Annotated in this window: 172 protein-coding genes, 2 pseudogenes and 1 other annotated feature (2 of these 175 only partly in view); of the genes and pseudogenes, 133 read left to right on the forward strand and 41 right to left on the reverse strand. The window is 45.5% G+C overall.

Going from position 1 to position 230,686, the window contains the following annotated elements:
• Both HP548_RS19970 and HP548_RS19975 read left to right on the forward strand, forming a co-directional pair.
• On the forward strand, window positions 1–739 hold the final stretch of the coding sequence (locus HP548_RS19970) for an acyl-CoA synthetase (protein WP_246318168.1). The gene continues 803 nt to the left of window position 1, outside the view; the window shows 739 of its 1,542 coding nt (coding positions 804–1,542); its start codon lies off the left edge, out of view; its stop codon occupies window positions 737–739.
• Window positions 740–850: 111 nt separating this feature from the next.
• A complete protein-coding gene (locus HP548_RS19975; RefSeq protein ID WP_063563464.1) occupies window positions 851–2,095 on the forward strand; it encodes an aminopeptidase in 1,245 nt (414 codons plus the stop codon).
• Between the two features lie 94 nt (window positions 2,096–2,189).
• Here HP548_RS19975 and HP548_RS19980 read toward each other — a convergent pair whose 3' ends face one another.
• Entirely contained in the window at window positions 2,190–2,654 is a 465-nt protein-coding gene (locus HP548_RS19980; RefSeq protein ID WP_175382624.1) for an AraC family transcriptional regulator, read from the reverse strand.
• Window positions 2,655–2,890: 236 nt separating this feature from the next.
• Here HP548_RS19980 and HP548_RS19985 point away from each other — a divergent pair, with 236 nt between their 5' ends.
• Window positions 2,891–4,051: a leucine-rich repeat domain-containing protein gene (locus tag HP548_RS19985; RefSeq protein WP_175382625.1), complete on the forward strand. Its 1,161-nt coding sequence runs from the start codon at window positions 2,891–2,893 to the stop codon at window positions 4,049–4,051.
• Between the two features lie 38 nt (window positions 4,052–4,089).
• Here the strand turns inward: HP548_RS19985 and HP548_RS19990 are convergent, their stop codons facing one another.
• Window positions 4,090–4,722: a nitroreductase family protein gene (locus HP548_RS19990; protein WP_090805861.1), complete on the reverse strand. Its 633-nt coding sequence runs from the start codon at window positions 4,720–4,722 to the stop codon at window positions 4,090–4,092.
• A gap of 130 nt (window positions 4,723–4,852) precedes the next feature.
• On the opposite strand from HP548_RS19990, the gene HP548_RS19995 reads away from it, so the two are divergent.
• Window positions 4,853–5,128: a hypothetical protein gene (locus tag HP548_RS19995; protein WP_064638798.1), complete on the forward strand. Its 276-nt coding sequence runs from the start codon at window positions 4,853–4,855 to the stop codon at window positions 5,126–5,128.
• A gap of 252 nt (window positions 5,129–5,380) precedes the next feature.
• Here the strand turns inward: HP548_RS19995 and HP548_RS20000 are convergent, their stop codons facing one another.
• Entirely contained in the window at window positions 5,381–6,001 is a 621-nt protein-coding gene (locus HP548_RS20000) for a TetR/AcrR family transcriptional regulator (protein WP_246318136.1), read from the reverse strand.
• A 149-nt stretch (window positions 6,002–6,150) separates the two neighbouring features.
• Between HP548_RS20000 and HP548_RS20005 the strand changes: the two genes are divergently transcribed.
• Window positions 6,151–6,921, forward strand: coding sequence for an alpha/beta fold hydrolase (locus HP548_RS20005; protein ID WP_076291058.1), 771 nt, complete (start codon window positions 6,151–6,153; stop codon window positions 6,919–6,921).
• 207 nt (window positions 6,922–7,128) lie between these two features.
• Here the strand turns inward: HP548_RS20005 and HP548_RS20010 are convergent, their stop codons facing one another.
• Together HP548_RS20010 and HP548_RS20015 are read right to left on the reverse strand one after the other, a co-directional pair.
• A complete protein-coding gene (locus tag HP548_RS20010) occupies window positions 7,129–7,905 on the reverse strand; it encodes a M15 family metallopeptidase (protein ID WP_064638795.1) in 777 nt (258 codons plus the stop codon).
• A gap of 245 nt (window positions 7,906–8,150) precedes the next feature.
• Window positions 8,151–8,513 (reverse strand): iron-sulfur cluster biosynthesis family protein, encoded by a 363-nt coding sequence (locus tag HP548_RS20015; RefSeq protein WP_076291059.1) that lies wholly within the window; start codon window positions 8,511–8,513, stop codon window positions 8,151–8,153.
• A 167-nt stretch (window positions 8,514–8,680) separates the two neighbouring features.
• On the opposite strand from HP548_RS20015, the gene HP548_RS20020 reads away from it, so the two are divergent.
• The 6 genes from HP548_RS20020 to HP548_RS20045 all read left to right on the forward strand — a co-directional run bounded on the left by HP548_RS20020 (window position 8,681) and on the right by HP548_RS20045 (window position 15,322).
• Window positions 8,681–9,265, forward strand: coding sequence for a TetR/AcrR family transcriptional regulator (locus HP548_RS20020; protein ID WP_175382626.1), 585 nt, complete (start codon window positions 8,681–8,683; stop codon window positions 9,263–9,265).
• Between the two features lie 128 nt (window positions 9,266–9,393).
• A complete protein-coding gene (locus tag HP548_RS20025; RefSeq protein ID WP_217504765.1) occupies window positions 9,394–10,245 on the forward strand; it encodes an NmrA family NAD(P)-binding protein in 852 nt (283 codons plus the stop codon).
• A 234-nt stretch (window positions 10,246–10,479) separates the two neighbouring features.
• The gene (locus HP548_RS20030; protein ID WP_175382627.1) at window positions 10,480–11,523 is read left to right on the forward strand and encodes an ABC transporter ATP-binding protein; all 1,044 of its coding nucleotides are present in this window, start codon (window positions 10,480–10,482) and stop codon (window positions 11,521–11,523) included.
• On the forward strand, window positions 11,516–13,030 hold the full coding sequence (gene opuFB, locus HP548_RS20035) for an osmoprotectant update ABC transporter permease/substrate-binding subunit OpuFB (protein WP_099852621.1): 1,515 nt from the start codon (window positions 11,516–11,518) through the stop codon (window positions 13,028–13,030). Before HP548_RS20030 ends, opuFB begins: the two co-directional genes overlap by 8 nt.
• 39 nt (window positions 13,031–13,069) lie before the next feature.
• Window positions 13,070–14,413 (forward strand): dihydrolipoyl dehydrogenase family protein, encoded by a 1,344-nt coding sequence (locus HP548_RS20040; RefSeq protein ID WP_175382628.1) that lies wholly within the window; start codon window positions 13,070–13,072, stop codon window positions 14,411–14,413.
• Between the two features lie 300 nt (window positions 14,414–14,713).
• Window positions 14,714–15,322, forward strand: coding sequence for a DUF1349 domain-containing protein (locus HP548_RS20045; RefSeq protein WP_099852616.1), 609 nt, complete (start codon window positions 14,714–14,716; stop codon window positions 15,320–15,322).
• Window positions 15,323–15,515: 193 nt separating this feature from the next.
• Here the strand turns inward: HP548_RS20045 and HP548_RS20050 are convergent, their stop codons facing one another.
• Window positions 15,516–15,989, reverse strand: a complete 474-nt coding sequence (locus HP548_RS20050; RefSeq protein ID WP_076291147.1) for an SET domain-containing protein — start codon at window positions 15,987–15,989, stop codon at window positions 15,516–15,518.
• A gap of 245 nt (window positions 15,990–16,234) precedes the next feature.
• Between HP548_RS20050 and HP548_RS20055 the strand changes: the two genes are divergently transcribed.
• On the forward strand, window positions 16,235–17,791 hold the full coding sequence (locus HP548_RS20055; RefSeq protein WP_063563476.1) for an ABC-F family ATP-binding cassette domain-containing protein: 1,557 nt from the start codon (window positions 16,235–16,237) through the stop codon (window positions 17,789–17,791).
• Window positions 17,792–18,038: 247 nt separating this feature from the next.
• Here HP548_RS20055 and HP548_RS33115 read toward each other — a convergent pair whose 3' ends face one another.
• Window positions 18,039–18,209, reverse strand: coding sequence for a hypothetical protein (locus HP548_RS33115; RefSeq protein ID WP_217504766.1), 171 nt, complete (start codon window positions 18,207–18,209; stop codon window positions 18,039–18,041).
• Between HP548_RS33115 and HP548_RS20060 the strand changes: the two genes are divergently transcribed.
• Window positions 18,209–23,395, forward strand: a complete 5,187-nt coding sequence (locus HP548_RS20060) for an S-layer homology domain-containing protein (RefSeq protein WP_175382629.1) — start codon at window positions 18,209–18,211, stop codon at window positions 23,393–23,395. The two genes, HP548_RS33115 and HP548_RS20060, sit on opposite strands and share 1 nt — an antisense overlap.
• A 161-nt stretch (window positions 23,396–23,556) precedes the next feature.
• On the opposite strand, the gene HP548_RS20065 is transcribed toward HP548_RS20060, so the two are convergent.
• Window positions 23,557–24,117 carry an NAD(P)H oxidoreductase gene (locus HP548_RS20065; protein WP_175382630.1) on the reverse strand — a complete coding sequence of 187 codons (561 nt, stop codon included), beginning with the start codon at window positions 24,115–24,117 and terminating at the stop codon, window positions 23,557–23,559.
• Window positions 24,118–24,294: 177 nt separating this feature from the next.
• Here HP548_RS20065 and HP548_RS20070 point away from each other — a divergent pair, with 177 nt between their 5' ends.
• The 4 genes from HP548_RS20070 (at window position 24,295) to HP548_RS20085 (ending at window position 29,442) form a co-directional block, all read left to right on the forward strand.
• On the forward strand, window positions 24,295–24,684 hold the full coding sequence (locus tag HP548_RS20070) for a winged helix-turn-helix transcriptional regulator (protein ID WP_099852609.1): 390 nt from the start codon (window positions 24,295–24,297) through the stop codon (window positions 24,682–24,684).
• A gap of 213 nt (window positions 24,685–24,897) precedes the next feature.
• Window positions 24,898–26,739, forward strand: a complete 1,842-nt coding sequence (locus HP548_RS20075) for an assimilatory sulfite reductase (NADPH) flavoprotein subunit (protein WP_175382631.1) — start codon at window positions 24,898–24,900, stop codon at window positions 26,737–26,739.
• 54 nt (window positions 26,740–26,793) lie between these two features.
• On the forward strand, window positions 26,794–28,515 hold the full coding sequence (gene cysI, locus HP548_RS20080) for an assimilatory sulfite reductase (NADPH) hemoprotein subunit (protein ID WP_099852601.1): 1,722 nt from the start codon (window positions 26,794–26,796) through the stop codon (window positions 28,513–28,515).
• Window positions 28,516–28,725: 210 nt separating this feature from the next.
• On the forward strand, window positions 28,726–29,442 hold the full coding sequence (locus HP548_RS20085; protein WP_064640900.1) for a YebC/PmpR family DNA-binding transcriptional regulator: 717 nt from the start codon (window positions 28,726–28,728) through the stop codon (window positions 29,440–29,442).
• A gap of 85 nt (window positions 29,443–29,527) precedes the next feature.
• Here HP548_RS20085 and HP548_RS20090 read toward each other — a convergent pair whose 3' ends face one another.
• From HP548_RS20090 to HP548_RS20105, 4 genes are all read right to left on the reverse strand, one after another.
• Window positions 29,528–30,013, reverse strand: coding sequence for a DMT family transporter (locus tag HP548_RS20090; protein ID WP_076291148.1), 486 nt, complete (start codon window positions 30,011–30,013; stop codon window positions 29,528–29,530).
• Between the two features lie 18 nt (window positions 30,014–30,031).
• On the reverse strand, window positions 30,032–30,730 hold the full coding sequence (locus tag HP548_RS20095; protein ID WP_076291072.1) for a Crp/Fnr family transcriptional regulator: 699 nt from the start codon (window positions 30,728–30,730) through the stop codon (window positions 30,032–30,034).
• 34 nt (window positions 30,731–30,764) lie between these two features.
• Window positions 30,765–31,190, reverse strand: a complete 426-nt coding sequence (locus HP548_RS20100) for a DMT family transporter (protein ID WP_024633836.1) — start codon at window positions 31,188–31,190, stop codon at window positions 30,765–30,767.
• A gap of 159 nt (window positions 31,191–31,349) precedes the next feature.
• Window positions 31,350–32,147, reverse strand: a complete 798-nt coding sequence (locus HP548_RS20105; protein ID WP_175382632.1) for a Nif3-like dinuclear metal center hexameric protein — start codon at window positions 32,145–32,147, stop codon at window positions 31,350–31,352.
• A gap of 330 nt (window positions 32,148–32,477) precedes the next feature.
• Between HP548_RS20105 and HP548_RS20110 the strand changes: the two genes are divergently transcribed.
• The 15 genes from HP548_RS20110 (at window position 32,478) to HP548_RS20180 (ending at window position 60,006) form a co-directional block, all read left to right on the forward strand.
• A complete protein-coding gene (locus HP548_RS20110) occupies window positions 32,478–33,095 on the forward strand; it encodes a biliverdin-producing heme oxygenase (protein ID WP_076291074.1) in 618 nt (205 codons plus the stop codon).
• A 46-nt stretch (window positions 33,096–33,141) separates the two neighbouring features.
• A complete protein-coding gene (locus HP548_RS20115) occupies window positions 33,142–35,682 on the forward strand; it encodes a diguanylate cyclase domain-containing protein (protein WP_175382633.1) in 2,541 nt (846 codons plus the stop codon).
• 209 nt (window positions 35,683–35,891) lie between these two features.
• A complete protein-coding gene (locus tag HP548_RS20120) occupies window positions 35,892–37,475 on the forward strand; it encodes a TerB N-terminal domain-containing protein (RefSeq protein ID WP_175382634.1) in 1,584 nt (527 codons plus the stop codon).
• Between the two features lie 7 nt (window positions 37,476–37,482).
• The gene (locus tag HP548_RS20125; protein WP_076291077.1) at window positions 37,483–38,823 is read left to right on the forward strand and encodes an ATP-binding protein; all 1,341 of its coding nucleotides are present in this window, start codon (window positions 37,483–37,485) and stop codon (window positions 38,821–38,823) included.
• Window positions 38,820–41,033 (forward strand): DEAD/DEAH box helicase, encoded by a 2,214-nt coding sequence (locus HP548_RS20130; RefSeq protein ID WP_175382635.1) that lies wholly within the window; start codon window positions 38,820–38,822, stop codon window positions 41,031–41,033. The genes HP548_RS20125 and HP548_RS20130 overlap by 4 nt, the downstream gene beginning before the upstream one ends.
• Window positions 41,034–41,369: 336 nt before the next feature.
• Window positions 41,370–42,323, forward strand: a complete 954-nt coding sequence (locus HP548_RS20135; RefSeq protein ID WP_076291079.1) for an EamA family transporter — start codon at window positions 41,370–41,372, stop codon at window positions 42,321–42,323.
• Window positions 42,324–42,526: 203 nt separating this feature from the next.
• Entirely contained in the window at window positions 42,527–42,952 is a 426-nt protein-coding gene (locus HP548_RS20140; protein ID WP_076291080.1) for a cupredoxin domain-containing protein, read from the forward strand.
• A 97-nt stretch (window positions 42,953–43,049) separates the two neighbouring features.
• Window positions 43,050–44,072, forward strand: coding sequence for an SDR family oxidoreductase (locus HP548_RS20145; RefSeq protein WP_099854552.1), 1,023 nt, complete (start codon window positions 43,050–43,052; stop codon window positions 44,070–44,072).
• A gap of 9 nt (window positions 44,073–44,081) precedes the next feature.
• Complete coding sequence (locus HP548_RS20150; RefSeq protein WP_099854549.1) at window positions 44,082–44,738, forward strand: carboxylesterase family protein; 657 nt, start codon at window positions 44,082–44,084, stop codon at window positions 44,736–44,738.
• Window positions 44,739–44,910: 172 nt separating this feature from the next.
• Window positions 44,911–52,440, forward strand: coding sequence for a fibronectin type III domain-containing protein (locus HP548_RS20155; protein ID WP_175382636.1), 7,530 nt, complete (start codon window positions 44,911–44,913; stop codon window positions 52,438–52,440).
• Between the two features lie 120 nt (window positions 52,441–52,560).
• Window positions 52,561–53,271, forward strand: coding sequence for a trehalose operon repressor (gene treR, locus HP548_RS20160; RefSeq protein WP_083679056.1), 711 nt, complete (start codon window positions 52,561–52,563; stop codon window positions 53,269–53,271).
• Window positions 53,272–53,633: 362 nt separating this feature from the next.
• Window positions 53,634–54,563, forward strand: coding sequence for a glycoside hydrolase family 5 protein (locus HP548_RS20165; protein ID WP_409347671.1), 930 nt, complete (start codon window positions 53,634–53,636; stop codon window positions 54,561–54,563).
• A 249-nt stretch (window positions 54,564–54,812) separates the two neighbouring features.
• A complete protein-coding gene (locus HP548_RS20170) occupies window positions 54,813–56,882 on the forward strand; it encodes a bifunctional aldolase/short-chain dehydrogenase (protein WP_175382638.1) in 2,070 nt (689 codons plus the stop codon).
• Between the two features lie 18 nt (window positions 56,883–56,900).
• The gene (gene rhaA, locus HP548_RS20175) at window positions 56,901–58,172 is read left to right on the forward strand and encodes an L-rhamnose isomerase (RefSeq protein WP_175382639.1); all 1,272 of its coding nucleotides are present in this window, start codon (window positions 56,901–56,903) and stop codon (window positions 58,170–58,172) included.
• 160 nt (window positions 58,173–58,332) lie between these two features.
• Window positions 58,333–60,006 carry a ribonuclease J gene (locus HP548_RS20180; protein WP_099854537.1) on the forward strand — a complete coding sequence of 558 codons (1,674 nt, stop codon included), beginning with the start codon at window positions 58,333–58,335 and terminating at the stop codon, window positions 60,004–60,006.
• A gap of 143 nt (window positions 60,007–60,149) precedes the next feature.
• On the opposite strand, the gene HP548_RS20185 is transcribed toward HP548_RS20180, so the two are convergent.
• Window positions 60,150–61,232 carry a bifunctional 3-deoxy-7-phosphoheptulonate synthase/chorismate mutase gene (locus tag HP548_RS20185; protein WP_076291089.1) on the reverse strand — a complete coding sequence of 361 codons (1,083 nt, stop codon included), beginning with the start codon at window positions 61,230–61,232 and terminating at the stop codon, window positions 60,150–60,152.
• 578 nt (window positions 61,233–61,810) lie between these two features.
• Here HP548_RS20185 and HP548_RS20190 point away from each other — a divergent pair.
• The 3 genes from HP548_RS20190 to HP548_RS20200 all read left to right on the forward strand — a co-directional run bounded on the left by HP548_RS20190 (window position 61,811) and on the right by HP548_RS20200 (window position 66,433).
• Window positions 61,811–62,794, forward strand: a complete 984-nt coding sequence (locus tag HP548_RS20190) for a LacI family DNA-binding transcriptional regulator (protein WP_175382640.1) — start codon at window positions 61,811–61,813, stop codon at window positions 62,792–62,794.
• 169 nt (window positions 62,795–62,963) lie between these two features.
• A complete protein-coding gene (locus tag HP548_RS20195; protein WP_175382641.1) occupies window positions 62,964–64,439 on the forward strand; it encodes a glycoside hydrolase family 32 protein in 1,476 nt (491 codons plus the stop codon).
• A gap of 26 nt (window positions 64,440–64,465) precedes the next feature.
• Window positions 64,466–66,433: a sucrose-specific PTS transporter subunit IIBC gene (locus HP548_RS20200; protein WP_175382642.1), complete on the forward strand. Its 1,968-nt coding sequence runs from the start codon at window positions 64,466–64,468 to the stop codon at window positions 66,431–66,433.
• Between the two features lie 105 nt (window positions 66,434–66,538).
• Here HP548_RS20200 and HP548_RS20205 read toward each other — a convergent pair whose 3' ends face one another.
• Entirely contained in the window at window positions 66,539–66,985 is a 447-nt protein-coding gene (locus tag HP548_RS20205; RefSeq protein WP_175382643.1) for a hypothetical protein, read from the reverse strand.
• 378 nt (window positions 66,986–67,363) lie between these two features.
• On the opposite strand from HP548_RS20205, the gene HP548_RS20210 reads away from it, so the two are divergent.
• On the forward strand, window positions 67,364–67,801 hold the full coding sequence (locus tag HP548_RS20210) for a hypothetical protein (protein ID WP_076291094.1): 438 nt from the start codon (window positions 67,364–67,366) through the stop codon (window positions 67,799–67,801).
• Between the two features lie 67 nt (window positions 67,802–67,868).
• Here HP548_RS20210 and HP548_RS20215 read toward each other — a convergent pair whose 3' ends face one another.
• The 3 genes from HP548_RS20215 to HP548_RS20225 form a co-directional block, all read right to left on the reverse strand.
• On the reverse strand, window positions 67,869–68,768 hold the full coding sequence (locus tag HP548_RS20215; RefSeq protein ID WP_175382644.1) for a manganese catalase family protein: 900 nt from the start codon (window positions 68,766–68,768) through the stop codon (window positions 67,869–67,871).
• Between the two features lie 173 nt (window positions 68,769–68,941).
• Window positions 68,942–70,669 (reverse strand): cellulase family glycosylhydrolase, encoded by a 1,728-nt coding sequence (locus HP548_RS20220; protein WP_175382645.1) that lies wholly within the window; start codon window positions 70,667–70,669, stop codon window positions 68,942–68,944.
• A gap of 256 nt (window positions 70,670–70,925) precedes the next feature.
• Complete coding sequence (locus tag HP548_RS20225) at window positions 70,926–71,516, reverse strand: TetR/AcrR family transcriptional regulator (RefSeq protein ID WP_076291097.1); 591 nt, start codon at window positions 71,514–71,516, stop codon at window positions 70,926–70,928.
• A gap of 175 nt (window positions 71,517–71,691) precedes the next feature.
• Between HP548_RS20225 and HP548_RS20230 the strand changes: the two genes are divergently transcribed.
• The 4 genes from HP548_RS20230 to HP548_RS20245 all read left to right on the forward strand — a co-directional run bounded on the left by HP548_RS20230 (window position 71,692) and on the right by HP548_RS20245 (window position 77,580).
• A complete protein-coding gene (locus HP548_RS20230) occupies window positions 71,692–72,462 on the forward strand; it encodes an SDR family NAD(P)-dependent oxidoreductase (protein WP_076291098.1) in 771 nt (256 codons plus the stop codon).
• Window positions 72,463–72,915: 453 nt separating this feature from the next.
• On the forward strand, window positions 72,916–74,358 hold the full coding sequence (locus HP548_RS20235) for a 6-phospho-beta-glucosidase (RefSeq protein WP_175382646.1): 1,443 nt from the start codon (window positions 72,916–72,918) through the stop codon (window positions 74,356–74,358).
• Between the two features lie 287 nt (window positions 74,359–74,645).
• A complete protein-coding gene (gene licT, locus HP548_RS20240; protein ID WP_175382955.1) occupies window positions 74,646–75,476 on the forward strand; it encodes a BglG family transcription antiterminator LicT in 831 nt (276 codons plus the stop codon).
• Window positions 75,477–75,690: 214 nt separating this feature from the next.
• Entirely contained in the window at window positions 75,691–77,580 is a 1,890-nt protein-coding gene (locus tag HP548_RS20245; RefSeq protein ID WP_175382647.1) for a beta-glucoside-specific PTS transporter subunit IIABC, read from the forward strand.
• A 69-nt stretch (window positions 77,581–77,649) separates the two neighbouring features.
• On the opposite strand, the gene HP548_RS20250 is transcribed toward HP548_RS20245, so the two are convergent.
• From HP548_RS20250 to HP548_RS20260, 3 genes are all read right to left on the reverse strand, one after another.
• Window positions 77,650–79,197, reverse strand: coding sequence for a helix-turn-helix domain-containing protein (locus HP548_RS20250; RefSeq protein WP_175382648.1), 1,548 nt, complete (start codon window positions 79,195–79,197; stop codon window positions 77,650–77,652).
• Window positions 79,198–79,287: 90 nt separating this feature from the next.
• Window positions 79,288–80,295: an ABC transporter substrate-binding protein gene (locus HP548_RS20255; RefSeq protein WP_175382649.1), complete on the reverse strand. Its 1,008-nt coding sequence runs from the start codon at window positions 80,293–80,295 to the stop codon at window positions 79,288–79,290.
• Between the two features lie 196 nt (window positions 80,296–80,491).
• On the reverse strand, window positions 80,492–81,082 hold the full coding sequence (locus HP548_RS20260) for a biotin transporter BioY (protein ID WP_072732639.1): 591 nt from the start codon (window positions 81,080–81,082) through the stop codon (window positions 80,492–80,494).
• Window positions 81,083–81,212: 130 nt separating this feature from the next.
• Here HP548_RS20260 and HP548_RS20265 point away from each other — a divergent pair, with 130 nt between their 5' ends.
• The 8 genes from HP548_RS20265 (at window position 81,213) to HP548_RS20300 (ending at window position 87,370) form a co-directional block, all read left to right on the forward strand.
• Window positions 81,213–82,058, forward strand: coding sequence for an ATP-binding cassette domain-containing protein (locus HP548_RS20265; protein WP_175382650.1), 846 nt, complete (start codon window positions 81,213–81,215; stop codon window positions 82,056–82,058).
• On the forward strand, window positions 82,043–83,797 hold the full coding sequence (locus HP548_RS20270) for an ATP-binding cassette domain-containing protein (protein ID WP_175382651.1): 1,755 nt from the start codon (window positions 82,043–82,045) through the stop codon (window positions 83,795–83,797). The genes HP548_RS20265 and HP548_RS20270 overlap by 16 nt, the downstream gene beginning before the upstream one ends.
• Before the next feature lie 97 nt (window positions 83,798–83,894).
• A complete protein-coding gene (locus HP548_RS20275) occupies window positions 83,895–84,200 on the forward strand; it encodes a hypothetical protein (protein ID WP_076291104.1) in 306 nt (101 codons plus the stop codon).
• Between the two features lie 180 nt (window positions 84,201–84,380).
• Complete coding sequence (locus HP548_RS20280) at window positions 84,381–84,830, forward strand: NUDIX hydrolase (protein ID WP_175382652.1); 450 nt, start codon at window positions 84,381–84,383, stop codon at window positions 84,828–84,830.
• A gap of 46 nt (window positions 84,831–84,876) precedes the next feature.
• Entirely contained in the window at window positions 84,877–85,452 is a 576-nt protein-coding gene (locus tag HP548_RS20285) for a GNAT family N-acetyltransferase (protein ID WP_175382653.1), read from the forward strand.
• Window positions 85,453–85,534: 82 nt separating this feature from the next.
• Window positions 85,535–86,083, forward strand: a complete 549-nt coding sequence (locus HP548_RS20290; protein ID WP_175382654.1) for a hypothetical protein — start codon at window positions 85,535–85,537, stop codon at window positions 86,081–86,083.
• A gap of 65 nt (window positions 86,084–86,148) precedes the next feature.
• Entirely contained in the window at window positions 86,149–86,736 is a 588-nt protein-coding gene (locus tag HP548_RS20295; protein ID WP_246318137.1) for a GNAT family N-acetyltransferase, read from the forward strand.
• 43 nt (window positions 86,737–86,779) lie between these two features.
• Window positions 86,780–87,370, forward strand: coding sequence for an HAD-IA family hydrolase (locus HP548_RS20300; protein ID WP_175382655.1), 591 nt, complete (start codon window positions 86,780–86,782; stop codon window positions 87,368–87,370).
• Between the two features lie 141 nt (window positions 87,371–87,511).
• On the opposite strand, the gene HP548_RS20305 is transcribed toward HP548_RS20300, so the two are convergent.
• The gene (locus HP548_RS20305; RefSeq protein ID WP_175382656.1) at window positions 87,512–89,047 is read right to left on the reverse strand and encodes a sensor histidine kinase; all 1,536 of its coding nucleotides are present in this window, start codon (window positions 89,045–89,047) and stop codon (window positions 87,512–87,514) included.
• Window positions 89,047–89,730, reverse strand: a complete 684-nt coding sequence (locus HP548_RS20310; RefSeq protein WP_063563521.1) for a response regulator transcription factor — start codon at window positions 89,728–89,730, stop codon at window positions 89,047–89,049. The genes HP548_RS20305 and HP548_RS20310 overlap by 1 nt, the downstream gene beginning before the upstream one ends.
• 203 nt (window positions 89,731–89,933) lie before the next feature.
• Here HP548_RS20310 and HP548_RS20315 point away from each other — a divergent pair, with 203 nt between their 5' ends.
• From HP548_RS20315 to HP548_RS20375, 13 genes are all read left to right on the forward strand, one after another.
• The gene (locus HP548_RS20315; RefSeq protein WP_175382657.1) at window positions 89,934–92,186 is read left to right on the forward strand and encodes a glycosyltransferase family 39 protein; all 2,253 of its coding nucleotides are present in this window, start codon (window positions 89,934–89,936) and stop codon (window positions 92,184–92,186) included.
• A 33-nt stretch (window positions 92,187–92,219) separates the two neighbouring features.
• Entirely contained in the window at window positions 92,220–93,206 is a 987-nt protein-coding gene (locus HP548_RS20320; RefSeq protein WP_099854504.1) for a glycosyltransferase family 2 protein, read from the forward strand.
• A complete protein-coding gene (locus HP548_RS20325) occupies window positions 93,199–93,636 on the forward strand; it encodes a GtrA family protein (protein WP_175382658.1) in 438 nt (145 codons plus the stop codon). Before HP548_RS20320 ends, HP548_RS20325 begins: the two co-directional genes overlap by 8 nt.
• Before the next feature lies 1 nt (window position 93,637).
• Window positions 93,638–94,510: a UTP--glucose-1-phosphate uridylyltransferase GalU gene (gene galU / locus HP548_RS20330; protein WP_175382659.1), complete on the forward strand. Its 873-nt coding sequence runs from the start codon at window positions 93,638–93,640 to the stop codon at window positions 94,508–94,510.
• A gap of 146 nt (window positions 94,511–94,656) precedes the next feature.
• Entirely contained in the window at window positions 94,657–95,502 is an 846-nt protein-coding gene (locus tag HP548_RS20335) for a class I SAM-dependent methyltransferase (protein WP_175382660.1), read from the forward strand.
• Between the two features lie 191 nt (window positions 95,503–95,693).
• Window positions 95,694–95,975, forward strand: a binding site (T-box leader).
• A gap of 117 nt (window positions 95,976–96,092) precedes the next feature.
• The gene (gene asd / locus HP548_RS20340; RefSeq protein WP_076291114.1) at window positions 96,093–97,178 is read left to right on the forward strand and encodes an aspartate-semialdehyde dehydrogenase; all 1,086 of its coding nucleotides are present in this window, start codon (window positions 96,093–96,095) and stop codon (window positions 97,176–97,178) included.
• A gap of 346 nt (window positions 97,179–97,524) precedes the next feature.
• A complete protein-coding gene (locus HP548_RS20345) occupies window positions 97,525–97,785 on the forward strand; it encodes a hypothetical protein (RefSeq protein ID WP_246318138.1) in 261 nt (86 codons plus the stop codon).
• 295 nt (window positions 97,786–98,080) lie between these two features.
• Window positions 98,081–98,953 (forward strand): ABC transporter permease, encoded by an 873-nt coding sequence (locus HP548_RS20350; RefSeq protein ID WP_246318169.1) that lies wholly within the window; start codon window positions 98,081–98,083, stop codon window positions 98,951–98,953.
• A 30-nt stretch (window positions 98,954–98,983) separates the two neighbouring features.
• Window positions 98,984–99,871, forward strand: a complete 888-nt coding sequence (locus HP548_RS20355; protein ID WP_175382662.1) for a carbohydrate ABC transporter permease — start codon at window positions 98,984–98,986, stop codon at window positions 99,869–99,871.
• 89 nt (window positions 99,872–99,960) lie between these two features.
• Window positions 99,961–101,679: an extracellular solute-binding protein gene (locus tag HP548_RS20360; protein WP_246318139.1), complete on the forward strand. Its 1,719-nt coding sequence runs from the start codon at window positions 99,961–99,963 to the stop codon at window positions 101,677–101,679.
• A gap of 83 nt (window positions 101,680–101,762) precedes the next feature.
• A complete protein-coding gene (locus HP548_RS20365; RefSeq protein WP_099854494.1) occupies window positions 101,763–103,337 on the forward strand; it encodes a response regulator transcription factor in 1,575 nt (524 codons plus the stop codon).
• A 3-nt stretch (window positions 103,338–103,340) separates the two neighbouring features.
• The gene (locus tag HP548_RS20370; RefSeq protein ID WP_217504769.1) at window positions 103,341–105,089 is read left to right on the forward strand and encodes a cache domain-containing sensor histidine kinase; all 1,749 of its coding nucleotides are present in this window, start codon (window positions 103,341–103,343) and stop codon (window positions 105,087–105,089) included.
• Between the two features lie 144 nt (window positions 105,090–105,233).
• The gene (locus tag HP548_RS20375; RefSeq protein ID WP_175382663.1) at window positions 105,234–108,932 is read left to right on the forward strand and encodes a discoidin domain-containing protein; all 3,699 of its coding nucleotides are present in this window, start codon (window positions 105,234–105,236) and stop codon (window positions 108,930–108,932) included.
• 106 nt (window positions 108,933–109,038) lie between these two features.
• Here the strand turns inward: HP548_RS20375 and HP548_RS20380 are convergent, their stop codons facing one another.
• Window positions 109,039–110,007: a bile acid:sodium symporter family protein gene (locus HP548_RS20380; RefSeq protein WP_063563531.1), complete on the reverse strand. Its 969-nt coding sequence runs from the start codon at window positions 110,005–110,007 to the stop codon at window positions 109,039–109,041.
• Between the two features lie 141 nt (window positions 110,008–110,148).
• Here HP548_RS20380 and HP548_RS20385 point away from each other — a divergent pair, with 141 nt between their 5' ends.
• Window positions 110,149–110,625 (forward strand): DUF6376 family protein, encoded by a 477-nt coding sequence (locus HP548_RS20385; RefSeq protein WP_175382664.1) that lies wholly within the window; start codon window positions 110,149–110,151, stop codon window positions 110,623–110,625.
• 112 nt (window positions 110,626–110,737) lie between these two features.
• Here HP548_RS20385 and HP548_RS20390 read toward each other — a convergent pair whose 3' ends face one another.
• Complete coding sequence (locus HP548_RS20390; protein WP_175382958.1) at window positions 110,738–111,175, reverse strand: MarR family winged helix-turn-helix transcriptional regulator; 438 nt, start codon at window positions 111,173–111,175, stop codon at window positions 110,738–110,740.
• A 221-nt stretch (window positions 111,176–111,396) separates the two neighbouring features.
• Here HP548_RS20390 and uvrA point away from each other — a divergent pair, with 221 nt between their 5' ends.
• From uvrA to HP548_RS20420, 6 genes are all read left to right on the forward strand, one after another.
• Window positions 111,397–113,889, forward strand: coding sequence for an excinuclease ABC subunit UvrA (gene uvrA, locus HP548_RS20395; RefSeq protein WP_409347672.1), 2,493 nt, complete (start codon window positions 111,397–111,399; stop codon window positions 113,887–113,889).
• A 27-nt stretch (window positions 113,890–113,916) separates the two neighbouring features.
• The gene (locus tag HP548_RS20400) at window positions 113,917–115,446 is read left to right on the forward strand and encodes an MDR family MFS transporter (protein WP_076291123.1); all 1,530 of its coding nucleotides are present in this window, start codon (window positions 113,917–113,919) and stop codon (window positions 115,444–115,446) included.
• A gap of 66 nt (window positions 115,447–115,512) precedes the next feature.
• Complete coding sequence (locus HP548_RS20405; RefSeq protein ID WP_175382666.1) at window positions 115,513–116,268, forward strand: SDR family NAD(P)-dependent oxidoreductase; 756 nt, start codon at window positions 115,513–115,515, stop codon at window positions 116,266–116,268.
• Between the two features lie 468 nt (window positions 116,269–116,736).
• Entirely contained in the window at window positions 116,737–117,534 is a 798-nt protein-coding gene (locus tag HP548_RS20410; RefSeq protein WP_175382667.1) for a sulfite exporter TauE/SafE family protein, read from the forward strand.
• Window positions 117,535–117,723: 189 nt separating this feature from the next.
• Complete coding sequence (locus HP548_RS20415) at window positions 117,724–120,108, forward strand: polyprenyl synthetase family protein (RefSeq protein ID WP_175382668.1); 2,385 nt, start codon at window positions 117,724–117,726, stop codon at window positions 120,106–120,108.
• A 202-nt stretch (window positions 120,109–120,310) separates the two neighbouring features.
• Window positions 120,311–122,950: a PAS domain S-box protein gene (locus tag HP548_RS20420; RefSeq protein WP_175382669.1), complete on the forward strand. Its 2,640-nt coding sequence runs from the start codon at window positions 120,311–120,313 to the stop codon at window positions 122,948–122,950.
• A gap of 105 nt (window positions 122,951–123,055) precedes the next feature.
• Here HP548_RS20420 and HP548_RS20425 read toward each other — a convergent pair whose 3' ends face one another.
• A complete protein-coding gene (locus HP548_RS20425; RefSeq protein ID WP_175382670.1) occupies window positions 123,056–124,822 on the reverse strand; it encodes an ABC transporter substrate-binding protein in 1,767 nt (588 codons plus the stop codon).
• 148 nt (window positions 124,823–124,970) lie between these two features.
• Between HP548_RS20425 and HP548_RS20430 the strand changes: the two genes are divergently transcribed.
• The 5 genes from HP548_RS20430 (at window position 124,971) to HP548_RS20450 (ending at window position 131,976) form a co-directional block, all read left to right on the forward strand.
• Complete coding sequence (locus tag HP548_RS20430) at window positions 124,971–126,206, forward strand: MDR family MFS transporter (protein WP_076291129.1); 1,236 nt, start codon at window positions 124,971–124,973, stop codon at window positions 126,204–126,206.
• Window positions 126,207–126,326: 120 nt separating this feature from the next.
• On the forward strand, window positions 126,327–127,151 hold the full coding sequence (locus tag HP548_RS20435; RefSeq protein WP_175382671.1) for a stalk domain-containing protein: 825 nt from the start codon (window positions 126,327–126,329) through the stop codon (window positions 127,149–127,151).
• A 445-nt stretch (window positions 127,152–127,596) separates the two neighbouring features.
• Window positions 127,597–128,328 carry a Stf0 family sulfotransferase gene (locus HP548_RS20440; RefSeq protein WP_175382672.1) on the forward strand — a complete coding sequence of 244 codons (732 nt, stop codon included), beginning with the start codon at window positions 127,597–127,599 and terminating at the stop codon, window positions 128,326–128,328.
• A gap of 136 nt (window positions 128,329–128,464) precedes the next feature.
• Window positions 128,465–130,210 (forward strand): ABC transporter ATP-binding protein, encoded by a 1,746-nt coding sequence (locus tag HP548_RS20445; protein WP_175382673.1) that lies wholly within the window; start codon window positions 128,465–128,467, stop codon window positions 130,208–130,210.
• Window positions 130,207–131,976, forward strand: a complete 1,770-nt coding sequence (locus HP548_RS20450; protein ID WP_175382674.1) for an ABC transporter transmembrane domain-containing protein — start codon at window positions 130,207–130,209, stop codon at window positions 131,974–131,976. The genes HP548_RS20445 and HP548_RS20450 overlap by 4 nt, the downstream gene beginning before the upstream one ends.
• Window positions 131,977–132,080: 104 nt before the next feature.
• On the opposite strand, the gene cyoE is transcribed toward HP548_RS20450, so the two are convergent.
• Window positions 132,081–133,004 carry a heme o synthase gene (cyoE, locus tag HP548_RS20455; RefSeq protein WP_373561693.1) on the reverse strand — a complete coding sequence of 308 codons (924 nt, stop codon included), beginning with the start codon at window positions 133,002–133,004 and terminating at the stop codon, window positions 132,081–132,083.
• Between the two features lie 407 nt (window positions 133,005–133,411).
• On the opposite strand from cyoE, the gene HP548_RS20460 reads away from it, so the two are divergent.
• From HP548_RS20460 to HP548_RS20470, 3 genes are all read left to right on the forward strand, one after another.
• Window positions 133,412–134,329, forward strand: a complete 918-nt coding sequence (locus HP548_RS20460; protein WP_175382675.1) for an NAD(P)/FAD-dependent oxidoreductase — start codon at window positions 133,412–133,414, stop codon at window positions 134,327–134,329.
• A 274-nt stretch (window positions 134,330–134,603) separates the two neighbouring features.
• Window positions 134,604–137,846 (forward strand): bifunctional cytochrome P450/NADPH--P450 reductase, encoded by a 3,243-nt coding sequence (locus tag HP548_RS20465; protein ID WP_175382676.1) that lies wholly within the window; start codon window positions 134,604–134,606, stop codon window positions 137,844–137,846.
• Window positions 137,847–138,087: 241 nt separating this feature from the next.
• The gene (locus tag HP548_RS20470; protein WP_175382677.1) at window positions 138,088–139,305 is read left to right on the forward strand and encodes an MFS transporter; all 1,218 of its coding nucleotides are present in this window, start codon (window positions 138,088–138,090) and stop codon (window positions 139,303–139,305) included.
• Between the two features lie 115 nt (window positions 139,306–139,420).
• Here the strand turns inward: HP548_RS20470 and HP548_RS20475 are convergent, their stop codons facing one another.
• Window positions 139,421–140,923, reverse strand: a complete 1,503-nt coding sequence (locus HP548_RS20475; RefSeq protein ID WP_175382678.1) for a carboxypeptidase M32 — start codon at window positions 140,921–140,923, stop codon at window positions 139,421–139,423.
• Between the two features lie 255 nt (window positions 140,924–141,178).
• On the opposite strand from HP548_RS20475, the gene HP548_RS20480 reads away from it, so the two are divergent.
• The 8 genes from HP548_RS20480 (at window position 141,179) to HP548_RS20515 (ending at window position 150,521) form a co-directional block, all read left to right on the forward strand.
• Window positions 141,179–142,786, forward strand: coding sequence for an ABC transporter substrate-binding protein (locus HP548_RS20480; protein WP_076288317.1), 1,608 nt, complete (start codon window positions 141,179–141,181; stop codon window positions 142,784–142,786).
• A 92-nt stretch (window positions 142,787–142,878) separates the two neighbouring features.
• Window positions 142,879–143,829: an ABC transporter permease gene (locus HP548_RS20485; RefSeq protein WP_076288318.1), complete on the forward strand. Its 951-nt coding sequence runs from the start codon at window positions 142,879–142,881 to the stop codon at window positions 143,827–143,829.
• Between the two features lie 16 nt (window positions 143,830–143,845).
• Window positions 143,846–144,769 (forward strand): ABC transporter permease, encoded by a 924-nt coding sequence (locus HP548_RS20490; protein WP_246318140.1) that lies wholly within the window; start codon window positions 143,846–143,848, stop codon window positions 144,767–144,769.
• A complete protein-coding gene (locus HP548_RS20495; RefSeq protein WP_099854456.1) occupies window positions 144,747–145,763 on the forward strand; it encodes an ABC transporter ATP-binding protein in 1,017 nt (338 codons plus the stop codon). The genes HP548_RS20490 and HP548_RS20495 overlap by 23 nt, the downstream gene beginning before the upstream one ends.
• Window positions 145,741–146,730, forward strand: coding sequence for an ABC transporter ATP-binding protein (locus HP548_RS20500; protein WP_175382679.1), 990 nt, complete (start codon window positions 145,741–145,743; stop codon window positions 146,728–146,730). The genes HP548_RS20495 and HP548_RS20500 overlap by 23 nt, the downstream gene beginning before the upstream one ends.
• Window positions 146,731–146,745: 15 nt before the next feature.
• Window positions 146,746–147,999, forward strand: coding sequence for a M20 metallopeptidase family protein (locus HP548_RS20505; protein ID WP_175382680.1), 1,254 nt, complete (start codon window positions 146,746–146,748; stop codon window positions 147,997–147,999).
• Complete coding sequence (locus tag HP548_RS20510) at window positions 147,992–149,698, forward strand: M28 family metallopeptidase (protein WP_175382681.1); 1,707 nt, start codon at window positions 147,992–147,994, stop codon at window positions 149,696–149,698. The genes HP548_RS20505 and HP548_RS20510 overlap by 8 nt, the downstream gene beginning before the upstream one ends.
• Window positions 149,699–149,756: 58 nt before the next feature.
• Window positions 149,757–150,521: an SDR family NAD(P)-dependent oxidoreductase gene (locus HP548_RS20515; protein WP_076288323.1), complete on the forward strand. Its 765-nt coding sequence runs from the start codon at window positions 149,757–149,759 to the stop codon at window positions 150,519–150,521.
• 43 nt (window positions 150,522–150,564) lie between these two features.
• Here the strand turns inward: HP548_RS20515 and HP548_RS20520 are convergent, their stop codons facing one another.
• Window positions 150,565–151,515 carry a LysR family transcriptional regulator gene (locus HP548_RS20520; RefSeq protein ID WP_175382682.1) on the reverse strand — a complete coding sequence of 317 codons (951 nt, stop codon included), beginning with the start codon at window positions 151,513–151,515 and terminating at the stop codon, window positions 150,565–150,567.
• Window positions 151,516–151,734: 219 nt separating this feature from the next.
• On the opposite strand from HP548_RS20520, the gene HP548_RS20525 reads away from it, so the two are divergent.
• The 3 genes from HP548_RS20525 (at window position 151,735) to HP548_RS20535 (ending at window position 154,794) form a co-directional block, all read left to right on the forward strand.
• Window positions 151,735–152,322 carry a TetR/AcrR family transcriptional regulator gene (locus HP548_RS20525; protein ID WP_076288325.1) on the forward strand — a complete coding sequence of 196 codons (588 nt, stop codon included), beginning with the start codon at window positions 151,735–151,737 and terminating at the stop codon, window positions 152,320–152,322.
• Window positions 152,323–152,385: 63 nt separating this feature from the next.
• A complete protein-coding gene (locus HP548_RS20530) occupies window positions 152,386–153,867 on the forward strand; it encodes a DHA2 family efflux MFS transporter permease subunit (RefSeq protein ID WP_076288859.1) in 1,482 nt (493 codons plus the stop codon).
• A 273-nt stretch (window positions 153,868–154,140) separates the two neighbouring features.
• Window positions 154,141–154,794 (forward strand): serine/threonine-protein kinase, encoded by a 654-nt coding sequence (locus tag HP548_RS20535; protein WP_175382683.1) that lies wholly within the window; start codon window positions 154,141–154,143, stop codon window positions 154,792–154,794.
• A 93-nt stretch (window positions 154,795–154,887) separates the two neighbouring features.
• On the opposite strand, the gene HP548_RS20540 is transcribed toward HP548_RS20535, so the two are convergent.
• On the reverse strand, window positions 154,888–155,868 hold the full coding sequence (locus HP548_RS20540; RefSeq protein ID WP_246318141.1) for an alpha/beta fold hydrolase: 981 nt from the start codon (window positions 155,866–155,868) through the stop codon (window positions 154,888–154,890).
• Window positions 155,869–156,140: 272 nt separating this feature from the next.
• Here HP548_RS20540 and HP548_RS20545 point away from each other — a divergent pair, with 272 nt between their 5' ends.
• The 7 genes from HP548_RS20545 to HP548_RS20575 all read left to right on the forward strand — a co-directional run bounded on the left by HP548_RS20545 (window position 156,141) and on the right by HP548_RS20575 (window position 169,069).
• A complete protein-coding gene (locus HP548_RS20545) occupies window positions 156,141–157,649 on the forward strand; it encodes a response regulator (RefSeq protein ID WP_175382684.1) in 1,509 nt (502 codons plus the stop codon).
• Window positions 157,646–159,412, forward strand: coding sequence for a sensor histidine kinase (locus HP548_RS20550; RefSeq protein WP_076288328.1), 1,767 nt, complete (start codon window positions 157,646–157,648; stop codon window positions 159,410–159,412). Before HP548_RS20545 ends, HP548_RS20550 begins: the two co-directional genes overlap by 4 nt.
• A 144-nt stretch (window positions 159,413–159,556) precedes the next feature.
• Window positions 159,557–160,519: an ABC transporter permease gene (locus HP548_RS20555; RefSeq protein ID WP_246318142.1), complete on the forward strand. Its 963-nt coding sequence runs from the start codon at window positions 159,557–159,559 to the stop codon at window positions 160,517–160,519.
• A gap of 26 nt (window positions 160,520–160,545) precedes the next feature.
• Window positions 160,546–161,460 (forward strand): carbohydrate ABC transporter permease, encoded by a 915-nt coding sequence (locus HP548_RS20560; RefSeq protein WP_076288329.1) that lies wholly within the window; start codon window positions 160,546–160,548, stop codon window positions 161,458–161,460.
• A gap of 90 nt (window positions 161,461–161,550) precedes the next feature.
• The gene (locus tag HP548_RS20565; protein ID WP_246318143.1) at window positions 161,551–163,110 is read left to right on the forward strand and encodes an ABC transporter substrate-binding protein; all 1,560 of its coding nucleotides are present in this window, start codon (window positions 161,551–161,553) and stop codon (window positions 163,108–163,110) included.
• Between the two features lie 118 nt (window positions 163,111–163,228).
• Complete coding sequence (locus HP548_RS20570; protein ID WP_175382685.1) at window positions 163,229–164,638, forward strand: glycosyl hydrolase family 28 protein; 1,410 nt, start codon at window positions 163,229–163,231, stop codon at window positions 164,636–164,638.
• Window positions 164,639–164,761: 123 nt separating this feature from the next.
• Window positions 164,762–169,069: a discoidin domain-containing protein gene (locus tag HP548_RS20575; protein ID WP_246318144.1), complete on the forward strand. Its 4,308-nt coding sequence runs from the start codon at window positions 164,762–164,764 to the stop codon at window positions 169,067–169,069.
• Window positions 169,070–169,333: 264 nt separating this feature from the next.
• Here HP548_RS20575 and HP548_RS20580 read toward each other — a convergent pair whose 3' ends face one another.
• The gene (locus tag HP548_RS20580) at window positions 169,334–169,867 is read right to left on the reverse strand and encodes a DUF1572 family protein (RefSeq protein ID WP_175382686.1); all 534 of its coding nucleotides are present in this window, start codon (window positions 169,865–169,867) and stop codon (window positions 169,334–169,336) included.
• Between the two features lie 172 nt (window positions 169,868–170,039).
• Between HP548_RS20580 and HP548_RS20585 the strand changes: the two genes are divergently transcribed.
• Window positions 170,040–171,011 carry an MBL fold metallo-hydrolase gene (locus tag HP548_RS20585; protein ID WP_099854436.1) on the forward strand — a complete coding sequence of 324 codons (972 nt, stop codon included), beginning with the start codon at window positions 170,040–170,042 and terminating at the stop codon, window positions 171,009–171,011.
• A 65-nt stretch (window positions 171,012–171,076) separates the two neighbouring features.
• On the opposite strand, the gene HP548_RS20590 is transcribed toward HP548_RS20585, so the two are convergent.
• Window positions 171,077–171,658 carry a LysE family transporter gene (locus HP548_RS20590; protein ID WP_175382687.1) on the reverse strand — a complete coding sequence of 194 codons (582 nt, stop codon included), beginning with the start codon at window positions 171,656–171,658 and terminating at the stop codon, window positions 171,077–171,079.
• A 133-nt stretch (window positions 171,659–171,791) separates the two neighbouring features.
• Here HP548_RS20590 and HP548_RS20595 point away from each other — a divergent pair, with 133 nt between their 5' ends.
• The gene (locus tag HP548_RS20595) at window positions 171,792–172,346 is read left to right on the forward strand and encodes a helix-turn-helix domain-containing protein (RefSeq protein ID WP_076288336.1); all 555 of its coding nucleotides are present in this window, start codon (window positions 171,792–171,794) and stop codon (window positions 172,344–172,346) included.
• A 98-nt stretch (window positions 172,347–172,444) separates the two neighbouring features.
• Here the strand turns inward: HP548_RS20595 and HP548_RS20600 are convergent, their stop codons facing one another.
• Window positions 172,445–174,859 (reverse strand): family 43 glycosylhydrolase, encoded by a 2,415-nt coding sequence (locus HP548_RS20600; protein ID WP_175382688.1) that lies wholly within the window; start codon window positions 174,857–174,859, stop codon window positions 172,445–172,447.
• A 388-nt stretch (window positions 174,860–175,247) separates the two neighbouring features.
• On the opposite strand from HP548_RS20600, the gene HP548_RS20605 reads away from it, so the two are divergent.
• The 6 genes from HP548_RS20605 to HP548_RS20630 all read left to right on the forward strand — a co-directional run bounded on the left by HP548_RS20605 (window position 175,248) and on the right by HP548_RS20630 (window position 186,332).
• A complete protein-coding gene (locus HP548_RS20605) occupies window positions 175,248–179,099 on the forward strand; it encodes an alpha-L-arabinofuranosidase C-terminal domain-containing protein (protein ID WP_175382689.1) in 3,852 nt (1,283 codons plus the stop codon).
• A gap of 167 nt (window positions 179,100–179,266) precedes the next feature.
• Window positions 179,267–180,172 carry an ABC transporter permease gene (locus HP548_RS20610; RefSeq protein ID WP_064638694.1) on the forward strand — a complete coding sequence of 302 codons (906 nt, stop codon included), beginning with the start codon at window positions 179,267–179,269 and terminating at the stop codon, window positions 180,170–180,172.
• A 15-nt stretch (window positions 180,173–180,187) separates the two neighbouring features.
• Window positions 180,188–181,078 (forward strand): carbohydrate ABC transporter permease, encoded by an 891-nt coding sequence (locus HP548_RS20615; protein WP_076288339.1) that lies wholly within the window; start codon window positions 180,188–180,190, stop codon window positions 181,076–181,078.
• 76 nt (window positions 181,079–181,154) lie between these two features.
• Window positions 181,155–182,906, forward strand: a complete 1,752-nt coding sequence (locus HP548_RS20620; protein WP_175382690.1) for a sensor histidine kinase — start codon at window positions 181,155–181,157, stop codon at window positions 182,904–182,906.
• Between the two features lie 4 nt (window positions 182,907–182,910).
• Complete coding sequence (locus HP548_RS20625) at window positions 182,911–184,569, forward strand: response regulator transcription factor (protein WP_175382691.1); 1,659 nt, start codon at window positions 182,911–182,913, stop codon at window positions 184,567–184,569.
• A 119-nt stretch (window positions 184,570–184,688) separates the two neighbouring features.
• Window positions 184,689–186,332 (forward strand): extracellular solute-binding protein, encoded by a 1,644-nt coding sequence (locus HP548_RS20630; protein WP_076288342.1) that lies wholly within the window; start codon window positions 184,689–184,691, stop codon window positions 186,330–186,332.
• 73 nt (window positions 186,333–186,405) lie between these two features.
• Here HP548_RS20630 and HP548_RS20635 read toward each other — a convergent pair whose 3' ends face one another.
• Complete coding sequence (locus HP548_RS20635) at window positions 186,406–188,016, reverse strand: response regulator (protein ID WP_175382692.1); 1,611 nt, start codon at window positions 188,014–188,016, stop codon at window positions 186,406–186,408.
• Window positions 187,997–189,748 carry a cache domain-containing sensor histidine kinase gene (locus tag HP548_RS20640; protein WP_246318145.1) on the reverse strand — a complete coding sequence of 584 codons (1,752 nt, stop codon included), beginning with the start codon at window positions 189,746–189,748 and terminating at the stop codon, window positions 187,997–187,999. Before HP548_RS20640 ends, HP548_RS20635 begins: the two co-directional genes overlap by 20 nt.
• A 335-nt stretch (window positions 189,749–190,083) precedes the next feature.
• Between HP548_RS20640 and HP548_RS20645 the strand changes: the two genes are divergently transcribed.
• The 3 genes from HP548_RS20645 to HP548_RS20655 are packed head-to-tail and all read left to right on the forward strand — an operon-like array spanning window position 190,084 to window position 193,596.
• A complete protein-coding gene (locus HP548_RS20645) occupies window positions 190,084–191,007 on the forward strand; it encodes an ABC transporter permease (RefSeq protein ID WP_076288345.1) in 924 nt (307 codons plus the stop codon).
• Between the two features lie 40 nt (window positions 191,008–191,047).
• A complete protein-coding gene (locus HP548_RS20650) occupies window positions 191,048–191,944 on the forward strand; it encodes a carbohydrate ABC transporter permease (RefSeq protein WP_240342896.1) in 897 nt (298 codons plus the stop codon).
• Between the two features lie 38 nt (window positions 191,945–191,982).
• On the forward strand, window positions 191,983–193,596 hold the full coding sequence (locus HP548_RS20655; protein ID WP_083678818.1) for a type 2 periplasmic-binding domain-containing protein: 1,614 nt from the start codon (window positions 191,983–191,985) through the stop codon (window positions 193,594–193,596).
• 82 nt (window positions 193,597–193,678) lie between these two features.
• On the opposite strand, the gene HP548_RS20660 is transcribed toward HP548_RS20655, so the two are convergent.
• Window positions 193,679–193,942, reverse strand: a complete 264-nt coding sequence (locus HP548_RS20660; protein ID WP_076288346.1) for a hypothetical protein — start codon at window positions 193,940–193,942, stop codon at window positions 193,679–193,681.
• A gap of 232 nt (window positions 193,943–194,174) precedes the next feature.
• Here HP548_RS20660 and HP548_RS20665 point away from each other — a divergent pair, with 232 nt between their 5' ends.
• On the forward strand, window positions 194,175–196,211 hold the full coding sequence (locus HP548_RS20665; RefSeq protein WP_409347667.1) for a catalase: 2,037 nt from the start codon (window positions 194,175–194,177) through the stop codon (window positions 196,209–196,211).
• 136 nt (window positions 196,212–196,347) lie between these two features.
• On the opposite strand, the gene HP548_RS20670 is transcribed toward HP548_RS20665, so the two are convergent.
• Window positions 196,348–196,476, reverse strand: coding sequence for a DUF4023 family protein (locus HP548_RS20670; protein WP_036664828.1), 129 nt, complete (start codon window positions 196,474–196,476; stop codon window positions 196,348–196,350).
• A gap of 205 nt (window positions 196,477–196,681) precedes the next feature.
• Here HP548_RS20670 and HP548_RS20675 point away from each other — a divergent pair, with 205 nt between their 5' ends.
• The 5 genes from HP548_RS20675 (at window position 196,682) to HP548_RS20695 (ending at window position 201,271) form a co-directional block, all read left to right on the forward strand.
• Window positions 196,682–197,440, forward strand: a complete 759-nt coding sequence (locus HP548_RS20675) for a TrmB family transcriptional regulator (RefSeq protein ID WP_099854422.1) — start codon at window positions 196,682–196,684, stop codon at window positions 197,438–197,440.
• Between the two features lie 106 nt (window positions 197,441–197,546).
• Window positions 197,547–198,722: an MFS transporter gene (locus HP548_RS20680; protein WP_076288348.1), complete on the forward strand. Its 1,176-nt coding sequence runs from the start codon at window positions 197,547–197,549 to the stop codon at window positions 198,720–198,722.
• Window positions 198,723–198,945: 223 nt separating this feature from the next.
• A complete protein-coding gene (locus tag HP548_RS20685; RefSeq protein ID WP_175382693.1) occupies window positions 198,946–199,521 on the forward strand; it encodes a sugar O-acetyltransferase in 576 nt (191 codons plus the stop codon).
• Window positions 199,522–199,562: 41 nt separating this feature from the next.
• Window positions 199,563–200,150, forward strand: coding sequence for a sugar O-acetyltransferase (locus tag HP548_RS20690; RefSeq protein ID WP_076288349.1), 588 nt, complete (start codon window positions 199,563–199,565; stop codon window positions 200,148–200,150).
• Window positions 200,151–200,266: 116 nt separating this feature from the next.
• Window positions 200,267–201,271, forward strand: coding sequence for an ROK family protein (locus HP548_RS20695; RefSeq protein WP_175382694.1), 1,005 nt, complete (start codon window positions 200,267–200,269; stop codon window positions 201,269–201,271).
• Between the two features lie 131 nt (window positions 201,272–201,402).
• Here HP548_RS20695 and HP548_RS20700 read toward each other — a convergent pair.
• Window positions 201,403–201,711, reverse strand: a pseudogene (locus HP548_RS20700) (family 1 glycosylhydrolase); the annotation flags it as partial.
• A 74-nt stretch (window positions 201,712–201,785) separates the two neighbouring features.
• Between HP548_RS20700 and HP548_RS20705 the strand changes: the two are divergent.
• Together HP548_RS20705 and HP548_RS20710 are read left to right on the forward strand one after the other, a co-directional pair.
• The gene (locus HP548_RS20705; protein ID WP_175382964.1) at window positions 201,786–202,994 is read left to right on the forward strand and encodes a macrolide family glycosyltransferase; all 1,209 of its coding nucleotides are present in this window, start codon (window positions 201,786–201,788) and stop codon (window positions 202,992–202,994) included.
• Window positions 202,995–203,170: 176 nt separating this feature from the next.
• Complete coding sequence (locus HP548_RS20710) at window positions 203,171–203,464, forward strand: DUF3817 domain-containing protein (RefSeq protein ID WP_076288354.1); 294 nt, start codon at window positions 203,171–203,173, stop codon at window positions 203,462–203,464.
• 113 nt (window positions 203,465–203,577) lie between these two features.
• Here HP548_RS20710 and HP548_RS20715 read toward each other — a convergent pair whose 3' ends face one another.
• Window positions 203,578–203,715 (reverse strand): hypothetical protein, encoded by a 138-nt coding sequence (locus HP548_RS20715; RefSeq protein ID WP_175382695.1) that lies wholly within the window; start codon window positions 203,713–203,715, stop codon window positions 203,578–203,580.
• Between the two features lie 168 nt (window positions 203,716–203,883).
• Between HP548_RS20715 and HP548_RS20720 the strand changes: the two genes are divergently transcribed.
• The 6 genes from HP548_RS20720 to HP548_RS20745 all read left to right on the forward strand — a co-directional run bounded on the left by HP548_RS20720 (window position 203,884) and on the right by HP548_RS20745 (window position 210,543).
• Complete coding sequence (locus tag HP548_RS20720; RefSeq protein WP_175382696.1) at window positions 203,884–204,228, forward strand: thioredoxin family protein; 345 nt, start codon at window positions 203,884–203,886, stop codon at window positions 204,226–204,228.
• Between the two features lie 196 nt (window positions 204,229–204,424).
• Entirely contained in the window at window positions 204,425–205,447 is a 1,023-nt protein-coding gene (locus tag HP548_RS20725) for a LacI family DNA-binding transcriptional regulator (protein WP_063563590.1), read from the forward strand.
• 117 nt (window positions 205,448–205,564) lie between these two features.
• Window positions 205,565–206,557: an ABC transporter permease gene (locus HP548_RS20730; RefSeq protein ID WP_218642251.1), complete on the forward strand. Its 993-nt coding sequence runs from the start codon at window positions 205,565–205,567 to the stop codon at window positions 206,555–206,557.
• A gap of 15 nt (window positions 206,558–206,572) precedes the next feature.
• Complete coding sequence (locus tag HP548_RS20735; protein ID WP_076288356.1) at window positions 206,573–207,460, forward strand: carbohydrate ABC transporter permease; 888 nt, start codon at window positions 206,573–206,575, stop codon at window positions 207,458–207,460.
• Window positions 207,461–207,527: 67 nt separating this feature from the next.
• Window positions 207,528–209,171: a type 2 periplasmic-binding domain-containing protein gene (locus HP548_RS20740; protein WP_076288357.1), complete on the forward strand. Its 1,644-nt coding sequence runs from the start codon at window positions 207,528–207,530 to the stop codon at window positions 209,169–209,171.
• A 22-nt stretch (window positions 209,172–209,193) separates the two neighbouring features.
• Window positions 209,194–210,543, forward strand: a complete 1,350-nt coding sequence (locus tag HP548_RS20745; RefSeq protein ID WP_099854416.1) for a glycoside hydrolase family 30 protein — start codon at window positions 209,194–209,196, stop codon at window positions 210,541–210,543.
• A gap of 78 nt (window positions 210,544–210,621) precedes the next feature.
• On the opposite strand, the gene HP548_RS20750 is transcribed toward HP548_RS20745, so the two are convergent.
• On the reverse strand, window positions 210,622–211,020 hold the full coding sequence (locus HP548_RS20750; protein WP_099854414.1) for a hypothetical protein: 399 nt from the start codon (window positions 211,018–211,020) through the stop codon (window positions 210,622–210,624).
• Window positions 211,021–211,322: 302 nt separating this feature from the next.
• On the opposite strand from HP548_RS20750, the gene HP548_RS20755 reads away from it, so the two are divergent.
• Together HP548_RS20755 and HP548_RS20760 are read left to right on the forward strand one after the other, a co-directional pair.
• A complete protein-coding gene (locus HP548_RS20755) occupies window positions 211,323–212,354 on the forward strand; it encodes a glycosyltransferase family protein (protein WP_175382697.1) in 1,032 nt (343 codons plus the stop codon).
• Window positions 212,355–212,383: 29 nt separating this feature from the next.
• Window positions 212,384–213,454, forward strand: a complete 1,071-nt coding sequence (locus HP548_RS20760; protein ID WP_175382698.1) for a glycosyltransferase WbsX family protein — start codon at window positions 212,384–212,386, stop codon at window positions 213,452–213,454.
• Here the strand turns inward: HP548_RS20760 and HP548_RS20765 are convergent.
• Entirely contained in the window at window positions 213,449–214,345 is an 897-nt protein-coding gene (locus tag HP548_RS20765; protein WP_175382699.1) for an AraC family transcriptional regulator, read from the reverse strand. The two genes, HP548_RS20760 and HP548_RS20765, sit on opposite strands and share 6 nt — an antisense overlap.
• A gap of 116 nt (window positions 214,346–214,461) precedes the next feature.
• Here HP548_RS20765 and HP548_RS20770 point away from each other — a divergent pair, with 116 nt between their 5' ends.
• The 12 genes and pseudogenes from HP548_RS20770 (at window position 214,462) to HP548_RS20825 (ending at window position 230,082) form a co-directional block, all read left to right on the forward strand.
• A complete protein-coding gene (locus tag HP548_RS20770) occupies window positions 214,462–215,925 on the forward strand; it encodes an alpha-L-fucosidase (protein ID WP_246318146.1) in 1,464 nt (487 codons plus the stop codon).
• A gap of 249 nt (window positions 215,926–216,174) precedes the next feature.
• Window positions 216,175–217,410, forward strand: coding sequence for an RICIN domain-containing protein (locus HP548_RS20775; RefSeq protein WP_099854406.1), 1,236 nt, complete (start codon window positions 216,175–216,177; stop codon window positions 217,408–217,410).
• A gap of 12 nt (window positions 217,411–217,422) precedes the next feature.
• Window positions 217,423–217,563, forward strand: coding sequence for a hypothetical protein (locus tag HP548_RS20780; protein WP_175382700.1), 141 nt, complete (start codon window positions 217,423–217,425; stop codon window positions 217,561–217,563).
• A pseudogene (locus tag HP548_RS20785) lies at window positions 217,548–217,757 on the forward strand (YkvA family protein); the annotation flags it as partial. The gene HP548_RS20780 and the pseudogene HP548_RS20785, both read left to right, overlap by 16 nt.
• Window positions 217,758–218,410: 653 nt before the next feature.
• Entirely contained in the window at window positions 218,411–223,609 is a 5,199-nt protein-coding gene (locus HP548_RS20790) for a S8 family serine peptidase (protein WP_175382701.1), read from the forward strand.
• 227 nt (window positions 223,610–223,836) lie between these two features.
• Window positions 223,837–224,595, forward strand: a complete 759-nt coding sequence (locus HP548_RS20795) for a YheC/YheD family protein (protein WP_175382702.1) — start codon at window positions 223,837–223,839, stop codon at window positions 224,593–224,595.
• A gap of 237 nt (window positions 224,596–224,832) precedes the next feature.
• Window positions 224,833–225,837: a Gfo/Idh/MocA family protein gene (locus HP548_RS20800; RefSeq protein WP_257219399.1), complete on the forward strand. Its 1,005-nt coding sequence runs from the start codon at window positions 224,833–224,835 to the stop codon at window positions 225,835–225,837.
• Between the two features lie 19 nt (window positions 225,838–225,856).
• Window positions 225,857–226,780 carry an AraC family transcriptional regulator gene (locus HP548_RS20805; protein ID WP_246318147.1) on the forward strand — a complete coding sequence of 308 codons (924 nt, stop codon included), beginning with the start codon at window positions 225,857–225,859 and terminating at the stop codon, window positions 226,778–226,780.
• A 12-nt stretch (window positions 226,781–226,792) separates the two neighbouring features.
• Window positions 226,793–227,884 carry a Gfo/Idh/MocA family protein gene (locus HP548_RS20810; RefSeq protein WP_076288366.1) on the forward strand — a complete coding sequence of 364 codons (1,092 nt, stop codon included), beginning with the start codon at window positions 226,793–226,795 and terminating at the stop codon, window positions 227,882–227,884.
• A gap of 147 nt (window positions 227,885–228,031) precedes the next feature.
• Window positions 228,032–228,745, forward strand: coding sequence for a glycosyltransferase family 2 protein (locus HP548_RS20815; RefSeq protein ID WP_076288367.1), 714 nt, complete (start codon window positions 228,032–228,034; stop codon window positions 228,743–228,745).
• A 211-nt stretch (window positions 228,746–228,956) separates the two neighbouring features.
• Window positions 228,957–229,562 carry a pentapeptide repeat-containing protein gene (locus HP548_RS20820; RefSeq protein WP_076288368.1) on the forward strand — a complete coding sequence of 202 codons (606 nt, stop codon included), beginning with the start codon at window positions 228,957–228,959 and terminating at the stop codon, window positions 229,560–229,562.
• Between the two features lie 136 nt (window positions 229,563–229,698).
• Entirely contained in the window at window positions 229,699–230,082 is a 384-nt protein-coding gene (locus HP548_RS20825; protein WP_175382703.1) for a hypothetical protein, read from the forward strand.
• A gap of 90 nt (window positions 230,083–230,172) precedes the next feature.
• Here the strand turns inward: HP548_RS20825 and HP548_RS20830 are convergent, their stop codons facing one another.
• A protein-coding gene (locus tag HP548_RS20830) for an MFS transporter (RefSeq protein WP_175382704.1) crosses the window boundary here: on the reverse strand, window positions 230,173–230,686 show its end. The gene runs 992 nt beyond the window's last position; only the last 514 of its 1,506 coding nucleotides appear in the window; its start codon lies beyond the right edge, outside the window; the stop codon is at window positions 230,173–230,175.

The raw sequence follows: 230,686 nt of genomic DNA on the forward strand, positions 1-230,686 counted from the left end.
TGATCTGGGTCACCATGATCTGTCCGCACTGCGCAGCGCCGTGTCTGCTGGTGAGCCGTTGAATCAGGAAGTAATTGAAATTTTCCAGCGTCACTTTGACCTGACAATTCGGGACGGATATGGACAAACCGAGAGCACGCTGCTGATCGGCAGTTTAAAAGAGGCTCCCGTACGAATCGGTTCTATGGGGCAGTCCATTACACCAGGTCTTATTGAGATCGTTAATGAAGAGGGACAACCTGTACCTGCTGGTGAAGTAGGCGATATTGCCGTGCATAAGGACATGCCAGCCTTGTTCCGTGCCTATTACCAGGATGAGGGACGCAAGGAAGCGAATCAGCGTGGGGATTATTTTGTAACAGGTGACCGCGCACGTAAAGACGAAGAAGGCTACTTCTGGTTTGAAGGTCGCAGTGACGATATCATCATCAGCTCAGGTTACACGATTGGACCGTTTGAGGTGGAAGAAGCGCTGATGAAACACGCCAGCGTGAAGGAATGTGCGGTCGTAGCAAGTCCTGATGAGATCCGTGGTAACGTAGTGAAAGCATTTGTAGTGCTGAGAGACGAGTCCCTCGCATCACCGGAACTTGCGCGTGAACTGCAAAAGCATGTGAAGGAATGGACAGCACCCTACAAATATCCACGCAAAATCGAGTTTGTAGCCGATCTGCCAAAAACAAACTCAGGTAAAATCCGCCGGATCGAGCTGCGTGAGCAAGAAAAACGCAAGGCTTAAATGAAAAACAGTGCTCGAAAGAACGATCCTTCACTGTAACGGCCACTGGGCAGATCTCAAATCATTGTGCAGCAATACTCGTTTAAATATGAAATAGGAGTGAACACAACCATGAGTAATTTTGAACAAACCTTCGAAAAATCGTTGGAACAATACGCAGAGCTGGTTGTCAAAATCGGCGTAAATATTCAGAAAGGCCAGGATCTGCTCGTAACGGCACCCATCGAAACATTGGAATTCACCCGTCTGATCGTGCAAAAAGCGTATGCGGCTGGCGCCAAGTATGTACAGGTTGATTTTGATGATGACGATATTACACGCAGTCGTTTTGAACATGGCTCTGATGACAGCTTCGATTATTACCCGGCCTGGAAGGCGGAAATGATGGAGAAGTTTGCAGAAACAGGCGGCGCTACGCTCACGATCAAAGTACCTGACCCTGAATTGTACAAAGGCATCAATTCCGACAACGTGTCGCGTGCAACCAAAGCGGCGGCTCATGCACGTCGCGGATATTCGAAATATACGCGTAACCACGAAATTAGCTGGTGTCTGATCAAAGCGCCAACCAAGGCGTGGGCGAACAAAGTGTTTGCCGACATTCCAGAGGAAGATCGCATTAACGTGATGTGGGAAACCATCTTCAAAATGAACCGTGTCGATGGCGGAGACGCTATTCAGAACTGGAAAAAACATCTGGACACCCTGAATGCCATGAGTGATTTGCTGAACAAGAAAAATTATAAAAGCCTGCACTACCGCGCACCCGGAACGGATTTGAAAATCGAACTGGTGAACAACCACATCTGGGGTGGCGGCGGTAGCGAAAACAAGCAAGGTGTGTATACCGTTGCGAACATGCCGACAGAAGAAGTATTTACCATGCCGAAGCGCAGTGGAGTCAACGGATTTGTCAGCAGCACGATGCCGCTGAACCTGAATGGACAACTTGTAGACCAGATGAGAATTACGTTTAAGGATGGGCAGGTCGTTGCGTTTACTGCAGCATCGGGTGAAGAGCATCTGAAAAACCTGTTTGCCACCGATGAAGGTGCACGTTATCTTGGTGAAGTGGCCTTGGTGCCACATGATTCCCCAATTTCCAACTTGAATCGTATTTTCTATAATACCGGTATTGATGAGAATGCATCTTGCCATCTGGCTGTCGGCAGTGCATACCCGTTCAACATGAAAGATGGTACAACGATGTCTAATGAGGAATTGCTGAAACATGAATGTAACGTGAGTCTGACCCATGTGGACTTTATGATCGGCTCCGCAGAGCTCGACATTGATGGTGAGTTGCAGGATGGTACGGTGGAACCTGTATTCCGCAAAGGGAACTGGGCATTTTAATTGGTGAAAACAAGGCAATAAGTTAGAAACAAAGGCGACTTCAACATTGAAGTCGCCTTCGTTCTTTTTGGCATCCTCAACAACTATGAATGATTTATAGCGGCTTAACGGGTACACATATTTCGCAAAAATCCAGAAGAAGCAGATCACCGGCATACCTTTCCAAGATGGGTTTGTTGTCCATGGTACAACCATTGCTCTGCAAATACGGGAAAATCTCGGTCCAGGCTTGCTGCACATCTTCTGCTGTGTGTTTGACTTTGCAAACCAGATATTGCCCGCCAGGAAGTTCAGCTTCTTCAAGTTGGGGAGTCGACTCATCCAGGCAGTAATCCTCTGATATGACAATACATGCATCATACCTGCATTGAGAGGGGAGGGTGGTTTCCGGGTTATCCTGCGGAATGCCGAACAAGATGGTCGAGCTTGTAAGCAGGCCTTGGGATCTTGCCCAGTTCTTTAATGTTTCCATCGCGTGACTGTTAGCAGGACCATACGGACCGATTTGTCGTACATAAGCAATTCGGGATGTTGTCAGGTTTTCGATGTGGAATTCCATTGGAGTTCATTCCTTTCGTTACGATTATGGGTTACATCTCGAATGCTATCATGGTATAAAAAAATATTCATATGTATTTTTGGGAAAGAGAGATCGTGGGACTTTAAGTCTATTTTCAGTGGTAATGGGTTAGTAGGACTTGTGGTATTCTTGTATCCACATCAGCAAACACTTAGAATTGAAGTAATAATCATGACATTTGGAACGTAGCAGAAGTTAGGGGGAGAAGAATTGTAATGGATATCACCCGAGATTTTACGGACGAACTTTTTAAGCAATGGGTGCTGGTGCATTTCTGCGATAATCGAGGAACCATTCAGTCAAGCGATATCAATAACGTAACTTCACTGTCACTCGCGAATCAAAATTTTTCCAGTCTGGCGGGTTTAGAACACTTCAGTATGCTGGAAGAGCTGGATTGCTCGTATAATCAATTAACTGTGCTGGAAATAAGCCGTAATCCAAACCTGAAAACGCTGATTTGCAAAGAGAATCTACTTCTGTCACTAGATTTGAGTGAAAATTCGAAGCTGGAGATTCTGAATTGCAGCTTTAACCGACTTCGAGCTTTGGATGTAAGTAACAACCCCAAGCTTGTGAAGCTGGAGTGCCATTGGAATATGCTGTCGAGATTGAACCTGGATCATAATCCTTCTTTGAAGGAACTTAGCTGTAGCTATAACGCATTTTTTTCGCTCGAACTGCATCACAATAAGCTGCTGGAACGGCTCGAGTGCTCCAACAATTACATATCACATCTGGATGTCTCAAGCTGCATGAACTTGCTGGAAATCCGGTGCAATCATAATCATCTAACCGAACTGGATACGTGTAACAATCCGAAATTGGAAAGTGTACGATGTTTTAATAACCACATCTCGAAGTTGGATCTCAGTCAGAACGAGCGGCTTCAAGAGCTTTATTGTTCAGAAAATAAACTAACCGAACTTGATTCTGAACTCCAGTCCGGATTGGTTAGAATCCAGTTTGGGAACAATCTGATTTTTGAACCGGACATTAGCATTTCGGGGGTAGGAATCTTTCGATATGATGTTTCGATGTCATGCTATACAGCTACCTTGACGTACAAGGGACAAAATCTGGTCGTTACTACCGATGCTTCAACGAAAGCAGCTATGGACCAGTTGTCTCCAGTGATCGAGGAGGCCTGGAAACAGTTCGACGAATTATGTGAACAAACGCTTCAGGTTATAGGGAAGGCCCATCCGGACGAGGATGTAAATGGATTGATACTGGCTGACGTAGTATTTGAGGAAGGTGGCTACTTCAGAATAGGTTATGATGCGGGTGATACACCTGCTGGAAGGCTCTATCTGTATGCTTCGTTTAACGAAAAAATGGATATTTCTGATGCGCTTATCTATGAAACGTATTAAAGCCACGAGAACGTGGCTTTTTTGTTTATAACTTTTAGTTATTCGGCATGCATTTTGTTGAAGCTGACATATTCGTTAATCGGTTTGCGGTATCCGCGCGGACGTTGTTTGGCTTCCGACTTTTTGCCGATTGTAATTAGCATGGCAGGTACATAATGGTCGGGAATATCCAGACTGCGTTGCAACTCTTCCGCGTCGAAGCCAATCATGGGGCAGGTGTCCCAACCACGATCCTGAGCGATAAGCATCAATTGCATCGCTGACAGGCTAGCATTACGAATTGCATCTTCTCTCTGGAAGAACCTTCCCCGCGTTTCGTAAAATTCGATGACACTCTGTGATTCTTGCTCGTATTGAAACGGAGTCATCGCACCAAGGTTCAGCAGGCCCTCATTGATTGTGCGAATGTGATGGTGTGCGTTGACATCGCCGAGGACAACAATGACCGCAGAGGCCGTTTTTACTTTATATTGCTGGGAAGCTTCATAGACTTTTTCTTTCTGAACTGGGTCCGTCAGCACAAGATAGTGCGTATGCTGGAGGTTAAAGGCGGAAGGTGCGAATTTGTTCAAAGCAAACATCTCTTGCAATTCTGACTCTGGAATCTCAATTCCTTCTTCAAAAATAACGGCCGATCTACGGTTTTTGACCAGATTCTCCAATTCACTCATGGTAGTTTCCCTCGCTTATGTATGGTTTATAAACTGACTATAACACACTAAGTTACTTTATGTAAGTATTATTTTTGAATAAGACAAGATCTGCCTGCCATACGATAAAATAAAACAGAAGAGGTGATTCATGAAAACATTCATCACTAGGTACAGAGCTGGAAAGTCGCGAAATGAATTTCAGGTATACGTCATCGAATCTTCCACACTGAAACGTTTTTTGGTGGTGGAGATGGTACTGGGAACCATCGCGTATAATGTTGCACTTTTTTGGTTTCATAATGCACTTCTTGCTGGCGTTGGTTCCTGGGCTGGGACGGAGAGTGTGAAGAGGCTGCCAGTCGTTTTCAGAAAAATAGCAGGTCGGCAGGAAGGTTCAGGGAGCATGAGCATGTTCTTTACTTAAGGAATAGACGGCTTATGGTTCCTTGGCTCTCTTTTTCAATTGCAAGGGACACCGGACACGTTATTTCCTAAAATGCTCCAAAACGCTACATATGGCCTAAACCCCGTTATAACGTGTCTGGGGTTCCTTAGCATTTTGCAGGCGCTTCTTCAACCTCTCCTACACGTCTCATCTTTTTTACACTCTATGTCTTCTGCTCCAACCCCGAACGAGGAGAGAGGAACGCCATTTTTATATAAGTCTGGCGGCTAATCATCTCACCATTGTACCTCGCAAAAAAATTTCGACAATCTCCTTACCTAAATTTAAAGTGGAATCATATTCTCTTAATGTATCTACCTTATTGCCGATGACCATCATTGTTGAGAAAGTTTGCGCGAGAAGCATGGAATTGTTGCTTCGAAGAAGGTTATTATCCATCGCATCTTTAAAATAATCAGCCAGCTCTACGTAAATTTTATTTTCCGCTGCTCTGATTTCCTCGATCTGTTTCTCACTCAAATATCTCTCCGCATCTTTGAGCAGAGTCTCAATCTCCGCATGAGGATTAGCTAACCTTGCTTCTGCCACATGTAGCAGTCCTGTTTCCAGATTGTCTGCTTCTCTTAATAATCGTGACGTAGCTTGGTGCACATGTTTAAACATGGTCGTAACCGCGATCTTAAAAAGTTCCGGTTTACTGGTGAAGTGATAATAAATGGATGGTTTAGACACATTGCAAGCTTTAGCGATTTGTTGGAGTGAAACAGGTTCGTACCCATGCTCCATAAAGAGTTTGGCGGCCGTTTGAAGAATTATTTCTTGTACGGGTAAATCATCTTCTGCTTGTTTAGGTCTTCCTGGTGAGCGTTGTGAATCTGTATTCATTTTCATCATTACCTCCGTGAATATTTTATGACAACTTATCCATTGAATAAGATTAGACTTGTAATTTTACTTACCGGTAAATATAATTTACTAGAACTGAAGCAGCAAATCAATGATAACCTAATCCAAAATAATGATTGAAAGAGGTTTTAACTTTGGCAAAAACAGAGAAAAAAAACAAATGGACTAAAATATTGATATGGGGAGTTTCCCTCATCATAATTGTAATCATTGGCTTATTGGTATACCTCAATTCGATAACCTACAGTCCTTCCAATCAAGCGGAACTCGCTTTTCAGAACGATAATCAGGTCAAAGTAACAGAGGTCAAAGACGGTTATAAATTTGAGCCACAAACCGGGAAAGTAATCGAACCGAATATTATTTTTTATCCTGGAGGTTTAGTAGAACCGGAAAGCTACTCACCATTTGCTAGAGAACTGGCTCAACGGGGGCATCGCGTATATATTGCGGAAATGCCACTGAATCTAGCCATTTTCGGTCAAAATAAAGCGGACTCCTTTCTTGAAGAACACCCAGACGAATCATTTGTTATTGGGGGACACTCTTTAGGAGGTTCATTCGCAGCGAGATATGCTTCAGAACACAGTGAGAAGCTTGAGGGTGTATTTTTCTTGGCATCTTATGCGGATGAGGGCGGATCAATAAAAGACACTGATTTATCTGTTTTGCAAATTACAGGTACAGCAGATGGAGTTCTCAATAAAGAAGCTTGGGAAAGTGCCAAAACCAATCTACCTGCTGACACTTTGTATGTCAGTGTAGAAGGAGGAAATCATGGGCAATTTGGCTCTTATGGGAAGCAAAAAGGGGACAATGATCCAGCGATTGAGGAAGAGCAGCAATTAAAACAGGTTGTTGATGCTGTAGAGGAATGGAGCACAGAACTGAATAGTAAACCTTAGTCTGCTATGAATCTAACTTTACCTTTACATCAATGTGGTTGAACTGATCCATATCTATTCGATTTGGAGAACGATTAAAATGTGGTAGATATACAACAACAGGACGGGGCCCAAAATCGGGCCCCGTCCTGTTAGTTATCTGTCATTTACATACGATAGTTATATGAGAGTGGAATGAATACCTTTTGTCATCAGATTTCTACTGGTTTATTTGGCGCGCTCCAGGTACTGTTCAAGTGTAAGGTTCTGACTCGTAATTTCCCCCGCAATATACACGCCAACATAACGCACATGCCATGGCTCATAAGAGTAACCTGTCAGTTTCTCCTGATCTTTGCCATAACGAATGATAAATCCGTATTTATGTGCATTGGCTTTCAGCCATTTGCCTTCCTTGGTGTTTCCAAAGCTTTGTTGCAAATCATATCCCGCTGATGCACTGGAGATATCCATCGCAAGACCCGTCTGATGTTCACTTTGTCCAGGACGAGCACTGGTTTTATTCGCAACGGCTTCGCCTTTGATACTTGCATTACGGTCAAAAATGGATTTTTGGGTAGCATAAGAGCGATAACCGGACACGGCTTTGATATCAATGCCGTCTTTTTTTGCTGCTGCGAATAAGTTCTCAATTGCGGTAGCGGCTACTTTACGCATTTGCTTTTTCGGACTGGAGCCGGAGAAGCTAAATGGGATGTTAGGAACAACCAGATCCTGAGGGGCATAGGTTGAAGGCAAGTTTCTCTTTTTATTCACTAGCACAACTGTACTTGATAGATTCGTTACCGTTGCCAAGCCACTGCTACTCGTTTTAATTGTGCGTCCAGGTGCATTATCGTGCAGGAATTGAGTGAAGCTGGAGCTGGCAGCAGATGCGACCGGATTCAGTTCCTTAGTGAAGGGCAGCGTTGTGAATGCTGAGCCTGCTACGACAGAACCTATAAGTATCGTGGATACGATGGATTTACGTGTAAAAGATTTCATGATGTGTGTTCCTCCTCGGGTTATATCAATCTCGTGCTTTGCTATATACCGAGTATACTAGAGGATTATATCCATAGGTTCTCCAATTGTTTCCGAGTTGTAAACAAAGTTTGCGAGATTCATAGCTTTTAGTTGTCTGACGAGAAAAAGAGCACAAAAAAAGACTCTGCACCTTTGTGCAAAGTCTTTCTGTATACATAGATAGGCGAATTAAATACTCTTTATTTCAGCCACGAACTTTTGAATTACAGCTCGCATGAAACAGAATTGCCGGATTTTCCAGCCGTCACTGCGCGGGCATCCCGAACACGGACATTGCTGCTGAGTACACCGGAATCACTGCTTAGTTTGAAGGAAGGATAGTTGAGTTCCGTGTCCAGCTTCATGTGCTGCTCCAGGTTTAACTGTTGTTTCGGATCGACATAGAATGGCACCAGATTGGTTTCAATTTGTACATCCAGAGCTTCGGGTTCGTCCACAATAAGTATGGCAATAATTCCGTTACAGCCACAACCTTCCATGTCATAGATCACTTTGAAATAGCCGGGCTGATCATTCAGGCTTTCAGTTAATCGCGCAGCAGCCAAATCAGTAATTTGAATATACATATCGCTACACTCCTTTATATGTTGGCATGATTGTAATGGTAAATGGATTAATTCAACTTCTACTGTCATTATACCATTTTGGCAAAAAACAAAGCATTTATTTTCTTGACTGTTCAGTCTGGAAAAGTGTATTCTTGACTTAATCAAGCGGGAGGTGAGCTCTGAAATTGGGAAGAGCCAAGGAATTTGACACCGAAAGTGTTCTAAGAAAAGCCACGGCTGTATTTGGAGCCTATGGTTATGAAGGTACTTCGTTGACTGTACTGCTGAATGAGCTTGGTATTGCACGTCAAAGTTTGTATGACACTTATGGAACCAAGCATGATTTATTTGTCTCTGCCCTTAAATTTTATATTCAGCAGAAAACAGAGGCGGGTATTCAGCTGTTGAATGAATGCACGAGTGTAAGGCAGGGGATGGAACAGCTTTTCAACGAAGCCGTTAATGTATTGACGGATGAGGAGCGTCGCAATGAATGTTTTATTATCAATAGCGCCGTGGAACAAGCACCCCAAAATCATGAGATTGCCGACTTTATTCAAGCGAGCAACAAGCAAATGGAAGATACTTTTCTTGCGGCGCTTATCCGTGGGCATAGAAACGGTGAATTTAACCATGCCGAGCATGAATTGCCCGGTATTTCCCGTTTTCTGAATTATTCCCGTCTGTCATTGACCTTCACGGCCAAGAGCGGTGCCAATACAGAGGTGTTGCGGGAGCTAGTGCGTACAACATTAAGAGTATTGAATTAATGGCAGTATATAAGCAAGGATTATGGTTGGATTTCTGAAAATGAACGCTTAGGGCGTTTATTTTTTCATCATTCTAGACTGATTAGTCTGGAAAGTGAACATAAAGCAAACCGAAGGAGGCAATGAAAATGATCAACGATAAACCTTTAACACTGATTACAGGAGCGAATGGAAAGACAGGAAGCCGCGTTGCTGCCATGCTTCAGAAGCACCACTATCCGGTGCGTCTGGCAGGGAGAAAGAAACCAGCTTCTTCTGATTCTGCCGACAACTATGTCTTTTTTGATTGGTACGATTCAACCACTTATGGTCCAGCGTTGAAAAATGTGGATCATGTATACCTTGTCGTGCCCGTCATGGACATGCACCCGGAAGCCGTAATGATTCCGTTCATCAAGGAAGCGTTATGGAGCGGCGTTAAACGATTCGTCTTGCTTGGCAGTGCTTCCGTTGATGAAGACGGACCTATATTTGGCAAAGTACATCAAAGCTTGAAGGAGCTTGCTCCTGAGTGGACTGTACTACAGCCTTCCTATTTTATGGAGAACTTTACAGAGGGACCGCATCGGGAGACGATGAAGCAGTTGGGTAAAATCTACAGTGCTGCTGGTGATGGTAAAATTGGTTTTGTCAGCGCAGATGATATCGCAGCAGTTGCCTTCTTTGCTCTGACAGATGTTGTCCCCCATAATACAGCTCATATCATTACGGGGCCAGAGACATTGTCTTATGGGCAAGTTGCGGACATCATTAGTCGTTTATTGGATCAGCGTATTCAGCATGAATCATTGTCGGATGCAGAACTGAGAAATAGCCTGATTCAGGCGGGAATGTCAGAAGATTACGCCACGGCTCTGGCAGGGCTGGATGTATTCATCCGTGAGGAAGGAAGAGAAGATCAAACGACGGAGACGGTATTGAAAGTCACAGGGCAAAGCCCGGTTTCTCTGGAGCAATTTATTAGGCAGCATATGCATTAAGGGAAATGATATAAGAATTATTATAAAAATATTGGAAGCAAATTCTGCTGAATAACAAGAAGACGGTGCCGGAAGGCCCGTCTTTTTTGCTGATTGTTCAACCTTTACAGATATCCGTTCGTATTCCAATTTCTACAGAAACAATAATACCCAATCCAGCACGGTGATTATATGCGTACGCTTTTGGGGAAATAGATGAGAATGAATGTTTGATAAAAGGAGAGAAGAGAACGGATGATTCAGTTCGAAAATGTATCCAAGCAATACCCTGATGGAACCCATGCTCTGCGTCAGGTTAATCTCAGCATTAATAAGGGAGAGCTGTTCGTCATGATTGGTCCGAGCGGTTGCGGCAAAACCACAATGCTCAAAATGATTAATCGCCTGATCGAGCGGACAGATGGGACCGTTCGAATTAACGAACGGCCTATCGATGAATATAACATTCATGAATTGCGCTGGAATATCGGATATGTGCTGCAACAGATTGCACTGTTCCCACACATGACAATTGCCGAAAATATTGCGGTTGTTCCTGAACTCCGAAAGTGGAAGTCAGAGCAAATCAAGGAGCGCGTACATACTTTGCTGGACATGGTCGGACTGAAAGGTACCACATACAGTGATCGCAAGCCTGCTGAGCTATCTGGTGGACAACAACAGAGAATCGGTGTATTGCGCGCACTCGCTGCCGATCCCGAAATTGTACTGATGGATGAACCGTTCAGTGCACTTGACCCGATGAGCCGCGAGAAATTACAGGACGATATTCTAGATATTCAGCGTCAGATGAAGAAGACGATTGTGTTTGTTACCCATGATATTCAGGAAGCGATGAAGCTGGGTGATCGTATCTGCATCATGAAGGACGGGCAAGTGTTACAGGTAGGCACCCCGGAAGAACTAATCCAGCAGCCAGCCAATGAATTCGTACGTGACTTTGTCGGCAGTTCTGGTCCGGATAGGAGTTCACAGCCTGTATCTGGTGGAGGCGACCCGATGTATGAATTACAAACGGCCTCCGGCGAACAAGAACGACTGATTTCTATATTTGATCTTGAATCGATCATGTCACCGCTCTCACCTGGGCATGTGCCGAAGTCGGCCAAAACGGCTGTTCCCGTATCGATTACGCTGCCTGATTTTGTGGAAATCATGGCATCTCATGATCATTTACTGGTCGAGAAAGACCACCAGATTATAGGTCAGGTCAGTCGAGCCGATTTAATCCAGTACTGGTCCGGGCAGTTGCAGGAACGGGGTGAAGCGCATGAGTAGATTTACAGAGGTGTTCAGTGAGCGCAAAGGACAGTTATTATCCGCTCTCCTTGAGCATATTCAGATCTCATTTATCGCATTGTTCTTTGCCGTTCTGATCGCGATCCCGCTGGGCATTTATCTGACACGTAAACCAAGAGTGGCTGAGCCGATTATTGGGGTAACAGCCGTACTGCAAACAATCCCGTCCCTGGCCCTTCTCGGATTGCTCATTCCGTTATTCGGCATCGGTACATTTCCTGCGATTATTGCGCTTGTAGTGTATGCCTTGCTTCCGGTACTCCGCAACACGTATACGGGCATATCGGAAGTTGATCCTTCCATGGTCGAGGCAGCAAATGCAATGGGCATGAACAGTCGTCAACGTCTGACCAAAGTGGAGCTGCCACTCGCGATGCCTGTCATTATGGCAGGCATTCGTACCGCAATGGTTCTGATTGTAGGTACAGCCACGCTTGCTGCCCTGATTGGTGCAGGGGGGCTGGGTGAACTCATTTTGCTTGGTATTGATCGAAATGATACTTCATTGATTATTCTGGGAGCTATCCCAGCCGCATTACTTGCCATTTTGTTTGATGTGCTGCTCCGTCAGTTCCAACGTTTATCATTCAAGAAAACGCTGGTCACTCTCGGAACGCTCGCTCTGGTGGCCGTCCTGGTAATCACGATTCCTTGGCTCTCCCGTGGAGGGCAAAAAGATCTGGTTATTGCTGGAAAGCTGGGTGCCGAACCGGAGATTTTGATTAATATGTACAAATTGCTCATTGAAAAAGATACCGATCTGAAGGTTGAATTGAAACCAGGATTGGGAAAAACCACATTTCTGTTCAATGCACTGAAATCAGGTGATATTGATATTTATCCGGAATTTACAGGTACCGCCATATCTGAATTTATGAAGGAAACCGCAGTTAGCACTGATCGCACAGAAGTGTATGAACAGGCAAGAGACGGGATGTTGAGCCAATTCAATATGGTTCTTCTGAACCCGATGGATTACAACAATACGTATACGTTGGCTGTGCCTCAGAAGGTTGCGGATCAGTATAATCTGAAGACCATATCGGATCTTAAGTCGGTACAGCAGCAGATCAAGGCAGGATTCACACTGGAATTCTCTGATCGGGAAGACGGATATGTTGGTATTCAGAAGAAGTATGGCATCAAATTCCCGAACGTGGCCACAATGGAACCGAAACTGCGTTATTCAGCCGTACAGCGTGGAGATATCAATTTGCTGGATGCTTACTCCACAGACAGTGAACTGAGACAGTATAAACTCGTTGTGCTGGAGGATGATCAGGAATTGTTCCCGCCATATCAGGGAGCGCCGATGCTCCGCAAAGAAACGGCAGATCAATATCCGCAGCTGGTAGAGGTACTGAATCAACTTGCAGGCCGAATCACGGACGATGAGATGCGTCAAATGAATTACGAAGTGAACGTTAATGGAGCGATTCCAGAACAAGTGGCAACGGATTATCTGCAAAAAGCAGGTTTATTATAGTTTGATATTTACGGTTATACATGAAGAGGAGGAACTAACATGACACAACCTTATGATCTGATCGCGATTGGAACTGGGAGCGCTGCAAGCTCGGTTATATCTCGCTGCGCTGAAGCCGGATGGAAAATTGCCGTAATTGATGAACGAGAGTTTGGCGGAACCTGTGCATTACGAGGCTGTGATCCCAAAAAAGTGCTTGCAGGAGCGGCTGAACTGATCGACTGGAATGAACGAATGAAGGGCAAGGGAGTGGAAGGTAACGCTTCTATTCAGTGGTCGGAACTTATGGCGTTCAAGCGAACATTTACGGAGAGTATTCCGAGAGCAAGTGAGGATAAGTTCAAGCAGGCCGGGATGCATACGTTCCATGGTAAGGCTTCATTCGTTGACGAAGATCAGGTTCGTGTAGGGGACGAAATACTGCAGGGGAAACATATTCTAATTGCAACAGGTGCGCGTCCAGCACCACTTCCTATTGATGGTGCCGAGCATCTGAAATACAGCGATGATTTTCTTGATCTGGAACAGCTGCCGGATAAATTGGTTCTGGTCGGTGGCGGTTACATTGCTTTTGAATTTGCACATATTGCGGCAAGAGCTGGCACGGAAGTCCATATTATACATCGAGGCGAAGAGCCACTGGAACAGTTTGATTCGGACCTAGTGGACCTGCTGCTGCAAAAATCCGAAGAAATAGGCATTCATGTACACTTGAATGCGGAAGTGAAGGCGATTCGTCAGCAGGGAAACACATATATGGTTAGTGGAACCCGCAATGGGGCTGAACATCAATGGCAGTGTGGACTTGTCGTTCACGGAGCAGGGCGTATTCCGAATGTAGATGGGCTTGAACTGGAGAAGGGAAATGTCAGCTATACGAAAAAAGGCATCTCCGTTAATGAGTACTTACAGAGCGAAAGCAATCCAAGAGTCTACGCGGCCGGCGATGTTACCGCAACGGAAGGACTTCCGTTGACTCCGCTTGCAGGCCAGGAATCACGCGCCGTATCCTTGAATCTGCTTGAAGGCAATCATAACAAACCTAATTATAAAGTAATGCCCTCCATTGTATTTACCGTGCCATCCCTGGGTTCTGTAGGGCTTACTGTGGAGCAGGCCAAAAAAGAGGGCTACGAGGTGAAAGTAAATGACATGTCGAAATGGTATACTTATAAACGTACGAATGAAAAATTTGCCATGGCCAAAGTTGTAATCGACAAGGAAACAGGACGTATCCTGGGTGCCCATGTATTGGGTGGCAAAACAGAAGAACTGATTAACCTGTTCGCCATGGCAATTCAGTTCAATTTGACGACCGATCAGCTAAACACCATGAATTTTGCATATCCTACAGCCGCATCGGATATGGGCTCCTTATTTTAGATGAACTCATGTGTTGTAATTTGTGTCTATATAAAGTAAAAAGAAGATTACACGAAACGGAAAGTGCTGAACCCATCTGAAGAAGCGGAGCTAAAAGCTTTATGTAAGAAAGCTACTTCGGAAGCATTTGCCCCGCTTTTATCCCCGGATTTTTCCATTTGAAAATGGATCAAAAAAATCTGGGGATAAAAGCGATCGGAAGATGGTTCTGCAATTGAAGTATCAGAGTGTTATAGTCTTCAGTTCATTTTATATAGTAACGAGGTTACAAGACGTGAATGTGGAAGGAAGGGAAGAATCATGTCAATTAATTTCCATCGGATTCATGATGCCGAATGGACAACTGAACCGGTCCAAGCGCGAACGGAAGGTGACCGTCTGATTGTGGAGGCACAGGAGGGCAGTGACTTCTGGGAGAAGACCTTCTATGGTTTCTGCCATCAGAATGGACATGCCATGCTTGCTCCATGGGATGGAACCAAGGCAATTGAAGTATCATTTGATCTGAGTTCATTTACGGAATTGTATGATCAGGCAGGGTTAATGCTCTGGCATGGACAGGATCAATGGATCAAGGCAGGGGTAGAAGTAAATGACGGCGTGGCTCATGTAGGAGCGGTCGTAACGGATCGCTTTTCCGATTGGTCTCTTTCTCCTGTACCGGAGTGGGGTGGACGCATCGTTACCATTCGGGCTTCATACCATGATGAAGCCGTAGTTATTCGTGCCCGCACGGATGAGCATCCTTGGCGTACCATTCGGGTCGCGAGGTTTGCCTATCCGACGAACAAGCAAGCAGGCCCGTTTCTCTGTTCTCCTAAGCGTGCCGGGTTCGAGGTTGCGTTTACCAAATGGAAATTGACTGAACCGGATCAGGATCTGCACACTGACCCTCCCATTGCCGATTAATATGGGTTTGGTTGGGAAATGTGACGCTATCGAAACAAACGAAAACAAGCAAGTCTTCCTTGGTGGAGGACTTGCTTGTTTTCGTTTGCATTAGGCAGCGGCATTTAGCCCTACAACGGATTATGGTGAAATTTTTTGAGTTTTGTTTTGTCCATAAGAAGTTGCACTACTGTTGTCGTTTATCTTCAAAGTCTTATTTGCTTGAGTCCGTATCCTTGGAGTCAGATTCGATGCCATCAGCATCCTCTTCACCATCATTTGCTTCGTTCAACTCACGCATACGTTCTTCGTAATCATCCAGAAACCATAAGGGGTCCATGTTATCTTCCTCGCCATTATAATTGATCAATACTTCTTCGCCAGCTTTGATATCTGTATAAGCATAGAAGTCAAAAGTGTGGTTTTCGAAGTTGATATCATAGGTGGCATTAGGCTCGTAGGAATGGTTGATCAAACTGCCATAGCCCAGCAGGATAGCCGTATGATTGGCTCCATATTCAAATACGTAATCTTCGAGAATTGTTTTCTCAACATGTTCGTGGTCTTCATTGGGATAAGGGACAACCGGAGCCTGATGGATCAGCTGGCCTTTTGGAATGTCTACGGTCGCAAATACGCCGCGGTTAAATTCGCCATCACCCAATTTGGATTGTTTCACTTCAATCATGATTTTCACCTGATGCTCTCCAAGAGAGCTCCATTCTTATAGTAGTAAGTCGTTTAAGGAAAAATTTTAACTCATCCATACCTATAAGGCAAATGTCATTGATTTCAGATTGAGTGGATTCGGAATCAAAACGAAGGACATTTCATCGAAAAATGGTGCTAAATTTACAATAGGGCGTTGAGTTGTGCATGATATAACGCTTATAATATACAAAGAATTAAGTCTATATAGAAAAGGTGTCATGAATGAGCATATTAAATGTCGAAAAATTAAGTCATGGTTTTGGTGACCGTGCTATCTTTAACAACGTTTCTTTCCGCCTCCTGAAAGGCGAACATATTGGTCTGATCGGGGCCAATGGTGAGGGTAAATCTACCTTCATGAACATTATTACAGGCAAACTCCAGCCGGATGAAGGCAAAGTGGAGTGGTCCAAACGCATGCGTGTCGGATATTTGGATCAGCACGCTGTGCTCAGCAAAGGACAATCCATTCGTGATGTCCTTCGTGGTGCGTTCCAGTATTTGTTCGACATGGAACAAGAAATGAATGATATGTATGGCAAGATGGGCGATGTAACTCCGGAGGAATTGGAACAACTGCTGGAGGATGTAGGTACGATTCAGGATACGCTGACTAACCAGGATTTCTACATGATCGATGCCAAAGTTGACGAGACAGCACGTGGTCTGGGTCTAACCGATATTGGTCTGGACAAGGACGTTAACGACCTTAGTGGTGGACAACGTACGAAGGTATTGCTCGCCAAGCTGCTGCTTGAAAAACCGGATATTCTGCTCCTGGATGAGCCTACGAACTATCTGGATGAATTGCATATCGAATGGCTGAAACGCTATTTGCAGGAATATGAGAATGCCTTTATCCTGATCTCGCATGATATCCCGTTCCTGAACAGTGTAATTAACTTGATCTACCACATGGAAAATCAGGATCTCACCCGTTATGTGGGCGATTATAGTCATTTCCAGGAAGTCCATGAGATGAAAAAACAGCAGCTGGAGTCGGCGTATAAGCGCCAACAACAGGAAATTGCCGATCTTAAGGACTTTGTGGCCCGTAATAAGGCAAGTGTGGCTACACGCAACATGGCGATGTCCAGACAGAAGAAATTGGACAAGATGGATGTCATCGAAATCGCCAAGGAAAAACCGAAACCACAGTTTAACTTCCGTGATGCAAGAACGTCCGGCAAGCTTATTTTCGAAACAAAAGGCCTTGTCATTGGATACAATGAGCCGTTGTCGAGACCACTGGACCTGCGCATGGAGCGCGGACAGAAGATCGCCCTCGTTGGTGCAAACGGTATCGGTAAAACAACGCTGATGCGCAGCATTCTGGGGGAGATTCCAGCTTTGGAAGGAACCGTTCAGCGCGGTGAACATCTGGAGATTGGATATTTCCAACAAGAGATGAAGGATGCGAACTACAATACCTGTATCGAAGAGATCTGGCAGGAGTTCCCTTCCTATACCCAATTTGAAGTACGTGCTGCACTCGCAAAATGCGGACTGACGACCAAGCATATTGAGAGCAAGGTTGCCGTATTGAGTGGTGGCGAGAAAGCCAAAGTTCGTCTCTGCAAACTGATCAATAACGAAACAAATCTGCTCGTACTCGATGAGCCGACGAACCATTTGGACGTTGATGCGAAGGAAGAGTTGAAACGCGCACTCAAAGCATACAAAGGCAGCATTCTGCTGATCTCTCACGAACCTGAATTCTATCGTGATGTGGTTACGGAGACATGGAATTGTGAGTCGTGGACAACGAAGGTATTTTAAAGTAATATGGGCGAGTTTGCGAACAAACTCGAACGGTGATAGAAGACGCGTATTTTGCTTGCATAGCAGGCGGAATACGCGTTTTTTTTGCTTGTTACAGCGAAAAATGTCCGAGCTGAGTTAATGGTTGACAGCTTCAAATACGTAATCATATAATTCGAGAAAGCGATTACATTTATATAATATAAACCTGTTTCACGACATAGGGGCAAAGAAGACGAGGTATTCCGTTTTGGTATCATTGCACTTAGGAGAGAAGACGGGTCTTTTTTTGCTCTGTAATGAAACCGGTTTCATCAAAAAAGGGAGGTGGAGCGCACTTTTCTACCGCATGCTCACTGCTGAGAACAGGTCGGATAACAACACCGCCTTCAAGAACCATGCTTTCATCTTCCAAGTCAAAGGAGAGAATGAACATTGGATAAACTCAGGAAACCCTTGATATTCATGTTATCTGCTACGTTGGCATTGTCTTCAGGACCGTTGATGTTACCAAGCCATGCATATGCCGATGCGGATAGAATGCCTGCTACGTTGTTGCAGGACGATTTTTCTGACGGAGATTACACGGCATCGCCAGTGTGGGACGTAAGCTCAGGTAGTTGGGAGGTAATGGCGGACCCAACGGATACGTCCAACTCCACACTTTTTCAGAGCGATACTGGGGAAGGCATCATTTCAACCGGAGAGGTCATGACTGACATGACGGTTTCCATGCGATTTTACACGGGGGGCGGTCAGGGATTTCCGGGAATTCTATCGCGGTTTCAGGATAAGGGCAACTTTTATTATTTTCAAATGCAGGCCCCTAACAATAAACTTGTCTTTTCCAAGCGGGTAAACGGAACAGATATGACATTGAAATCGGTGGACTATGCGTTGGCCAAAAATACGTGGTATACGCTCAAAATGGTGCTGTCGGGTTCTTCCATTCGCGGGTACATCGTCGAAAACGGTTCGGATCGGTTAGTATTCGATTTGATCGATACTACATACGGGTCGGGTACAGTTGGCATTCGTAATAAGTGGCAGTCGGTACATATAGATGACGTTATCATTGCCGAGCAGCCACCAGGGAACGATCTCCAACTCTCCAACGATGAACAGACGGCGTCTTCGGTTTCACTGCAATGGACCGAGGCAGCAGGTGCAACAAGCTATCACCTGTACCGTTCCTCTACGCCTGATAGTGGATATTCCCTGATTACCAACACCGGGTCTTTGGGTTACGTGGATGAGGGGTTAAGTGCGGATATGGTGTATTATTACAAGCTCGCCTATGAATATGGGGGGATGACCGAATCGTTATGGTCTGCGCCGCTGGAGGTTCGGACGACAGCCGTTGCTCCACAGGGACCAGGCGAATTGAAGGCCTTGGCACTCGATGCCACGAGCGTGAAGCTGTCTTGGCCAGCCGTTGACAAGGCGGCTGGCTACCGTGTGGCTCGGGCTGAGGCTGGCAGCGACCAGTATAATCAGGTGTATGAAGGTACGGCGCTCAGTTACACGGATCAGGGGCTTGATCCCGGCAACAGCTACAGCTATCGCGTAACAGCCTTTAATGCTGCCGGAGAATCTGCGTTCACCGTTGCCGAGGCTACCACATACTCGATTGATTCCCCAGCAGGATTTGCTGCTACAGTCGTAACGGATACGTCGATTTCTCTAGGGTGGAACGAACTTTCTGGATCTGATGTAACATATACGGTGTCCCGTGCAACCAGTGCTGCAGGTACGTATCAGCAGGTGTACAGTGGCAATGAAAGTACGTTTATTGATAATGGTCTGACGATGGGCACGGGGTATTTTTACATGATCCAGGCAACCGTCGACGACATCGTTTCTCCTGCATCTGCACCGCTGGGCGTTGCCACCATTCGTACAAGCTTTACGCCGGGGCAATTATGGCCGGATCAGGACGGCAAGCCGATCGACGCACACGGCGCAGGATTTTTTTACGATGAACAGACTGAAAAGTATTATTGGTATGGCGAATACCATACGGGCGGATGGCCAGCCGCTGGTGTGCGCGTATATTCATCCAAGGACCTGCTGAACTGGACAGATGAAGGCATGGCACTGACGATGATTCAATCGATGGATGATTTCGACAAGAACCCGTTGATCGCCAAGTTGTATGAAGGTCGTGACGACAAGGTGGACATTTGGGCCGATATCCGTAAAGGCCGAATTATTGAACGACCAAAGGTCATCTATAATGACAAAACGAAAAAATATGTGATGTGGGCCCACATGGACGGAGACAAGGACCCCTACAACGATAGTGCAAACTACGGTAAAGCGCGGGCCGGCTACGCAATCAGTGACTCCCCGACAGGGCCTTTCGTGTATCAGAAGAGTTACCGGATGGACAGAACTCCTGAAGGGGAGAAAGATTACTTCCCAAGCGATCGGGGCATGGCACGTGACATGACGTTGTTCAAGGACGACGATGGTACCGGATATCTGATCTACTCCAGTGAGGAAAACCTGACGCTGTATATCTCCAAACTGAATGAAGACTACAGTGACGTAACAGGGTGGCATAAGGAAGGACGTACGGATGACAAAGGCAATCCGGTACGTGATTCGACCTATCAGGCGGAATACGGTGTCGATTATGTGCGCGTGTTCCCAGGCGGACAGCGTGAAGCGCCCGCGATGTTCAAGTATCAGGGCAAATATTATATTCTGACCTCCGGCGCGTCCGGCTGGGCCCCTAACGAAAACAAAGTGACGGTGGCTGATAACATTTTTGGTCCTTGGTCAACGATGACCAATCCGTTCGTACGCACATTGCCGAGCGATCCCGATCCGGGTAAGGCGTTCGGTACGCAGACTACGTCGGTCATTCCAGTCGATCCGGAAAAAGGAAAATTCATTTACGTGGGAGACACGTGGAACGGCGGCAATTTCTCAAACGATGGGGCAAAATACGTTTTCTTGCCCATTGAGTTTGGGATAGGATCAGACATCGCTATAAAGTGGTATAACAGTTGGTCGCCTGATCTGCTGAATTCGATGGGCAAGGTAGACATCGCCGATCCGCTGCCGGAAGCTGTGCCGCTCGGGAAAGTACCTTCCCTGCCTACGACGGTAAATGTGCATGACGGAGGTACGCTTGTGTCAACCCCAGCGGTATGGACAGTGGATAACCGGGTCATGGAGGCAGAAGATTTTGCGAAACCCGGACCAATCACCCTTCAGGTAACGACACCGGAGTTCGGTAACAAAAAGCAGGCTGTCCGAGTATATGTTATTCCGGAGAACGCACAGTATTTCGTGAACAGCGGTGGATACGAAACGGCTGATTATAAACTGATGGGTGCCTACATGAAAGGCACGCTCGTCAATTCGGATACGGCAGATCAGTTGTACGCTCCGGAGGAGGGACAGAATTGGGGTTATGTCAGCGCCGATGCGCTCGCTTCCGGTTCGAGCGGCGGGGATATTTTCTCGACCGTCCGTTATTTGAACGGCGGCAATGTCAGCAACTCGCCCAAAGGCAGTGATCTGACCTATACCTTCGATGTGCCGAACGGGACATACAATATATACGCCGGGTTCAACGATCCGTGGACGAACACATCGCGGAAAGCGAACTTCCTCATCAATGGCACGAATACCGGTGCAGTTACTTATACACCCGCCAGTGTAAGAGCTCACACAGGCATTGTCGTATCTGGAAACAAGTTGGAATTAACGGTACGTAATACGGCATCACAGGACCCGCTGATCAGCTGGATTATAATCGCCAAGTCTGATGCGGTGCCACCTGCGGACGATAGCGCCGGTCTAAATGCTGATATGTCGGCTGCAACAAGTGCATCACTCCACTGGGATGCAATTCTTGGCGCAGCAAGCTACAAGCTCTATCGCTCCGATCGTGAGAAAGGAGAGTACAGTGTCGTCTACAACGGCAGTTTGCGGGAGTATACGGACAACGAACTGAGCCCCGGCACCAGTTATTATTACAAAGTGGAAGCTTTTGACGCGTCGGGGCATTCGATGCGCGGGTTGTCTTCCGCGTATCATGTGCTTACGGCCCAACAGACCACTGCCGATGTGGCTGCAAGCATTACGGTACTTGAGCAACCTTCTGCAGGTGCGAAGAGGTTGAAGTTGCCGACTGTGCCGCAAGGTTTTGCCGTGGAGATCGCTTCTAGTTCGGTGCCGACCGTCATTCAAACCGATGGAACGATCATCCCGCCATCGAAGGAAACATCGGTCATGCTGGAATTGGAGATTACTCGAATTTCTGATGAAAGCAAAGCGATGACTATACCGCTAATGGTAAAGGTACCAGGGTATACACCAACACCAGGCGGCTCGGGTTCCGATGGTTCGGCCGGCGGTAATTCGAGCAGCTCCGGAGGGCAATCAGGAAGTGGTACCCCAAGTACAGAGAATTCATCGCCACGACCAGTATCGCAAAAAGACCGTGCCGTTCTTGAGTTACAAGGTATTGTTGACCAGAAGGGTGTAGTACAGACGAAGGTGGATGCTTCAGCGATTGAAGAGGCATTGAGAGTCGCTCCTGCTAGTAAGAGTCACCGTCTGGTCGAACTTCGGCAGAAACCGGTCTCAGGAGCAAGTGCATATGAACTATTGCTGCCTGTCTCTGCGTTGGTGGGCCAAGGCGACGCACATGTATTCAACATCGTTACGGAATTGGGGACGTTAGAGCTTCCTGCCACATTTTCAATGAAAGACTTAGCAGGATATGAGACTGTATCGGTCCGATTGATTCGAACTCAGCTGTCGCAGACAGTTGCAGATCAACTCGGAACACAGCACGGGGTTCGATTGGAAATTGATCTGGACGGTGATGCTTGGCCAGCAGCAAGTGAACTGACGCTTCGTATGCCCTACGAAACATTGCAAAATGTACAACGGGATATAATCGTAGGGTTTGCCATAGATGCGAATCATGTGGCAACTCCGTTGCCCCAAAGCCGTTATGATCAGAATAGCAGAGAGGTCGTATTCACTGTTACGTCCGCAGCAGGAAATTATGCTGCCGTGTCTGTGCAGCAGACGTTCACTGATCTCGCGAATGTACCATGGGCTAAGAATGCCTTGGAGGCCTTGGCAGCCCGAGGAGTCTTTGATGAAGGTGCAAGCGAGGACTCCCGTCAGTTGTATCCGAAACAGGTGATGACGCGTGGTCAATACGTGCAGTGGCTGATGACCGCACTCAGCTTGAAAACGTTGCGCGGGAATGCGTTCTCCGATGTCAGCGCGGAGGCATCGTATTATGAAGCGGTAACCACGGCGCGTGCGCTTGGCATCACTGGTGGCACCGGGGACGGGCGCTTTATGCCTGAGGCAACCATCACCCGTCAGGAAATGATGACGCTGACCGTGAGGGCACTCGGAGCGGCCGGACTGGTCGAGCCGGAATCAGCTTCGGCGGATAGCCTTGTAGAGTTCCGCGATGCTTCCACGATCCGCTCATATGCCCGCGATAGCGTAGCCTTGCTTGTAAAGCAGGGCATCGTCGGTGGATACAACGGAGAGGTGAAGCCTCTTGCCCAAGCGACTCGTGCCGAATCGGCAACGCTGCTGTATGCAATGATGGGTAAATTGGTTTGGCCTAACTGATGATAACAACCATTTTAGCGTAAGAAGAGAAGGCTTACTTCAACCTGGATTAAAGGATGAAATAAGCCTTTTTCTTTTTGCTTATGCGCCCGGCATGGGGGATAACTCGACGGTGAAGTCCACTCTTAATGAGCCAGTAGCTTTCTTTCCGATTGCAGAGGTTACTTGTAATGTCTGCCGATTTGATACGCTTGCTCCAGCAGGCCTTCAATATGCGTTTTGGATTCGGATATGGTTTCATAGAGAAACTCGACTCGGGATTCCTGCAATCCTGCATAACCAGCGATCCCATTATTCAGATAATTCGAAATCATGTTGTAATAATCGTACTTATGGAATGAAGCCTCCGTTCCTCCAGCTAGTGCAATCCAGAGTGCCTTTTTGGAATTTGCCTTGTTCAGCAGCCCCATGTTCCATACCTTGTCCAGATAAGCTTTGAGCATGGAAGGAACGTTGTACCACCATACCGGGAAAATAAAGACAATGGCATCAGCCGCGAGCACGCGATCTAGCTCTTTGCGAATTACAGGGGCATGCTGCTTAGAGGGATTTTGCCAATCTCGCTCATCTTCTACGCTATATAACGGATCGAATCCATCATGGTACAGATCAAGGATATCAATTTCATGGTGATTCTCCTTCAGACCTTCTATAAAACGATTCATCACGGCAAATGTTAGAGAATCCTGTCTTGGGTGAGTAACGACCAGTTTAATTTTCATGTATGAGTGACCATCCTTTTTCCTTCATTTTTTGGTATAACGTTCTGACCAATGTTATTATAAGTTTCATGACATCTTATTGAGAAGTACGCACCTTCGAGTGCTGTAGATACTTTGAGGTTCTTCGGTTACTTTTAATAATGGGTATACATATATATGATTTAAGGGGGATTCCCAGTGGAACAGGAACTGAAAAGATATGAGAGTGGTGTGCAGGCAATGTTAGAACTGGTCGGTGGAAAATGGAGGATTCTTATTCTGCATCAACTGATATCAGGTAAAAAACGAACAAGCGAACTTCGCAGAGCTATCCCTGGCATTACTCAGAAGGTCCTTACCCAGCAGCTGCGTGATCTTGAAAAGAATGAAATCATCCATCGAATTATTCATCCCGAGATTCCGCCCAAGGTCGAGTATGAGCTGACCGAGTATGGCTTGACACTGCAGGCAATCATCGACCGCATCTGTCTGTGGGGAGAGAATCATCTGGACAGAGTATATGGTGATAAAAACAAAGTGCTGGAGAATCATTTTAGCGAATATATTCCGCTTTTGACTTCGAACTAAACTGCTTCCAGATTTAAAAAACAACAAAAACCTTCCTGAATTGAGGAGGAGGGTATTTGTTGTTTTTTTGTCCTTTATCAGTGAAACTGATAAATACCATAAAATCATCGAAATTGACCCCTACCATCGGGTATGGTAGCTTCAAGAGAGTAGAAATTAATATGATCATTTTAGTAGGAATTAAAATTGACGTAATGCGCGAGGTGGAAAATGGTGGAACTTCAAGTGACAAACAGCCCTTTTAATCAGGAACAGGTTGAGCTGCTCAATCGCCTTATTCCTACATTGAACGATGGACAGAAAACGTGGCTTAGCGGATATCTGACAGCCATTCAGGGATTTGCGGCTGTAGCTGCACCTGCTGGTGTGGAACAACAGCCTGCATCTTCAGCAAGTATTACTCCTGCAAGTGCACCTGCTGCGGTGTCCAGGGAAGTTACGGTACTCTTTGGATCACAAACCGGGAACTCCAGTGGACTATCCAAGAAACTGGCGAAAAAGCTGGAAGAGCAGGGTCTTCAGGTAACCCTGTCGTCAATGGGAGATTTCAAACCGAACGGACTGAAAAAAGTAGAGAATCTTCTCATTATTGTCAGCACACATGGAGAAGGCGAGCCGCCGGATAATGCGATTCCATTGCATGAATTCCTGCATAGCAAACGGGCTCCGAAGCTCGAGGGATTGCGTTACTCCGTATTGGCTTTGGGAGATACTTCGTATGAGTTCTTCTGTAAGACAGGGAAGGATTTTGACATTCGTTTGCAGGAACTTGGCGGAACAGCGCTTGTACCACGTGTGGACTGTGATGTTGATTTTGATGAAGAGGCTGCAGAGTGGATGAATGATGTGCTTGCTTCACTCAGCAGTACACCTGCTGCTGCGGGAGTAGTAACAAGTGAAGCGATTGGAGCCGCAGTAAGCAGCGGTGATTCCGAGTTCAACCGGACGAATCCATTCAAGGCAGAAGTGCTGGAAAATCTCAATTTGAACGGCAGAGGATCGGACCGAGAGACACGTCATATCGAATTGTCTCTGGAAGGTTCCAATCTGGACTACGAACCGGGCGACAGCCTCGGTGTATTCCCTGAGAATCATCCACGCCTGGTCGATGAGCTGATTGCAGCCATGGAATGGAATGCAGATGAGCGCGTTACGGTTAATAAAAGTGGAGACCAGGTTTCTGTACGTGAAGCATTATTGCGTTACTTCGAAATTACTGCTGTCACAAGACCCGTTGTGGAGCAGCTGGCAAAGCTGAGCCCGGGTAGCGGGTTGCCCGCTCTGCTTGCAGATGATTCGGAATTCCGCAAGGTCATGAACAGTTGTGATTTGCTGGATCTGGTACAGGATTATGGGCTTAAAGGTATTCCGGCTGCATCGTTCGTAGCTGTGCTTCGCAAAATCCCGGCACGTCTGTATTCGATTGCAAGCAGTTCGAAATCTTTCCCGGATGAAGTTCATCTTACCGTTCGAACAGTACGTTATGAATCACGTGGCAGAGAGCGCTATGGTGTGTGCTCTGTTCATCTGGCTGAACGAGTTGAACTAGGGGATACATTACCTGTATTTATTCAGCAAAATCCAAACTTCAAACTGCCGGAGAACCCGGATGCTCCAATCATCATGGTTGGACCAGGTACAGGGGTGGCTCCGTTCAGATCATTCCTTGGAGAGCGTGAAGAGACGGGTGCAGAAGGCAAAACGTGGCTGTTCTACGGCGATCAGCATTTCTCCACCGATTTCCTCTATCAGACCGAATGGCAGCGCTGGCTCAAGGACGGCGTTCTTACGAAGATGGATGTCGCTTTTTCCCGTGATGCAGAAGAGAAAGTATATGTGCAGCATCGGATGCTGGAGCATAGCAAAGAGCTGTATCAATGGTTACAGGAAGGTGCAGTTATATATATCTGTGGTGACGAGAAACGAATGGCACATGATGTTCATGCTGCACTCGCGACCATTCTTGAACAAGAGGGTGGCCTAACACCTGAACAGGCAGCGGAATATTTGACACGTTTGCAGCAGGAAAAACGGTATCAGCGGGATGTGTATTAATTACAGATCATATGCCGGATAAGGCATCCCGGAGATACGAGAGGAGAAAGCAGCATGACTTATAATAACTTACTTAACCCACAGCGCACGAACAGTGATGTGGAAGATATAAAGATCAAAAGTGACTACTTGCGTGGAAGTCTGACTGAAACGCTGGCGGATCGGATCAGTGGTGCGATTCCTGAGGACGATAACCGTCTGATGAAACATCACGGCAGTTATATGCAAGACGACCGTGACCTGCGTAATGAGCGGAATAAATCCAAGCTGGAGCCTGCTTATCAATTCATGTTGCGTGTGCGTGCTTCCGGAGGAATTGTTACACCCGAACAGTGGTTGATGATGGATCGTGTAGCGCATAAATATGCGAATGAGACCATTCGTCTGACCACGCGCCAGTCATTTCAACTGCATGGTGTGCTCAAATGGGATCTAAAAAATACCATTCGTGAAGTAAACGATTCGTTGCTCAGCACCCTAGCTGCTTGTGGCGACGTGAACCGGAACGTCATGTGTAATCCGAATCCAGACCAATCGGATATTCATGCTGAAGTATATGAATGGGCATGCCAGGTGAGTAATCACCTGGATCCACGGACTCGTGCGTATCATGAGCTGTGGCTGGATGGAGAGAAAATTATCGATTCACAAGACACAGATGAAGAAGTTGAACCGATTTATGGCAAAGTGTATTTGCCGCGTAAGTTCAAAATCGGGATTGCCGTTCCACCATCCAATGATGTAGATGTGTTTTCACAGGATCTCGGATTTATCGCTATTGTAGAGAACGGTAAGCTGCAAGGTTTTAACGTTTCTGTCGGTGGTGGTATGGGGATGTCTCATGGTGATCCGAAGACTTATCCGCAGGTGTCCAAAGTCATTGGTTTCTGTACACCAGAGCAAATGATTGATGTTGCGGAGAAGACGGTTATGATTCAGCGTGACTATGGGGATCGTGCAGTGCGTAAACATGCCCGCTTCAAATATACAATCGATGACCGTGGCCTTGCATGGTTCGTGGAAGAACTGACGAATCGTCTCGGCTGGAAACTGGATGCGGCGCGCCAGTTCCATTTTGAACATAATGGAGATCGTTACGGATGGGTGAAAGGCAGCAACGGCAGATGGCATTACACCTTGTTCATTCAAAATGGACGTGTGAAGGATGTGGACGGTTATCCGCTCATGACAGGTCTGCGTGAAATTGCCAAAATTCATACCGGAGATTTTCGTCTCACAGCCAATCAGAATCTTATTATCGGGAACATCAGCAGCCAGAAGAAGAAAAAGATTGAGGCACTGATTGAGCAATACAATCTGACCGATGGTGCTCACTACTCGGCGCTTCGCAGAAGTTCTATGGCTTGTGTGGCGCTTCCGACTTGTGGTCTTGCAATGGCTGAATCCGAACGGTACCTGCCATCACTGATCGACAAGCTGGAGCCTGTGCTGGACGAAGCGGGACTGAGAGACGAAGAGATTGTCATTCGTATGACGGGTTGCCCGAACGGCTGCGCGAGACCGATGCTGGCTGAGATCTCGTTTATCGGCAAAGCTCCAGGAAAATACAATATGTATCTCGGCGGAAGTTTTACCGGACATCGCTTAAACAAATTATACAAAGAAAATATTGGCGAAACCGAAATTTTGGACACATTGACTCCAATGGTGAATCAATATGCCAAAGAGCGCAATGATGGTGAGCATTTTGGAGATTTCGTCATTCGTGCCGGTTATGTGCCTGAAGTGCTGGATGGGCAGCAGTTTCATGCTTAATTAGATGGATTCGAGAAGAGAAGCATTCCTTAGGGAATTGCTTCTTTGACGTTTTTGGATCGTTTTTCTTTGGGATTTCGGAACGTGGCAAGGTGATATCAACTTGGCTTTTACCATTTTTTCGTGAGTCTAAACTTGTTGAAGTACGCCCAACAAGATATAATGACAAAGTAGAAAGCAGATTATATGTTGAAAGTGAGCGGAAACGATATGGGTCGTAAGTGGAATAATATTAAAGAAAAAAAAGCTTCAAAAGATGCAAATACTAGCCGGGTCTATGCTAAATTCGGCGTTGAGATTTATGTAGCTGCCAAGAAGGGCGAACCGGACCCGGAAGCGAACCGCGCACTGAAAGTCGTGCTGGAACGTGCCAAAACGTATAACGTACCCAAAGCCATTATTGACCGTGCCATGGAAAAAGCTAAAGGCAGCGGGGATGAGAACTATGAAGAGCTGCGTTATGAAGGCTTCGGACCGAATGGTGCCATGGTTATCGTGGATGCACTCACCAATAATGTGAACCGTACTGCACCGGAAGTGCGCTCTGCATTTAACAAAAATGCGGGTAATATGGGTGTGAGCGGATCTGTTGCTTATATGTTTGATCCTACAGCGGTAATCGGGGTAGAAGGCAAAAACTCCGAGGAAGTACTGGAACTTCTGCTTGAAGCAGATGTGGATGTACGTGATATCGTGGACGAAGACGATGCTGTGATCGTATATGCAGAACCGGATCAATTCCACGCTGTACAGGAAGCATTTAAAGCTGCCGGTGTTACTGAGTTCACAGTAGCCGAGCTGACGATGCTTGCGCAAAACCACATTGAACTTCCAGAGGATGCACAAGCTCAATTCGAAAAATTGATTGATGCCCTCGAAGATCTTGAAGATGTTCAGCAAGTGTACCATAACGTAGAGTTCGTTTAAGCGAATTAAGCGAAACGTGGTTCGATTGCCAAAAAGAGTGTCTAGCCAATCAACGGATTGGACAGACACTCTTTTTATTGTTCTCCTATGAGTCGGATTGCAATGCACCAGGAGATTTTTTCGATTTTGCAGATTTGCTACCGCCAAACTTGAATAACACAATACCGCCAACGATGACAAGAACGCCCAGAAGCTGGTTCCACGAGAATGGGATCTGCTCCAGTCCAAGCCATCCCATGGAATCAAACAGCAAGGCGAAACTTAACTGGGATGTAAGTACGATGGAGATCGCAAAGGTGGGACCAAGCAGCTTCATCCCCTGAACGAGACAGAAGACCACCCCAACACCGATGGCTCCACTAAGCCAGTACCAGGGCTGCATATGTTGGAAGCTAAACGTATTTTTGCCCTCCACCATTAGAGAAATCAGAAACGATGCAATAAACCCGGTGAACAGCACCATCGTTGTTGTGGACCACGAGCCGGTACGTTCATTTACCTTACTATTAAAGATGGTCTGCAGACTGACAAGAGAACCTGCCAGTAACGCTAGCAAAATACCTGTAATGATCATAGGATAGAGATCTCCTTATTCATAGATGTTGTGACCCGCCACTTCTGCCAGACCTGCCCGATCTTTGACCATAATAAAGCCCTGATCCCGCATGATTAATCCATCTGCACACAGCTTCTGAATCACCCGATTCAAATGCCGATAACTCGTACCGATCAGATTCGCGATATCTGTCAAATTAAAGGCGTCCAGTTCTTCGTGGACAACAGTCCCCGCTTCTTCGGTAGAGATGGAGAGCAAATAGCTGGCTAATCGAACCTCGACCGGATACATCAGGTTGAAGTTGGAGAAGTTCGAATCAATGTAAAACTTGTGGGATATAATTTGGAGCAGAAATTTCAACAGGGGTGCGTAATCGCTGGCAAGTTCAGCTAACCATTGATAATGAATGCGCAGCATCACGACAGGTGAGACCGCCTGTACCGTGTTCACGATGTTACTCTCCCGAACGTACTCGATATCACCAACCACTTCAAGCGGTGTTTTGAAGCAAAGAACGAGTGTTTTATCCTGTGGTGAGGTCGTGAAGATTTTGACTTTCCCCTCGACCAGTACATATAAATATTCGGATGTTTCGCCTTCACGGCAGATTAATTCGCACTTCTCGAAGTGGCATAACGTCATATGCGGACGCAGGGGCTCGTGAAATACCGATTCGAGTTGATATTGTTTTAAATAGTGCAATAATTGATGCTCATTCTGAAACTCTTCCATAATGTATTTCACCCCCGACTTTATACTCGACCAGCTACAGCTTCATAATAATGACGCCCGTAACCATTAATGCTATACCCAGAAATTGCGGTAGTTTCATTTTCTGCTTCACAACACCAAACCATCCGTTACTGTCGACCAGAAAGGTCAGGAAAAGCTGTGCAATCAACAGGGCGGAGATCGTAAAAGTTACCCCAATTTGCTGGATTGCAGTGACTTCACTGAAAATAATCACTGCACCAAACGCGCCTCCTGCCAAGTACATGGGCTTGACTTGCTTCAATCCTTGCAGGTTGATGTCCCGCACGAATACAAGGATCAGAGCCGCCAGAATGAACCCGGTGAGTTGGGTAATGGTTGCCGCTTGCCAGGTTCCCATGTCCGTACTGATTCGGGTATTGGCAACCCCTTGCAGGGTAATGCATGCACCGCCTAATAGTGCAAAAATAATTCCTCTCATGGTTGTACTCTCCTTGTCGCGTCATTACTTCTTCGATTTCTATTAAATGATATATCCACTCAAAAAGCCAAGGACAAATGTCCTCAGCTCAGAAGTCATAGCATTTAGAGTACAATAAACCCTCCGCAAAATCCAGACAGAACCCAGGATGGCTCAAGATCACAATACTTGAAACACCGGTTGCTCACCAATAAAATGAACAGGCAATTCCGGGAAAGCTGTAGCCAATCTTTCTGACAAAAGCTTCATCCCGACAGCTTCACTCTCGGCATGACCGATCATAAGAAGTGCCTTTTGTTTTCCTTGCTGCACAGCATCTCGTATGTACTCCGGTGTCTCCCATTCGAATCCTTCACCTGCGATAATCAGATCCAACTCACCCTGTTGAAGTAAAGGAATGGTCAGATTGCCGTTGCCTCGAAAACCAACAAGCACTGCTGCTCGTCTGCATACCATCTTTGGATCACCAGCTAGGCGTACATATTCGATCCCAAGCGAACGTTTAATATGTTCCGCAATAAGCTGAACTGTCATTCCTTCCGGAAAGGATAGAATGTCAGCTTCCGGTTTACGCTGCACCACATAAGGGGACCATCCTAATGCCTGAACCAATCCCTCCGTAATGCCATCCGGGTGAAAGCGGTGAATTGCATCATGGCAGCGATAGATCGCAATTCCACCGTCATCGATTAGCTTTCTCTTGGATTTATAAACTGGATCATCAGCCAGCCAATCGGTATGGCTATGATGATTGTAGAAGGGAGGTTCATGAGCGATAATCAGATTAGCTCCACGCTGTATGGCATGCTCAATCACATGTTGTGTAGGCATAAAAGTTACAAAAACGCCTGTGATCGTTTGATTGGGAGAACCCGTAATCAGTTGATCCACGGTGGTTTCTGGAAGTTCAACTTTGGCGGTAAGGTGATCTATTATGTGTTGAATGGTTATATTCATATACTTCATACCTCCAAGAACAGGATATGCACAGTTTATCATGTTGATGGATGAACAGCATCATAGATATGGACTTTTTCCTGTTGAAAGAAAGATGGGCGGACAGCTGTGGAATCGATGATAGGTAGCTGGTTAATATAACAACGAACAATCGTATTCAAAATGTAACGATGCTGGATTCATATAGTTTTCTCCTACAAGAAAAAGTATACTTACATAGAGTCTTTATCTAGATGAAATGGGTTACCCATTCAAACCTACACTGAACATTTAGTTAAGTATAAGTCTTAATTCTGATGAAGAGATCCGACATAGAAGGGCGATGATTACATGACAGCCAGTACCATTATGGAACGTCTGAAGAGTGAGACAGCTCATTATCACAGACAAGTGGAACAAAACGAGTATGCCAAGGCTATTATGAATCAAACCGTTAGCTTGGGAGAGTATAAGAAATATCTGGAGAAATTTTACGGGTTCCTGAAACCATTGGAAGATCAAGCTGTACAGCAGCCTTTCTGGGAAAGCACGGGACTGGATATCGGGATTAGAGGAAAAGCGAACTTGCTTGAAAATGACCTGCGGAATCTTGGCGCCAGTGAAGAGGAAATCAGCCAGGTCCCTTTATGTAAGGATCTTCCGGATATCTCGACACCAGCAAGGTTGTTCGGTTATTTATACGTCATTGAAGGATCTACGAACGGAGGTCAGATCATGACCAAACGTTTGTCACAGTTCTTGCCGATTGATGCAGATCGGGGGCTGGAATATTTTAATGCTTATGGTACGGAAACCAGAACGAGATGGGCGGAGTTCACGGAACTACTGCGTCAATCCATCACAGCGGAAGAAGATCACGACATCATGGTGCACACGGCCTCGGAAACGTTCCGATTACTTGACGAATGGATCAATACAAATACAGATACAAATACAGATCAGTTGTAAGTTGAGAATAAGAGTTATCACATCATGAGAGGGGATTTTTCAGGCTATGCCCGAATCGAAGTCCAAGAAAGAAAATAATTTGCTTAACCGTACATTGCTCAATCAGGGTACGTACACCAATGATCCAATTGATCTAAACAATTGCGACAAAGAACCTATTCATATCCCCGGATTCATTCAACCTCATGGTGTGCTCTTGGCTGTGAGCACCAACAATATACCGACTATTGTACAATGCAGCCAAAATACGGAGGAACATCTCGGTCTTACTACGCAAGAGGTGCTGGGCCTTCCACTCGAACATCTGATTGGCAAGGATAATACAAGGCAGGTACTGGCACGCACCTTCAGTGCATCTGTAACATCAGACCTGCAATATATGGATCTCACGGTTACCGTTTCCGGACATGCTCAGGTCTTCACTTCTGTCATTCATGAAAGTGAAGGCCTGTTAATTTTGGAAATGGAGCCTTCCTATGAAAAAGGAAATATTGAAGTTAATGATTTTGAGTGGATTTCCAGCTTCTTCAGCCGGCTTAAAAGTACTGATAATCGGGTGGAAGCGAGTCAAATTGCAGCCGAGCAAGTGAAAGAAATGCTAGGTTATGATCGGGTCATGATCTATGAATTTGACGAACAATGGAATGGGAAGGTCATTGCAGAAGCGCGTGAGGAAGAGCTCGAGCCGTTTCTCGGCCACCATTATCCTGCGTCAGATATTCCCAAACAGGCAAGGGAATTGTACCTGCGAAATTGGTTGCGCACCATCGTGAATGTGAAATATACACCTGTCGAGATTGTTCCCCTGCTTCAACCTTTAACGGGCAAATCGCTTAATCTGAGCTTGTCGGTTCTGCGGAGTGTATCCCCTTTGCACATTGAGTATTTACAGAACATGGGTGTTGGTGCGACCGTAACCATCTCTCTGATCCATGACAACCAACTGTGGGGCCTGATTACATGTCATCACTATTCAGCCAGATATATACCCCATCGTATTCGTAACTTGTGTAACTTCCTGGGCTCCTTCTTCTCAAATGAACTGTTTCAACGGCAGCAGCTGGATGAATATCAGGCTGAGATCAGGTCACGTGAAGCGGCTACCCAAATTGCTAATATTTTTATTGGGAATACAAGTCCAGCGAGGATTATTGAAGAATTGCAGGGCGAAGAGCAGACCTTACTGAGTCTTATGGATGCTTCGGGAGCTGCGATTTGTTATCAGGATAAACTGCTGCTATATGGCGATACGCCAGCAAAAGAGCAAGTACGGGAATTGGCTGCATGGCTGGCGGGCAAGTCGGAAGATTACAGTTATCACACCTCCAAGCTGAGTTTGGAGTATGATCCTGCTAAAGCCTACAAGGAAAAAGCATCGGGTATTGTTTATGTTGCCATATCCCCTGGGCAGCATCATTATATCATCTGGTTCCGGCCTGAAGTGGTTCAGCTTGTGGATTGGGCAGGTGATCCAGCCAAAGCGGTGATCAAAACCGATGATGGCATGCGTCTGTCTCCCCGGAAATCCTTCGAAAAATGGAGAGAGGTCGTCCAGTCTACCTCTTATCCGTGGACAACGAAGGAACTGAATGTGCTGCCATTGCTCAAAACCATCGTGCGTCGTCAGACGGAAAACCAGCTCGTTCAGGCGGAAGAGCAAGCGTTGCAAAATGCACGTATTTTACGACAAAATGAGCAGCGCTATTTGCAGTTGATGGAATTTTCACCGGTAGCCTTTTTTACGTTGACGGACGGGTTCATCATTTATTGCAATAACAAGGCAGCCGAACTGCTTGGTTATGAAAATTCCAAATCTCTCATCGGCAAGGATTTCAGGGGATTTGTGCCTGACAAGACGAAAACGATTTTGCAGCAAAACCTGGAGGAACTGAAGCTCAACAATACGCGTTTGTTTACCAACCAGACATACTTTACCACAGCAGCTGGCATGTCCTTACTGCTAGAGATCACACTGGCTTCTGTTACACATGCAGGCAAACCGTCAGTGATGGTGCTCCTGAACAGCGGGGCATCCCATAATGATCAGGAACATTATACGGAGACAACCAGTCAGCTCGAGAACTATCTCAACACAGATCCGTTAACAGACATGCCGCTTCAGACGATATTCAAATCCCAACTTCAGGATGATTGGAATGAATGTTTACAAGAGAAATGCAGTTTGGGACTGTTTATTATAGATATCGATGATTTCCGTTCATATAATGCATCTTATGGACTTCAAGGTGGCGATCTATGCCTCCAGTGGATTGGAGAAGTGCTGGCCGTTGTCAGTGAGCAGAATGATGCCATCATCTCCCGCCTTCGGGGAGGAACCTTCATGTTGAAACTGAAGAATGCAACATCGGAACGTTCAGCAGAGCTTGCCGAAGAAATCAGACAACATGTGCTTGCACTTCAAATTCAGAGAGATCTGTCCAGTCCAAGTGATGTGGTCACCGTTAGCGTTGGCGGTGCGGTAATGGTACCTGAGGAGACGCTGATGATGTCGAATCTGATTGAAAAAGCCAGCCTAGCGCTTGCTCAAGCCAAGAGTGACGGGAAAAATCGGACGATCGTGGTTTGATATGAAGTTGGACTAACCTTGCTATAAAGGATGCAGATAGGTGTATAAGGGAAGGCATTTAAACTGGATATCAGTTTGAATGCCTCTCTTTTTTCTATCACAAAGGAAAGTATTATTTTCATCACCGCAGGCGCAGGACAAGTGTTATAATGATGAATATGGATACACTTGTTCGTATTCACACGCAGAGGACGGTGAAACGGAATTCAATGAAAGAGGATTCAAGACAACTGGAATTTATGGAGATAGATCTAAGCGAAGAGCCTATCACAGCGGCAGTCCCGGTTCCTGATCGTTCAACGATTGTCCGTGCTGATTTTGATATAAGATTACCTGGCGGCATATTGTCTTCTGAGAAAAGGTTTGTAGAGGAAGCAAGGCAACTCATTGAAGTGGAAGGGGAGCAGGCTCCCTTTGTTCCTTTTATGAGTTATTGGCCGACTTATGGAGTGATGAACGAACCCCAGCGCCAGTGGTATATGTATTGGAGGACTGAAGTTCGGCAAGGACGTTTCCCTGACACGGATCTGTCCTATCTGTTTGTGCATATTTATGAGCTGATTAACGGAATTGGTTGGCAGGAACCACAGGAAGGCTTCAACCAATTAAAACAACTATGGATGAACTATCGTGAACGGCTTCCGCAGTTGGATGTGTACATGCAGGAATGGATTATTGATTATGATCTCGTACATGAGTTGAACATGTCATTATCCGAGATAGTGGAGCTTTCGAGTGGATTTCTGCCACCGGAGATTCTTGATAAGGAATTGCAACGGCTCTTGAGCAGCAATATATCGGATATCTCGCTAAAGCTGTTACAAAGATATTATGACTATGACATTACACTCAGCAAATTTTACAGAGATGGCGGCATGAAAGTTCTGGAACAGTACATTCCCCGAGTTATGGTTTTGGTGGATTCTTATCTGCTGCGTACACGCATGGCAGGCATATTGGATCAGTTTGAGCTAAATCATGAAAGGACTATCGAACGTGCGCTGTTTCGAAAAGCCGTATATGACGAATCCATTTATGGAAAGTCGGTTCGAATGACATATGTTCCGATTGGAGAGCATGCAGATTTTATCCAGTTTGTAACTCGAGTTTTTCGATGCACGGAAAATAAATGCCGTGAACTGCTCGGCTTCAGAGGGCGACTTCGTGGAAAGACCCTTGAACCTGAGCTTGCAAACGTGATTGAACGTTATCTGGACAAGGCCTTTGCCGTCGAGCAAATGCCAGTAGTAGAGCAACCAATAGTTCGAATTGATGCGGAGAAACTTGCATCGCTGCAACAGGAAAGCGAATATGTGCGCAGAGCACTCATGATCGAGGAAAATCATACAACCGAAGATGAGGGTGCGAACAATGCGAGCAGCCAAGCTTCTATGGCGATTCAAAGTTCAACGGATGAAGCTGAAAGAGCTGAGGAGTCTAACCAACCGGAGGTTGGCTTTGAGGGAGCGCTTAAAACTGACGGAGTTCAAGAAAATGGGAATACCGAGCCATTATCATTACAATGGGAGGCGGATTTTTCTGCTGATCTGGATGAAGAGTGGATACAGTTCTCTGAAATGCTGTCTCCGCAGCATGTACAGGCAATTTATGCCTTGCTTGGTGTCAACCCGGATACGGAGCTGATGCGGGTGGCTGAGCAATATGGCACGATGCCTGCACTCCTGTTGGATGAAATTAATGATGTGGCCATGGAAACGATTGGTGACCTTCTGATTGATGGTGATCTTATAGTTTCGGATTATATGAATGTGTTTGAACATGTGAAGAGGTGATTGGGAAGTGGCAGAACTTAAAATACCGAAGCGGCTGACTACCGCACTAGTGAATTCGTTGACCGCAGGCGTTGTGCCACGAATCGGACTGGAGCAGATTGCTGTTGGTCGGAAGTCTGAAGTGGACGCGATTTTGCGAGATATGGACAATATTGCAGAAGGCGGGGCAGCGTTTAAGCTGATTACAGGAAGGTATGGGAGTGGGAAAAGTTTTCTGTTGCAGATGATTCGGAACTATGCGATGGATCGGGAATTCGTTGTGGCGGACGCCGACTTGTCACCTGAGCGCAGACTGGTGGGAACCAAAGGTCAAGGGCTCGCAACATATCGTGAGCTGATGACTCGTCTGTCTACTCGTACACGACCGGATGGCGGGGCACTGGAACCGATTTTGCAGAAATGGATCGCTGGTCTTCAGCAGCAAGCGATGCAAAGTCAGGGCTTGCGCCCGGATGATCCGGCTCTTCCTGCTGAAGTCGAAAAGCAGATCTATGCAGTGACAAACGAAATGCAGAATTTGGTGCATGGATTCGATTTTGCCAAGGTGCTAGCTTCGTACTGGAACGGCTATAAATTGGCGGATGATGACTGCAAACAAGCGGCGCTGCGCTGGTTGAGAGGGGAATTCGCAACCAAGACCGAAGCCAAGAAAGAGCTGGCTGTCGGCGTCATCATTGACGATGATAACTGGTATGACTACTTCAAATTATGGGCCGAATTTACGGCGCGGATCGGTTACAAAGGACTGCTGTTATTCATAGATGAAGCGGTGAATCTGTACAAAATTACAAACAGCATATCCCGGCAAAGCAACTACGAGAAACTGCTTACCATGTTCAATGATACGATGCAGGGTAAAGCAGAACACCTCGGCATTTTTGTGGGCGGTACACCACAATTCGTGGAGGATGAAAGACGCGGACTATTCAGTTATGAAGCACTTCGCTCCAGACTCATCGATGGGCGGTATGCAGCAAGAGAATACGCGAATTATACCGGACCGATCCTGAAACTTTCGATGTTATCCCATGAAGAGATTTTGATTCTGTTGCAGAAGCTGCGTCAGATTCATGCCCTGCATTTTGGATATAGTGCAAGTCTAACGGATGAGGATTTAGTTGATTTTATGCAAACAGCGGTCAATCGGCTCGGCGCGGATGAGTTACTGACCACACGTGAAGTGGTACGGGACTTCATGGATGTGCTGCATACACTCCATCAGAATCCTGAAGTGACCTATGCTCAATTGCTTGGTGAGCGAGCAGTCAAACCGCAGGAAACAGGAAAAGGAACGAACTCATCATCTACTGATGATCTGGATGATTTTCTAGCGGAGTTTGAATTATGAGTGAGAACCCTTTCTATCGACTGGCACCTTTTGTACAGGAATTTATTTATAAAAAAAGATGGGAATCACTTCGGCCTGCCCAGATTGAAGCTTGCAACATTTGCTTTCATACCCCGCATCATATGCTGATTGCGGCAGGCACAGCATCCGGTAAGACGGAGGCGGCTTTTTTTCCTGCACTGACCGAGCTGCATGAACGGCCCTCCAAATCGGTGGGCATCTTGTACATCGGGCCGCTTAAGGCACTCATTAACGACCAATTCGAGCGACTAAAGGACTTACTGTCCGAGGGCAATATTCCGGTATGGCACTGGCATGGAGATGTGCCTCAGGCAGAGAAAACACGTCTCATGCGAAGTCCATCCGGTGTGCTTCAAATTACGCCTGAATCGCTCGAAGGTCTATTGATGAATCGTCCCAATGCCATTCCGGCGTTATTTCATGATCTGCGGTATATCATTATTGACGAGGTTCATGCATTCATGGGAGCGGATCGCGGCATTCAGGTACTGAGTGAGCTGGCGCGAATTGAACGTATGGCTGGATGTAAACCGAGAAGAGTGGGATTATCTGCGACACTAAGTGATTATGATGCTGCTACAGCCTGGCTCGCTGCTGGAACTAACCAGGGGGTGGATGTGGTTTCTTCCCCCGGTGGCCGCAAGCTGCGTCTGAGGGTGGAGCATTTTTCGTTTCCGGATGCACGGGATGAAGAACAGGCGGAACATTTGCATAACGCACGTAAGGTCTATTACGACTTCATCTATGAGAGTACACATCGCAAAAAGGCTTTAATATTCACCAATAGCCGGACGGATGCCGAAGTCACTATACTTGAGATGCGGCGTGTCGCCGCGCGGAGACAGGAGCGGGACGTATTCCATGTTCATCATGGGAGCATATCCGCGATGTTGAGAGAAGAGACCGAAGCCGCCTTACGAACCGGATCAGGGCCAGCAGTAGCTGCGGCTACCGTAACGTTGGAACTGGGCATTGACCTGGGTGAACTGGAGCGGGTTGTACAGCTTGGAGCACCTTATAGTGCATCGAGTTTTGTTCAGCGCCTTGGACGGTCAGGCAGGCGTGAGGATATGGCTTCCGAGATGCTTTTTGTATGTCCGGAAGAAGAGGATGAGGAAGCTCAATTGCCTGCTCGAATGCCATGGACACTCATGCGGGCTATTGCTGTTATTGAATTGTATGTAAAGACCAAGTGGGTTGAACCGCTTGAGGCCCGTAAGATGCCGATGGGTGTGCTCTATCATCAGACGATGAGCATGCTGAAAAGCATGGGGGAGGCTGAACCCAAAGAACTGGCGGAAGCTATACTTTCGCTCGCACCATTCGCGCAGATTCGTGTAGATCAATATCAGCTTTTTCTGAATTATCTGATTGAGACCGATCATCTGCAGTGGACAGAAGATCGGACGTTAATCATTGGGCTTACAGGTGAGAAAATCGTGAATAACTATCGCTTTTACGCGGTGTTCAAAGATGATGAAGAGCACAAAGTGCTGAACGGTTCCGAGGAGATCGGGTCGATTACAACCGTGCCGCCACCTGGATACTGTTTCTCTCTTGCCGGGAAACTGTGGAAAGTGGAAGAGGTCGATCATAAGCATAAATCTGTGTATGTGAAGGCGGCCAAAGGCAAAGTGGATACGTTGTGGCTGGGTGCGGGTGGGGACATTCATACGTCGGTTGTCCAGAAAATGCGTGAAGTACTATCAGACACGGTGATATATCCCTATCTGTCCCCGCAAGCGGTAAATCGATTGGAACGCGCCCGTCGACTTGCACGTGAAAGTGGTTTACTGAAGCAGGTTGTCATTCCAGCTGGAGGAGATTCCTTGTATGTATTACCTTGGGTGGGGAGCAAATCTTTCCGCACACTGGAACGTTTGATGAAGCACAATTTGTCTGACAAGCTCGCCTTGCGATCTGTTGTACCTATGGAGCCTTATTATTTTGTCGTGTCAGGCAAAGTGGATGGCCGCACACTTTTGGCCGAGATCATGAGTGAGTGTCGAGCAGCAGAAGACGCATCTGCGTTGCTTTCAGAAGATGAAGCGCCTTATCTTGGTAAATATGACGAATTTGTGGCTCCTCCTTTGATCCGAGAAGCCTTTGCAGTGGACGGATTGGATTTAAATGGTCTCAAAGAAGGATTGCAGCAAACGTTAACATGGGATTCTTCATCTGTAAAATGACGCAATAACGCATGTTGTTTACTTTGAATTTGAATTAAAAAAATTTAAATTGTGAATCAGGGTTGACACCACCTCACCTCCCATGTAATATATGAAAAGTCGTCACACACGAATCGCAAACAACAAGTGCATATTTCATTTCGTATAACCTCGCAGGCCGAAAGTGTACACAGGGCGAGGGTCTCTACGGGAAGCCTATACTTCCTAACTACGATGCCAGGGAATCATTGTATTCCTTGCTCGTAGTTAGGATTTTTGCATTTGGATGGTGTCTGTGACCTTGGCATGGATCAAACATGCAGACGCATTTTTCGATCATCAGGAGGTTTATCTACAATGAAATATTATCTGTCCGTTCTCGCAGGAGCGATGAGCTATGGCATATTATCCACAATTGTGGTTCTGGCTTACGGCGAAGGGTACAAACTTGGAGAGGTCGTGGGCACACAGCTGATCACGGGCTTCATCCTGTCCTGGATGCTGGCATTATACTCGAAGTTTAGAATGAAACGGAAGTCACAGGCAGATGGAAAACCATCAGCAGCCGTGGCAAAAGCGCTTCAGAAATTAACGTGGAAGCAGCGTCTGCTATTGATGGCTGCAGGGACGCCAACGGTCATTACCGGTCTTGTCTATTATCAGTCTTTGCGGTATATCCCCGCGTCACTGGCTATTATTCTTTTGTTCCAATTCACTTGGATTAGTGTATTGATCCAGGCTGTGAGCAAACGTCAGCGTCCTGACAAGGTAACATTCCTGACTTTGATTATCCTGTTTGGCGGCACATTGCTGGCAGCTGGTTTTCTGGAACAGGGACTCGGAGAGTTTAACGGCTTGGGCATAGCGCTTGGCTTGATGGCGGCTGTAAGTTACTCCCTGTTTGTAATGTTCAGTGGTAAAGCGGTTCCATCAGCACATCCAGCGTTTCGCAGTGCCTGGATGGTTACTGGGGGTCTGATCTTGCTGTGCATCCTGTTCCCACCGACATTCCTATTTAACGGATTGATTTGGAGTCAACTGCTTGTCTTCGGATTGTTGCTTGGCTTCTTCGGAGCTTTTATCCCACCAGTACTGTTCGCAGTAGGTGTGCCTCATATTGGTGGAGACATGGCCGGAATTCTTGGTGCAGTTGAGCTTCCAATCGCGGTGCTGCTCTCATCCATTGTTCTTCACGAGCATGTGAGCCCATTGCAATGGATCGGGGTTATTGTAGTGCTCATTGGTGTAGCGTTGCCAGAGATTTATAAGTTACGGATGAGGCGAAGTCGAAATACACCTATATATTCCTGATTGGCGAATAGATAGAACTATAAAGACAATAACTATAGCTGAAAGAGCCTGAGTGATTCAGGCTCTTTTTTGATGAATATATTTATTGGACTAAGTGGCGTCTCGTCGATATGGCCCATTCGAGTCATTTTCAATTTTAACCGGATGGGGTATGCTGAAGAAGAGTTGCAATTGAATGGGAACATAGACAGAGGAGCGTTGAGATGAAAAGCTGGATTAGCAAAACCTGGCCTTGGCTTACGCTGGGAATTACTGTAGTTGTGCTGCTTGGATCTTTTATGGTGTATTTTATGGGCAAGGACATGTCCCCAGGTTCAGGAAGTGCTGTAACGGCCAAAGCCGAGACGCCGGAGGACTTGAAGGGATATGAAGTTATTGATGTTAATGTAAGTAACGACGGCTTTGAGCCTAATGTTATTGAAGTTAAAGCCGGGGTTCCAACCAAAATTAACTTTATCCTTACTCGTAAGGTTACGCATGTTAAATCGGTAGCGGCTGACAAACTGGGCATGGATCTTTACATGCAAAAAGGAAACAACTATTACACTGTAGACAAGGATGTCCAACCTGGTGAATATGAACTGCACTGCGGTATGTACATGATTTACGGAACAATTAAGGTCATATAATGGACAGGAGCAAAGATTCTTCAATTGAATCTTTGCTCCTCTTTTGTGTGCATGATATCATGGACTAGTGATCAATTTCATCTGGAGGTGGCCAAATATGAAAGCGCTATTTATTGGAGGAACAGGTACCATCAGCACAGCAATTACCGATCAGCTTGCTAAGCAAGGCTGTGAACTGTATTTGATCAACCGGGGAAATCAAAATGATAATTTGCCTGCGCAAATCAAAGTGCTGCAAGCCGACATTAACGATGAAGCAAGAGTTGCGGAGCTGATTGCCGACCTGGAGTTCGATGTTGTCGCAGACTTTATCGCATTTGTACCGTCTCAGCTGGAGAGAGATTACCGTTTGTTTAAGGATAAAACGAAGCAGTTTATATTTATCAGTTCGGCATCTGCCTACCAGACACCACTTGCTGATTATCGGATCACGGAAGGTACGCCATTATCCAATCCGTATTGGGAATATTCGCGCAACAAAATTGCATGTGAAGACTATTTGATGAAACAGTATCGTGAAGAAGGATTTCCGGTGACCATTGTGCGTCCAAGCCATACGTATAATGAACGTTCTGTACCTCTTGGTGTGCACGGGGCAGAGGGAAGCTGGCAGGTCCTCAAGCGCATACGTGAAAATAAACCCGTACTTATTCATGGAGATGGCACATCTCTCTGGACCATAACGCATAACCGTGATTTTGCCAAAGGATTTATTGGCCTTATGGGCAACATTCATGCCATTGGTGAATCGGTACATATTACCTCGGACGAGTCAGTAACCTGGAATCAGATCTATGAGATTATCGCAGGAGTGCTTGGTGTCAAACTTCATGCGGTTCATGTATCTTCCGAGTTTTTGGCGGCGTGCAGTGATCAGGATCTTCGAGGCGGTCTGCTGGGAGACAAGGCGAATACAGTTGTATTTGATAACAGTAAATTAAAAAGGCTTGTTCCGGAATTTGTGGCAACGATCAGGGCCGATCAAGGAATCCGCAATACCATAGAATATATTCTTGCACATCCTGAATTGCAGACCGAAGATCCCGAATTTGATGCATGGTGTGACAAGGTGGTCGGAGTATTGGACGAGGCGTTGTTGAAAATTAGAGATGAGAAGTGAGGCGAGCATATGTCCCAAACCGGGCATCGAATGGTAAAGGAAATCACCAAAACCGTCACTTTGGACTATTTGCTGCACATTCCCGAGACGGCGGAACCGCTTGCTGCGGACCAGAAATGGCCTGTCATTTTATTTCTTCATGGTGCTGGAGAACGCGGTAATGATCTGGAAATGCTTAAAGCAAACGGAGTTCCGCTTATTGCTGGTCAGGACAAGAGTTTCCCATTTATCGTGATTTCACCGCAATGTCCGGTGGACGAATTTTGGGGTATGCATCGCGAAGCTGTTATGGCCCTTCTGGAACATGTTTTGGAAAACGAAGCTGCTGACCCGAACCGGGTGTATCTTACAGGTCTGAGTATGGGCGGGTATGGTGCTTGGGATCTGCCACTGTTTTACCCCAATACATTTGCTGCATTGGCACCTGTGTGTGGGGGAGCTGACCCTTCCAAAGCGGAAGAATTGCGTAATATACCGATCTGGGCGTTTCATGGGGCCAAGGATGATGTCGTTTATGTGACGGAATCCGAGAAGATTGTTCATGCGCTTGAAGCGTTGAACGCGGATGTGAAGCTGACGATATACCCTGAAGGCGATCATGATGCTTGGACCGAAACGTATGACAACCCGGAATTGTACAAATGGTTTCTCAGCCATTCGTTATAATCAATCAATCGTAAATTGACAATATTCAGCATTCTTAAGTATTTACTTTCGTTATTTGAATCGTTATAATCAAGAAAAAATGACACTTGTTAGGGGAGGCACCCCAACAGAGGACTTTGTTCCTTTGTTGGGGTGCCTCCTTTTTTTGGTGTGTAGAAAAGGAGAGCAGACGTTGAAGAAATCTGAGAAACGTATTAAAAAACAGGCCGAGCAGCTTACCAAAGTGGTGCTGGCATTTGCCCTATTGTCACCCCAAACCTTGTTGGTCGAATGGGGTTCAACGGCCGTTATGGCTGAAGCTGTGGAAACCATCAGTATTGTATCCGATACTTCCAGCATGAAGGCTGTTCAATCCTCCAAGGTGAAAGTGGAGATGAATAGTGATGGCAAATATAGAATTGTGTTGCTTCCAAATACAAACGTATTCTACGGTGGCGATACCGGGAATGTATCCACCATTATTGATCATAATGGAACGCCCGTTAATTTTAAGTCACTACCCCTTAATTATTATCGGATCAATAATAATGTAATCGAAATGTCCAGGCAGAAAGACAACGTTGAGTATATTTTGCGCGTGTCTATCGTTAATGCCACATCTCAGGGCGGTTATATGAAGGTGGAGCTGGAGGCTGTTAATCGCAGCGGCTCTACGCTGAATCTGGGAGGTACGTTCTATTGGGATACGATGGTGAACGGCAACGATGCTTCTCCGTTTGAAGTGATTGAGAACGGCTGGCGCAATTACAGTGGAGGTGTTCAGGTAACCGCTTTTTATGCCAACACGTATAACGTTGTGGACGCAGATCGCATTTTCATGGGGCAGTACAATAGCCCAGACAATGCACAGCTGACAGGTGGTTCCTCTCCGTCTTCCTTTACGCCAGGGCAGACCGTTACCGCAACGGATACCGCTGCGCAGTTCTGGTGGAACGGCAAAGCAACCGCGAACCAGGCTTCACGCAAATTTTCGACGATTGTGGGGATTGGTCCCAAAAATGCACCGCCTTCATTTGCACTATCGGCTCCGTCTTCGGGTCAAACCTATTACAAAGGGGAACAGCTTCAAATTTCCGGTACAACCCGGGATACGGATGTTGGAGATCTTCTGACTGTCAAATGGTCGATCGACGGAGGCTCTGAAAACATTCTGACACAGATGACGGCTACAGGTTCCAATCAGTCATTTAATACGAATTACACATTGCCGGATACACTCTCAGATGGCGCACATACGTTTCAAGTGTGGGTTATGGATGACAAGGGAGGAGTCTCCTCAGCGGGCACTGTCAACTTTACGGTGAAAAGTTTCGTTGTTCCGGGAACACCGTCATTTACATCAGTCAACAATAATAATCTGACGGTCAACTGGGACAAAAAGGCGAATGATGCTTCCGTGACGTATGAACTGAAAAATGTAACGACGAATCAAACGTTTGATACGAGTACAACAAATAGTCGGCATGTGACCGGCCTTACACCGAATACTCAATATTCTTTTGCTGTACGCGCCAAAAACACAGTCGGTTCGTATACGGGATATTCAAGTTCAACTAGTAAATTTACACTAGCAAATGCACCAAGCGATGCTGCTGTGAGCCAGTCAGGTAACTCCGTTACGGCTAGTTGGAACAATAATGGAAATCCTGCGGGAACGAATTACAAAACGGAAATACGTAACTCCGTCGGACAAGTGCTTGCATCGGGTACAACTTCATCAACTCGTACTGAACTTGCGTTAACTGGACTTGCTGACGGATTATATAACGTATATGTAGCAGGAGTGAATGGAGAAGGCATACAGACTGCATTTACCTCTGCAGGTCAGATCACAAAGGACACGACCGGTCCCACCGCTCCCTCTATAGCAGCGGATCCTTCTTCTTGGACCAAGGAAGATGTCCTGGTTACGATTACAGCAGGCTCGGATGCCTTAAGTGGTGTACAGAAGACGGAGTACAAGCTGGGGATTGGGGGAGAATGGAAGAAATACACTGCTCCCATTACGGTTAATTCTGAAGGAAATACACTCATTATTGCCCGCAGCATAGATGCATTTGGCAATACAGGACAGGAGGCTTCGGTTACAGCGCAAGTGGACCGTACAGCTCCGACACCTCCCGTCATCTCGTTAAATCCGACGGAGTGGACCCATTCGGCAGTAACAGTAACGTTAACGGCAGGTACGGATGAAGCAAGTGGAGTGGATCTTACGCAATATAGACTTGGAGGTGAAGGAACTTGGGTCGATTATCGAGAGCCATTTACCATCAATACGGAAGGAATAACCCAGATTCAGGCGCGAAGTGTGGATCGGGCCTCTAATGTCAGTGCATCAACTTCAGCCAATGCCCGGATCGACAAGACAGGGCCTGATGAGCCAAAGGTTACACTCAGTGATGATGAATGGACGAATCAGGATGTATCCTTTGAAATATCCAGCGGTGAAGATACAGGCAGTGGACTTGCCAAAAGCCAATATCGTCTGAACGAACAAGGCCCCTGGATCGATTACACTGGAGAAGTGAAGGTTACCAAAGAAGGACAAACCACAGTATATGCGCGCTCGCTTGACCAGGTAGGGAATGTAAGTACTGTTGCGAAAGCAATCATTCGATTGGATAAGACCGCTCCAACAGAACCGGTTATTACATTAAGTCAGTCCGGCTGGAGCAAAGAAGCTGTGCAATTTACGATTGCTGGCAGCATAGACGAACATGCCATTTCGTATGAATATAGTTTGAACGGCGCCCCATATATTGCAGGAAACTCAGGAGCAGTGAGTTCAAACGGTCCCAACGTAATTCGAGCCAGAGCGAGAGACGCTGTCGGAAATGTTAGCATGGAAATCAGTCGTACGGCTTATGTCGATCAGGTTGCTCCAACGATTACATTTACAACCAATGGACAGGGCTGGAGTGACACTAGTATATCTGCTACCGTTCAATATGAAGATCATGATTCAGGTATCAATGAGATTTCACGATTGTATAGTGTGACGAGCAGTACCGTATCGCCAGACAACTGGAATGAAGCCCGCTCGAATGAGTCTGTAATTTCAATTGAATCCGAAGGCATTTGGTATATCCATGCCAAAACAATGGATGTGGCAGGGAATACATATGAGACCGTATCAGCACCTTATCAGATCCAGCACAAGCCACAGCAGCCGGGAAATGCGAGCGTTACACAGATCAGTGAGACCTCAGCAGAACTTACATGGGATTTGCCGACAGGAGAATGGTATACCGACGGGTATCAGTATGAAATTATAAACCAAACGACGGGCCAGTCGTGGACACTAGATTATCCTAAACATACGCTCACTGATCATTCCCTGAGTGGTGGGCAAGTCTATGATTACGAAGTGAGAGTTCGAAACCATACTGGTATAAGTGATGCATTATCTGTCCGTGCACTGACAATCCCCGCGGCACCGGGATCATTACAAGTTCGAAAAATCGATTCCCAGCCTGAACTGGCAGAAGTGCATTTCGATTCGGTTCAAGGTGCTACTGCGTACCGTATCACGGCAGCAACTTCGGATGGAAGTATTGTTTTTGACCAGATGATCTCCGATTCTTCCAATATTCCGTATATGACCAATCTGGTCCCGGGGAGCATTCATACGATTTCGGTTACAGCACTGAATGAGAGTGGTGCGGGAGAAAGCAGCAGGGTGGGATTCCTGACATTGCCTGCAGCACCTGGTGAATTTGCGGCAGTGCAGATTCGGGAGCATGTGATCTCTCTGGGATGGGAGACGGTAACTTCAGCTACGTATTACAGCCTTTCACGCAGTGGAGCTGGAGTCTACGAAGGATTGGAAACGGAGTATGTGGACGCAGGTCTGGATAGTGGAACAGAGTATAGCTATGAATTGCTGGCCGCAAACGAGACAGGAGAAGGTCCAGTAACAAGTTTGCAGAAGCTGCTGACATTGCCGGGGGCCATTGAAAGCTTGAGTATAGATAATGCTACAACAACGAGCATGCATCTCAGTTGGGATCCTGTAAGAAGCGCGGAGCGATACGAAGTCTTTGTGAATGGGGAGAAGCGGGAGACGCTGCTTGCTGGAACCCATGAATATCTGCTAACGGGATTGACTGCGGGAACGTTGGTTCAGGTGGACGTTCAGGCAGGCAATGGAAGTGGACAAGGTCAATCCAATCGAGTATCTGGAACGACGCTTCCCGAGAGTCCTTCAGGTCTTCACTTTGTTCAGCCGACTGAAACAGGAGCAACACTTAGATGGGATGCAGTCCCCGGAGCGACGAAGTACCGGATCGTTCTTGAGGGGCAGAGTTATGAGATTTCAGATACACAGATTGAAGTCCATCAGTTATCAGGCAGCCGCCACTATACGTATCAGGTGGAGGCCGGAAATGCTGCCGGTTACAGTGCACCCACAAGTGGTAAACTGCTTACTTTGCCAACCAGACCTGAAGGGCTCAAAGTAACACGTACGGATGAAACAAGTATTGGAGTAGAATGGGAATCTGTAAATACAGCCGAATCCTATATTGTTAGTATCAATGGAACGGAAGTGGGTCGGACTTCGGGACTTGCCTATAGGGCTGAAGAATTGTTGCCAGGCATGGAGTATTTAGTGGAAGTACAGGCCGTGAACACGTCTGGAATCGGTAAGTCTGCCAGCTTGATTCGATTATCCAAACCAGCATCGCCTTCAGAAATTGTAGTTGAACCAGGGGTACATAATGCCAACTTGTCATGGGCGGCTGTAGCCGGTGCATCAGAGTATGTAATTCAACAGGGGAACAAAGAAATTTATCGTGGAACAGAGCTAACGAACCTTATTTCAGGACTTGAGGATGGAACGATGCATCATTACACACTTGTTGCAGTGAACAGACAAGGGACCCCATCCGAAGCGACGGGTATATCCATACTGACATTGCCTGAAAAACCAGTTGAGATTAAGGCATCGGAAGTGTCGGAAAACAGTCTTAGTCTGGATTTTACCAAAACAGGGGTAAAGGGTGCAGCCGAATACATCATTGAACGCAATGGGCGAGAGATTGCTCGCGTGGATGCGAGTGAAACCCGATTCGTAGATGAGAATTTGTCGCCAGGCACGAAATATACATATACGATCCGGGCGGTTAATGCAAGTGGTTCGGGTGCTTCCCTTATCTATGGAATAACAACTCAAACCCTGCCACTATCCTCAGATGGGATTACAGTGATCAAAGGAACTCACTTTTTTGATCTGGCGTGGGAAGCAGTACAGGGAGCAACCGCATATGAAATTCGCAATCAGACAACGGGGCAAGTTCAGACTGTGTCCGAACCATCGGTACATCTTGTCAGTTTATTGGATGGCACAACGTATGCGTTTGAACTTATTGTTATGAATGAGGATGGTCACCGTTCTTCTCCTGTTCAGGTTATTTTAATGACCAAACCCATTTCCCCACAAACAGCAAGTATTGCTGCAGTAACCGATCAATCCGCAAAGCTGGATCTGAGTGGCAGTGCCACACGAGGCGCAGAACAACTGATCATTTTGCGAGATGGTATTGAAATTGATCGTATTCCGGCTGACAGTACTTCTTATGAAGACAATGACCTGACGCCGGGGGAGAGATACACCTATACGGTTAAGACTTCGAATGCTTCCGGCGATAGCGATGCGGGATTTGATGTTCAATTACGCACGCTTCCTGCAACAATTACGGAAACTTTGCATCCAGATGTGATTGAAGAGACGAAGGCAGTGATTAAGTGGGAAAAGGTTCAAGGGGCAGAGGGTTACATTGTAATGATAGCGGAAGATGAATTCACAACCATTACAGAGAATGATTTGACTGAGGTTACCCTTAATGGTCTTACCAGCGCAGCTCGATATGATCAAGTACAGATCATTCCTTATAATACAGCGGGTAATGGAATTCCAATGTTCGTTGCTCCATTTTTCACGTTGCCTCATGTCGATTCTATTGAGATGAAGTTATATCCGGAGACGGATCATGCCAGACTGGAATGGGATTTCTCTTATTTAAACGAAACGTTTGTGGTTCTAATGGATGGTATCGAGCTGTATAAAGGCAAACAAAAAGAATATATCGTAAAGGAACTGCAGGGTGGAACGAACTACTCCATCGAACTGTATACCGAGAACGAGCAAGGGGATACATCACATAAGTTTGAGTATACGTTGTTGACCAAACCGGAAGCTCCCAAGGAAGTAGAATATCGTTCGACACAGGATAGCATACAACTTCAATTCGAAAAGAGCCATGTCAAGGGGGCCGAACAATTCATCATTGAACGTGACGGTGCGGAGATCGGCCGAGTGTCTGTTGACGAGCCTTATTACGAAGACCATGGGCTTGAGCCAGGTGTGAGTTATGTGTTTACCATCAAAACCGTAAATGCTTCGGGTAAGAGCGAGGTTGGCTTCAATCTAACAGCAGTAACACTACCAGGCAAAATTCCTTCTTCACCTCAAGTGGAAGAACGTACTCAGCATGGTGCAGATATTGTATGGGATATGATTCCTGGGGCAGCAGGCTATCGCATCTATCAGAAAGACGAGTTGATTGCGACAACAATGGAAACGTCGATACATGTAACTGAATTGAAAAGTGCCCAGCACTATTCCGACTTTTCTATTGTGCCTTTTAATGAAGCGGGAGACGGAGAGACAGTTAATGTACCTGAGTTCGAGACATTGCCATCAGAAGAATTCACTATTTCAGCGATCTCTCAGAGCACAAGCAGCATTGCGTTGAGTTGGAAGTTGGAATCTTTAAATGAAACGATCGTACTTTCCAGTAGTGGACGGGAGATTTATCGCGGAAAGGAACGAAGCTACATCTGGACAGGACTAACGGGCGGGCAGCGTTATGATGTCATATTGTGGACTGAAAATTCAGCCGGGGAAAAAAGTGAAAGCCAGCAGGCCACGGCTGTGACTATGCCATATCCACCTCCAAGCGGAAGTGGAGCTGGTTCACCTGTAACATCCTCCAAACCGGAGGATGTTCAGTCCGGAGCATCTCAGCCTGAGCAAAGTGACAAAGTAGAAGAAAAAGCCAAGAAAGAGATCAAGTTCATTGATATTGGTCAAACATTCAATAAAGATCAGATTATATGGCTGGCAGAGCAAAACATCATTCAAGGTGTGAGTGAAACCCGCTTCGAACCCCGTCGTCCCATTACAAGAGCTGAATTCACAGCACTTATTGTGCGATTAATGGGTGTAGACACATCTGCCGAATATCAAAATGCTTTTCGGGATGTGAACGATCAGGATTGGTTTGCTCCTGAGATCGAAGCAGCCGTAAGTCGTGGTATGGTACATGGCATGGGGAATGGCAAATTTGCTCCTTATGCGCTGGTAACCCGGGAACAGGCATCAAAGATCATTGCGAATGTTATTCGCAAAATTAAGCCGGAACCCGCAACTTCACGTCGTGCCTTTACGGATCAGATGGATGTGTCCGATTGGGCCAAAGAAGAGGTTGAAGAGCTTGCTGGAATGTACATGCTTACCGGGTACGAAGACGGCAGTTTCCGTCCCATGCAGCATCTGAGCAGATCCGAGGCGGCAGCCCTGATCTTCCGACTGAACAAACTGATCCGTATTATTGAAGAAAACCAAATTGTGGGAGACGACGGACCGAGTATAGACGCTAAGACTAAGACGTCAAAATCGGAAGTGAACGATATAGATTGAATTAAATGTTAATTCATCATTTCATTCTCCTCAGCAACCACATTATCCGTTATTCGACTTTTAATGTTATAATAGGTTGCCAATATGATAAAAAAGGGTAATGGACAGTGGTGATGAATGATGAATAATAAATTTATCCGAATCTATGAAGATATTGCAGCTCGTATTCGGACTGGAGAAATTGAAGCAGGTACGTTGCTTCCCTCGGAACTTGATTTATCGGAAAGTTATCAAACGTCTAGAGAGACGATTCGCAAAGCGCTGAAAATGCTGTCTGAAGAAGGTTATATTCAGAAAATTCAAGGTAAGGGCTCCATTGTGCTGGATATACGTAAAATTGATTTTCCTATTTCAGGCCTCGTTAGCTTCAAGGAACTGGCTAAAAAAATGGGACATCGGGCCAAAACGTACGTTAAAGTTTTTGAAGAGAAAAAGGTTGATCAAGCCTTGTTCAAGAAAATCAATTTTGGTCTGAATGAAAAGGTCTGGGAGATCAGACGTGTACGGAAAGTGGATGGCGAACATGTCATTCTGGATAAGGACCATATAAGCCAGAAGCTTATCCCTGGTTTGAGCAAGGAAATATGTAATGACTCCATCTTTGAGTACATTGAGGAGGAGCTCGGGCTGACCATCTCTTTTGCCAAAAAGGAAATTTTGGTGGAGGAGCCTACCGCTGAGGATAGGGAATTGCTTGATCTCGAAGGGTTCCACAATGTAGTTGTGGTTAGGAGCCAGGTTTACCTGGAGGATGCCAGTCAATTCCAGTTCACAGAGGCAAGGCATCGCCCGGACAAGTTCAGATTTGTGGACTTTGCCCGGCGTAGATGATATCCATTGACCATGCATATGAAACAGAGAGTACCTATTCACTTCTTTTAGGGGTGAACGAGGTGCTCTCTTTGTTTTGAACAAAATAAATTCCTTATCATGGTAAAAACAACTTGACCAGTAAGCGTTTTCATTTTATTATATGTCCATAACCTTAACGATTAAGTAAATTAAATTAAATTATGTGTACTACATAAAGTTATTTATTTATAATAATAACTTTACAAAATTATGATTTGCTTTTGATTTTAGTTAACTTATTGCCTTGAGCAGGGTTAATTGAAATAAACAAAAAATGTAGGAGGTTCTAACGAATGGTCAAGTTGCAAAAGTGTACAGTCTTTATCGTAATTGCTGCACTTATGTTGGTGATTCTGGGGAGTGCTGCCCCCAAAGCGTCTGCTGCTACAGGATTTTATGTAAACGGAGGCAAATTGTACGATTCCACTGGCAAGGCATTTGTTATGAGAGGTGTCAATCATGGACATTCATGGTTTAAGAACGACCTGAACACGGCGATTCCTGCGATTGTCAAAACAGGTGCCAACACCGTACGGATTGTGCTCTCCAATGGCGTGCAGTACACCAAAGACGATCTGAACTCTGTTAAGAACATCATTAATGTTGTAAGCGCAAACAAAATGATTGCGGTGCTTGAAGTACATGATGCAACAGGTAAGGATGACTATAATTCGTTGGATGCAGCAGTGAATTACTGGATTAGCATCAAGGAAGCACTCATTGGTAAAGAAGACAGAGTTATCGTAAATATCGCGAACGAATGGTATGGAACATGGAATGGTAGTGCCTGGGCTGACGGATACAAAAAAGCAATTCCGAAGCTGAGAAATGCCGGTATTAACAATACATTAATCGTGGATGCAGCGGGCTGGGGGCAGTACCCGCAATCCATCGTGGATTATGGACAAAGTGTATTTGCAGCCGATTCGCAGAAAAACACCGTATTCTCGATTCACATGTATGAATATGCCGGTAAAGATGCGGCAACCGTTAAATCCAATATGGAAAGCGTATTGAACAAAGGTCTTGCCCTGATCATCGGTGAGTTCGGTGGATACCACACGAATGGGGACGTCGATGAATATGCGATCATGAAATATGGTCAGGAAAAAGGGGTAGGCTGGCTCGCATGGTCCTGGTATGGCAACTCTGATTTGAACTATTTGGACTTGGCTACGGGTCCTAACGGAAGTTTGACATCCTTTGGAAACACAGTCGTTAACGATACTTATGGAATTAAAAACACTTCAAAAAAAGCAGGGATCTACTAGGATATATAGGGTCTAGCTTTTCGAAAAAGATTCATCCAATCAACTAGCGATATTAAGCTTATTCTGACCCAAAAATCTCTTCCAAACACTCTGACCAACACGTCAGGGTGTTTTTTATTGAAAGAAAAATCATTAAAACAGAACTCTTTTGAATTTTTCCGTTTATATTTAAAATCTTTTGTTTTCAAAACAAAACAAAGATGATAAACTCTGATTAGGAATAAAACAAACATTATCGGAGGGGAACAAATGGTACAGAGTTTATGGAATTCATCACAGGCTTCGGAGAAAACAACCGGACTGGAGCAACTGGTCTACCGATCCAATTTGATTGGGTCAGATCGTCGTGTATGTAACATTTTCGGAGGCAACACGTCTACCAAAACGACGGTGAAAGATTTTCGCGGCCGTGATATAGAAGTGATGTATGTAAAAGGCAGTGGATCTGACCTGGCTTCCATGCAGGCGAAACATTTTACAGGCCTTGGACTCGAAGATATTCGTCCATTAATCGAACGTGAATCCATGTCGGATGAAGAGATGGTCGAATACCTGGGTCATTGCATGATCGATTCCAAACACCCGCGTGCATCCATTGAGACGTTGCTGCATGCATTCCTTCCATATAAACATGTGGACCATACCCATCCGGATGCGATTATTAGTCTGTGTTGTGCAGATAACGGAAAAGAACTGGCGAAAGAGATTTACGGGGATCGATTTGTTTGGGTTCCTTATGTGCGTCCCGGATTCACACTATCCAAGATGATTGCTGAAAGCGTATTCTCGAATCCAAATGCCGAACTGGTTCTGATGGAGAAGCACGGACTTGTGACTTGGGGAGAAACATCGGAAGAATGTTACGCGCAGACGATCAAAATTATTAATGAAGCGGAAGCCTTCATTGAAGCACGTGTTGACGAAGGAAGCCTGTTTGGCGGAGAGAAGCATCCTGCGCTTGAGGCAGAAGTTCGTCGCCAGATCGTATCCAAAGTAATGCCAACCATTCGGGGAGCGGTATCCGATAGCAAAAAAATGATTTTGTCCTTTGACGATCAGGAGGATGTGCTTGCCTTTGTTGGTGGAGTGGATTCGCCGAAGTTGTCACAGGTAGGTGCGGCGTGCCCGGATCATTTGGTGCATACCAAAGTGGTACCTCTATTCATCGATTGGACACCGGACGCGGAGGATATTGAAGGGCTGAAATCCAAGCTGGTGGAAGGCGTGGCCGCCTACAAAGAACAATATCAACAATATTTTGAGAGCAACAAAAATGATGGCGACGTGATGTTTGAAGCCGCACCTCGCGTCATTCTTATCCCAGGTGTGGGCATGATCAACACAGGCAAGAGCTGGGCACTATCCCAGGTAAGCGGTGCGTTGTATCATAGAGCCATTGCCGTGATGCGCGGTGCGACGAGTCTGGGCCAATTCGTATCCCTCAGCGCCAATGAATCCTATAATGTGGAGTACTGGCCGCTTGAGCTTTACAAATTATCGCTGGCTCCCGCGGAGACTGAGTTTTCCCGCAAAGTGGCGTTTATTACCGGTGGTGCCGGTGGAATTGGAAGTGAAACCGCACGCAGATTGGTATCCGAAGGGGCACATGTCGTTCTCGCGGACCTTAACCTTGAAGGGGCTCAGAAGGTAGCTCAGGAAATTAACGATCAATATGGTGCTAATCGCGCATATGCATTGAAGATGGATGTAACAGATGAGGAAGCCGTGCAATCTGCGTATGCCGAAGTTGCCGTACAATATGGCGGCGTGGATATTATTGTGAACAATGCAGGCCTGGCTACCTCCAGTCCATTTGACGAAACATCGTTGAAGGAGTGGAACTTGAACATGAACGTGCTGGGTACAGGGTACTTCCTCGTGGCGCGTGAAGCCTTCAAGTTGATGAAACAGCAAGGGATTGGCGGTAGTATGGTATTTATCGGGTCCAAAAACTCAGTTTATGCAGGGAAAAGCGCCTCAGCTTACAGCTCAGCCAAAGCACTCGAGGCTCATTTGGCCCGCTGCATTGCGGCTGAAGGTGGGGAATACGGCATTCGTGTAAATACGATTCTCCCCGATGCCATCCTGCAAGGTTCAGCGATCTGGAACGGTTCATGGAGAAATGAACGTGCAGCAGCCTATGGTATCGAACCGGACCAACTGGAAGAATATTATCGTAAACGTACAACTTTGCTCGTCAATATTTATCCGAGAGATATTGCGGAAGGCATCGCCTTTTTTGCCTCTTCCAAATCGGAAAAAACAACAGGTTGCATGATGACGATTGATGGCGGTGTTCCAGCAGCATTTACACGATAATAAGGAGGGTTCTCGCACATGGAAAATCAGGTCAAGCAAGCATATGAAGCAGCCAAATCATTATATGCCCAGCATGGAATTGATACGGATGAAGTGCTGAAGAAACTCGCGGAGATCAAAGTGTCTGTACACTGTTGGCAAGGGGACGATGTGAAAGGTTTTCTGAATAAAGACGGGGAACTTACGGGCGGAATATCCGTTACAGGTCAATATCCGGGGGCTGCAACGACACCTGCAGAGCTTCGGGAAGATCTGGAGCAAGCCTTCTCGATGATTCCCGGCAAACATAAGGTCAATTTGCATGCCATCTATGCGGATACGGACGAACAAGTGGAGCTGGATCGAATTGAGCCGAAGCATTATGAGAATTGGGTGAAATGGGCCAAAGAACAGGGGCTCGGTCTGGATTTTAATCCAACCTGCTTTTCCCATGAAAAATCAAGTGACGGCTTCACGCTAAGTCATTCCGATCCGGAGATTCGCAAGTTCTGGATTGATCATTGCAAAGCATCCCGCCGCATTGGCGCATACTTTGGTGAGCAGCTGGGTCAGACCTGTGTAACCAATGTGTGGGTACCAGACGGGTTCAAGGATAATCCGGTTGATCGGATGACACCGCGGAAGCGGTTGAAAGATTCACTTGATGAAGTGTTTGCCGAGAAGCTTGATCCGAAGTATCATCTGGATGCGGTCGAGAGTAAGCTGTTTGGGCTCGGTTCCGAAGCGTATGTCGTTGGTTCTCATGAATTCTATATGGGCTATGGACTGCAAAATGATACGTTAATCTGTCTCGATGCCGGACATTTCCACCCAACGGAAGTCATTTCCAACAAACTGTCTTCACTTGCCCTGTTTACCAACGGCATTCTGCTGCATGTCAGCCGTCCAATGCGTTGGGACAGTGACCATGTTGTCATTATGGATGATGAGTTGCTGGAAATTGCCCGCGAATTGGTACGTCATGATCTGCTTCCAACGACACATATCGGACTCGATTTCTTTGATGGAAGCATCAACCGGGTTGCTGCGTGGGTAGTTGGCACACGCAACACGATTAAAGCACTGCTGCGTGCGATGTTGGAACCTGTGGATGCTCTAAAATCAGCCGAGCTGCAAGGGGATTACACCCTTCGCCTGGCTTTGACAGAAGAGTTTAAGACCTATCCTTTCGGCGCGATCTGGGATTATTATTGCGCCCAGCAGAAGGTACCTGTACGTGAACAGTGGATCGCTGAGATCAAAACCTATGAGCAGGAAGTTTTGCTTCAACGAGATAAATCTTTCGTATAGTATTATGTAGGCCACGGTGGAGATGTTCTCCGCTGTGGCTTTTTTTGCAGGAAACAGCTCAGAAATGCATAACTGCGGTCAGAATTTCCATACTAAAAATACATAGAAAAATGTAAAGCATCAATGTTATTACTGCAACGCAGAGGAGGATGCATCCGATTTGAATCTCGCCCACAACAAATTGTACATTGCGGCACTTGGCGGTTTGAATGAAATAGGCAAGAACATGTATCTTATCCAATATAATCAGGACATCATTGTCATCGACTGTGGCTCCAAATTCCCGGATGAAACCCTGCCGGGCATTGATCTCATCATTCCGGATGTGACGTATCTGCTGGAAAATCAGGACAAGGTAAGGGCGCTTGTGGTTACTCATGGACATGAAGACCACATTGGCGGCATTCCTTATCTGTTAAAACAAATCAATATCCCGGTGTATGCATCCAGACTGACACGAGGATTAATTGAGCTAAAACTGAAAGAACATGGGCTGCTGCGCAAAGCAGATCTGCATACGGTTGATTCCAAATCCAGCATTACGCTGGGTGGAATTCAGGTTTCATTTTTTGCGACGAGTCACAGCATACCGGATTGCCTGGGTATTTTCTTTCAGACACCTGGGGGAAATGTCGTCCATACCGGGGATTTCAAGTTTGATATGTCACCTGTAAATGGGCCGTATCCCGATCTGCATCGTATGGCCGAGATTGGCAAACAAGGTGTGCATGTGCTGTTGTCCGAGAGCACTAATGCAGAGAGACCCGGGTTCACCCCTTCAGAGCGTGTTGTAGGTGACCATATATTGGATGCGTTTATTCGCGCCAAACAAAAAGTGTTTATTTCAACCTTTGCGTCCAACGTAAGCAGGGTTCAGCAGATTGTAAATGCAGCATTCGAGACGGGACGCAAGCTGGCTCTGCTGGGCAGAAGCATGATTAATGTAGTGTCCGTAGCCAGTGAACTGGGATATCTGGATGTACCTGAGGGGCTGCTCATTGAGGCCATTGATTCGGACCAGTTTCCACCTGATGAGGTCGTTGTGCTCTGTACGGGAAGTCAGGGTGAAACGATGGCTGCTTTATCCCGCTTGGCCGCCTCCAAACATCCACATGTGAAGATCGCACCTGGAGATACCGTTATTATTGCAGCTGGGGCGATCCCGGGGAACGAACGCAATCTTGCGCATGTCATTGATAATCTGTATGTGCTCGGAGCACGTGTCATTTACGGTTCAAGTGGCGCAGCAGGTATGCATGTATCAGGACACGGCAGCCAGGAAGAACTCAAACTGATGCTAACCCTGATGAAGCCTGATTACCTGATTCCAGTTCACGGTGAGTTCCGCATGCTGTATCAGCATAGACAATTGGCGGAGTCCGTAGGGATCGAACGGGATCACGTATTCATCGTGAACAATGGGGATATGATTCAGTACAAAGACGGCGTGGCTTCTCCTGGTCCCAAAATTGCTTCAGGCAACAGTCTGGTCGACGGTCTGATCATGGGCGATGTCGGGAATATCGTGCTGCGTGATCGACGGCAGCTGTCATCTGATGGAATGCTGGTGATTGTCACTACGTTGAGCAAAACAGAGAAACATATGGTGACAGCACCTGAGATTATTTCCAGAGGTTTTGTGTTTGTTAAGGATGCCGAAGAATTCATGAAAGAGATTCATGAGCTGGTTCAGAACAAGATGGATGAGTTAACCGGAAGCGGAGCGAATCAGTGGAATGTGATCAAAAGAAAGCTGAAAGACGAGATCGGTCATTACATTTACGCCCAGACGAAGCGAAGACCGATGATCCTGCCCATTATTATTGAGGTTTGAGTAAGTGGAGCCAGAGTCGATGTATAGAGATTAAGATGAGAATTAAAATTAAGATTATGATGTTCAAAAGCCTGAGAAATGTAGGATCATACCGTTTTTCGTATGAACCAAACATTTCAGTCAGGCTTTTATTGTTAATTAACCTATTGATCCTTAAGCAATCCAGATTGTCTCACAGAGGAGAGGAACTGATGGAACTGCTCAATGTTTAATTGCTGTGCGCTATCCGAGAGGGCTACCGCCGGATTTGGATGAACCTCAACCATAACACCATCTGCACCTGCTGCAAGAGCTGCCTTGGCACATGGGGCAAGGATATCTTTACGCCCGGTCGAGTGGGTGACGTCCACAAGCACAGGCAAATGGGTTTCTTGTTTCAGAATCGGTACAGCAGAGATGTCTAGTGTGTTTCGTGTTGCTTTTTCATAGGTGCGAATGCCGCGTTCAATCAGCATAACCTGTTTGTTTCCCCGGGAGACAACGTACTCCGCAGCATGAACGAATTCATCAATGGTTGCCGCCAAACCACGTTTCAGCAGAATAGGAATCTTAACATCCCCGGCAGCCTTGAGCAGTTCAAAGTTTTGCATGTTACGGGCACCAATCTGGATGACATCAATATACTGGCCAGCCAGTTCAATATGACTTGGATGCACAATCTCACTAATGGTCTTCAATCCGAACTCGTCGGCAACTTCCTTCAGAATTTTCAATCCTTCGATTCCAAGTCCCTGGAAGTCATATGGAGAAGTACGAGGTTTAAATGCTCCTCCGCGCATCACCGTAATGCCGGCTTCTTTCAGTGCTGCTGCGACCTCGCGTACCTGCTCATAACTTTCAACCGAGCATGGGCCAGCAATCATAATGGGTTTGCCTGCGCCAACCTTGACGTTTCCGATGGAAACGACAGTATCTTCTTGCTGATTTTTGCGGCTAACGAGCAGCTGTTTCTTGTGTTCGTCAACCTGAAGGTTCAGGGAAGCCTGGAAAATCTGTTTGAACAGAAGTTTGATGGCATCGTCTTGGAAAGGCCCCGGATTAGCGGCAGTCAGTTCCTCCAGCATTTCTTTTTCGCGAACCGGATCAAACTTGGGTACACCTTGTTTTTCCTTGATTTGACCAATTTCCTGTGTAATTTGGGCACGTTCTGACAACAAGTGCAGGAGGTTATGATTAATTTCACTCAATCGGCCTCTTAATTGTTCCAAGTTCTTGCTTTGATCCATGCTGATCTACTCCTTCGATTTAGATTTATGAAAAAACACAAAAAGGCCCTTCATCCGTAAGGGACGAAGAAGCCGTGGTACCACCCTAATTAGAAACGGTCTGCTGATTAAATACAGCTGATCTGTTTCTCACTTTGACCTTTTAACGCAAGGAACGGATTGTCCTAGAAGCTATATCCAAGAGGAGCAGCTCTTCAGCAATCGGCTCGGGAGTGAACTTCGGCGGCGTGTTCCTTTCGGGTGCTCTCAGTCTTTGGCACCGCGTCCCTGTAATGAACGATAACTCCGCGTACTCTTTCCGTCATAGCCTGTATGAATAATGATGTTCTGTTCTGTATTTCATGATGCACGTTATGAATTGAAGTTATACTAGCATCTCATGTTCCTTGTCTGCAAGAAGCTGAATTAATGCCATGCATCAATAACGCTTTACCGTGACGCATTATCCATGTGCTTCCAGTGTTCTGTGAGATTTACTAATGACTCCATGGGAATAGTATTCGCAAGGGTTTGCCATTCGAAGTATAATATAAGGTAATATAAGTGAATTCAAGCGAATGAGAATAAGAGGAGAAGTTATGAATAAAACGATTTCGGATATCGCCCAAATGGCAGGCGTGGCGAAGAGCACAGTCTCTCGTTTCCTGAATGGTGGTTCTGTTAGCGACGATACACGGGAAAAAATTGAGCGCATTATTAAACAATACAATTACGTACCCAATACGTTTGCACAGAGTCTCAAGGCCAAAAAAACCAGTATTATTGGAACGGTTGTTCCTCGTCTGGATTCCTTTGCAACCTCTCAGACATTGATCGGTATCGATGAAGAATTAAGAAATAATCAGTACCAGATGCTGATCGCGAATACGAGCCAGGATATGCAGCGCGAGATCGACGCCATATATGACTTTGCCAGACAGAAGGTATCCGGTATTATTCTGCTTGCCGCAGAAGTGACGGATGCACATCTGAAAGCTGTTGAAGACATCGGAATTCCGGTGCTATTGGTAGGACAGCAGCATGAACAACTGCACAGTCTGGTTCATAATGATGATCAAGCGGGCTATGAGATGGGTAAACATGTTGTGGAAAAGGGCCACCGGAAAATTGTCTATATTGGTGTTACCGAGAGAGATCAGGCGGTGGGTATCCATCGCAAACAGGGGTTCAAGCGTGCGATCAACGAATGTGTTGGCTGTGATGTGACGTATTATGAGACAAGCTTCAAAATGTCCGAGGCGATCATTACCGCAGAAGCGATTTTGAAAGAAAGCAAACCGACCATTATTGTGGGCGCAACAGATAACATCGCACTGGGTGTGATGAAGATTGCTTTTTCCAATAAGATACAAATTCCTCAGGAATTATCGGTTACCGGATTTGGCGGTTATGAAATTACCGAGATGATACATCCTACACTAACGACAGTAAAATATCATTATTTTGAGGCAGGTCAAGTGGCGGCCCAGCACATTATTCGTCTGGTAAAAGGCGAGCCAGTGGAGCAGTGCACGATCCTTGATGTGGAGATTATTCCACGAGAAAGCGTTGACAAGATATAAATGAATCCTTTATGATAATTCCATCGAACCGGTTCCACACCAGATGTCCACTACGGATATGGGAACACGGTGGCAGGCGAAAAGCCATATGGAATTATTTTTTTGAGTGCATTGGAACCGGTTCCTCTGATTTGGGTTTTACTTTTAGCTAGGATGGAGAACACTTTTTATGAAAATGACTAGAGAGCAACGCTACAGACGAATCGAGCAGGCAGAGCCTGGAGAAATAGGCAAGCTAGAAGCTTTGATCTCTGCTTGTCCATGGAGACAGCATTACCATATCCAGCCGATAACCGGACTGCTTAATGATCCTAACGGATTCTCCTATTACCAGGGATATTATCATCTGTTCTATCAGTGGTTCCCACTCGGCACCGAGCATGGGATGAAATATTGGTACCATACCCGTTCAACGGATCTGGTGCATTGGGAAGAAGTCGGAATCGGAATCCAGCCGGGCGACACATATGATTCACACGGGGCGTATTCGGGCAGTGCTATTGAAAAAGATGGCCAACTCCATCTGCTATACACGGGCAATACAAGAGATGAGGACTGGATCAGACATCCGTATCAGTGTCTGGCGATTATGGATGAAAGCGGTTCAATAACCAAAGTGCATCAACCTGTGATCACAGAAGTACCTTCTGGCTACACGGAACATTTCAGAGACCCCAAGGTTTGGCAGCAGGGTGACACGTATTATTGTGTGATTGGAGCACAGCGTGTAGATGAAACGGGATGCACGGTATTATATCGCTCGTCAGATCTCAAAAACTGGACGTTTCTTGGTGAGATTCATACTGGGCTACCTAACTTTGGCTACATGTGGGAGTGCCCCGATTATCTGGAGATGCAGGGTCAAGGTGTACTGATCTTTTCGCCACAAGGAATAGAGAGTCATGAAGATGAGTATCAGAATATTTTTCAGTCGGGCTATCTGATTGGCGAACCACTGGATCTTCAGACAAGGCAATTCGAACATGGTTCATTTCATGAGATGGATCGGGGATTCGACTTTTATGCCCCACAGACGATGCAGGCGTCGGATGGAAGACGAATTTTGGTGGGCTGGATGGGACTTCCCGATTTGGAGTATCCGACAGATAAGAGTGGATGGGCACATTGCCTGACGATTCCGCGGCAGTTGTCACTCCGGGAGGGTAAGTTAATTCAGCAGCCAGTCTCTGAAATGGTGAAGCTGCGTGGGGATTCTGAGGGGAATCATATGGAATTCACAATGAATCATGAGACTCGATCTTTCGCAGACTTTGCTGGATTGGCTTATGAATTGGAATGTGAGATCCGTGATTTTGACGCAGAGGTTGTAGGCATTGAATTGCGGGCGAGTTTAGAGGAGAAAACCGTGTTGCAGTATGATCGGTTGGCACAGAAAGTAACCCTGGATCGCTCGCAGTCAGGCGCCACGCTCGCGGATCAGAACGGGAATGTGCGGCGCTGCGCATTGAATGCAGACGTGCTGAAGTTCCATATCTTTGTGGATTCTTCTTCTGTTGAGATCTTTGTCAACGATGGAGAAGAGGTATTCACAAGCCGTATCTTTCCAAGCAAGGATAGTACGGAGATTCGCTTCTTTGCACTTGGAGGCAAGGGAGGATTTAAGGCATCAAAATGGGATTATTAGATATAACGTGAGAGGAATGAAGGACCATGTCGGATAATCAGCAGATTGCCCAGGACGTTATTCGTGCCATCGGGGGCAAAGAAAATATCGCATCATTTGCACACTGTGCAACACGTCTTCGGATCATGGTGAATGACAAGGACAAGATCGATCAGAAGCAGGTCGAGAACATCGACAAAGTTAAAGGAGCCTTTTTCAACTCTGGCCAGTATCAGATCATTTTTGGAACAGGAACGGTGAACCGGATATTTGAAGAGGTCGAGAAGCTGGGCATCGAAGGCTCTTCCAAGGAAGATGTGAAGAGTCAGGGCAAGAAGGAAGGCAATGCTTTTCAACGGGCCATTCGCACGTTCGGTGATGTTTTTGTACCAATTATCCCTGTGCTGGTAGCAACGGGGCTGTTCATGGGTTTGCGAGGGCTGCTCACTCAAAATGAAATTTTATCACTTTTTGGTGCAACACCGGAGGACATTTCACCCAATTTCCTCTTATTTACTCAGATCCTGACGGACACAGCATTTGCATTTCTGCCTGCACTCGTAGCCTGGTCTGCTTTCCGTGTGTTTGGCGGGAGTCCGGTTCTCGGCATCGTTTTGGGTCTGATGCTTGTGAATCCGGCGCTGCCGAATGCATACGCTGTGGCCGATGGATCAGCACAACCGCTGCACATGTTCGGATTCATCCCGGTAGTCGGATATCAGGGTTCCGTGCTGCCTGCGTTCTTCGTCGGATTGATCGGAGCGAAGTTTGAGAAGCTTCTGAGAAGACGCGTACCAGAGGCGCTTGACTTAATTCTTACCCCTTTTATTACACTGACGGTTATGATTACGCTGGGCCTTTTCGCAATTGGTCCGGTATTCCATTCTCTAGAGGAGTGGGTGCTGCATGGAACGACAGCCGTATTGGGACTTCCATTTGGTATTTCGGGCATTATTATTGGTTTCTTCCATCAAATTATTGTTGTTACCGGTGTACATCACATCTTTAACTTTCTGGAGATTCAATTGCTGGAGAAAACGGGCTTTAATCCGTTCAACGCGATTATTACATGTGCTATGGCTGCGCAAGGAGCAGCTTGTCTGGCAGTGGGGTTGAAGACCAAAAATACAAAGCTGAAAGCACTCGCACTGCCTTCGTCATTCTCTGCATTTCTAGGGATTACTGAACCTGCAATCTTCGGGGTTAACTTGCGATACATGAAACCGTTCATCATGGGTCTCGTCGGGGGCGCTGTCGGTGGATTTATCGCATCTTTGTTCCATTTGCAAGGTACAGGTATGGCGGTGACGGTTATTCCGGGCACGCTGCTGTATTTGAATAGCCAATTGCCTTTATACATTTTGTCCAATGTGGTAGCAATGGGTATTGCATTTGCACTTACCTGGTTCTTCGGATATAAGGATCAGCCGGTTGCGGAGGAAGTTCCGAGCAATGCAGCAGAAGAGAGCAAGACGGAAGTTCTGTCGCAAAATTCTAACTCATCTGCCAGCCAGGCCGTTAACCATCGCACCAAGGTAGATATGTTGGAAATTGCATCACCGATCACTGGTACAGCTGTTGCTTTGGAGCAGGTTCCTGATCCTGCATTCTCGGAAAAGCATATGGGAGAAGGGATCGCTATCGAGCCTTCTGAGGGCAAAGTATTTGCACCTTTTGATGGTGTCATCGCTCATGTGATGAATAAGAGCAAACATGCGGTAATCCTGGAACATGAAACCGGTGTTCAAATGCTTGTGCATATTGGGATTAATACCGTTGGACTGAAGGGGGAGGGTTTTACCGCATATGTGAATAGCGGAGACACCGTAACCGCAGGACAACTGTTGATTGAATTTGACATGGAAGCGATCCAGGCTGCCGGGCTGCCATTGATTACACCTGTGCTCATCCCGAATGGGAATGATAGGATCGAACAGGTGATGGCAACTATGACAGGCCCAGTTCAAGCTAATGGAGAAGCACTAATCGTTGTGAAATTTACTGAACCACAATAAGCGTAAACTTTTGAACAAGACAGGTCGGAAAATGCAAAGAGACCCGGTGTATATCACCAGGGTTTCTTTGCACTTTTATGTATCTTTTCTACTTAACGGAAGGTGTCAAAAAGAATAATACGTCAGCGCGTATTGCATCAGAAAGGCACGAATTTCTTCCCGGTTTAACATCACATCAGATGTGCTGCCTTGCTCCAGGTTGAGAAGCAAATTACTGACGGCTTCATGCAGGAACAGCTTGCGTTCATTTCCCCACAGCTCTTGATGCTGCTGGATAAATTGCGTGGCCTGCGACAGCTCCATACCTTTTAAAACTCTGAACACCGAAGCCCATTTTACCAGATCAGAGGGATGGGAACCTATAGGTAATTCAAATTCGGCAAAACCATGAACATTCCCGCATGAGATTTTGAACAATCCGCAGTAACAGGATGAATGTTCCCGCGCTATGAAGGGTAATTTTCGCATATCGTACCGAATAATCTCCATGGAACTAATTCGGGTATCAACACGAATCTCCGTTCGAATTTCCACATCACAATCTGCAATCACACGCTCCAACCTCCATAGGCAAAATCACCTTATCGTTTCTATTGTTTTTGTTATCCTGCCGATTATATTACGACTGAACACAGCTCAAGTAAAATCTACCGGAATGGATATACGCCTGATTTTCCGATTTTTGGTTTGGAATTCATACATGTAAGCGATTAACAAGAGATATATCTTCGTTTTGGACTCGAATAACTCGATTTTTTCTTCCGCTCATGACAGACCGAGTAACATGCCGCATGACAGCGTAAAGAGGAGATTAGTCAAGAAATCCTCACCTGGATTGTCTGGAATCGATCAGAACGGTGCAGAAATCGAATACCGTTCAATTGCAGAGATGTAGACAGAGGACTATGATTCGCACATAACGTACTCCAGATGGCATTTGCAGGATCTGATGTGAAGGCGAGGTTGGCGGCAATGGATGAAGCAATGATGGTGGTTTCGACAGGACACGGTGCGGCGGGAATGAATTTTGTGGATGTATTACTGAAGAGGGGATTTGCAGTTGTCGTGCTTGTACACAGTGAAGAAGAGGGGGAACAACTTCAATCGCTTGGTGCTGTTACTGTGCGTTACATTCAGGAAATGGCAGACCGTAACCAGCTTCCGCTTGAATTTGTAGTAAAAAGCGCCTTTGTATTCGAAAATAGCTTGCCGCAGTGCTGTCAGGACATTGAGCTGTGTCGCAGTTTGTGTCCGCAACAACTCTATGTCGTTTCCAACAACAGGGCTCCTGTTGGGCTTGTTTATAAAGGTCTGGGAGCAACATATGTCATTCACAGCCGGAGTGGAGATGTTTCATTTTTAGTGTAGTATGGCAAAAGCAAAAAAACAGGACGGCGAAGTTAACCTGATAACGGATCGCCGTCTTCATTCATGACTATAGGCCAGCGTGTCGTTTCAATCGTTCTGCAATCTGAATCAGATCCTCTGGGGATACACCAGGTGCGAACTCTTCCGGCAGATCGGGAAGTTCAGGGATGGCTCCACTGTGACCCGGCAAGCCGGCAAAGGCTTCAAGTTTACCGCCATCGATTGGATGTTCTCCTTTCCAGATCTGAGCAATGCGCTGATAGTCCTTGTCACTAAAGGTATAGAGTCTACGGTGCTCACCCATGGCTTCCCATTTGCGCGTTGTATCAAACACCTTATTGTCCAGCCGCGGAATAGGAAATAACTTGGTTACATCGACTCCAGTCGCTATTTCCAGTGCCTTGGCATAGGCCAAAATATGTACGCCTCCACGCACGAGCAAATATCCTGTCATCTCCCTGGCTGTTGGATGATCAGTCATCTCGTAAACTCTCATCTTGTGAGTTCGCGCCCCGCATTCGAGGAAGAAGTTATGAAGCAGATCAAAGATCAGATTACCACTGCTAACGACATAAGAACCATTCCAAGGTCTGCCCATGGAATCGTAGGGAAGCGCCGTTTGAGCGGATTCGATAAAGTGTGAAGTCATACGAGCATCCTTGCCAATGCGCAATGGTGTGGAGTCGGGATCACCTGGTGAAGTTGAGCCAACAAGCATCAGGTTAATAGTATTGGCGACAAGTTCAACGTGGCCGAATTCTTCAGCCGTAATGCTAGCCACGATGTCATAGAAGGGGCGCAGCTTCGACTTTCCTCTGAAATTAAAAGACTGAAACAAATAATTGTTCAACGTTGACATTTCCCCAAACTTGCCACCTAACAGTTCCTGTACCGAGCTAGCTCCATTGGGGTCCGGATTATTGGATAGTGGCAGTTCGATAGCTAGACGGTCTACCCGTTTAAACATTACATTTCCTCCTCAAGCCAAATTACTGTAAAGGTATGAGAGGTTACTTGTACGTTATTCGGGGATTCCAATTTAATAATCTGTTTTGATTATAGAAACATAAAGAACGTTCTGTCAGAACTTGTGCTCTGAACAGAACGTTTAGCATTAATAATATAAAAGCGATATTTAAATTATGAAGAGATTCCTACTACACTGGAACCATTCTTCGTAATTTTGTACGTAATGACGTCTCCGCTCCAGAAGTGGAACTTGAGAATGACTTCGCCATTATTTGTTTCGTTGAAGAAGTTTTGTTTCAGTTCAATCACGTTGCTGCTATAATTCGGACTGAAGGTGTAGGAAAATTCTTTAAATGAAGTCCAGTTTTGCGGACCTGCATTTCCTCCACTTGTATAAGTGGCTTCCATGGTGGCCAGCTGATTGCCATTAAAGATAGTCGGAATCGCAAACGAGCTCGTTGTGCCCGTTACATTGCTCAGTTTAGGTGTATCATACTTGATGATATTCAGGTTCCAGTTTGCGCCTTTGTTGAATTTGACGGTCAACTTGGCATTAACCCCAAGATTGCCGGAAGTGGTCAGTCTGGTTAACAGGCTTGATTTTAACGTCAGCACATCACCGTTGATCGTGTAATCTGTACCTTGAACAAGGGTAGTGCTGCCATTAGCAAGAGAACTAAATGTATTGCCATTGAGATTCAGTTTTACGGTTTTATCCTGGATTGCAGCACCTTTTTTCAGATAAACGAGATCGGATTCAGCTGTGGAGGAACGACCTGTCCAACTTGCTTTCATTGTGTTATACAGATCCTGATCAGACCATGTAAAGCTGGTACGGCCGAAATGCTGTCCATTATCCCATAACATGGTGGTCATCTGTTTCTGACGCAGGTATTGGCCGATAAATTCGAAGAATTTCAGCTTCTCACCTTGCTCGATGACACCTGTGTGCTGATCAAAGCCGAGTAAGCCATACTCGCCGACGATAACCGGAATGCCTTTGGCTGTAAATGCATTGTATACCCGGTCAAATGTATCCGTGATATCCTGCTGTACTTCAGCATTATACTTGGTGTAACCAGCGATATTCACGCTGAATGGCCAGAAACCATAGTAGTGGACGGTAGCGATAATGTTAGGGTCATTCAACTTCGCAATTGTCTGCGATAATGCATCGAGATCTGGTTGAGCGGAAGAGGTATGCATCGTTGGAAGAACCAATGGACGTGTTGCATTGTTGCCGCCGGATGTTCTTACGATGTTATGAAAAGATACATTCAGCTCATCCAGCAAAGCGTATGCTGTAGCGGTATTCGTTGTACCACCTTCGGTGAAGCGTGGTTCATTTACACTTTCGAACATCAGCTTAGTGGATGAGTTTTTGAATTTGTTTGCAATTTGAGTCCAGGCAGAGTTGTAACGAGCAAGAACATTGGCATGGTCATTCTCCATATAGCTGATCCACTGCCATGAATCGTGATGGATATTGATCATGACATATAGATTGGCATCCAGGGCCCAGTTTACAACCTGTTGAACGCGATTCATGTAAGCGGTATCAATAGTGTAGTTGGGTGCTCCTCCTATATGAGCTTGCCAGGTCACTGGAATACGAATGCTTTTGTAGCCTTGATTGGCGATATTTTGAATCAGTTGCTGAGTGATCAGCGGGTTTCCCCAGGCCGTTTCATCTGCACCAACAGCGTCCAGCGAGTTACCCAGATTCCAGCCCGGCTCCATCGCAGTAACATAGGACTGAATATTGGTTGGAGCAGCGGCGGTTGCATTTGCCTGAATCGAGTCATCTGAAGCAGCAGAAGTGATGGCTGATGAGAACAGGGATAGGATCATTGCCGTTACGATAGTGAGCGAGAGGGCCGATTTGCGGTTTTTGTTCATTAACATATTCTCCTTTGTAAATATAATTGTTGAACTAAAAATAGAGCGCTTACAAAATTGGCAATTTAAGTTCAGCATAGAACAAAATCCTAAATTAATTTAAATGGAATCACCACCAAATTAAGTATTGAAAACGTTTTCTGAAATGCAACTATATCATGATTTATTCAAAGAAAATACCATGATAATTGGATGATAATTCATGTAAAAATTAGTGATTATGACAATTATGGAATATCGCAGGGGGTGGTGTGGATTACTCTTTTACATGAAAAACTTCTGTGGATATCAGCATTAATTCTACAATTTGTGTGTTCATATATTGCGGAGACGTTGGGAAATCTTCTTCAATCCAGCGAATCAAAAGACCAGCGACTCCATGAGCCCGATAGATGTATAACCATTTTGGATCAATTACGGACCCTTCCTCAAGCTCATAATCGTATTCTGCTACAAAAAGATCCTCAATCACTCTCGCCATTTGGTAGCGGAAATCCACCTGGATATGATCACTCAATAACAATTTGTATAGTGCAGCTTGTTCTTTCAAGTATGTAAACAGCGTGATATCTTCGGCATGCATTTCTTTTAAATTGACTTTGGTGATGTATCTGTATGGATTTTTGATCTGTTGAACAAATTCGACTAGAACCTCCTGAATAATCTCACGTAACAAATCCTCTTTGGTTGCGAAATTGGCATAAAATGTGCCCCGATTATAATTGGCCTCCCGGACAATTTCAGATATGGAGATCTGTTGAAAAGGCTTTTGTGAAAGCAAGCGTAGAAAAGTTTCTTTGATATCCGACTTGGAACGCAAAATGCGTTTGTCAATTCGATCTGTCATGAATAGTTCACCTCGTTTACAGTATCGTTCATGTCACTTAATTCTGCAACTTGGTGTACAAAATACGATCAAGTGTACAGTAACGTACAATTCCAGGCATATTACGGATTGAATAAGGTCAATGATATAGATATATTGAGGATTGTTTAAAATTAATATTAATGGAGGTATTCATATGACATTTCCCGTATTGGAAGGTAAAGTGGCCATTGTAACAGGGGCAGCGATGGGCATGGGTGAAGCAACTGCTCAACTTTTTGCCGCAGCCAAAGCAAAGGTAATCGTTGCAGATTTTAACGAAGAGAAAGGACAGGCTGTCGTTGAATCCATTCGTGCGGCTGGTGGTGAATCCGCTTTCGTGAAAGTCGATATTTCCAAATCGGAAGAAGTACAAGCGATGGTGAAGTTTGCAGTTGAGACTTATGGACAACTGGACGTGGCCGTTAATAATGCCGCACTCACGCCAGATGACAAACCAGCAGCTGAATTTGACGAAGCCTACTGGCATCGCCTGATTTCAGTTGACCTGACAGGTACTGCATTGTGTATGAAATATGAACTTCAGCAAATGCTGAAACAAGGCAAAGGCGGTTCCATTATTAACATTTCATCGGTTAGTGGATTCCGTCCTCAACCCAATAACATTGCTTATGTAGCTGCCAAGCATGGCGTGGTTGGTATGACCAAAGTAGCTGCAATGGAAAACGGACCACACAACATTCGGGTTAACTCGGTTGCTCCAGGAGCAATCGATACACCTATGCTGCGTGGTGCCTTGGATCAATTCGGTTTCACGGCAGAGGAGTATGCTCCGCAGTTGAGCTTGCTTAATCGTTTTGGACAACCTAATGAAATTGCACAAGCAAGTCTCTGGCTCGCATCTGACGCTGCTTCTTATATCACAGGCACTACGATTCACGCGGATGCAGGGTACACGTCTCGTTAATCATTAAAACGAAGAATTTGAAAGATCTAATCCGACTACCCAGTCACAATAAAATTGACAATTCAGCTATTCCTTGCTAAAGTTTTATCCAATCCGCATAATTGTGATCTGGGAATGTTACCGATATGGGCATAACCTGAGCTGGCTTGTATACACTGCAACGTGTATCCGGGCTGGTTCGGGTTTTTTGTATTTAAGTTGAACGAACAAACGATTTTACATTGGACACTGCGCTGCCAGAACAATCTTCCGATCGCTGTTATCCCCAGATTTTTTGATTCCCTTTTTAAAGGGGAAATCCGGGGATAAAGGCGAACACTCCGCTTCTCCAGATTTTTTCTGTCCTCTCCGTTTATGATGTAAATGTGTAGTTCAACTTAAATATTTTGTCTTATTAATGTTTCTTGCGATTTGAGCGGATAACAGAATTACATATTTGGAAGGAGAATAAGGATGACTAATTTTAAGTTTCCCAAAGACTTTTTGTGGGGTGGTGCCATTGCTGCCAATCAGGCAGAGGGTGCTTATCTGGAAGATGGCAAAGGGCTGAGCATTGTTGACTTGCTGCCGACAGGAGAGAATCGCAGAAGCATAATGAAGGGTAATGTTCCTGCATTAACCCCGCTGGAAACCGAGTTTTATCCTTCACATGAAGCAATTGATTTCTACCATCGTTATCCCGAGGATATCGCGCTGTTTGCCGAGATGGGCTTCAAAGCGCTGCGTGTATCCATTTCCTGGGCGCGGATTTTCCCAACTGGAGAAGATGCACAGCCGAATGAAGCGGGTTTGCAGTTTTATGATCGATTATTCGATGAACTGTTGAAGCAGGGTATCGAGCCTGTAGTAACACTTGCTCACTTCGATGTACCCGTTAATCTAATTGAGAAATATGGCAGTTGGAGAAGCCGTGAGTTGGTGACTCTGTTCGAAACCTACGCGAAAACCGTATTCAGCCGTTACAAGGACAAGGTGAAATATTGGATGACGTTCAACGAAATTAACATGCTGCTGCATCTGCCATTCCTTGGTGCGGGTCTGGTCTTCAATGATGGTGATCATGTGAAAGAGATTCAGTATCAGGCAGCACACCATCAATTGGTGGCAAGTGCACTGGCGGTTAAAGCTTGTCATGAGATCATCCCAGGCGCAATGATCGGCTGTATGCTTGCGGCAGGAAGCTTTTATCCTTATACCTGTAATCCGGATGATGTGTTCCAGGGCATGGAGAAAGACAGAGAGTCTTACTTCTTCATTGATGTTCAGTCGCGTGGAGAGTACCCAGGTTATGCCAAACGTTTCTTCAAGGATCATGGATTGAATATTAACATGCAGCCAGGTGATGCGGAAATTCTGAAAAACCATACGGTTGATTATATCGGATTTAGCTATTATTCAAGTCGTACAACCTCCACCGACCCGGAAGTCGTCAAAAACATGACGAGCGGCAATGTGTTTGGTTCTGTAGCCAATCCATATTTGGCAAAATCGGAGTGGGGCTGGACGATTGATCCCAAAGGCATCCGTATTACAGCCAATCAACTGCACGACCGATATCAAAAACCGCTGTTTGTTGTAGAAAATGGATTTGGAGCCAATGACGTGGTTACCCCTGAAGGTGAAGTTGATGATGCGTACCGGATTGATTATCTGAAACGCCATGTTGCCGAGATGGGTGAAGCTCTACAGGATGGCGTAGAGATCATCGGTTATACAAGCTGGGGGCCCATCGATATTGTCAGCGCTTCTTCAGGAGAGATGAGAAAACGCTATGGTTATATCTATGTCGACCGTGACAATGAAGGTAAGGGTGATTTGAAGCGGATCAAGAAAAAGAGCTTCCAATGGTACAAAAATGTGATTGAATCGGACGGCAGCAATTTAGAATTGGAATAAGTAGGGGAGGATGAGGGACATTCTCCATGATCATATCGGAAGGACCACTCTTCATGGAACTTCCGATTGCTCCCTCGTTGAAAGCGTTGACATATGTGTCTCTTCGCGCTATACTTGACGCAATTATATCGTTTTGGGATTGTTACTACTTGAAGTAGGCAAAACCTAAGCACCAAAAAAAACAGACGCACATGTCTTGTTTATTTTGTGATGCTTCAGGTTTTTTTTGTATGCCCAAAAGGCGATATATGACTGCCAAGAGAGTGGATCGTGACGGGGGGATTGAAGTGAAAATAGCAAAGGTTATCAACAATAACGTCATTAGCATCTATCAGGCGGATGGAGCAGAGCTTGTAGTGATGGGGCGTGGGATTGCCTTTAAGAAAAAGCCGGGGGATAAAGTAGACGAGACCCGTATCCAGAAAGTATTTGCGCTTAAAAACAAGCAGACATCCGACAATTTTAAAATGCTTCTGCGTGAAGTGCCCATGGAGCTAATCGAAATTGTGGAAGAAATTATTACCTACGCCAGAGAGAATCTGGGCCGTAACCTGAATGAAAATATTTATGTTTCTCTGACAGATCATATTAACTTTGCGATTGAACGATATCGTGAAGGGGTTGAAATCAAGAATGCACTGATGTGGGAAATCAAACAGCTGTACAAGGCTGAGTTCGGACTGGGTCTGAAAACGCTGGAGCAGATCAAGTCCAGACTTCATATCGAGCTTCCACCGGATGAAGCAGCGTATATTGCCCTGCATATTGTCAATGCGGAGATGAATGAAGAAGTTATTACAACAATGAACATCACGAAGTTTATTCAGCAGATTATTAATATAGCGAAATATCACTTCAAGATGGAATTCGATGAAGAGTCTCTCAGCTATTTTCGTTTCATTACGCATCTGAAGTTCTTCTCCCAGAGGGTATTAAGCGGCACGCATTATGACAATAATTATGACCACTTTTACGACATGATCAAAGAGAAGCACCCGGAAGCGGCGGCATGTACGGAGAAAATCGAAATGTTCGTCAACAAGGAATATAACCATCAGCTTACCAACGAAGAGAAATTGTATCTGACCGTCCACATTAAACGGGTCGTTAATCGATAATAATTAAAATGTTGACAAATTTGGTTAAATCATAATAATATGAGATTAACAGGAATTAAATACGATTTAACTGGGATTGTTACTGGTTATGCAGGCAAAACCTAAGTCATGAGAAGGCAGGACCAATGTGTCCAAACCTTACTCAAGGCTTAGGTTTTTTGCGTGCAAAAAAATCGGTAAGGTGCCTGTTTTAGTAAATATGGAGGTGCACATCATGAGTCAGGAAAAACTCGCAAAAGAGATCGTCGAGCTGGTCGGCGGCGAAAAGAATGTGGTATCACTGGTACATTGCGCAACACGTTTGCGGTTTGTATTGAAGGATGATGCCAAGGCAGACAAAGCCAAGCTGGAAAAGACAGAAGGAATCATTGCAGTCAAGGAAAACGGGGGTCAGTTCCAGGTGGTCGTTGGCAATAAGGTGCCTGAGGTTTACAACGCCATTGGTCAGATCAGCAACATTTTGGATGATTCTTCCGAAAAGGAAAAGCCGAAGAAGTCCGCAAAAGGCTTAGGCGGCATCATCGATGTGATTTCTAGTATTTTCGCACCGCTATTAGGGGTTATGGCGGGAGCAGGTATCTTGAAAGGGCTGCTGCTCATTGCAAGCAATGTCGGCTGGCTGGAAACAACGGAAAGCACGTATAAAATCCTATTTGCAGCAGCAGACAGCCTGTTTTATTTCTTACCTTTGCTATTAGCGGTTACAACTGCTCGCAAATTCCAGGGTAACATGTTTGTAGCAATGACCATTGCAGGCGCATTAATCTATCCTTCCATCGTCACGCTCAAGGCGGAGGGAACGCCAACCGATTTCTTCGGTATTCCTGTGATTTTGATGAATTATTCATCTACCGTTATCCCTATTATTCTGGCAGTTATCGTCATGAGCAAATTGGAGAAATTCTTCAATAAAGTTCTTCACGAAAGTGTGAAAAATTTTGTCACTCCATTATTTTTGCTTGTCATTATGGTACCTCTTACTTTGCTTGTATTCGGTCCATTTGGAGTATATGTAGGTAATGCCATTGCATCAGGACTTGTGGCCGCCTTCGGATTCAGTCCGTTATTGGCAGGAGCCGTTATGGGTGCAAGCTGGCAGCTGCTCGTTATTTTCGGAATTCACTGGGGTCTTATTCCCGTTTTTATCAACAACGTTGCTGTGTATGGACGTGATGGCGTCAAACCGGCTGCGACGGCTTCCATCTTTGCACAGACCGGAGCTGCATTCGGCGTTATGCTGAAAACCAAAAATAAGAAGCTGAAAACGCTGGCGGGTTCATCGACATTGACAGCCTTGTTCGGGATTACCGAGCCGGCCATCTATGGTGTCACTCTGCCACTCAAACGTCCATTCATCGCAGGAGTGATCGGGGGTGCTGTTGGTGGGGCCATCATTGGTCAGGCGGGTACTCAGGCATTCGCTTCGGGCGCTCCAGGATTACTGACTTTGCCGATCTTCTATGGACCGGGTGGAGAGGGCTTCCCTGGACTGATTCTTGGGATCTGCGTATCCTTTGTTGTTTCGGCTGCATTGACGTACATTATGGGATTCAAAGATCCGGTTGAAGAGGAAGAACAAGAAAAAAGCACGGAATCTACCAATCCATCAATAAGAACAGCGGATTCCGTGGATCAAGAAGTTCTTAGTCCGATTGAGGGGACCATTGTTGAACTGACTGAGGTGCCAGATCCGGCATTTTCATCCGGCGCGATGGGCAAAGGCATTGCGATTGAGCCAGCAGTTGGCCGAGTCGTTGCTCCTTTTGACGGTACTATTACCGTGGCTTTCAAAAAGAAACATGCCCTGGCTGTTGTATCGGATACAGGTGCGGAGATTTTGGTTCATGTTGGGGTGGATACCGTCAAGCTCGATGGTCAGCACTTTACATCACATATTCAGGAAGGAGATCGGGTTAAAGCAGGAGATTTGCTGCTGGAATTCGATATCGCTGCAATCAAGGTCGCTGGTTATCATACGGTAACCCCTATTATTGTAACGAATTCTGCAAACTATGAGGAAGTGGTTCCTTTGACTACAGGAGAAGTTCGGGTTCAAGAGCCTTTACTTACCCTATATGGTGGAAAGGGACAGGAACAAGAGTAGAAATAACAAAAGCCGTGTCCGACGTGGAACAGAATGTTTCTGTTTACGTGGACGCGGCTTTTTTTGCTGTTACCCAATCAAATTCATCAGATCCTGAACCTGTCCCATCATGGAGATTGGATCTTCCCGAAGCCAGTCCTCCGTCATACGGTAAACCTGACCGTTCTGCACTGCCGGAAGCTGCTGCCAATACTTGCTGCGTTCAAGCTGTTCAAACTGTCGGATGGATTCCGGGTCGCCTGACACAACGATAAAGAGATGATCACCCGCATACTTATGCAATTGATCCAAAGGAATATCTTCTTTGAACGGATGAGATTTATTTTGCTGGGCTGCCAGCACCGGAGCAGGTGGTTTTAATTGCAAATCACGATATAACACACCTACGTCGTAGTAGACCTGGAAGGTAGCGGGAAGTCCTCTCATCCAGAAGAATGAAACTGTTTGGTCACCATCTTGAAGAGGAGACAAGACTCTTTGGGTTTCCTTGATCTTGTTCATATAGCTTTCCATCCAGGCTTCTGCCACAGATGTCCTTCCAGTCAAATCCGCAATAAGACGAAAGCGTTCAAAGAAGGGCAGGGACCAGGGAACATCCAGTGTAGGAGCAATTTTGGAGTATTCGGCATAATGATGCCCGTTAAAAGTCACGATGAGATCGGGTTTCAGCTCCGATATCTTATCCATATATGGCGTTACCACGGAATTTCCAATCGAAGGAACACCTCGCACATGACCCTGGTAATAACGGCAGTCTAGCAATTGGTAAGGTGCACCAATCGGTGTTATGCCGAGCGCCAGCAGCTCACCCAGGAACTGAAAGGAGGCGACACGCATTGTATGCTTTCTTAGATGAATATATAAACGCGGCGATACACCGGTATATTGCTTGAAGCTACGACTGAAATGAAAAGGATCGCGGAATCCGATGTGTCCTGCAATTTCCTGAATCGAATCATTTGATTCCAGCAGACGTTTTTTGGCACGATTCATTCGCAAGGCATTCAAATATTTGATGGGACTCTGTCCGGTGTGCTCACGAAAAAGACGTGAAAAATGGCGTGTGGATAGCCCAGTCTCTGCGGCAAGTTGATCCAAAGTATAGTCAAGTGTAACGGATTGTTCCAACCGTTGAAGGAGTGTATCCACGGCCTGTATGCTGCGATGCTCTTTATCCATCGTGTCGGCTTTCATGGCTAGTAAAATCAATTCCTGAAACAGCACATGTTTGCTGTAGTTTTCCTTTTCATCGCAAAGATCCTCCACGGGATGCAGCAAGTGTACCAATTGAATCATGCGAGAAACATGTTCAGGGTATACTTGTCCTTGCGCTAATGCAGCCATTCGGGGCGTACCCTGAACAGTTACGGGCAGAGGTTCGAATTCAACGCTATATACTTGCAGAGGAAGATCTGATAGACTCTCAAGCTGCACTTCCATACCGGGATGAAATAGAAAGCAGTTTCCTGGCATAACCTCAGTCTGTTTATCCATGGAATGGACTTTACCACGCCCTTCGGTGATAATCATCAATGTATGACGGTGTATTGATTTTGTACACGGACCGGATATCGCATCGCAGTATGTCCCTGTAAGTATATAGACCAGCGAAATCATGGTATCCCTCCTCAAAAGCTGAAAAGAAGCTCTTCAGGCAGGATCGCTGAAGAACTTCTCCTCTATTGTATATGATGTGATTAATATCTTTTATTTGGTGAGCAATTGAACGGCATCATCCAATTGAGCACTGAGAGACATCACGTCGTAAGAGAACCATAGGCTCTCATCAACCACGTAAACTTTATTATTTTTGACGGCAGGCAGTGAGTGCCACAACTGGCTATCATCCACCTCTTTCAGGAAATCAGGATCATTATCGAATCTTACCACAAACAGTCGATCTGCTGAAGCATATTCCGGCAGTTTCTCAAGAGAGATGTTGATGCCGAGTTCATGATTCCCTTTTGCCCATTCCTCTTTGACGGTATCCGTCATGTTGAACTTCAGAGCATCATATAAGGTATAACCGACATTAGCGTTCCCGTACACTCTGAGTTGACCTTTTTCAAATCCGCCAATAACCACAACGCCGAATGTCTCATCTGGTGAAACGAAGGAAGAAAGCTTGGTCCGTGCCTCTTCGGATTTCTGATTAAATGCTTGAATCCATTCCTGTGCCTGTTCGCTTCTGCCAATAACGTCAGCCACTGACTTGAAATGTTGGAATGCATCGGCACCTTCCCATTGAACAACAACCGTAGGGGCAATCTTGGACAGCTGCTCCAATTGATCCTCATTCCACTCTGCAGCAATGATGAGGTCCGGCTGCAGTTCAAGTGCCTTTTCCAAATTCAGCTTATTGGAGACCCCGATATCTTCGATCCCTTCCAATTGATCTTGAATCGAGACATAGTTGTTAAGCAGATGTGATGCTGCCCCAGCGGGCTTAAGTCCTGCTGCCAGCATTTCCGGTAAATATTGTGTAGTGAGAACACGTTGGGGATGGGCTGGAATCGTTACCTCACGGCCCAGAGCATCCTTATATACGCGAGTTGCCGATTCTAAGGCAGTATCGGTTGACGTTTCTGTCTGCAGTGCAGAATTACCTTCAGTAGAAGGTGATGATGTTTGTTTCCCTTGACCGCAAGCGGAGAGAAGCAAGGTTAGCACAAGGATAATGCACGAAAGCTGGAGTTTATTTGGATGACGCAACATAATAATGAAATCCCCTTTTTCTTTTATAATGATAATCATTATCAATTATTATAGTCAAGACTTCTTTTGAAGAACATGTTGAATATGGACTTGAAGCATGGAAAATATGGACATGACGTTCTGGCACAAAAGAAAATACCTCCAAAAATTAATTTTGGAGGCATTTGTTTCGTTTTATTCACGATCCAATGATGTCCTAAGAATCTGCTCGCACAACCGTTGAGTTCATATTGCCTGTCAGTCGTTGCGGAGGGAAGACCATGCGGACAGGTGCGATGATGATCGCAGCGAACAAGGCTTTGATTAGATCACCGATGATGTAGGGATAGAACCCTTGTATCATGGCTTCGGGTAATGACATTTTGTAGGCATAGGCCAACCAGGGCACGCCCGAAACATAGATCAACATTGAACCAAATACCTCAAATACGATAAAGGCCAGGAAATAACCAACGAATCCGTTCAGTTTGATTCTGCTGAGTAATAACCCAATGAGCAATGCGGAGAAGGGCCACATCATGACATATCCCCCGGTAGGCCCAAGGAGTACTGCAAGTCCGCCTGCGCCATGCAGAAGCGGGAAGCCAATCGCAGTCAGGACTACGACCAAAGCGACACTTAGAAAACCATATAATGGGCCAAGCAGTCCTCCTGCCAGCATAACCGCAAGAGTTTGCAGTGTAATCGGCACAGGAGAGAAACCAATGGGAATACTTATGTAACCAAAAAGAACAAGTATGGCTGCCATCAGTGCGCTGAATACAATACCTCGCAAAGATAATTTCATGTTTGAACATTCCTTTCAATTTTGGTAATCTTATTGTTAACCGATCAAACGAATGTGGTTAACGATTTGGATCGTACCACAAAAGATTCAAAAGGGAAAGGACCAATTTGCGATGCAAGACGTTACACCTTTGATAAAACTAGAAAATGTCCGTGTTCATTATGCTTCCGAGTCAGGACGTGTTCGTAAGGCAGTGGATGGGGTTTCGTTGGATTTAGCTCCCGGTGAATGGATAAGTATTGTGGGAGCCAATGGTAGCGGCAAAAGTACGCTGGCTGGACTGCTGATTGGATTCACGCCACTATCTGGCGGAGAAAGAATGGTTGCTCCAGAACTGGTTGTGCGTGGAGTCCTCCAGCAGCCTGATGCCCAGGTACTTGGAGATACCATTGAGGAGGAATTTCATTTTGCCTTATCCTCACTGCTGGAATCTCCTGATGAACAATTACGTCGGAGAGAGCACGCATTACATACGGTAGGACTTGAACACCCGCCACAGGCGGCAATATCGATGCTGTCTGGAGGGCAGAAGCAGTTGCTTAATATCGCGGTAGCGCTGGCGGCCAAGCCGGATGTACTCATTCTGGACGAACCTACGGCCATGCTTGATCCGGGAGCCAGAGATCGAATGGAAGCTGTAGTTCAAACTATTGTCCAGCAGGGGACGGCGGTAATCTGGATTACGCATCATTTGGAGGAAGCGACTCTTTGCAATCGAATTATTGCCATGGAACAGGGACGCTGTGTATATGATGGAGCGCCTGCGGCTTTCTTCTATGGAAAAGATAAGGAAGAGATAACGGCTGACGCTGGAAAAGGAGCACAACAACCATCACCCTGCGAGAAGCTTGGGCTTGCGCCACCTTTTACAGTGCAGACGGCTCTACTCCTGAAACGGAAAGGTTTGCTGCATCATGCAACTCCTCTGCGACCAGAGCAGTTGGTTAAGGAGGTAGCCCTTTGGCAATCGAATTAGAACATGTAGGTATAGCTTCATCACAACCTGACAAAAGAGCGCTGCTTCAAGATATCACTGTCCGACTGAACCGTGGCGAAATCACTTTATTATTAGGCTGCACAGGATCAGGCAAAACTACACTGCTGCAAACGATCGCTGGCCTGAAACCTCCAGATGAGGGTAGCCTCAAGCTGGACGGAGAGCTTTTCTGGCAGAACGGGAAAGTGCCACAGTCCATTCTGTTGCAAATGGGGTTGGTCTTTCAATTCCCAGAGCAGCAGCTGTTTGCCCGAAGTATTGGGCGTGAATTTGCTTATTCTCTGCGTCCATATCGGCTACCGGATGAACAAAAGAAAAAGCAGATTTCCGAAGCACTTGAGCACTGGGACTCTCCAGCGGGTCAGGGAGAGGAAGAACGATTCCATTCGGACAGATCCCCCTTTGCACTAAGCGGGGGAGAACGGAGAAGATTGGGGCTTGCCCTGGGAACTGCTACGCAGCCTTCATGGCTATTGCTCGATGAACCCAGCGCTGGATTGGAAGCACAAAGTGTGCTCATGCTGCTGGATGTATTGAATCAGCATCGAACTACAGGTGAGGGAGCCATTGTGGCTACACACGACCTGGACACATTTTTACCACATGCGGATCGGGTTCTGTTGTTGAAGGCTGGGCGTCTGGTTGCTGATCTCATGCCACGTGAACTTCACACAAGGCCAGACCTACTGGAGCTTGCCGGAATTGGTCTGCCACCCTCCATGCAACTGGCACAACAATTTGCGGCGGCGGGCATTCATTTTCCTACTACTGCGTTGACCCCGGAGGAAATGGCTGAAGGTATTGTTCAGTCCGTCAATGAGCCTTTAGAGCAGAAGGTTGATGTTATTGGTAATGAGGATCAACTCGGAATGGATGAAGCGAAGCTTACCTTTTCAAGCTCTAACACTCCGGGAGGAGAAGGCATGCAGGAGGGCAGATACGCCCACGCAGAAACAGGCACCAACAGAGGATTATATGGGGCCATGGACCCGCGTTTGAAATGGGTTTTATACATTTTGCTCGTGACCGCGACGATGCTTCAACACCACTGGTTAGGTCTCTCTCTTACGTTGGTGCCAGTCATCTTGGCACTTGTTGTGCTGCCACGTCAGGTTCTGATGGGATGCTTGAAATTAATGAAGCCGCTCGTACTGTTCTTTCTCGTATCAACCGCGTTGTCGGGCACAACTCTTTCTACAGAAGGTGGCGGCCTACAGTTCGGATTCTCCTTAATGCAGGCGGAGGGGACGTTACTGAATGTATACCGTTTGTTTATCGTTACGTTGGCAAGTCTTTGGTTTTCACTGACTACGCCATATGGGCGCATGGTTGAGGGGCTGAATTGGGTGCTGGGCGTCGGCAAAAAAATCAAACTGCCCGTGTCGTCGTTTGCACTCGCTGTGTCCCTAATCTTTCGTTTTATCCCGATGATCTGGAGTGAATGGCAGCGATTCTCGCTAATTGTCCGGGCACGCGGCAAAGCTGCATTACGACCGAATACGGTACGTGTGCGTGATCTTGGTCCAATGGTCATTCCCTTGCTCATGGCGCTGTTTCAGCGTGCAGAAGATATGACGATTGCAATGGAAATGCGGAAAGTTAGAGAGAATTCCCTGCTTGGAGCACGTTCCTCCTTATTGGTATGGTCCAAACGAGATACATGGATTTGCATGATTGGACTTATTGTTTTTGTATTTTATATCTGGATCAGAGACTGAAACGCATTGTTTGCCATGAATCATGCATAAATCCTTACATTTCCGTTCAAAATAAACATGCTTTGATCACCACGAAGCAGATATGGAGGGACGAACGATGAAGGATAAATTTTTGCAAGAAGAAAGACAAGAATATACCGATGTATCCACGGTGGAGTCGCAGCGAAATGATATCACACTCGAAGAGTTCCCAGAAGGTCCTTACGGCTCATCTCTAATGTCTGAATCACTTGGCAAAAGCTCGCCGTGGCGAGTGGATCAAAGGACCGCACACCGTTTCGATTATGAAAATCATGAGCTGCACGAAGGGGAGGTTCGGGATTATCCCGGTCAGGACGTCTACGATGAAACGGTCCCCGATAATGTAACCAAGCCTCAATACCCGGAAGAAGAAGAAGCATAATGACGTATTATATAAAATAGATGATAGCCTTCGGCAGGATCTTCCTGTCCGGGGGCTATTTTTAGTTGAATCGTTTATGAAAACAAATCTCCTCAAATTCCACAATATGGGTTATTATAGGCGTAGTTCGTATTAAAAAAGTTTCTGATATATCATTTCTAACAATATAAGGAGATAACCATGGATCAGGACTATATTCAGTATATGCGGTCATTTGTGGGGAACGCCAAAGTTATCATGGTGGTTTCAGGGGCTATCGTACTCGATGAGACTGGCAAAGTTCTATTACAAAAACGATCAGATAATGGATTCTGGGGGTTTCCAGGTGGATTTATGGAGATAGGAGAAACCGTTCAGGAGACAGCACAAAGAGAAATATATGAAGAAACAGGTTTAACACTGAATTCAATAGAATTATTCTCGATATACTCAGGTCCTGAATACGAGGTCGTTTATAGTAATGGAGATGAAGTTGCATTGGTGCAAGTGATGTTCAAAAGCAACGACTTTTGTGGAACGATAAAAGAAAGTGAAGAATCCATAGAAACACGATTTTTTGATATACATTCCATACCAGAACATTTCTTACCCACACACAAGCAAATTATTGAAGATCTAAGGAAAAAATAAGATGTATTTGTAGAGCTAGAAAACTAAATAATGGGGGGGTATCAGAATGAGAGAGATTAACTATAGCGATTATTTTTGGCAGGATGATAAGGTCAGATTACGTGCTTTGCGTGAGGAAGATTGGGAGGATCATTATTATAACCGATTTGATTCACCCGCTCGTCGTTTACTGGAATGTGCAGTAGAGCTGCCACCTACGAATGCTGAGGCGAAGAAATTTACGGAAGCTTTCTCCGATTTCTCTCTAGACAGAGGACGAATCATGTTCACGATTGAAAATATGGATGGTGAGAATGTCGGGGGCGTGAACCTGAACAGCATCGATGAGCGGAATGGTACCTTTAGCATTGGAATTCAAATCGACAGGGACCATCGCGGAAAAGGATACGGGACGAGAGCCATTCGAATTTTGCTCAAATATGCCTTTTTCGAGCGCAGGCTTAATAAATTCAATGATTATGTTCTGGAAGGAAATGAGCCTTCTGCAGCCATGATGAGAAAGCTTGGATGTGTGCAGGAGGGCGTGCGTCGTCAGGTGATTTATACTGATGGGAAATATCAGGATCTGATCCTGTTTGGGTTAACCAAAGACGAGTTTATGGATAAGGAAGGACTTGAGTGAGTCTCATTTTAAATCAGAGCGGCCCGATGTTTATGATCTGCCAATGTTAGTTCGGTAACTGACAATGTGCAAGGGGTGAAATATGAGGAAGCTGTTATGGATAGGTTCGTGCTTTATTGTATGTGTATTGGTTAGTGTTACTGCATTCTTCTGGAATGATATTTTTGGATATAAAACGTTAGAGAAGGCTGTTCAGTCTACTTGGAAATACCCCCTTCAAGTGGTTAATGTAGATCAGCAAAATGAACTGGTTTTGTCACTGGACCAAACACAATATGTTTTCGCTGCTTATGAACATAAGAATGGGAGATATCACTATGATACCGATAGTGAATCAGGTTGGACAGCGAGTTCAGATGTGGGGCTCGCCTTTTTGGTACAAGCGGAACCGAAGAACAACAAAGGAAATTTTATATGGGGCGCTTTATATTCCGATATGCCTGTACACAAGTTTAAGATTGAATACACAAACGGTGAGACTCAGGATGTTGAGTCAAACAATAATACGTTTATCATGAGAATGACGGAAGCTTACCAGAGTGAAGACAAAATGATGTTAATGACAACGTTCACGAATGTGTATGCTCTTGATGAAGAGAACAACGTAATACAAGCTTTTAATCTGAATTGATTTTTGGTTATCGAGCTTTAAAGTAAAACGCAGAAGGGTAGATAAGATGTACACCAGGAGGCATTATGAAACAAATTATGAAACAAACCAACCAAAGTGATGAATTAATCATTGATTGCAAAGATATATATTTGCGCGAGTATCGACTTGAGGATTTGGAGAAATTGCAGGAAATCACCTGGCAACCTGAGGTATACGAATTTTTGCCAGGATGGAATGCTGCGGTTGAAGAGAGAGTACTTTGGCTGACTCAATACGAAATCCCTGAGAATCAGAATTTTAAACAAGCTGTTTTGGAGGGAGGAGACATCGGAGACCTCTGTTTACGGTTGGCTATCGTGCTCAAAGAAAATGATGAGTTTATTGGATGGTGCTGCTCAGGGATCAAGGATGAACTGCCAGCGCCCAATCGGGAGATTATGTATGGCATTTCGAAACACTTCCGGAACCGTGGCTATACAACGCAGGCAGTAAAAGGAATAACACAGTATTTATTTGAAAATACAAACGTTGAAGTATTGAATGCCATTGCTTTATTAACGAATCAGGCATCCAACAAGGTAATACAGAAATGCAATTTTGAATATCTGAATATGATTGAAATCGAAAATGAACCTTACAACCATTACCAATTGTTGAAGCACCAACAATAACCCTACTGTAATTGGCTCAAGATGACTGCACAGGAGTGATACCATGGATTCCAAACCCCAACTTGTTTTAGATCTGGCCGGTGTGCTGATCACCAATCTTTCCTCTTCATTCTGGCAGGAGCTTGCAAGCTATGCAGGTACTCCTTTTCCTGTATTAATCGAGCAATTGAGTGGTATACGCAAGGACTTGTGGACAGGAAGCATGACAGAGGAACAGTTCTGGATCTGGATGCAAACCCAATATCCCAATATGGATAAGATGTATGCTTATGAATTGCTTGAAAAAACAACAGAGTTGCTACCTGCCATGCATCGTCTTGAACGATGGAGCAAGCAGGCAGAACTTCATCTCTTAAGTAATCATTGTCAAGAATGGATTCAACCCATTTTGCCGTTGATCCAACCGTATTGCAAGAGCATTACCATTTCCAATCAGGTCGGATATTGCAAGCCTAATATAGAAATATATGAACTTGTACAATCTCATCTAGCCAGGGATGTACGTATTATATATGTGGATGATCAGGCTAAAAATTTGAAGCCTGCTGCTGAGCTGGGATGGGAAACATTACTTGCGGATGAGCAGCATCAATGGATTGCTGAAATTGACGAATGGCTCGCAGACCAACGATAACTTCCGATACAGATTGACCTTGTACAAATAAACCAATTCGATACTAAACAAATACCCCTATCATTTCTCTGCAGAAATGATAGGGGTATTTGTCATATGATAAGAGCCGCAATAAAACGAAAAAGCTGCATCTTGCGAGCCTCATTCTGCGTAGCCTTCACTCTTGACCAAAGGCAGCAAAATCGTAAATTCTGTTCCTGCACCTAAGTGGCTGCGAACTGTAATTTTCCCGCCATACGATTCCACAATCGAACGGGTAATGGCAAGGCCTAGGCCCGCACCCCCTTGTTTTCTTGAACGGGAAGAGCTTGTGCGATAGAAGCGTTCAAAGATATGAGGGACATGTTCCGGTTCAATCCCGGAGCCGTTATCTTTGACGGTTAACTCAGCTTTATTTCGAGCGGCATACAGACTAATGCTGATGGCTCCAAGATCTGAATCGGTGTGCTGAACTGCATTGTGGAATAGATTAAGTACAACCTGTTTCAATTTGTGAGCATCGGCCATTACATGTACTTCAGCGGTCAGGTCGAGATGAACCTGTCTTTCCTGAGCCATCATGATCAGCTGTGGCTGCATTTCAAGCAGCAGACTGTCAAGTTGAATGACTTCCTGCTCTTGCTGAGGGGCCTGATCCAGCTTCGTCAGCATAAGCAGGTCCTCTACAAGTTTGTTAATCCGCATCGATTCACCATACATGCTGTTCAAAGCACTATATAATTGTTCGCTGTTGGAAGCTGCGCCGCGCTTGAGCACCTCAATGAATCCGTGAATGGAGGTAAGAGGGGTACGCAGTTCATGGGAAGCATCAGACAGAAAACGCTGCATCTGTTCTTTTGACTCCCGTTCTGCTTCAAACGAGTCTTCAAGCCTCTCAAGCATGCCGTTAAATGAAAGCGCCAGCTGATCCACTTCCTGTTGTCCCTGGACAGAAGGAAGACGTTCAGCCAAGCTGCCTGCATCGATTCGTTGCACAGTATCTACCATACTGGACAAGGGAATTAACGTCCGGCGAAGTGCTTTGGCGTATAGAACGAGTCCAGCCACCATAGCCAGCAGGGATAACATCAAGAAGATCAGAAGCTGTTTCACAATCAGATCTTTTAGCGGTTTCGTAGCCGTACCCATCTGTACCATGGGTAAGCCGCGATTACGCGGTCCAGGTGAAGAGAAGACAATTAGCTGCTCATTGCCTTTATTATCCGTTACAATCCGGTACGGAACATGTTGTTTAGCGTTGATCCGATCTGTAATGTTCTGATATTCAACTGACGTCAAGCGAGGAGCGGTCAGACCGTCTTCACCAAAAATATCCTCAAAGCCACTTTGATTATCAAATAAAGCCAGTGAACGATCAGGAATGTATAAGAAACGATTGCCTGATCCTCTTGGATCTGATCCGGATTGCCCGCCAAAAGGATTATTTGTCGCACCACTTCGTGAAGACGATCCGAGCCACACAGGAGGCATGGACATGAGCTGCTCTTCCATGGTTTTCGCCTGGTTGCGATACAAGAAGCTTTCCATAATCCAGAATTGAAGAATGCCAATTAACAATAGCAGAGCAGCCAGAATGAACAGGGAGCGTGCAAGTAATTGAGAGCGGAGCGAACGTGGCGATATCCATTGATGTAGCCAAGTCCAAAGATGTTTATCTTTCTTAAATAGAGAGACCATCAGAGATCCACCCTGTATCCGACACCTCGAAGTGTACGAATGAGCTTATGTTCTTTATCCCCCAGTTTGTCACGCAAGGAGCGGACATACACCTCCACAATATTCTCTTCTCCGCCAAAATCGTATCCCCACACGCGGTTCAGAATGGTCGCTTTACTCAGGACAATACCATGATTGAGCACGATGAATTTTAATAGTTCATATTCGGTTGGAGATAACTCCAGAATCTGATCGTGATAGGTAATCTCTTTGCGTTGATCATCAATTCGGAATGGGCCATGAGTCACTGCCCCTATTAATAAAGGAAACTGGTTACGCAGCCTTGCCTGAATCCGTGCAAGCAGTTCATCGAACGCAAAAGGCTTAATCATATAATCGTCAGCACCAAGCCATAGGCCTTTTACCCGATTCTCGACTTCATCTTTGGCTGTCAGCATGATCACCCCGACCTGGGCCCCGCTCTTGCGCAGACGCTCAACAACCTCAAACCCATCCATCTCGGGCATCATGACATCCAGAATGGCCATATGTGGACGAAAGTCGAGTGCTAATTCAAGCGCAGCAGCTCCATCCGGGGCCGTACGAACATCAAAGCCTTCGTTGCTTAGTCCTAGCTCCAGAAATTGCAAAATATGTGGTTCATCATCGGCCAATAGTATTTTAATGCCAGTACTTAGCTTCATAAGCAGGCGTTCCCTCCCGTTAAATCCATCAATTACATATCCTCAATTCTAGAGGTCTATATGCTGTATTATCGCTCGCCAAACTGAAAATTAGCTGAAAAATTTGCAAGTTATCCTCAGGCAACATTCAGCGGGCACTCATCCCAGTTTTACTTTGGCCTGTCACAATAGTAGACATGAAGAACTTGAAGGAGTGATTGAGATTGAATAACGCCAAACGAAGGATTGACCTTGTCCTTCTGCCGATTGTTTTACTGGCGGCATTTCTGAACGGGTATGGAATCTGGAACGACCAATATGCCAATTCCTATTATACGACCGCCGTCGGGAGCATGCTGAGGAATTTCCATAACTTTTTCTATGCATCGCTTGACTCGGCTGGTTCGGTAACCGTAGACAAACCACCGGTTGTCTTCTGGATTCAAACCGCTTTTGCTTATGTTTTTGGATTGCATGGATGGAGTGTTATTTTACCGCAAGCGTTAGCGGGGATCGGTTCGGTGCTACTTATATATTTCATGGTCAAGCCTACATTTGGTCTTGCCGCAGCGCGAATCTCGGCACTTGCGATGGCGACTGTTCCTGTTGTGGCAGCGGTCAGCCGTACCAACAATATTGACAGCATGCTGGTATTCACATTGCTGCTGGGTTCATGGTTTTTGTTCAAGGGAAGCAAGCAAGGTAGTACGTGGCGTATCCTGGTTGCCTTTGCACTCATTGGACTTGCTTTTAATATGAAAATGCTTCAAGCCTATATGATTCTTCCGGCTTTCTACTTGTTCTATCTGCTTGCATTCAATGCAAAGTGGAGAAGAAAAATCATCCTGCTGATCGGAAGTACGGCGGTGCTGGCAGTCGTTTCTTTATCCTGGGCAGTCACCGTGGATTCAATACCTACAGATGAACGGCCTTATATCGGCAGCAGTGAAACCAATTCAGTGCTGGAGTTGGCTTTTGGATATAACGGCTTATCCCGTCTCACAGGGCAACAGAACAGATCAGCGAATGCTGGCATGCCAAACGCCTCCGATGAAGGCAAGGCCCGTGGCACCGCAGCTTCCCAGACCTCAGCATCTGATCAGTCGGGCAGCGGCTCGGCTCCAACAGGCAATGCACCGGGAAATGGTGAAATGGGTGGCATGAATGGAATGACTTTTCCAGGCGGTCAGATGCCAAACGGTGGCGAGATACCTAATGGAAGAAATTTCGGAGGTGGTAATGGCGGCGGAGGCATGGGTGGCATGTTTGGTACCGGGGAGAAAGGTCCTCTGCGGTTATTCCAGACCGAACTGTCCGGCCAGGCCAGTTGGCTTTTGCCGATTGTATTACTGGGCTGCATCGCGATTTTTGCAGGGTTAAGACGGAGAAATATAACCGATAAGCATAAGGAAGCCTTGTTCTGGCTGGCCTGGCTGCTTCCGGTAGCTGCTTTCTTTAGTGTGGCAGGCTTCTTCCATCAATATTATCTGATTATGCTCGCCCCTCCAGTAGCTGCATTAACCGGAGCAGGATTTGCAGCCATGTGGACGGCATATCGTGAACGCAATGGCTGGCAAGCCTGGCTGCTTCCGTTATCTGTGCTGCTTACGACCATCTTCGGCTGGTATATCATGCAGGTGTATAACGAAACTATTGGGGCAGGTTGGTCTATAAGTGAATTAATTGCAGGCATTCTGATCACGATTATCCTGATTGTGATGCTTAATCGTTCACATCCATGGAAACAGGGTTTGATAATTGCAGGCTTCATGGTCATGCTGATCGGTCCGACCTATTGGGCATTCACACCTATCACGTATGGAGGCAACAGCATGATCCCTGCCGCCGGGCCTACAGGTTCCAATGGAATGTTCGGTGGAATGGGCATGGCAATGGGAGATAGACAAGGTGATCGCAATGGTGGCGGTATGGGTATGGCTCAGCCAAATACATCAAATGACACCGACACCGATCAGGCTTTCCCATCGTCCGATGAAGCTGACCCGAACAATGCGGGCATGGGAACACCTCCGAATTCAGGCGGAAACATGAATGGCGGCGGAGGCATGCCGACGACAGGTGGTCGAGGTGGCGCGGGAAACCGCAACGAAGAAGTGGACACCACAACACTGAATTATCTGAGAGAGCATAACACAGGTGAAACCTATCTCTTTGCAACGACGGACTATAACCAGGCAGCTCCATATATCATCGATGAAAATGAAGCAGTCATTACGCTTGGCGGGTTCTCGGGTTCAGATCCGGTGTATAGCACGGAAAAATTGGAACAACTCGTGAAGAGTGGGCAAGTGAAATACTTCATGGTAGGTGGCATGGGCGGCCGAGGTGGCAGTTCTGATATTGGCGACTGGATCAAGGAGCATGGTACCGAAATTCCAACGTCAGAGTGGAAGACGGGTACGGACAGCGGTTCAGGTTTCGGCGGTCAAACCACTCTATATGAAGTGAAATTATAAGCGTGATCGAATGGTATAAGGGAGGGAACGAACATGGCTCAAAAGTGCCGTTACAGCATTATCATTCCGATGTATAACGAAGAAGCGGTGATTGAGGAGACCTATCGGCGTCTGAAAAAAGTCATGGGCAGTACAGGAGAGAGTTACGAGCTTCTCTTTGTCAACGACGGTAGCGTGGACCAAAGTGCACAGATGATCCGTGACTACGCCCGTTGGGACGAAAGTGTGAAGCTGATAGATTTTGCGCGCAACTTCGGTCACCAGATCGCAATTACGGCAGGGATGGATTATGCAGCAGGCGATGCCGTCGTCATTATTGATGCGGATCTTCAGGACCCTCCCGAGCTGATATTGGACATGATCGCCAAGTGGAAAGAGGGCTATGAGGTTGTCTATGCCCGTCGAACCAGACGAAGCGGGGAGACACGCTTCAAGAAATGGTCGGCAAGCATGTTCTATCGCGTACTGCGTGCGTCGACGGATACGGAAATTCCAGTGGATACGGGGGATTTCCGACTGATTGATCGCAAGGTGTGTGATGAGATGAAACGTCTTCCGGAAAAAAATCGATTTGTTCGCGGACTGGTCAGTTGGGTGGGGTTCCGTCAGACGGCCATTGAGTATGAACGGGATGAGCGTTTGGCAGGGGAGACAAAATACCCGCTGAAACGTATGTTGAAGCTGAGTTTGGACGGCATTACCTCATTCTCACACAAACCGCTCAAGCTTGCAGGTTACGTAGGAGCTATTCTATCCATCGGCGGCTTCATCTATATGCTTAGTGTCATTGCTTCAGCGATATTTACAGATTCTACAATCAAAGGATGGCCTTCGATGGTCAGCATCATGCTGATTTTTAACGGCTTCATATTGATCATGCTGGGCATTCTTGGCGAGTATGTCGGCCGAATCTATGATGAAACGAAGGCGCGTCCGCTCTATATCGTAAGAGATGTGTATCAGGTGGAGAGTCAGTCAAGTCAGTCACGGTTAACGGGCAGAGTTGCTCATCATGACTAATCGGTTGGTCACTATATTTAAGTTCGGAATTGTGGGTGTCCTGAATACTGCATTGGATGCATTGGTATTCACGTTGCTCGCTGCCGCAGGCGCACCTGCTCTAATTGCCCAGCTGATCTCGTATAGCTGTGGGGTCGTGAATAGTTACTGGTGGAACGGCAGATGGACCTTCCAGGATGCGGGAAGACAGGGCAAAAAAAATGAAATCATGCGTTTTGTAATCACCAATCTGGTGGTTCTTACGTTATCTTCTCTGATTCTGTACATCTGCAATAGCATATTAGGTTGGAGCGTTGTAATGAGTAAAATACTGGCAACTCTCTCGGGCATGGTAATAAATTATATCGCCAGTCGGTATTGGGTGTTCCGGGCAGAGCCCATTCAAGGATCTGACCCTTCATCTGATGCTAATGAAAGGAGTGCTTCATGATATGAGAATTAAAAAAGCAGTCATTCCGGCAGCGGGGCTAGGCACCCGATTTTTGCCGGCAACCAAAGCACAACCCAAAGAAATGCTGCCAATAGTGGACAAACCGGCGATTCAATACATTGTGGAAGAAGCAGTACAATCGGGCATTGAAAATATCATCATCGTAACCGGACGCAATAAAAAATCGATCGAAGATCATTTTGACAAATCGGTTGAATTGGAGCATTCCCTGTACGCCAAGGGCAAGCAAGCACTACTGGAAGAGGTACAAGCGATCAGCGAAATGGCAAGTATTCATTTTATCCGGCAAAAAGAACCGCTTGGATTGGGCCATGCGATTGGATGTGCTCGTCAGTTTGTGGGAGATGATCCATTCGCCGTACTGCTTGGAGATGATATTATGGTGTCAGATCCACCAGCACTTGCACAGATGATTCATTTATATGAAAAAACAGGAAGCCAGATTGTTGGCGTGCGGCAGGTGCAACCTGCTGACGTGAGTAAATACGGGATTATCGATTCACAAGGGGCAGAGGATCGGGTTCACCGAATTACCAATCTGGTAGAAAAACCTTCAATTGAAGAAGCGCCCTCCCGAACAGCTGTGATGGGACGTTACATTCTGAAACCTTCCATCTTTCCCATTCTGGATCGAATCGAGAGAGGTGCTGGTGGAGAATATCAGCTAACGGATGCGCTGAAAGAAGTAAGCCAGGTGGAAGAGCTGCTGGCTCTTGAACTGGAAGGACACCGCTACGATATTGGTAATCAGTTCGGATATATTCAGGCGATCCTAGAGATTGGACTGATGCGTAAGGAACTACAGCCCATGCTGACACCATATCTTCAGAAGCTTGCAACGCAGTGGGCCTAGGGAGATATGTAGCAGAGGTTTAGATCTGCTTTTAGGAGGGGCTCCTTCGTGCTATGGTCCTGTCATAGACTCCAGCATTGTACAATGGTGCCTGTCACGCTACAATGAGCAAGAAGTTCAAGTTGCTCTTTGAGGAGTGAGGAATCATGAGTCAGACTATCATCAGGGATCTTATTAAGCATATGGACGTGGAGGACAACGCCGCCATTCAATACATTCAGACCGAGCATCGGTTGAAACTGGGACTCTTTTGGGGAATCAAGGAAGGCAGCCGCGTTCTGGAAATCGGTTGTGGTCAGGGAGATACAACTGCCGTGCTTGCACATCTGGTGGGGGAGCATGGGTACGTTCATGGTGTAGATATTGCACCAGAGGATTATGGTGCACCACTGACCGTAGGGGAAGCGGCAGCCAAGCTGCTGAAATCTCCGCTGGGTGACCGAATTCGAATGGATTATGAGTTTGACATCCTAAGTGATCAGGCTCAATTCGCCGAGAATGAGTTTGATGTGATCGTGCTTTCCCATTGTTCATGGTACCTGAAATCGTTTGACGAACTCGCCCAGATTCTTAGCAAGGTTAGGACGTGGGGACATCAGCTATGTTTCGCCGAATGGGATACACGAGTTACAGATGTGAGCCAGCTCTCACATTGGTTATCCGTTCTGATTCAGTCCCAGGTCGAATGTTACAAGGAGAACAGCTTTTCCAATGTGCGCACGCTCTTTACACCGGAGGATATCCAAGAGCTTGTCTCTGCGGCGGGGTGGACGATTAAGGAAGAGATTTCAATCCATTCTCCCGAACTGCAGGACGGTCGTTGGGAAACCGAAATGACACTGGCAGAAGCCCCTGTGGAACTGCAAATGCTTCCGATCCCGGACAAAGTAAAAACACTTCTTCTTTCCGAACTGAAATTACTTCGGACACATCATGCGACGGGGCCTGGGAGTCCACTGGGAACGTATGCGATTGTTGCCAAAAAGCAGTAGAGAAATAACCATTTGCAGCAATTTATAAGAAAAACGTATATCGACGTACTTTCACAGAAGACAGACCACGTTTAGCTGAAGTTTTTCTTGCGATAATTGAATTGTTCAGCTCCGCTGAAAACGTATAAATTCCATGATCTAAAAAAATGTGTTTACTTCACGATAGTAATTTTGATATTATAATCGCAATATCAAATGCGATGAAGAGATGAGTAAATAAAAGGTTTCTTTCACAGAGAGCTCCGGCAGCTGAAAAGGAGTAAAGAATTTTTTGTTGAATAAAGACTCAGAGCAGCACATCGGAACTTTCAGGATTGAGGGATGGTGTGACAGGAGCTCCTGTTACAGAGCGAGAGTATATGCGGATTACGGCATAATTGAATGCAGTTATCCTTAATAACTCGAAGAGGCTGGTATGGCGACATATTGGCGAATCTGGGTGGTACCACGAGTGTAACAATCTCGTCCCTGAGACTTTTGTCTTGGGGATGGGATTTTTTGGTTTTTCCGGGATGTTGGCTACACGCTTTGGAAACGCCTGAATAGTGTTTAATAAGAGGAAACTCACACCGAAAGGAAATGATGATTTTATGTCAGCAAAATTGAAAGTCGGTATCGTCGGAGGAACGGGAATGGTAGGTCAGCGTTTTGTGGATCTGCTCAATGAACACCCATGGTTTGAAGTAACGGCTATTTCAGCAAGTGCTAACTCGGCAGGCAAAACATACGAAGAATCCGTACAAGGCAGATGGAAGCTCGCTGCTCCGATTCCGGAAGCAGTGAAAAACATTGTTGTGCAGGACGCTTCCCAAGTTGAAGCTTTTGCGAGCCAGGTTGATTTTATATTCTGTGCTGTAGATATGAAAAAGAATGAAATTCAAGCGCTCGAAGAGGCTTATGCCAAAACGGGAACTCCGGTTGTTTCCAACAACTCGGCTCACCGCTGGACAGCGGATGTACCCATGGTCATTCCGGAAATTAACCCGGGACATCTGGACGTGATTGAAGCTCAACGCAAACGTCTGGGTACGAAAACCGGATTCATCGCAGTTAAACCCAACTGCTCGATTCAGAGCTATGTGCCAGCACTGCACGCATTGCGTGAGTTCAACCCGACTCAGGTTGTAGCTTCCACATACCAAGCCATCTCTGGAGCAGGTAAAAACTTTACGGACTGGCCAGATATGCTCGATAATGTCATTCCATACATCGGTGGAGAAGAAGAGAAGAGTGAGCAGGAACCACTGCGGATCTGGGGTAGCATCGAAAATAATCAAATCGTCAAAGCATCTGCTCCATTAATTACAACACAATGTATTCGTGTACCGGTAACGGATGGGCATCTGGCAACCGTGTTTGTGAACTTCGAGAAAAAACCAAGCAAAGACGAAATTCTGGAGCGTTGGTTGCAGTTCAAAGGTCGCCCACAGGAGCTGTCTCTGCCAAGCGCACCAAAACAGTTCATTACGTATTTCGAAGAAGAGAACAGACCACAAACGAAGCTGGATCGTGACATCGAGCGCGGTATGGGCGTTTCAACGGGCAGACTGCGTGAGGACTCCCTGTATGATTACAAGTTTGTAGGACTGTCTCACAACACACTGCGCGGAGCAGCAGGCGGTGCTGTATTGATCGCTGAATTGCTCAAAGCTGAAGGATATATTCAGCCGAAATAAAAGAATATCACTGACAGGTAACCCCTTTTAGTAGACAAGAGTATGAGCATCTGAGAAGATGAATTTATTTTTGTTGAACAGAGGGGTATTTTAAATTCAAACCGTTTTGCTTCGGTATTTGGATGACATCGTTACTAAACATATCCGTTACTAGGGAAGAAGGGATCTGCTCATGTCGTTACAATCATCATTCTATGAAGGGCAAAACCAATATGGTAAATATTACATTGTAAATTCATGAGAATTCAGGTATTTTTATTAACGGCAAACTTTTCTTTTATAAAGTAAAAGTGGATTGTCTTAGCAGGTAGCAATTGAAATGAAGAAGAAAGGAGGAAGGAATATTATGTCAGAAGTTGCTAGTCAAAGAGTACATAAGCCAGGACCACAGCCAGTAAGTTTCGGTAGTTGGATGCTCACATTGTTCCTTATGATGATTCCGCTTGTAAACATTATTATGTTGTTTGTTTGGGCATTTGGAGATTCCAACCCTTCGAAAGCCAATTATGCCAAAGCATCATTGCTGTGGGCAGCGATCGGAATTGTTGTGTATATTCTTGTGTTCGTACTTATTATTGGAGCTGGAATTTCACTCTCAGATTACTAGGTTTATGAATACGTAGCTTGATAAAGTTTTAACTCGAACGCCGACAATAATGTCGGCGTTTTTTAATTTTGTTTTTTCTCATGTTCGTTGATTAGGTACACATTTCGTTAGTTGTAGTTCTATTCCATGAAGAGGATTGGGATTACGATAGAAATATCAAGCGACGAAGTGGGTGATGAGGAAAATGAAGAAAGTAAATGTGCCAGACCACCCACAATTGTTGGGAAAGGGAGTTACGCAGACCAAATCGGTTTCAGGGTGGAAAAGGTTTATAGGACAGTGGGAGTTTCAGGTTATGATCTGGCCTGCTCTGTTATTCTTGCTGATCTTCAGCTATGGACCCATGTGGGGGATTTTTATTGCGTTCCAGGATTACAATTTGTTTGCAGGAGTGAAGAATAGTCCGTGGGTTGGATTCATGCATTTTCGCATGTTCTTTGAATCTCCGGAATTCTGGAGCGTGATGCGAAATACATTTGCCATCAGTTTGCTCAAGCTGTGTATCGGTTTTCCCGCGCCGATCATCTTGGCCCTGATGTTAAATGAAGTGGCAGGCAAGTTCAAACGAGTCGTTCAGACAGTCACTTATGTTCCTCATTTTATGTCATGGATCGTAATCTCTGGGCTCGTATTCTCTATGCTTGCGGTGGATAATGGGGCGGTTAATGAGCTTCTGATCGCACTAAATCTCATTCATGAGCCGGTTAACTGGATGTCCACACCCGAGTATTTCTGGGGAATCCTTGTATCCTTAAATGTCTGGAAAGAGATTGGCTTCGGTTCGATTGTCTACCTAGCGGCCATTATCGGCATTGATCCCGCCCAATATGAATCTGCTTCCATCGATGGAGCGAGCCGTTTCCAACAGATCTTTCGAATTACAATCCCGAATATTATGCCGATTATGATGATCTTTCTGATTTTGGGGATTGGTAACATTCTAAATGCAGGGTATGAAGATATTCTGGTACTGACAAAAAACCTGAGTAATGGCATCGTTCTTCCCGTTGCGGATGTAATCGACACCTATGTCTATCAGATGGGAATTGTTAATCAACGATTCTCCTATGCAACCGCGGCAGGATTATTCAAATCGTTATTAAGTGTAACATTGTTGGTTGTAGCGAACACATTGGCAAGAAAGTTCGGAAAAACTAGCTTGTGGTAAAACCGCGAGTGAAAGAGTGGGAGATTGTCTATGAAACTGTCTGCAGGAGATCGTATTCTCAAAATCGTGATCTATGCGCTGTTGAGCATTCTGGCATTTATTACTTTTTATCCGTTCTGGAATTCCCTTGTCTTGTCGTTGAACGTAGGTTTCGATACCTCCTCAGGTGGGATCACCTTTTGGCCAAGACAATTTACGTTGGAGAATTATGCAGTTGTGTTCCAAGAAAAAAATATCTACAATGCGTATCTCATCACGATTCTTCGGACAGTAATTGGCACGGTATGTGCACTGCTTTTTACATCTTTATTCGCTTATGCGATGTCCAAAAAAGGGATCATGTTCAAGAAAACCTACATGATTCTTGCCGTAATAACCATGTTCTTCAGCGGAGGAATTATTCCGTACTTTATCCTTGTCTATCACCTTCAATTATATGATACGTTCTTATTCCTCGTGCTTCATGGCATGGTTAACGTGTATAACATGATCATCTTCCGTACCTTTTTTATGGAACTTCCGGACGGGCTGGAGGAATCGGCCAAAATGGACGGATGCAGCAATTTTGGTGTATTTTTTCGAATTGTGCTGCCTGTATCCGGCCCCGTGATGGCGACCCTAGGACTTTTTACTGCTGTATTTTTGTGGAATGACTGGTTTATCCCGGCGGTATTCATCAGCAATCAAAATTTGATCCCTCTGCAAACGTTGTTGGTCCAGATTATCAACGCAGGAACAACGGCTTCGCTGATGACCAATCTGAACAGTTATGCGCAAAGTATGGTGCAAAATACAGTTACCGTAAAATCCTTGCAGATGGCTACGATGATGGTGGCCACGCTACCTATTCTCATGATCTATCCATTTTTACAGAAGTATTTTGTGAAAGGTGTTCTGGTAGGCTCACTTAAAGAGTAGTTTGCTCGCAAAATGGTTATGAAGCCTTCTTGTCTGACGGACAGGAAGACGTGTAACATACAAATGTATAAGAGAGGGGCAAGGCAAATATGGAACGAAAACAACAAAAACGACGTAAATCACTGCGCTGGCTTCACCTTTCGGCATTAAGTGCAGTACTAATGATCAGTGGATGTACAGGAGGCGAGGAGGGGGCAAGTCCATCTGTAAATGAAAGCGCAAACACCAAAGAGCAGATAAAGACAGGTGAAACCGTCTCTCCAAATGCGGATTCAAAATCAAAAGTAAGACCAGTCAGCTTCACCCAATTTGTCAATTATGACTGGTACACAGCTCCAACATGGGAAGAACGCCCACATGGCAAATGGATAACAGACGAGCTTGGTGTTGTGATGGAACCTGTACAATCCAACGGAGCGGCTGCGACCAAACTCAATTCCATGATTGTTGCCAAAAAACTTCCTGATGCCATAGTACTTGACCGAGGCAAAGACGTTGAACGACTAGTCAGTGCAGGTCAGCTAGTAGCGCTTGACCCTTATCTGGAGAAGTATCCCGAGTTTGTAAAGACAATCGGGGAAGAGACGATAAATATGCTCCGCAGTGCGGACGGTAAGTTATACCAAATTCCGAACTGGTTTATTAGTGGTGATAACGGAAATGGCAATGCAGCCTATCTTGTGAATCGTAAAATTTACAAGGAATTGGGATCACCGAAGGTGGAAACCTGGAGCGAGCTTGAGGCTTATCTGAAGCAGGTAAAGGAGCGGTATAACGGCAGTATCGTTCCGATTGATTTTGGGGAAATGCGTGACAGTGAATCTCAGATGATCAGCATGCTCTATAGTGGAGCAGCGGAAGATCGCACAGGTGGATTTATTTCACCGGGTTCTGGAGGTGTATTTGGTGTACCGCAGGGGGATCAGCTAAGTTCTATTTACACAGATCCTGCTTTTGAACAAACCGTCATGTATGCAAGTCGTTTATTCCGTGAGGGATTAACTTCTAAAGATGCGTTTACCCAGACACGTGATCAAATTTTGGAAAAACTGAAAAATGGTAAAGTCGCTGTATTCAGTGCCTTTGATTCGGTGGTCGAAGGGATAGGGCGTGAAGCTAACAACCATCTGCAAGCTGCCGACCTGGAAGCGGGATATGATGTCATCTGGCCGGTGCATGCCGATGGCGTGGACAAAAACAAGGTGTATCCGAGTGGATACAATACGCTCGGCTGGAACGTGAATGTCATTACGAAGAATGCCAAGGATCCGGAAGCCATTTTTGCTTATATGAACTGGGCGATCAGTGAAGAAGGCCAGCAAGTCCTCTTTTTTGGGCCGAAAGGATTGTTCTATGATGAGGTTAAAGACGGCGTTCCGATCCCGAATGAAGCCTATGTTAACCGTGATCCGAAGAAATATGACGAAATGAAGATTGGAGAGTTTAACTGGTACGGTAACACAAGTTACGTCGATGTGGTCAAAGCCAAACGGGAAGAACTTCTGCCCGAAGAAGCACAAGACTGGACAACGGTTGCCCAGTCCACCGTTTCCTTTAAAACGTCCAAAAACATGACTGAATTCTCCAATCTGGATCCTCTTGCAACTTCGGAAGAAGGGATTATTCTCCAAAGGTTGAAAGATTATTATAAGCAGGTCATTCCTCGTCTTGTATTCGCCGGAAATGATGAAGAAGTGAAGAGTATTCTGGCGGAGGCTCAGGCGGAATCTGTGAAGCTTGGATATGACAAAGTGCTGAAATGGAAAACCGCCAAATGGCAGGAGAATCTTAAAATTATGGGGAAATGATAGTAGAACCAAGCTATACGATGTCAAAACGGTGGGTGTGCTGAGGCACGCCCTTTTATTCTCTATTAAGGAGTCGAACGATCATGTATAAAGCAGCGTTGGTCGATGACGAAAATTACGATCTGGTCGGTATGCGTGAACTTATTCCCTGGGACGAACTTAATATTGAGATCGCTTTCATGGGGAACAAACCACTTGCCGCATTGCATTACCTTCAGAATCATGATGTGGACATTCTCGTTACCGATATTAAAATGCCCGTAATGTCTGGCTTGGAGCTTGCCCGAATGGCACTCCAGAAACAGCCGGAGCTTAAAATCATATTTATCAGCGGTTATGAGGACTTTGATTATGCGAAACAGGCTATTCATTTGAAAGCAGATGGCTATATCCTGAAACCGGTGGATGACGATGAAATTAAGACAACTCTGCAAAAAATCGTTCATGTTCTGAGAGAAGAGAATGCCAGATTGGAGACAAACAATGGGAGCGATGCACTTGAACATTTTGATTTTGTGAAACAGGATTTCTTGAAGCATCTCATGGAAGGTAGTATTGATGCGCCAACCTTGCAGTCCTTCACCCGGCTTTATCCGCTTCCCCCACGAACGGAGACGGCCCATGCCGTTATTATAGAAATGGATCATATGCAGCACTTGTTCACAGATGAAGAATATGAACGATGGCATGAGCTGACTTTCCGCCAAATTACGTCCTGGATTGAAACTAAAAATTGGGGGGCATGGTGCCGATTGTCTACGGACCGAATTGGACTCATGTATTCCTATGATGCTGGGGATATAGAATTGAATCTGAACGAACTTATCCATTACATACGTGATCGGTCCCGCTTTACCATTACGGTCAGCTTTGGACAAAAAACGGATCGGGTTACCGAACTGCCGGTATCCTTTGATGAAGCGCGAAATTTAATCGGATGCAAAATGTTTCTTGGTAAAAATCGGCTTATCTCTCCAGGAGAGGTGCATGTTCCGCTTGTAAGAGATGTACTGGACGTAAATAGTCAGCTGGATCGGCTTTTTACAGCGATGTCCACATATGATCTCGTCACAATCTGTGATGCCGTGGAGGAGCTGTTTGAGCATGTGCGGGCCTTTTCCGATTCGTCCAAAGTACACCATTTCTCTACTCATGTCCTGTCACGGCTCGAAGGATATTTGAATGCAGAGGCACAAGGTGATTTTCCTCACTTTGCAAAGTGGAAAGCAGAAGGATTTGAGACCGTTCAGCAGTTCGACACGGTGGATGATATTAAATCCTGGCTAAGACGAACCGTGTTCGAATGGTCGGAACATATCTACTTGCGCAAGCAAAAGTCCAATTGGAAGTTATTCTCCGATATTGAACATTATGTTGGGCAGCGTCTGTCACAAGACGTAACTCTAAAGGATCTGGCTGCCCATTTCTCGTATTCTCCGAATCACCTTGGATTTCTGTTCAAGGATAAGGTAGGGGTCAATTTTAGTGATTATGTTGCTGCCCGACGGCTTGAACATGCCAGGCATCTGCTGCAGACTACTAATCTCAAAATCTATGAGATCGCCGATCAGGTTGGTTATCGAAGTCTCACCTATTTCAGCCGATTGTTCAGGGAAACTTTTGGCATGAAGCCCGGCGATTTTAGAAAGCAGAGTTGATGCATGATACAACACAGCAATCGACGACGCTTCCTGCCCATTTTATATAAATTACTTATATCCAATCTGGCACTTGTAATTATCCCGATTATAGTCATTGGTTGTTATGCCTATATATCCTCAGCACGTTCAGTGGAGGAACATACACGAAATAACCTTGAGGTAGCAGTGAGTCAGATTCAAAGCAATGTGGAATACAGGGTAGGGGAGATTATTCGCAGTTCAGATGAAATCTATCAGGATCAGGGGTTATCTACGTTGCTTTCGGGCTATTATCTGGACTGGGAGAAGTATCAGGTGACAACGCAATATGTGATGCCAAGACTTGAATCGGCTACCAATCTGCCCAAATCCAAAATCAAGCTCTCCCTGTATTTGCATGCACCTACCATCAGTGAATTTTACTACAATGAAACGGAGCAATCGTTGATCGCTGGAGAAAGACAGTATGAGATTCTGCATACCAGCCGGATTGTGGATAAGGCATGGTACCAGAATCTGCGCATCGGTTACGACGAAATGAAATGGCAGCAAATTGAGAACGATGCCAAATACGGATATATCTCTTTGTTAAGACATGCCATTAATTACGAAACGTTTCAGTCCATTGGCCTTATTCGAGCTTCCGTTAAGTTGAAAGATATTTTTGAAGATGTTGACTTCAATCAATTAGGGGAAGGGACGAAGCTGTTTGTACTCGATCAGCATGAACAGCTCCTCTATTCGAGTTCGCCTGGCGGTTCCTTGCCTTATACTGCCGAGGAGTTGAATGAATCCCGTGATTATCTGAAAATCTCCAAACCGATTCACAATATTCCTGTTCAGATCGTTGCACTGGTCCCCAATGCATCCTTTAAGGACAATTCTCAGAAAGTTCGGAACGTGACCATCATCATATGTGTCATCAGCATTCTTGTCATGACCCTTGTCAGTTTCATTATGGCACGTATGTTCTCCAGCCGCCTCTCCAAACTCGTAGTATCACTTGAAGCTTTCAAAGAAGGGGAACTACAACGGCGAATTCAATACACAGGTAATGATGAGTTTGCCATTATTGCGGAGTCTTTTAACGAAATGGCTTCCACTACAGAGCAATTAATTGATGAAGTCTATACGAGCAAGCTGGAGAAGAAGGAAGCAGAACTGCAAATTTTGCATTCAAAAATAAATCCTCACTTTTTATACAACACGTTTTCTTCGATTAGCCGCATGGCAAAGCTTGGGGAAATTGATAAGCTGCATGAGATGATTCGTGCGCTGGCGAAGTTTTATCGTCTTACCCTAAACAAGGGAGAAATGCTGATTCAAGTCGAGAAAGAGCTTCACATTGTTAGAACGTATCTTGATATTCAAAATATTAAATATGCAGAACGAATTCATTATCAGTTAGAAGCTGAACCGGAAACTTTAGGGCTGGAAACAGTTAAATTCATACTGCAACCGTTTGTCGAAAATGTGCTGGAACATGCCTGGTATGACGATGAGATCAAGATTCATATTAAGGTAAAAAAGCAGGCAGAACATGTACACATTGAAGTGCACGATAATGGACTTGGGATGAAACAGGAGATTATAGACGCAATTTTCACCGAAGGAGCAGGTGGTATAGGATACGGAATACGCAACGTGGACCAGAGGATCAAACTTCATTATGGCAAGGACTATGGCGTGAGTATTCGTAGTGAAGTGGGAACAGGTACGGTAGTTACGATTGTTTTTCCGATTAAGTCTCCGCCTTCCAGACAGGAGTAGTTCCGTGCAAAGTTACACTTATCGTTGCTCGGTATAGTATTTTTTGTAAGCGTACCCAATTTAAAATGAAAGGAGCCGATACATCTTCATATTCCACATCATGACTTCGGTACCTATCACCCATTGAAGGGGGTATTTTAAGACATGGCATCAAGAAGTAAAAGAAGAGCATTTGCTGGCAAAGGATTGGCGATTGCATTGATCGCTGCATTATTTACCACCTTGTTTCCGGGCTTTGTCCCATCCAAAGCTCAGGCTGAACCTGCATCCTATCTATTGTCTAGCAATCGACCAGCTTATGCTTCATCAACTGAAGGGAATAATACGCCGAATCTCGCCGTTGACGGTTCCAGTGGCACCAGATGGTCGAGTGCCTGGGGCAAAGATCCACAGTGGCTGTATGTAGATCTGGGTGACACTGCTACGATTGACAAAGTACGCATCCAATGGGAGGGAGCATATGCCAAGGCTTATCAAGTTCAGGTTTCAACCGATGAAGTGAACTGGACTGACATCTACAATACAGCTACAGGCAATGGCGGGACTGATGAGCTCACCGTTAATGGAAGCGGCCGCTACGTACGCGTATTAGGGACAGAAAGGGCCCTCGCCAACTATGGTTACTCGATCATTGAATTGGAAGTGTACGGAACGGGTGGCACTGGTGTACCACCTGTTACATATGGACCGGATGTGGCTCAGGGTAAGCAAGTTACCGTCTCTTCCTATGAACAATCCGATTATCTGCCCCCTGGGGCAACACTTCCGGAGAATGCAGTCGATGGGAATTCCTCTACCCGATGGGGTTCGAATCATACGGATGACGAATGGATCTATGTGGATTTGGGCAGCAAGCGGAACATTGGACGAGTGGTTCTGAACTGGGAAGGGGCTGCAGGACGTGCCTTTGATCTGCAAATCTCCGATGATGCCACTGCCTGGACTACCGTGTACCGGGAGCTGCATGGCAAGGGAGGGAAACAGGATATTTCGATGTATGCATCCGGACGTTATGTCAAAATGCAAGGCATCGGAAGAGCGACCAATTTTGGCTACTCTCTGTTTGATTTTGAAGTATACGACTATGTAGACGGAACGCCGAAGCCATCCTACCCAATCCCTGAATTGCCAAGTCCCAGCACGGTTCAGGTAGGGAAGGGCAGTTATCTGACGAATGACATCCGTATGCCTCAGCCCAAACATCCTTCCTATAAAACGGATAACGTTCAAGCACCTATCGCGTCTAATGACTGGTGGCAATCCCTGCTTATTAAGCCGCTCAGCGATTCCATTATTACACTGCCACTCAAATCCAAGTTCTACCCCCAAGGGCTCGGGCTTCTGAACCCAGGGGAAGGATGGATTAATGGAGATGGAAGTGCAGTGAATGCAGACGGAAACCCGGATCTGTATTTTATGTCCACCAATATTAATGCCAATAATATGGAAACCCGAGTAAGCGGGTACAGCGATTATGCGGTAGATACGATTTTGAGTGACGATGCTTCAGCAAAAATGAAAACGACCTTTGTAAAGGGTTCACCATATGTATTTATGGAATTCAACAATCCTAACACAGCCGAAATCTTTTCTTCACTCATTACCAAAGTCGTGAATGGTAATGGAGAAACGGTATTGCAATCGGATGGTGATACCTTTACGGGGGATCATATTGGCATTCAGTTGGAGAATCAAAGTGGCGATCCGGCTGGGGGAAAAGAGGAACGGTACTACGGAATATTTGCCCCAGAAGGAACTGTATTCAAAAAAGCGGGAGCCAAGATCAAACTCCAGCTTGGAGGCGGGAAAGTTTATCTATCCGCAGCGACAATGCCATCTTTAACGGATCTAAATCAATTCCATGAGCACGCTTATGCCTTTGTAACGAACACAGAGGTTACTTATAACTATAACGAGCAAACGTCTACCGTTACGACCAACTTCAAAGCCGAGACCGAAGTGAAGCGTCCAGGGTTCTCACCGAACACATTGCAGGCCCTATATCCACATCAATGGAAAATTACGAATTCTCCACTTACTTCGCTCACATATCCGTCCATTCGTGGAACGTTGAAAGTGCGGGAAGGAAACCAGTTTACGGTGGAGGATCATTTCTACGGCATGGTTCCCCAGTTCACAGAACCTACCAATGCAGAATACAACCGAGAAGAGATGGTAGCCTATCTCGAAATGCTCAAAACGGAGACAGACAACAATCTGATGGCTGCTGACGCTTACTGGCAAGGCAAAAAACTTCATCCTCTTGCCATGGGTGTACTTGCGGCGAACGAAATGGGAGAGACCGTCTACCGTGACCTGTTCCTTTCCCGCATGAAAGAGATTCTGGTCGATTGGTATACGTACACAGCAGGTGAACCTGATTATTTCCTCTATTACAATGATGATTGGGGAACGATGTACTACAAGACAAGTGAGTTTGGTGCTAACTATGGAATTACAGATCATCATTTCACTTATGGGTATTATGTATTTGCATCAGCAGTGTTGGCTACTTTTGATAAACAGTTCCGGGCAGACTATGGTGATATGGTGGATCATCTTATTCGGGATTATGGCAATCCGTCCAAGAACGATCCGTTGTATCCGTCTTTCCGCAGCTTTGATCCTTATCAGGGCCATTCCTGGGCAGGAGGCTATGCAGATAATGATAGTGGCAACAATCAGGAAGCTGCTGGTGAATCCCTCTTTGGCTGGGTAGGGCAGTATATGTGGAGCTTGTTAACCAAAGATCAGGATTTCCGAGATGCTGCGATTTACGGATTCACAACTGAACTGAAGGCAATTGAGCAATACTGGTTCAACTATGATGGAGATAATTGGCTCGATGAATGGAAACACGCTTCTGTAGGGCAAGTCTATGGAAGTTCGTATTTCTTTGGTACCTTCTTTAGCGGTGAACCGGTTCATATTTATGGTATTCACTGGCTGCCAACCAGTGAATATCTGACCAGTTATGGTCTGGACAAAACGAAGGCTGCTGGCTTGTATAACGGATTTGTTGCCGATAACGGTGGACCTGAACGAGAATGGCAGCATATTGTATGGCCTATTCAGGCGCTAAGTGATCCGGCTGAAGTGCTTGCCAAGTGGAATGCTTCATCGATGCAAAAAAATGAAGTTTTTAATACGTACTGGTTCGTAAACAGTATGGCAACACTTGGTGAACGGACGAAAGACATCTGGGCCACCGGATGGAGCAGTGCAACCGTCTACAAGAAAAATGGAACATATACTGCACAAATCTGGAATCCGACAGATGAGAGTGTAACGGTCACTTTCAAAAATGCATCTGGGACCACTGGAAAAGCTGTTGTTGGGCCTAAGTCTCTGGTAAGAGTCGATCCAACCCAAAATACGCAAGTTTCTGATTCCTGGATTCCCTGGAACGGAGAAAACGGAGGAAATGAAGGTGGAGAAGATGGAGGGGATACGAACGTTAATTTTGCACTTAACAAAAATGTGACCGTTTCTTCAACGGAAGAGCCTTTTGTTGGCAATAATGCAGTCGATGGCAATCCCGAGACACGTTGGAGTTCCGGATTTGGAGATACCCCGGAGTGGATTACGATTGATCTGGGAGAGGCCAAGCAAGTAAAACGCATCAAGCTGAATTGGGAAGCAGCCTATGCTACAGCTTATCGTATTGACGTATCGGAAGATGGTACCGTTTGGAAGGAAGTGTATCATACGCAAGAGGGCAAAGGTGGTCTGGAAGAACTTGCGGTGAACGGAAAAGGAAAATATGTGCGACTCACGGGAGAGAAACGAGCCACCCAATATGGGTACTCACTCTATGAAGTGGAAGTGTATGGTAGAGACTAGACGTTCACAATGTTCTAGACACGGGAACAGCAGATCAGTATATTCTGATCTGCTGTTTGTGTTTAGAGCATGTTTAAGATAAAACGGTACAATGGCGGATTCGCATTTAGGCTGCAGACGTCTTATCAGCATTGTGAAGAGTCTGCGAACGACGCCCAAGCAGATAGCCTGCAAGCGAGGCCAACATCTGCTGGAATACCATGCCGAGTACAACCGGGACGGCAACCGGTGGAGGGAAATAAGATACGGCAAGTACCGCTCCCGCACTAATATTGCGCATGCCTCCGTTGAACACAAGTGCAACCTGATCGGCTTCATTCCAACCGAGTAATCGGGCAACGAAGTAGCTTAGAGCATAGCCAAATGAGGCCAGAAAAATAATGATGGCTGCTAGACCAGCGAGCTGCCAGTTAAAGTCAGCCAAATAGGGAGCAACAACAGAACCATTAATCGCGACAACCGCTGCCATGAACAATTTGGAGAACGGATTCAGTCTGGGCCCCCAGACCGGAACAATGGCCCCTTTGGTCCATTCATTCAAAAGCATTCCGAGCAAGGAGGGGACAACGATCATCCAGAACAGACTGCTCATCATGGCTGCAATATCCAACGATACGCTAGTGCCAATCAGCAAGGATAACACACCGGGTACCACGAAAGGAGCAAGCATGGTGTCAATCAGGATAATCGACAGCGTCAGAGCGATATTGCCCCGATAGATGCTGACCCAGATAAAACTGCTCACACCTGTCGGAATAACGGCAGCTAGAACAAGGCCCGTTATCGTGTAGGCATCCGTTGGGAAGACCAGGTGACCCATGCCTAGAGCAATGAGAGGCATCGCCAGATGCAGAATAAACAGACAAACAAACAGTGGAAAAGGCTTCTTCAGCACGTTCACAAAATCCCGTATCCCGAGACTGATGCTTCCGGCAAACGTCATGAACGCAAAAAGCCATGGCGACAAAAAGGTATAAGAAGAAAGAAGACTCCCGCAAAGAACGCCAATAATAATGCTGATTGGGGTAATCAGTGGCATGATGCGGTTCAAGCGTACATTTAAGGCCTGAAGCATATTCATGACATCCCTTTACCGTATGATTCCTTTATTATACATGTTAATAACGCTGAGTGCAGACCCATTTGCAATGTAGCATACGGAGCAGTTATCATAAATCTGGAAGAAACACTTCAAGTTGAAGAAGGGGAGATGGTCATGATTAAACGAAAAAGAAAGCACACATTGATGATGGCAGGCCTCATTGCGTCAAGTATTCTTGTGATATCCGCCTGTTCTGTTGTAGAACAAGCGAATCAAAGTTTGAATTACGTTAGTGGGGCTACTGATTATATAGAGCAAGTATCGAACGCCGGAGCCGAACTGCAAGAACTCGCATCAGGAGCGGTGAGTAACCCGGAAGTAACAACTCAGGTACAGGAGAAAATAGATCAGATTCAGGCGGAAGCCAGCGAATTCTCTCAGCTTACTGCACCAGCGATAGGGGAAAGCATTCATGAAAATCTGGTCAGTTACAACAATCAATTAACCGAAGTGGTGGGTCAATTTGAGAATACGCTTGCAGAGCAGGGCTTTACGGCAGAAAACTGGGAGAAGACAGGGATTCCTGAATTGATCACCAATATTAATGGTTTAAAAGATCCATTAAGCGGTCTTGGAATCGAAGTCAATTAAGATTTAAACAGTCTAGGCCTTGAGCATTAGCAGGTTCATCTCATGGAAAAGGACGATATACCGGAGTGATGTTAATCACTTCCAGATATCGTCCTTTTTGCTTTTTCTAATATTAAGATGATGATTTGCCACGAATTTTGGAACTTAGATCTTCAATCTGTTCATCCAGTACATTTCCTGCTTTACTTAGAAACCCTGTAATAAGCTCCAGCTCTTCCTCAGTGTAAGTGGAAGCCATTTTAACCATAGCTGCGTGAAGGGTGAGGTACGTGCTGCTGACCTCTTCCTTGTTTTCGTACAAAGGCACAATGATGACTTTACGGCGGTCATTGGGGTCATTTTCCCGGCGAACAAAGCCGTTCTTCTCAAGCCTGTCAATTAATGTCGTGACACTCCCTGTGGCCAGACCGGTAAGTTTTGACAGCTCACCTGCAGTGATTGGACCTTTCTCGCGCAGGATATCCACGGATATGAAATCGTTATTGTACAAGCCTAAAGAGGCAGCCACATGCTGCTGATATAAAACGGTTCGTGTACCCAGGCTCCGCATGCGCAACGTAAAATTCTCCTGTAATTCGGTAGGTTGTTGTTGATGTTCTCTTGACAAAAGATAACCCTCCTCTTAAGATGACATATATCTTGATTATCGAGATATTAGATTAACAAGATAATAAATTTTGGAGATACTAGATTGACGTATGATTAATTTCAACTTATTTTAACGAACTCTGTACTTATTTGCAAAGGGGACGATCGATTTTGAGAGACACAATGATGATTAAAGGTGCACGGGAGAACAACCTGAAGAATATTTCACTTTCGATTCCGAAGTATAAATTGGTTGTTCTAACGGGTCCGTCCGGCTCCGGCAAATCCACGCTGGCAATGGATACCCTTCAGCGAGAATGCCAGAGACAATACATGGAATCGATGGGATTAACATCGGATTCGATCAGCAAACCAAAGGTGGAGTCGATCACAGGTCTTTCTCCATCCATCAGCGTAGGACAGCACATTACTAACCGGAATCCACGCTCAACAGTAGGAACAGTGACAGACATTTACACTTACGTTCGTTTCATTTTTTCCAGACTAGGAGAGCGTATATGTCCATCCTGTATTGGCACCATTTCGCCATCGTGGGAAGCGGCTGGTCATCTAACTGAGGAAGACGAATACATGGGACATCAGATTATACTTTGTCCACATTGCAATACCGAGCTGGAGAAGCTGGGTATGTCACACTTTTCGTTCAATAAACCGGAGGGTGCTTGTGATATATGTAGTGGACTGGGTCATGTGGCATCAATCAACGAAGCTGCTGTATTCAATCCTGAGCTTAGTGTGCGGGATGGAGGTGTAGCTTCGTTAAATGGTGTGCATCGGGATATTCAGATCCGAATTCTGGTTGCAGCTGGACAGCATTTTGGATTCGGATTCGATCCGGATCGGCCATTGAAGGACCTTGGTGAAATCGAGCGTGATTTGCTGTACTACGGCGTCGATAGCGAAGAATTCAAGCAGCATTACCCTAATATCAAACCCATCCAGGGAACCAAGTTCGAAGGTGTAATCCCCGGATTGTGGCGACGCTATAAGGAAAAGGAAGGAGAAGGTGGTGGAACGGAAAAAGACGGACGTTTTTTTCATCAACAGCAGTGTCCTGAATGTCAGGGAGCTCGTTTGAAAAAAGAAATTCTTTCGGTAAGCGTAGCTGGCGCATCCATCTCCGACGTCACCAACTGGTCATTCAGCAAAGTGTTGGAATGGACGGGAGGACTTCAAGAAGTGATCTCATCCGAGGCACATCACCTGCTTGATCCAATCCTTCACGATCTGCCCACCAAATTGAAACGCATTATGGATGTTGGACTTGGCTATCTCTCCATGGATCGTCAGACCGTAACTTTATCTGGTGGTGAAACCCAGCGATTACGACTTGCAACGCTTCTAGGCTCTGGTTTAACGGGCGTATTGTATATTCTGGACGAACCGACAACAGGGCTTCATCCGAAAGATACCGTTGGCCTGATTCGTGTACTTCAGGAGCTTCGTGATCTGGGCAATACGATCCTCGTCATTGAACACGATATTGAGATGATGCGTGCTGCCGATCATGTGATCGACATTGGACCTGGTGCTGGAGTCAATGGAGGGATAGTTGTTGGTGAAGGGAGCCTGGAGGATGTAATGGCAATTGAGCTTTCGGTTACGGGGGCTTATCTGAGAAATGAATCTTTGGCTAGTCCTTCTTATAACCGAAGAACAGGTACGGGGCAGCATCTTGCCATTCGGGGAGCCCATTTGCGCAACATCGATATTCCGGTTGTATCTTTTCCATTAGGCACACTGATCTCCGTAACGGGTGTTTCGGGGTCCGGCAAATCTACGCTTGTATTTGATATCCTCGCACAGGGTATGGAGTCAGGTCTGAAACCAACAGGTTGTGAAGAGATAACAGGCTTGGAGCACGTAGGTGATATCGTTATTTTTGACCAAACGCCGATGGGCAGAATGCAACGGTCGAATGTGGCCACCTACACCGATGTATTTACGCACCTGCGTCAGCTGTTCGCTGGTTTGCCAGATGCCAAGGCACGAAAGCTAACTGCGAAGCACTTCTCGTTTAATACACCCGGAGGGCGCTGTGAAACCTGTCAAGGTCTTGGGGTATTGTCTGTAGACATGAACTTCCTGCCTGATCTGGAGGTAACTTGTCATGATTGCAAGGGCAGACGGTTCGTGGATGAGGTGTTACAGGTTCAATACGAAGGTTTCTCGATATCTGATGTACTGAATATGGCAGTGGCCGAAAGTCTGCCTGTCCTGAAAAGTCAGACCAAAATCGCCGATCTTGTAGAGATGTTGTGTGAAGTTGGACTGGGTTACCTCCAATGGGGTCAATCCGTCAAAACATTGTCAGGTGGTGAGGGCCAACGGATCAGGCTGGCAAAAGAGCTGAGTAAAAAGAGCAAAAAACACACGCTCTATCTGTTGGATGAGCCAACAACCGGCCTTCATCCGTCAGACATCAAGCAACTCCATATTTTGCTGGATAAGCTGGTTGAGTCGGGGAATACCGTTGTCGTTGTAGAGCACAGTCTGGAATTGATTCGGGAATCCGATTGGGTTATTGACATTGGCCCAGAAGGTGGCGCAGCGGGTGGAGAACTGGTAGCCGAAGGTACGCCGGAGCAGGTGGCGGAAGTCAGAGCCTCCCATACAGGACAATTTTTGAAGCGTATATTAGCCGAAGGGCTTTAATCAGAATGGATAAGGGGAAAAATAATCATGGTAAAAAGCAATAAATTAGGCGTTATTCTTGCAGGCTTGCTGCTTGCCATTCTCATGGCTTCGATGGATAACACCATCGTTGCCACTGCAATTGGTACCATCGTAGGTGATCTTGGTGGATTTGATAAATTAATGTGGGTTACCTCTGCCTATATGGTTGCAGAGATGGCGGGTATGCCGATCTTCGGTAAACTATCGGATATGTATGGCCGCAAGCGATTTTTCATTTTTGGAATCATTGTATTTATGATTGGTTCTGCATTGTGCGGGACGGCGGATTCCATCATTCAGCTCAGTATTTATCGTGCGATTCAGGGAATCGGCGGCGGGGCGTTGATGCCGATCGCATTTACCATTATGTTTGATGTCGTTCCCGCAGACAAACGGGGTAAAGTGGGGGGACTATTCGGTGCAGTCTTTGGTTTATCCAGTATTTTCGGACCCCTTCTCGGGGCCTATCTCACTGATTACATTCATTGGTCCTGGATTTTCTATATCAACCTGCCACTTGGTCTGATCGCCTTTGTCATGATTGCATTCTTCTATAAAGAATCCGTAGAGCATTCCAAACAGAAAATTGACTATTTTGGCGCATTCACACTGGTAGCTTCCATCGTGTGCCTTATGTTTGCACTTGAACTTGGAGGCAAGGAATACGCCTGGAATTCCAGCATGATCGTAGGTTTGTTTGCTGCGTTCGCCGTGCTGATGACTGCATTTGTGTTCATAGAGCGCCGAGTGGCAGAACCAATTATTACATTTAGCATGTTCAAAAACCGGCTGTATTCCACCAGCAATCTGATGGCCATATTTAGTGGTGCAGCCTTTATTACAGCTTCCATCTATATCCCCATTTATATTCAGGGTGTACTTGGTGGATCGGCCACCAATTCCGGTCTTGTTCTTCTGCCGATGATGCTTGGATCGGTTGTGACAGCTGCGGGTGGAGGAGCCATGCTTACCAAGCTCAGATACCGCTCCATCATGTTACCTACACTCGCGCTGCTGGTTATTGGTATTGCCTTGCTGACAACGTTAACGACAGATTCCTCCCGATTTATGGTGACTATCTTCATGATTCTGGTTGGTCTGGGCATTGGGTCTTCGTTCTCTGTATTGAGCAATGCAGCCATTCACGGTTTCTCAGCAAGACAGCGTGGTTCGGCCAGTTCAACACTTAACTTCAATAGGGAACTCGGTATGACGTTGGGAATCACGGTATTTGGTATCGTACAAAGTCACGTATTTACGAGTAAATTGGTCTCCTTCTTTGGAAATAGTAATGGTAGTGAGCAGGGTGGTGGCGTGAATCTGAGTGATCCTAGCTTAGTCCTAAAACCGGACACTCGTGCTGATATTCCTGCGCCAATGTTGGATAAGATTACAGAAGCATTGTCCTCATCCATCGTTCATACGTTTGCCTGGGCCATCATTCCGGCCGTTATTGCTCTATTGGCTGCTTGGTTTATGAGTAAGGAAAAATTTGACCCTGCATCCGAGTCAGATGAATATTTAGCTTCACACTAGCAAGACTATGTAATGGATTTGTGTGCACGATATGACAATATGTTCTTATCAAAGGAGACCTGCGTTATGTCTGAACAAAATGGAAAAGTAATCATTATCACCGGCGGAGCGAGTGGTATTGGTAAAGAAACAGCGCTTCAGCTTTCGGATCTGGGTGCAACGATTGTCATAGCAGACTATAACGAAGAGGGTGCGAGAAAGCTTGCATCGGAGATTGAAGCAGGTGGCGGCACAGCCGGGGCATACAAAGTGGACGTTTCCAAAGGAGACGAGATCAAAGCTCTGATCGATTGGACCGTAGAGAAATACGGAACATTGAGCGGTATTTTCAACAACGCGGGCATTGGACTCGTGAAGCCATTTCTGGAGATGGACCCGGAATCCTATCACAGAGTAATCGATGTTGACCAACACAGTGTGTATTACGGCATGTATTATGGCGCCAAAAAAATGGTTGAACTGAATGTACAGGGTACCATTGTTAATACAGCTTCGATCTATGGCAGTATTGCTGCGGTGGGAAGCTTTAACTACAATGCAGCCAAGGCAGCTGTCGTAATGATGTCCAAATCCGGTGCCTTGGAACTTGCTGAACATGGCATTCGTGTGGTTGGTGTAGCGCCAGGCTTCATTGATACACCGATTCTGGGTGATGACAAAGCGATGAAGGATGCACTTGCCACGCAACATATGCGGGGAGAGCTCATTCAACCGGAGAAAGTTGCGAGTGTGGTTACCTTCTTGTTCAGTGATGCTGCAAGTGCAGTGAATGGTTCAACCATTGCAGTCGATGATGGATTCCTCAGCTTCAAAACAAAATAAGATTTGGACAGTAAGGTAGTGCAGTCCGTTTCTGAAAAATAAAAAAAAGGTGCAGAACGAATAAATCGTTCTGCACCTTTTTTTTGCAATCCATATAAGAAGAGTATTTATTATGAAAATAATTCTATATAGTCATCCCGGTAGTTCAGAGATCATGATACAATAAGCAGGCATGCGTCTTTTATCATTTTGTGGTGTCATAGACAATACGCACACCGAGAGAGCCATAGCTCTCTTCTTTATAGTGACATTGGGAGCATGTTTTTGTAGCGCATAACGCATCACTGTGAACTTGTAATTTTTCGTTGCATAGTGGACATTTATTTTCAAAAAGAGTCTTCAACACGTTAAACATGCTTAATCACTCATTTCGGATTAATTTACTTGGTTTTTATTATAGCCGATTATTTTAACTGCGTATACTGTTTTTTGCATCTTTTTTACACCGCAAGAAAGGAAGAAAAACCGATGGATACTCTGCTTTTTGTCATCATGTTTATACTGGGTCTGATCGGTTCCTTCTTCTCGGGTTTGTTGGGTATAGGTGGAGCCATAATTAATTACCCGCTGTTGTTGTATATACCTTCTCTCATGGGGCTGGAACCATTCTCGGCACATGAGGTGTCGTCGATCAGCATGTTTCAGGTGTTTTTTGCTTCACTCGCTGGTGTGATTGCCTACATTAGGAGAACAAGGAATGGGGACAAGAGTGAAGCTCTTATTCATAAAGGTCTGGTGGCTTATATGGGCTCCAGTATTCTTGTCGGCAGTCTGATTGGCGGCTTCATATCTGGTCATTTGAATGGAGAAGTCATCAATCTGATCTATGGTATTCTGGCCATTATCGCGATTGTACTTATGCTGATTCCCGGTAAGGGAACAGAAGGCTCGGCTCGACAGCTGACATTTAACACATATGTTGCGGCAGGATCGGCTCTTGCCGTGGGAATCGTCTCGGGAATTGTTGGTGCGGGTGGTGCTTTTATATTGATTCCGATCATGCTCACCGTGCTTAAGATCCCTACCCGGACGACCATTGCTTCTTCGCTTGCGATCGTGTTCATCTCCGCCATTGGTGGGGTGGTGGGAAAGATTATGGGTGGAGACATTCCGCTGGAGCCCATCATATATACGGTTATCGGGAGTCTGCTTGGTGCTTCACTCGGTTCCAAAGTGAGTTCAATGATTAATGTGAGACTGCTTCGGTATGGACTGATGGTTCTTATCGCCATTACAGCAGTGAAGGTATGGTCTTCGATTTTGTAAAACCACATAGGATTGCAGCGTCCATGACGATTTCGTAACCAAACGGATGGAATGCCGTATAAAGGGTATGAACATGAGCTGGCGAATTTGTTGTTGCATGAATTCACATCAGTTTTCGTCCATGGAGCACCCTCAAACTCCTTTCATGGATACATGTTTAACATTATGAGAAGTTGAGGTATCCATCCTATGAATAACGTACTCACAGATCAGGCTGATGCAGGATATCGGCTGGCTGAGCAGAAGGCAGCTCAGTATTTTACTTCTCTTCAAGAACAACTGCTGAATAACACGTATACCACTGCACTTACACAAGATATTCACTTGTGGCAAAAGAAACATATCCAACCGTTTTCCTGGTTATCTTTTTTATCACCAAGTCAAAGAAAACCGGATTCCCGGGATGCTCATAGATATATCCATTGGCTTAATGTTACAGGCAAACTGGATGATTACCTGGATCGAAGTATTTCTTACATTTATATGCGAGATCTGGGCAAAGCACTGGATTCCTCGGATACCCAGGCACGCATTCAGCGTGTCGCTCAGGATACCAAAGCGTATTTTATACGTTCAAATACAACCCATCACAAGGGAAGTCCGGATTATATTAGTCTGGCCGCCTTGTATCGATGGGCTCAGAAGGAGAACGTGGAAAAAGCTGTTATCTGGATCATCAGCAAATTAAAAAATGTCGCTTCCAATATCCCCAAAGAACTGGATGCAGAACAGGCGCAGCGCAAACTGCTCAAGATCATTCTTGGCGTTGTTCTGCATGTGAACGATGATATGAATGATGAGACTCCCCAGGCAGAACGTTCCGAGAGGCTGGATGCTGCGATTCGGCTTGGTTATTCATACGGACTGACCTATCCATTTATTGATGACCTGCTGGATTCGCAGGCGTTGACTGCGCAAGAGAAGGAACAGTATTCTCTCTTGATCCGGAATGCGCTTCTCACTGGGATCGTGCCGGATATCGGCGAATGGAAGGGAGCGAATCTTCAAGTCATTCAATATGTTCATGGTGAGCTGCGTGATGCGTTTGAGTATATCAAGGACTACCAGCGCCCTGAGATGCAGCGCACGTTCTTCGAGCAATCCTATGTATTCTTTCAGTCTCAGGAAATAGATCGGGCCAAGAAACTGTCCAACGCGAATTATTCCAATGAAGAACTTTATATTCCGATTATTATTAAATCCTCATCCTCCAGACTCATTGTTCGCTCTGTGCTCAGTGCATCTGCGGATGAAGGTTTTGATCTGCGGACATTCTACTATGGCATATATAATCAGCTCGCGGACGATTTCGCTGATATGTTTGACGATATGGAGGAAGGGGCAGTGACCCCGTATACCTACTATCTGAAGTATCGTGACCTGCGGCCTGATCTGATCAATCCGTATGAGCTATACTGGGCGGTTATCTCTTATCTGATTCATGAGGTGTACCATTCGGATGAGAAGACCCGGGAGGTCATATTGGATCGGGCTATTAATGGTTTAAAGCGTTGTAGAGAACGTTTGGGTCAAGAACAATACTATGAAGTGATGAACATCTTTGCCTCCGGACAACCGGAATTCAATCGCCTCATTCAGCAAATGGTGCGAAAAGCCGATGATGTGGATTTCTTGGATAAATTGCTGCGGGATCAAGTTATCCTCCAATTGCAGAATGACAAGCGTGAAAAACAGGATTTTCTGGATACGATTCGGACGGTTCGTGAACAGATCAATATTGAATTACAGATATCCAAACCGGGTGGACTTCCGGAGATGAAAGGCACGCTTATTGATGCAGCGAATTACAGTTTGCAAGGAGATGGAAAACGGCTAAGGCCGATCCTAACTTGGGTGATGGGTGTACGTGAATATGGACTACATGAATCGTCTATCATTCCTCTCCTGAGATCACTGGAATACATGCATACGGCTTCACTGATCTTTGATGATCTGCCGACCCAGGATAATGCTTCGACCCGCCGAGGCCGTTCGACCTTACATCAGGTGCATAACAGCGCAACAGCGGAGTTGACAGGATTATTTCTCATCCAAAAGGCCATTGGCGAGCAATCTTCCCTTAATCAGTTTGATGCCGCAACCGTGCTTACCCTGATTCAATATTCCGCTGAAAAAGCAGAGGATATGTGTATGGGGCAGGCGATGGATCTGAATGCCAAAGGAAAAACGCTCACTTTGGAACAATTGAACATGATCTGTTTCTACAAAACGGGTATTGCTTTCGAGGCTGCACTTGTGATGCCAGCTATTCTGGCACAAGTGAAGGAAGTGGAGATTGCCTCCTTAAAGAAGTTTGCGTATCATGCAGGTATCGCCTTTCAAATTAAGGATGACCTGCTGGATCTGGAAGGGGATTATCAGGTACTCGGTAAGCCGGCAGGACAGGATGCGCGGAACAACAGTTCAACCTTTGTATCCATTCTGGGCGAGGATGGCGCGAAGAAAGAGATGTGGGAGCACTATTGTCTGGCTACCGATGCGCTCAACGAAATGCCAAAGCCGATTTCTTTTCTGAGACATTTGTTGGATTACATCATTGGACGGGAGCGTTAAAATCTTCCCTGACTAATCCCATTCCCATGTTCAGCATGGTTAAATATGAAATAATACAAAGTTGCCTGGATTCGAATACAAATAGAATCCAGGCCTTGTTTTGCTTTATTGACACAAACTTTTAGGAAATGATATGTTTCAACAATTGAAAAATCGGGTATTAAGCAAATATTGTGTTTATACACCAAAAGGAGAGCTTAAGATGCAGGTTCAAAAGGTCGATCATCACGAATTGTTTGAGCAGATTTATAATCAAGCACCTATTGGGATTGCACTTGTTGCTCCAACAGGACAGTGGATGAAAGTGAATCCTGCTTTTTGCAGTATGCTGGGTTATACAGCTCAAGAATTAATCCATCTTCATTACCAGGAGATCACCCATCACGATGATTTTGCACAGGATCTGAAGTACGAAAGCGCACTGTGTGAAGGTAAATCGCAAGAGTACAGGTACGAAAAGCGTTATATTCAGAAAAATGGAGATATTTTATGGATATCAATGCATGTATCATTGGCTCGGAACGAGGTCAGCGGTGAACCGTTGTATTTTATCTGCCACGTTGTAGATATTACGGAACATAAAACAACCGAACTAAAGCTGCTTCAAACGGAAGAAATGTTCAAACTTATTTCCGATAATGCACAGGAAATCATCTATATTGCAACTTTTGACGGTATTTGCCGCTATTGTTCTCCTTCCATTTATAATCTGCTTGGTTATACGCCAGAAGAAGTGGTGGGCAATAACAATACCGCTATTTTTCACCCGCAGGACCTGGAACGTGTCTCCCAGATCGATTTGAGCACAGGTCATATGTTGAATATGCAGGTTCATCATAAAGATGGACATCGTCTTTGGTTTGAAACCACCTATAAGGTTATCGGGGAGCCTGGGCAAGAACAACAAATCCTTGCCATTGGTCGAGATATATCGGAGAGAAAGAAACATGAGGAAATTAGTGCAGAAGCTGAACGAATAGCCATGATCGGCAGTTGGGAGTGGAACATGCTGAGTGGCCATGTTTCCTTGTCTGATCAGATATTCGAGATTTTTGGCTTAGATCAAAACAAGCTGTATAAGGCCAGCGATATCTATTCATTCATGGAGCCGACAGAGGGGCAGCGATTGAAGGCATGTATTGAATGGGTGAAAACGGGTCAACCGCTTGATTTTGAATATCGACATCTGGGCTCTGATGGTAAAGAAAAGTACCTTCATCTGCGAGGATTAATTACCTTTGATGAAGATCAACAACCGATACAGTTAAACGGAACTTTGCAGGATATTACAGAGCGTAAACTCGTCGAATTCAAACTTCAGGAATCGGTGGAACGATATACTTCACTCAAAAAATATAATCATGATGCCATCATTTCTTTTGATATGGACGGTAATATCATAAATGCCAACCCGGTAGCTATGAAAATGACCGGATGCCCGGTTGTGGAAATGATCGGAACCAGTATATGCAGGTTTATCGGACCATATCATCTTGGACTTATTCTTAATAGCCAGTATGAGATGGCTGAAAAAGAAATCAATGCCATTCAGCACGTAAATGGTTCTGAGACAGAAGTTTTGGCAACGCTTGCGCCTATCATTATTAATGAGAAAAACGTAGGGTTCTACCTGATTGCCAAGGATATTACGGAACAGAAAAAGCTTCTTGTAGCCAAAGAGACTGCCGAACGAATGAATAAAGCCAAAAGTGAGTTTTTGGCAATGATGAGTCATGAGATCCGTACACCCATGAACGGCGTAATTGGGATGACGGATTTGCTTCTGGATACGCCTGGACTTAGTGGAGAACAAAAGGAATATATTGAGATTATTCAAAAGAGCGGGGATTCACTGCTTGCGATTATCAATGATATTCTGGACTTTTCCAAAATAGAGTCGGGTAAAACCGATCTGGTGGATGAGCCGTTTGATCTTAAGGAGATTGTGACAGAGACGGTTAAGATCGTAACACCAATGATTCGGGAGAAACAGTTGGATCTTCGTTTAAGCCTGGATGACGCCATTCCTGTTCCCTTGTTTGGGGATGCTTACCGTCTAAAACAGGTCCTAACCAACATCATTGGTAATGCAGTAAAGTTCACCCCGGAAGGCAGTATTGAGATCGAGGTGAAGGTTATCGGACAAGAATACAATGACGTTCAATTTCAGTTTAAGGTGAAGGATACAGGGATAGGAATTCCAGTGGAGAAAAGAAAGCATTTATTCGAAGCCTTCTACCAATTGGAGAATTTCATGACGCGTAAGCCTCAAGGTACTGGACTTGGACTGGCTATCAGTAAGAAGCTTGTAGAACTTATGCAGGGTGATATCTGGATTGAGGATTCGGACGATCCGGGGACCACATTTATGTTTACAGCATCGTTTAAAGCCAGCAACATGGAGGAATTCAACAGATATGATCTACAACAGAAAAAAAATAAAACTGATCAACTTCGAATTCTAATTGCCGAGGACAATGCGGTGAACCAACTTGTTCTACGCCGGATGATTGAGAAGAAAGGACATCTTGTCGATTATGTAGTGGATGGAATAGAGGCAGTGGAAGCTGTCAAACGAAGTGCGTACGATATTGTGTTCATGGATGTGCACATGCCTAGGCTGAACGGATTCGAAGCGACCAAAGCGATTAAGGAATTAATGCGGCCAGAGGCATGCCCTTATATTGTTGCAGTTACTGCGAACGCAGTTAGAGGGGATATGGACAAATGTCTGAAGGCTGGAATGGATGCGTATGTTAGCAAACCCATTAAAAGTGAATCTATTATGCAAGTGATGGAGGAGTTTTACAAAATAAAGAAATATCCCACTGCATACAATTGATTTCCATATTCCGTAGAAACGGATTTTTGAATGGCAATGGAGCCGCTCCCTTATCGATGATAAGGGAGCGGCTTTTTTTGCATGTTCATATCTCAGAATGCTAAACTACTGATTTTTGATCCATAGTTTGGAGATATCCATGAACCCAAACTCAGCGGTATGAAGGCCAAAGAGACTTTGATTAAGTAATGCTTTTTTATTCATATGGCAGCCGTACAATATCCAGCAGTTATCGCGAAGCAAATCCTCTGCTTCATTGAGCAGCGACGACCTTTGCTCTTCATTTTGCTGAAGGAAATTCTCCATTTTTTGATAAAATACGGACTGTAAATCGGGTGATAAACAAATATGAAAATAGTTACGTTTGTTGATGAAGTAATTAATCATGCCAAATTGCCAGTCATCTTCCAAAACTTCTTCTGCAATAATTAGGTCGGCTTCGCTTGTTTCTCTCACATTGGGAAATTCAACGAAGGGTTGCAACTCAATACATAAACCGATGCTGGCTCCGCGCTGTTTAAGCCATTCTGCTTCTTTTTGGTCTTTAGCTACAGTATACGCAAGTATGATTTTTTCTCCCCGGTATCCGCTGCTGTACAGGAGCTCACGTGCATCCTCAAGTGAAGACTCGCGCCAGGCATGCTCTGCGCTTTTCCAGGGAAGAAAGCTGTTTGCCGGTGTAATTCGATTGCTGCCAAGTTCCCTCACCAAAGCGACTGGATCGAAAACAATGCGCATGGCTTGCCGAAATTCCAGTTGATGGTGAATACCGGCTTTACGAAAATTAATCAGCATATATCGGCATCCTGTTGCTGGATAATCAACACTGTTGCTCCCCGTATCGTCTGTAGCCAATTTAAGTCGGTCTGTTCCTGGTAACTCATAATGACGTTCATAAGGACCCAGATTGGGCACAAACCAGATATCTACTCGATCCAGATGAGGACGGATTCCATAATAGGCATCGAATGCGCTAATGATCAACACCGTTTCATTTATTTCATTGATCCGAAAAGGTCCGGTACCGATTAATTGTTGGGTTACATCGACATCATAGGGGAGAATCGTCATTGAGACACAACTAAGCAGGTTCAGGAAAAAACGATTAGGCCGACTTAGATAAAAACGAATGCAGTAATCCCCGACAACTTCGGTACGCTCAATATCCCGGTATAGCCAAATGAATGGACTGTCTACAGTGCGCAAGCGCTCTAATGTAGCTTGGACATCTTGGGATGTCATTACCCGACCATGGTGGAATCGCACACCTTTGCGCAGATAGAAAACCCAAACTCTGTGATCCTCGTTGTACTCCCACATATGCGCCAGATCCGGCAGGAAAGTTCCTGTTTTGGCGTCATAGGTGATTAGCGTGCTGCATACCTGCCCAAGCAGATAGGTTTCAAAAGCAGTATACACAAAAGCAGGGTCCAGCTCTGCCAATCTTCGTGACCTTACCATGCGAAGCACGTCCTGACCGGAAGAGCTCTCGGCATGACTGTGGAATCCCATCTGTTTATTTAACGAATTCAGCAGCCGCTCCCGGAGAGCATCATTCTTCTCTGTGCTGCCAATCAACTCGATCGCTTCCTTCATTTTGCCTCTGCCCATGAGCTCCAAAAAGCTCTCTTCGAGCGCCTCATTCACACTGCGCAGCAATGTCATCTCAGAATGATGACCCCGGCCACGCCCGGGCTGCCAGTGAATAAAGCTTTGTTCTTCCAGCTTGCGCAGAATAAACTTCACGTTTCGTGGGGTGCAGCATAGGGCAGCCGAAAGGCTTTCGATCGTTACCGGAACCGCTTCATGAAATTGAAGAGAAAGTTCTTTTGCTGTGGCGAGACGCAGATAGTGGGTTGTTGCTGTATCCATATGAATGTGCTCCTTCATAAAAGGTGAAATGTGCGCATGTTTTCTTACACTTTTATTTCCCCCTTTGATCCATACAATTATACATAAAGGGATAGGGCAAAGGTAGCCCATCTGAGACAAAAACATCTAGAACAGGAGAACCATACGCATGAAGCAGCATTTACGTCAAATTCACCCTTTAGCCTGGACCATCATTGTTGGAACGATGTTTGGACGTCTTGTTACGTCCATGAGCATCCCGTTTTTATCCATTTATCTGACTCAGGTACTGGGAGCTACACCCACACAGACTGGAATTACCGTCGCGGTCAGTTCTCTGGCGGGGGTTATGGTCAGCTTTTATGGAGGTTATATTTCCGATCGAATCGGCCGCAAAGTGGTCATGATGGTCTCCGTATTTGGCTGGGCCTGTGTTTTCTTCATCTTTTCAGCAGCTGAGCATCTGTGGGTATTTTTTGTGGCCAATACGTTAAACGGTTTATGCCGCGCCGTGTTTGAGCCCACGTCACGTGCACTTCTATCGGATATTACTCCACCACAAAATAAACTGCTTGTCTTCAACCTCAGATATGCGGCCATTAATCTGGGTGTCGTGTTTGGACCGATTATCGGTCTTCAGCTTGGATCAGCGGAGTCTACATTTCCGTTCATGATCTCCGGGTTGGTATATATCGTTTACGGCTTGGTTTTGTTCCTGCAATTTCGATTGCAGCGTGCAAATCTGCCGGAACATGTTCAGGTAGCAGCACCTCGTTTACGAGATGCACTGGCTACTACGGGACGCGACCGTGTATTTTTGCCAGTACTTATCGGAACTACGTTTTGCGTACTCGGGTATGGGCACTTTAGCTCGACCTTGGCTCAGTATGTGGCCCAGAATCCTCTCTTTGAACATGGAAGTCAAGTGTTTTCCTATATGCTTTCACTCAATGCGTTGACTGTGCTTGTAATCCAATTCCCTATTGTGCGAGTGGCCAGCAAATTCCCGCCGGTTGTACCCCTCATACTTGGAAACGTGCTGGTCGCAACAAGTCTGTTCCTGTTTGGCATAGCTGAAGGTGTTATGCTGCTGATGATCAGTGTCATTCTGTTCACCATTGGGGAAGTGCTCATGTTCACCATGATGGATATGCTGATTGACCGTATTGCCAAACCTGAATGGAAAGGGACCTACTTTGGCACGATTGGATTCAATAACTTGGGGAGCGTCATGGCACCGATTCTTGGAGGGCTCCTATTAACCCAATTTGGGACGGGGAATGGTCTGTTCGTTTTTGTACCGCTGGCACTGACCACTGCACTTGGACTGCCTTTTCTTATCGTAGCGCATAAGCGCCTTGTCATCAGGGAGAAGGAGACCACACCCATACAAGTGAGTGCCTAGCTTAAGTGATGCCAGTTGCATGGCACTTAGGCAACAGCTTTTTAACTTTTTTTGAGAAAGGTAACTTTCAATGAGAAACCAACGTTTAATTAGTTAAACATTTCCTCATGGAGGTTCCAAATGATATTTAAAAAGTTCACTCTAACATTGCTGGCGTGTGCTATGTTTGCCGCGTTTTCAACGCCAAGTTTAGCTGAGAATGCCACACTCGAGATTGGGACTGGCGTATTGTCCAATAACCGGGTGCTAATTCCTTTGAGGGTTGTGTCCAGCAACTTGGGGGCAGATGTAACGTGGTATAAGGATGGGAAGAGCATTCGAATTAAAACGGATGAAAAAGAAATTTGGCTTGTGGTTAACTTTAAAAATGCGAGAGTGAATGAACAGATAATCAAAATGGATTCTCCTGTTGAAATAATTGGAAATACAGCATATGTTCCGCTGCGATTTGTCAGCCAAACGTTAGGAGCCAAGCTAGAGTGGAATCCACAAACTAAACAGGCAACCATCGACTTGAATAAACAAAACATGATTGTAAGTATGCAAGAGGAGACCATCCAAATACCTGATTCTGTGAAAATAACAAAGGGACGAATAAATGTTTTGTCAGAGAAATTGAATGAAATTTCAGGCTTGTCTCAGATCAAGCAGGTCAGTACGTATTTCAAGCCTTATTTCACTGAAGATTTAATCCAATTTATTCTCAAGAGACAGGATCTAGTAAGTGATTGGATGGTATATGATGCTCCAGAGACTTCCGTTTATTATACAAGCAGTACAACAGCGACATTATCCCAATCGTTCGTAATCGGAAATACATTAACGGGTGATTCTCATTATGTAAATGATCGAAATATTGAACTTGTTTACCGTAATGGTGTATGGAAAGTGAATCAGTTAATGTTTAATCTCAGAGAAATTCCCTATCTGGGTAATGATCGTTGAAATCGCCGCATAAGATGTTCAGTGGCATGAAGGAAATAACAATTGAGTTAATATTATCTTGACGGATTACAGTAGAGCGAATACAATAAACAACAAATATGTGTGACGGGTGGTTAAGATGAACATGTTCCAGACAGGGCGCATTCTGAATCGATAACTGAATACGCATGAGCAAGTGACTTAACCAATGTTTTTTTGTGTTGGCGTTTAGACAGTCATGTTTGTGCACCCCTGTCGTGGACGCTCATCATTATTGCGTGCAGAGGAGAAATCCGGAAACGCTTCTTATTTCATATGATTCTCTTATTGTTACAAGCTGTAGATGACATTAGTTCATCTATGGCTTTTTTGCATGCATTCCACCCAATTTGTTGCACATAGAAGGGAGATGTTGTAGTACTTTTTGGTGGGAAATCACCCCAAGGGGAGAAAGAGAGGCAACGATATGAAACGACCTAATCAAAGTTATACCATTTGGTTTTCCCAACGAACCGGCAGTACTCTGCTTGGTGAAGCTTTATGTTCTACGGGTGTGGCAGGATATCCGAGCGAGTGGCTGCATTATCAGCATAAGAGCCCAGACACATTAAAGCGTGAAGATCTGGAGCAGATCTGGGATCATGGAACAACATCGAACGGAGTATTCGGAATCAAAATTAATTTTGAACAACGATGGATTGACGCATTCCGAAGTCTCTATAGTCTGCCAACAACGTTATCGCGAGCTGAGGTATGGAGTACGGGCTTCCCTAATTGCACCAAGCATATTTACATGACGCGTCGCAACAAAGTCAGATTGGCTGTGTCATGGTGGAGAGCCATTGTCTCGGGTGAATGGCACCGCAAGCACGGAGACAGCCCTCAGTTACAAGATATTGCAGATCAATATAACTTTGATGCGATTAAACATCTGCTTGTGGAGAGTAATATGTGCGAAGCAGCAATTGAAGAATTCCTGTCCGAGTCAGGTATTGTGCCGTTGACAATTGTTTATGAGGATTTTATACAGGATTACGAAGGGACCGTCATGAAAGTGCTAGCGTTTTTGGATGTTCAAACTGACGGTGTGACCGTTTCGCCCCCTTTCTTTGACCCGATCGCAGACGAGATTTCTGAACAATGGGTGCAAAGATTTCGGGAAGAATGCCAGAGGGATTGGGAGAATGTCAAATGGTAAACACAATTGGTAAGATTCATCCACGAGTTGGAAATGTTGCATTTATTGTTGTTATGTATGATTCATCTTAGTGAGGGAACAAAATGCGTTGAATCACCACAATGAAAAGAAATGTTATACGAAGGGGTGAGGGGTTATGCCCAAAACAGAGAAACGCTCCATGTCCTGGCTGCTGCAATATCTAAAACCAGTCAAAGGCCGATTGGCCATACTTATGGTGATGTTGCTAACGTCAACAGGGCTGCAGCTCCTGAATCCACAGATTATCAAACGATTCATTGATACAGCGGCAAGTGGGGGAATCCTTTCTAACCTGATCCAGCTTGCCGGATTGTTTCTAATTGTTGCCGTCGTAAATCAATTGATTACAGTAGCCGTAAGTTATCTGGGGAATGATGTGGCCTGGCGAGCAACGAACCGGTTACGGGGAGATCTCCTGAAGCATTGTCTGCGTCTGGATATGCGGTTTCATAATGTGAAGACGCCGGGAGAGATGATAGAACGGGTGGATGGTGATGTGACGAGTATCTCCAACTTCTTCGCGATGTTCATTGTGCAGGTGGTGGGGAGCTTTGTCTTGCTTGCCGGAATTCTCGGATTTATGTTCACTGTAAACGTACCGATTGCGATCGTCATGACGGTGTTTACATTATTATCGATTCTATTTATGGTGTTCATTCGGAACCTGGGAGTAAACTCTTCCAAAAATGAGCGGGAAGCGAGTGCATCCTTGTTCGGATTAATTGAAGAACGTATTGCGGGAATTGAAGATGTTCAAGCGAACGGGCATGTCCCGTATGTGATGAATCGCTTTTATCGTACGATGCGTGTTGTATTTCAAAAAGGAAGGAAAGCCTGGCTGCTTCGGGTAATTCCATGGAATACGACGGTCATTCTGTTCGCACTTGCAGTCACGGCAGTACTTCTGCTCGGTGTTCATTATTACATGCAAGGCATCATCAGCATCGGAACCCTGTTTCTGATATATCAATACACACAGATGCTTAATGATCCGATTGAGATGCTGGGCGATCAGGTTCAAGAGTTTCAGAAGGCGAAATCAGGTATGCTTCGATCAAGAGAACTGTTGTCTTTACGCAGCGAGATCGAAAACGGAAGAGAAGATCAGCTGCCAGAAGGGCCGCTTGGTCTGGAATTCAAACAGGTGAACTTCAGTTATAACGAGGATAAACCTGTATTGCAGAATATTAACTTTGCCATTAAACCTGGCGAACGACTTGGCATTATCGGTCGTACCGGTAGCGGAAAATCAAGTCTCAGTCGGGTACTTCTGCGCCTGTACAATCTGGATAGCGGAACAATTCGTGTAGGTGGCAAAGATATTACAGAGCTTACCTTGCCTGCACTTTACCGCAGGGTTGGTATGGTTACTCAGGATGTACAGCTGTTCGACGGTACGTTGCGAGACAATTTAACGCTGTTCAATCAGGATGTCTCGGATCAGATCATTAAGGAGACAACGGATCGACTTGGATTAAGTCATTGGATTGAATCACAACCGGCAGGGTTGGACACCCATCTGAAGGCAGGTGGTTCTTCATTGTCCGCTGGGGAAGCTCAATTGTTTGCCTTGACGCGAGTATTTCTGACTGAACCAAGTCTGGTTATTCTCGATGAGCCTTCCTCACGGCTGGATGCTGCTACAGAGAGCATGCTTCAGTCTGCCATTGATCAGTTAATGAAGCAATGTACGGGAATTATTATTGCACATCGCCTGGCTACTCTGGAGAAGGTCGATCAGATTATGGTACTGGGTGATGGCAAGGTACTGGAATTCGGAGCCAGAGAAGTGCTCGCCAGCGATCCGGCGTCACATTATGCCAGATTGCTGATTACAGGGCGAGAGGAGGAATTGGCGTGAATGTAACAGGATTCATAGGCCGTTTATTTCGATTCAGGCCTTTTCTATTTTTGATCAACGGATTGTCATGGTGTATATTTCATTCTTTGCCGCTGGCAATAGGGATTGGGATGCAGTGGTTCTTTGACCGGGCAACGGCGGGTTCCAGTGATTATATGTGGCTGGCAGCTCCGCTGATCTTCATTGCTTTGATCAGAGCGGTAAGAGTAGGGACGTTTTTTGCCGCATTCTATGCATGGATCACGTACATTTACCATATTCAAGCCATTCTGCGTACCAACATGCTCGCTGGGATTATGCGCTGGCCAGGACGCAATTTGCCAGCTTCACCGGGGGAGGCAATGAGCCGCTTTCGTGATGATGTGGATGAAGTGGTTGAGTACGTAGAATCCTGGGTGGATTTTTGGGGAAGGCTCGTGTTCGCTATTGTATCCATCGTCATCATGGCGAACATTAATTGGAAAATCACTTTGGTAGCTGTGTTGCCACTGGTAATCGTAACGTTGCTGAATAACTTGTCTGGCAATCGGGCTCGTCGATATGCACAGGTCAATCGTGAGTCGACAGGACGAATCACCAGTTTCATTGCTGAAACCTTTGGGGCTGTGCAGGCACTGAAACTTGGGCAGGCAGAAGAGCATGTCTCTACTCGTTTTAACAAACTCAATGAAGAACGTCGTCAAGCTGCACTCCGGGATAATCTGTTCAAACAGTGGATGAGATCACTTAATCAGCATGTGCTCAGTATCTGTACAGGTCTCATTCTCCTGATGTGTGCGGCCGAGATGAAATCCGGCAATTTCACCGTAGGTAATTTTGCCTTGTTCACCAGTTATCTTGCCAATATTGGCTTTAGCATTTCATTGTTTGGCTATATGGTATTCCAGCATAAACGGCTCAAAGTATCTTTTGACCGCATGCGAACCCTGTTTCGTACTGGGGAGGAAGACCAGATCATGGATTTCAGAGAGACGTATCTGAATGAAGATCCGCCTGAGCTACCTAAAGAACAGAGAGATCCCAAAGAGAAGCTAAGAGAGCTGGAAATCAGCAATCTGGCGTACCAATATCCTCATTCTGCAAATGGAATAGAGGATATCAGCTTCCGTGTGAAGCGGGGACAATTTCTGGTCATCACTGGACGGATCGGTTCTGGCAAGTCGACTCTGGTCCGCACACTTCTGGGACTGCTGCCCAAACAGGAGGGTACGATTCGCTGGAATGGCAAAGATGTCGATCCCGCTACCTTTCTGATGCCGCCTAGAGCAGCATATACGCCGCAAGTACCTCGATTGTTCAGTGATACGCTGAAAGAGAATATTGTTCAGGGCAAACAGGGTCGTACGGAAGTCGCACTTGCAAAAGCCATTCGATTGGCTGTTATGGATAAGGATATTCAAAACCTGGATCAAGGACTCGAAACGTCCGTAGGTCCAAGAGGTGTCATGCTGTCAGGCGGTCAAATTCAGCGTGCGGCTACCGGACGTATGCTGATGACGGAAGCAGACCTCTTCATCTTCGATGATCTGTCCAGTGCGCTGGATGTGGAAACCGAGCAACAGGTCTGGGAAGGTTTATTCGAGGAGCCAGATGTCACATGTATTGCGGTATCTCACCGCAGAGCAGCACTTGCGAAGGCAGATCATATCATCGTCATGAAGGATGGACGAATTGAGGCCGAGGGCAGCTTATCAGATTTGCTTGCTACTAATGAAGAGATGCAGCTACTTTGGCAAGGTGAGCAAAAACCGGTTAAAGTGGGATAGGATAAGATATACGATTTATAACAAATGAAAAAAGCCGTACAGACAACTCTTTTTGAAAGAGTTAAGATCTGTACGGCTTTTATTATTGCTCATTTGGTCAATCTTTATTTGATCAGCGGTGCAATCAATGAATACGCAATGATGACCAGGAAGATAATCGTGATGTGATTAATGGAGAAAATAAACATTTTATGCGACCATTTCTTGGTTTCTTTCTTATCGAAAGTTGCCACACTAAGAATAAGCCAAGCTAAACTTACCAGAAACGCAACAATGGCAATGAACGGACTCATCGGCCAGAACAAGAAGCTGGAGAACAACAACAATACCAGATAAACATTCGTCTGGATGTATGTTCGTCTGATACCTTTTACAACAGGAAGCATCGGAACGCCAGCCGCTTTGTATTCATCAAATCTCCGGATGGCAATGCCATAGAAGTGAGGCATCTGCCACAACAGCATGGTAACAACCAAAGCCCAAATTTCATAATGACCCAGTTCTGGCGAAATGGCTGCCCAACCAATGAGTGGAGGCACAGCGCCTGAAAGACTTCCTACTTCCGTATTGTATACCGTTGTTCGTTTGGTCCACATCGTATAAGGGAACACGTACAACAACAGTCCCAATATGCCAAATACGGCAGCCGAAGGGGAAGCGATATACAACATGATGCCCCCGATAATCGTAATGGCAATACCGAGGATCAAACCTGTTTTGGTATCTACACGACCAGTTACCGTTGGGCGTGTTTTGGTGCGTTCCATGATCGCATCGATATCCCGATCATACAAATTGTTAAACACCCCGGCCGCTCCAATAATCAGGGAAGACCCGATAACAGAGAGGATAATGGGTACAATATTTGCTAAAATAGATGCATCAAATACATACAAAGCCAAACTTAAACCGGCAAACATGGCGATCAGATTGGATTTAATGATTCCGATCTTGATCGTATCAAAAAATACTTTCGGAATCGAGCTAGTATACTCCAGGCTGATTTCGGGCCGTGCCCCTTTATTCAATGTTTTCAAGAACTCACTTCCTATATCTATACTTATATATCTCGTGGTTTTATTATAGCACTCAATACAGTATGTGAATTAATTAACGATTTAGTATTTAAAATAATGTCATTTGATTGTGAACAATTTAAAAACAAGGTTTTTTTTAATTGTTAAAAATGATTTTCTGTGATACAGGTCATTGAAACCAAATAGCAGGGATAACAAGAGAAGCATATTTTTCTTGCATGTTGAGCATTATTTGTTTATTGTAGATATAAGAGATCTTTAATGGTATTAAGTGATCTCGTCTTGGATTGTTTCTATTAAAGAACAGCTGCAGGAGGCAAGATGTAATCAGTATAGGCTTTTTTGTAACAATAAAGGATATTGAATATCTGGAAAGGGTGTTAAATGTGGATCAAAAGATGGATGTATTAATTATAGGCGGAGGACCAGCGGGTCTTAATGCTGCACTTGTACTAGGACGAGCTCGCAAACATGTTGTGGTCATAGATGATGAACGCCCACGTAATTGGGTTACGCGTGAAACACACGGTTTCCTGACGAGAGATGGTGCAAGTCCACGTGAATTTCGGAAGGTTGCGAAAGAACAGATTAGCGCTTACCCGTCCGTTCATTTTGCAGGGGACACAGCGACTTCAGTGACAGGAACAGATGGTGATTTTCAAGTTACAACGGCCCAAGGGGAAGTCTATCGCACAAAGAAAATTTTGTTTGCAGTTGGAAAAAAAGACCTTCCTCTGGATATTAACGGGTTGAAAGAGGTATATGGCAAGAGTGCTTTTGTCTGCCCTTATTGCGATGGATGGGAATTAAGAGATCAACGGCTTGTCATCATTGTGAATGGAGCCAAGGCATTTCATATGGCCAAGACGATCTCGGGCTGGACAAGCGAGTTTACCATTTGCACGAATGGACCTGATGAATTAACGGATGAGCAGAGGGAGGAATTGAAGCAGCATGGTGTCCCGGTATGGGACTCTCCAATTCAATCTATTGAATCAAGCGATGGTATGGTGCAGCAAGTGGTGTTAGAAGATGGTACCGAAATCTCGTGCGCGGGGATTTTCTTTGGACCGAAACTAACGGCTGGATCAGAACTTCCGCAGACGATAGGCTGTGAGGTTACGGATGCGGGTACAGTCGTTGTAGATGATTTCGGCAAAACAACCGTACCGGGTCTGTTCAGCGCTGGAGATGCAGCATCGGAGTTGTACCAGGCCATTACTGCGGCGTCCCTTGGTGCATTAACCGCTGTAACGATTAACAGTGAACTTAATATGGAAGCCTGGGATGAGCGCGGTAAACATTTAAACCCGTAGAATTACGATGTACAATTTCTTGTCCATTACTTTGCACAAACGATAAGTCAACAAAATAGATCTGATCAAAAAGGGAATGCAAAAAAGCAATTCCCTTTTTGTGTTTAATCAATCTTTTAGTAGATCTTTAGTAGTTCTTCTCCATCGATAAGTGGACTAGTTCCGACCGTTTTTGTCATAAACCCAATATTTGATTTTCATCCCTTAACGGTTTATCATTGTATCAAATGATAGATAATACTATCATTTTAAACTCTGGGAGAGGGTGTTTAAAATGAGTATTGCAACTAACGTTCCACAGCCCAAAATGTATGGACCACTCGGGAATCTGCCCTTGATTGATAAAGAGAAACCAACATTGTCCCTTGGGAAATTAGCTGAGGAGTATGGACCGATATATCGACTGACCGTTCCTGGTTATTCCGGTTTGATCGTATCTGGCCCAGATCTGGTAGCTGAATTATGTGACGTATCTCGATTTGATAAATTTGTATACAATGAACTCGAAAATGTACGTGCCTTTGGAGGTGATGGTTTATTTACAAGCAGAACATCCGAGCCAAACTGGAAAAAGGCACATAATATTTTGCTTCCCACCTTTAGTAAACAGGCGATGAAGGGTTATCATCCGATGATGGTCGACATAGCCGAACAATTGATAAACAAATGGGCACGTTTAAATTCCAACGACACCATTGATGTAGCAGATGACATGACACGTCTTACGCTGGATACCATTGGACTGTGTGGTTTCAATTATCGATTTAACAGCTTTTACAGACAGGATCACAGTCCTTTTATCGAAAGTATGGTTCGTGCATTAAATGAGGCTATGCAAAAAAGCTCACGCTTGAAAATCCAAAATCTGCTGATGGTGAAAACCAAGCGACAGTTCGAGGAAGACATCCAAACGATGTTCTCATTGGTCGATCAGATTATTGAGGAACGTAAAGCAAGTGCTGCTCCTGAAGAGGTTGACTTGCTCGCTCGTATGCTGAATGGCAAAGATCCGGAAACCGGAGAAGCGCTGGACGATGAGAATATTAGGTATCAGATTATTACGTTCCTCATAGCCGGACATGAAACGACGAGTGGTTTGTTATCTTTTGCCCTTTATTTTTTGCTGAACAATCCAGAAGCACTTCAAAAGGCCCATGATGAGGTGGATCGGGTGTTGGTAAGTGACTCTCCACAGTACGAGGAAATCCTTCAGCTCCCATATATCCGCATGATTCTCAGTGAATCGCTGCGTCTATGGCCAACCGCTCCCGGATTTGACGTCTATGCCAAAGAAGACACTGTCATCGGTGGCAAATATCCGCTGAAAAAAGGGGAGAGCTGCAGTATTCTTCTGCCTCAGCTTCACCGTGACAAAGGAGCCTGGGGAGAGGATGCAGAGCTATTCCGGCCGGAACGTTTTGAAGATACGACTCAAGTGCCTCATCATGCGTATAAACCGTTTGGCAATGGGGAGAGAGCGTGTATCGGCATGCAGTTTGCTTTATATGAAGCAACCCTTGTACTCGGTATGGTACTTAAACATTTTGAACTGGTAGACTATAGCAACTATCAGTTGGATGTGAAACAAACGTTAACGTTAAAACCAGGCGATTTTCGAATACAGGTGAGAGCACGGACCGTTTCACCGAAACTGAGTACATCTGTTGCTCGCTCGGATGAAAAGCCGAATCAGGATCAGGGTATGCATACAAATGTAGCTGGTCATAGTGCTATGAAGGAATCGATGACGACTTCCGTAAATGCCAATCCAACCATACTGGTTCTATACGGCTCCAACCTGGGGACGGCAGAAGGCATTGCCAGAGCTTTTGCAGATAAAGCTCGTTCCTATGGAATTCCAAGCGAAGCCGCAACATTGAATGAATGGATTGGCCGTCTGCCCAAAGAGGGGATAGTTCTCATCGTGACAGCTTCGTATAATGGTAAACCTCCGCAAAATGCAGCGGCATTTATCGAGTGGTTAAAGGAAGTCGAGTCAGAGAAGGTGCAAGGTGTGACCTATGCAGTTCTGGGCTGCGGGGATCGGAGCTGGTCCAGTACCTACCAGAGCATTCCTCGATTGGTCGATGAGAAGCTTGCGAGCTTGGGAGGCAACAGGCTGTTACCTCGGGGAGAAGCCGATGCAGGCGGGGATATGGAGAAACAAGTGGAAGAGTGGCAGCGGATGTTGTGGCCCCAAATGTTAAAAGCGTTGGGGATTAGCGAGGAATCTATGGAGCACTCCTCACGAAGTACAATTCAAATGGAATTTGTTCGCGAGAAAGCCGATCTGCCACTTGCACAAACCTACAATGCCAGCTATGCCACTATAGTGGTAAATGAAGAGCTTCAGGCCATGGATAGTGGGCGGAGTACACGTCATATTGAGATGCTGCTGCCTAAAGGCATGACCTATAAAGAAGGCGATCATCTTGGCGTATTGCCCCTAAATGCAGATGAAATCGTGAATCGCATCTTGCATCGTTTCGGATTAAAAGGGGACGTTCAGATCCAATTAACTTCGAACGAGACACAGTTGACACATCTTCCTCTGAACCGTCCTGTCAAAGTGAATGAATTGCTCCGTTCCTGCGTTGAGCTGCAAGCACCTGTTACAAGAACGCAGCTGCGGGAGTTAGCTAACAATACGGTGTGCCCACCTCATAAGCGTGAGCTGGAGGCGATGCTCGAAGAGAACAACTACAGGGAACATATACTTCAAAACAGAACTACCATGCTGGAACTGCTGGAAAAGTATGAAGCCTGTGAGCTGCCGTTTGAAAGATTCCTTGGAATGCTGCCTCCACTCAAGCCCAGGTATTATTCCATATCCAGCTCTCCACACTTCAATGCCAAGCAGGCCAGTATCACGGTGTCCGTTGTGAAAGAGCCTGCATGGAGCGGCAATGGTGAATTCCGTGGTGTGGCTTCATCCTATCTGGCCGAATGCCAGACGGGAGAGAGTATTTCGATGTTTGTACGTACGCCAGGATCCGGATTTGAGCTGTCAGAAGAGCCGGATGTTCCAATTATTATGGTTGGTCCAGGGACGGGGGTTGCACCGTTCAGAGGTTTCCTGCAGGCCAGATCTGTGCTAAAAGAGAGAGGATTGCCACTGAGTGAGGCACATTTGTTCTTTGGTTGCAGGAATGATTCGGATTTCATATATCGTCAAGAACTTGAACAATACGAACAGGCAGGCATCGTCAGGCTGCACACCGCTTTTTCGCGTGTTGAGGGTACGCCCAAAACGTATGTTCAGCATCTGATGTTACAGGAAGCCGAAGATTTACTTCATTTGCTTGATGCCAAAGGGAGAATCTACGTATGCGGGGATGGAAGCCTTATGGCTCCCGCCGTGGAAGAGACTTTGCGGCAAGCATATCAAAAGGCGAAGGGAGCAACCCGCCAGGAGGCGAAAAATTGGCTTACTCAGCTTCAGTCGGAAGGGCGTTACGTCCAGGATGTGTGGGCAGGTAAACGAGCCGTTGATTCGGCTAAGGCTCCTGTAAGTTGAGAAATGTTAAGATGGAGGCGGCGATAAACCGCCTTTTTCTTATGTCCAAAAACAGCCGCAGATCTGGAGTTTCTAATCCAGATCTGCGGCTGTTTTAATTTGGCTGATATGATCTATTGACAAAGAAAAATTTTTGACGCAATATAATAAAATAACTTTATAAAGTATATAAATAAAGTAATTGACTAGCATTATTGTGTTTCATTTACTTTTAATTTATATGCAGGGAAGGGATCTATTTATGGCAACTTGGTTTCTTATCATTATCTACCTTGCGTTTATCAGTCTGGGGATTCCGGACTCCCTACTAGGTTCAGCCTGGCCCGTTATGTGGCCTGAACTTGGCGCTTCGTTTGGGTCAGCAGGAATCCTGTCAATGGTCGTTGCAGCGGGAACCATCGTTTCAAGCTTGGCAAGTGGCACGGTGATTCAAAAATGGGGAACAGGCAAGGTTACGTTAATTAGCTGTTGTCTGACTGCCGGAGCACTCCTTGGATTTTCCTTCGCCCCTTCATTGGTGTGGCTCGTCATTCTTGCCATTCCGCTCGGTCTAGGGGCCGGCGCCGTTGATGCTGCACTGAATCATTATGTCGCAGAGCACTACAAGGCACACCATATGAACTGGCTGCACTGTTTCTGGGGTGTTGGCGCGACGTCAGGGCCGATTATTATGTCATATTACATTGCGGAACATCATTCGTGGAGAAGCGGCTATACAGCTGTAGCTGTCGTCCAGTGCTGCCTCGTCCTGATTTTGTTTGCCACGTTGCCGTTGTGGAAGCGTGTTGCTGCAAGTCGGGAGCGTGCGAGTCTGAACAACGAATCGGATCATGGGCAAGCAGACAACACGTTAGTACAGCATGAGGAGAGACCCGAACGGAATGTATTGAAGATTAAGGGAGTCAAAAACTCACTGATTGCATTTCTGTTTTATTGTGGCGTGGAGACGACGGTTGGTTTATGGGGAGCCAGCTATCTGGTAGGAGCAAGAAACATTTCGGCAGAAACGGCTGCGGGATGGATCTCCTTATACTACGGTGGTATTACGATGGGCAGGTTGATAACAGGCTTTATCACGTTAAAAATAAAAAATCGGGTGTTAATTCTGGCGGGTCAAGTGACTGCCATTGTGGGCGGAATCATCTTGCTGCTTCCATTATCCATTTCGTTTGCGCTGGCTGGATTTATGCTAATTGGATTGGGGCTTGCACCCATCTATCCCGGACTTCTTCATGAAACTCCAGCTCGATTCGGCAAAGCGAATTCTGCCCGATTGATGGGATACCAGATGGCACTGGCATACACAGGAACTACATTGCTTCCTCCGCTTTTTGGCGTTCTTGCTGCGAAAACCAATATCGGATTTTTCCCGCTGGTTGTACTTGTTTTTCTTATCCTAATGCTAGCCAGCTCAGAGCAAGTGAATCGTATTTTGAAAAAGAGGATTCTAAATGGGTAGAGCTGTTACGGGTGTAACAAGCAACAAGTCATACAACATTCTATTTAAAAAAATGATACACCAAAAAAGCGAGGATCAATCCTCGCTTTTTTTATTTTGCAGAATCACAGAGTCATTACAACTCGTAGAGCTGCTCGTATTTTTCCGTTAAGTAATGAATTAATGGAGCGGTATCAATACTTTTTCCGGTGATGGACTTGATTAGCTCGTCCGACGATCTTGATTTACCAAATTGATGAATATGAGTTGTTAGCCATCCGGTAATTGTCTCAATATGATCTGATTCAATCAAATGATCATAATCGGGAAGTTCGCGGCGGATGACTTTGTGTATTTGTGCAGCATAGACAAACCCAAGTGTATAGGAAGGGAATAATCCAAATCCGGCGCTCCAGTGTCCATCCTGTAAAATGCCTTCCAGATGAGTCGGGGGACGAATGCCCAGATATTCCTCATATTTATCATTCCATGCTTCAGGCAATCCTTCGTAATCCACTTCTCCAGCAATAATGGCTTGCTCCAACTCATACCGAATAATGAGATGCAGGTTGTAGGTAAGTTCGTCGGCCTCAAAACGGTTAAACGACGGTTTTACTGCATTTAAAGCAAAATAAAAGTCATCCAAACTCACATGGCCAAACGTTTCAGGTTTGATTTTTTGCAAAATAAAATAGTTGTTTTCCCAGAAGCCTTTATGTCTGCCAATGAATTTCTCGAAAAAGATCGATTGGGATTCATGAATGCCGTACGAAGTGAAGATCCCAAGTCCAGTATGTATCAGGTTGGGGTCAATATTCTGTGTATAGAGTGAGTGCCCTCCTTCATGTAAAGCACTCCACAAGGAAACGCGAACGTCATTTTCAACAAATTTGGCTGCAAGACGTGCATCGTAAGGATTGATGGCAGAACTGAATGGGTGCACGGTTGAACCGAATTGCCCGGCATCAAAGTCATAGCGAATGGCTTGTAACAGCTCGATCCCAAGCTGCCGCTGCTGTTCAAGTGGGAAGGGATGGTTGAATATGGATGTGTCCGGTTGTTTAGCGGAAGAGGTGACGCGACGGATCAGTGGTATAAGAGCAGATTTCAGCTCACTGAAAATGCGATCCAACGTTACCTTGTCCAGGTCAGGATCAAACTGCTGTACGAGTGGATCGTATGCATGCTGCTCGTATCCCCAGTATCCGGCAAACTTCAAGCTTGCATCGAAGATCTGTTTCAAATGCGGAGCGAAAATGGAAAAATCATTGGCAGCTCTGGCTTCCAGCCAAGCGGCGTTTGCAAGACCTTGCTGCTGTACAAATGCCTGATATTCCCCTATTGGAATGGCGCTCCAGCGTGTATACGTTTTCCAATGCTCTGCAATAATTCGCTTGGATAGCTCATCAAGGTCCTTTTGTTGTGCTGTTTCTTCTAATCGCAAACCGAAATCAGAATCGGTCTGTAACTTAAATAGTTCTCCAGCCAATGTTGCTTTGGCTCGTGCGGCGTAGGATGCGCCCTTTCGAGGTGCCCCTGTGCGAGCATCCCAGGCAAGCAGGGTTTGTACCTGTTTATAATGTTCGATCTTCTCGATATGTGCCGCAAGTGCAGCATCCAAGCGTTGTATTGTTGTCATGTTCATGACTCCTTCCAGATAAAGGATGAAATTTAAGTTGTATATTACCATCGGAATAGTTGGAAGTACAGAGAATCACGCTTTTTCGTAGATTACAAAAAATGAATTAACACATTAGGATTGCTTATTTTACAAAAGACCTCTGTTCCCTTAGCCTGAAAATACCAATTTTCACTAATCCGACATGAACACTTGTAAATCATTCAGGGCAGTGAAATTGGATTTAACATTATGCATGAGAGCGAGAGGGGTTACATGATGAGAAAACATACCAAGCCTGCTTTAATGATGATTCTGGCATTCCTGCTTCTGGCAGGTTGCGCTTCAGGTGGAGAGGGCCAGCAGAGTACACAGGCCTCTTCAACAACCGGTGAAACTCCAGCACAGCAGACATCGGCAGAAGGCAAGACAGGCGGGGCACTGAACATTGGCTATCCAACACAACCAGTTACACTGGATGCACATGTGTCTTCCAATACAGCGGTCAAGGATATTTCACGCGAGATCTATGAGCAGCTGGTAACGTTGGATAAAAATGCACAGGTCATTCCGCTGCTGGCAGAATCCTATGAGATTAGCGACGACAAGTTATCCTATACATTCCATCTGCGCCAAGGTGTGAAGTTTCATAATGGCAAGGAACTGCACGCGGAGGACGTAGTTGCTTCATTGAATCGCTGGATCAAACTGTCAAGTCATGGTAAAGCGAACTTTGTGGGTGCCGAGGCCAAAGAAACGGACCCATATACCGTCGTACTTCAATTGAAAACACCATTTCTGCTAACACTGCAACTTCTTGCTGATCCGATTCCAGCAGCGGCGATCTACCCGAAAGAAGTAGTTGATGAAGCAGATGATAAAGGTATCAAATCATTCATCGGTACAGGTCCGTTTCAATTGGAGGAGTGGAAGCAGGATCAGTATATTCATTTGAAAAAATATGACGATTACTCCGCCCGTGCCGAGCCGAGTGATGGAGCAGGTGGCAAAAAGGAAGCACTGGTCGATGACCTGTACTTCCGCTTCGTAACAGATGAGTCAACCCGTCTTGCCGGGATTACTTCCGGGGAATACGACATTGCGCTGAATATCTCTGTGGATAATGAACAGCAGATTGCGGACAATCCCGACTTGCAAACCTTCCTCAGTCCGGGAGGCATGATTGGATATTTCTACAACAGTAATGACGGCTTGTTCAAGAACGTCAAACTTCGGCAGGCTGTCAATGCCGTTCAGAATGTGGATGACATACTGACATCGGCATTCCGTGATCCACAATTTTATGTGAAGACATCCTCTCTGGTTCTACCGGAATATCCGAACTGGTATTCGGAAGCAGGCAAAGAATCGTACAGCCAAGCTAACGCGGATAAAGCAAAGCAACTGCTTCAGGAAGCAGGCTATAACGGCGAAGAAATCAAAATTTTCACGACGAGAGATTATGTGGATCAATATAACGTGGCGGTTGTTTTGCAGCAGGAGCTGGAGTCGATTGGCGTCAAGGTCAAGCTGGATGTCTATGATTGGCCTACTTTGCAGGAAAAACTCGGCACAGGTACAGGGTGGGATATCTACCCGATGAGTTATGCGTTCCGGCCTACGTTCTACCAGTATGCGTTCTGGGGAGGCGGAGCAGGGCTGCTGAAGAGCGAGAAACTGAGCGAGCTACTTCAAGGAATTCGGACGTCCGATTCAGTAGAGGCCGCAAGGCCGCTCATTGACGAATTGCAGCAATTTGTATGGACCGAAGTTCCATTCTCTCAGATCGGGCACACCAAACAGGTTACAGCGCTATCGAAAAATATCAGTGGTTTCCAGAATATTTTGGGCCCGATCTTCTGGAATACAACCAATAACAAATAGTTAAAAGGAAAGGTAGCGGATGAAAAGGCGTAGCATCGCTACTACAGGAATACGCCTTTCCGTTTGCCATTGGAAAGTGAGGTGGCCCTCATATGGGTGGATATATTGTTCGTCGGTTATTGTCCTTGATACCTGTCCTTTTTGTAGTAGCAATTGTGGTGTTCTCCATTATCCATGTCACACCAGGTGACCCCGCTGCGATTCTGCTGGGTGAAGAGGCAAGCAAAGCCGATATCGATGAGCTAAGAAGCAAGCTGGGCTTGGACAGGCCGATCTATGAGCAATTCGGCATTTGGTTGCTGGGGCTGTTATCCGGGAATTTGGGGGAGTCCATCTTTCTGGACAAACCTGTGACAGAGGCTTTTTTTGAACGACTGGCGCCTACATTGTCCCTTGCGATCATTGCACAGGTGATTGGTGTGTTTCTCGCCTTGTTCCTTGGCATTACAGCAGTCAAGCGAAGAGGGACCATCGTGGACCAATCGGTGATGGGTTTCTCCATGCTGGGAATCTCCATTCCGAGCTTTCTGTTGGGATCACTGCTGGTGATGTTCTTTAGCGTGAAGCTGCGCTGGCTTCCCGTTGCAGGGTATCAACCACTCACAGAGGGTTTGTGGCAGCATATCAAGTATCTGTTGCTCCCTGGCATCGTGCTCGGCATCATTCAGGCAGCGCTCATTACCCGAATGACAAGATCCTCCATCCTGGATGTGATGTCCGGCAATTTTATCAAAACCGCCAAAGCCAAGGGAGTCAAAGAAAAAACGATCGTGTATACACATGCGTTACGCGTTGCATTCATCCCTATTCTCACAGTTATTGGGGAATCATTCGGTGGGCTGGTTACTGGTGCTGCGGTAATAGAAACGCTATTCAATATTCCGGGAGTGGGACAGCTCATCGTCAATTCGATAAGCCGAAGAGATTACTCTGTTATTCAGGGTTCCGTGCTGCTGGTTACGGTTGCTTATGTGTTCGTAAATCTAATCGTTGATTTGTTGTATGGTTTGGTCGATCCACGAGTTCGATTAAGCAAGAGATGAAGGAGGTGGAGACAACTTGATAACCAATCCGGATACCACCATCGCTGCGTCAAGACTTCACAAAGGGAAGAGCAGTCGCATCGCATTCAGACGTTTTATGCATAATCAGTTGTTAACCACAGGGGCGGGAATTCTGCTTGTTGTTGTGCTGCTGGTAATCATCGGGCCGCTGCTTACACCATACGGGCCGTTACAGATTGATCCGGTGAATCGACTTAAAGGGCCCAACTTGCAGCACATATTTGGCACAGATAACTTTGGACGTGATGTATTCACTCGCGCCGTATATGGTTTGCGTATTTCGGTTGCGGTTGGTTTTGCTGTTACGGTCGTATCTTCTTTGATCGGCATGATTGTTGGGCTGTTATCCGCAAGTTATTCGGTGCTGGATCACATCTTTATGCGCATCTGTGACGGTTTGTTCGCTTTTCCGTCCATTTTGCTTGCCATCTCCATTATGGCGGCTCTTGGCCCAAATCCGGGTAATGTCATTATCGCCCTAAGTATTATCTTCATTCCATCGATGGCCCGGATTATTCGTTCCAAGGCGCTGGTCATTCGGGAGTTAACTTATATTGAAGCGTTGCATGCGCAGGGAGCAAGCAGCTGGCGCATTATTTGGATTCATATGGCGCCCAATACGCTGTCTCCGCTCATTATCCAATCCAGCTTTATTTTTGCCGTATCGATCCTGACGGAAGCCTCTCTAAGTTTTCTTGGAGCGGGTATTCCTTCCCCGTCCCCAAGTCTCGGGAATATGCTTTTTGACGGAAAAACAGTGATCTACAACGCTTGGTGGATGACTGTCTTCCCGGGCATTTTCTTGGTGCTCGTTGTACTGGGTCTGAACCTGTTCGGCGATGGCCTTAGAGATCTGCTCGACCCACATACGAATAAGGTGAAAAGGGGGAGACGTCGTGGGAAAACAACCGCTGCTTGAGGTGAAGGACCTGAAAGTGTCCATTTCAACCGAAAAAGGAACCATTCACCCGGTGGAAGGCGTATCCTTCCATGTCCTTGCCGGGGAGACGCTGGGTATCGTAGGTGAGTCCGGTTGCGGGAAAAGCGTAACCGCCGAATCCATTCTCAGACTGTTTGACGAAGATTACGTGGATTACTCGGGTGAAGTCCTCTACGAAGGAACCAATCTCTTAAGCTTATCCAAAAGACAAATGGAACGTATTCGTGGCAATGAACTCTCCATGATCTTTCAAGACCCCATGTCTTCCCTGAATCCGGTTCAGACGATTGGCAAACAAATTGCCGAGAGCTTGAAGCTGCATCAAGACATGAATGGCAGACAGGCGCGTCTTGCTGCCGTGGATCTACTGCGTATGACAGGTATCCCTTCACCTGAAAAGAGGGTGGATGAGCATCCGCATGAAATTTCGGGAGGCATGCGACAGCGGGTCATGATTGCCATGGCACTTGCCTGTAATCCGAAACTGCTTATCGCAGATGAACCGACAACGGCACTGGATGTGACGATTCAGGCGCAAATACTGGAGCTGATTGAAAGTCTGCAAGCGCAGACGGGACTTGGTGTCATCCTGATTACACATGACCTGGGTGTAGTCGCAGAGACGTGTACGAGAGTAGCCGTTATGTATCTTGGACAGGTCGTGGAGGAGGCGAGCGTGGACGATTTATTTTTCAATCCCCAGCATCCGTATACGTCAGGTTTAATGAAATCCATTCCCCGTATTGATGGCGAGCAGCACAGCAAGCTTCATGTCATTGAGGGAACGGTACCCGCGTTGCATCAGGTTCCAACAGGCTGCCGATTCGCTCCAAGATGCGCTTATGCGGATGAACAATGCTTGCGGGCAGCACCTTCCTTGAAACAGGTGGACGAGAAACATTCGGTACGCTGCTGGTATCCCGGAATAGCAACGATTCAGGAGGAGACACATGAACTCGAAATCATTGGATGAGTCGAAGCCGCTGCTGCAGGTTAGCAATCTGAACAAACATTTCCCTGTTCGATCTTCTTTTGGTAGAACCAAGGGGCAAGTCAAGGCCGTCAACGGGGTATCCTTTGACATCCACCAAGGACAAACCTTTGGCCTGGTGGGCGAATCCGGCTGCGGTAAAAGCACACTCGGGCGGTCGATTCTCCGACTTGTTGAGCCAACATCAGGGGCAGCATTTTATGAGGGCACAGATATTCTGGGGTTAAGCAAAAAAGAATTGCGAAGCTACAGGCAGCATATGCAGATGGTATTTCAGGACCCGTACACCTCGTTGGACCCTCGTAAACGCATCGGTTACTCCATAGAAGAACCGCTGTTAATCCACAAGAAGGGCAACAAACGGGACAGAACGGAAACAGCCATGTCGTTGCTGCGCAAAGTAGGATTCAGTGAAGAACATTACGAGCGGTTTCCTCATGAATTTTCAGGTGGTCAGCGTCAAAGGCTGGGCATCGCCAAAGCGTTGGCCCTTGGACCGAAGCTCATTATATGTGATGAACCCGTATCGGCGCTGGACGTATCGATTCAGTCCCAGGTTATTAATTTGCTGGAAGAGGTTCAGGAGGAGCTGGGCATCTCCTATTTATTCATTGCACATGACCTTAGCGTTGTACGCCATATTGCCGACGGCATCGGTGTGATGTATTTGGGCGAGATGGTGGAGCAGGGGCCAGCAGAAGCTTTATTTGCCGAACCTTTGCATCCTTATACCAAATCATTATTGTCTGCGGTACCGATCCCGAATCCTCGTGCCAAAAGGGAAAGAGTTGTATTAAGCGGTGAGATCCCATCGCCACTTCATCCACCTGCCGGTTGCGTTTTTCATACCCGATGCCCATACGTTATGGAGACATGCCGACAGGTCGTTCCACAGAAACGATTCGTCGCTCCAGACCGTGAAGTGCAGTGTCATTTATACGATGAATAGAGGAGGAATGAAACAATGAGTTTTCGTAGTTCAGCCGAAAAGTGGAAGGAAGAAGCTATACGGCTTCGCCGCCATATTCACCAGAATCCTGAGCTTGGTCACCAGGAGTTTGAAACGGCCAAGCTGGTTGCTCAATTTTTGGAGGACGTTGGTCTCGAAGTAGAGACGGGTGTAGGCGGCACAGGGGTTGTTGGGCTTTTGAAAGGCGGACGTGAGGGAAGAACCATTGGAATTCGCGCCGATATGGATGCACTACCTATCGTAGAGAAGACAGGATTGCCGTTTGCCAGCGTTCGCGAAGGGGTGATGCATGCTTGTGGGCATGATGTGCATACCGCCATTCTTCTTGGAACAGCAGCCGCATTAAGTGAGCACAGGGATGAGCTCCAGGGAACGGTGAAGTTCATATTCCAGCCTGCTGAGGAAGTTCAAGGAGGGGCAACGGATCTGATTGATGCAGGTGTATTGCATAATCCGGAAGTGAATGCGATCATTGCGCTCCACGTGTGGCCGGATTTGCCTGCTGGCAAGATTGGTTTGAGAAAAGGGGCCATGCTGGCAGCGGCAGATGCTTTTGATATACGAGTGACGGGAAAAGGGGGACATGCTGCCTATCCACATCGAACCATCGATCCGGTCATCATTGCTGCCCAGATTATCACTGCGTTGCAAACGGTAGTATCCCGAAACTTGTCTCCGCTTGATTCTTCCGTAATCTCCATTACGAAACTGCAAAGCAATAGCAATGCGTATAACGTTATCGCTGGGGAGGTTCAACTCAGAGGTACCATTCGTACGCACAATCCTGAGACGCGTGAAGCAGTGCCAGTATATATGAAGCGACTCATTGAGACCATTGCGGAAGGGTTCGGTGGAAAAGCGGAATTTGATTACTACCGCGGCGGTTCTCCTGTAATAAACGATGATCATATTGTCGATGTGATTGAACAGGCAGCGGCAGATACCATTGGCCGGGAAGCCGTGGTGTATCTGAAGGAGCCATCCATGGGCGCCGAAGATTTTGGAGCGTATCTCGAATATGTGCCAGGTGCCATATTCCGGCTCGGCACGGTTACAGAAGAAGATGCCCGATCAGAGCTGCCCCTTCACAGTGATTCCATTATTTTTGAAGAGCAAGCGATTGTTACAGGTATATCGGTTCTTGGAGAAGCAGCCATCCGTTACTTGAACCAGAGCAGTGATGATGAAACAAGGGTTGCCCTGAGTGTTGCAGCAGGCAATGAGGAGAGAGGGAATCGACATGACTGAGTTGAAGCAGCAGTCGGAGGTGCACTCCATACTACATGAGATCGACCGTGATTTCTTGCTTGAATACAACAGACAGATTGCGAAGGAGATTCGTTTGTCGGGTTCCGAAGAGGAACTACGGGCATTCCATTATATTAAGGAACAGCTTGAGGATTTTGGGTTGACCACCGAGCTTACGTTTGACAAAGCCTACATCAGTATCCCTGTCAGTGCAGAACTTAAGGTCGGCGGCATTTCTTTTGCAGCTATCACGCACTCCATGTCAGCCCAGGCGGAACACTTGAGCACGCTTTTGAGATTCATAGAGCTAAAGGATTCAGACCAGACCGACTGGGCCAATCAAGTGACAGGTCAAGCGGTGGTCGTTCACGGACTTGCGAATGGTCCCACGATTTATCGTTTGCAGCAGTTGGGTGCAGTAGCGGTCATATTTATCAATAGTGGTGCGTACACGCATGAAATGATCGTTTCCTCCGTGTGGGGAAATCCGACACCAGAGGATGATGGCTATCCGTCTATTCCGGTTCTGTCGGTCAACCATTCAGATGGAGAGCAGATCAAGTCTTTAATCGCCGCCGAAGAAAGAGAGAATGTAGAGATTACGTTGACCGCGGAAGTGCGCACAGACTGGGTGAACATTCCGACCTTGATTGCTGAGATAAAGGGGACGGAAGAGCCTGAATCCTTTGTGTTGTTTAGCGGACATGTGGATTCATGGCATTATGGGGCGATGGATAACGGCTCCGCCAATGCAGTCATAGTGGAGACGGCACGGGTATTATCATTGCATCGTAACACGCTGCGGCGCTCCGTTCGGTTCGCATTTTGGTCAGGCCATTCCCACGGCAGATATGCCGGCTCTGCATTATACAGCGATCTTCATTGGGAAGATTTGCACGAAAACGGGGTGTTGCATATCAATATTGATTCCGTGGGCGCCAAGGGAGCGAGTCAGCTCGGTGCAGCCAATACAATGGCAGAGACACGGACACTTTGTGCAAATGCCATACGTACCGTCACGGATGAACCTTTTCGCGGTTCTCCATTTGGAAGGTCGGGAGATCAGTCCTTCTGGGGTGCTGGACTTCCGTCCGCTTTTATGGGGCTGTCCTATCAGCCTGAGGGCTGGTTTGGCTGGTGGTGGCATACGACTGAGGATACGCTGGACAAAATTGACGGAGATTATCTGGCACGTGATTGCAAAGTGTACGCAGCAGCTGTCCATAATGCTGCCTCTTCTCCCATTATTCCACTTGACCAGAGACAGGCGATCCGAACCCTTTCCGAACGAGTTGGTTACTACACAGAACTTATCGGAGACAAGCTTGATCTTTCACGCTTAACAAGCAGGATCCAGCAGCTACAGAATGCCACGGACCATTTCTATGACCGGATAGGCTCCACGTCCCTGCCGGATGCTTCTGTTACAGAAGCGAACCGAACGATATTGTCACTTAGCAGATGGCTGGTGCCCATCAATTATGTGCGAGGCAGCCGCTATGATCATGACGCCGCAGGCAGTCATTCACTTGTGCCTGCGCTGTCAGACATCGAGCTTCTGGCGACAGCCGAAGTAGGAAGTGAAGCCTTTTTCAGACTCCAAACATCACTTATACGTCAGGTGAATCGGATTGGTTATGAAATAAAGCAGGCAGTGCGACTTGTCGTGGAGGCCGAAAAGAATCTCGTTTTGAATTAACCCAAGTTCAAGCAGCCTGTTTACAGCAAGAACATCATGATATAGAGGAGCGACTGTCATGCCGGAACGAACATTTGCAGGGAAAAGGGTAGTCATTACCGGAGCGGCAGGTGTTTTTGGCCAATGGATTGCACAAGCATATGCCGCCGAAGGCGCGAGCCTTTATTTGTCCGATATCCGGGAGGATGCCCTAAGAAATACAGTAGACAAGCTGAGGCAGGAGGGAGTGGATGTTCACTGGCATGTAACGAATCTTGTGGATGAACAGTCCATTAATGAATTGGTTCAAGTGGTCGAGCAGCAATGGAAAGCGCCGGATATTGTCATCAATAATGCGGGAATATATCCATACCGCACACTCATGAATATGACACTTCAACATTGGAATGAGACAATGGATCTGAATCTGGCAGCGCCATTCCTGCTCACTCAGCATTTTGCCAAACAGATGATTGCGAGCGAAGTAGAAGGTTCCTTCATTAATATAAGCTCTGGGGCAGCTTCCACCGCAGGTGTCGGCATGGGGAATTATTCGGTTTCAAAAGTAGGGATCGAGATGCTGACCAAAACCTTTGCCCTGGAGTTGTCGCCCTATCGCATTCGGGTAAATGCGGTTGTGCCGGGTTATGCACCCGGCAGCGAGGTTAGTGTGATGACGAAGGAGCATACAGAACATATGATCAAAATTACACCGCTAGGCCGGACATCAGGTCCAGATGACGCTCCCCAAGCGATATTGTATCTGACCTCGGACCAGGCTTCATTTATTACAGGCAGCATATTAACGGTTGATGGTGGACGCACGGCAGGCAGACTCAAGTAACAGTTCGCATCCTGAAAATAGAATGGCAGCTGGTGAGTCAATTTTATGGCATAGCCAGCTGGGAAGGGAGTTCAAATTCAGGAACATATAAATTGCTCTGAAGCAGCGCAGCTCGAATGTCGAGCATGAGCTTTTCGCTCGCGGAACCAAGCGGTATATTTCGCTTACGCAAAATGCCTGCAATGGGCCCAACCTTGAGATCGGCAATTTTTTGGATAACAGTACCGGGAATGGCTGGGCAGATTGTTGCAACCGGAGCAATGGTTATGCCTAATTTGGCTTGTACATAATACTTGTGAGACCGGATATTGCTTATTTCGATTCCCTGATAATCGCTGTCGATTTTCTCGGCCAATAACTGCTCAATGCGGATACGAATCGGGCAATTAGGGGGTGTGAATAGGAATTGTTGTCCTTTCAGATCTGCCAAATGGATTTCATCACCCTGAGCAAATGGATGTGAATCATACAACAGCAATGCCATCGGTTCAAAAAGCAGCGGTTGAAACTCGGTCTCCATACTCGTCTCAGGAGAAGGGCAGACGGCAAAGTCAAGCTGCTCATCAATTAGCAATTCATTAAGCAACTTACTGTCCCCGATGCGCACGCTGAGCTTAATCTTGGGATTCTGTTTAACAAAAGAAGACAGAATAGCAGGAAGCCGATGGCTGGCTGTTGGCTCGGATACTCCAATTCGTACAAACCCCGCTTGTCCCTGTTGAATGTCTGTGATCGTATTTGTCAAATACTCGTATTCCTTCAAGAGCTGATCGGCTCTGGCGTAAAAAATTTTCCCCGCTTCCGTCAATTTAATCTTTTTGCCTCTATCCAGTAATTTCATACCCAGATCGGCTTCAAGCTTCTGCATATGCAGTGTAATGGCGGGTTGTGAATACTGCAAAGCTTCTGCTGCCTGTTGAAAGCTCCCGAGCTTTACAATCGTTTGAAAGGTCTTGATCATTCGCATTTCCATGGCAAACACCTTTCTATTCATTATTGTAATGATCATTATATCATGGTTAATGCATACTATCCCAATAGGATATTATGTTTTTAAAATGTTATCAAGGATAATTTGCTCCTGTTCTTTCCGTGCATTAAATTGATAGCGCTATCACAAAAAAAGGCCGAAATATAAGGGTTGACAGTGTTTTTCGAAACGGTTTTAATTATATAGACCGATTGTTATAATTCATTTAAGGATGTGGCTTTATTGAGTGAAAAGTCTAATGCTAGAGAACTAATCGTCAGCACAGCAGCCAGACTGTTTTTTTCACAAGGATATCATGCGACCGGTCTAAATCAGATTATTAAGGAGAGCAGTACGCCAAAAGGCTCGTTATATCATTATTTCCCACATGGCAAAGAAGAGCTCGCTCACGAGTGTATTCAAAAAGCCAATGAAAACATTCTGCAGAAGTTTGAAGAAGTATTTGCTGCTCATGAAAATACGGGGGATGCCATTCAGCAATTTATTCATGACTTAGCCATTGAAACGGAGGCGGCAGGGTTTACGGGTTTTCTTCCGTTTAGTTTCTGGGCAGCCGTGGAGACCTCGTGCATCAGTCATCAATTGCGAATTGCATGTCAGGACGTGTTTGCAGGATGGCAGCAAATCATTACGAAACATCTGATTTTGGATGGCATAGGTGAAAAGAAAGCACAAGAGATGGGACTACTCGTCATTTCCTTAATGGAGGGCGCGTTGATTATCAGCCTGACCAACCAGGACAAACAGCCCTTGCTGACGGCTGCTGATTATTTGTCCGTTGTGGCGAAAAATGCAAAAGAGAAGCAGTAAGCTTCGTAAAGAGAAATAGAAATCGTCAGATTGTTTGAGGAGGATGGGATTGTGGAAGCTGCCATGAAGGCTGGTTCTGTAAAGGATCAACAAGAAACAAAACAATATAAAGTATTTCCGATTTTATTCGCTATGCTACTTAGCGGTTTTATTGGTCTGTTCGGTGAAACTGCACTAAATGTGGCATTGACACCACTTATGGGCTTGCTCGAAGTTGGACCAACGACCATTCAATGGTTAACGACAGGTTATTTGCTCGTTTTGGGTATTTTGGTGCCGGTTTCCGGTATGCTGTTACAATGGTTTTCAACGAGACAGTTGTTCACAACTTCTCTGATTTTTTCGATTGCAGGAACGCTAGTTGCTGCTATTGCACCGAGCTTTGAAATTCTCTTGGTGGCACGGGTATTGCAAGCTGTAGGTACAGCTCTGTTACTGCCACTAATGTTCAACACCATATTGGTTATTTTCCCGATTGAAAAACGTGGCGCTGCCATGGGATTGATCGGTCTGGTTATCATGTTTGCACCAGCAAGTGGTCCGAGTATCTCGGGTCTGATTCTGGCCAATCTGAGCTGGCACTGGATTTTCTGGATCTCCTTGCCGTTCTTCATTATTTCATTGGTATGCGGCTTGCTGTTCTTACCGAATATCTCGAATTTGACCAAGCCCAAAATTGATGTTCTTTCCATTGTGCTTTCCACACTTGGTTTCGGTGGTATCGTGTACGGATTCAGTAGTGCAGGAGGACATGGGGAAAGTGGTGGTGGCTGGACCAGTCCTATCGTTGTAGCCACACTGGTTATTGGAGTATTATCTTTGCTGCTGTTCAGCATCCGTCAACTGAGAATGAAACAGCCGATGATGGATCTGCGGGCATTCAAATATCCAATGTTTACAGTCGGCTTGATTCTGATTTTCCTTTGTATGATGATGATGTTGTCATCCATGCTGATCCTGCCGATGTACCTGCAACAAGGTATGGCGGTTACGGCTCTGACTGCCGGTCTGGTACTGCTGCCGGGCAGCTTGCTGAATGGATTCTTGTCTCCGGTTATGGGGCGTCTGTTTGACAAATTTGGTCCGAAGTGGCTTGTGATTATCGGTCTTGCGATCGTAACTGTTGTACTCTTCTTGTACACAGGAATCACTCCGACAACGACCCTTGGCAAGATTATTACGCTGCATATCTTCATGATGATCGGGATTTCAATGATCATGATGCCTGCACAAACCAACGGCTTGAATCAATTGCCACCTGATTTCTATCCTCACGGAACGGCGATTATGAATACATTGCAGCAGGTATCAGGAGCTATTGGTACAGCTGTTGCGGTAAGTATATTGAGCGCAGGTCAGACACGCTTCTTGAGCGGTGTGACAGATCCGGAGAGTCCAGAGAATCAGTTGGCTGGCTTCACATCCGGTGTACAAAATGCATTTATTTTCGCACTGGTTCTTGCTGTCATTGGTCTGATCATTTCACTCTTCGTGAAACGAGTTAAGGTCGGTGCTCAGCAGGGTCAACAAGGACCTATGCATTAATTGAAAGTCATATTAGTAATGAAACGATGCTCTCTCATTAATAGAGGGCATCGTTTTTTTGTACCTTGACATGAAACGGGTTCCATCCATTAGAGTGAAAATAAAACTGCCAGTCGAATAAAACAAATCTCGATTTTGGAAGCAAATAGTTCATGTTCTGGCGAAATTGTATATGTTCATATGAAATTTTAAAGATAATATAGAGAGTAGATTAATAATAACGGATAGAGGAAAACGTTTTAGAATGTATCTTATAATCAAGGAGACGTCTTTATGAGAATGGTTAAATCAATTCCTGCTAATATTGAACAATTGCTAGATCGATACGAGAAAAATGGTCATCTGACCATGCAAGCTTCACTAATGGGAAAGCAGTCGGTTGTCTATCGTTTACAAGAGTATTGCCTTAAGGTATATACGCCTCGTGGAAAAGTGGATGGAGAATTTGAATGTGACGCGCTCATGTCATTGCAAAACAACCATCATGTTCCCGAATTGTATGCGTACGCTTCGGGGAATTTTGTGCTGACAGAATGGATCGATGGCCTCAATCTGAGACAGTTTCGGATAACATACGGGCACATACCGCACAATCTGATATATGATATGTTTTCAACAGAACTTCAGCAGATTCAGGCGGGTTATCGTGATTGGGATGTCATACGATATGAGAATTTGTTATGGACTGCAACAGGTGAGGTCAAGCGAACTGATTTTTGGCTATGTGAACCTGTCAGTTGTATGCGGTTGCGGGAGCGATTACAACAAGAGATTATTCGAAAGATTGAGCGGATATACAGCGGTGATGGAACTGACATGGAGGAGATTGTGCATTATTTTGATCGACACGGTCTTACGAGCACGGAGGTTCAAGAGGCATTGGCACATTTCAGATCGCTAACACCGAGGATGGCACTGGCACAGTAACGAGTTTAACGAAATAAAAACCCTGACGATTACCAGAATCGTTGGGGTTTTTTCGAAAGAAATTTTACGCTATTTTGCGTTTGTTTAGGAAATCTACTTCTTAACCAGTTCCAATATTTCATTGGCAACAAGATCCGGGTGATATTGATGAATATAATGCTCGGTATCCTTTACAGTTACATGTTTGGAATGTTCCGACCAGGACGTAAATTCAGCTTGGGTTTTATCCCATATCGGCTCACTGGCTCCGAAGTAATCTGCTGTCAGTATGGTTAGTGGAAACGGGAAGGGCTTTTTGTTATCGACGACTACCTTGGCATTGGCTGTCATTTCACGCAGCTCATCCACAGTGTTCGCATTCCCATAGTTAAGCAATAGAGCCGTGGTATCTATTTTTTTCAGATCATCTGGTACAAACTTCAGGCCGTTGCGATTGGCATTGGAGGCTTCCAGAACAGCGTCAGACTGTAGAGTCAACCGAAACAAACCGGTTTTGATCCGAAATTGGTTCATGAAGCCACCAATCACACTTGCCATATCGTCAGTGTCGTTGGCGTAATATTCCGGACTTCCCCCATCCAACATGACAATACCTTGTACTTCATCCGGATATTTTTGCGCAAATCGGAGCGTTTCCAGCGAACCGAGGGAGTGCCCCACCAGAACGTATGGCGGCTTTTGCCCAGATACCTCTAATAACTCGTGCAATTCATCTGCCACAGTATCCACATCGCGTTTCTTATCGGTCATATCGCTATAACCATAGCCAAAGCGATCATAAACCGCGAATTTCGTGTACGGTGCAAGCTTTTCATAAAGCGGATAATAGTCTACATAAGGATTAGCGGTGCCCCACCCGGATGCAAGGACAACTGTTGCATTTCCTTGACCACCCGTATATAAATGCATATTGTCTCCATGTATGCTGTAGAGCTTGCCAGGCGGACTAAATGTTTTCTGATCCTGACGGGTACTCACTTGTTGATAGATAAAACCTGTAACCAGAAGGAGAAGTAATGCCACTGCTCCGAATATAAACGTCTTAAATAATCTTCTGCGAAATTTTTTCATCATCTCTCACATACTCTCTCTGTATTTTCTCTATCATATATGCCCAATCTTATTGGAGAGAAAACAGAGTCTTAATTCCACCTTAATTATTTTTGCCCGATTAAATTGGATAAAATGTATATTTCTCAGAATTGATTGATAGCCAAAGGCGGCACTGTTGATATATTATACCGGTATGAAGGATAGAAAGGGCGAGGAAGCAGAACGTGCTTATTAATGTAAGCGCTATCTTAATGAACGCCATAGCTGTACATTGTAAAAAGGGGGACATCGCGATGAAAGTATTGATTGCCGATGACGACGATTATACAAGAGAAGGACTAGTGGAGGCTATCGACTGGGAGAGCTTCGGTGTACATGAGGTGCTTCAGGTCGAGGATGGAGCCATGGCTTTACGTATTGCAACCGCTCAAAGGCCCGAAATTGTCATTACGGATATACGCATGCCGAAGCTTAATGGGATCGAATTTGCCGAGCGGTTCGTGGCAGTCTGCCCAGATAGCAAGCTGTTATTCATGAGTGGGTATATGGATGTGGCATACCTGAAGAGTGCGATTCAGCTCTCGGCCGTCGATTATGTGGAAAAGCCGATCAAGTTGCCGGAGATGGAGAACGCCATTCAGAAAACGGTGCATTATATCGCCGAGCGGAAGGCGCAGCATGTATTGTTGGATCAGAAGATGGACCTGGAGCGTGTGAAGCTGGCTAATGCCTTGAGAACGCAGTCCCAACCCGCTGATGAACTTAGGTGCAAAGCCCAGGAAATCGGTTATCCGGTACATGCGAGCTATGTCTGTCTGATCGTAACCCAGTTCAACAAGGAAATACTGTTTGATGCCGTCAACATCCAGAATTACTGGGAACAACATAATCTTGCTACCATCGCCGAGCAATTGGATTATGACCGTTTGCTGCTTGTCGTGGCACTGCCCCGACCGGATGAGGAGATAGTGAGGCTACTAGCAGAAACGCTATGCAGGGAGTATAGCGGGCTTCGTATTGCAGCTGGTCAGGTAGTGGCTGGACTGGAGGAAGTATCCAGAAGTTTCCGCGAAGCGGCACTGGCCATGGAACATGTTTTTTTCAAGCCAGATCTGTGTTATCTCACATATGATCCGGTGAATTACGCACCACAAGGGCTCAGAAGCGACATATATCCTGAATTCTACCAGTTGCTGAAGCAGGAACCGGATGGATTGATCGACTGGATGGAGACGTTCTGTAACAGAGTGCTGGTAGAAGGGGTTCAGGCAAGAGAAAGAGTGCTATCCATGTGTGTCACGTTTGCCAATGCGCTGTTCAAGGAGAGAAATGGTGTACTAATCCGCAGGGGGAAGATGGTTCAGATTCAAGATGTGGAGAAGCAGTTGAACGAATGCCGTACAATGCTTGAGGTGAAGGATCACATGCTTGAGCTGTGTCATGCGTATCAGGAGGAGTTCACCCGGGTATCCCCATATTCGGGCTTGATTCGTAATGTAATGAACTATATATCTGACCATTGCAGCGATGTTGACCTGGATGTGAGGGAGATTGCTGACCATGTGCACTTATCCACTGCCCATCTTGGTGTTCTCTTCAAGCAGGAGACAGGAACTACGATTAAGCAGTATCTGAATGACTATCGGTTGGAGCTTGCCAAGAGGCTTATTCTTGAGGAGCACTTCAAAATGATCGATATTTCGAAGATGTCCGGTTATGCCAGTGCAGGATATTTTGCCAAAGTGTTTAAGGCTGCTACGGGCGTAACGCCTGTGGAATATCGAAAGAAGTTTTCCCAATGAGGCTTCTGAAGTGGCTGGGCAACCTATCTCTGCAAAAAAAGCTGGTCATTCTGCTGGCACTTGCAGGCATTATTCCGCTGATGATTACGTTCTCGGCGACATACGGCGAACTTCGTAATTCTGTAATCACCGGACAGAACTATGCAGCCAACCAAAGTTTTGACCAAACTTTATCACTGCTGTCCAGCAAATTCTCCCACATTGAGGAAGTGTCGTCGATGATTACGATTGACGAACAGATCAATGCGGTTTTCTCTAAAGACCCGGAGCATATGCAGGTGTGGGAGCAGCTATCCGCCTTTGAACGGATCACGGATTATACACGTATTCTTCAGACAAATTCTGAGATTAACGGTATCGTTTATTATATTAATGATGACTTCGTCATAACGGGTCCACATGCAACGATGTATCGTCCATACGCCCAGGTGTCGTCATTGCCCTGGGTCAGGAAGATCGTTGCAGGGGGCGGCGAAGCGGTGTGGGTGATGATGAAGGATGAGAGCAGCACATCGTCCGTAAGTTATTTAGCGCTGGGAAGAGTGCTTTGGAATATTAACGACTATTCCGAACCGGTAGGCATCGTAACGCTGCGTGTGGAGTTGCCTCAGCTTCAGCCCTATATCATGAACTCAGCCATGGAGCAGCTGGTCTACTTGGATACGGATGAGGGAGAAGTAATCATCAGCAATGGACATACGGAGTTGGAACAACGAAATGGATACAGTTCTCAGGTGAACCGAAATCAGTTTGAAGAGGTCAAAGTGGGTGACTCCTCTTATATCGTCCGAGATTCAAGAGTTGGATCGAGCAATCTGTTCCTGCATTCCGTCATATCTCCAGATACGGCAGCTACAGCTGTGAATAAGGTGCGAAACAAGGTGCTCCTCGTATACTTGCTTGTCTGCCTAGCTCTATTGGTATGCATCATCCCGGTGACGAAATCTATTACGAGTCGCATCTTCTTGCTTATGAACAGAATGAGTCAGGTTCGGCAAGGCAGATTAAATACACTGGATATTCCCAATAGGGAGGATGAAGTAGGTCATCTGGTATCCAGCTACAATTATATGATTAACAGTGTCAGGGAACTGATGGACAATCAGTACAGGCTTGGGCAAGATAAGAAAGGAGCAGAACTGCGGGCATTGCAGTCCCAGATTAATCCGCATTTTCTGTACAATACGCTTGATATGATCGTCTGGATGGCTCAGAAAGAAGAGAAGCAGAACGTTCAGCAGGTCGTGTACGCTCTCTCTGATTATTACAAGTTGATTCTGAATAAAGGGGAAGACTTCGTAACCTTGAGAGATGAACTGCGCTTATCGGAGATCTATGTAAGCATTCAGCAGAAGAGGTTCAAAGGCAAGATCCAATTCGATGTACACGTAGATGAAGCGGTATTGCAATGTATGTTGCCCAAGATTACGCTCCAGCCGCTGGTTGAGAACGCGATTGTACACGGTATTCTGGAAAAGCCCGAGAGCAGTGGCATTATTACAATTACGGGAGGCATAGAGGAAGGGCGAGTACGGATCGTGGTTACTGACGATGGCCCTGGCTTAGAGCTACCGCCCTCTAGGCTTCACCGCCATCAAGGCAGCGGATACGGCGTACATAACATCCGCAAACGGCTGGAGTTTTATTATAATGAAACGGATGGAATACATTATGAATCAGTTCAGGGTAGAGGCACAAGTGTAATCATCAATGTGCCGATGGTTTTTCGGGATGCACATGAATTGAAACAAGCCAGTAATTGATTATCAGGGAAATGGCGACAGGTATTTTTTACCTGTCGCTTTTGTTTTGCATTTTCATCGAAAAGTACCAGAAATCTTGTGAAATTCGAATAGTAGAGAGGTATCGTGCCGGACTACAATAAGAAGCAAGGAAAGGGTGATACGATGGCAGAACCAAATATAGCAATGACGAAAGCGCTCAAACAGAAGAAAAGTCGCTTTGCAGACCTCAGGGAACACAAAACCTATTATATTATGCTGATTCCCCTGGTCGTGTTTTTCACTTTATTCAACTACCTTCCCATGGCGGGACTCTACAACGCGTTTACCGATTATGACTTTAGCAAGGGTTTGTTCAGTCCATTTGTGGGGTTGAAAAATTTTGAGTTCCTGTTCAAAGGAGGCTGGGATTCGATTGTCTGGAAATTGACTCGCAATACGATGCTCTATAATGTGGCCTTCATAGTACTCGGCAACATCTGTCAGATCGCCATGGCCGTTCTGCTTAGGGAACTGACATTCAAGAAATTCATGAAAACGTCGCAGACGCTGATGTTCATGCCTTACTTCGTCTCGATGGTCGTAGTTGGTTCCATTGTATACAATCTGTTCAACTACAAGTATGGTGTGTTTAACAACGTTTTTACGTCATTGGGTTTCGAGCGCTTTGACTTCTACCAGTCACCTGAGGTCTGGCCATTCATCATCGTCATTATCGAAATCTGGAAGGGGCTAGGGTACGGTACGGTCATTTATTTAGCATCTATTATGGGTATTGATGAAAGCGTATACGAAGCAGCTTATGTCGATGGCGCCAGCAAGTGGCAACGGATTCGGTTCATTACACTGCCGCTTTTGAAGCCGACGGTTATCATCCTGGTTTTGTTTGCTATCGGAGGAATTATGAGGGGACAGTTCGATCTGTTCTGGAACATAATCGGCAACAACGGACTGCTGCTGAATGCAACCGACATTATCGATACGTATGTGTACCGTTCATTAACCGTGAATTTCAGTCTCGGACTGGGAACGGCGGCAGGGCTATATCAATCGATGTTCGGATTGGTACTTGTTGTGACGGTAAACGCAATTGTGCGTAAAGTGGATCGTGAAAATTCATTATTTTAATCGTTATCCGAATGGGAGGAAGCCTGATGGCACAACTTGCTGCAACATCTGACAAGAACAAGTTAAAAGTGGATGCAAGCTCGAAAATATTCGATGTTATGGCTGTGGTCATTGTTGGATTGGTAGCACTAATCTGCGTCGCTCCATTTATCCTGATGCTGTCAGGATCACTGAGTGATGAATCCAAAATTGTAGTTAATGGGTACTCACTGCTACCGCAGGATTTCACATTGGATGCATACAAGATTGTTTTCACCACCCTGGGAGGGGAAATTGGCAGGGCGTATCTCGTTACCATCTATGTTACGGTGCTGGGCACAGTGCTTGGATTATTGACAACGTCCATGAGCGGATTCATTCTATCCCGTCCGGATTTTAAGCACCGGGACAAGGTGGCCTTCTTTATCTACTTTACTACGCTGTTCAGCGGCGGACTGATTCCTACCTACTTGGTGGTCGCCAATGTGCTGCATCTCAATCATACGTTGTGGGCGATTATCCTTCCAGGTATGCTCTCTCCATTTAATGTGTTCCTTTTCCGCAATTATGTCAAAAGCATTCCAAATTCCTTAATGGAGTCGGCACGAATCGATGGGGCAGGCGATTTCAGAATCTATTGGCAGATTGTTCTTCCACTCTCGAAGCCTGTTAGCGCAACCATCGGACTGTTCCTTGGACTGGGTTACTGGAATAACTGGTTTGGTTATAGTCTGTACCTGATTTCCGATCAGGAGAAATGGGGATTGCAGTATCTGCTTTATCGTATGTTATCCCGTGTAACGGATGCCGTCAGAGACGCTCAGATTGTCGTGGATCAGCTGCCAAGTGAAACGATGAAGCTGGCAACGACCATGCTGGTGACAGGTCCCATTATCCTACTGTATCCGTACATGCAGCGTCATTTTGTCAGCGGTCTGATTGTTGGAGGCGTGAAGGGATAAATGATAATGGGTTTACACGATCAGGATAGGGTGAAAGGCTGCCACTGGTCGCTTCACATACAAAATATCATCATAATGGAGGGGATTGTTTTGAAAGCGCTACATATTAGAAAATCACTTCTGTCTTGTCTCATGGTATTCACGGTTATCCTTTCCGCATGTTCGAATGGGGGTTCGGACAAAGGTGCTACCGAAGGCTCGGGCACAACGACATCCGATGGCAAGACGATTGTGCAATTGAAGGGTATCACGATGGGAAATGCTCCCGCCAGTGGCATGGACAACTTTTACAAGCAACTGGATGAGCTAACGATCAAGGATCTGGGGGCAACGATTCGTTTTGACTTTGTGCCTTGGGGAGACGAAAAGAATCAAATCAGCAGAGCTATCGCCGCGAAGGAATACGACGTTTATGTTGGCGGCGCATGGTCCGACTTTGCATCGTTCGCCACCAAGAATGCATTTGCGAATCTGACCCCACTGCTGGGAGATGTGCCTGATCTGGTGGAGCATTATAAAGGCACACTGGATACCGTAAAAATTAACGGCAGTCTCTACGGCATTCCACAATACAATAAGCCCGGAGGCGGCGGAGAAGGCCTGTTGTTCCGTGAAGATCTGCGCAAAGCGTGGGGATTACCGGAAATTACAGATCTGGATACCGTAGAACAATATCTTTACAAGGCCAAAGAAGCTTATCCAGACACGCCGATGATTAATGATAAGCGGTTCGCGGATAACGTCTGGACTCTGGTTGCGGGCTCCAATTATCTGGATCTGGTAAAAGGATACGTTGTTGCTACCGTGGATGAGCCATACAAGGCGATCAGCATGTACGACACACCTGAGTATAAGCAGGTACTGGAGCGGTCCAAAAAGTGGTATGAAGATGGCATTGTGAGCCACGATATTTTGGCTGCTCAGGGCAATGCGACAAGTGAGACGCTGGAATTGATGAAAGCCGACAAAAAGCCGCTTGAATTTAACAACCACTTTGGCGCTGTCAGCAGCAGTTATGTTGGTGCACTGAAAGAGCTGCATCCTGATTTTGAGTATGGCTGGTTTGATTATTATTTCAACAATATTCCGGCCTACATGCCGTTTATGGCACCGGATAATATCACCATGATCTCAATTGGTGCTCATTCCAAACACGTCGAAACGGCTCTGAAGCTTATCGAAAAAGCTCATACTGATCGAACGTATTACAATCTGTTGCAGTACGGAGTTGAAGGAGAGAATTACAAGCTGGATGGCGAATTCGTTAGCTATGAAGGCATCAAATCGGAGAACAAAAAGCCAGGCTGGACGGGGCTATATGATGGATATATGAACCTGCAGGAGAAATATCCGGACGAATGGCAGGCCATTAACGATAAATTGCAGAATGAAGGTGCCAAGAAAGCGGAAGAGAATGGTCAAAGTCCACTGGCCGGATTCGGGCTTGCCACATCTAATGTGGCTGCAGAGCTTGCAAGCATGGAGACGGTTAAATCGCAGTATATCGTTCCGCTGTCAGTGGGTATTACCAAGGATATTGATGCCGATCTTGCCAATGTGAAGAAACAGCTGGAGGGTGCCGGATTCGACAAGTTTATGGCTGAATTACAGGTTCAACTGGATGCTTTTGCAGCAAGCAAGAAGTACTAGACTCGGATTAGTAGAATTGTGGAGACATTTGAACGAATCAATAATATAAGTACCAATGTGCCTGTAGACCCCACGATACTCCGGGGTCTACACCTATATCATAGCTGGAGGAACGCATGTGAAGCCAATCATCTGTTATCCCCTGATTCAAGAAATTCCCCAATCTCAAGATTACATTATTCGTATTCGTGAGGCGGGCAGCGACGGACCGTGGTCTGATGTAAATGTATACGGAGTAAAGGTTGATATGCACCAGGTGCGGCAGGCCAGTATGGCTTATTTTGATATGGGTGTTCCTGTTGAATTGGAAATTGAATGCAGGTACACGGAGGTTCAGACCATTGATATTCGGCCCTTATCTTATAAAATCCAACCACAGATTCAGGCCAATGTAATCTCATTTGAACTGAAAGAATCTGCTAAGTTGTCCATCGAGGTAAATGGCGAACGGTTTCGCAATCTGCATCTATTCGGAAACGGGCTGGAGACGGATGCTCCAAGCATGCACGATCCACGTGTTCACGTCATACAGCCTGGCATCCATCGTACGGAATGGCTCGAGACAGAAGCTGAAGTACTCTATTTTACACCAGGCATGCATTACATTGAAGAGACCATCCTACGCGTTCCATCGGGCAAGACGGTTTATATTGATGGCGGTGCTGCTGTTGCCGGTTCATTCGTCTGTGATCGGGTTCAGAACGTTACAATCCGGGGGCGAGGCTTGGTTTATCTGGCCGACTTTCATCGATTCTCAGCATTCCGCGGAATTCGGTTGATCCATGCGAGCCAGATTGCCATTGAAGGCATTATGATCATCGACGTACCGCACTACAGTGTGTACATCGGTAGCTCACAGTACGTGTCCATCAAGGGTATTAAGTCATTCAGCACAAGGGGCTGGTCGGATGGTATTGATATCATGTCCAGCTCGGATATTGAGATCGAACATGTTTTCTTGCGCAACTCGGATGATTGTATTGCGATCTATGGCAGCCGATGGGGTTACCGTGGTAACTCGCGTCGTATCCGGGTTAGTCATGCTGTGCTGTGGGCTGACGTGGCACATCCACTTATGATTGGCACGCATGGGGATCACGAGGCGAACGGTGATGTGATTGAGGATATCCGGTACGAAGATATCGACATTCTGGAACATCACGAGCCACAACCCAACTACTGGGGAGCCATGGCCATTAACGCGGGTGATCATAATACTGTGCGGAACGTTGTCTATGCGCGAATCAGAGTGGAAACCTTTGAACAAGGTCAGCTGTTCGATCTGCGTGTGGTTAGGAACAAGGATTATAATCCTGCTCCTGGTCGGAGGATCGAACACATTTTATTTGAGGATATCGAGTATGCAGGAGGGACGTTACATCCTTCCCGGATCTATGGTTATGACGAAGAGCACAGTATCGAAGGAGTAACGTTTAATAATCTCACTATTGCAGGTCAACGTGTGGATAGTCCAAATCATCCAGCGATTGAAATGAACGAGTATGTACGTGGCATCACATTCCGCTAGGGGGTGTTCAATAGGAAAATACGACGAGTAAACAGGAAAGGGGGGATGTCTAATTTTCAATGTCTGGCACAAGTGGGCTTCAAGGGAAGAACATCGAATTCCATGAAAATGAGGAGGATTGATATGGAAATGAATAGCGGATTTCATGAGGGGAAAAGATGGAGACGGGTGATTGCTATACTTGCTGCAATCAGTCTGTTGGCAACACTTATACCGGTCGGTACCCATTCCATCGCAGCTGCTGCGAATTCAAACGATGTTACTGTGTCAGGATATGAAGTTCAGATCAATGAAACAATCACAGGTGGTTTCACGCATCCCGGAGTTGGACTAACCAAGGAAGTCTTAGAGAACATGAGAGAGCAGGTACTATCGCAGCAGGAACCATGGTATTCCTACTATGTGGCGATGACTAGCTCGGCAGCGGCTTCCAAGACAGTGACGTCCAGCAATGCCAGCCAAACGGACCCAACAAAACCGGCAAGCGATGCCTTCAACAGCCAAGGCTTCAACTCCCGTTTTATAAGCGATGGATTGAAAGCGTATACACAAGCGTTGATGTATTATATTTCAGGAGATGAGACGTATCGGTCCAATGCGATGCGTATCATTCGGATCTGGTCGCAGATGGACCCTGCCAAATATGTCTACTTTAATGATGCGCACATTCATACCGGGATTCCGCTGAATCGCATGGTGACGGCAGCTGAGATTCTGAGATATACAAGTTATCAGACGGATGAGCTGGGATGGACAGCGCAGGATACAACGAATTTTACAACCAACCTGATTAATCCGGTCATTGAGACCTTCCAACGTGACAACAATCGCTTCATGAATCAGCATAACTATCCTTTGTTGGGTGCGATGGCAGGTTATATTTTTACCAACAATCAGAGCAGATATGACGAGGCGGTTGAGTGGTTCACAGTCAATAGCACTGCGCAAGACCAAGGCTTTAATGGGTCGGTCAAGCAGCTGTTCCGCCTAATGAATATTGATGATCTGACTGGGGAGCCACTGGATGAGCCGGTGATTCAGCATGTGGAGATGGGCAGGGACCAGGCGCATGGGGGTGGAGACCTCACTAACGCTGCTATCCTATCACGTATGCTGCTTGCTCAGGGGACAAAGGTCGATCCAGTGGAGGGTACCGTATCAACAGCGGCAAATGCGGTCGGACCGTATGAGTTCCTGGATGATCGCATATTGGCGGCCGCAGACTTCTTCTGGCAATTCATGCTTGGTTATGATACACCTTGGACGCCAGTGGCCTATGCCATTTCGCCAGATGGAACGATTCGGGATACGTATAATCATATATCCAACGCCTACAAAGGTAGAATGAATACGGCAAATTTCTGGGATATGTATTACTACTACACATATGTCAGGGGCATTAATGTTGCAGAGAAGGCTCCTCATTATTATGAAGCATTTACGAAGCGGTTGCCTTCCAATTTTTATTATGGTGGTACTCTGAACAAAAACTGGGACAATGTGGACGGAGGCGGAGACTTCTGGCTGTATATGCCAGAGGAGGCAGTGTCTGAAGGTGCAGAATTTCTGCCGCGTGAGCAGACAAGCGGCTCACTGATCGACATTGAAGATCGTTATACGAAGCTTGGCGGCAACACAACCACCCTAAAGGAAGGAGATACGTCGTTTGTGCGGTTTCAGGCGACGCAAATGGGAAGTCGTATAGCATTTCTTAACGGTTCCAGCAGTGAGAAGATCATTGGTTTCCGCATCCGTACCAATGGGCCTGCCTACTTGGAGCTTACTCCTGGAATCAATGATACATTAACTTTGCCGGATACGCATGGACAGTGGCGGTATGTGACTTATACGCTGGACAGCTTCCAGAGTCTGAACGATATTCTGTATATGAAGGTCACAGGTTCGGATACGACAGTAGATATCGACCACATTCATATCAAAGCAAGTGAACAGCTGACTCCGCCAGAATTCAAAACAGGAAACTCTGATCTCTCCATATTCGCCTATCCTGGCTCGCCAATTCGTGTTGAGTTTGAAGCAACCGATGCTGGGGGAACGGATGTGGTGAACTACTCCAGCCCGAATCTGCCTCAAGGAGCAGCATTGAATGAAGCCACGGGCGAGATGCTTTGGCAGCCGGGAGTGTCACAGACTGGAACTCATTCCTTCCATGTCGCCGCTTCAGACGGCACAACAATCACGACAAAAGATGTCAAGATTGTAGTTTCGGCGAATCGGGCTTCCGCTGTGGAGCAGGCCATAGCTGCTTATGATCAGGATCGAATTTATGTAGCAGCAACACTCAACTCATTTCATGCAGTGTATGAGGATACCCTTGACCAGCTTGATACAGCTACAGATGAAGTATTCTATGTGCAACTGCATGAGCTAGCCCAAGCAGCGGAAGCGCTGAAGCTGGTCACTCCGTTGCTGGAACAGAGCGGGGGTATTGATTACCACAACATCGTTGCGTCATCGACCTTTGGGACAGACATTGCCAATATGGTGGACGGGGACAATCAGACGGGGGTTTCGTATACACGTGCGCCAAACCTATACCATATGATTGATTTCGGACCGGATTTCAAAGTATCGGCTAGGTCCTTTGGATTCCAAAGTAATATTTTTTCCGATCGTCTCGCGAAGTCAGCTGTTTTTGGCTCCAATGATGGGGAGGACTGGGTACGATTGACCCCGGGGTTAACAGCATTTACCCAGAGCTTTCAAACCCTGGATGTTGCTCCCGAATACCAGGACGATTCGTTCCGGTTCATCAAGGTTCAGCTGCTTCATCCACAGCCGGATGTATTGTATGGCATCGTCAGGAATTTGTTCGAAATGACCGAGTTCCGGATCTATGGTGAACGTCATGAGACAGGTAATAAGCTGGAGTCCGTCTCCATCTTTTCGGATCAAAGTGTAAGTGGCAAGATTGCAACTGGGGACACCGTACAATTGACGATTCAGGCTAAGGAAGCAATCCAGAATGTAACGGCGATCATTCAGGGAGTTGCAGCAACCGTTACGACGCAGGATCAGATCCATTGGACGGCGGTGGCTGCTATGGGAAATGATGTACCTACAGGTGCGGTCAAGTTTACGGTGGATTACGAACAGAGTGACGGAACAGCAGGGGAGCGGACAGTGCTAACCACTGACAATTCAAAGCTGTTCCTTGTAGATGGCGGCAGGTATATTGATGTGTCTATGATGGCGAAAGTAAAGGCTTCGGATAAACAATGGCCAGGTAACGGGTTATTCCAGGATGAGGTGGGTTATCTGCTATTCGATGGTGACACGTCCACCTATGGGGATCTGAATACATCTTCGGGTTCCTTCTACACGGTGGACTTCGGTGAAGGACTGTCTGTGAAGCTGGACGAAATTGTGCTGATGCCAAGAGCTTCCAACAGCTCAAGAATGAACGGGCTTGTCATTCAGGGTTCCAACGATAATTCAAATTGGTCGGATCTGACACAGCCTCTAAAAGGTTCACAAGAAGGAACGTGGTCGGATATTAGACAAGATCAGCTTCTGAATAATGGATATTATCGATATTTAAAACTGTACAACAACTCAGCATGGAGTGGTAACGTTGCTGAAGTTGAGTTTTATGGTGATGTAGACTACGATGCGGAAGTTGTGGATTCAAAAGTGGTTGCGCCTGAAGGTTACACCCAAGGAAGTTACTATCTCTATCAGCAGGAGATTAACCACATCAAAGCTTCATTGACCGAACCAGATGCAAACAAGATGGCATTGCTTAAAGAGTTAATTGCAGCCAAGACCCTGCTAATCTCTTTCGCTGACTCATTTCCTCCAATTCATGTAGACACTGCCATGGTGCTTGCATCCTCCATTTCATGGGATGGAAAGGTTGATGCAATTAATAACGGATGGCGCGCATTTGACGGTGATCCTGCCACATCGCCAGATACCAAAACAGCAGCAGGCTGGACCCGAGTTGATCTGGGAGCAGATCACGCCAAAGTAGTTGGCAGTATCAGGTTTATCCCACGCACCGGCAATGCCGCCCGTATGAGTGGAGCCCTGATCCAGGGATCCACTGATGGGGTGAACTTTGATACGCTTTATACCATAAGTGGTGTAAGCGAGATCAAGTGGTATAAGCAGTCTTTGAGCAGCAGCAATGCTTATCGTTATTTGCGCTATTATACGCCAAACGGCTTTGCCAATATCGGTGAGCTGGAGTTCTATGAGAAGATTGTGGACAGAACGCTCCTTACACTGCTGATGGAACGGGCAAATGCAATGAATGAGGAGGATTACTCCGGAGAGAGCTATGCGCAGTTACAGGCTGCTGTCACGAGTGCAGCCGTGGTTGATACGGATCTGGAAGCAAACCAGGACGATGTTGATTCCGCTGCGAATAGTTTGAAGATGGCGCTGGGTGGTCTGGTTTCCATTTGAATGAAGGAGACCAGGCAGTTGCAATAACTCAATTGATACCATTTAGTAGAATGAACAGAAGCTAGATTCAGGATGTACAGATGGAACTTTATATAAGGAAGTAAACTTCGTACTGATTAATATGATAAAGATAGAAAAGATAGTGTCCTTGCAAAGAAGGGACACTATCTTTTTTTATTTAACGGTTTTGAGGAGTGGATATTTCACCTACCGTCATGCAGTTCTTTATAGAAAAACTCTTTTGTTTTGGGTTACTCGAATAAATTAGTGATACAGTCCGGTGAGATGTTCGTCGCTGGGCTGTAAAAGCTTCGACAGCAATACGATCTGGCCGGTATGGTATCCGTAATGGGAAGAGACCTTTATTAACAGAGAACGTACAAATTTATGCTCATGCGCATCTTTGGCTTCATCCTCACGACGGTTCATACGATTCCAATCGGTCAACTCATAGGGAATGGTCACTTCTCTGGATAAATCCTCCTCTACCAGACTAGATAATATCGCAGTTGATTCTGTTCGCACCTGGTGAAGCTTGGCTAATAATTCCTCCCGGCTCAAACCACCATTGGTATTGAACTCAGCAGAGCGTTCCCGGATTAGAGGCTGGTTCCCGATACCTGTCACCAGATTCTGATATTCATTGCCCGCCAAATGCAGACAATAATTCCCCACACTGTTCATACCAGGCTGAAGTCTGGTCCAAATCTGATCCTCGTTCAACCTGTTCAAGCTGGTTTCAATACGTTCTAGCTGCTTGTTCATGTCCTCAACTACGTCCTGAATAAGTTTAATCATGATAACATGTCCTCCATTCATTAGGGTTGATTGGATATCAAATTCAGATAACCGAAGGCGAATTGATTATAAACGAACAATGATTTAATATAAAGTCTAATATTGCTCCTGTTTTACTCAAGATTGAATGATCGCTTGAATTATTGATTATAGAGAACAGAAGGTATGAATAATGACAAAATACGAAAATCAGGTTCCGACCTCCGCAGGTATGAGCTTCAGCTCCCTCGTGAGCATGTTGAAAGATTCCATGCGGAGAAGTATAGAGCGAAGGCCTGCGGGTAACATTCCGGTGGAGAAATATGAACCAGCGGAATCGTTAAATGTATCCGATCATCCGCAGGTGACATGGTTTGGTCATTCGGCTTTTTTGCTTGAGATCGAAGGACACAGATTGTTATTTGATCCAATGCTGGGCAACCGTCCATCTCCTGTATCCTGGGCGGGTACGAAACGATACAGCACTAACCTACCGATTCAACCCGAAGACTTTCCAGCCTTGGATGCGATCATTATATCGCATGACCATTATGATCATCTGGACTATTCCTCTATTCGCAGATTGAAGAATAAAACACAGCGGTTTATCGTCCCACTGGGCGTGCGTCGAAGACTAATTCAACTTGGTGTGCCCTCGGAACAGATTACCGAACATAACTGGTGGGATGAGCTATCCTTCAAAGGTTTGACATTAGCCTGCACGCCAGCGCGGCATTTCTCCGGCAGGGGGTTATTGGACCGCAATTCGACACTATGGTGTTCGTGGGTCATTGCTGGACAAGAAACGAAGGTTTTCTTTAGTGGCGACAGCGGATACGGTCCTCATTTTAAGGAAATCGGCAGTAAGTACGGACCCTTTGACCTGACCCTGATGGAATGCGGGCAATATGATGAGCGTTGGTCCAACATTCATATGATGCCAGAAGAAACGGTACAGGCACACTTGGATGTAAAGGGAGCGCTGCTCATTCCGATTCATTGGGCAGCATTTACGTTGGCCTATCATGCCTGGAACGAGCCGGTTGAACGGATCACCAAGGCTGCACATGACTTGAATGTCACTATTGCAACGCCCAAAATCGGTGAGAAGGTTGTGCTGAATACGGGAGCTTACCCAAGCCAACCGTGGTGGAGATCAAACTGAGGAAATTTGAAATAAATATAAAAGCGTCCAGCTCATTAAATGGGAGGACGCTTTTTCTATTGCATTTATTTTAAAATCGATAGGGCGCTATAGATGAGCAAAACACCCATTAGAATATTAAAAGGACGCTCATATTTCAATAAAAAGCTCTGAAATAACATACCGCATAACCCCCAAGTCATATTGGCACTAATGCCAATGATGGTTAGAAGTAACGAAAATACGATCATATGAACATGAGAGTCTCCGAGAGGCATAACAAATACCGAGATGGCCGTAAGACCATACAGAATGACTTTGGGGTTGATGAATTGCAGGGTGAAGCCAAAGAGAAACGTAAAACGATTGACCTTGGGATCTTTGGCATTCACAGATTTACTTCGCATAATTTTGATCGCCAAATAGATCATGTATACACACCCCAATATGTTCAGGGCCGGTTTGATCCTAGGGATGTATTGATGCAGAATAAGGTTGAAATAACTGGACAGAAACATAATAAGCAGGCAGCCAGCTGCTACGCCGGCAATAAACGGAAGAATTTTTTTGAATCCTTCGTTTCTTGCATGCGTCATCGCGATTATGTTATTGGGACCCGGTGTGAATGAAGCCACAATTGCGTAAGTCAGTAACGGTAAGATATTCATAAGTCCTCCACATTTGATTCTTCTTGTATGTTATATTTAAATAAAATGTACGCTATAACGTACGTTCTTTATGATTGTACAATATGTACGCTATATAGCACAATATAATCTTTTAAACAGAGGTGACTGAATATTGAAAAACATTAATGTTGTTCTGGCACAGAATTTGAAGCAGCTCAGGGAACAAAGAAAACTTAGTCTGGACAAGGTTGCCGAGATGTCTGGAATCAGCAAGACGATGCTGGGTCAGATTGAACGGGGTGAATCCAACCCTACAATTGCGACAGTCTGGAAAATTGCAAACGGCCTGAAAATTTCTTTTACCGCCTTGATTCACGAGCCGAAGTCGGATACTACAGTTGTAACGGGCAGTGATATTCAAGCATTGATGGAGGATGAGGGGAAGATTCGCATTTATCCGCATTTTACCTTCGAAGAGGGGCGGCGTTTTGAAATGTACATGATGGAAATGGATGAAGAGTCTTCTTTGAATGCTGAACCGCATATAGAAGGGGCAGAGGAATTTATTACGGTTTTTGAAGGAGAAGTAACGATTCGGGTTGGGGAGGAGGATTATACGGTAAAACAAGGGGAGTCGATTCGTTTTCGCGCGGATAAGGCTCATGGCTATAAAAATTCGGGAGCCTCTGCGAATAAATTAAGCATGGTCATTCATTATTCAAAGTGAAATGAAATAAAACGCCAATACAACAGTCTGTGAATTCGACCGATAGATTGGCGTTTTTGTTATTTCAAATCAATTCCATGCGTAAGGCTTTGAATAAATTAAGGCTTTTCTTTTGCCTGACGCAGAATTTCGTTGGAGGTTAACGCTTTATCATATACTTTTACGTTATCCATTGAGCCTTTATAGAAGGGATCGGCTGTATAGCGGCTTTTGCCCAAATAAGCTTCAGTTACTTGCAGATCTTTCGGGTTAAACGTGATTTCCGTGCTGCTTGCTACGACTTTTCCATTCACATACATAGTGCCGGTATCTCCTTGAAGGGTAACAGCGACATGCACCCATTGATTGGAGGGCAGCGGTTCAGCAGCAATCAGGCTCTGATCTCGTCCCTGATCATGAATGGTGAATTGCAGAGCTCCGGTATGCTGGGCGGGAGTAAGGAACATATGTCTAGTCAGGCCATTTCCAAAGTCGAAAATTCGCTGCCAGGCTCCGCCGCCACTCCAGTTGACCCATGCACTAAAGGTGAAATCCGTCGTATCGGTAATAATTCCGGGCAGCTGGATATAGCTGTCGGTTCCGTTAAAAGCAGCAGCCTGATTCTTGCTGCTAATAGCAGAAGTCGCCACATTAAAGGCTTGGCCATGGTATTCATTTTTGCTGAAATCCTGTGCGATTTTTGCAAGTTTCTTTTGTTCAAAAGTATATTCTCCAAGCAGTGGACTTACCGCTTGCTGTGGAATGATAACGTTAAACGTTTTGGAGCTTACCGCACTACCTTTGCGAATCGTTGCCGTTAATGCCACCTTGACATCTCCCTTACCCGTGCGAGGACGATTCACTACACCGGTAGCGGACAGCGCAGAGGTGTTGGAAGATTTCCACGTAATCTCTGCATTACGTGTTCCCTTGGTCGGGAGGGACAGGTTGAAGAATACGTTCCCTGTGTCGCCGATACTCAGATCCTTTTTCACCGCATTGACAATATCCTGATCCTTCATTGCAGTCATCTGACTTCCCCAGAGTGCCACGCCAGAGGAGGAGAGAGCGCTAAAGGTCAGAACCGTCTTTTGGGAATCTGGCTCCCATTCATGCGTGAAGACACCTTTATACACAACATTATTCGACGTGATTTGCACCTGATTTTGTGCTTCAAGACTCCATGTTCCCGTCACCGCACCACTAATCTGCCAATCTGGTGTGAACTGAACGGTCTGTGAAGATTTGATCTCGGCCGTAATTTCCTTCCCGTGATTCACCCATTTGTATTGACCAGCAATCTCCTGGGTTGTCAGTTGGGCAGTGTTTTCTTCCAATGCCGCATAGCGGTAAGGAGAAACGACAGGCCATCCTTCCGAGTTCATATGCATCTCATGTACGCGGACTTCATGCTCTTCGCCGCGTCCTGGAAAGCGGGAATGGAAGATCAGAAATTGTTTTCCCGTTTCAGCGTCAACATAAGCGGAGTTATGTCCTGGTGATACATAGCCGATACCTTGATCTGTGCCTGGGTCACCGATTTGTTTTTGAAACAGGAAGTTCCCCAGCAATTTGACGCCAAAAGGCTCGATCGAGCGGTCATCAAACAAGGGTTTGTCCTTGTCCGCCTTGACGTTAATCATATCGTTTCCTTCAGCATCGAGGAAAGGACCGTCAGGTGTTTTGGAGCGAGCTACCCGAATGTTATATCCCCCGTCAGCACCCAATCCGCCATAGGACAGATACAGATAATAATAGTCGGTTTCGGGACTATAAAGCATATAAGGTGCTTCAATTCGGCTATGATTGCCTCCGGTCAGTTTTTTGCCATACCCCTGATTAGGGAGAGGTTTTCCCGTCGTTTCATCCATCTCCAGAATGAAAATCCCCCCGGAATAGGAACCGTACACCATCCAGAGCTTGCCGTTTTTATCGAAAAATACATCAGGGTCGACCACATTTGGATGTATGGTTGCATCGTATATGGTGCCATCCTCACTGATCTCATCCCACATGCCAGATTTGAGCAGAATACCCTGATCCTTATAAGGCCCCTCAATGTTGTCTGCAACAGCAACGCCTAACGCAGAGCGGGGAGAGTCCCCTTTGCACGCATTGTAGTACATATAAAATTTGCCATCCGCCAACTGAATGACATCTGCTGCCCATAACGTATCGGTCTGCGACCATTGCAGGGCTTCAGCAAATTCCTTGGTTACATTAGGCACAACAGGGTTGTTATCTGTAACCCCGGAGGCGACCGAATCCCAATTCATTAAATCTTTGGACTTTGCTACTTGAAGATGTGAACCAAAAATATAAAAGGTATCTCCCACCTTGATAACGGAAGGGTCATGAACGGAAACATTCCTGAATGCTGGAACCGTATTTTCAATGGATGTGGAAACTTGCGATTTGGAACTCATTGCCCCCGGACTGTCCGCCAATACGGAGACGGGAGCCAAAGCTGTTGTCGTAAGTAATGCAGAGCTCAGTAAAGAAATATGAAGTACGCTTACCCAATAACCTTTCATACGTTTCCCCTTTCCCAATACATAAAATGAAAAATAGCCCTATTCAATGCCGCAAACGTTAACTGGTTGGACAGCCCTCCTTTTGATTACCACGAATGATCAAGCGCTTTCATTTGTTATATTATCAATCAATTTATATATTTGTAAACTATAAATATCAGAGTTAGTGTGACTTGATAATGGAGAGAGAGATAGGCAAAAGGTCGATGTATTCGTATGAATTCCTATGATATAACAGATTGTTTGTAATTTTGGGATTGAAATATTTACTCGAAATAAGATACTATACGATTAGATTATGTGTTTATATATTTATTAATCAATTTATATTTATACGAATTAAAGAAAGTTCATCTACGATAATTTAACCTACATAGGAGGAATGAACATGACTACATTTCATAATCAACTAATCGCACACTATAAGTTTGAAGATGCAGCCGACATTGGCAAGGATAGCTCAGGAAACGGGCACGTTGGAGCTGCCGCAGGAGAGAAATCACCCAACATTTCTGAAGTGAATGGCAGATGGGCGGTGACTTTTACCGGTGGATTGAACGGAACATCGTATTTGGAGCTGCCATCAAATTTACTGCAAAATGTAAGCGACAACACCGGAGTGACTGTTGCAGCATGGGTCCATTTGGGCAAAGGATCGAACGTGTGGGAGCGGATTTTCGACTTCGGTAAAGGCGAGAAGGGTCCCTATTTATTTCTGACTCGTCAGATGCGAAGCACGTTATACGCAGGCGATGATCTGGTTGTAGACCCGGGACGCGGATTTGCCAGCGGGGAATGGATGCATATTGCTTTATCGGTGGCAGGCAGTCAGGGCGGCACACGCAGCAGTGCGGGGCCGGTTGTATATGTGAATGGTGAGAAGGTGGCAGACGGTTCCATCAGTCAGACATCCAGTGGCAATTATGCCAAGCTGCGCAAATGGTTTGATTCCTTCGTGGACCCTGCGAATTATAGCCGCAATTATATTGGACGTTCACAGTACGCGGCAGATGTAGATTTTGCAGGCTCACTGTCCGATTTTCGGATTTATCAGGCCGCTCTGTCCATGGATGAAGTGATTGAAGTTATGTGCGAGTCCCTGACGGATGAAGAGATTGTGCAGCTGGCAGGAGATAAATATTTATCTGCTCCAGCCCGGATTATTACCAAAGATGTGTCATTGCCTGTTGATTTACTGGGGGGCAAGGTAAACGTGCAATGGAATTCAAGTCAGCCTGATGTTCTGTCAGCGAATGGAGAAGTTCAACCTCTTAGCTCGGCACAGGAGATTCGTTTGAACGCACTTTTAACCAAAGGTGGAAATACGCTGAATAAAAGTTTTAATGTGTCCGTTGTGCCAGAGCATCTCCCGCCTTATACCGTGACAATACACGGGGATCAGCAGGTGGCGGATATTAGTGAAGTGATGTATGGCCTATTCTACGAAGATATCAACAATGCAGCAGATGGGGGAATCTATGCGGAGTTAGTTCAGAACCGTTCGTTCGAATCCTTTGCATTCGATACGTACTCGCATGACTCTGGTGAATGTGGTTGTTCAACAGGTCGGAACCGTGATCCTTTGTTTGCCTGGTCCGGGGATACCGAGAAAATGATCGTACAGCATACCGATGGAATAAATACTCATCTTAACGTGGCAGACCCGGAAGTGAACGCTTATTATGTAACGGTTCAGGCGGGTGCGACCATTCGAAATCGCGGATTCTCGGATTCCAATCAGCATTGTGCCATGTCCATCAAGAAAGGAGAGGCATATGATTTTACCGTCTGGGCCAAGGCTGTATCCGCAGGAACGATTACGGTTCAATTGCAGGACGGGAACGGTGATGCCATCAGCGATTCTGTTACCCTGCAAGTTGAGGGCGGTAACACATGGAAGAAGTACGGGATCGCCTATTCCGATACCCGTGTCCTTGTGGCTAATGCCGAATTCAGCGGTCATGCAAGTGGCAGCCAGGTGTTGACTCACCCCAATTCTCCCAACATCACCAATTCCAACGTGGCCTTGACCGGAACGGAGACCGCGCTTGGGCAATTGGCACTTTCCTTTGAAGGAGACATTTCCATAGACATGGTGTCGTTGATTCCGCAGGATGTATGGGGAGCCGATCCAAAAGAGCAGGGAGTATCCGCTTCAGCACATACCAACTACACGGGTAATCCGAACTATCGGCTTAGGAAAGATCTGGTTCAGGCCCTCGTCGATCTGCATCCGAAGTTTCTGCGTTTTCCGGGGGGATGCATTTCCGAAGGTTCGTTCATTTGGGACAATGTGTATGACTGGAAGGATTCGGTGGGAGCGGTGGAGCTTCGCAAAGAGAACTATAACGTCTGGGGTTACATGATGACGATGGGCCTCGGCTATATGGAGTATTTCCAACTGGCAGAAGATTTGAATGCTGCTCCGGTTCCGGTCATGGCCTGTGGTGTTCTGTGCCAGGCTCGTTCGGATTATGCACACCCGGCGGGTGGCGCTTTGAGGGATTACTATATCCGAAACTTTACAGACCTGATCGATTTCGCGCTCAGCACGGATATTGAACATAACGAATGGGCTGCCATTCGAAGCAGCATGGGACATCCTGAACCATTCGATCTGCGTTATCTTGGCGTAGGTAATGAGAACTGGGGAACCGAATTTTTTGCCAACTTTGAAGTATTCAAGACGTCAATTGATGAGTATATGAAACGTAATTATCCTGATCATGAGCTTCATATTATTTCGACAGTTGGCGCACAGGCGGATGATGATGCGTATCAGCAGGGCTGGAAATTCCTGAGCGGCAATCTGACCGGATCAGCTCAGGTGGCATTTGCAGATGGTAAAGAGGTGATCGAAGAGACGGTCACTTGGTATGAGAACCAGGACAACTATATGGATACCATTGCGGATGAGCACTACTATCGCTCCAATGACTATTTGCTGAACAACGTGGATCGGTACAACTACTATGAGCGGGCTTATCATGAAGATGGCAGTATGGATTGGACAGAGACATCCAAGGTATTTGTGGGAGAATATGCATCCACGGACAAAAATACACTGGCAGGTGCGATCGCAGAAGCGGCGGTCATGACCGGTTTTGAAAATAATGCGGACGTTGTTCGCCTGGCTGCCTATGCGCCATTGTTCAACAAAGTACTGACGGACGGCACCTATCGCTGGACGCCGGACTGCATCTGGTTTGATGATGAAACGGTGTGGTATACACCGAATTATTATGTGCAGCAGCTTTTTGCCAAGTATGTGGGTGAGCAGGTGCTGGGAACTTCATTTTCAACGTACAGCAAGGGTCAACCGATCGAACTCATTCCACGAGGCGGTATCGAGATTGCGACAGGCAATGCCGACATTGTGGTGAAACGGATTACGGTCACATCGAACCAGGATGGCAGCGTGCTGTTTACAGAAGATTTCAGGGAGGGGACAGCTCTGAATGAGTCGTGGAATTGGATTCCCGGATCGGTAGGATACACGTTGGAGACGGGAAAAGGACTGATTTTGAAAGCCCAGGCGAGCGGCCTGAATGGGTTGTATCTTCTGAACGATGAATGGTCGAATTATAAAGTGGAAGTCGAGGCTCAGCGCATAGCGGGTGAGGATGGCTTCACCATCGGTGTGGGATTGACGGATAGTTCACCTGAGAAAAAGGATGTCATCGAATACGCAATCGGTTATGGCGGCAATGCGACGGGAGTCAAAGTATACAAACAAGGGGTAGAAGGCTACACTCTGGGTGATTATTCTTCCAGTTCCGCGGCGGGAAATCTCCGGGCAGCCAACTATGAACCGCTGGCGAACGATACGAATTATACGATTACGGTGAATTATGGTGGTGACACAGGGAAGAATCTGATCTGCTCTTATACCGATGGTCACACGACCAGCAGAATTCTGGATTACAAGCTGGAAGCATACAACCGGGATGTATTCCATTCCGTTACGAGAGACGAGCAGCATGTGTATGTGAAACTGGTGAACGCAGATGGGGTGGATAAAGCAACCCAAATTCACCTTCAAGATCTGAACGTTACCTCTGTTGCGAAATGGATAACACTTGGTGGAGATGAAGCATTGCTACATGTGCCTAATGTGAACCAGAAGAATGATGAGAAAATTGTTCCACAAGAACAAGTGATACATCTGCAGGAGGATTCGGTTGTTTTGCAGCTTCCTGCTCATTCGGTCAATGTGCTGGTTATGGATATCCAGAAATAATAAGTAATAATATCTCTATAATAACCTGATGCAGCCTTAGAACCGCGATACTCGCGGTTTTTTGGTGTTCCGGGAAGAGAGTCAATAAAAGATACCTAAAGTAAATAGCCTACACTATTGCCGATTCCTGACGGATTCTATAATGAATTTGAAGGAGGAGACAGCTCATGCGTTCCAACTACAGACAATTTATACGAAACGTTCCGCTTCATCTCATGATATTGCCTGGATTGATCATCATTATTGTATTCGGTTACATTCCGATGGCGGGACTCTCCATTGCCTTTCAGAATTTCTCTCCCATTGCCGGATTCAAAAATATGAACTGGGTCGGCCTGGACAATTTCAGGTATCTATTCGATCTGCCGGGGTTCGGTCAGGTCGTATGGAATACGGTATTTATTTCCGCGATGAAAATTGTGTCCGGTTTGGTCATTCCCGTACTTGTGGCCTTGCTGCTGAATGAGGTGCGCAAAACAGGTTTTAAACGAACAATTCAGACGGTCATCTATATGCCGCATTTCTTTTCCTGGGTTATATTGGCCGGTATCATTGTAGACGTATTGTCCCCTAGCACAGGAATTGTAAATATGCTGCTTAAGGCGATAGGGGTTGAACCTGTTCAATTCCTGGCCAGTAACGAATGGTTTCCTTACATACTCGTCATTACGGACCAATGGAAAGAATTCGGATTTGGCACGATTATATATTTGGCCGCACTGACAAACATTGATAAATCCCTGTACGAAGCATCTGTAATGGATGGAGCAGGAAGATGGAAGCAGACCTGGCATATTACGCTTCCTGGCATTCGTCCCATCGTGATTCTGATGGTTACACTGAGTCTGGGTAACGTGCTAAACGGTGGATTTGATCAAGTGTTCAACCTTTACAATCCGCTGGTCTATGAGTCCGGAGACATTCTGGATACGATGATCTATCGGATCGGACTGCAGGATGCGCAATATTCGGTATCAACCGCATTGGGTCTCATTAAGTCAGTCGTTTCGTTTATCTTTATCGGGCTTGGTTATTTTCTCGCCTATCGATTAGCTAATTATCGGATTTTCTAGAAAGGAGGCAAGAACATGCATCACGCTTCGAGAGCCTATCGTTGGTTTCTGGGAATGAATTATGTCATCCTGACCCTTCTTGCCTTGCTGTGTCTGTTTCCCATTGTGAATATTCTGGCAATTTCGTTTAGTTCGAGTGATGCAGTCAAGGCAGGGAGTGTCACATTCTGGCCGGTGGACTTCACCTTGTCTTCGTATAAATACATTCTCGAAAATCAGCAGTTTCTAAATTCATTCGGTACAAGTCTTCTCCGTGTTGTACTCGGAGTTGCGACAAATTTGATTTTCACGATTCTTGTAGCCTATCCGCTCTCCAAAGAGGCAGCGAAGTTTCGTTCAAGAACGTTTTATGCGTGGATTTTTGTCTTTACCATGCTGTTCAGTGGAGGATTAATCCCTGGTTATCTGATCGTCAAGGAAGCAGGTCTTTTGGATTCGATCTGGGCCCTGATATTACCGGGAGCGGTTCCGATCTTTAATGTATTGCTTATGCTGAATTTCTTCAGGGGTTTGCCGAAGGAGTTGGAAGAGGCGGCTTGGATGGATGGCGCAGGTCATTTCCGCACACTATGGAGCATTTACCTTCCTATTTCATTGCCCAGTATCGCAACCATCACACTGTTTGCCATGGTGGGGCACTGGAACGCCTGGTTTGACGGCATGATCTATATGAAGAGTCCGGAAGGTTATCCGTTAGCCACGTATCTGCAATCGATGCTCCAGCAAGTGACGATGATTCAGAGTGAAATGATGACCTTAGAGGATGCAACTCTGTTAAGTCAGGTGTCGGATAGAACGACCCAGGCATCCCAAATCTTTTTGTCTGTTATCCCCATTTTGCTCGTGTATCCGTTCCTGCAAAGGTATTTCGTTCATGGACTTGTTGTCGGTAGTGTAAAGGGATAAGATCGATGGAGGAAAACCAATGGGAGGAGCCGATTTCCGGCTCCTTTTTGCCGTTGAGGAGAGGAGTGAAGGGGAAATGAGATTCACAGTGGGGAGTTGGAAAAATGCATCTATCGTCGTCAAACTGATGATTGCCTTTGTGCTCGTCATTCTGCCCTTATATGGGATCAGTATTATGATCACGCATACCAGCTCCAAGCAAATGCAGACGGAAGTGGAGAAGGCGCATGAATCAAAGCTTTATTTTTACCACAATCATCTGCAATTTGAACTGGAGCGAATGAGTGGACTTGTTACCGAATTTTCGTTCGATGATACGATGTCCACCCTTAGTACACGAGCTGCGATTATGAGCAGATATGAGGTGACTTCCAGTCTCAATGATATCCACAACAAGCTGGGGCAGATCATGGTGACAAGTCCCTATATCAGTGATGTTGTATATTACGTTCCGGCTCTGCATAAACGGGTCAGCGCGGTGGACGGAATTCGCAATGTGGAGGATACAGAATGGAAGGATCTGCTGGCAACTATGGGAAATCTGAATGGTGAGTTGTCTTATTCAGACAACAATCTTTATTTTCTCAAAAGCAATCCGTATAACATGAATCATGAGGAACCGCCCAATTTTATATTAGGCATCCGCTTGTCTGCGGAAGAACTGAAGCACAGATTGCAGCAGCTAGCGGAAACAGGAGGCAGTGATATTACACTGAGCTTCGGTGAGCAGCACCATGTGCTGATTTCTTCTTCGGACGAACCTGTATCGGCCGTACAATTGCAACAGGTATCACCGGATTCACCAGAATCCATGCAAGTGACGAGATTTCAATCCGATCCATATCTGTATTATTCGCTATATGATCCCGATCACTCTTTCACGCTGACAGCCAGTATCCCTAATGATGTGCTCCAAGCTCCCCTGGAACAATACAACCTATGGCTGTGGACGTTGACGCTTATTTCAATTGTTATCATTATGATCTTCTCCTTTTCGATCTACAGGTCAATTCACAAGCCGTTATCTGTGCTCATTCGCGGGTTCAGAATGGCGGAGCAAGGTCAGACAAGCATTCATATTCCGCAATCCAGACGCGATGAATTCGGTTATTTATACTCTCGCTTCAACCACATGATAGAGCGCTTACATATTTTGATTGATGAAAATTATGTTGCCCGGATTCGAACCAGTGAGGCAGAACTCAAACATTTGCAGTCCCAGATTCAGCCTCATTTTCTATACAACAGTCTGTTCAGCATCAAGCAAATGGCCGAGGTCGAGAATGTTGAATTAATTCAGGAATTCACTGACTATTTGGGTCAATATTTCAGGTATATGTCCAGGGATTCTCATTCCGAAGTATCGCTCGGTGAAGAGGTGGACCATGCCTTAGTCTATGCTTCTATTCAAAAAATTCGATTTGGCTCAAGAGTTCAACTGCAGCTGGAGGAACTAAGTAGAGAGTATCGAGACATCGCCATTCCCAGAGTCATTATTCAGCCAATTGTCGAGAATGTCTTCGAACATGCCCTTGCCAAACGCAGTCAAGGCGGGATTCTGAAATTATCCTATCAAGTCGCACACGACAAATTGTCCATTCGGATAGAGGATGATGGTGATCAATTAACGGATGAGGTCTTGAGCAGCCTGCAAGAATCCTTTCAAGAATCTGCGAATCAGAGACATGGGAATGAAGAGATTACGGGACTAATGAATGTGAATCAACGTTTACGGATCAAATTCGGGGCGGGCAATGGCCTTTGTGCTCAGCGCAGTGAGTTAGGCGGTTTATGCATGATTTTAAATATTCCATGGAGACGGGAGTAATCGTATGCAGCGGATGTTAATTGTAGATGATGAACCGGTTATTTTGGATGGTCTTTATGCTTTCTTTCAAAAAGCGGATTTTCAGGATATGGAGATCATTAAGGCATACTCTGCCTTTGAAGCAATCGAGTGGTTGAATTCCGTTAAAATTGATATCGTACTCAGCGACATCTGCATGCCTGGCATGGATGGCATGGAGCTGATCGAGAAGATTATGGATCGTTGGCCACGATGTAAAGTGCTATTGCTGACAGGTCATAACGAATTCGATTATGCACATCAAGCGATACGTAACCCTTGTGTTGTGGATTACCTGTTAAAGACAGAGGGCATGAGTCATATTCGTGCAGCGGTAGAGCGGGCGTTAACACAAATTTCGGAGGAAAATGATTTTCGTTACCAGCATGCCTGGTTTCGCAGCAAGCTTCCCAGAGCGCTGCCGCAGCTGCAAAGACAGTTGCTGCTGGATCTCCTAAAACGAACAGAAAGAAATGATATCGCCGCGCTTCAGGAAGAATTGGATGCAGTCCAGTTACCTTTTATGTCCAATGAGCCGGTAATCCCGGTCATCATACGGGTTGAGGAGTGGAACAACTATCAATCCCAGGCGGACCGGAGTTTAATTCGCTATGCTGTTGCAAACGTTGCGGAGGAGCTGCTCCAGGATAAGGCCAAGGTCAAAGCTATTGATCTGGATTATCAGGTGATCGCCTGCTTTGTTCAGCCCAAGGCGGAGCCATCGAGCTTCCATACAGGACAGCAGGAGAAGTGGGAACAGACACTTCGTTTCGTCTATGGAACGCTGGAGTCTGTGCAGCAATCCTGTGTGGATTGTCTGAATCTGTCCGTCTCCATTATGGTGAGCGAACTTGCGGTGGAGTGGGTGGAGCTAAGTCAGGCGATTGCACAGCTGCGTCTGTCGATCCATGAGGGCCCTGGACTTGGGATGGAGAAGCTTCTTCGGGTCAAGGTGCAGCGTGATTCGCCATACACCCCCAATATATTGAATCAGCAGAGTGTTGCGACTCTTCATCTGGATCAGATCAGGCAGCACGTTACAGCAGGAGATCGGGAGTGGATAGAGTCGTTTCACAAATGGACAGAGGCTTCAAAAGAAGGACTTCAGGACCCATTCTTTCGAATGAAGATCTATTCAGGCGCAGGTAATGCACTGATTGAGCTTGTTCATGAACTGGGCTTGTACGAATCAGCAATGGAGGAAATTGCGTTATCTCGTATGCTTTATTTTGACATCCATACGCCGTGGTCCGATCTGGTCGTTTTTTATCAATCGGCATATGAATGGATCATCTCCAAAAGAAGTGTTACACGTATCCATGATCAGTCGCAGATTCTCATTACCATTCATCATTATATCAAGCATCATCTGGAGGATGACCTATCGCTAACCCGTATTGCACAGGAGGTTTCCCTCAATCCTTCATATCTGTCCCGTTGGTACAAACGTATTACTGGCAAAGGTATATCCGACTATATCCATGACCGGCGCATCGAGCGCAGCAAGGAATTACTTCTCGGCTCTGCCTGCAAAATGCATGAAATATCCGCCAAGGTCGGATTTAGTGATCAGCACTATTTTTATCGTTTCTTCAAAAAGGCCACCGGCTGCACGCCACAGGAATATCGGGATCAAAAAAGTTAGATCAAGTCTGAAATGGTAAATCAAAGATACCAGATGTCAACGGGGTACACTCGTAGTGATAGCGCTTTCTTACTAAAATAAAATTATACCTCACGGGAGGAATAAAAAGGGGGATTCGCATGAACATGTCATTAAAGAAATTCTCATTGTTAACGTTAACCATGGTTCTGGCAACCACGCTTGCAGCCTGTTCATCGGGTACGAGTAATGCTGAGAATGAAGCCCAACCGAGCACACAGCAGGAAGCTGGAGGTCCGCTTACGAAATATGATCCACCCATTAAATTAACATCAACCATGAATGAAACCGGGAAAGAATCGCTTGCTGAAGGCGATACACACGCTAATAACATTTGGACCAGAGGATACAAGGACGAGCTGGGAATCGATGTCACCTATGACTGGATTGTCCCGGATGCCAATTATAACGACAAAATGAACGTCACCCTGGCGAGTGGCGATTTGCCAGATGTATTGAAAGTAAGTGCTGTGCAGTTTGAGCAGCTGCATGAAGCGGGGATGCTGGAAGATTTGACTGAGGTCTATGATAAGTACGCATCCGATCTGGTTAAGGAATTTATGTCTGCTGAGGATGGAGCAGGTTTGAAGCCAGTAACCAAGGAAGGGAAAATATACGCAATGGTCAGTTTCCCAGGCTCGCTGGATTCCTCGGATATGATCTGGATTCGCCAGGATTGGTTGAAAAAGGTCGGGCTTGAAGCGCCAAAATCAATGCAGGACGTTATCAAGATTGCGGAAGCCTTCACCTTCGAAGATCCGGACGGTAACGGCAAAGATGACACGTATGGTATTGCACTCAACAAGGATTTGCCAATTAATGCGTTCCTGCTTGGTTATCATGGTTATCTCGAAACTTGGATCAAGGATGCTTCGGGTCAGGTTGTGAATGGAACCATTCAGCCTGAGGTGAAGGAAGGATTACGCGAACTGCAAAATCTGTATTCGAATGGTGTACTCGACCCTGAGTTTGGTGTTAAGGATTTTACGAAGATGATGGAAGATGTGAATGCAGGCAAATCAGGCATGTTCTTTCTGCCACAATGGGCACCATTTCAGGTTAGCAGTATGATTAAGAAGGATAAGAACGTAGACTGGCTGCCTTATCCGGTTCAATCTATCGATGACCAGCCTGCCAAAACGCAGAATCACTTAAGCTTGGGTGGAATATTTGCCGTACGTAAAGGATACGAACACCCGGAAGCATTGATCAAACTGCTGAATTTTCAGGCAGAGAAAATGTTCGGTGAGTCAGCCAAGGAAGAGCGTGCTGCGTATTTGAACGGCTTGACCGGACTTGGTTTTCATAATGCGACCGTATCCAATCTGCCCGCCAACAAAAACGTGAAGGCACAGGACGAAGTCGAGCAGGCGCTCAAAACGGGAGATACCTCCGGATTAGAGCTTGAAGCGAAGCTGTTCTACGATGATATTATGGATTACCGCAATGGGAATTTGGATAAGTGGCATATGGAACGTATTTTTGGACCGGAAAGCTCGCAGGGTGTCATTAAATATTACCGGGATAACGACCTCATTGTCATGAATGAATTTATCTACGCCCCGACGAGAACCATGAACACGAAACAGGCAACCCTGGATAAACTGCGTGCTGAGACGTTCCTGAAAATCATCTACGGCAACCTGTCTATTGACGAGTTCGATAACTTTGTTGCAAATTGGAAAAAACTTGGTGGTGACCAGATCACTCAGGAAGTGAATGAAGTCATTAATGCGAATAAATAAGCCATAGTAAAACAGCAAATGCCACTCTGCGTACGATTCGCAGGGTGGCATTTTGTATTACAAGCTATAAAGGTCATCCGGTTTCATGAGAGCCTTCTTTCTGCTTCTTGCGATATTCATTGGGGCTGCAGCCCATCTCTTGTTTAAATAGTTTGGTGAAGTGAGAGTAGTTGGTATAACCCACATTTCCAGCAATGGTATGCACCGAATGTGCGGTGGTCTCCAGGAGATGCCGGGCCGCCACAAGACGGGTATGGATGACATAATGGCCCAGTGAAATGCCCATCTCTTTCTTGAACAGCCGTGCCAGATAATCCGGATTCAGATAGACCATCTCCCCCAGATTATTCCTCGTTAAATCTTCTCCATAGTGCGTGCGTATATAGTGGGTAATCTCATGTACAACCGACTTGGGCTGCTCGGCAACATTCAGATATTCTGCAGCCGTATTAACCAGGTAGGCAATATAGGATTGCATATCTTCAATAGAATGCAGAGATTGCATGAACAATTGATCATTCGTTTTGCCCATATATAGCTTGTGCACTTCGATCTCCTTACTCTTCAATTGGGCATACACAAGTTGCACCAGATCAAGACGCAACAAACTTAGAACGGCGGTACCTACCACACCTTCACGGACCAGTTGATGCATATAACGACCCGTTTCATCCAGAAAAGCCTGGAAGCGATTTTCATTTAACAATTTCTCCAGCAATCCCAGATCAGGCGGTGTGTAATTCAACTCGGGTCTATTATAGTTTTCCAGTAAAAAAGTTTGGTTGCGATGTTTGATTCGCTCTTCATTCATAAGCAACAACTCATTGATGGTATGACGAATCTGACCCAGTGGTAGAGAGAATCCGATACTACAGCAAACATCAGACTTTAGGTAATTATTAACCTCGGGGATAAACAAACCGCACATGGATTCGATCAGCTGTGCATCCGGCGCCCCGTTCCATTTTAGAATAATCATCCAGTTATGATCCTTGATTTCGATAATGGCTTCAATGGAGAACAACGTGTTCTGGAACCGCTCAACCATTACATTCAAACACGCGTAATCGAACAGGTTCTTGTCCGTCTTGCCCAGCGTTTGATCGTACGGAAACAGGTTAACCAGAATAGGGAGAAACAGATCGGTTGTTTCATAAGGCAGATTTTGTTCTGTCAAAAAGGCAGAGACGTTGGCAGGGCTGGAAGGAAAAGCTTTACCGGAGATTAGCCTGCGCCAGCTGTCCTCAATCAGTTTGCTTCGGTTTTTCTGCCACAGCTCACCCTCATGAATGGCTTTCTCAATGAATTGCTGGTCGCGGGCTTTAGCAACTGCCTTTTGAATAATAAGAGTTAACTTGTCAAACTCGATTGGTTTTAGAAAATAATCGAAGCTTTGCAGCTCGATTGCTTTCTGGGCATAGTTGAAATCGGCATAGTTGGTCAGAAATATCGTCTGTACATTATGCGATTCCTCCCGGACCCATGCGAGTAATTCCAGCCCGCTACCCTGGGGCATCTCAATATCACATATGAGAATCTGTACGGGATGAGTTTGCAACACTTCCTTGGCCTGCGCAATATTGTATGCTGTGAATATTCTATGAATCCCCAATGCCTCCCAATCAATTTTCTTTTCCAAAGCCATGACAACAAAATAATCATCATCAACCAGCAATGCATTCATGGTTTGTCACCTCTCCCGAAGTATCTGAATTCAGTATCATTTTAGGCAAGGAAAGCGTGATCCGAGCGCCACTTGCGTCGTTTGCAAACGTAATATTTGCTTCATCTCGATATAACAATTCCAAACGTTGGATGGTATTCATAATGCCGATCCGGTTGCCGCCAGTTTGTTCCAGCGCTTCTCCACGCACCAAAGCGTCAAGAACATCTGGGCTGAAGCCTGGTCCTGTATCCGAAATCTTGATGAGTACATGATCGCCACTTTCCTGTCGTTGTTCCGTCACGGATAAAGTAATACATAGTTCCCGGTCTCGAGAGACCCCATATTTGACCGCATTTTCGATGAATGTCTGAATGACAAGTGGGGGCACAGCGATGCCCGTGATGACCTCAGGCTGTTCGATTCGATAGGAAAAAGCGTCGCGGTAACGCGACTTCTGGATGTCCAGAAACGTTCTCACATGTTCAATCTCATTCTCCAGAAGAACGAAATTCTCCCCACTTTGAAAGATATATCGGAAATAACGGGAGGTAGCTAGTGCCATACTCTCAATTTCCTCGTACATCTGCATCTGTGCCATACTGTACATGCTCGTCAGACAATTCAGGAAAAAGTGAGGTTTAATCTGCAATTTCATATAATCCAATCGTATTTTTTGTTTCTCCAATTCTTGCTCGTAGCGATCGATCTTGAACCGTTTAATCTGGCTTACCAGTTCTTTAAACTGTGCATTGACCTGCTCCAGTTCCATTATCCGGCTGCTCTTGAAGTCTGTCGCTTCATCTCCTTCGTTAATACGCGCCAGATTTTTGGAGAATCTCTGAATGGGAACGAGCAGATTTCTCCTGAAAAACATGATGATCGCACTTAACGTGGAGGTGATGATCAGAAAAAGCAGCATAATGAGCAGCTGAGCTACCATGATTTTCTCGAATGCGCCAAACTTGATGGCCATATGCACGCTGAATGCCGCATTGGAGAAGTCGCTGCTGACAATATTATGAGACTGGAACAGATCGAGAAATGAATGTCTCTCTTCTGGTATGTGATCCCCGCCGGCAGGTCCGGAAAGTTGCACTCCATTTTCGTCTACTAGAGAGGCGTACCCGTTGGCACCCAGATTAATCTGCTGGAGAGGGGCGATCAGTTCATCTGCGGATATCAAGGCAACAAGATAACGGTTGTAGTACGGCACAATATTGATAAGATAAGAAGTGCCGTTCACGTGAATTGGTGTCCAATGGGAATAGAACTTCTCATATACACCTTTATCACGGGTCAGCGTAATGATTTGTTTTTTCACTTCTGAATAATCCGAATAGGAGATACTTATTGGTGCGCAGTTAAGGAAATATTCACTATTCTCCAAATAATAAAAGAAATTGTACGACTGCCCGTAGTTTCGCTGTAGTTCGGCGAAGAGCAAATGTAGTTTCTCGTTGGCCTTCAGGAACGGAATACTGTTCACGCCATATGTATTCATGTTGTCGAGATTCTCGTCATTGGCCAGTGTCCACCCCATGAAATGATTAATGTACGCAAAATCGTGATTAATGCGATTGATGTACAGATCAGCTGCATCCTGCAAGTATTGGGTGGACTGCTGTTTGACCATGGAGATGGACGCAATGCTGATTACGAGATCCAAGATGAGTACGACAAAAGAAATGACGAACATCATGCGGATATAATGCCGGATGGGGTAGGGTTTGATGGTGTTCAGGTTTGCCATGGAACAATGCACCACTTTCTTGATTGCTTGGTTATGAATACGCTTTAATATCTCAGGAATAGTATAAAACCTTTATTTGAAAAAAACATAAAGAATTGCATCTTTTGATTCAGAAGTCCGAATTACACACACGAAAGTCTGGATAACGATATGATTTTTGCATGTAAGCATCTTGGTTACTTGTAAAGCTGATGGATGGAACTATAGAAGTCCGAATAACGTCCTTAGCGGTCCGATAAACCCAATGTGAAGCAGTTTATACTGAAGCTATTCCAGAGATGACAGGTCCTACGGGAGAGCAGCATCAGTATATTTACAGGAGGGAAGGAAGAACCATGAGGACCAATCCACTTTATATTGGAAGAACGTTGGAGAGAATTAGGCGAAATTGGGGTCTTTACGTTTTGCTTTTTCCAGCGGTTCTGTTGACACTTTTATTTGCCTACAAGCCGATGTACGGCGTATTAATCGCCTTTAAGGACTACAGTCCGGCGCTTGGGATCGGAGACAGCCCTTGGGCTGGATTCAAATACTTTGAGAAATTCTTTAAATCCTATCAATTCACCAATACGATACGTAACACACTTGTGATCAGTCTGTACAGCTTGGCTACTTTTCCGATTCCAATTATGCTTGCATTACTGGTGAACCAGATGAGAGCAGGGAGATTCAAGAGGTTTTTTCAGACAGTCTCCTATATGCCTCACTTTATCTCAACGGTAGTTATGGTCGGGTTGATGCTAATCCTGTTCTCGCCAAGTACAGGACTTGTTGGCAATATGTATCAGCTGTTTGGAGCACAAGCACCGGACTTAATGGGTTCATCAGCTCTGTTCAGCAGTGTGTATGTATGGTCTGACGTGTGGCAGCATGTCGGTTGGGATAGCATTATCTACATTGCCGCGCTGTCTGCCGTAGACCCAAGCCTTTATGAAGCGGCCACGGTTGATGGGGCAAGTCGATGGCACAAGGTTCGTTATATTGATATTCCGATGCTGCTGCCGACTGCCATAACGCTGCTTATTCTGCGGGTAGGTGGATTACTCGGCGTAGGTTTTGAGAAGGTGTATCTGATGCAGAACGACCTGAACATTCTCTCAAGTGAAATTCTGTCCACTTATGTATACAAAATCGGGTTGCTGAGCAGTCAATACAGCTTCTCCTCAGCAATAAACCTGTTTAACACGGTCATTAATTTCATTTTGCTTATTCTGGTCAATCAGTTGTCCAAGAAATACAGTGAAAACAGTCTATGGTAGGGGGGAGACAAACAAGATGAGCGTTATGGAACCGGCAGCAATGACCAGAACTCCCCGTATCAAACGTCGACCACGTGTTACGGTTGCAGAAGTCATATTGTATGCCTTTGCTGTTCTTTTTCTAATTGCTATCATTTATCCGATCTATTTTATTGTCATCGCCTCGTTCAGTGATCCTTCATCTGTGGCTAACGGACAGGTGTGGGTGTTTCCCAAAGGATTCACTCTGGAAGGGTATAGGGAACTTCTCCGACACGAAAATATCTGGATCGGATATCGCAATACCATTCTGTATACAGTGGTTGGAACACTCTTCGGGCTTGTCGTTAATATTTCGGCGGCTTATGCATTATCGAGAAAAGATCTGGTTGGGCGCAAATTTTTCTCGCTGTTCTTTATCTTTACAATGTTCTTCAGCGGGGGATTGATTCCAACCTTCCTGACGATCCGCGACTTCCATCTCTATAACACGTTCCTCGTGATGGTGCTTCCGTTCTCTGTAGTTGTTTTCGACATGATTGTCGCCCGGACATTTTTCCAGACCAGTATTCCGGGAGATTTATGGGAAGCTGCCCAGATCGATGGCTGTGGTAACCTGCGGTATTTTGTACTAATCGTATTGCCGCTGTCCAAAGCAATCATCGCAGTACTTGGACTATGGATTGCTGTAGGGTATTGGAATTCATATTTTAATGCCCTGATTTATCTGAAAGATCCGAATCTATATCCGCTGCAACTCATTTTACGTAATATTCTCATCACAAATCAGATGCAGTCTGGCATGGGTACAGGAGAAGCAGCACAAGTTGCCCTGCGTCTTGCCAATTTGATGAGGTATTCCGTTATTATTATCGCTACAATTCCAATCATGTGTGTGTATCCATTCATCCAAAAATACTTCAATCAGGGGGTGATGATCGGCGCAGTGAAGGAATAGGCAGGTTGAAATTCATTACGAATCAAGGGGGTTCCCAAATGGGGAAAAAGATAGGGAAGAAGTTATTCACCAAAATGAGCAGCCTGATTCTCGCGTCGGCTATGTTAGTCAGCGTGGTTGGCTGTAGTAGCGGAAATGGTAGTGAACCTGCGGAGACTACGGTATCAAGCGATTTTAATCAGGAAGGTATGCCAATTGTCAACAAACCGGTCACACTCAAGGTGCTGACGGTTCGTTGGGGGAATATGGGCGACACCTTTACACAGAACCAATGGCTCAAGGATTTGGAGAAGGATTCTAATGTGAAAATTGAGTGGCAGGTCATGTCCTCTAATGACTGGGGTGAGCAGAAATCTATTATGCTTGCCAGTGGTACACTCCCGGACATTATCTTGGGTGACCAGGTGTTCAGCGATTCGGACATTGTAAACAACCTGAGCTATTTCCGTCCACTGGATGAGTACATTGACTCGTATATGCCCAACTTGAAGGCGGCTATGCAAGAGACGCCAGATATGAAGAAAATCAGCACGTTTCCTGATGGCAAAATCTATTCTATGCCAACAAGACTGCCTGCCCGTCCGAAAAGCCGGAATCAGCCTGTAATCAATAAGGCTTGGCTTGATAAGCTGGGGCTGAAAGCACCAACGACAACAGAAGAATTGTATCAGGTATTGAAAGCGTTTAAGGAAAAAGATCCGAACGGAAATGGAAAACAGGACGAAATTCCGTACACGGAAACGGGACTGAATGTGGATTTCCTGAATCCATTCGGAATCACTGACATTAATGCCAGCAGTATGATTGTGCAAGACGGTAAACCGGTCTTCTTCCCAACGACTGACGAGTATAAAGAAGCTCTTATTTATACACATAAGCTGTATTCAGAAGGGTTGATTGATCAGGAGCTGTTCACACAAGACAATACAATGACATCAGCCAAATGGCAAAATGCAGACATTCCAATCGTCGGCTTTAGCAACCAATGGACGCCTGATGCTGTGTTTGGAAAGTGGAGCGACCAATATGAAGCGATTGCACCTATTGCCGGACCTGATGGCAAACGCTATCAGCCTGGGGATCCTGGGGGCATGAATCTGGCTCGTAATGAACTGCTCATTACAAGTTCATGTACTGTTCCTGAAGTAGCCGCACGCTGGGCAGATCAGTTCTATTCCAACGAAGCCAGCATTCAGAATTTCTGGGGTGCGATCGGAACTGTAATTGAGAAAAATGATGATGGCACATACACGTTGATGGACCCGCCGGCAGGCACCAGCGCCGATGCTTGGTACTGGGATCAATCCTTGCGTGATTTCGGACCTAAATATGTAAGCCCTTCCTTTGAAGAAAAAATTAAACTTAATCCGAAGGCTGGTGACGGTCTCAAGCTGGAAATCGATCAGTTGGGCAGTGCAGATGTAACAACACCTTATCCGAAGGTTATGTACAATGCTGAAGAGTTCCAGGAGCTGCCAACGCTGACAACGGATATTGACGGTTATGTAGCAACGATGCGAGCTCAGTGGGTAACCAAAGGCGGCATCGAAGAGGGCTGGGATGCTTATATCAAAAAGTTGAATGATATGGGACTTGAACAGTTGCTGACCATCCGTAATAATGCCTTCGAACGTTATATGAACGTCAAATAGAGTGGAGTTCAGTCACATCATTCATTGATTAAATAACAAAAAGGTGCGCTTCCTTATTGAAGGAGTGCACCTTTTTGTTCGTTTATGATCTGCGTTTCAACAATAAAACGCCACTGATGTTCGATGTTTTTTTGCTATAGACCACTTTAAAACCAATATCATTGTCCAGCAAACAGTTTAAGGCATTAATCAGCAATGCACCACGCACCAGTGTGAAGGTACAAGGGGATGTGTTCCCAATCACACGTACACTTCTGATTCGGCGTGCAGAACCGGGAACGAGCGGATTTCTGGACCAATAGATCAATACCAAATCCGGTTGTGGAACAGCCTTTACACATGCCATCCTCATCATCTCTTTTCTATTAGATTCTTTATAGTAAATGAAAAGCAGATTCAGAAGGTGCTAGACAAAAGACGCGATATTTAATAAATGGACAATCACGAGGTAAGCCTCATGGCTAAGCTCATGTTATTCGTATTTGTAGTCACACACGGGATTAGGATCAAAGTATGGTATATCAGGCAATCATAAGTGTTCTTCCAGTCCCATACATATAATGCTGGAGGTGATTGGAATGAGCAAGAAACCCATGGATGAGAACAAAAAGATAGAGCAGCGAAATGCCTTTCTACGGGATAATAACGGAAAAGAAATGTCTTCCAATGAAGGGATTAAAATATCGGATGATAGCAACTCACTAAAAGCTGGGGATCGCGGACCCACGCTGCTAGAAGATTTTCTGATGCGTGAGAAACTGTCTCACTTTGACCGTGAACGCATTCCGGAGAGAGTTGTGCATGCACGGGGATATGGAGCCTACGGTGAATTTGAGTTATATGAGTCACTTGAAGAGTTAACGATGGCGCATTTTCTTCAGGATCCCGGTGTGAAAACACCGCTATTTGTTCGTTTTTCCGAGGTCGCAGGCTCCAAAGGAGTGAACGAAACGAATCGGGATGTGCGTGGGTTTTCAGTAAAGTTTTATACCGAAGAGGGCAACTTTGATCTGGTCGGGAACAATATTCCGATCTTCTTCATTCAGGATGGGATTAAGTTTCCGGATCTGATACATGCGCTGAAGCCGGAACCCAATAATGAAATTCCACAAGGCTCCACTGCGCACGACACCTTCTGGGATTTCATCGCGAATAATCAGGAGTCGGCAACGATGGTCATGTGGATTATGTCGGATCGCACGATACCGCGAAGCTTTCGAATGATGCAGGGATTTGGAGTACATACCTTCCGGCTGGTGAACAAAGAAGGTAAATCCAGATTCGTGAAATTTCATTGGCGGCCGGTACTTGGTATGCATTCTTTTGTGTGGGATGAGGCGCAGAAGCTGGGCGGGGCGGACCCGGACTTTCATCGCAGAGACTTGTGGGAGAATATCAATGCAGGCAACTTTGCTGAGTTCGAACTTGGAATACAGGTGCTGGAGGAAGCAGATGAATTCAAGTTTGATTTTGATATTTTGGATGCAACGAAATTATGGCCAGAAGAAGACATTCCGGTACGAATCATTGGCAAAATGACGATTAACCAAAATGTCGAGAATGTATTTGCGGAAACGGAACAGTCGGCTTTCCATCCTGGCAACATTGTACGTGGCATTGATTTCAGCAATGATCCACTGCTTCAAGGCCGACTATTCTCGTATACGGATACACAATTGGCAAGGGTGGGCACGAATTATCAAGAATTGCCGATTAATCGTCCCGTGTGCCCTGTACATAATAACCAGAGAGACGGAGCTTCCCGTTACACCATTGATCGAGGAAGAGTCGCCTACCACGAAAACTCTCTTGCCAATAATTCTCCCTATACTGTGCCCGGTACAAAAGGTGGGTTTGTAACGTATCCTTCCACGGTGCAAGGTCTCAAGGAACGAAAAACGGCAGATAGTTTTCTGGATCATTTCTCGCAAGCACGTTTATTCTGGAACAGCATGACAGGCGTGGAGAAGGGTCATATCATTCAGGCACTCACGTTTGAGCTCGGGAAGGTAAAGGACGTTTCGATTCGTCAACAGGTCGTTGATATGTTAGGAAATATCAGCACAGAGCTGGCGACCATTCTGGCCCGCGAACTTGGAGTCGCTGTACCGAACGTTCATGAATCTTCAGTGACCAAATCCTCCCCTGCGTTAAGCATGGCCAATACCGTGTTTTCTCCCAAAACGCTGCGCGTCGGGGTGATTGTCGGTGAAGGATTTGATGGTCCGAGCACACAATACATTTTGGATGAGCTTAGGAGCGCTGGACTTTGCCCAGTCATTGTTCATGAAAGACAAGGTGTGGTCCATGGAACGAGCGGTGTGGAGTTGAAAGTGGACGACAGCTTTTTGACCGGATCACCTTTGGTATATGATGGGTTATTCATTGTTGGAGGACAGAAGGAAGATGATTATTTTCAGAAATACACCCGATCCTATGCCATTGAAACGTACAATCATTTTAAACCGATAGGAGCTACACCGACGGGGGCAGTGCTGATTCAGCCAGTCGGCATTATCGGCAAACCTGGTGTCATTGTGGAACAGAAACCTTCAGCTTTTGTAGAGCAATTCATTCAAGCCATGACCCAGCAACGCTTCTGGAATCGAGCGTAGCAGGTTTGTGTGCCTTCAAACGAGTGGACAGTCAAATAACAAGAAAAGGACCTCACTAGAGATCCTTTTTCCTGTTTTTTTGTTCTTGAAAAAATAAGAGCGATATTTCCCTAATTTGCTGCAATTGATTATTTCCTTACTTATTGGTGCTATGCTGTTTCGCCGGCAGTTTATCCGTTGGTGTACCTTTACCATTGTTTTTGTTATGACGTGCTTTTTCGGCGTTCTCATTCACTTTTTTTACAAAATCATGGGTGCTCTCCATGTTAAGCAAACCTCCTTCAAGGAATCAAAATGTGTAGCCTGAATCTTAATATAACCATTGGAAGGTCATTATATTTGGATGCTCCACTCTTACTGTAATATCATTACGACTAGTATGAAACGTCGGTGGGATAAACTGGACATGGGAAGTTCAGGCGTCTAAACTGTATAGAACGATACAAACAAGAAGGAGCCCGAATCGAACCATGTTGCAGAAATTCGGTTTTACACAATATGAAAGTCAGGTATATGAGGCCATATTTGCGCAGGATGCACCGCTTGATGCCACATCCATTGTTAGTTACTCCAATGTACCCAAGGCTAAGATATACGAAGTGCTTAATCGGCTTATTGATAAGGGAACCGTACTAACAACCATGCATGGGAAGAAAAAATTGTACATGGCGGTTGATCTTCAGTCCATTATCCTCAAAATAAGGGCTGACTTTGAGAAGGATATTGAGGAATTAAAGACGTATAAAATCAAACGTACATTCACTGATGAACATATCTGGACATTGAAGGATGCAACATCCATTGCATCGAATATTGAACAGCTTATTGAGGAAGCGGATTCATCTATCCTTTTTCTGGCCTGGAATGAGCAAATGGAGAAGTACCGGGAGCTTCTGGAGCAAAAAGAAGCTGAAGGTGTACATGTAGAGGTCCTGGCTGTAGGAGGACTGCAAACGTCTCTAGCCCATAAATATTCGTTAATTCCAATGCTTGAGGACAGTAATCTTGAGCCCTCGCAGCTAATCATTGTTGACCATGGTTATCTTTTGTTTGCAGGAATCGAACATGATTCATGGAAGGCGATCAAGACAACGTCCAAACCGATTGTTAAAGCAATGACGGATTATTTCTATCATGACGTCGCTCTTACTCAAATTACTAAAAAATACGGTGACCAGCTGCTTCAGGATGAAGAAATTGCACGTCTGCTGGCGCGATTAATTTATTAAAACGAGGGTTCCAAAAGCTATTCTTTCTGAGAATAGCTTTTTTGTATTGAAATCTCCTCTTGATTAAGTTACTATCGTAGTTGTAACTTTCGAGGAGGATTCAAAAATGAATAAAAAAGTATATGTCCTGGCAATCGCGGCATTTGTGGTTGGTACCGTTGAACTCATTTTAGGTGGGATTCTGGACTTGATTGCAACAGATCTTCATCTGACCTTGGCCAAAGCCGGGTATTTAATTTCCATTTTCTCACTTGTCTATGCGTTATCTGCGCCTATTTTGTTAAATATGACGGCCAGATTCGAACGTAAAAAAGTATATATGTGCACTCTATTCGTTTTTCTAATCAGCAATCTCATCTCTGCGTTCAGTGCCAATTTCTATATGCTCTTGGCAGGCAGAGCATTGGGGGCCGCAACGGGATCTCTGATTTTTGTCCTGTCTCTGACGCTCGCAGCCCGTATAGTGGAGCCGCAGTATAAAGGGCGTGCTGTGGGGATTATCACGATGGGAGGAAGTGCTTCACTGATCCTGGGTGTACCTATCGGAATCTTTGTGGGTAATCTTGCTGGATGGCGTGAAGTGTTTATGTTGATCGCAATTTTGACTGCAGTAGTCATGGTTGCCATTGGCATTGCCATGGATCGTGTGCAGCCGATTCCGGCAGTATCCCTGAAGAAGCAGCTTACTGCTCTATGGAACCCAAAAATGCTGGCAATCCATGTTACAACATTGCTTGTGCTCGCAGGACACTTGACGTTATATGCTTATTTCACACCATTTCTCCAGGAAGCGCTTGGAGCCAGCTCAACAATGGTCACCTTTATCTATATGATGTTTGGTATCGCTGCTGTGGCAGGGGGAGGAATTGGCGGCATATTATCAGATCGTTTGCACCCAGCCAAAGCCATTATCATCGTGCTAATACCCTTTATCATAAGCATGGCGGTTATTCCATTTAGTACCGGGTTGCCTTTAATTGCCTTCTTGATTCTGCTAAGTATCTGGAGTGCTCTAAGCTGGACCGTTACCCCGGTACAGAATAGTCTGATTATCAAAACCTCACCGGCAACGGCTGAAACGTTAATTAGCACCAATTCAGGAATTGCACATGCGGGTATTGCTCTCGGAACTTATATCGGCGGGGTGGTTATCGATCATTCATCCATTATGTATACAGGATGGGTGGGATCGGTTCTAATCCTGATGGGTCTGGTGTCAGCCTTTTATGCAATTAGTCGCAAAGAGCAAACGGTTCATGCCGCCGAAAAATCGTTAGTATAAAAGTTATCTTTTCCAAATTGGTCTATATAGCTTCAAATAACCTCTGCGGTCCAATAATTATTGGATTGCAGAGGTTTTTTGAATGACATTAGGCATAATATCTCTATATTCAATTTCAAAGGAACTTGATTTATTTAGGTTATCCCATATAATTATTATAGCTTTATAAAGTATCTTAATTTATCAGTTCCAAAATTAATATAGACGTAAAGGGGAAACAATCATGAGCAATATCACAACAAAATCGGAAAAACAGAAAATGATCGATGGTGAGCTGTACTTGGCTTCCGATCCCCAATTGTCTCAAGACAGGGAATATGCAAGGAAAATGACACGCATGTACAATCAGACCACAGAAACAGATGGTGAGCTCCGCACAAAGGTATTAAAAGAACTGTTAGGTTCAACGGGTGAACACCTGAGCATGGAACCGAATATTCATTTTGACTATGGATACAACATTCATGTTGGAGAGCATTTCTATACCAACTTTAACTGTACGATACTTGACGTATGTGAAGTGCGCATTGGGGATAACTGTTTAATGGGACCTGACGTTCACATATATACCGCTACCCATCCCTTGAATCCATTCGAACGGATAACAGGTGCAGAGTATGGAAAGCCAGTAACCATAGGCAATAATGTATGGATCGGAGGTAGGGCAGTTATTAATCCAGGAGTCACCATTGGGAACAATGTCGTTATTGCTTCCGGTGCCGTAGTTACAAAAGATGTTCCGGACAATATGATTGTTGGTGGAAATCCTGCTAGAATCATTAGAGAGATAGAGCTTTAATCTATTCATTTTGGACAGAAGAGTTGGAGGCATAAGAATTCATGACAGAAAAAGAGAAATCACAACTGGGACTACTGTATAATGCGAATTACGACAAAGAATTAATTGATGAGCGGTTGTACGCAAAGGGACTTTGTTACGAGTATAATCAGCTTCATCCTGGCAAGATCTCTGAGAGAGAGGCGCTGCTCAAAAAGTTGCTTGGGAAAACGACGGATCGTTTCCTGATCGAGCAGCCATTTGTATGTGACTACGGCTATAACATTGAAATTGGTGAGAACTTCTATAGCAATCATAATATCGTTATGCTGGACGGGGCAAAAATTAGTTTTGGTGACAACGTTTTTGTTGCACCAAATTGTGGATTCTACACTGCTGGTCATCCTTATGATGTTGAACAACGTAACGAAGGTCTTGAAATTGTAGGTCCAATCACAGTGGGTAATAATGTATGGATTGGAGGTGGCGTGACTGTGCTTGCGGGTGTGACCATTGGAGATAACACAATCATCGGGGCAGGAAGTGTAGTTACCAGAGACATTCCTTCGGATGTAATTGCTGCGGGTAATCCATGCAGAGTTATTCGCAAAATAACGGAAGCAGACAAAACGAAGTATAGAAGAAGCTAACACAAGTGTATACGAACCTTCAGAATGCCCGATGTTTTTCATCGGGTGTTTTTAATACCTCTGGAGATATTGTATAGTTACTACATTGGAGAAGAAACTATGGAGTAGGGGTGCTTATGAAAATAGCGAACGCGTATTTGATGAAAGAAATTAATATAAACCATGTACGCCAGGTCATGAAACGGGTGGAAACAGCAACCAAGCCACAACTGGCCTCCTTGACCAAGCTCAGTGTAGTAACCGTCAATTCACTGGTCAAAGAGTTGTGTGAACTGGGTGAACTGTTTGAGGACGAGACAGTACCTTCCAACGGGGGAAGACCTGCATTAACCTACCGATATAATTACGATTTTAGCTTGGCTTTGGTCATGTATATCAACGAAAAGCAGGGGCAGGATCTGATTACAGCCACCGTCATTAATCTAGAGGATAACATGGTGTTTAGAGAAGAATATACGATGCCAGCCTTTGACCAGAAACACTTCTATGAAATCATTGGGAACGTACTGTCTCAGCATGCTTCCATTAAAGTCATCGGTATCGGTATTCCGGGACAGACCGTGAATGGAGAAATTACGGTGAGCAGTCACCGGCAGTTAGAAGGTATCCGCATGATTGAAGATCTTGAAGCACAGTTCGGATTACCAGTTCTGGTGGAAAATGATGTGAACGCTGCAATTAGCGGATATTGTGCAAAAAAAGAGTTGGACGAGGATCAATGTGTCATCGGAATTTATTTTCCAACCAAATATCCTCCAGGCATGGGCATTTATCTGAACGGTAAAGTGATCAAAGGAAAACTTGGCATGGCCGGGGAGGTTAAATACCTTCCAATGGGGATTGATTGGTATAATTCAGTGGAAAAGGAAGCATTTATTGCAACGGTATGCAAAATGATTCAAACGGTAAATGCGATTCTTGCTCCAGATCAGGTTGTAATTTACCAGAAGATGGTTGAAGAAAATGCTTTGGTTCAAGCGTGGCAAATGTATCAAGCGGATCTGTCGATGCCATCTTATCCTAATGTCATTCTGATCGATTCCTTCCGGGAAGACTTTGAAGCAGGGATGCGATGGCTAACATTGAAAGCGTTGGAACCCAATCAGGTTCAATTTAACTGAAATCGGGACTCACTATATTAGTAAAAATCCCCCAGCAGCAAACAATACATCATCACATCATATTGCAATGTATGTCCTTGTTTTCTGTTGGGGGAAAGCAGGAATGTACCTGCTACAGCGGTATCACTTACTTAACGTTTTAGGCTCTTGCCGTTACTACCGATGATATCTTTGTACCAGTGGAACGACTTTTTGCGATACCGCTCGAGTGTTCCTGAACCATCGTCATGGCGGTCAACATAGATATAACCATAACGCTTTTTCAATTGTGCTGACGAAGCACTGACCACATCAATACATCCCCAGGACGTATATCCCATAACTTCAACGCCGTCTTCAATGGCTTCCCCAACCTGAACAAGATGATCATTTAAGTACTGAATGCGATAGTCATCTTCAACTGTCTTTTCACCATCAGGTCCGGTAATAAGCTCGTCCACAGGAAGTAAAGTACATCATTGCTTACGAATTCTTACACCATTAGAGAACGTAGCATTGCAAAGGAGAGATTGTTATAGCACGTGTTTTATTTATTAACGGTGGATCAGAGGGACATGTCAATCCAACGATTGGCGTGGTACAAGAGCTTATTTCACGCGGGGAAGAGGTTGTGTACTTCACTATAGAAGCGTATCGGGAGCGTATGGAGAAGACGAGTGCTGTAGTCCGAACCTTTGACGGTCAGAAATTCATTAAAGCCTTTGTCACAGGTGGCAGAGATTATTTGCTCGAACGAGTCAACGGTCTTTTGCTTACGGCAGATATCGTCATTCCAAGCGTGCTTGAACAGATCAAGGGTGAACATTTTGATTACATCATCCATGATTCCATGTTTGGCTGTGGACGTTTACTTGCGCAAATTCTGAAGCTACCTGCAACTAATTCGTGTACTTCTTTTGCGCAGGCTGAAGAATCTTTCGATCATTTGCTGCAACACTTTTTCTTAAATGTTCCTGCCGAAATCGCCCAACCTATAAACGATACATTCCATAGCTTGACGATGAGGTTACAGAAAAAATATGAGGTGGAGATTGCTTCTCCCTACGAGGTGTTTTGCAATCCCGCGCCACTTACCATCGTATATACAACAAAGGAATTTCAGCCTTATGGAGAAGAATTCGACCACACGTATCAATTTGTAGGACCGTCCATAGTTTCGCGACTATCCCATGAAGACTTCGATATGGAAGGAATTAAAGGGAAAAGACTGATTTACATTTCACTGGGTACAATTTTTAACCAAGCTCTTGATTTCTATAAGCTTTGCTTAGAAGCATTGGGGAATACCGATTATACAATTGTCATGTCCGTAGGGGATAGAACACAGCTTGCTGATCTGGGAGCAATTCCGGAAAATTTCATCGTTAAACGTTATGTTCCACAAATGGATGTATTGCAATCTGCTAAATTATTTATCACACATGGCGGGATGAACAGTACCAACGAAGGTTTATATTACGGGGTTCCCCTCATTATACTCCCTCAGAGCGCGGATCAGCCGATCATTGCAGAGCAGGTTGTTAGTAGGGGAGCGGGCCTCCGTTTACAAATGCAAACCTTGACTACCAATCAGCTGCGTGAAGCTGTGGATCATGTGTTGAGCGTTCCTTCTTTTGAGAAAGCTGCTGCGAATTTGAGGGAATCCTTTCGAAAATCAGGCGGATATCATTGTGCTGTTGATGCGATTTTCGAATTTAAGACTCAACATTTCATTCACGGATAGTTCAGTCATTAATTATTCAAAATTGAAGCATTTCCGGACCAGAACCATGCGGTATACTGAACAAGACGTTTCAAGAGAAGCTGCATTATTACAAATTATGTGGCTTCAAGTTGAAACATCTTGTAACAAGTTACATATTTCACAAACTAGCCGCTGGAAAGGTGAGATTGAACAGGATGAAGACAGTCACAGGTCGATTCAGAATTGCAGGCATATGGGAAGGTGTATCATTACTGCTGTTGATTTTTATAGCTATGCCGCTAAAATATTTTGCCGATATGTCTTCCCCAGTAACCATTATGGGTATGATTCACGGTATTCTTTTTCCGCTATATCTGATTACACTTGTGCATTTGGCTGTTGTGAAGAAGTGGAAAGCTTCACGTTGGTTCATGGGATTGGTAGCAGGCTTATTGCCTTTCGGAACATTTGTATTCGAGTCCTATCTTCGCAAGAGAGACTGGAAGTAAGGCTTGCAAAAAAAGAACAACAATGACAGCAGGCGACCAACTCCGGATGTTATCCGAACTGGTCGCCTGCTCGTTTCTGTGCAAATTCTTTTTTTGGAAAGAGTGCGAACGCGTTATTTTACAGTACCTTGCTGACGATCCGATAGCAGGCTAACTCCAATATCACCAGAGGCATCAGATACAGGTGCATACGCGGAGAAGGAGATAACGGCAATCAGGGCGGTAAGCAGAAAAACAAATGATTTTTTCATACAATAACCTCTTTTCATATGGGATGATCTTCCAACTATATTTTAATGCAGATAGGCTGTGTTTGAAAAGAAAATGTTTAGGGGAACGCAAAATTTGTACAGTTAGACATTCGTGATAAACTAGATTGTACAACACACTCGCGAAATGACTGAAAGGGATGACCCTTTATGAAAGAGATTAATGACATAACATCCATAGAAATGATCGAAGAGATGATTCAACAACATGAATTGGTTTTTTTATATGTATCTCGGCCAGAATGTAGCGTCTGTCACGCCTTACTCCCCAAGATTAGGGAGTTACTTGAACCTTATCCGATGGTGCACCTGGCACACATCAATGCCAACCAAGTGGAAGAGGTGGCGTCCAGGTTTCTTATTTTCACAGTACCTACGATGATTATGTTGGTGGAGCAGAAGGAATATATTCGAGCTGATCGCTTTGTTCGCTTCGATCGATTGAAAGAGCAGGTGCAGCAGATTTATTATATGTACACCCAGAATGGGGAATAAGAAGCATGATTCAAGGCAGCTCCTATTTGAGCTGCTTTTTTGCATATCTGTCTCTAATTTCGGTGCTAAGCAACCATGCCATCTTCAAAGCAAAAGAATGTGAAAAATAATTAAAAGAAAAAGTGTTGTATTGAAAACGGTTTTATGCTAATTTAAAATATATAAAAACGTTTTTATAGTAAAGGACCAAAAAATTATGGGAAAGATTACGATTAAAGATGTTGCAAGGGAAGCCGGCGTATCCATTTCAACGGTTTCCAACGCCTTGAATGGCGTAGATGTCTTGAATCCGGAGACCAAATCACATGTCCTGAAGGTGGCAGAGCGTTTAAATTACGTTCCCAACCTGAACGGCAAGCTGCTGAAATCCGGGCAAACCAAGATGCTGGGCTTTTTTACCACAAGTGTGTCGGGTCCGTATTTCTATAAGCTAGTTGAATCCATGTCTCGTGAATGCGATCGTCTAGGTTACGGACTAAATGTATTTGTGACCAAGGATAAGCAGGTCATTATGAGTAATATTCTGGGCCGGCGTGTGGATGGCGTCATTATCTACGAAGAGCTGCGAATTGATGAACAGGATATTGTCGCTATGGAGAAAGACAAGATCAAGGCTGTGTTTCTGGATCGGGTCTATCAGAGTGATACGATGGGAAGCGTCATTTTTGACTCCTATGTAGCGGGTTATGAAGCGACCAAGTATTTAATTGGACTTGGGCACAAGAAAATTGCATACATATCCGGCGTGGACACCATGTTTGACAGTAATCAGCGTAGAGATGGATATCTGGCTGCTTTGCGTGAGTACCAGCTTCCGCTGGATGATGATTACATCTTACAGGGATATTTTGAGGAAGAGGGCACCTACAGTGCTGTGAAATCTTTTCTTCATCTGCATCCTGCCAAGCTGCCTGATGCTTTTCTTGCAGGAAATGATGTGAGTGCAATCGGCTGCATCCATGCATTGAAGTCTCATGGCTTCGAAGTTCCTCAAGATGTAAGTGTAGTAGGCTTCGATGATATTGATATTGCCCAATATTTTTCCCCACCATTAAGTACCGTAAGAAACCAGATTGCAAGGCAGGGGATCCTGGCGATTAATCACCTGGTTCGCATGATTAAGAAGAAGGAACATGGGGTTTCACAGAAATTGGCGGGTGAACTTATCATACGGGGTTCAAGTCATGTGAAGATGGACCGGAGTGATTTTTTAACATAGCGGATGTAATCATTTCCGGTCTTTTTTAATTATTGATTTGAGATTAGGGGGTTTTTTTGTCGGAAAATAAAAACGTTTTTATGAAAGTATGCTTAAGTTGGAGGGGAGAAAAAGAGCGTGAGTAAATTAGCCGTAGAGACATCGTCAACCGGTAAAAAGCCTATAAAACCGGGGGGAAGGAAGCCAATCGGACAAAGAGTAAAAGAGTTCGTCATCGATTATCGAAGACAATGGGAAATTCAATCGATGATTATACCCGGCATCATTTTTATGATTATTTTTTGTTACATTCCGATATACGGATTGACGATTGCATTCAAAAATTACACCGTTATTGATACGCTGTCTAGCGCACCATGGGTCGGTTTGGAAAATTTCAGAATCATTATGTCAGACAAATACTTCTGGGATGCCGTAGTGAATACGCTAGGGATCAGCTTTTTGAAATTGGGTATCGGGTTCGTCATTCCCATTATCCTGGCAATCATGATCTATGAATTAAATAGCGGACGTTTCAAAAAGTTCGTGCAAACGGTTTCATATCTACCTCACTTTCTGTCCTGGATCGTACTGGGCGGCATGCTGATCACCTGGTTTTCAACAACAGGATTGTTTAATCAGCTGCTACTCAGTTTGGGAGTGATCTCGCAACCGCAAAACATTCTGCTGGATGCAGGCAAGTATTGGTGGATTGCAGTCTTATCCGATATTTGGAAAGAGGCCGGCTGGGGAACGATTCTGTATTTGGCGATTATGTCCAAGATTGATCCTACGTATTACGAGGCAGCCAAAATTGATGGTGCAAGCCGTCTCAGACAAATTTGGAATATCACAATACCCAACATGAAGTCGATCATTAGCCTTAATCTGATTCTTACTGTAAGCGGTTTACTTGGTTCCAATCTGGACCAGACGCTCGTTCTGATGAACTCGCAAAACCGTGACAAGGCAGAAGTCATCAATTCGTATGTATATCGTATGGGGATGTCACAGGGTGACTTTTCGTATGCTACCGCGGTTGGTCTGGGCGTCTCGATCGTGTCCGTTATTCTGTTAGTCACCGCGAACAAAATTACAAGCAAATTAAACGATAATCAATCTGTGCTGTAGAAGGAGGCATCCCGTGTGAATGGAAAGGTGGCTAAAGAAGATCTCGATAGTCGGATCTTTGATACCTTAAATATTATTTTACTCGCTATTTGTACTGTCATTATTGTGGTTCCGCTCTGGAATGTCATTATCTCTTCTTTTAGCTCAGGCAAGGCTTTGGCTGAAGGCGGGTTCATCTTCTGGTCACCGGAGTTCTCGCTGGAGAATTATAGAGCTGTATTCAACGATTCGAGTATCTGGCAAGCGTTCTTCATCTCCGTATCCAAAACAACAATCGGAGTCGTTACACACGTGTTCTTCTGTGCCATGGTCGGTTACGGTCTGAGCAAAAAGCATATACGTGGACGTAAACTGTACGTTGCCATGGGGGTTATCACGATGTTCTTCTCTGGCGGAATGATCCCAACGTACCTATTGATCAAATCACTTGGCCTGCTCAACAGCTTCTGGGTGTACATTATTCCGGCATTGTTCAGCTTCTATGATGTCGTCATTCTGATGAATTTCTTCCGGAATGTACCGGATTCCCTGGAGGAGTCAGCCAAAATCGATGGTGCAGGAGATTGGCATATTTTCCTCAAAATCTTCATCCCGCTGTCCATGCCAGCGATGGCAACCATTGCATTGTTCAATGGGGTTGGGCAATGGAATGACTTTATGACTACCAAGTTGTACATTACCGATCAGTCGCTGTATCCATTACAGATGATGCTGTACGAGATTATTGTTCAGTCCCAAACGCAGTCGATGCAAAATATCGGCGGTTCGGCAGTCATTGAAACAACGACTAAAGGGGTTCAACTGGCTACGATTGTTATTACAACACTGCCGATCGTACTAATCTATCCCGTCCTTCAAAGATACTTTATCTCGGGTATGATGCTGGGTGCAGTTAAGGAGTAACGGAAATCTATTGCTCGAAAGTTCGCTCTATTCAATATTTCTCACCTAACTTTAAGGAGGAAACAATATGTTCAAGATGAATAAGGCAGCAGGCAAAAAAGGAGTTAAACTGTGCGCGGCTTTGCTGACAGCGGTAATCATGATTACAGGCTGCAGTAGTGGATCTGGGGGTTCGAGCGATGGGAACTGGGTTTCCATTGAAGATCGCTATACAGTGGATCCGGAAAAACCAGCTTGGCAGCTGGATAAAAAGGAAGAAGCTACAGACCTAACTTGGTACGTTAATGCCGACTGGTGGAACACGGATTTCGGTAAAGACATTGTAACCAAGAAGATCAAGGAAGATCTGAACATCAATATCAAATTCATTACAGGTGATGACACGAAGTTGAATACGTTCTTTGCCGGTGGAGATATGCCTGACCTGCTGACAGTATTTGACTCTAACTCTCCTGTGGTACAGAAAGCCGCAACCTGGGCTATGCCGCTGAACGATCTTGCGGAGAAATATGATCCATACTTCAATAAAGTTGCGGCTGCCGATACCCTGAACTGGTTCCAGCAGGCTGACGGCAAGACGTATGGCTATCCAAACTACTCTAATACGCAAGCCGATTATGATAGCGGCAACATCCCAGCCAAAACAGCATTTATCATCCGTAAAGATGTGTATGAAGCTTTGGGAAGTCCTGTCATGGGAACGCCAGAGGAATTCGAAAATGTGATGAAACAGATCAAGGAAAAATTCCCAACGCTGATTCCATTTGGTTTTAACTCTATCGGTGAAGGAACAGGTTCACTCGGAGATGTGTTGCAAGACTTCATTGGTGTGCCACTTGAAACTGAAAATGGAGAATTCTATGATCGCAATCAGGATGAAGATTATCTTACATGGCTGAAGACTTTAAATAAGGTATACAGAGACGGAAATATCAGTGATGACAGCTTTGCTGATGATGGTACGGCCTTTGAGGAAAAAGTGAAATCCGGAAAATATGCAACATTGCTGATGGATGGTACACCTCAACAGGGTGGGAATCTGCAAATTTATCTGAGTGCCAATGAAGGCAAAGAGTATGTTGCCATTGATGGACCACAAAGCACCAAGGGTAATGCACCGACGCTCAATCAATCCGGTATTACTGGGTGGATGATCAACTTCATCTCCAAAGACGCCAAAGATCCAGCCAAAGCGATTCAAATCTTCACGTACCTGCTGAGTGAAGAAGGTCAGCTTCTAATGAACTATGGTATCGAAGGTGAGACGTATGAAAAGAATGCAGATGGTACGGTTGAGTTGCTCCCGGCTGTGAAAGACCTGCAACTGCACAATGCTGACAAATTCAAGAAGGAATACCGGTTGGGTGAATTCATGTTCTTTGGCCATGACCGTCACAAAGCACTGAGTGCGGATGCTTTCCCGGAAGCGATTAAACAAATGCAAGAGTGGGGCAAAGGAAAACTGAAACCACACTTCATTCTGGAGAATATTAGTCCAAATCAGGGAACACCTGAAGCACGTGCGTTGTCGGCGATCAACGCCAAGTGGAATTCAACCCTGGTAAGCATGGTTCGTGCCAAAGATGATGCCTCTTTTGACAATGCGCTCGCCGCTTACAAGTCATTTTTAGGTGAAAACCGTTGGGATGAAATCCTGAAGGTTCGTAGTGAGAAAATGAAACAGAATAAAGAGAAATTGGGTATCCAATAAGAGGAATGTGGAGGGAAAGCATATGACGAAATTCAAAATGTACAAATCCACGGGAGAAGATGCATTGTTTGTATCCGTGTCCCAGGATCAATTGAAATCGCAGGACTCCGGCTTGGAGACAACGACTATCCTTTTGGATGATCAGCAAACATATCAGGAAATGGATGGTTTCGGGGCATCTTTTACTGACTCATCTGCCTATCTGATTAACCAGGTATTAAGCGATGAGCAGAGAGCGGAAGTCATGAATCGGTTGTTCCATCCCGAGGAAGGCATTGGATTGTCGGTCATCCGCAATCCGATGGGAGCTTCAGACTATGCCAGAACGGTATACAGCTATAATGATCTGCCAGAAAATCAAACGGACCCGGAATTATCCGGGTTCAGCATCGCACACGATGAAGCGGATGTTATTCCTTTGACTCAGAAGGCTTTGGAGTTAAATCCTGAGCTGAAGCTGTTCGCTTCACCTTGGAGCGCCCCGGGCTGGATGAAAACAAGCGGCTCGATGATTACAGGTCAATTGAAAAATGAGTGGTATCCGGCATATGCGGAATATTTTGTGAAATATATCCAAGCCTACGCATCCCATGGATTGCCTATCCATGCAGTAACACCACAGAATGAAGCACTTTATGAACCAGGTCATTATCCAGGCATGTTAATGCCAGCTGAAGCACAAGCAGACTTTATCAAAAATCATCTCAAGCCGGCTTTGGTCAGAAATGACATTCAGTCCAAAATCCTTTGTTATGATCACAACTGGGATCGTCCGGATTACCCGCTGACCGTGCTTGATGAGGCGGCAGAAGAGGTAGATGGAGTCGCTTGGCACTGGTATGGGGGCGAAGCCTCGGCACAAACAAAGGTGTATGAAGCTTTTGCCGGTAAAGAGGTACATTTCACCGAAGGATCAGGAGGAGAATGGATCCCTCCATTCGAACAAGCTTTTTCCAATGTGATCAGAACAGGTATTGAGATTCTTCGCAATTACAGCAAATCTTTTGTGCTCTGGAATATGGCACTGGATGAGAACAACGGTCCTACCGTTCCTGGCTTCGGGAAAAGTACATGCCGCGGCATTGTGAAGGTTAACCAGCAAACGAAAGAGCTTACCTATACACTGGACTATTATGCTCTGGCTCATTTCAGTGCATTAATTCGTCCCAAAGCTGTACGTATTGACTCATCCTCCAATGAGGCATCCATTCGTTCCGTTGCCTTCAAAAATACAGACGGTTCAATTGCTCTCGTGCTTTTCAATGACGGAGAAGAAACAGGAAATGTGCAGGTTCAGCTAAGAGAAGAAGAACTGTTAAGTTTCCAACTCGAATCCAAAAGTGCTTTGTCCATTTTGATTAACCAAGAGTAATCATGTTGTAATGAAAGAAAAGGCGATACTCTGAGAATTAACTCAGAGTATCGCCTTTTTATATTGCATCCAGTGAGCCTATACTCTTTGGATTGCTAGATTTGGTGTTCCTCCACTCTCATCAATAAACAGAACATACTTATTTCCACTAGTGCCTGTTAACACAAGACCCGGCTGGTTAAGTACACCGGGATTATAATATAACAGTTGCTTTACAAGCGGCAAGGCAGCTGGAAGAGTCGGCTGATTCATGGCCATTAACTGCGTCGTTGCTTTTACACTGTCGCCCGCCTCGATAACCCCACCTACACCTAGGTGATTTGTAATGGAGGAGCTGTCGTTAATCTGCAAACTGCCAGCAACCGTCTGGTCTCCGTTCACCTGCAGGTCCAATCCAATCGTTTCATTACCGTTCACCTGCAAATCCTGATTAATGGTCTGGTTTCCTGTGACAAGAATGCTATCGAATGTTGGCAATCATATCAACTCCTATCTGATTTAATATATTTTATGAGGACAAGAACCGGATGGACACGGGGTTGTGGCACATTTAAAGACACGGATGAAGCCCATCTTTGAGTAGTTAAACACCTAAAAATCAGTCGATAGAAACCTAGCCAAAGACAGATGCATATTGTAGGCAAAGAGAATCAATCCGTGTTTCGTGATGGGAGGGTATGGTCATCAAAAAAAGGAGAAGTACGCCAACAAAGTCCCGAAAGAATCGGCGCACTGTCCAGCATCCCAATAAGGTGTACCTTAGACAAATAAACGCAACATTGAACCGTAAACTCAAATCAATCCAGCATCATCTGGTTGTACAGCAATCGGACTTACAGCAGCATCTTATGAAAATAATTCAAGACGGCAAGGAACAGACCGTGGAAAGTAAAGACAGCAGAGCAGTTTCAGATTCTCCCCGTGTTCAATATAAACAGTTGAATGTTCTCCTGATAACTCCTGCTATGGAAAGAGAGAGCTCTGCGAACTCTATTTTGATTGAACAGAGCTTGAGGCATCTGGTCCAACATGTCAATGAGATCAAAACGATCCAGCCAGTGGCAGATCACACTTCAGGACAGCAATTAGATTTGATTCTAGTCCTGCATGGAGAAGATGTTCTATCGAATCAGAATTTGGAAGCAATGAGCGCATCCTCAGCCAAAAAGGCAATTTGGCTGTCGGATCAGTCGGATCTAAAACAGATGGAATCGATCATCCCTTTTTTTGATTATGTTTTTACACCGAATTCCGCTGACATTCCCTCCGATCAGCATATGGGGAATGTCTCATGTCATGAACTTCCTTTTCCACCGAATCCCACAGTGTTCTGTCCACAGGTGGTGGGAAGAGAATACGAGTCCGATGTCTATATCATTGGGGATGCACATCCTGGTAGCTGTCTGTACGCTCTTGCCAATCATGCGTGGTTATGGGATAAAAAAGTGCGAGTTGAGGGAGAGGGTTGGAAGGATTTCGGTGCATTTGTGCCTGTGCAACCTCATGAGCTTCGGGAAAAGTTGTACAACGGCAGCAAACTTGTTGTTCAGGACAACTCATCCGCGAGACGAATCATGGAAGTAGCGGCATGCGGCACATTTCAACTTGTTTCGGCTGCCTCAAGTGGTCCTGAGAACACGGATGCATTCAAACGCTATGCAACCATTGAAGAACTCGTACAGAAGCTTGGACATTATTGGGACCATGTGGAACAACGAAGATTGGCTGCCTCCCAGGCACTTTCTTATATGAAGTACAATCAATCCTACCTTCATAAATGTTTGCAACTTATGGATATTATTTTCCAATGAATTATGTCTTTTAATTGGAGGAGTCCTACTTGAAGCTTATTGCGTTACATTTGCCCCAATTTCATCAAATTGCGGAGAATGACAAGTGGTGGGGAAACGGATTTACAGAATGGACGAATGTAAAAAAAACAATCCCCCTGTATCCGGGCCATTTGCAACCCAGGAAGCCGTTGCATCAGAACTACTATGATTTAACAGATCCCAAGGTGCGCAAATGGCAGGCTGAGACAGCCAAAAACTATGGAATATACGGATTTTGTTATTATCACTACTGGTTTAAAGGCAAACGATTGCTTGAGAAACCGTTTGATGAGATTTTGGACAGCGGAGAACCGAATTTCCCTTTTTGTTTGTCATGGGCCAATGAAACATGGACACGAAAATGGGACGGACGCGAAGAGGATATTCTTATTTCGCAAGACTACGGGGATGAGAGCGATTGGAAAGAACATTTCGATTATCTGGTCAGAGCGTTTAAGGATAAACGATACATCTGTGTAGAGGGAAAACCGCTATTTTTGATCTATCGGCCTGCCAGCATCCCTCGATGTCAGGAAATGATTCATTATTGGCGTAGGCTTGCGATAGAACACGGGCTGGAGGGTATCCATTTTGTGCAGACGATAGGCGGTTTTCCTACATTTAATTCTCCTGTCTTTGACGCTAGCATGGAATTTGAGCCCCACTATACGTTTGCGCATGGTCACATGAATGGAATATGGATTGAACTGGACATCAAGGGGCAGAAGCACATTGTGGTGAATTACGATAAAGTATGGTCATCCATTCTCGAAAGAACACCGCACCGAAACGGGGAGGTCGTATATCCTGGTGCATTTGTAAATTGGGATAATACGCCGCGCCGATCGATTGATGGACAGAGTACAGTAGGGTCAACACCTGAAAAATTCGGATTGTATTTATCGCGACAGATAGCGAGAGCCAAGGAATTGAACAGGAGTGGCTTCCTGTTCGTCAACGCATGGAATGAGTGGGCGGAAGGAGCGTACCTTGAACCGGATGACGATTATGGGTACGCCTACTTGAGAGAGGTCAAAAGAGTAGTTGAGCAAGGAGCGGGAAAGCGCAGCAAGTTATGACAATGGAGTTCCCTTGTGGAGCTCCGTTTCATTTGGCTGTGGGCAATCGATCATCTCTTTCACTGTTCTTCCTATGATTTGTTTGCGGTACTCCGTTGGATTAAGACCTGTATGCTTTTTAAATTGCCTTGAGAAATAATATAAGTCACTAAACCCAAGGTGTTCGGCAATGGCAGTGACTGTTTTTGACGTACAGGTCAGAAGTTCTTTTGCCTTATCCATTTTTTTGCTAGCAATATAGTGGATGGGGGGTACGCCGATCCGCTGTTTAAAAAAACGAATAAAATAATTGGGATGCATGTAGGCAATCTGAGCCAGATCCCGTACAGAAATGTTTTCTTCAATGTTGGAATCGATATAGGCCAGTATGGCAGAGATTTTTTCCATAACAGACACATTTATATAACTAATCTGTTCCTGATCCAGATGCATAATGTAGTGTGACAATAGCTCTATTAACTTGCTTTTTGCCATCATATGCGCATAGACTTCACCTGATCGGGCGTAGTCAAGAATGCTGTTGAATATTTCCTGTATCAGCTCGGGCCGATCGAATGTACAGAAGTGGGGGAAATTAAGAATTTGAAATAGGTTGATGCCCCCCACTCTCGCACTGAAATGACACCAGTATTTGAGAAAAGGACGATCACTGATGGCTGAGTAAGATTGCGTAACCCCCTCAGGCATTAAAAAAAGCTGTCCCGGTGCTGGGTAATACTCCTGATCACCAATCTTGAGCCAGCCCTCGCCTTCACAGATCAGATAAAATTTGCTGTAATCGGGAGTGTAATCAAGGTCCCTCCAATCCGTATCGCAGCGATTGAAGTTGACCATGAACAAATCAACCTGCAGATTGGATAAGTGGTTCGTGAGCAAGTTCTTATGATTCATTATCCTCAACTCCCTACAAAGGTTATTATTGTCCATCCTAAAGTTAACGTTCTGCATGTCTATCCGCGGATCATGCCACTACAATACAAGTGGATATGATAACGGAAGGAATGAGAATGATTATGGATAAAAATGAATATTTGCAACAGATCGAAGAGACCATTGCCGAAGGGAAGTATAAGGACAATTGGAATTCCCTTAGCGCATTCGAGGTTCCCGAGTGGTATCAGAACGCTAAGTTCGGTATTTTCATTCATTGGGGCCTTTACTCGGTCCCTGCTTATGATAGTGAGTGGTATTCACGAAATATGTATATTGAGGGCTCCAAAGCTTATGAACATCACCTTAGTGTTTATGGCCATCCGAAGGATTTTGGCTATAAGGATTTTATTCCGATGTTCCGAGCAGAGAAGTTCGATGCAGATGAGTGGGCTGTGCTTTTTAAAAAGGCAGGAGCCCGTTATGTGATGCCTGTAGCCGAACACCATGATGGCTTTCAAATGTACAAAAGCTCCTTCTCTCACTATAACACAGTTGAAATGGGACCCAAACGTGATCTGCTGGGTGAGATGAAGGTCGCGTATGAGAAGCAAGGTCTTATCTTGTGTGTTTCGTCACACCGCGCTGAACATTGGTTTTTCATGTCTCATGGAAAAAACTTCGATTCAGATATTAAGGAGCCGCTCAGATGTGGGGACTTCTACTGGCCTGCCATGCCAGAACCGGATCATCATGACTTATATGGCTCCCCTCCAACGGATGAATATTTGGAAGATTGGTTGATTCGTTGCTGTGAACTGGTGGATCAATACCAGCCGAGCGTTTTTTATTTTGACTGGTGGATCCAGACGGCGGCGTTCAAACCATACTTGAAAAAATTCAGCGCCTACTACTATAACAAAGGTGAAGAGTGGGGCATTCCGGTAGCGATTAACTATAAACATGATGCTTTTATGCTTGGTTGTGCCGTTCCGGATGTGGAGCGCGGACAATTCGCCGATCTGAAGCCGTATTTCTGGCAAACCGATACGGCTGTCGCCAAAAATTCCTGGTGTTATACAGAAAACAATAACTATAAAACAGCGGATGAGATCATCAGGGACCTCGTTGACATTGTGAGCAAAAATGGTAGCCTGCTGTTGAATATTGGACCAAAAGCAGATGGCAGCATCCCGGATGAAGACAGAGATATTTTGCTCGCTATAGGTCAATGGCTGGAAGTGAATGGGGAGGCGATCTATGACACGACGTTCTGGCGGACGTATGGGGAAGGGCCGACCGAGGTGAAGGAAGGGCAATTTACAGATGGAGAGACCAAGATCTTTACAAGTGAGGACATTCGTTTCACTGTAAAAGAAAGCTGCCTTTATGCCACGGTTATGGCCTACCCGGAGAATGGGATCGTTCATATTCGTTCGCTGAAGGAAAACTCTCATCATTTCCATGGATTGATCAGGGATATTCAAGTATTGGGCTTCGACGAAGAACCGGAATGGAGCAGGACGGAGGAGTCCTTGACGATAACGACAAGGAACGTGCATAGCGGCTCACCCGTCGTATTTAAATTAGAACTGGATTAAGAGGTGAGATCGAAGGGCTATAACCAACAGTAATACGTACTGGTTATAGTCCTGTTCTTTGTGCGATTCTGTAATGGATTACACTCGTTTACGGGTTGAAGAAGGGCGTCTTGTCCATTGTATATCCCGTTCGCAGTTAGAAATAATCGAGCTACATACAGAATACATTTAATGTAAACGTTGTTACGGATTGAGAAAAATGGGGTATACCCATTCAGAATCAGTCCGTTAATATGGGGAGGGAAAAGATTGTTGAGAATAAGAAAAATCGTAAGTACGCTGGTGCTGTTCAGTTTCCTAATCGCTTTACTGCCAGGCACGACGACAAACGCAGCAACCAATTGGAACCTGGTGTGGAGTGACGAATTCAATGGAAGCTCTCTGAATACGTCGAATTGGTCTGCGGAGATTGGTACCGGTAGCAGCGGATGGGGAAATAATGAATTGCAGTACTATACGAATCGCACCGAGAACCTGCAAGTTACAGGTGGCAATCTGGTCATCACTGCACGCAAAGAAAATTATAATGGCAGCAGCTATACCTCCGCACGAATCAAAACCCAAGGCTTGAAGGATTTTACTTACGGAAAAGTTGAAGCACGCATCAAGCTGCCGTCCGGTCAGGGGCTGTGGCCTGCTTTTTGGATGCTGGGAAGCAACATTAATTCCGTCGGCTGGCCTAAGAGCGGAGAGATCGACATTATGGAGCGGGTCAACAATAATGCATTTGTAAACGGTACCGTTCATTGGGATGCTAACGGGCATGCCGATTATGGAAAGATATCGGAGAATCTTGATTTTTCCCAATTTCATGTATACAGCATCGAATGGGATTCCAAATATATAAGATGGTTTGTGGATGGCAAACAATTCAATGAGTTTTACATCGAAAATGGAACAGGCAACACCGAGGAGTTCCAACGTCCGTTTTTCCTTCTGTTGAATATGGCTGTAGGTGGGAATTGGCCTGGCAGTCCTAATAATGCGACACCTTTCCCATCACAAATGCTGGTGGATTATGTGCGGGTCTATCAAGCAGCGAGTACACCGAACATTGTCAGCGGAGGCCTCTATACGATCGGTTCCAAAGCAAGCGGTAAAGTGTTGGATATCGTGGATGTATCCACGGCAAGTGGAGCCAAAGTACAACAATGGACCAACTACAGTGCGAGCAACCAAACGTTCAGAGTCGACAGCACAGGGGATGGTTTCTATAAACTCACGGCTGTTCACAGCGGAAAAGTTCTGGATGTGCCTAACTCAACAGCATCACCAGGCGTGCAGCTCCAGCAATGGGATGATAACGGCTCTAACGCCCAAAGGTGGAGCATCCAGGATGCGGGTAATGGTTACTATAAAATCATTTCAAAGGTGAATGGATTGGCAGTAGATGTGTCGAGCTCTTCAACGGCAGATGGGGCTGCAATCCAGCAATGGAATGATAATGGTACAGATGCACAACGATGGTCGTTTAACAAACGGTAGGCAGCTATCCCTGTGACTGCACAGACTCGTCTATTGTTGGTGTTCTCGGCGACGGCTACCGGACTCACACTCGTGAATACCGTTGTCGGTTATACAAGTGGTCGCGTGAATATTAAAAAATCAATCAGATTAACGGAGCGGGACCGTTTATAGATCATTTGAAGGAAATGCATATTCAATACTGTGATGAGATTACATCCGAGAACGATCGTACTCTGATCGGTAGTCCGTTATTATACTTTATTTCGTCTGCGGATTTGATCCCGGACTATCTCTTTCCGATTGGTTATCTGGATGATGCCATCGTTGTGTATCTGGTGTTGGATCGTCTGAAGCAACGCTTATGACAGGATTGGTTTGGAAGAACCCAAAAGAACGGCGCGAAGCTTCTCGCATCGTTCTTTTTGATGTCCGAATGAATCAGATATAGTTAAAAAGGACTGTTTGGATCAATCGAAATGTCAGAGTTTTCGTATTTGCGAAATGAAGTTGAACTACAGAGAGTCATTAGACTTATGAAAGCATTATAAAGGCTTATTTTCTATATTTTTCTATAAAAGTGCTTGTATATCTCATTTTATGACTCTATAATATACCATAAATATACAATTTGATTCTAAATTTTATATTATATGTAAGTTTAAGAGTTTGTTTGTACATAGATCAAGAAATCTCCTGTTCTACCCAGGTCCATAATACTCCCATATAAAGTATGCGTTCTTGCTAACGCCGGTGGTACCCTCCTTAATGCATGCGAATATACTTCCGCTCACAAGATGGATTGATCTCAAATCCATTTCTTCCATATACGCTGAAATTGGCTATCTAATAATCTTTCACATTCGATGTAATTTAATAACCTGCCCTGTAAAGGAGGTGAGGCTTGATGTAAATAAACACAATCAGTCTGTCCAGTTGAGGTTGTTTCATCGATTTATTCAAAGAAATGGATACAGTGAATCACTGTATTACAAAAACCGGGTAAAGGGAGTGGAAAAGTTTGATAAAGATGAATCGTTTGCGCAAGCCGCTTTCCATGGGCTTGTCGCTTCTCCTTGCATTATCTATCATTCATCCGGTTTCAGCTGAAAACGCCGCATCGCAGAAGATCGACATGAAATCCAGTTCGGGCAAAATCACCACCTCCAAAGTCAACGCAAAGCTGAGCAAGGAATTTGAGAGCAATGATTATGTTACTTATCTGGTGAAAATGAAAGAACAGGTAGATACAGCCTCAGTATCCAAGCTAGCCTTGGAAAAGGCGACAATTGACAAGCAAACGGCTTCGGCAACGAAATTGTCCGTGCGAAGCACGGTTGTCAGTACGCTGCGGGAAACGGCCTCACGATCTCAGTTCACCCTGGAAAGTTTTCTTGAAAAGGAACTTGACCTTGGCAAGGTCAAAGAATATAAAAGCTATTTCATCGTTAATGCACTCGCAGTAACGAGCACGAAGGAAGTCATGGAACAGATTGCACTTCTTCCCGAGGTGGATAAAATACTGCCTAACGAGCAGCGTTATATGCAGAAAACCGAGATTAGTAGTGAAAGTGCAACAGCTGCTCCAGCAACGGAGTCTGCCAAGGCGCCAGCCAAAGAGGCTGATAAGAAGGAAAGTGCAGCTGCTAACGATAAGAGCCTGCAGACAGAGAACGTTGAATGGAACATCGATTCTATCAACGCGCCTGCAGTCTGGGATAGAGGAATCGACGGTACAGGAATTGTTGTTGCCAACCTGGACAGCGGGGTTGATTATACCCATCCGGCCCTCCGCAGCAAATGGAGAGGGCTTGATGCTTCGGGAAATATCGTTGATCCCGAGCTGAGCTGGTATGATCCCCATAGTAATGCCTCCCTTCCTGCGGATGGAGACGGTCATGGTACACATACCATGGGTACAATGGTAGGCTCCGAAGCGAACGGCACCAACAAGATTGGGGTTGCTCCCGGAGCAAAATGGATTGCTGTTCGGATTTTTAATCCGAGTACGACCGATGCCATTATACTGGATGGCGGGCAATGGCTGATTGCTCCAGTAGATGCTGAAGGAAACTTGCACCCCGAGCTTGCCCCGGATGTGGTTAACAATTCCTGGGGTGGTGGTGCAGGATTGGATGAGTGGTTCCGTCCAATGGTACAAGCTTGGCGTGATGCACAGATCTTTCCGGAATTCTCAGCCGGGAATGTGACACTAACGAATCCGGGAGGTCCAGGTTCAGTCGCGAACCCTGCGAACTATCCAGAGAGCTTCGCTACGGGAGCAACGGATATCAACGGGAATCTGGCTTCGTTCTCCCTACTGGGTCCTTCCCCTTATGAGGAAATTAAGCCGGAAGTTTCGGCTCCAGGTGTTAACATCCGTTCATCTGTTCCGGGCGGAGTATATGAGGGTGGCTGGAACGGCACGTCCATGGCAGGCCCACATACCACTGCACTGGCCGCACTCCTGCTTCAAGCCAATCATTCCCTTACGGTAGATCAGTTGGAGCAAATTATTATGGATACAGCGACACCGAGAACAGACAGCCGGTATCCAACTTCGCCCAATAACGGCTACGGTCACGGTATTATCAATGCACTGGATGCTGTGGGCTCCGTCCTCGAAGGTATAGGCACGGTATCCGGCAGGGTTGTCACAGCAGGTGACGATCTGGAAGCACCGGTCCTGGAACATACGCCTGTAAATTCTGCTTTTACAGGGCTTGATATTCCACTTACTGCACGTGTTACCGATAATGTCGGTGTAACCACAGTGGAGGCTTTTGCCAAAACAACGGGCACGAGCCAATACGTATATCTGCCGATGAATCGAGTAGCTGGGGATGCCAAAGATGGAACTTACACAGCGACAATTCCGGCATTTCTGATCGAGTCACAAGGCTTGGAGTACTATATCCGGGTCAATGATTATGGCAATAACGGATTCGAGAGTAAAGTTTATAAGGTCTCTGTCTCCAATGGAGTTCAGCCTGGGTATCTGCAAGACTTTGAGGAAGACAATCTGGGCTTTACCTCGGGCGGAGTTGGAAATACCTGGGCATGGGGAGTGCCAACGAGTGGACCGGGAAGTGCTTACTCTGGTGACAAGGTGATTGCAACCAATCTGACAGGGACATATGCAGCCAACAGCAATGCCTACTTGCTCGCACCACCAATTGATCTTACCGAGAGCTCTGAGGGAGCGTTGTTATCCTTCAAGCACTGGTATGATTTGGAGAGCAATATCGATTTTGGCAAAGTGTACATTGCAACAGAGGATAGTGACTTCGTATTTGAAGAGGCATTGAGCTTTACAGGTGCCGGTGGAGGCTGGAAAACGCAATATATTGACTTACGTGACTACGCAGGTCAACAGGTGTTTATCAAGTTTAATCTGACCAGTGACAATTCCGTTCAAAAGACGGGTTGGTATATCGATGACTTTTCAGTACAAGCTCCAGATGATATTGCTCCGGGAGCGCCAAGCGGATTGTCCGCTTCTGCCGACATTCTGGGGAATGTAAACTTGTCCTGGACGGGATCGGACGATGAGGATCTGAAATCCTATAACGTGTATCGTTCAACGAATTCCGGCTCAGGTTATGAATTGCTCGGAAATACATCTGCAACGACATTTACGGATACGGCTACAGTAACAGATTCGACTTATTTTTATACGGTAGCCGCTGTTGATCATAGTGGCAATGAGAGTGACAAGTCGAATGAGGTATCCGTGACCGTGGAGGTCCCTGAAGATATCTTCATCGATCACTTTGATGGTAACAGTGACAATGGGTGGACTCATTCGGGCACCAAGGATGAGTGGGAACGCGGAGTTCCCGTCGTTGGACCTGCCAGTGCAGTTTCTCCGCCGAATGTATGGGCAACCGATCTGGACAGCAACTATGAGAATGGTTCTAACTATTCTCTGGTATCGCCAGTCGTGGATCTAACTCAGGTGGATCAAGCTACGCTGACGTTCAATCATTGGTATGAAATCGAAAGTGGATACGATTACGGTTATGTTGAAGCCACGAAAGACGGTGGTAACACATGGTCGGAGCTTGGTAAATTCTCTCATTCTTCAGATGGAAAACAATGGACTCCAGTATTCTACGATCTGGCTGCATTGAAGGGGAATGAAGTTCAATTCCGGTTCAGATTGACTTCGGACAGTAGTGTCGTCAAGCAAGGCTGGTACATCGATGACTTCCGCATACTGGGTATCGCCGCTGAGACGGTTACGAAAGATACGGCAGTTGTTCTGAACAGCGACAAACCTAAGCCGGAATATGATACTTCTTGGTACAAAATTTCAAGTACGGACAAAGCTGAATTCAATAAAACCAAACAGGAACAGCCCGAAGTACAGAAACCTGGAACAGGCTCTGTAACGCCTCAAAGCTTGCCTGCAAGTGCTACGGTTACCGTTCTGGAAACAGGACGTTCAGTGAAGACGGACCCGACGACAGGCAAATACAGTTTCACTCACGTGGCTGGTGATTACACGTTGAAGGCTGAGGCCTATGGCTATTATCCTCAAACGAAGACGGTAACCATCACGGATGGAAGTGGAGCAACAGCCAACTTCAATCTGGAAACCATTCCTCAAGGAAAGATTGAAGGTATTGTGAGCGATGAGCGGACAGGGAAACCTATCTCTGGAGCATCCGTCCTCGTGTTGGAAGATGCTCAAGTAGGTGCTGTACGGACAGGAGCAGACGGTAAATTTGCTCTGGATGTTTTGGAAGGAAGCTATACACTGTCGATCATCGCGACGGACTACTATAGCAAAACTGTAAATGTAACGGTACCTGGAAACGGTACAGTCGAAGCGAAAGTTGCCTTAAAACCATTTATCGGATTTCCTGGTGAAATCGCTTATGACGATGGAACGGCTGAAAATGCAAGAGCCTTTGTGGCCGCAGATAACGCATGGGCTGTACGTATGACGCCAGAATTGGAGACAGCACAGCTTACAGGTGCATCACTTCGATTCTGGAATACACAATGGCCAGTACCAGGTGGAACAGCATTCAAATATGCCGTCTATGATGCCACTGGCTCAGAGGGAGCGCCAGGCCGATTGCTGGCAGGACCGTTCGATGGTACGGCATTACGCAATGATCAGTGGACAACCGTTGAATTTCCTGAACCTGTAGTGGTACAAGGTGATTTCTATATCGTCTATGTACAGACTGCTGTCGGAACGAGCGCACCGGGACTCGCAACCGATGAAAATGGTGTGAATGCAGGCCGGAGCTGGCAGCGTGTAGGTGGCGTATGGAGTACTGCACCAGCAGAAGAGGGTAATTATATGATTCGTGCAGTGGTAAAATATCCGGTGAATGCACCTGTACTGACGCAACCAACGAACACCTATACCAACCAGCCGACATTTGATGTATCGGGAACTTCCCCAGCTTCTGGGGCTCAAATTAAGATATATAACGGGAAAGAACTAGCCGGAACAACGACAGTGGAGAATGGAAAATTCAAGCTGAATGTTAAACTTCGTGCAGGGGTTAATGCCATTACTGCTGAGGCTGTAGTTAACGGCAAAACGACAGATCGCTCCCTTCCAGTTGTGATCATCTTGGATCAGACAGCACCTGTGTTAACGGTCCTTACACCTGAAGAAGGAAGTCAAACCAACACGGAAGTGGTTCATGTAACGGGCAATGTACAGGACCAATTCCTCGACAAAGTGACCATTAACGGACAAAAGGTGAAATTGGAGCAAGATAGAAGCTTTAATCACCGCGTACTTGTAAATGAGGGCAAGAACACGATTACAATTATAGCGACAGATATTGCAGGCAATAAAACAACCGTGACCCGGACTGTGTATGTTGAAACGTCTTTGCCTGAACTAACCAATATCTCTCCGGCTGAGGATGTACGCATTGTGGCAGGAGAAACCGTAACGGTTTCGTTCAATAGTACCCCCAAATTACAGGCTTCTTTCAGGATTGAACTGCCATCCAATTTGAGCACACAGGCTGGCGCAGAGATTCCATTGGTGGAGACAGAACCTGGTCATTATACAGGCACCTACACTACTGCTTCTACGCTGGTACTTGAGGGTGGAGTGATCGTGATCCGTGCTCAGGATGCAGCAGGGAACAAAGTCGAAGTAGAAGCACCCGGACGGTTGTTCGTATCTGCAGCAGAAGTTCCGGACGCGAATGTGCCAGTTGACGAAAATCTGTTGCCATAATTGAAGCACCACAGAGATGCTTATAATCCAGTTTCAAATTGAAACGGGAATGATAATTTGAAAATGTTAAATTGAAAAGCCGACAAGCCCAAAAATACGGGTTTGTCGGCTTTTTGCGTGTAAATTCATGAAGTATTGCCTAAGATTCGTTCAATGATATTGCATATGATGCATCAGCTTGATGTACCAGCGAGATGTGTTGGATATGAAGACGGGAGGAACGAACTGTGGGTATTGAGAAATCACAACCATTAAGAAGCATATGGCTAAAAACAAAGCAGCTTATCAATAATGATTCAATAAAACCGTTCATACCTGATACACAAAAGTTTAACAAGGTGAATCTAAAATCTATGATAGCCAGATATGGGATGTTATATATCAAGCCTGAAATAGGAACTCATGGAATGGGCGTAATAAAGGCTGAGATGAATAATCAACAGGATTTTGCGTATCAGATGAACCAAAAGCGTCTGACGTTTAATAGCTTCGATTCATTCCATAAAAGTCTTGCACACGTTGTGAATCAGCGAAGCTACCTCATTCAAAGAGGAATACATCTGCTAAAATACAATAACAGGCGCTTTGACATCCGGGTCATGGTACAGTTAAGCCCAGAACAGCAGTGGGAAGCAACGGGGGTTATCGGTCGACTTGGACATTCCAAAAAAATAGTAACCAACTATCATAACGGCGGTCAGCCAATGGATATTCATAAGCTTCTGGAATCTCATGTGTCCACAAAGCGCAGAAATGAACTGATTCAGGAGATGAATAAGCTGGGTGTTGGGATAGCTCGTCATATGAATAAGAAATACAAGCGATTGAAGGCAATTGGCGTGGATATTGGACTGGATCAAAGTCTGACACCCTGGGTCATTGAAGTGAATGCCAAACCGGACCCTTATATATTTAATCAATTAAAAGATAAGACGATGTATCGCAAGGTAATCCGGTACTTCCGCCATACAGATCATAAGCCATAAAATCTTCAACCTAACGTTGGACAGCCTAGATTCCGAACGGTTACATGCAGAGAAAGCTTCCTATCCTCACGACTTTGTGAACAGGAAGCTTTTTTGCTTGTTTTCTTAAGAAGGTCATTCTGATTCATGTCGTAATTTTATATAGTTATTGTCGTAAGTTCCTATTAAAATTAGATCAGGTCTGTGTTAATTTATAGTTAGATGTCAGAATATCATATAGTATGGAGGTTAATCATAGTGACCATTCGAATAGGTAAAATAAGCTTATGGCACGTACATGCCTGGGATTATATTAAACAGGCTCAGGAGCACGAAGATACGGTGATGGCTGCTGTATGGGATGAAGATGCCGCGCGTGGACAGGAAGCTGCTGAACGTCTGAATGTACCATTCTATGCTTCGCTTGAAGATATGCTGGCACAGGACAACATCGATGCCGTCATTGTAGATGCACCGACACGTCTTCACGAAGAGGTGATTACTGCTGCCGCGAAAGCGGGCAAACACATTTTTACAGAGAAAGTTATCGCTTCAACGATTAAAGAAGTAAATACGATCATTTCGGATGTACAGGATAACGGAGTGAAAATGACGGTTTCTTTACCGCGTTTGAACGATGGATATACATTAACGATACAAGATGTTCTGAAACAAGGGCTACTTGGTAAGGTGACTTATGTTCGTGTGCGTCTATCCCATAACGGTGCAATTGGCAATTGGCTGCCTGAGCATTTTTACGATCTGAAAGATTGCCAAGGCGGAGCATTAATTGACCTCGGTTGTCATCCGATGTATCTGACGAATCTATTCCTGGGTCAAGAAGTGACAGGAGTAAATGCTAATTTTGGATATGTTACTGGAAAAGAAGTGGAAGATAACGCGGTTGCCACGTTATTTACAGATTCCGGAGCAATCGGTGTAGTCGAGGCTGGGTTTGTGAACAGTCATTCGCCGTTTGCGATAGAGGTTCATGGTACGGAAGGCACACTGTTATATGGAACACCAGAGGATAAGTTGCTAATCCGTACGAATGTTGGTTCAGATCAACAGAAAGAATGGACGGAGATTCCTTTGCTGGACAGAAGAGAAAGCGCATTCAGCCAGTGGGTATCCCATATTCAAAATGATACGATTGCTACCGAGAATTTGCAGACGGCTACTCAGTTAACTCGCCTGATGGAGGCGGCCAACCTTTCTGCGAAGGAAGGGCGCAAAATCTCCTTGAAGGAGTTACAGGGATAGGGTATTGGGAGGTGCCGCATTGAGCCGATATCCTTTTGAGAAGATGCTTGAACGACAGGATATCCTGGAAAGGCTGGATGTCTCGATCCTGTGGGGACACTACGAAATACGCGTTCTGCGATTTCATCTGACTTCTTTTCCAGCAGGCAGAATCGTTGATTTTCATAACCATGCGGAATTCGAGTTACATTTCATCCCTAGAGGGAAAGGGAAAGTCATTTTGGGGGATGAGATGCATCCGCTCTCTGAAGGCATGCTGTATTTAACAGGTCCGGGTCTTGTTCATTATCAGGAGGCGGATTCCCAAGAGGCCATGGATGAATTATGCCTGCACGTGGATATCATTGAACATCCCAGAGAGGGTGTAGATCCGTGGGAGGCAGCAGAATCAGAGGAAACGATCGAAAAGCTTAGAACACTTCCTCTTGTTCCGGTACATGATTATCATCGCGCGATGAACTGTTTCCTGGAAGCCTATGAGGCTTGTGACCGTAAACTGATCGGATATTACACGTCTATTAAACAGCAGGTGATCAGCATTCTACTGAAGACCGTCCGAGCCTACGATATCGGGGGAAATCGGGCGGAAGCTCCTGTGCGAGACATGTCTGTGTATAGATACGATTATGCCATTCAGTATATGGAGGCGAATCATCCCTCAGCAGTAACGCTGGAGAATGTAGCCGAGAAGCTGCATATTAGCAGCAGACAACTGCAACGAATCTTTTATCAGGTTCAGCCGGAAATGCCTTTCAGCCGTGTGTTGGAGGATATTCGCCTGCGCGCGGTGTGCCGCAATCTGGAAGAAAGTAATGTTTCTATCGAACAAATTGCCCTGGCTTCAGGGTTTACCAATGCGAATTATTTGCATGCTGTTTTTCGCAAGCGTCTGGGGATGACCCCATCGGCTTTCCGTAAAATGAAACAACCAAACCAAAAGTGAGGGTGATTAGATATGAGTAAAACGTATCGTGTAGGAATTATTGGCTGTGGCGGGATTGCAAACGGCAAACATCTGCCAAGTTTGAGCAAGCTTGATAATGTAGAACTGGTTGCTTTTTGCGATATCGTTCAGGAACGTGCAGAAGAAGCCAAAGAAAAGTATGGTAGTGCCGAAGCACAGGTGTACACGGATTATCAAGAATTACTTCAGGATGAAACGATTGATATTGTTCATGTTCTTACGCCAAATATCTCTCACGCAGAGATTTCTATTGCTGCACTGGAATCCGGAAAACACGTTATGTGTGAAAAACCAATGGCCAAGACATCTGCTGAGGCGCAAAAAATGCTTGAAGCAGCCGAGCGTACGGGTAAAAAACTGACCATCGGATACAATAACCGTTTCAGAGAAGACAGCTTGTACCTGAAGCAAATGTGTGAAGCTGGCGAACTGGGTTCGATTTACTTTGCCAAAGCACATGCAATCAGAAGAAGAGCGGTACCTACTTGGGGTGTTTTCCTTGATGAGGAGAAGCAAGGCGGCGGACCGTTGATTGACATCGGTACACACGCACTTGACCTGACACTGTGGATGATGGATAACTATCAACCAAAAGTTGTTCTGGGCACAACTCATCACGAGCTTTCACAAAGAGAAAATGCAGCGAATGCATGGGGCCCATGGGACCCGAAAAAATTCTCCGTTGAAGATTCCGCTTTCGGTATGATCGTAATGGAGAATGGCGCGACGATCATGCTGGAATCCAGCTGGGCGCTCAATTCACTGGATGTGGATGAAGCGAAATGCAGCTTGAGCGGAAGCGAAGCGGGCGCGGATATGAAGAATGGTTTGCGCATCAATGGCGAGAAATTCAGCCGTTTGTACACCAACGAAATTGAGTTGAGTGCAGGTGGGGTTGCTTTCTACGATGGAAAGAGTGAAAGTGCACCGGATGTAGAGATGAGAAAATGGATTGAAGCGATCGATAAAGATCTGGAGCCAGTTGTAACTCCTAAACAAGCTTTGGTAGTTTCACAGATCCTGGAGGCACTCTATGAGTCAGCTCGTACAGGTAAAGCCGTATATATGAACGAATCCAATTAAGCTTAGTTTGAATTTAAGAGCCCTTTGTCTTGATTCTTGAGGACAGAGGGTTTTTTGGTGTTTTATACGCTATCGATTCGTCTATACCATTCTCTACTTCTGAACGTATGATGAAAAAACATATATGTGCAGAAAAGAGGGTATGTCATGACAGCAAATAAAACGGGAAACGGTGTCTCCATTATTGTATGTACCAATCGGCCACAATTCTTTGACAACATCCTGCAAAATTACAATCGACAGCGCTATAAAGCAAAAGAGCTTATCATCATTTTGAATCATGACAGCATGAATCTGCAATTATATCAAAATCGTGTTCGAAAACATGCGAATGTTAGCGTCTATCAAGTACCAGAAAGCATATCGCTTGGACAAAGCCTGAATGCCGGGATTACCCGAGCCCAATTCCCGTTGATCGCCAAATTTGATGATGATGACTACTACTCGCCATTTTATTTGAAAGAACAAGTAAATGGACTAAGAAGAACGAAAAGCGATATTGTGGGCAAACATTCGTGCCTCGTTTACTTGGGTGCTTCAAAAACACTGCTGGTTAGATCACCCAAAGAAAAGAATAAATATGTGGAATTTATACAAGGCGGCACACTTCTGTTCAAAAGGGAGATATTAAAGAAGGTCCGATTCACGGATCGTTCCATTGGAGAAGATGTAACCTTTCTAAGACAATGCAGAAAAAGAGGATTCAAAACCTATGCTACGTCACCATATAACTATGTGTATCACCGGAGACAAAATAAAAAAAGTCATACCTGGAGAGCAGATGATAGCTTTTATCTGGAAGGAAGCAAACGGTTAGCAGTCACGGAAAATTTTAGATCATATGCAGATAAGGAATTATAGAGGGAACCTGATTGAAGTACTAGCTAAACACATGTATGGAGTCAAAAAGCCGCGATTTTCGCGGTTTTTTTATTAGAAGTAGCAACGTTTTTTAGAAAAAAGTGACTTGACTTTTGCAGACGTTTAAGCAGGTACTTGACAGCCGTATGGTATATTATAAAAAGTTCTTTAATGATGAACACATGATAATCTACAAGATGGGGTGTACGTGATGTATCAATATAAGGATCAAGAGTATGAAGGTGTACATTTTGAAGGACGTGACTTGCGTTATGGAGAACTCATTAGTTGTGTTTTCAAACAGTGTACCTTTATGAACGCTTCGATGGAAGAAATCGAGACAAGCAACTGCCGTTTTATCGAGTGTGACTTTAAAGGTGCTTCCATGAATGGCTCCATCCATAGAGAATCGGCGTTTGAAAACTGCTTATTTGGTGGTGCTAATCTTTTCGCTTCCAAATTTACCTCCTGCAAGATGACGGGATCGGACTTCTCAGGTGCACAAATGGATGGTATTACACTAAGTCAGGGTGATTGGTCTTATACGAATCTCAGACATACCCGATTGGGCAAACAGGATTTGCGAGGAATTCGTTTCTTTGAAGCTGACTTTACGGATACGGATTTTACAAAAGCAGATCTGAGAGACTGTGATCTCACAAGAGTAGTTTTAAGCAGAGCCAAGCTGCAAGGGGCCGATCTTAGAGGTGCTAACCTTGAAGGAATCGATCTGAAATCATTGGATATTAAAGGTGTACGTTTGGATCGCGAACAAGCGGTTCTGTTTGTACGCTCTTATGGTGCGAAAGTAGATTAAGCTGAACGACAAACAAGAAACCGCCTATAAAGGCGGTTTTTTTGATATAGAGTTGTTCCAGTTCAAGCAAATTTGCAGGAATAACAGATATAAACAAGAAATAATAAACATAAGTTTCAAATAAAAGGAGGCCATTATGACTACTACACTAATTATTACTGTTGCTGTTATTGGCTTTGGACTTATAACTGGTACAATCACTATGATTATTATATTTAAACTGCTTCGTAACAATAAACAGAAACAGCACCTTCGAAAAAGCATTTTAATGGATGGGATTCCCGCGGAGGCGGTTATTCATGACATTACACAAACTTCATCCAGTATGGATGGAAGGCCGGGAGTGCGACTGGATTTGACCGTTACCCAAGTTGACGGTCGTACCTTTCCCACGATTCTAGAAACATACATCCCGGTTACACATATTCCCCAATTCCAGAAAGGAAATGTCATTCACGTAAGATACATAGCAAACGGAAATGAACGAAAGGTAGAAGTGGAGGATGCTTATCTTCCTTAGGTGAGTATACCGATTAAAATAATTATTCCATTTATTATTGGAAACCACATGATCGTATATACCTCAATGCACTTCATGAAATGCAATGCATTATGTTTCAACACCGTTTCTTTTTGAGCGTTTTAAACGCAAGGCTACCCAGCTCATAAGCAGAGCTGCAACGAGTAAAAATAAAGTTAATCCTCCAATGACTACAAAGAAGGAGTGGTCAAAAGCAGCAAAGGCGGCAGATTTGAGTAACTCCGCAGACTCAGTAGGTAAACTTTCGGCAGCGATAAGAGCTTCATCCAGACTGTCCTTCACATTAACTGGCACTCTAATGCCTTCAGGAATCCTCATAGCAAGCGTGTATACGAGAGTAGACATACTCCCAATGATGGCAATACCTGATGCTCCACCCAGCTCATAACCCACTTCCTCAATCGATGCTGCCATACCAGCTTTGTGTGGAGGTGCGTAACTCATGATGGAATGGGATGCTGCGGTCATCCCTGCGCCAAGGCCTGCGCCAAGTAGTGCTAAACCAAGGATCTGTCCAGTAAACCCTGCATTGAACTGCATCAGATATATCCCTATGCCCAGACCGGCGATCAAGAGAGAGAAA

Source organism: Paenibacillus taichungensis (assembly GCF_013359905.1).
Classification (GTDB): domain Bacteria; phylum Bacillota; class Bacilli; order Paenibacillales; family Paenibacillaceae; genus Paenibacillus; species Paenibacillus taichungensis.

Coding starts and splice junctions, on each gene's coding strand:
- HP548_RS20145 (WP_099854552.1), top strand. CDS start 43,050: ATGAAAGCGCTATTTATTGGAGGAACAGGTACCATCAGCACAGCAATT.
- HP548_RS20250 (WP_175382648.1), bottom strand. CDS start 79,197: ATGATTTCGCTGGTCTATATACTTACAGGGACATACTGCGATGCGATA.
- HP548_RS20220 (WP_175382645.1), bottom strand. CDS start 70,669: ATGAACAAAAACCGCAAATCGGCCCTCTCGCTCACTATCGTAACGGCA.
- HP548_RS20745 (WP_099854416.1), top strand. CDS start 209,194: ATGACGAAATTCAAAATGTACAAATCCACGGGAGAAGATGCATTGTTT.
- HP548_RS20025 (WP_217504765.1), top strand. CDS start 9,394: ATGATCAACGATAAACCTTTAACACTGATTACAGGAGCGAATGGAAAG.
- HP548_RS20695 (WP_175382694.1), top strand. CDS start 200,267: ATGAAAATAGCGAACGCGTATTTGATGAAAGAAATTAATATAAACCAT.
- HP548_RS20555 (WP_246318142.1), top strand. CDS start 159,557: ATGGCAGAACCAAATATAGCAATGACGAAAGCGCTCAAACAGAAGAAA.
- HP548_RS20615 (WP_076288339.1), top strand. CDS start 180,188: ATGCATCACGCTTCGAGAGCCTATCGTTGGTTTCTGGGAATGAATTAT.
- HP548_RS20105 (WP_175382632.1), bottom strand. CDS start 32,147: ATGAATATAACCATTCAACACATAATAGATCACCTTACCGCCAAAGTT.
- opuFB (WP_099852621.1), top strand. CDS start 11,516: ATGAGTAGATTTACAGAGGTGTTCAGTGAGCGCAAAGGACAGTTATTA.
- HP548_RS19995 (WP_064638798.1), top strand. CDS start 4,853: ATGAAAACATTCATCACTAGGTACAGAGCTGGAAAGTCGCGAAATGAA.
- HP548_RS20765 (WP_175382699.1), bottom strand. CDS start 214,345: ATGAATCATAAGAACTTGCTCACGAACCACTTATCCAATCTGCAGGTT.
- HP548_RS20820 (WP_076288368.1), top strand. CDS start 228,957: ATGTATCAATATAAGGATCAAGAGTATGAAGGTGTACATTTTGAAGGA.
- HP548_RS20115 (WP_175382633.1), top strand. CDS start 33,142: ATGCCCGAATCGAAGTCCAAGAAAGAAAATAATTTGCTTAACCGTACA.
- HP548_RS20825 (WP_175382703.1), top strand. CDS start 229,699: ATGACTACTACACTAATTATTACTGTTGCTGTTATTGGCTTTGGACTT.
- HP548_RS20110 (WP_076291074.1), top strand. CDS start 32,478: ATGACAGCCAGTACCATTATGGAACGTCTGAAGAGTGAGACAGCTCAT.
- HP548_RS19975 (WP_063563464.1), top strand. CDS start 851: ATGAGTAATTTTGAACAAACCTTCGAAAAATCGTTGGAACAATACGCA.
- HP548_RS20050 (WP_076291147.1), bottom strand. CDS start 15,989: ATGATTGAAGTGAAACAATCCAAATTGGGTGATGGCGAATTTAACCGC.
- HP548_RS20120 (WP_175382634.1), top strand. CDS start 35,892: ATGAAAGAGGATTCAAGACAACTGGAATTTATGGAGATAGATCTAAGC.
- HP548_RS20260 (WP_072732639.1), bottom strand. CDS start 81,082: ATGAAATTATCTTTGCGAGGTATTGTATTCAGCGCACTGATGGCAGCC.
- HP548_RS20140 (WP_076291080.1), top strand. CDS start 42,527: ATGAAAAGCTGGATTAGCAAAACCTGGCCTTGGCTTACGCTGGGAATT.
- HP548_RS20665 (WP_409347667.1), top strand. CDS start 194,175: ATGAGCAAGAAACCCATGGATGAGAACAAAAAGATAGAGCAGCGAAAT.
- HP548_RS20410 (WP_175382667.1), top strand. CDS start 116,737: ATGGATACTCTGCTTTTTGTCATCATGTTTATACTGGGTCTGATCGGT.
- HP548_RS20600 (WP_175382688.1), bottom strand. CDS start 174,859: ATGAAAGGTTATTGGGTAAGCGTACTTCATATTTCTTTACTGAGCTCT.
- HP548_RS20400 (WP_076291123.1), top strand. CDS start 113,917: ATGGTAAAAAGCAATAAATTAGGCGTTATTCTTGCAGGCTTGCTGCTT.
- HP548_RS20275 (WP_076291104.1), top strand. CDS start 83,895: ATGAAGGATAAATTTTTGCAAGAAGAAAGACAAGAATATACCGATGTA.
- HP548_RS20480 (WP_076288317.1), top strand. CDS start 141,179: ATGATGAGAAAACATACCAAGCCTGCTTTAATGATGATTCTGGCATTC.
- HP548_RS20460 (WP_175382675.1), top strand. CDS start 133,412: ATGGATGTATTAATTATAGGCGGAGGACCAGCGGGTCTTAATGCTGCA.
- HP548_RS20425 (WP_175382670.1), bottom strand. CDS start 124,822: ATGGATACAGCAACAACCCACTATCTGCGTCTCGCCACAGCAAAAGAA.
- HP548_RS20630 (WP_076288342.1), top strand. CDS start 184,689: ATGAACATGTCATTAAAGAAATTCTCATTGTTAACGTTAACCATGGTT.
- HP548_RS20670 (WP_036664828.1), bottom strand. CDS start 196,476: ATGGAGAGCACCCATGATTTTGTAAAAAAAGTGAATGAGAACGCCGAA.
- HP548_RS20430 (WP_076291129.1), top strand. CDS start 124,971: ATGAAGCAGCATTTACGTCAAATTCACCCTTTAGCCTGGACCATCATT.
- HP548_RS20610 (WP_064638694.1), top strand. CDS start 179,267: ATGCGTTCCAACTACAGACAATTTATACGAAACGTTCCGCTTCATCTC.
- HP548_RS20215 (WP_175382644.1), bottom strand. CDS start 68,768: ATGTTTAAACGGGTAGACCGTCTAGCTATCGAACTGCCACTATCCAAT.
- HP548_RS20210 (WP_076291094.1), top strand. CDS start 67,364: ATGGCATTTGCAGGATCTGATGTGAAGGCGAGGTTGGCGGCAATGGAT.
- HP548_RS20770 (WP_246318146.1), top strand. CDS start 214,462: ATGATTATGGATAAAAATGAATATTTGCAACAGATCGAAGAGACCATT.
- HP548_RS20520 (WP_175382682.1), bottom strand. CDS start 151,515: ATGAATAGAAAGGTGTTTGCCATGGAAATGCGAATGATCAAGACCTTT.
- HP548_RS19980 (WP_175382624.1), bottom strand. CDS start 2,654: ATGGAATTCCACATCGAAAACCTGACAACATCCCGAATTGCTTATGTA.
- HP548_RS20100 (WP_024633836.1), bottom strand. CDS start 31,190: ATGAGAGGAATTATTTTTGCACTATTAGGCGGTGCATGCATTACCCTG.
- HP548_RS20380 (WP_063563531.1), bottom strand. CDS start 110,007: ATGCTTCAGGCCTTAAATGTACGCTTGAACCGCATCATGCCACTGATT.
- HP548_RS20505 (WP_175382680.1), top strand. CDS start 146,746: ATGAGTTTTCGTAGTTCAGCCGAAAAGTGGAAGGAAGAAGCTATACGG.
- HP548_RS20545 (WP_175382684.1), top strand. CDS start 156,141: ATGAAAGTATTGATTGCCGATGACGACGATTATACAAGAGAAGGACTA.
- HP548_RS20365 (WP_099854494.1), top strand. CDS start 101,763: ATGTATAAAGCAGCGTTGGTCGATGACGAAAATTACGATCTGGTCGGT.
- HP548_RS20390 (WP_175382958.1), bottom strand. CDS start 111,175: ATGCGGAGCCTGGGTACACGAACCGTTTTATATCAGCAGCATGTGGCT.
- HP548_RS20590 (WP_175382687.1), bottom strand. CDS start 171,658: ATGAATATCTTACCGTTACTGACTTACGCAATTGTGGCTTCATTCACA.
- HP548_RS20320 (WP_099854504.1), top strand. CDS start 92,220: ATGGCTCAAAAGTGCCGTTACAGCATTATCATTCCGATGTATAACGAA.
- rhaA (WP_175382639.1), top strand. CDS start 56,901: ATGGAAAATCAGGTCAAGCAAGCATATGAAGCAGCCAAATCATTATAT.
- HP548_RS20150 (WP_099854549.1), top strand. CDS start 44,082: ATGTCCCAAACCGGGCATCGAATGGTAAAGGAAATCACCAAAACCGTC.
- HP548_RS20445 (WP_175382673.1), top strand. CDS start 128,465: ATGCCCAAAACAGAGAAACGCTCCATGTCCTGGCTGCTGCAATATCTA.
- HP548_RS20055 (WP_063563476.1), top strand. CDS start 16,235: ATGAGCATATTAAATGTCGAAAAATTAAGTCATGGTTTTGGTGACCGT.
- HP548_RS20325 (WP_175382658.1), top strand. CDS start 93,199: ATGACTAATCGGTTGGTCACTATATTTAAGTTCGGAATTGTGGGTGTC.
- HP548_RS20290 (WP_175382654.1), top strand. CDS start 85,535: ATGAGGAAGCTGTTATGGATAGGTTCGTGCTTTATTGTATGTGTATTG.
- HP548_RS20475 (WP_175382678.1), bottom strand. CDS start 140,923: ATGACAACAATACAACGCTTGGATGCTGCACTTGCGGCACATATCGAG.
- cysI (WP_099852601.1), top strand. CDS start 26,794: ATGACTTATAATAACTTACTTAACCCACAGCGCACGAACAGTGATGTG.
- HP548_RS20285 (WP_175382653.1), top strand. CDS start 84,877: ATGAGAGAGATTAACTATAGCGATTATTTTTGGCAGGATGATAAGGTC.
- HP548_RS20190 (WP_175382640.1), top strand. CDS start 61,811: ATGAATAAAACGATTTCGGATATCGCCCAAATGGCAGGCGTGGCGAAG.
- HP548_RS20360 (WP_246318139.1), top strand. CDS start 99,961: ATGGAACGAAAACAACAAAAACGACGTAAATCACTGCGCTGGCTTCAC.
- HP548_RS20010 (WP_064638795.1), bottom strand. CDS start 7,905: ATGAAATCTTTTACACGTAAATCCATCGTATCCACGATACTTATAGGT.
- treR (WP_083679056.1), top strand. CDS start 52,561: ATGAATAATAAATTTATCCGAATCTATGAAGATATTGCAGCTCGTATT.
- HP548_RS20235 (WP_175382646.1), top strand. CDS start 72,916: ATGACTAATTTTAAGTTTCCCAAAGACTTTTTGTGGGGTGGTGCCATT.
- HP548_RS20485 (WP_076288318.1), top strand. CDS start 142,879: ATGGGTGGATATATTGTTCGTCGGTTATTGTCCTTGATACCTGTCCTT.
- HP548_RS20310 (WP_063563521.1), bottom strand. CDS start 89,730: ATGAAGCTAAGTACTGGCATTAAAATACTATTGGCCGATGATGAACCA.
- HP548_RS20095 (WP_076291072.1), bottom strand. CDS start 30,730: ATGGAAGAGTTTCAGAATGAGCATCAATTATTGCACTATTTAAAACAA.
- HP548_RS20200 (WP_175382642.1), top strand. CDS start 64,466: ATGTCGGATAATCAGCAGATTGCCCAGGACGTTATTCGTGCCATCGGG.
- HP548_RS20335 (WP_175382660.1), top strand. CDS start 94,657: ATGAGTCAGACTATCATCAGGGATCTTATTAAGCATATGGACGTGGAG.
- HP548_RS20810 (WP_076288366.1), top strand. CDS start 226,793: ATGAGTAAAACGTATCGTGTAGGAATTATTGGCTGTGGCGGGATTGCA.
- HP548_RS20530 (WP_076288859.1), top strand. CDS start 152,386: ATGAAGGCTGGTTCTGTAAAGGATCAACAAGAAACAAAACAATATAAA.
- HP548_RS19990 (WP_090805861.1), bottom strand. CDS start 4,722: ATGAGTGAATTGGAGAATCTGGTCAAAAACCGTAGATCGGCCGTTATT.
- HP548_RS33115 (WP_217504766.1), bottom strand. CDS start 18,209: ATGTTCATTCTCTCCTTTGACTTGGAAGATGAAAGCATGGTTCTTGAA.
- HP548_RS20620 (WP_175382690.1), top strand. CDS start 181,155: ATGAGATTCACAGTGGGGAGTTGGAAAAATGCATCTATCGTCGTCAAA.
- HP548_RS20040 (WP_175382628.1), top strand. CDS start 13,070: ATGACACAACCTTATGATCTGATCGCGATTGGAACTGGGAGCGCTGCA.
- HP548_RS20535 (WP_175382683.1), top strand. CDS start 154,141: ATGAGAATGGTTAAATCAATTCCTGCTAATATTGAACAATTGCTAGAT.
- HP548_RS20680 (WP_076288348.1), top strand. CDS start 197,547: ATGAATAAAAAAGTATATGTCCTGGCAATCGCGGCATTTGTGGTTGGT.
- HP548_RS20500 (WP_175382679.1), top strand. CDS start 145,741: ATGAACTCGAAATCATTGGATGAGTCGAAGCCGCTGCTGCAGGTTAGC.
- HP548_RS20645 (WP_076288345.1), top strand. CDS start 190,084: ATGAGGACCAATCCACTTTATATTGGAAGAACGTTGGAGAGAATTAGG.
- HP548_RS20740 (WP_076288357.1), top strand. CDS start 207,528: ATGTTCAAGATGAATAAGGCAGCAGGCAAAAAAGGAGTTAAACTGTGC.
- HP548_RS20660 (WP_076288346.1), bottom strand. CDS start 193,942: ATGGCATGTGTAAAGGCTGTTCCACAACCGGATTTGGTATTGATCTAT.
- HP548_RS20000 (WP_246318136.1), bottom strand. CDS start 6,001: ATGAAAATGAATACAGATTCACAACGCTCACCAGGAAGACCTAAACAA.
- HP548_RS20465 (WP_175382676.1), top strand. CDS start 134,604: ATGAGTATTGCAACTAACGTTCCACAGCCCAAAATGTATGGACCACTC.
- HP548_RS20635 (WP_175382692.1), bottom strand. CDS start 188,016: ATGAATGCATTGCTGGTTGATGATGATTATTTTGTTGTCATGGCTTTG.
- HP548_RS19985 (WP_175382625.1), top strand. CDS start 2,891: ATGGATATCACCCGAGATTTTACGGACGAACTTTTTAAGCAATGGGTG.
- HP548_RS20540 (WP_246318141.1), bottom strand. CDS start 155,868: ATGATGAAAAAATTTCGCAGAAGATTATTTAAGACGTTTATATTCGGA.
- HP548_RS20625 (WP_175382691.1), top strand. CDS start 182,911: ATGCAGCGGATGTTAATTGTAGATGATGAACCGGTTATTTTGGATGGT.
- HP548_RS20405 (WP_175382666.1), top strand. CDS start 115,513: ATGTCTGAACAAAATGGAAAAGTAATCATTATCACCGGCGGAGCGAGT.
- HP548_RS20245 (WP_175382647.1), top strand. CDS start 75,691: ATGAGTCAGGAAAAACTCGCAAAAGAGATCGTCGAGCTGGTCGGCGGC.
- HP548_RS20015 (WP_076291059.1), bottom strand. CDS start 8,513: ATGTATATTCAAATTACTGATTTGGCTGCTGCGCGATTAACTGAAAGC.
- HP548_RS20370 (WP_217504769.1), top strand. CDS start 103,341: ATGATACAACACAGCAATCGACGACGCTTCCTGCCCATTTTATATAAA.
- HP548_RS20685 (WP_175382693.1), top strand. CDS start 198,946: ATGAGCAATATCACAACAAAATCGGAAAAACAGAAAATGATCGATGGT.
- HP548_RS20295 (WP_246318137.1), top strand. CDS start 86,149: ATGAAACAAATTATGAAACAAACCAACCAAAGTGATGAATTAATCATT.
- HP548_RS20655 (WP_083678818.1), top strand. CDS start 191,983: ATGGGGAAAAAGATAGGGAAGAAGTTATTCACCAAAATGAGCAGCCTG.
- HP548_RS20640 (WP_246318145.1), bottom strand. CDS start 189,748: ATGGCAAACCTGAACACCATCAAACCCTACCCCATCCGGCATTATATC.
- HP548_RS20385 (WP_175382664.1), top strand. CDS start 110,149: ATGATTAAACGAAAAAGAAAGCACACATTGATGATGGCAGGCCTCATT.
- HP548_RS20650 (WP_240342896.1), top strand. CDS start 191,048: ATGACCAGAACTCCCCGTATCAAACGTCGACCACGTGTTACGGTTGCA.
- HP548_RS20690 (WP_076288349.1), top strand. CDS start 199,563: ATGACAGAAAAAGAGAAATCACAACTGGGACTACTGTATAATGCGAAT.
- HP548_RS20195 (WP_175382641.1), top strand. CDS start 62,964: ATGAAAATGACTAGAGAGCAACGCTACAGACGAATCGAGCAGGCAGAG.
- HP548_RS20185 (WP_076291089.1), bottom strand. CDS start 61,232: ATGGATCAAAGCAAGAACTTGGAACAATTAAGAGGCCGATTGAGTGAA.
- HP548_RS20280 (WP_175382652.1), top strand. CDS start 84,381: ATGGATCAGGACTATATTCAGTATATGCGGTCATTTGTGGGGAACGCC.
- HP548_RS20440 (WP_175382672.1), top strand. CDS start 127,597: ATGAAACGACCTAATCAAAGTTATACCATTTGGTTTTCCCAACGAACC.
- HP548_RS20355 (WP_175382662.1), top strand. CDS start 98,984: ATGAAACTGTCTGCAGGAGATCGTATTCTCAAAATCGTGATCTATGCG.
- HP548_RS20720 (WP_175382696.1), top strand. CDS start 203,884: ATGAAAGAGATTAATGACATAACATCCATAGAAATGATCGAAGAGATG.
- HP548_RS20130 (WP_175382635.1), top strand. CDS start 38,820: ATGAGTGAGAACCCTTTCTATCGACTGGCACCTTTTGTACAGGAATTT.
- HP548_RS20815 (WP_076288367.1), top strand. CDS start 228,032: ATGACAGCAAATAAAACGGGAAACGGTGTCTCCATTATTGTATGTACC.
- HP548_RS20435 (WP_175382671.1), top strand. CDS start 126,327: ATGATATTTAAAAAGTTCACTCTAACATTGCTGGCGTGTGCTATGTTT.
- HP548_RS20710 (WP_076288354.1), top strand. CDS start 203,171: ATGAAGACAGTCACAGGTCGATTCAGAATTGCAGGCATATGGGAAGGT.
- HP548_RS20580 (WP_175382686.1), bottom strand. CDS start 169,867: ATGATTAAACTTATTCAGGACGTAGTTGAGGACATGAACAAGCAGCTA.
- HP548_RS20135 (WP_076291079.1), top strand. CDS start 41,370: ATGAAATATTATCTGTCCGTTCTCGCAGGAGCGATGAGCTATGGCATA.
- HP548_RS20345 (WP_246318138.1), top strand. CDS start 97,525: ATGTCAGAAGTTGCTAGTCAAAGAGTACATAAGCCAGGACCACAGCCA.
- HP548_RS20675 (WP_099854422.1), top strand. CDS start 196,682: ATGTTGCAGAAATTCGGTTTTACACAATATGAAAGTCAGGTATATGAG.
- HP548_RS20715 (WP_175382695.1), bottom strand. CDS start 203,715: ATGAAAAAATCATTTGTTTTTCTGCTTACCGCCCTGATTGCCGTTATC.
- HP548_RS20300 (WP_175382655.1), top strand. CDS start 86,780: ATGGATTCCAAACCCCAACTTGTTTTAGATCTGGCCGGTGTGCTGATC.
- HP548_RS20305 (WP_175382656.1), bottom strand. CDS start 89,047: ATGGTCTCTCTATTTAAGAAAGATAAACATCTTTGGACTTGGCTACAT.
- HP548_RS20575 (WP_246318144.1), top strand. CDS start 164,762: ATGGAAATGAATAGCGGATTTCATGAGGGGAAAAGATGGAGACGGGTG.
- HP548_RS20085 (WP_064640900.1), top strand. CDS start 28,726: ATGGGTCGTAAGTGGAATAATATTAAAGAAAAAAAAGCTTCAAAAGAT.
- asd (WP_076291114.1), top strand. CDS start 96,093: ATGTCAGCAAAATTGAAAGTCGGTATCGTCGGAGGAACGGGAATGGTA.
- HP548_RS20230 (WP_076291098.1), top strand. CDS start 71,692: ATGACATTTCCCGTATTGGAAGGTAAAGTGGCCATTGTAACAGGGGCA.
- HP548_RS20725 (WP_063563590.1), top strand. CDS start 204,425: ATGGGAAAGATTACGATTAAAGATGTTGCAAGGGAAGCCGGCGTATCC.
- HP548_RS20585 (WP_099854436.1), top strand. CDS start 170,040: ATGACAAAATACGAAAATCAGGTTCCGACCTCCGCAGGTATGAGCTTC.
- HP548_RS20515 (WP_076288323.1), top strand. CDS start 149,757: ATGCCGGAACGAACATTTGCAGGGAAAAGGGTAGTCATTACCGGAGCG.
- HP548_RS20255 (WP_175382649.1), bottom strand. CDS start 80,295: ATGTTGCGTCATCCAAATAAACTCCAGCTTTCGTGCATTATCCTTGTG.
- HP548_RS20065 (WP_175382630.1), bottom strand. CDS start 24,117: ATGAAAATTAAACTGGTCGTTACTCACCCAAGACAGGATTCTCTAACA.
- HP548_RS20510 (WP_175382681.1), top strand. CDS start 147,992: ATGACTGAGTTGAAGCAGCAGTCGGAGGTGCACTCCATACTACATGAG.
- uvrA (WP_409347672.1), top strand. CDS start 111,397: ATGATGATTAAAGGTGCACGGGAGAACAACCTGAAGAATATTTCACTT.
- galU (WP_175382659.1), top strand. CDS start 93,638: ATGAGAATTAAAAAAGCAGTCATTCCGGCAGCGGGGCTAGGCACCCGA.
- HP548_RS20605 (WP_175382689.1), top strand. CDS start 175,248: ATGACTACATTTCATAATCAACTAATCGCACACTATAAGTTTGAAGAT.
- HP548_RS20550 (WP_076288328.1), top strand. CDS start 157,646: ATGAGGCTTCTGAAGTGGCTGGGCAACCTATCTCTGCAAAAAAAGCTG.
- HP548_RS20560 (WP_076288329.1), top strand. CDS start 160,546: ATGGCACAACTTGCTGCAACATCTGACAAGAACAAGTTAAAAGTGGAT.
- HP548_RS20375 (WP_175382663.1), top strand. CDS start 105,234: ATGGCATCAAGAAGTAAAAGAAGAGCATTTGCTGGCAAAGGATTGGCG.
- HP548_RS20420 (WP_175382669.1), top strand. CDS start 120,311: ATGCAGGTTCAAAAGGTCGATCATCACGAATTGTTTGAGCAGATTTAT.
- HP548_RS20170 (WP_175382638.1), top strand. CDS start 54,813: ATGGTACAGAGTTTATGGAATTCATCACAGGCTTCGGAGAAAACAACC.
- HP548_RS20415 (WP_175382668.1), top strand. CDS start 117,724: ATGAATAACGTACTCACAGATCAGGCTGATGCAGGATATCGGCTGGCT.
- HP548_RS20045 (WP_099852616.1), top strand. CDS start 14,714: ATGTCAATTAATTTCCATCGGATTCATGATGCCGAATGGACAACTGAA.
- HP548_RS20350 (WP_246318169.1), top strand. CDS start 98,081: ATGATCTGGCCTGCTCTGTTATTCTTGCTGATCTTCAGCTATGGACCC.
- HP548_RS20225 (WP_076291097.1), bottom strand. CDS start 71,516: ATGACAGATCGAATTGACAAACGCATTTTGCGTTCCAAGTCGGATATC.
- HP548_RS20470 (WP_175382677.1), top strand. CDS start 138,088: ATGGCAACTTGGTTTCTTATCATTATCTACCTTGCGTTTATCAGTCTG.
- HP548_RS20030 (WP_175382627.1), top strand. CDS start 10,480: ATGATTCAGTTCGAAAATGTATCCAAGCAATACCCTGATGGAACCCAT.
- HP548_RS20165 (WP_409347671.1), top strand. CDS start 53,634: ATGTTGGTGATTCTGGGGAGTGCTGCCCCCAAAGCGTCTGCTGCTACA.